A 230,686-nucleotide genomic window follows, 5' to 3' on the forward strand; every position below is an offset into this window, starting at 1 on the left:
AACGGTGTGCATCAGAATATGCAAATAGACGTCCTTGTAGCATTTTATCTGGAGAAGCTTCAATTCCTGGTACAAATTGTCCAGGTGAGAAAGCTGCTTGTTCGACCTCAGCAAAATAGTTTTCAGGATTGCGATTTAAGATCATTCTTCCAACCTCAATACGTGGATAATCTTTTTTCGACCATACTTTAGTTACGTCGAAAGGATCCCATTTATACGTTTTCGCATCTTCATAAGGCATGATTTGTACATATAACTTCCATACTGGAAAATCTTCGTTTGCAATAGCGTTGTGTAAATCTTCTATATGATAATCTGGATTTTCTCCGGCAATCTTCTCTGCTAAAGAAGCCTCAAGCCCTTTTACACCTTGTTCACTAATGAAATGATATTTTATCCAAAAAGCTTCTCCGTCTTTATTAACCCATTTAAATGTATGACTACCGTAGCCATTCATATGTCTGAATGTTGCAGGGATTCCACGATCGCCATGCAAGTAAGTGATTTGGTGAAGTGACTCAGGAGAAAGTGACCAGAAATCCCAAACCATATCTTTATCTTTTAAATGTGTTTGTGGATTTCGTTTTTGTGTATGAATAAAGTCAGGGAACTTAATTGCATCTCTAATGAAAAATATAGGTGTATTATTGCCAACTAAATCATAATTTCCTTCATTTGTATAAAATTTAACAGAAAAACCACGTGGGTCACGAACCGTGTCGGCAGACCCTAATTCACCTGCTACTGTAGAAAAGCGAATAAATAAATCTGTACGTTTACCTGCTTCGCTTAAAAAATCAGCTTTGGTGTATTTGGAAATTTCATCGTTCGTTACTTCAAAGTAGCCATAAGCACCTGCACCTTTAGCATGAACAATACGTTCAGGAATTCTTTCTCTATTAAAGTGAGCTAGCTTTTCTAGCAAATGAAAGTCTTGTATAAGAGTAGGACCACGTTGTCCTGCTGTAATAGAATTTTGGTTATCAGCTACTGGCGCGCCTGCTGCTGTTGTCATTCGGTTTCTTGTATCCACATTAAATCCTCCCTCTAAGTAATAAATCAGAACTACAATTATATTATAATACAAATCAAAAAAAAATCAATATTTATTTATAATTATTTTAAATAAATAAATGTAATCATGAGATTCGGTTAATATAGGTGAAAAATTGTGGTAAGTTATTGTATAATAATGTTGAAAAATGATAAGGAGTTTATTCAAATGATAATAGTAAATGATAAAGAACTATATCACTTCGTAAATGATGTATCCCTTAACTGGTTCAATAAACCATTCTTTCATAAGGTTAAATTCAATCACCGCTTAAGAACGACAGGTGGGAGATATATTCCTGCTAAAAAAATGATTGAATTAAATCCAAAATACTTGGAAGAGGCAGGAGAACAAGCGTTTATAGGGATTATTAAACATGAACTTTGCCATTATCACTTACATATAGAAGGAAAAGGTTATAAGCATAGTGATCGTGATTTTAAAGAATTAATGTCTGCGACAAATTCTCCAAGGTTTTGTCAGCCATTACCTTCGCAGAGAGAATATAAATATATATATGCTTGTAAAACTTGTCATCAAACGTTTAAACGTCAGCGGAAAATGAGTACAAATAAGTATAGATGTGGCAAATGTAAGGGGAGAATAGCTTTAGTAATGGAGAAAGGTATATGAAAGCTTTTGGTGAAGTAAGTATAAACTTAAAGAAAATAGGAAAATACTATTGACGATTTTTGTCATTCGTGATACATTAAATAGGCTGTCAATTACATATTAATTGCAACCAAAAATGAGTTTATAAAATTTAGTTAATCTATTGACATTTAGTTTGATTTGATGTATTATATTTCTCGTTGTGATTTATTCAACTTATATTATTCCACAGTAGCTCAGTGGTAGAGCAATCGGCTGTTAACCGATCGGTCGTAGGTTCGAATCCTACCTGTGGAGCCAATTATGGAGAAGTACTCAAGTGGCTGAAGAGGCGCCCCTGCTAAGGGTGTAGGTCGCGTAAGCGGCGCGAGGGTTCAAATCCCTCCTTCTCCGCCATTTTATGGCCCGTTGGTCAAGCGGTTAAGACACCGCCCTTTCACGGCGGTAACACGGGTTCGAATCCCGTACGGGTCATTCTAAAAAATGAATAGGTCGGGTCCGGTAGTTCAGTTGGTTAGAATGCCTGCCTGTCACGCAGGAGGTCGCGGGTTCGAGTCCCGTCCGGACCGCCATTGTTGGGCTATAGCCAAGCGGTAAGGCATCGGGTTTTGATCCCGTGTATCCTAGGTTCGAATCCTAGTAGCCCAGCCATTTTTGCTTTTTAATGGATCTTTACAAGTTTACTATATCTTTGTTCTCGTAATAAGACAACAGAGAATTTCTAATCAGAAATAGGAGCCATTAGCTCAGTCGGTAGAGCATCTGACTTTTAATCAGAGGGTCGGAGGTTCGAATCCTCCATGGCTCACCATTACACATTTAAATATTGCGGGTGTGGCGGAATTGGCAGACGCGCTAGACTTAGGATCTAGTGTCTTCGGACGTGGGGGTTCAACTCCCTTCACCCGCATTAAGATATAACTGTTTTCTTCATACTATACTATAGAAGAAACTCGCAACTACCTCATCACAAAAAACGAGTTGCTGTAAATTTTGGTTTCAGCTCCAAATTAATTGTGAAAAGGGAAGGTTAGGTAATAGTTTGCTTTTGCTTAAGCAGTTGCTACTATAGGGTATAGACTAATTGAAAGTTTATCTTAGTCTTAGTAAAATAAGTTCATTTAGAAGCTGTGATATACAGCCTTTTATTTTCCGCTTCATATATTGCGGTCGTGGCGGAATGGCAGACGCGCTAGGTTGAGGGCCTAGTGGGTGTATAACCCGTGGAGGTTCAAGTCCTCTCGACCGCATCAAAATTAATGAAATATTTTTTGCGCCCGTAGCTCAATTGGATAGAGCGTTTGACTACGGATCAAGAGGTTAGGGGTTCGACTCCTCTCGGGCGCGCCATATTACGGGAAGTAGCTCAGCTTGGTAGAGCACATGGTTTGGGACCATGGGGTCGCAGGTTCAAATCCTGTCTTCCCGACCATCGCACATTTGATGTGCGGGTGTAGTTTAATGGTAAAACCTCAGCCTTCCAAGCTGATGACGAGGGTTCGATTCCCTTCACCCGCTCCAATTAATTTTATGGGCCTGTAGCTCAGCTGGTTAGAGCGCACGCCTGATAAGCGTGAGGTCGGTGGTTCAAGTCCACTCAGGCCCATTTGCTTGCTATGCTAGGGAGTATGAACTTTATAGTTTATAGTTTGTAGTTTGTAGTTCAAAGGAAATGAAAACTTTAGCATGAAGCTAATTTTCTCTAAAACTGGCAAGGCAAGATGATCTTATCATAAAAGAAATGTTGTCCACTAAAACAAATTATATTTTTAATAGAAAAGTGTTGACATTTCATTCTCTAGGTGATATGATATAAAAGTTGCTTCGTTGAAAGCAACGAAAAAAATTTGCTCTTTGAAAACTGAACAAAACAACCAGTATGTCAAGGAAAAACAAACCCTGTTTTTCTTAAGAAATAAACTGAGAGAAATCTCAGAAGAAGCTAAGAATGATGAAGAACGGTGTTCATCATCACAAACTTTTATGGAGAGTTTGATCTTGGCTCAGGACGAACGCTGGCGGCGTGCCTAATACATGCAAGTCGAGCGCGGGAAGCAAGCAGATCTCTTTCGGGAGTGACGCTTGTGGAACGAGCGGCGGACGGGTGAGTAACACGTGGGCAACCTACCTGTAAGACTGGGATAACTCCGGGAAACCGGGGCTAATACCAGATGAAACAAAGCGTCGCATGACGCAATGTTAAAAGGCGGCATATGCTGTCACTTACAGATGGGCCCGCGGCGCATTAGCTAGTTGGTGAGGTAAAGGCTCACCAAGGCAACGATGCGTAGCCGACCTGAGAGGGTGATCGGCCACACTGGGACTGAGACACGGCCCAGACTCCTACGGGAGGCAGCAGTAGGGAATCTTCCGCAATGGACGAAAGTCTGACGGAGCAACGCCGCGTGAGTGATGAAGGTTTTCGGATCGTAAAACTCTGTTGTTAGGGAAGAACAAGTGCCATTCGAATAGGTTGGCACCTTGACGGTACCTAACCAGAAAGCCCCGGCTAACTACGTGCCAGCAGCCGCGGTAATACGTAGGGGGCAAGCGTTGTCCGGAATTATTGGGCGTAAAGCGCGCGCAGGCGGTCCTTTAAGTCTGATGTGAAAGCCCACGGCTTAACCGTGGAGGGCCATTGGAAACTGGAGGACTTGAGTACAGAAGAGGAGAGTGGAATTCCACGTGTAGCGGTGAAATGCGTAGAGATGTGGAGGAACACCAGTGGCGAAGGCGACTCTCTGGTCTGTAACTGACGCTGAGGTGCGAAAGCGTGGGTAGCGAACAGGATTAGATACCCTGGTAGTCCACGCCGTAAACGATGAGTGCTAGGTGTTAGGGGGTTTCCGCCCCTTAGTGCTGAAGTTAACGCATTAAGCACTCCGCCTGGGGAGTACGGCCGCAAGGCTGAAACTCAAAAGAATTGACGGGGACCCGCACAAGCGGTGGAGCATGTGGTTTAATTCGAAGCAACGCGAAGAACCTTACCAGGTCTTGACATCCTCTGACACCCCTAGAGATAGGGCATTCCCTTCGGGGACAGAGTGACAGGTGGTGCATGGTTGTCGTCAGCTCGTGTCGTGAGATGTTGGGTTAAGTCCCGCAACGAGCGCAACCCTTGATCTTAGTTGCCAGCATTTAGTTGGGCACTCTAAGGTGACTGCCGGTGACAAACCGGAGGAAGGTGGGGATGACGTCAAATCATCATGCCCCTTATGACCTGGGCTACACACGTGCTACAATGGATGGAACAAAGGGCAGCGAAGCCGCGAGGCCAAGCAAATCCCATAAAACCATTCTCAGTTCGGATTGCAGGCTGCAACTCGCCTGCATGAAGCCGGAATCGCTAGTAATCGCGGATCAGCATGCCGCGGTGAATACGTTCCCGGGTCTTGTACACACCGCCCGTCACACCACGAGAGTTGGTAACACCCGAAGTCGGTGAGGTAACCTTTTGGAGCCAGCCGCCGAAGGTGGGACCAATGATTGGGGTGAAGTCGTAACAAGGTAGCCGTATCGGAAGGTGCGGCTGGATCACCTCCTTTCTAAGGATTATGAAGGAAACATACTTGGTTGTTTGGTTCAGTTTTGAGAGAGTAAATGCTTGTCTCTCAAGGATGAGATAGAAGGATCTTCTGTTAAAACCCGTCACGTCCTGTGACGAACACAGAAGTCACCACATCCTGTGGAAGCTTGTACCTTGAAAACTAAATAAGAGTAACAACGACATCAAACCAAAAACTGAAAAGCAATATGCTTATTCATAGATAAAAATGTAAGATTAGTTAAGTGAATAAGGGCGCACGGTGGATGCCTTGGCACTAGGAGCCGAAGAAGGACGGGACTAACACCGATATGTCCTGGGGAGTCGTAAGTAGACATCGATCCAGGAATTTCCGAATGGGGGAACCCGCTGCTCGTAATGGAGCAGTACTTCTATCTGAATTCATAGGGTAGAAGAGGCATACCCGGGGAACTGAAACATCTCAGTACCCGGAGGAAGAGAAAGCAAACGCGATTTCCCGAGTAGCGGCGAGCGAAACGGAATTAGCCCAAACCAGAAGGCTTGCCTTCTGGGGTTGTAGGACACTCCATTGGAGTTATCAAGAGATTCTTTAGATGAAGCGATCTGGAAAGGTCGGCCAAAGAAGGTAACAGCCCTGTAATCGAAAAAGAATCTCCTCCGGAGTGGATCCTGAGTACGGCGGAACACGAGGAATTCCGTCGGAATCCGGGAGGACCATCTCCCAAGGCTAAATACTCCCTAGTGACCGNGAAAAATGACTTTTTTCAACAAATATCTTGATTTTTTCACAAAAACGATTATAATAAGATTTGTGCCTCTTTGAAGCACAACATAACAGATAGCAACTTTGCCTGGTAGTAATGGCGGAGAGGTCACACCTGTTCCCATGCCGAACACAGTAGTTAAGCTCTCCAGCGCCGATGGTAGTTGGGACTTTGTCCCTGCAAGAGTAGGACGCCGCCAGGCAAAATTTATCTATATTTTGTAAAAAAAACTTATTTCATATCGCGGGGTGGAGCAGTCTGGTAGCTCGTTGGGCTCATAACCCAAAGGTCGTAGGTTCAAATCCTGCCCCCGCAACCAAATTATTATCTAAAAATAAATCAAAATGACATTTCCACTGTCAGAATATTAACATAATAAATTTGGTCCGGTAGTTCAGTTGGTTAGAATGCCTGCCTGTCACGCAGGAGGTCGCGGGTTCGAGTCCCGTCCGGACCGCCAGATAAATAGAATTCAACACACATGGTTTTAATAAAATCGTGTGTTTTTTATTTTCTTTTAAAATGTTGGCTTATCACCAGATTTCTATGGTGAGTAACGCTGTCGTTTTGTTTCTACGATAAAACTAAAAATTTATATTCCAGATATAAGGTGCTGTAAGACTTCCACTTCTAGAATACCATCTAATCACCGCTTTGTTTAGAATCCTTTAGCTTATACCTTATGGTACTAACAATTACTGGGGGGTGTAAAAAACTCCCACAGATTGTAGATCACTTTATACTTTCCTGTAGTGTAAAACAAAATCACAATACAAATCTTTTCTCCACAATACCAGTATTTCCTTTTTCTTTTTCCCGCATTTTTTGCTATCATAAATATAGTTATATATGAAATTTGGTGAGCGACAAGTGGATGAGTTTCAATTTATAAACACAATTAAACAAAATTACTACAGACAGTCATCTGTGGTAAAAGGTATAGGCGATGATGCAGCCGTTTTTCGGCAAAATACAAAAGATATCGTTACTGCTGTTGATACGTTTGTGGAAGGTGTTCATTTTCGAAAAGATACGATGTCTGCTTATGATATTGGTTTTCGTGCTTTAGTGGCAAATATTAGTGATTTAGCTGCTATGGGTGCTCAACCTGCTTTTTATTTGGTTTCCATTGTTTTTCCCAGCCATTGGTCCCCACAAGAAGTGCAGCATATTTTCCAAGGAATGAAGGCAATAGGAAGAAGTTATAATATGGATTTAATTGGGGGGGACACAGTGTCTGGAAACGAACTCGTTTTAACAATTACTGTTATAGGCTATGTTGAAAAAGCACAAGCTCGATATAGACATCATGCCAGAGCTGGTGATATTGTCTTTGTTACGGGAACTTTAGGTGATTCACAAGCTGGTTATCATATTATAACAAATCAAAAGAAGTATAAAGATGCTGCTTATTACACGGAACGCCACCGAAGACCAGTTCCTCGAGTTGATTTTGCTCTTGGGATACCTAGAACAGTTCGCGTTGCGTTAAACGATGTGAGTGATGGTATAGCTAATGAGGCTGCAGAGATAGCAACAGCATCAGATGTAAGCATGCAACTTTTTGATGAAGCCATTCCGGTCCATGAGAGTTTTCATCAGTTTTCTAAGTCTAAGCAGTATCAATGGAAGTATTTTGGCGGAGAGGACTTTGAATTAATAGGTACAGTTGCTGCAACGAATTGGGATATATTAGTTGATACTGCAAAAAGAGTCAATTTACAACTGACGCAAATAGGAAAGGTATTTTATGAACCCGAATATAATCATGTTTACATAAACAAAGGAAATCAGCAATTAGAAAGATTGCTACAAAAAGGGTATAATCACTTAAAGTAGGTGTACAGATTAAATGTATGAAATAATAACAAATACAGAAGAAACAACCATAGATTTAGGCGAAAAGTTGGCTTTGTTATTGAGTCCTGGAGATGTTGTTACGTTAGAAGGCGATCTTGGTACGGGAAAAACTACATTCACAAAAGGCTTAGCTACAGGGCTTGGAGTAAAACGACATGTATCTAGCCCGACATTCACAATTATTAAGGAATATGAAGGTGAATTGCCTCTTTATCATATGGATGTGTATCGGTTGGAAAATAGCGAAGAGGATATAGGTTTTGATGAGTATTTTCATGGAGAAGGAATAACGGTTGTGGAATGGCCGCAATTTATAGCTTCTTTCTTACCAGGAGAGTATTTGGAGGTAAAGCTTGCTAGTATTGACGAAAAATCACGAAAGTTTACCTTTATCCCACATGGTTATCACCATGAATGGGTAGTAGAACAGTTAAAAAGTTAATTCGACATACGAGGAGTTATTGACATGAATATACTTGCAATGGATACATCGAATCAAGTATTAGGTGTTGCCATTCAACAAGATGATACAATACTAGGTGAAATGGTTACAAATTTACCTAAAAATCATTCCGTTCGATTAATGCCTGCTATAGATAGACTAATGCAGGAAGTAAATATGAAACCAGAACAGTTGGACAAAATAGTAGTAGCTAAAGGGCCAGGTTCTTATACAGGTGTTCGTATAGGATTATCTACAGCAAAATCGATGGCGTGGGCGTTAAATATACCTGTTATTGGCGTATCAAGCTTAGAAGTGCTTGCTTATCAAGGACGTTTTTTTAATGGTATTATTTCCCCTTTCTTTGATGCTAGAAGAGGGTTAGCCTATGCAGGGTGCTATCGTTTTGTAAATAATCAGTTACAACTTTTCAGAAAAGAAGAAAATGTTGCTATGCAGGATTTACTTGAGGAACTTAAAAGCTTGGAAAAATCAATTTTATTTTTAAGTCCAGACATATCCATTCATCAAGAACAAATTATATCAATAGTAGGGAATAGAGCAGTGATCCCAGAAGAGCAGGTTCATGTAATTCGTCCTACGCATTTAATTGCAGCGGCTAAAGAAAAACAAGTAGGGTCTACACATACACTACGTCCTAATTACCTTCGTTTAGCAGAAGCTGAGGCTAAATGGTTAGAAAGTAATAAAGGTTGTTAACTTCGTGATGAAGCAGGAAGTTAACATAAGAAAAATGCGAGTAGCAGATATTGATGCTGTTATGTATGTGGAGAAAGAATCATTTGCTACAGCTTGGTCAGAGGAAATTTTTAAACAGGAGCTTGTTGAAAATCCATATGGCCATTATTTTATTATTGAATGTAATGGAGAGATTGTCGGTTATGTAGGCATATGGATTGTCTTTGATGATGCACAAATAACCAATATTGCTATTTTGCCATCTCAGCGTGGAAGAAAATTAGGTGAACAGCTTTTCCGACATGTATTTAAATATGCACTTATCTATGGAGTGCGTCGTTTATCATTAGAGGTGCGAAAGTCTAATATTGTTGCTCAAAAGCTCTATCGCAAATTTGGGCTTGTAGCTGGTGGCATTAGAAAGCAATATTATACAGATAATCAGGAGGACGCAATTGTGATGTGGGTGAATATAAATGAGTAAAGAAGTAGTAATATTAGGTATTGAAACAAGTTGTGATGAGACGGCAGTTGCAATTGTCAAGAATGGCAAAAAAATCTTGTCCAATGTCGTTTCATCACAGATTGAAAGCCATAAGCGGTTTGGTGGTGTTGTCCCAGAAATTGCTTCCCGACATCATGTAGAGCAAATTACATATGTTTTAGAAGAAGCTATGGAACAAGCAGCTATTAGTTGGAGTGAAATTGACGGGATCGCTGTAACAGAAGGACCAGGTCTAGTGGGAGCACTGTTAGTTGGTGTGAATGCAGCTAAAGCTCTGGCCTTTAGTAAACATAAGCCATTAATTGGTGTACATCATATAGCAGGTCATATCTATGCAAATCGCTTGCAGGATGAATTTAAATTTCCTTTATTAGGACTGATCGTCTCCGGCGGGCATACAGAGTTAGTAATTATGAAAGCGCATGGTGAGTATGAAGTCATTGGCGAAACAAGAGATGATGCAGCGGGAGAAGCATATGATAAAGTAGCAAGGCTATTAAATCTACCTTATCCAGGTGGTCCCGAAATTGATAAGTTAGCAAAACGAGGAGAAGAAACGATTGATTTTCCAAGAGCTTGGTTGGAGCCAGATAGTTATGACTTCAGTTTTAGTGGATTAAAATCATCGGTTACAAATACAATTCATAGAGCAAAACAACGTGGTGTATCGTTAAAAGCAGAAGATATTGCTGCAAGCTTTCAAGCTAGTGTAGTAGATGTATTAACCATGAAAACAGTACGTGCAGCTAAAGAGTACCATGTAAAACAAGTCATCGTAGCTGGAGGTGTGGCGGCTAATAAAGGGCTTCGATCTTCTTTACAGCAGGAATTTGCCAACTTACAAATCCCTTTACAAATTCCGCCACTTTCTTTATGTACAGACAATGCTGCGATGATTGCAGCTGCTGGTACAATTGCTTTTGAGCAAGGGAGAAGGTCTGGACTAGATTTAAATGCTCGAGCGTCCATGCTGTTAAAGTAATCCACAACCATCCACAAGTATGTGAATAACTGTTAAGAATAGTGTTCTAGTAATAGCTTTATTGTGCATATGTTTGTGGATATATATAAACAATGCTGTGGATAGTGTGAATAACATATGAGAAACGTTGGGAGTAACTGCATGAAGATAGGGTTTTCCGTGTGTATAATGTTAGAGTAAAAGCAGAAATTTGGTGATAAGCAATGTCAAAAAAGCAATCCTATTATATACAAACAGATTTAATCTCTATATTTATATTACTTGTATGTGTCAGTTTGCTTTCGATCTATAATGCACAACAGTTAGAACAGTACAGCACAAACTTTATGCTGCAGCAAGCAGTTTGGTTTACGGTCGGAATTGGTATCGTTGCAGCTATACAATACTTAGATATGGAGCAAATATATAAAGCAAGTGGATACATTTATGCATTTGGTGTATTCGTACTCTTGGTGTTACTAATTAGCCCAGAAAGTATTGCACCATATACAAATGGAGCAAAAAGTTGGTTTAATTTAAGGGTTGCTACAATACAACCTTCCGAATTTACAAAAATAACGACCATCATTTATATGGCTACAGTTATTCAAAAGCATAAAGAAAAATTTATTAAACCAAGCATTAAATCCGATATTAAACTGCTTATTAAAATTTTGGCCGTGGTAGCTGTACCTGTGGCACTAATTATGAAGCAACCTGATTTTGGAACGTCAATGGTTTATTTATTTATAGCTGGGGTTATCATTATCCTTTCAGGTATTCATTGGAAAATACTAACGACATTAATTGTGAGTATCACTTCTGTTGCTGGAGCTACGCTAGCTTTTATTGTAAAATTTCCTGATTTAGCAAAGCAGCTAGTCGGCGAGGGACAAAAATATCAAATAGATCGCATACTAACTTGGTTTGATCCATCTCAACAAGCAAGTGATGCAAATTGGCATTTTAATCAAGCTTTTATGGCACTCGGGTCTGGTCAATTGTTTGGTAAAGGAATGGGGAGTCAGGAAGTGTCGTTTCCCGAAGCGCAAACGGATTTTATTTTCTCCATCATCGGGGAGAGTTTCGGCTTCGTTGGCGGCGCACTTGTGATCTTTTTATACTTTATCTTTTTATATAAATTAGTAATGATTGGCTTATCTATTTATAGCCACTCCCCGTTTTCCGCTTATATTTGTTTTGGGTTTATGAGTTTATTGCTTGTTCACGTCTTTCAAAATATTGGTATGGCGCTAGGTATTATGCCGGTAACAGGAATACCGCTACTTTTTATAAGTTATGGAGGTAGTTCTGTAATGGCTTCTATGCTTGGTTTTGGAGTTATTTATCGGATAGCTGTGGAAAACTCTATTCAAAATGATTATTTATTTAAATAGAACATGTGGATAAATTAAATGGTTTGGGTTATCCACATGTGTATAAAGGAAACCTCTGATAGTAGGAGTTTTCCCACTTTATTTAATCGTTTAAAGTTGTGAAATCCATGATATATCCTAAGATGGTACTTTTTTCTGATAAGTGGTGCTTCGAACTCAACAGGATTTTCTATAGTATTAGAAAAACTTGGCTTATCGCTAATTCTTTATGGCTTTCTTATAATATAATATAAAATAAAACTTACCCACATGACTTAGTCATGTGGGTAAGTTAATCTTCTAGTAAGTCTGCCCATTCTTCCATGAAGAGGTTCACTTTTTGTTTACGGCGATTGACTTCTTCTGACAATTCTAATGCTTTTTCATGGTCTTGAAAGATTTCTGGTAACTCCATCTGACTTTCTAGCTGCTCTATATCGTTTTCTAACTGTTCAATTTCAGTTTCAAGTTCTTCAATTCGTCTTTTTTTCTTTCTTTGCTCGCGCTGTAATTGCTTATCGCGTTCAAAATGGCGTTTTCTTTCTGAAGCGGGAGCTTGTTCACTTTGATTGGATGATTCGTTTAATCGTTTTAATTCAGCTTCCTCCGCTTTTTTTTCTAAATAATAATCGTAATCGCCAAGGTAAATGGTTGTTTTCACCTTTTGCATTTCAACTACTTGATCAGCAATCTTATTAATAAAGTAACGGTCATGAGAAACGAATAAAATCGTACCAGGAAAATCTATTAAGGCAGCTTCGAGTACTTCTTTACTATCAATATCTAAATGGTTGGTTGGTTCATCAAGAATTAGAAAATTAGCTTGTTGCATCATTAATTTTGCTAAAGCCAGGCGTGCTTTCTCACCGCCACTTAATGCATTTACAGGCTTTAATACATCTTCACCAGAAAACAAGAAATTACCGAGAACAGTCCGAATATCTTTTTCATTTGTGGTTGGATAGTCATCCCATAATTCCATTAACACGGTTTTAGAAGAGTTTAAGTTTGCTTGTTCTTGGTCATAGTAGCCGATTTGTACGTTTGTTCCGAGCTGTACAGTCCCTTGGATCGCTTTTAATTTTCCCAACACAATTTTTAGTAGCGTCGTTTTCCCAACTCCGTTTGGACCAACTAGAGCCACGCTTTCTCCGCGATTGATTTGCAAATGTACATTTTGGAATAAATTTTCTTCTTCATTCGGATATCGAAATAATAAATTATCTATTTTCAACACATCGTTGCCACTCCGGCGGCTTACTTGAAACGAGAAAGAAGCAGAGGCTTCATCCCCTAATGGTTTGTCTATTTTATCCATTTTATCTAGTTGTTTCCTTCTGCTTTGTGCTCGTTTTGTAGTTGAAGCTCGTACAATATTACGTTGAATAAAGTCTTCCATTTTCTTGATTTCAGTCTGTTGCTTTTCGTATTCTTTCCACTCTCTTTCGAAATCAAGCGCTTTTTGCTCTAAATACTTGCTATATGTTCCGACATAACGCTTTGTTTGATGGCGAGCTATTTCATACACAATAGATACCGTTTTATCTAGAAAGTAACGATCGTGGGAAACGACTACTATCGCACCAGGATAACTATTTATGTAGCTTTCTAGCCAATTTAACGTTGCAATATCTAAATGGTTGGTCGGTTCATCTAAAATGAGTAATTGTGGTTTTTTTAATAGCAGCTTTCCTAATGAAAGTCGTGTTTTTTGACCGCCGCTTAGCGTTTGAATAGGTGTATCATAGTCAAACAAATGAAAATTCAACCCTGTTAATACCGCTTTTATATCCGCTTCATATGTATATCCGCCATTTTGTTCATAAGCGTGACGTAAACGGTCATAATCATGCAATAGTTTTTCATAGGCTTCAGAAGTATAACTTGTTGCCTGTTCCATCTTTTCTTCAATTATTCGCAGTTGTTTTTCTTGTTTCGTTAATTCAGGGAAAACAGTAAGCATCTCCTGCCAAATTGTTTTTTCAGACTCTAGTGCAGTATGTTGAGCTAGGTAACCCAAAGTAAGGTCTTTAGGCATAAATAATTCACCTTGGTCATAACTTAGTTCCCCTGCCATTATTTTTAATAATGTTGATTTTCCGGAGCCATTTCTTCCCACGATAGCTATTCGATCATGGTCTTTTACTTCTAGCTTTATATTTGATAAAATTTCATCAGCACCAAATGATTTTGAAAGACCGTTCATTTGCATTCGTATCATAATATACCCCCATCTCTCTTCTAGTGTATCTTACTTTCCTAAAATCAATCAATACAATTGTGAACTAAGTCACGACTTATTTCCAGTTTTCTGCTAAAATAAAAGAGAGTTAGTAATTAAAACCAAATCCCCCGAATGATTCTAGGTTAGGAAAGTTGGATCAAAAGTATTGATGCAGTTTTAACTCGAAATCTATATCAAGAGGAAAGGATACTTTTTTAGTCGCTTTATTATGTAAGCGATACACAATAGGTTACGAAAAATTTTTAACTGTAAAGTCAAGAAATTGGTAACAGCATGCTGTAGAAAATTAAAATATAATAGTTGAAGTGGAGGATGATAAAATGATGGAGCAAAATAAAATACCTCAAGCGACTGCTAAAAGATTACCTTTATATTATCGATTCATAAATAATTTAAATCATCAAGGGAAAAAGCGTGTTTCTTCTAAAGAATTAAGTGATGCGGTAAAAGTAGATTCAGCTACCATTCGCCGAGATTTTTCCTATTTTGGCGCTCTAGGTAAAAAAGGGTACGGTTATAATGTGGAGTATTTGCTTGAATTTTTTCGGAAAACATTAGATCAAGATGAAACAACAGAGGTTGCACTAATAGGCGTTGGGAATTTAGGTACTGCATTTTTACATTATAATTTTATGAAGAATAATAATATTGCGATTAAAATGGCATTTGATAGTAACCCTGAAAAAGTCGGCACGATGGTTAGTGATGTACCTGTTTATCATATAGAGGAATTAGAGGATAGATTGGGTGATATTAAAGTGGCCATATTGACTATTCCTGGAAGTGAGGCACAACCTATGGCTGATCATTTGGTTAATAGGGGAGTGGAAGGGATACTCAATTTCACGCCAGCAAGAATAACTGTACCAAAGCATATCCGCGTACATCATATCGATCTAGCTGTGGAGTTACAAGCATTAGTTTATTTCTTAAAACATTATCCTCTAATTACAGAGGATGAAGAAGAGGAAGTACCCATGGATTGAGGTAGTTCAAGTGTAAAAGAGGAAAACACGCAAAAAATGATGGCTTCCTGAAGGGGAGACATCATTTTTTGTACTTATAGGAAAGTATAAAAGCTTCAAGGTTTATAGTGTGTAAGAAAAATGACAGCGTTTTTTCACCATAAGACTAGGTGGCAAGCCAAGTTTTTCTAACATTATAGAAAAGGATAAAGTATCAGATAAACAAGCTCTTTACAAGATACGGGAGTGCTGATATACATAATGAGCCTTCGTGCATGTCGGGGCTTCACCTTCCCCTGTACAAAAAAGCTGTCATCAGCTAAAGTTCCAATATCTATCTACTTTAATTCCTTCCTCACTAGCTCATAATGGATAAACAAATAAAATTAAAAATCATATTGCTTCATTCTTAAGCGTTTGAAATGTTAATAGAGCGTATCGAATTGTGAATCTTATGTTTTATTGTTGCGTTTTTGTCGAATATGAATGGCGATTAAGCGGATGCCTACACCTGTCTCCAGTGTGGCGAATAATGCTAACACCATTGTTGTTATATTCCACATTGTTTCGTCTACACTTAAAATAGCAACATAAGTGAAAAATGCTCCCATAATAAGGTAGATAATTCCCATTGTTTTGGGAGAAATCTTCATATTTTAAGCCTCCAACCAAAGCCTATTTTTCATACTACATGTAAGTAGAACGTTTACCATAAAGATTTGGTAACGTTTTTTATTAAATCCTATAAGTTAATGGTAGCATAGACGTGCGCGTATGCAAGGTAACTTATGATAAAAGGACGGTTTGTAGCTCGTTTAGTTGCTTTTCTATCTCTGCAGGATCAAGATTGTATTGCGCAATAACAACTAGTCCATTCATAGCCATGTGAGCAAATATGGGTACGATAATTCGTTTCGTTTCCACATACAAGTAAGCAAATACAAGCCCCATTGTTCCGTAAACTAAAATATGTTGTGGTTCGCCATGAATAATCGCGAAAAGAGCCGCAGATATGAGCGCTGCAATAAAGAAATTCGTTCGTTTATATAGATTTCCAAATATAATTTTGCGAAAAATAATTTCTTCTAAAATAGGAGCAGTCAAAACTGGAATAATTACAAACAAAGGAACAGCACGAGCCATTGCCATTATTCCTTGTGTATTTTCTGAACCGGGTTCGATTCCTAGAAGCATTATCTGAATGAAATTTGCGATGCCTTGGCTAAATATAGCCATAAATGTACCTAAAATAGACCAAGTAATGATACCCCAAATTGATGCACCGTCGCGCTGTTGTAATCCTTGTTTCAAGTCGGGTCGCATTAATAGTAGTACAACAATAAGACCTAATAGAAAACTAATTACCCCTCCATAAATGGATGCCTCTAATTTGGAAACAGGAAATGCGGTATAGACGATACTCCCAGTTAATATAACCGAAAATTGTGTAATAATGTAGCTAATAATAACCCACCAATATCTTTTTGGCAACGTACAACGACTCCTTTTCTTGTACTAAAAGTTTAAAGGTTTAAGTAGAAGGAAAACCACGGCTTCCGCTAAAAAGAACTGGCGGTAAGCCCAGTTTTTCTAATACTAGGATCGTAGAGGATTTTTTGGTTTATAGTGTAAAAGCAACGACGGTGCTTTTTCGCCATAAAGATTTTTTTTCCTCAATGATCCTATACATTTCTATTTTTATCTTTACGTATATTATTTTAAGTTTTTCGTATGAGAAAAATGATATTCTCCGTAAAAAATGGCTTCATGTTCAATAATAAATGATCTGCCCGTATCATATATTCCCTTTATGTCACGTGTGGGGGAATAGATATACTTCATGTAAATTCATTCATAAAGTGTCCCCATATCTTTATTAGGTCAGGAAAAACTGTATTTCAATGAATCAAATTTTCTTGGAAATACAAGAGGGATGGAGAAAACCTTATTGTTAGAACCGTATTTTAACGCATGAGAAATAATACGTATTTTGAAGTATTTATATTTGAATTATCACAATGAGTAACGATAACATAGAATGTACATGTTATTTTATCATATATTCGTAATTTCTATATAACAGAAAGATTGATGATGTATGAATTCTCTTGCTCTCTTATGTGTATGTTATTTTACACTGTAAGAAAACAATAGCTTTTGCCATACAGATTAGGCGAAAAGCCAAGTTTTTCTAAAAAATTATGCTTTCCTACTTGCAATTTTCTCCGGAATTATTTATTATAATAATTGGAATTAGCACTCACTTGATTCGAGTGCTAATAAAAATATAAGAATAGAATTAAGGAGGCTTTCTACACATGATTAAACCACTAGGAGATCGCGTTGTTATCGAGCTTGTTGAACAAGAAGAAAAAACTGCAAGCGGTATCGTACTTCCTGACTCTGCACAGGAGAAACCACAGGAAGGTACAGTAGTTGCAGTTGGTTCTGGGCGTGTAACAGAAAAAAATGAAAAGGTTGCCTTAGAAGTGGCTGAAGGAGACCGTATCATCTTTTCAAAATTTGCCGGTACGGAAGTGAAATACGAAGGCAAAGAATACTTAATTCTTCGTGAAAATGACATCCTGGCTGTAGTAAGCTAATCTCGATATAAGAATAGATAAATAATAGGTAACTTGAACAATAAAAGGAGGATTTATCGATGGCTAAAGAAATTAAGTTTAGTGAAGAAGCACGTCGCGCAATGCTACGTGGTGTAGATACATTAGCGGATGCGGTAAAAGTTACATTAGGACCTAAAGGACGTAACGTTGTATTAGATAAAAAATTCGGTTCACCGCTTATTACGAATGATGGTGTTACGATTGCAAAAGAAATTGAGCTTGAAGATCAGTTTGAAAATATGGGTGCACAACTCGTATCTGAAGTTGCTTCTAAAACAAATGATGTTGCTGGTGACGGTACAACCACAGCAACTGTACTCGCTCAATCCATGATTCGTGAAGGGTTGAAAAACGTTGCTTCTGGAGCTAACCCTGTTGGTGTTCGTCGTGGAATCGAAAAGGCTGTTGAAGTAGCAGTAAATGAACTAAAAACGATTTCCAAGCCAATCGAAAGCAAAGAATCTATCGCTCAAGTAGCAGCAGTTTCTTCTGATGATGCAGAAGTAGGTAACCTTATTTCTGAAGCAATGGAACGTGTTGGTAACGATGGTGTTATTACCATTGAAGAATCAAAAGGTTTTAACACAGAGTTAGAAGTAGTAGAAGGTATGCAATTTGACCGTGGATATGCTTCTCCATACATGGTAACAGACCAAGACAAAATGGAAGCTGTTTTAGAAGATCCATACATTCTAATTACAGATAAGAAAATCGGTAACATTCAAGAAGTATTGCCTGTACTAGAGCAAGTTGTTCAGCAAGGTAAACCTTTATTGATGATCGCTGAAGATGTAGAAGGCGAAGCGTTAGCTACACTTGTTGTTAACAAATTACGTGGTACATTTAACGCAGTAGCTGTTAAAGCTCCTGGGTTCGGTGACCGTCGTAAAGCAATGCTTGAAGATATTGCTACACTAACGGGCGCTGAAGTTATTACAGAAGACCTTGGTCTAGATCTTAAGAGCGCTACAATGGATCAACTAGGTCGTGCTGCTAAAGTAGTAGTTACAAAAGAAAACACTACAATCGTAGAAGGTTCTGGAAATCCAGAAGCAATTTCTGCGCGTGTTGCACAAATCCGTGCGCAAGCTGAAGAAACAACTTCAGAATTTGATAAAGAAAAACTACAAGAGCGTCTAGCTAAGCTAGCTGGTGGAGTAGCAGTAGTGAAAGTTGGAGCTGCAACAGAAACCGAACTAAAAGAGCGTAAACTACGTATTGAAGATGCGCTAAACTCTACACGTGCTGCTGTACAAGAAGGTATTGTTGCTGGTGGTGGTACAGCATTCATGAATATTTACAACAAAGTAACTGAATTGAACCTTGAAGGAGACGAAGCAACTGGTGCTAACATTGTACGCCGTGCTATGGAAGAACCAGTACGTCAAATCGCACACAATGCTGGTCTTGAAGGATCTATCATTGTTGAGCGTCTAAAAGGTGAAAAAGTAGGTGTTGGTTACAACGCTGCTACTGGTGAGTGGGTAGATATGGTTGAAGCTGGTATCGTTGACCCAACAAAAGTTACTCGCTCTGCACTACAAAACGCTGCATCTGTAGCTGCAATGTTCTTAACGACAGAAGCGGTAGTCGCTGACAAGCCTGAAGAAGACGGCGGCGCTGGTGGCGGAATGCCTGATATGGGCGGCATGGGTGGAATGGGCGGCATGATGTAAATCATCGCCCGTAACCCCTGATGCATCAAGGGTTATAAGTGTTGGTTAGGTGATATTTGGAGAAAATCTCACAAAAACCTCACATTTTTTAAAAAAGTTGTTTTTCCAAGGATGTTTCCGTAAAGATTAGATATCTTTTCGGTTGCATCCTTTTTCATTTTATCCGTAACATGTGTGTAAATCTGCATAGTAGTATCAATATCTTCATGGCCAACGCGCTTCATGATTGTAGCAATATCAACACCAGCTTCGGCTAGCATACTAATATGAGTATGTCTAAAAATGTGAGGTGTAGCATACTTTTTTATACTTGTTTTTCGCATGAGACGATTCATTCTGGTTAAAATTGTCTTTGTAACAATAGGAAACCCGTTTGCTCTTGCGAATACAAAACCTTTGTCGTGATAGTCTTCAATTAAAGTTCTATATTGCATTTTATGTTTATCGTTTTCTTGAACGACTTTTCGTAGCATGTCCATAACGGATTGTTCCATGCTTATTAAGCGGATGGATCCATCTGTTTTGGGAGTTGTTAGTTCGTAACCACGCATTATTATTTTTTTCATTCGTCTAAGTAAAGGTAAAAAAGAAGCTCAAAGAGTTTTCACGAAAACAGTCGTAAGCCGATTAAAAGCTTTGGGAGCTCATAAATTAGCTTGGGCAGCAGGAGCGGCGTTAGCGATTGCTAAACAAATTGAAAAAAGGGATAAATATCCTAATAATGGATGGATAGATATTGCGTTTTAGGAGTTGCTATCATGAAATTATTGACTACAATTATTTATGTGTTTTTGGTATTATACTTAGTTAATATATTTGAAATTGAAAAAGATTGGCTTTATTTATTAACTGTGGGGCCTATTGTAGTTTTTGGCGTATTATTCATTGTGCACTTATTTGATAAAAATAAATCTAGTAAGCATTAGTTGAAAACATTATATTAATGGTATGTTTCAAACCACCTCCTGTAACCAGAAACGAGTTACGGGGAGGTGGTTATTTGTATTCCATAAAATAACACGTACATTTGTTCCTTTTTATGATATACTGAGAACAAACGTTCTAAGGTGGTGTAGTCATGTTAGGATTATTTAAAAACTCATTAGATAACAAGCAAAAGATCATCATCTTCTATATGGATAGCAATAATCAAGTAACTGAGCGCTACGTACGTGTATTGGAGATAAAGGAAAATAGTATTTTAGCCTATTGCTACTACCGAAAAAAAGTGCGAACATTTAACATGGAAAATATTTTATCCGCTGGAAAAGTAAGAAAGAAGGTTGGGGCTTAATGGTTAATGATCGAGGTACAATAAAATGGACATCTATCATGATGCCAGAACATATTGAAATGCTACAGGAAATGTGGAAAGAACAAGAACATAAGGAAAAACCTATTTTGGATGAACAGCAGCAAGAGGAAATAAACACAAAATTACTGATGGCTGGAGTAAATGACTTAACTGTCGAAATAAAGTATTTCAATAAGCACGATTTTTATAAGGTAAAAGGTAAAATAACCAGTATCAATAAACAAAATAAATACATAAGCATTGCTGGACAGCATTTGCCTTTTGAGTGCATTATGGATGTGTGGATAAAATGAACGAGCACATCTCTTCCGTTTTCTCATTAACTTTACCATCTTCTGTAACTATAAATGAAATTAGTTACAAGAGATGGTGTTTTTATTTACTCAAATATAGACCAAAAATGTTTAAGTAGTAAAAACAACCTATATAAAAACAAGGAAAAAAGACGCATGGTGTATGGATTATTTTGCCATTAGAATTTATATAGAGGAAGAAAACTGAAATGTCTTAATAACGAGGGAGAGGGAGAAGGGGGATAGTTTGTGAAGCGTGACTTACAAATTAATTATGGGGTGTTAGATGATATTATTGGAGAACTCCGGACATATAAAAGTGCTTTAGAAAAAATGGACGATTCACTTGATAAAGTGAGTACCTTTATGCAAACAAATGAGGGGAAAAGTGTTGAAGCATGGGATCAGAACATTAACAGCTCGAAAGAAAAAATTGCTAATTATGAAACACAGATCAATGACCTTTTATCCCTATTTGAAAATTACGTAACGGACACGACGAGATATATTTCACCGATTTCAAGAAATACGATGATGCGTGTGGATCGTAATGATATTTGGGCGAATTTAAAGCAAATAGAGGGCGGCATGACGAATAATTTGTTTAAGGCATTAAACAAAAGCTATCAGCAACCTGCTTCATTTTTCGGCATGTTTGATGACCCAACGGATGCGGAAAAAGAAGCAAGTGAGATCAACCGACGCCATATGGAGCGTATCCAAACGAGCATTGAAGCAACGAGAAAAAAGCTGGAACGTAATATGGACGAGTTATGGGATTTATATAATTCCAAAGTGAAAAGATTTGAAAATGCGGATGACGAATACAATAACTTAGCTGGAAACGTAAAAAGAAAATATACAAATTTCTTTGAAGGTGTCATGGACGTTGTCAGTAGTGTTAATAAAGCTGTCGATGATTTTGAAAAAGGAATTGTCAACAGCATTGCGGGCATGGTCACGGGACTGCTAACCGTAGTTAAGGATGCAGGTGTTGTTGCCGCATCTGGTGTTGTTCCCGATCCTGTGGAGCCATCTTGGTTAAAAGAAAGTGCAGATGAAACAGTTGATGCCTACACACGAGCTGCGATACAATTCTTACAAGACCCTATACGTGCGGTTGAATCAACTGCCCAAGCCTTCACAGATACTGTGGAAAGTGAAGGAGTTATGTACGTTACTGGTGCGACCATTCCTGCCTTAATACCAGGTAGTTTGGCTGTCAAAGGAGCTTTAGGCGTTGCAAAACTAGGTGCAGGCGCAGCAAGAAGAGCTCCGAAGTTATTGGATAGTAAGCCTTTTAGTGGTAATTATTATCGGAAAAAGATAGAGGCAGCTAAAGCTGGAATGGCTAAAGTGACAGAGAAGTTCACTTTTGGTAAAGACTATGCACTTTCAACTGGCGGTGCAAACTTTAAACTTAGAGATAAAGATTTTGCAGAGGGTACTACGCCGCAGATGCTCAAGATACAGAATGGTAGAGAAGAAAGAGTAGAGACTAAAGGAATAAATGTTGTTAAAGATATACCTAAAATAAACGTTGATGATATACCAACTGCAAAGAGTGGTAACTTCAATAAATTTTTCAATTCCCTTACAATTAGTGAACTAGATGAATTTTGGAAGGATAAAAAGATTAGAAAGAAAATTGAACGTCAACTTAGAGCACCTGGAGGTTTACACGAATGGCACTTAGTTTCTAGGGCTCCGCAATTTAAGTATTGGAATATTGGTGCTGAAGAGATTAAAGAATTAAGAACAGCTATATCCGATGTTAAATTTGTCAATCCGAACGGTGTTCATGGTGGATTAGGTTCAACTAAAGCACATAATGAATTGTTAGCTATAATAGATACTTCTAGTGACTACAATACATTTGTTAGACGACTTAATAATTGGGCTAATTATAGATTAGAAGGTGGAGTTTCATCTTTACCCGAAGGTCTACGATTAAAGTAGGAGGATAATGTAATGGAAAAACAAGGATGGGTTTCTATTTGGTTAGGGAATATTAGTGATGAAGATTCTATAGAAGAGTATGTAGATTTAACGTATGATGAGGATGGCGAATCTGTCCCTTCCCAATTCTTTATCGATTTTAATATTGATATGGACGAAATAGATGAGGATACTATAGAAAAAGCTGTCTATAAAAATGGTAGTCAGGATATTTCCACATTATTAGAGGGATGTTCGTATGAAGAAATTATTATTCCGAAAATCAAGAAAAGTATGAACTTAAAGGGAGTATATAATGCAGTAATTTTAATATATAATTTTGAATATAACAATGAAATTAGCTCAGCTGGTGTTTTTGATTTTATAGCAGCTACAAATTATGAGTAAGATAACTGTGTATGGGCCAACAGGCGGTCCTCTTGAAAATTCGGCTGAAACATTTGTAAAAAACCTCATATTTAATAATGACGAAGGTTATTGGAAACAAGGTAGTGGTGATTCGTGTTTTGAGGTTGATGGTTGCGAGGAAAAATTAATATTCTTTTTGATGAACCGTATGAGTTTTTTATTATGCAACATCCAGATTATGTAGTACCAATTAATAAAAATGTTGAGATAAAAACAGTTGAACATTTAGTAGGCGGATAGCCAATGAGAGTACCTACATGTAGTTATGTTGATCGCGAAACAGCTTACCGTATAATAAAAGATTTTATCACCTTTAAATCAGTTCCAAATCATAATAGAGTGGGTTGATTTATACAATATAAACTTTGATCACGGATTTTAATTAATTTTATAATCTAGGTAACAAAATAAATACAAAGTATAGCTGGGCAACGTTTGCCTTTTGAGTGTATTATGGATGTGTGGGTAAAATAAAGTTAGAAGCAAGCTTAGGTTTAAGTATATTATATGTGAGGTTTCCGTAAGATCTCACACAAATATCACAGTTAAAAATAAAAGTGCGAAATACCTTGAAACTATATAAGCTATTTTTACATATACTTTACTTTGAATAGCTTAATAGAATGGTGATGAAACTGTGAATAACCAACTGAATTATGGGGGGCATGATGTAAATCATGCCCCTCACCCCTTATATAACAAGGGTTGAACGGCAATACTGATTTTTTTGACCACACTTAGTCAAAATTAAGCACATTTTTCATGAGACTCCCGAATTTTTCGGAGTCTCTTTTTCGTATTTCTTCTGTTGTATGAAGGTATACATTTACGGTTGTTTTGTCATCAGAGTGACATAATTCGTTCAATCGATACCCCAGCTTCTGCTAATAAAGATGTGTGAGTATGTCTAAGTGTGTGGGGAGAAATTGTTTTATTTTTTAGATTGGCTAACTTAAGCAACCTCTTCATACGCTGCTCAATTACTTTAGGATATATTGGATAGCCTAAATAAGTTGTTGTATTTACAAACATATACCCTTTATCATAGTATTCATCTGCAAATTCTTCCTTGACCTTCGCATTAAACTCCATTAATTCTTGCAATACTTTTATAACCATTTCATCTAAATCAATTTTACGCACAGAGTTCTTTGTTTTGGGTGTCACTAGTTCATATTGTTTGATGTTATTTTTAGGATTATAGTAAGTCTTAGTGATATTAAGAAAGTGAGTGCTGTTCTTTATCTGTAAATCTGATTCTTTCAGTGTGCATAATTCACCAATACGTATTCCTGTATAAGCTAACGTTAAGAAAATGGGATAATCTAAGTGCAATCCCTGTTTGTATGCTGTTTTTAAAAATATAGCTAGTTCTTCTTTCTCCATGTATTTAGGTAAATCCGTTTCGTTCTCTAAATCCTCAACAGTCTTTTTCTTTTTGACCACATATTCATATTCTGTTGGATCTTTTTTAATTACTTCTAATGCACAGCTTTTTTAAATATCATTTCTCCGGTTCTATGGATGCCATCAATGGTTCGGTACGCAATATTTTTTTCTAGATTATGCAAAGTTTGTAGATACATATATCAAGTTATATCTACCATTCTGATATTTTGAAAGTACTTGTTTAGGTTGTTAATCTCATGTTTTCTTATCCTTATAGTACCAGGTTTTGCGCCTCGTTCTTTTTCATACAAATCCGTTAAACGTAATAGGATTTTCATTTACCCCTATCCCCATATCCAATCCATTAGCTAATTGTTTTGCTGCTTTTTCAGCTTTGCCTTTAAATCTTCGTCGTGTGATTTCTTTCCTTTTACTTGTTCGTGGAACGTGGACTGTACGCATTCTCAACATCTAGAATAAAGCAAGGCCGATATGTTAAAGAATTTGGTACCAAATTACAGAGGGACAGGAAGAGAAAACCTTACATTTTTAAAAAATATGAAAGCAAGAAACCATCAAATCCAGCAACCAATAAAAAATACCTTTATTTTCCATGTGTTGATGTATTGTTCACTATTGATTGCCATCTCTTTTTTATTATGTTTAGTTGTATTGTTTTTTAATCATATTTCTATTAAGAATTTGTATGTCGGGCATTTTAAAATGAATAATAATTATTGAAACATGACAAAATTGTAAGTTGATTGTAATGGGAATCAATATACCATCTTGCGTTTCTCTTTTATTATAAATCTATGTGTGAAATTTATAAGAAAGAGGTAAATAATAATGAAACCAATAATAAAGAAGGATCGAATTAATGTCATTGACTTAATTAGGGGGTTTGCCTTAATTGGACTTCCTTTTGTTAATGTGCTTGCATTTTGGAGTTCAAACATAAACTTATCAGGAACGCAGGAGGATATTTTGGTTCAGCGTTTCTTATATATATTTGTTGAAGGACGTTTTTACACTATATTTTCCTTTCTGTTTGGATTAGGGATTTGGATTTTTTTATCGAGGGCTAAAGAAAAGAACGATCGACCATATGCTCTTTTTATTCGACGTATGTTAATCCTTGGTATAGCAGGAGGAATACATCAAGTAATAAACCCTGGTGAAGCTTTATTGATTTATGCAATTTTAGGATTGCCTGTTGTTTTCTTTGATAAGTTTCCAAAACATATTAATTTAATTTTAGGTATAGCAGGTGTTATTACAGGGAGCTTTTTTGGAGCAAAATTGCTTATGACTTTACCTTTAATGATGCTAGGTCTAGCGTTTGGACAATATCGTGTAATTGAGTCTTATATTAAAAAACGAAAAACGTGGATGATAGTTGCTGTTCTTTCATTTGTTGCAACTATTATTTCAGTCGCTTTTCTTTGGCAAAAAGCTCCTGTTGATGGGTTAGTAAGTAATATGGATGGCGTTGAATTAACCGAAGCACAAGTATCATCAAATCGTGATTTTTATGACTTTGCGGACTTGTCTTTTACTTTCACACCATTTTTCTCTGTTTTTTATGTTAGCTTTCTTGTTTTGCTTGAGCCTTTAGCAAGGAAATTGTTATCACCATTGAACTCCTTTGGACGAATGGCGTTTACAAATTATATAGGTCAATCTGTTATATTGGTTATTATTGCAATGTTTATTCCAACTGGTACAGTAGTTTCATATATCACCGCAACAATTACGTGTGTACTTGTAGTGATAGCGCAGATCATTATTTCTGCATTTTGGCTTAGGTATTTTAAGTATGGTCCGTTAGAGTGGCTTTGGCGATGCGGAACTTATGAGAAATGGCTCTCAATACGAAAATAAAGAAACGTAGAAAGTTAAGGTAAGAGACCATCTAGGTATTTAATCAATATAAAGTTGCGCACCTTTTATTACTTATGAGGGCTAATAGTCTTCATTCAAAACAAAAAGCGCTCTGCGGAAACAGGGTGCTTTAATACATATCATATCATCTAAGAAATGTATTGCCGTGGATCCGTTTTTTCCCTCCTCACCTTTTTAATCGCTTCAATCCACATCGTTTATAATAACTCTTCTGATATGACAAAAGAGGTGGCACTTTGGTGTATTAATCAATAATGTAGGCCATCTTTTTTTATTGAATGATAGCTTTATTTCCCATCGAGATTTTATAATATTCAGCTTTAATTTATATTCCGATTGATACACCATTCATTATTCATGGTCTCTTTTTTAATAATTATTTTTAATGGCGGGGAGATGATAAGTGACGCAGTTTAAAATTTCGAGTATTCAAGAGTATGCTTGCAAATTGGACATTTAGTCTAATGATGAATTATATAAGGTAAACCAATTTGGATGCAGTTAATAACTTTACAACGAAGGATCTAGATTATTTACCACATGAAAACTATAGGTACTTGATTAAGTGGCAAGTGCTTTTGTTTTTGATTCTAAAAATATAAGGTGTTGTTCTCTCATATATTTTCCAATAATGGGCATATTATTTTTTGATGTATTATATTATTGGAGGTTGTACAATGGAGAATAATTACAATCATATAAGATTAACATCTGCTGAAATGGGAAAACTTTGGGTAACTTATACAGGGAATACGATGGCCAAGTGCGTTCTTCGTTATTATCTTCAACATATCGATGATAAAGATATCAAAAAAGTTGTAAAAAATGCCTTAAATTTAAGTGAGAAGCTTGTGAATAAAATTAAAGATATATTTATTCAAGAAAATTTTCCTATACCTATAGGATTTACGGATCAAGATGTGAATTTAGGTGCTCCTAGGTTGTTTTCGGATGAATTTTATCTTCATTACTTGAAATACACTAGTAAAGCTGGAATGAGTATTTATTCGATTGCAATCCCTATAATGACAAGAGAAGATATAAGGGATTTTTTTATTAAAACGTTTAACTCCGCAGTAAATTTATTAAATGAGGTTAATAAAATATTAATCGCAAAAGGGTATTATGAAAAGTCTCCACAAATTCCAACACCAGACAAAGTTGATTTTATAAAAAAACAAAAATATTTAAATGGCTTTTTTGGAGATATAAGATCACTTCATGCATTAGAGATTTCACATCTTCACGATAATATTGAAAATAATGTGACAAGTAAATGTTTATTAATTGGTTTTAGTCAAGTATCCCAAACGGAGAAAGTTAAAAAGTTCTTTTTAAGAGGAAAGGAACTTACCAATAAACATATAGAGGCCAGTACACAACATCTACACAAAGATAACTTGCCATCTCTTCCGTTATTGGACGATCTGGTAAGTACTTCTACTTATACTCCTTTTTCGGATAAATTAATGTTGTGGCATAAAATAGATATGTTTTCCATGAAAATAAGATCGTATGCAAATGCTATTTCGCTTAATGGGAGGCGTGATCTTGGGGCGATGTATGTTCGGTTTCTAAAGGATATTGGACTGTATGTAGAGGACGGTACAAATATTATGATTAAATATGGGTGGATGGAGCAACCACCAGAAGCAGTTGATCGTAAAGAACTTGCGATGAATAAGGAATAGGGTGTAGGAGCAGCAAGAAAAACGCCGAAACTATTAGACATAATCGGTTATTTTTACATATTGTTGCTTTTAATTAACTCTATTGAATGGTGATGAAACTAAGATTAATCAAGGGAGGCATAATGTATCACTGCCCTAACCCTTTGTGGACAAGGCATGAACTGTAATATTGATTTTTTTGAGCACAATTTGATCCTTTTAGTCAATAGCAAGTCCATTTTTAAGATAACCTGTTTTTCGTATTTCTTCTTTTGTATGAAGATACATATTTTATCGAATATAAGGTGCTATAAGTTTCATACTTCAAGAAATTCACAATCGGAGGTGAAGGTAAAACCTCCTGCTGAATGGAGGGTCACGCTATTATAAGTAAAATTTTTTACTTTTGGAATAGAGATCCATGGTCTACTTATACTAAGTATTTTACTGGCTTTTGCTTCCATTGCAGATAGAAAGCCGTTTCTTCCTAAACAATCTTCCATAAACTGCTTTATCGTTGCTGTATCAGGCTATAGAGGGTGATTAGCTAGTGAACTGCGCATATCGAGACGTCTTGTAGATGAAAGTAACATAATAAGCCCAAAAATTAAAGCAGCATATGAAGTTGAAAAATATATACAGGATGTACAAAGGACGCAAATAAATCGTTCTTATATTTTGAAGGAACCTAAACATAAAATTGTTAAATTATTCGTTGGTGTATCTACCTTTATGGAAGATTGATATAGTTTTCAACTATGTCTCTAAACCATTGATTTTAAACGCAAATACAGGAGAGTCTGAAAAGTATTTAAGCAGCCAGTGGGAAACGAATAAATGGTTAAAAATAAAGTAAAAGAAAAATTAAATGGAGCTTTTCTATAAGGGGTGTATTTTTTAACTAAATTTTAGTTAGCTTGCACTAAAAGAAAGGATAAAAATAGTTACGATCAACTACAACTATGTATGGATATTTTTGGTGATAATCGTGTCTTTCTAAGAAAAAGAGAGCTTTTTTTCGCTATAATAAGTGTGGAATTTTACGATTTATAGTAGAAGCTTGTCTAAAATAATAACATTTCACAAAAAGTCAATCTTGACATCATCCTGAATTTTCGGTTTACTTAGAATAATAGGTAAAAAGTACATGTCTTTGGATGCGTTTGCTTGTTTCATAGTACAAATAAAAAGAAGGAGGATGCTTATGGTGCAAATTGAAGAATTTTTAAGTCAGATGAGCAGTATTGTATGGGGAATACCATTACTTGTACTACTAGTAGGTACTGGAATTTATTTAACAATTAGACTTGGTGCTTTGCAGGTGCGTTCGTTACCTTATGCGCTAAAGCTTGCTTTTTCCAGAAATCAGGATAAAGATTCAGAGGGTGATATTTCCCACTTTCAGGCGTTAATGACTGCTTCGGCTGCAACAGTTGGTACTGGTAATATTGTTGGAGTAGCCACGGCGGTTGTGATGGGTGGTCCTGGTGCTATTTTTTGGATGTGGTTAGCTGGATTTTTTGGCATGGCGACGAAGTATGGTGAGGCAATTTTAGCTGTAAAGTATCGTGTGAAAGATGCGAATGGAAATATGGCTGGTGGTCCAATGTATTATTTGGAACACGGATTAAAACAGAAATGGCTCGGTGTTCTATTTGCAGTATTTGGTTCTCTTGCAGCTTTTGGGATTGGTAATGGAACACAGTCTAAAGCTATTGCAGATTTAATGCATGATACATTTTCTGTTCCGTTTTGGGTCACTGGTATTGTGCTAGTTATCTTTGCTGGTATGGTTATTTTAGGTGGTATTAAATGGATTGGACGAGTAACTGCATTTTTTGTGCCTATTATGGCATTGTTTTATATTCTTGCTGGAATTATAGTTATGATAATGAATATTAATCTTGTACCAGAAGCACTTGGAACGATTTTTACATTTGCGTTTACAGGCGAGGCTGCAACGGGGGGAGCTATTGGTGCAGCGATACGATTTGGAATTGCCCGCGGTTTGTTTTCCAATGAAGCAGGTTTAGGGTCTGCTCCTATAGCTGCTGCAGCAGCTAAAACGGACTTACCTGGCAGACAAGCGCTCGTTTCGATGACGCAAGTTCTTATTGATACATTTATCGTTTGTTCAATTACTGGAATTACTATTGTTATGTCTGGTAATTGGCGAGATGGTTCCATCGAAGCAGGTGTGTTGACGTCTACAGCTTTTGAGACTTTACTTGGTGGAGCAGGTCCATATATTATTACAATTGGGTTACTGTTTTTTGCCACTTCGACAATTTTGGGATGGGGATATTATGGAGAAAAATGCTTCCAATACTTATTCAAAAATCCTATGGCAGTAAGAGCTTATCGTACGGTTTTCGTTCTTTTCATTTTTGTTGGCGCCACCGCTACCCTTGATGTAGTATGGATGCTCGCCGATGTACTGAATGGCTTAATGGCTGCGCCCAACTTAATTGGTTTACTCGGATTATCAGGGGTAATTATTTATGAAACCAAACGTTTCCAGAAAAAAGCCAAAGAGGAAAAGCAGAAAGTAGCTTCGTAGGGGCTTATCTACCAAAAAGTTATTGCATACAAGTTACATTGCACTTTGTTGTTAGATAGAGGTCTAACAACAAAGTGCAATTTTTTTACACTATAGGAAAGTATAAAAGTTTTAAGGGTTATAGTATAAGAAAAACTATGCCATTCGCCATAAGACTTGGCGACAAGCCAAGTTTTTCTAATGTGCTTAATCCATTTTTTGGAGTTTAAAGCAAAAGGGAGAAAATTACCTTCTAAGCGGAATGAATTCATGCTCGTCAGAAAATTGCTTGTCCTAGTGCGGAACTCGCTCCAGTTCGTCAAAAACTCGCTCGCCCTCGCGCGAAATTCGCTCATGTTCGTCAATAAATCGCTCGCCGTCGCGCAAACTCGCTCATGCTCGTCAGTAATACGCTCGCCGTCGCGCAAAACTCGCTCATGCTCGTCAGTAATACGCTCGCCGTCGCGCAAAACTCGCTCATGCTCGTCAGTAAATCGCTCGCCCTCGCGCAAACTCGCTCATGCTCGTCAGTAATACGCTCGCCGTCGCGCAAAACTCGCTCATGCTTGTCAGTAAATCGCTCGCCGTCGCGCAAAACTCGCTCATGCTCATCAGCAACTCGCTCGCCCCCACTCCGACCACTATTATTCCACTATAGGAATGTATAATTTTGTAAAATCGCTGAAGTTCAGCATAGTTTCTCTTGAGTTTTATGGGAATTCGCTGAAGTTCACAAGATAGTTATTCGAGGTTCACCATGAAGTCGCTGAAGTTCACAATTATCCACGAGTGGCTACACCTTAAATCAATAAAAAAGCAGTAGCGCGTATTATAATTCTACTATTTATTGGTTTGGCTTGAAGTTTATGGCTAGGAATGGAGAGCTTAAAAGTATTCGCTTTGATTAAAGTAGCTAAAAAGGCAGCTCTCCTAAATAGAAGGCAAAGAAAGGATCGCGAAGTATAGAACGATGCAGGTAAGAAAAACTAATGTATAGTGCATGCATGATTTTCGTTAGGAGGTCTTAGCTTATGAAAAAAGTAACGATTGTCTTTTGGGTTACATTAGCCATTACTGCTGCGTTGTCTGTATTGGGAGCAGTCCTGCCAGATAAGTTTGAAAAAATTTCAAGCTTGGTTATGCGCTTTATATCGAATCATTTTGGCTGGTATTATTTATTAATTGTAACACTGTTTGTGGTGTTTTGCGTTTACCTTGTATTTAGCAAGTATGGAAAAATAACGCTTGGTAAAGTTGGTGAAAAACCGGAATTCGGTTATCTATCTTGGTTCGCCATGCTTTTTAGTGCGGGAATGGGGATTGGGCTTGTGTTTTATGGTGTTGCCTCACCTGTTTCTCATTATATGAAAACTCCTCCGATGGCAGAGCCTGGTACTAGAGAGGCTTTTGAAGATGCGCTACGTGTGACTTTTTTTCACTATGGTATTCATGCATGGGCGATTTATGCATTAATTGGATTAGTGCTCGCTTACTTTATGTTTCGTCATGAAAAGCCAGGTTTAGTAAGTTCGTCACTGGAATCGTTGTTTGGTGATAAAATGACAGGGCCTTTAGGGAAAGCGGTTGACGTAATTGCTGTTTTTGCGACTGTTGTGGGAGTAGCAACGACACTTGGGTTTGGTGCTACGCAAATTAACGGTGGTATTGCTTATTTGTTTGATATACCGATTGTGTTTTCGGTACAATTTATTATTATTTTGATTGTGACTGTTTTATTTATGATATCTACATATACAGGCTTAAGTAAAGGGATTCGTTACTTAAGTAATGCGAATATGGGATTGGGAGCAGCGTTGTTTTTGGCAACTTTAATTCTTGGACCGACTTTATATATCTTTAATTCTTTTACAGACACGATAGGCTTATATATGCAGCAATTGCCTTCTGAAAGCTTTCGTCTATCTCCGCATAATGAAGAAGAGCGAGCATGGGTTATGAACTGGACGGTATTTTTTTGGGCATGGTGGATTGCATGGGCACCATTTGTTGGAATCTTTATTGCTAGAGTATCTAGAGGGCGAACCATTAGAGAGTTTGTGTCAGGTGTGTTAATTGTACCGTCAGTAGTCGGCTTTCTTTGGTTTTCAGCATTTGGTGTCTCAGGGATGGATGCACAGAATAAGGGTGCTAATATAGCAGCACTTCCGGATGAACAAGCTTTATTTGGGTTGTTTGACCAAATGCCATTAAGTATTATTTTGTCATTACTTGGCATTTTGCTTATTAGTACCTTTTTTATTACGTCTGCTGATTCCGCAACCTTTGTTTTAGCGATGCAGACAACGAATGGATCGATGACACCACCGACAGCGGTAAAGTTTGCTTGGGGAATTGCACAATCCTCTATAGCTGCTGTATTGTTATATACGGGTGGTTTACAAGCATTGCAGAATGCACTTATTTCCGCCGCCTTGCCATTTTCGTTTATTATGCTATTGATGATTGTTTCTTTTTATAAAGCACTGAAAAAAGACAAAGGCAGAAATCAGTAGAAAAATTTTATTCTAAAAACCTTCACTATCACCATGGTAATCCCAACGTTTCATTTATTAAATATAGTAGAATAAGCCTGCTTGTAGTCATAAAACAAGCAGGCTATTCCTCACTTTATCGGAACAAATCTAAAAAGCGTTCCCAGATGCCTTTTTCTTCTTCTGTTTGTTCAGGTTCTTCTTGCTCAGGGATTTCAATGCTTTCTGTTTGCAGGACAAACTGTACGACTTCTACTTGTTCATTTTTGTCGGAAATGAAAGAGATTGGTTTGTAGTCGGAGTTATCATATTCTTCCATCATTTCTTCGGTTTCTTGTTCGATTTGACCTGGTAAATTACTCGTAGCTTCTCGTAGCTCTTTTGTACCTGTATATAAATCACTGATGCCATTACTTGTGCCTGCTGTTCCCTTTGCTAACTCTTGTATACCTGCATCCAAATCTTGATAGGAAGTAGCTAATTCTTCTACACCATCTGTATAGTCCACTAATCCATTATGAAATGTTTCGTATTCATCATTAAATGTTGCAAACCCTTCTTGAATTTGGTCCATCATGTCCAGTTGATTCATGGAATTCAATGTTTGCTCCATCTCCTTAGCCATTTGCCTTAAGTTTTTTGCCATCTCCGTTGTTGCGCTAGAGGATTGTTCCAATGCTACAGTTACGCCGTCGAATGCACCTGTTACTTGGTTATAGGTTTCTTTAGCGATGTTTGCTGCCCGATACGTATTTACTAATTGTTCAATAACTTCTTGGTCGGCGTTACTATTTTTTAATTCTTTTATTTGCGCTTCGGTAATTGCATCGGACGGAATGGCATGCATTGCTTTATCTAATTGACCTTTTGCTTGATAATAATTCTGTTTCAGACCATCCGTAGCTTTTGTTGATTCTTCCAATCCATTTGCAATTTCTCGTAAATGGGCTGGTAACGCTTGAATGGAGCTGAGATCTATATTACTCGTACTTTGTTGTACCGTTTGGTTCATGGTGTGTAATGCCTCTTTAATAGACGCAGATCCGCTTACTAATTCACCAGATGACTGGTTTAATTCATTTATGCCGTTTTTGTATTCTGTGGAACCATCACGAATTCCTTGTGCACCTTTATTTAGTTCCGATACGCCTGTTTTTAAATCACCAACACCTGCATGTATGTCACTTATTGCATTTGCTAGCTCCTGCATTTCTCCAGTTACGCCACTTGTATCAGGACTCTCGATGGACATGGAATAGGGAGCTGCATTTATTTCGATTGGATCCATTTCAAACTCTGACACGTCGGTTGAAATAATAAAATCTTCTTCTTGTTCTGGCATCACGGTAAAATTGACTTGTTTATTTTGACCTGCATTTGCTTTTGTTCCTTCTGGAGCTTGAATATTATCAAACTTTGTTGGATCTAGCGTTACGGCAATTTGTAACAAATAATTGTTAAAAAACTTTGGATCTACGTCCTCATTCCTGGAAGTGGAAATTTGTATTTCTAGCGCACCACTTTTACCTGCTAATTCCTCGGTTTGTATTTCCTTACCATCCAGAATATAGGTAATCGAAATATCCCAAGGAAGTGGTTTGTTTGGCATATTTCCTTGGTAATAAAATTCCTTCTCTTCCTCGGCTTGAAATTGGATTTTGTTTCCGTTTTTTTCTATATCTAGTAAGTTTGTTAAGTTTCGGACAGAACTGTACGCTCCATAATCAATTATTTTTCCGGGCTTCGTTACTTGAAATGTATTGACAACATACATTTCTTTCATTTGCCCATTGGCGCGCATATTACCGTAAATGACTTCATCTTTTGTTTTGTATTCGCCTTTGTCTGTAGAATTTTTTGATTCTTTTTCTGCTGGATCATCATTTGCTAAAACGGCAGAAGGAAGAAACGCCACTACGAGCATAAAAATGAACAGCAGTAGACTTATTTTCTTCACTATCGGAAAGGTAGAAGTCAAGCTACGGGTTTTACCATAAATATTTGCTAATAGGCGCATCGTATCACTCCCCTTTGTAAAAGTTTGCTTTCCATGTTGTTTTTTCAATAACGCGGTCTAGTAGGCTTAGCAGTGCAGGTAATACTAACACGACCATGATAAATGCGAGCAACGCACCTCTACCTAATAAAAGTCCGATAGAAGCAACAATTTGGTTGGACGAGGTCAGCCATAGAATAAATCCTACACTGGATAGAATTGAAGCGGATACGCCGATGGAAAATATTTTCTCATCTATTGTTTTCTTAATGGCTGGTAATGCATGCATTTCTTTGCGATTTTCTTTATACGCTTCTGTTAAAAGAATGGCATAGTCCACTGTCGCTGCCAGTTGTACGGTACTGATAATCAAATATCCTACATAAACGAGTGGCGTATTTGTGAAATATGGAATTGATAAATTGATCCAGACAGCTGATTGTATCGTGACTAATAAAACAACCGGAAAAGAGAGTGACCGGAAAGTAATGAGTAACACAGTAGCAATGGCTATTACAGTTAACAGGTTAACCACCGTATTATCCTTTTCAACTACATGCTTCATATCATATAAGGTGACGCTTTCCCCTAATATGTGGTAATTGTCTTCATAGTAATTCGAGGTAAGCAATTGAATTTCATCAATAAAAGCAAACGTTGCCTCACCTTCCGTATCTACCGTCGTATTAACGATGACTCGACTGTAATTCTCAGAAAAGAATGGCGCTGTTACGGATTCATCTAAGTAGTTAGGAGGTATTGCGGGACCAATAGCATCCACATAGGATACAGTACTTTTTACCTCTGGAAAATTTTTCAATTCTTGCACGAAATGCTTTTCTTTTGCGATATCGCCTTTTGGAAGTAGTAAAACCATCGGTGTATGTTTTCCAAACACTTCTTCAATGGCTACTTCGTCGTTATATGCTCTTGACGCTTCGGGTTGTTCGCCAATGCCATATAAAAAATTGGTTTGGCTTTGACCTAAGAAGGCTGGCACCATGAAGATTAATAAAACAATTAGTGCTGGTACACGAAGTTTATTTAATGTTTTTCCAACGTTTCGTATACTTGGTAGTAATTGTTTGTGCTCGGTTTTATCAATCCAATGGTAGAACATCAACGTTAAAGCAGGTAGAAATACCATGACACTAATAAAGCTAAGGGCAATTCCTTTCACCAAATTAAGTCCTAGATCTGCTCCAATTTCGAAGTCCATAAAGGTTAAGGCGATAAAGCCAAAAAATGTGGTGGAAGCACTCGCTGCAATTGCTGGAAACGAGCGTTTCATCGCCATCTGCATGGCTTCTGCTGGTGTGTCTGTTTGTTTGCGATAATCCCCAAAACTATGCAGTAAAAATATCGCATAATCAAGCGAAACCGCTAACTGCAATATAGGAGCAACGGATTGGGTGATAAATGATATTTCGCCGATAAATATATTGGTTCCTAAGTTAATAATGACAGAAATGCCGATGGCAGTTAGGAAAAAAACAGGTTCTGCCCATGATCTCGTCGATAGAATAAGAATAATGATAATAATTGGTATGAGTAATGCAGCTGCATACATTGTTTCTTTCCCCGTCATTTTTTGGGAGGTTGCTGTATCTAGTGCTTCACCAGCCATAGAGTTCTTTTTCCCAATTAATTCATAGATTTCATCGGTCGTTTCCACTTCTTTCCCTTCTGCAATATGGAAAGAAAATAACGCATTTCCATTTCTATAATAGGAATCAACCGTATCTTTATCCGCCATTTCAATCGGTGTTTTCGTATCAATTGCATCATCTAGCCATGTAACTTCAGAAACGCCATCTATTGCTTTTAGATCTTGCTTGAATTCTAAGGCTTCTTGAATTTCTATATCTTTTATCATGACGCGTGTATTAGCTACAGCACCATCAAATTCTTCCTCCATCGTTTCCATGGCAATGGTTGATGGGGAGTCCTTTGGAAGATAATCAACCATACTATAATTTATGGAAACCGCAAATTGTGCAAGTGCACTAATGATAGCTAGTGTGATAAACGTAATAACGACGGCTTTTTTATGTCTGATAATTTTTGTTATCCAATCAATCGGTGTCCACCATCCCTTGCGTATATAATTGAAAGCCTCTATTATTATATTATACACTTTGTTGGATAAACAACAAATAGTTTACTAAATTGTGCGGTAAATCCATCATTTTTTCACTATAGGAAAGCAGAAAACTTTTACGCTTTAGCGCATAAGCAAAATGGCAGCGTTGTATCATAATCAAAATTGACAAAAGGACAAGTATGTCTAATGGTATAGGTGAGTATGAAGTGGGGGTTGGTATACATGGTAATAATTGGGCATCCAGTCCGACTCCATCACTCACCAACGAGGCGACGTTATGCCATTGTCCTATGATCGGTTCGCGCCATTTCTTTATCTCCTTTGATTCGTTCCATTATCTACTGCTAAACGGATGCCCGCGCTTTGTTCTCAAGTGAGTCGTAAATTTTTGCACGATATATAAGGTTTTAGGGTTTATAGTATAATTAAACATGCAGCATCAAACTTAACGAAAAGCAAAGTATTTTTAAAAGAAAGTGTGGCGTTATATGATTGAAAAAGTGGACCGTCGAATAAAGTATACAAGAATGGTGTTGAAGGATAGCTTAATTACATTGTTAAAAACAAAGCATCTTTCAGCAATTACAGTAAAGGAACTTTGTAAGCATGCAGATGTTAATCGTTCTACTTTTTATGCGCATTACAAAGATCCATATGATTTATTGATGAATATAGAAGAAGAAATTATAAAAGGTTTGAATTCTTATTTAAGCCAACAAAATTTTGCTGAAAGAAAACAAGCATTGCAAACGACGGAGAAGTTATTAGAGTATGTCGCTACAAAATATTGCATTTGTCATACACTTCTGAATGAAAGTGAGAATACATCGTTTGAAAGCAAATTAATGAATGTGGCAAGAAACTTCCTAATAAAAAATTGGTTGGACGAAAATAAAATTGGAAAATCCAAATCAGAATATATTAGTACCTTCATCGTTAGTGGTAGTATTCATGTAATAAAAAATTGGTTAGTGAATAACATGGATAAACCGCCCCAGCAGATTGCTGAAATTATTAATAACATTGCTAATAATGGAATCAGAGGGGTAGAAGGAAGTGGATGAACAGAAGTGAAAAAATAATTATGAACGAAATGACGTATTGTAAAAGTTAATGATTGAAAGCAACCAAACCATCGCATTTTATACTAGCTATTGCGATGGTTTCGTATCTATTTAATCTATATTAAAGTTCGCGTTTCAAAGAAGTAAAGTACTTTTTTAGCTTCACTGAAATGGATAGTAATAACGAAGGGTGAAAGACAATGCATCACACAAATGAAGTTAGCAATTATATAAATAATGTAGAAGATAGATGGAAAGACGCTTTTGTAGAATTGAAAAAAACAATTGACCAAAAGATCCCTGATGGATTTGAGTTAGTAATGCAGTATGGTATGCCATCCTATGTAGTTACCTCTATCTATTTACCCTGACGGCTATCATTGCAAAAAAAACACACCCATACATTTATTAATATTGCAGCACAAAAAAATCATTTGGCTGTATACCATATGGGAATTTATGCAGATCAAAAATGGTTAACGTGGTTTAAAGGCGAGTACCCCAATTATATGAATACAAAATTAAATATAGGGAGGAAAAGCTGTATTCGATTTACCAAACCTAAAAAAACTCCCTATCAGTAATTGGTGAGCTTGTTTCGAAAATGTCCGTAGCGGACTAGATTCAATTGTATGAAGGAATTAGTCAAATGTAAAATTGGCAATAAGAACGAGAAAGGCTTGTAGTCTCATCCAAAATTAGAAAAACATAAGCGTGCCAATATGAAAACTAACTTTTATCAGCACGCTTCAAGATTTACATATCTACTTTCAATTGATTTGCTTTGTTCGTTTTTGCTTTTTTAAAGAATAGGAAAGTAAGAATAATAGTTAACACAGCACCGACGATAAAGGAAACATTCAAATCAAGTCGGAAACCGATTTGCGCATTTAAAATATACACAAACACCATATAACTCATGAAAATAGCTGGCACCATCGATACGAAGTAATTTTTTTCTTTCATAAATAAATACATCGTAGCTATCCATAAAGCGATTACGGCCGTTGCTTGGTTAGCCCATGAAAAATAACGCCATAAAATATTAAAATCGATTTTCGTTAAAATATATGAAATAACGAATAAAGGAATAGCAATGGACAACCGGTTAAACACTTTTTTCTGTCCGATATTTAAATAATCTGCAATAATGGAGCGTGCGGCACGAAATGCAGTGTCTCCGGAGGTAATTGGTAAAACAATTGCTCCAAGTACAGCAATTGTTCCTGCAACTGCACCTAGCAATGTGATCGCGATTTCATTTACTGCAGCAGATGCAGTACCTTCTGCAATGATGCCGCTTAAGGTTTGTCCATCAAAAAGGCTCATAGCAGCAGCTGCCCAGATCATTGCAATGATAGCCTCAGCAATCATCATGCCATAATAAATATAACGTCCTTGCGATTCCTTTTGTGTTGTTCTCGAGATAATCGGTGATTGTGTCGCGTGAAAACCAGATAATGCACCACAAGTAATCGTAAAGAATAACAATGGAATTACTGGTAAGTTATCCGGATGCATATTGGTAAGGTGTAACTCTGGTATTTTATAATCTGAGAATAATAACGAAATTCCAATCGCTATTGTTCCAAATAAGAGAATAGCGCCTAGTATTGGATATATTCGACCAATTATTTTATCAATTGGCAATATCGTGGATAGAAAGAAATAAAGGAAGATGGCTCCTAAAATAATAGAAAAGGCAATCTTTTCATCTAGCAATATATCAATAAGTGACGCTGGCGTAGTAACGAAAACGGTTCCAACTAAAATTAACAATAATAGAGAAAAGGCGTTTACAATATGTCTTGACGCTTTGCCTAAAAATCTCCCCGCTAATTCAGGAATATGTGCCCCTTTGTTTCGTATAGAAATCATCCCTGTTAAATAATCATGAACTGCCCCAGCAAAAATCGATCCAAGTACAATCCAGAGAAAAGCAACGGGTCCAAATAAAGCACCCATAATAGGTCCGAAGATGGGACCAGTACCAGCAATATTAAGCAATTGAATCATTGCATTTTTATGCTTATTCATTGGGACATAGTCTACGCCATCATGCTTAGCGTAGGCAGGTGTACTCTTTTCGTTATTCGGCCCAAATAACTTATCAATAAATTTGCCATACGTAAAATAAGCTACAATTAGTAAAATAATAGATAAAATAAATGTAATCATGTATATCCCCCTTTGATATCATCTTGTTGAAAGCGTTTACCCAATACTAGTATACCTATTTATAAGGAAAGATGAAAGTATTTTGCGACAATATTCGACTATAACATCACGTGATTTACTTAAATAAAATGTTAGTCAAGTAGATATTTAGAAAACGTGGCTTGTCGCCTAGCATTATGACGAGAATACGCTGTCGTTTTTCTTATACTATACATCTTTAAACTTTTATATTTTCCGATAGTACAAAAAAGGACACATTCACTTGATATGAATGAAATCTCAACGAAAGTGCAATTGAGTATATGTATCCTCCTTTGAGAACAAAATAATTTTCAGTAAACCTAACAATACACAAATCGTTTCACTGTGAATACTTTAGGTTGAAATGGTTAATAATTTGAAAAGTATCTATGAAGGCAACTAAGTTATAAAAAATAACTGTTGCTTTTTATAGTTTCATCTACAACAGGCTAAAAGGCAAAAGAAAAAGGAGTCTGGTCTAGTGACTTTGGAAAAATCAATTAATCAAGGAACAGTTTTAGTTTTAGGAACTATATTCATTGGTTTATGTTATCAGTTAATCCCTGTGTTTTTTACAATGAACCCAACACTTGAAGTCGTATCGACTATTTTCAATGCTTTTCTGGGTGGTATATTAGCATATGTTGTTTTGAGAGGAGAATTTATAGACTGGTTTAAACATTTTAGTTTGAAATGGGTGATTTTGGGTTCTGTTTTAATGATAATTACTGGAGTAGTTCTCGGTAACTTATATACATTTCTAGTAAACGATTCAATTGAACAAAATACTGTCACAAGTGTTTTATCTTGGAATTACTTCATCATCCATGTTCCGTTCTTATTAATGGGGGAAGAACTACTTTCTATTCCACTTTTATATGGTATATGGAAAAAATGGGGGTGGAAGTTTTGGCAAGCTTCGCTATTAAGTGCGCTTCTATTTTCCGTTTGGCACCTTGCTGCTTATAACTTCAATCTTTTACAAATTTTAATCCTCATTACTCCGAGCCGCTTAATTTTAAACTATCTATTTAAAAAGACAAATTCTATTCTTGTGGCTTGGATGGCTCATATTCTCTTTGATCTATTTGCTTTCTTACCTTATCTTCTGTGAACTAATAAAGTGAGGCTTCTTTAGTATGCGATTTTTCGAACTGAATGGTAAGTGCCATTAGAAAAACTTGGCATACCAAAGTCAAACTTGACCAAAACCGCTGTCGTTTTATGGCGTTGGCTCTATAAACTAGCTTAAAAAATAAAAGTAACAAGCAAGGACAATCTATCCGAAAACGATCATACAGTTGTTCGTTAGTATTTAACTGGGTTTATGAAGGTAAATGTGTGTTTTATCTTAGCAGAAAATATGCAAAAGGAGATTTTAAACATAATTATTGAAATGTTAATTTTTTTGTGATAATAATATAACAATACGATTGAGGAGGATACATCATGAAAAGAACATTATTTGCTTTTTTAACTGTAATTATTCTATTTTCATTAGTAGCATGTGCGGGAGGAGAAAGTGGTGAGGAAGAAGGAACATCCGAACAAAATGAAAGCAAGAAGCGTTTAACCGTCAACCTGTCTGCAGATCCTGTTTCACTTGATCCGCATGCAGCTAACGATGGTACATCGCTATATGTGATGAATGCTATGTATGATACACTTGTTGCTATGAATAAAGAGTTGGAAATAGAACCTGCCTTAGCTGAAAGTTTGGAACAGGTAGATGAACTAGTTTGGGAAGCTAAGCTTAGAAAAGATGTTACATTTCATGATGGTAGTGAATTGAATGCAGAAGTTGTAAAGGCGAATTTGGATAGGGTTCGTGATCCAGATGTAGGTTCACCATTAGCGTTTTTATTTGATATGATTGATTCTGTGAGCGTAGTGGATGATTTTACCGTGCATATTGAAACGAAATTCCCTTTTGCTGCGTTACCATCACACTTAGCTCATCCAGGCGGACATATTATCAGTTTAGATGCAATAGAAAAAGATTATCAACAAATGGAAGATGGAGGAGATCCATTTACGTATATTAATGAGAATCCAGTGGGTACAGGGTACTTTAAGTATGATGAGCGAGTAAATGGGGAGTATGTATCACTTGTGAAGAATGATGCTTACTGGGGGAAAAGAGCAAAAGTTGATCAAGTGACCTTTAAGACAGTTCCAGAAGATGCAGCCCGAATTGCTGAGCTACGAACTGGGGAAGCTGATATTATTTATCCTGTTAATCCGAATGATATGGAACAAATTAATAATAATGAAGAAACAGTTGTTCATGAGACAGAAAGTGCAAGTATGTCTTACCTAGGTATGAATAATAATAAAGAACCTTTTCAAGATAGTAATGTCAGACAAGCGATAGCAATGGCAATTGATAAACAAGAGCTGATAGACGGCGTGTTTTCAGGAGTACCATTAGTGGCAAATGGCCCTTTGGCACCAACAGTTGTTGGCTATAGTGATAGCTTGGAAGCAATCGATTATAATCTTGATAAGGCAAGCGAGTTATTGAAGGAAGCTGGTTATGAAGAGGGTTTTAGCGCAACCATTTTAGCATATGACCGTACGACTTCTGATGTAGCAGAATATATTCAAGTGCAGCTTGAGAAAATAGGTATTGATGTGAATATTGAAATGGCTGAGGTGGGAGCATATTTGGAAGTAACAGCAAATGGAAGTTTTGATATGTTTATCGGCAGCTGGGGTACAGTGACTCTTGATGCAGATTATGGTTTATATCCAATGTTTTATTCTCAGAATGCAGGTTCTGCTGGCAATAGGTCTTTTTTTAACAACGAACGAGTAGATGAGTTATTAGAAAATGCAAGACAAACATCTAATGAACAGGATCGCTTGCAACTTTATAAAGAAGCGCAGCAAATAATCATGGACGAAGCTACAATTGTTCCTTTATACCATTCGGTTCTCTTGGCTGGTCTACGTGAAGAAGTAGCGGGGTTTTATCAATACCCAAGCAGTTTTCCATTTTTACGAGATGTGGCAATGAATTATTGATTATCAATGAGGGTGCATAATATATTATCATTCTAATGCTAGACAGGAAGTAATTACCACCAAAATATGTTTTTAAATGAAATTCAGCTATTATGATAAAAGAAAACAGTGGACATAGCGGATAGTTCTTGTTCCGATTTTAGACTGTTTTCCATAAAAATCTCGATTGTGTAAGAAAAATGTACATTTTATGGATACTATTTTTAAGGATATTTACACATGAGATAAAATGATTATTAATAAGATGAGGGATATTTTAATTATTTTATCGTCAGTGACCATTTTTAAAAGTAACACAAATACTATCCCTGTTATTGGGTCATCTTCAACTAAAAGGACAGCAATAATGTCTAAAACAGGTATTTCTTCATTTAAAATATCGAATGTATTTTCCAAGTTGCTCACCCTTTTTCTGTTTTTAAAATAAAATGTCGTAAACTCTTCCTACAAAAACTCACCCATAAAGAGAAAATAAGAAGGGGGAAACGGACTATATATTATATGTATTACCTAGAATAATGCGATGGTAGAAATGCTGATGAGCAGAAAAAAGAAGGTATACATGTAAAAAAATATCTAAGCTCAAACGGAGCTTAGATATTTTGGTTTACTGTCTTTTAATCGATTTTTTAGTTAACATTAGCTTCTATTTTTATGTCGGTTGCATTTCACCAGTTACAATTTTTTCAATGTGATGACATGCAGCTCGGTGCCCTTCTTTCATATGATCCAAGTTGCGTAAATCAGGAACTTCTGTTTTACATAAATCGGTAGCAAATGGACATCTTGTATGGAAGCGACATCCAGTTGGCGGATCTATTGGAGACGGAACATCCCCTTTTAGAATAATACGTTCTTTTTTAGCTTCTGGATCAGGTGTTGGTATAGCTGATAATAATGACTTCGTATAAGGGTGCTGTGGATTATCAAATAACGACTTTTTGTCAGCAATTTCTACAATTTTCCCTAAATACATGACAATAATTCGATCCGAAATATGTCGAACTACACCGAGATCGTGGGCAATAAATAAAAAGGTTAATTTAAATTCACGTTGTAAATTCTTTAATAGATTCAATACTTGTGCTTGTACGGAAACATCTAAAGCAGAAACAGCTTCATCACAAATAATTAATTTCGGATTAACTGATAGAGCACGGGCAATCCCGACTCTTTGACGCTGCCCACCAGAAAACTCATGTGGGTATCGGTCAATTTGTCCCGCATTTAACCCAACTGTTTCCAATAGTTCAATCGCACGTTTTCTGCGCTCTTTTTTTGGTATTACATTTTGAATGGCCATTGCTTCTGTTAAAATTTGCGCGACGGTTTGGCGTGGGTTTAATGAAGCGTATGGATCCTGGAAAATTACTTGTAAGTCTTTTCGTTTTTTACGCATGTCGCTTTTGCTCAACGCTAATAAGTCTCCGCCATCAAATTCGATTTCTCCAGCTGTAGGTTCATCTAAGCGTAGAATGGCACGACCAGTCGTAGATTTACCACAACCTGATTCACCGACGACACTTAATGTTTCCCCTTCGAAAATTTCAAATGTAACATCGTCTACTGCTTTAACGTGGTTAACGGTTCTTCCTAGAAAACCACCTTTAATCGGGAAATATTGTTTTAAATTAGTTACTTTGAGCAACTCTTTTTGGGCCATGTGCCTTCACCTCCGCATCTCCATCCCAACGATCAGTATATATCCAACAACGAACTTCACTTTCTCCTTCTACATGATCAAGGGAAGGGAGTTCTTCCATACAAAGTTCAGTGGCAAACGGACATCTTGGTGCAAAACGGCAGCCTTTTGGCATATCCTTTGGACTTGGCACGCTACCTCTAATCGGCTCCAATTCATCCACATCTGTATCATGACGAGGAATGGACTTCAATAACCCTACTGTATAGGGATGTTTAGGATTTTTAAACAAGGACTTCACATCTTGGTATTCGACTACTTTACCACCGTACATAACGGCTACATAATCACACGTCTCTGCTACTACACCTAAGTCGTGGGTAATCATAATGACAGACATACCAAGGCGATCCTGTAAGTCATTAATAAGATCCAAAATTTGTGCTTGTATCGTTACATCTAATGCTGTAGTTGGTTCATCTGCAATAAGTAAATCTGGGTTACAAGCCAGCGCCATGGCGATCATAACTCGTTGTCGCATCCCGCCAGATAGCTCGTGTGGATATTGTTTCACTCGTTTATCTGGGGAAGGAATACCAACTAGTTTTAATAATTCAATCGCTTTCTTTGTTCCATTTTCTTTGCCCAGACCCTGATGGACCTTTAATGTTTCACGAATTTGTTGTCCAATGGTATAAACAGGATTTAAGGAAGTCATCGGCTCTTGGAATATCATGGAAATTTCGTTCCCCCGAATTTGACGAATTTCCTTGTCTGTTAATGTAGTTAAATCTCTACCTTTAAAGTTAATCTCTCCACCTTTTACTTTACCAGGATGATCAAGCAATCTTAATATTGATAGTGCTGTAATACTTTTACCAGAGCCTGATTCTCCAACAATACCTATTGTTTTCCCTTTAGGTAATTTAAAGGAAACACCATCCACTGCTTTTACTTCAAAATCATCTAGGTAAAAAGATGTCTGTAAATCTTTTATATCTAAAATAATATCTTCACTCATTCTGTTCACCTCTTTTCTACATCTACTATTCTAAGTCAATCCGTTTATTTAAGAACTTGTAAGAAATATCGACAATTAAATTTACAAATACGAATACGATAGCAATTACTAAAACGGCGGCTTGTACTACAGGGAAATCCCTTGCCAATATACGATCAATGATTAATTTCCCCATGCCATTAATAGCAAATACAGATTCAGTCAAAACAGCTCCCGCTAGTAAACTACCAAATTGTAATCCTACAACTGTTACTACTGGTATTAATGCATTTTTTAAAGCGTGGCGATAGATAACGATTCTTTCACCTAAGCCTTTGGCACGCGCTGTTCGAATATAATCTTGAGAAATTACATCCAACATGCTGGAACGCGTCATCCTAGCAATAACGGCAGCTCCCATCGTTCCTAGTGTAATGACTGGCATCACGATTTGCTCTGGCGTCCCCCACCCTGTTGGCGGCAACCAACCGAGTTTAATAGAGAACCATTGCATTAACATAAGGCCAAACCAGAAGTTAGGCATCGATAATCCGAATAATGCTATTAACATAATAGAAACATCCGCAAATGAATATTTTCTAACCGCTGAAATAATACCTGCAATTAGTCCTAAAAATATACTAAACAGCGTACTGTAAACAGCTAATTCAAAAGTAACCCAAAATTTTGGCCATAGTTCCTCACTAACTGGTAAACTTGTTCTCCAAGAATTTCCGAAATCTAACATAGCAGCATCTTTGACAAAATTAAAATATTGAATCAGTATCGGATCATTTAATCCTAATCGTTCTTCAATTTGTTCAACTGTATCTGGAGGCGCGCTTTCACCAGCAATAATATGTGCTGGGTTTCCTGGAGATAGGTGCATAAGGGAAAACACTAAAATAGTTACACCTATTAAAACAGGAATCAGCTGTAATAAACGCCGTACAATAAATTGAAACATCGTTGCACCTACTTCCTATTTTTTCATTTTTGGATCTAACGCATCTCGTAAACCATCACCAAAGATGTTAAAGGCTAATACGATTAACATGATTACCAAGCCTGGGAACAACGCAATATGTCCTGCATCCCACATAAAGTCACGGCCGTCACTTAAAAGTGCACCCAATTCTGGTGATGGTGGCTGTGCCCCCATCCCTAAAAATGACAGACCACTAGCAGATAGTACTGCTGTAGCAATGAATAGACTCGCTTGTACAATAATTGGCGACAAAATATTTGGTAAGATATGTTTGAATATAATTCTCGTATCAGATGCGCCTAGTGCCTTCATGGAATCAATGTATTCTAATTTTTTTGTAGCCAATGTTGACCCTCTTACAATTCGAGCAAACGTCGGAATTGCAAAAATGGCAACAGCAAAAATTACATTTCGCAAATTTGCTCCTAGAATACTAATTAACGCTAGAGCTAATAAAATTCCTGGGAAAGCTAGCAAAATGTCCATCATTCGCATGATAATAGCATCTAATTTTCCGCCGTAGTAACCTGAAATTAATCCAAGAAAAATACCAACAATTCCACCCAAAATAGTTGCTGAAATACCTATACCCATCGTAATTCCTAATCCATGAATAACTCTTGTGAAAATATCTCTGCCATGATGATCGGTTCCAAACCAGTGCTCAGCAGAAGGCCCTTGAAGCTTCACACCATAATCGACTGCGTCTGGAGCTTGGGAAGTTAAGTACGGTCCTATAAGAGCGATGAGGACTAAAATAATAATTAAATACCCTCCAACTAAGGCACTCTTATTTTTTCGTAATTTACTATAGAAGTCTTTCATTGATCGTATGAAAGGATGATCCGTTTTTTGTGTCATTACATTGTTTACTTGTTCTGCACTCATGTAGTTACCCCCTTATCGTCAAAATATAACATTATTAATAAAAATCTGATATTTAGTTGGACATTTACGCAGTATATAGGGAAAATTGTCATACTATTTATAGTACAATTAAACGAGGCATTTTTCAATACAGATCGAAAAAATATTTTTAATTCATAGTATTAAATTAGAATTTTCACGTTCAAATATTCTTGCTATTTCGTAAAAAATCGTTTATATTAAAAAATGTTAACAACTTTTTACTTAAAATTAGAGACAGGGGGTATCTTCATAATTATGAAGAACAAAAAATTATTATGGCTCGTATCCTTGTTAGCCATGCTTACATTTGTCCTAGCAGCATGTGCTGGTGATGGGGAGTCTGAAAGTAAATCAGAAGGCGAAGGGTCAGGAGAAGAAGATTCAGGAAGCGGTGGCGATTTAGTAATTGCTCTTCCATCTGATGTCGTTTCGTTATCTCCACATGGTACAAATGATATTCCATCTGGCCAAGTTGCAGATAATATTTATGAAACATTGACTGTCCTAGATGAAAATCAGGAACCGCAACCAAGCTTAGCAAAAGAATGGAAAGAAGTAGATGAAACCACTTGGGAATTTCAATTGCAAGAAGGTGTGAAATTCCATGATGGAGAAGCATTGACGGCAGAGGCTGTAAAGAAGAACTTTGATCGTCTTGTTGATGAAAAGATTGCTTCGCCGAGAGCTTTCTTATTTGAAGCAGTGGAAAGTGTGGAAGCAAAAGATGATCTTACATTAGTGATTAAGTTAAAATATCCATATGCACCGCTGTTAGCAAATTTAGCACATAGTGGTACAGCAATTATGAGTCCGAAAATAATTGATGAAGATTATGCACAAATGGAAGATGGAGGCGATGCCGATGCATATATCAACAAAAACCCTATCGGAACTGGTCCATTTAAATTAGATGAGTGGAAAGCAGGGGAAGAGGTTGTTATCTCACGTAACGATGATTATTGGGGCGACAAGGCAAAACTCGATACTGCTAAATTTAAAGTAGTTACTGAACAGAGTGCTAGAGTAGCTGAACTTGAGACATCTGTAGCTCATGTAGCCGATCAAATAGGACCAAATAATATATCTCGTGTTGAAGGCATGGATGGAGCGAGCGTGGTGCAGGAGCCAAGCACTTCGTTGTCATATGTAGGTTTTAACGCACAAAAAGAACCTTTTGATGATAAAAAAGTTCGTCAAGCTGTTTCCATGGCAATCAATAAAGAAGAAATTATAAGCGGTGTATACAACAATGTAGGTATTCCAGCCAAAGGCCCATTAGCTCCACCAGTATTTGGGTATGATGAAAATGTCGCTGGTTTAGAGTTTGATGTGGAAAAAGCAAAAGAGCTATTAGCGGAAGCTGGCTATGAAGATGGTTTTAAAACAACGATTTGGACGAATGATAACGAACAGCGTGTAGATACAGCTGTTACGATTCAAAATCAACTAAAAGAAATTGGTGTTGAGGTTGAAATTGAAGAATTAGAATGGGGAGCATTTTTAGATAGAACAGCTAATGGCGAACATGATATGTATGTTCTTGGTTGGTCAACAAGTACAGGAGATGCAGACTATGGTATGTATCCATTATTCCATTCATCTGCACTTGGGGAAACTGGTAATCGCTCTTTCTTAGAAAATGAAGAATTAGATAAGATTTTAGATGAAGCTCGTCGTGAAACAGATCCTGAAGTACGTAAAGAGCTATATTCTGAAGCACAAGAAATGCTTGTTGATTTAGCACCGATGATTTATACACATCACCAAGAGTACTTACTCGGTGTAAGTGATAAGGTGAAAGGCTTTGGCGTTGATGCCCAAGGTATTTACCAAATTAAACAAGCGTATATTGAAGAGTAATATATTAGAAACCAGATGCTTTTGGCATCTGGTTTCTTGTGTGCGCCCTGCACGGACGAAAACTGGTTCTATACTGAATGTGGTGGTGTCCTGTATCGCAATGGGATTCCTGCCGCCTTCTAGTTATTTCCATGTTAAAGCAAAATACAATATAAGCAGAATAATCCCGCCAAATCCAATAATATATGCTAAGAAAACAGGATTAAATAACGCAGGGTGTTTTTTGGTTGCTTTAAATTCCGTATCATACTCGTCCTTTTGTGTCTCTACATCTTTACCGACCTTAATGGTGTAAAATAGTGCGATTGCAACGAACAATCCTCCAAGAGCTAGTAAGTACCACATATAAATACTCCTTTGATTGATAAATTTTGGATGAACAGATGAGTGAAAACTTTCTTAAAAGATAAGAAAGTATAAAATTTGATGCTATGGCGTAACCAAATAAATGAATAATCCCCGTCCGGCTCCACGCCCAGCAAATAGGGACTTCACGAAATCCCCCTAAGCTAAGTCACCGTCGGTTCGTGCTAAATAGGAAGGTCGACTAAAGACGGGTTTGCCGGAGGGCGCCGGCATACTCCTGTTGCAGGAGCATGGTTCCTAAAACTTTCGTTGATTCGTTCCACTCGCTACGCTGCTAAACGGGCGCCCCGAGCCTTTGTTCTGGTCTAGGAAATTATAAAATTTTGCAGCTGTGGATAAGCTTACTAAGTTATTTAACCACGTCCGGCTCCAGCGCCCAGCAACTAGGCGACTTCACGAAATCGCCCTACGATAAGTCATCATCGGTTCGTTCCTCACCGTGATTCCTTTATCTCAGTTGATTCGCTCCACTCGCTACGTTGCTAAACGGGCGCCCCGAGCCTTTGTTCCACTATAGGAAAGTATAAAAGTTTAAAGGTTTATAGTATAAGAAAAACTATGCCATTCGCCATAAGACTTGGCGCCAAGCCAAGTTTTTCTAAAAAAATAGGTTTATTTTGGATAAAATTGTTGTAAGAGCCCCACTTTAAGGATTGTAAGATGTAAGTTGGGGGGATAAAAGAAAACCCACTTGGAAGGTTCACTTTGTGAAGTGCTTTTTTTAAGATGCACTAATTCACAGAGGTTTATTCATATCTATGTCCATGTCAACTATCGTATTCAAGACTGAGAAATTTGTCGAAATCTTCTTAGTAAATTATATTGACAAAATAATTTGTATAAATTACCCTAGTTGTAACGGGTTACATATTATTTTTTTCAAATTTTGTAACAGGTTACACATAACGATGTATTAGTTAGTAATGAGAGGGTGGAGGTTGTTATGGCGACCATTCGAGATGTTGCGAAACTTGCTAACGTATCAACAGCAACAGTATCTAGGGTGTTAAATGACAATGGATATGTTAATAGTGAAACAAGACAGCGTGTCAATGAAGCGATTGAACAGCTACGCTACCGACCGAATGACGTTGCTAGAAGTTTATTTAAAGGTAGCTCTAAGATGATTGCACTTTTTGTTCCAGACATTAAAAACCCTTTTTTTCCAGAGCTTGCGCGTGCCGTAGAAGATGTAACGAATCAGCACGGTTATACCTTTGTATTATGTAATACCGATGATAATCATGAAAAAGAAATCACGTACTTAAATGCGTTAACACAAAAATCCGTGGATGGTTTTATTATGGTGTCAAGTACAATATGTGAGAAACACCTTGAACATGTGACAAGCCCAATTATTTCTTTGGACAGGAGATTTAGTTCGAACATCTCGTCTGTTACAGTAAATAACCGAAAAGGTGCGAGAGAAGCGACAGCATATTTGCAATCCATTGGCTGTAAAAAAATTGCCCATATTTGCGGTCCACAAACAGCAAGCAATTCAAAAGATCGCTTAAAAGGCTATCTTGATGTAGTGAAGTATGAAGCATGGTTTCATTCGGATTTTATCGTGGCAGGCGATTATCGATTTAAAAGTTCCTATGAAGTAACCAAAGAGCTTTTAACGAAGCATAAAGATATTGATGGCCTCTTTGTAGCAAATGATTTGATGGCTGTGGGTGTAATAAAAGCAGCCGAATCATTAAATATGAACATTCCGGAACAGCTATCTGTAATCGGCTTTGATGGAATTTCTCTCGGACTAACCACTACTCCTTCATTAACAACCATACAGCAGCCTATATACGAAATTGGAAGTAGGGCAGCACAAATTTTATTAGAATTGATTGATCATCCAGAGCAGCAAGTTATTCATGAAGAATTAGAAGTTACATTATTAGAGCGTGATTCTACAAAACGAAGGGAGTAAGCATGATGATACATGCTCCGAAAATCTGTGTAGTTGGAAGCATTAATATGGACATGACGATTCAAACAAGACAAATGCCTCGGCAAGGAGAAACGGTGTTAGGTCAGTCCTTTGCACTATATCCAGGAGGAAAAGGAGCTAATCAAGCAGTTGCAGCGGCTAGACTAGGAGCAAAAGTTACAATGATTGGCGCTGTCGGTGAGGATGAATTTGGCGTAACATTACGAAAACATTTGCAAGTTGAAGGCATTAATACAGATGGCGTTATCAAAAATAGCGAACAGTCTACAGGCGTAGCAAACATTATTTTGTCTGAAGACGATAATCGAATTATTGTTGCTCCAGGGGCTAACGCACTCGTTACCAAAGAAGTGATTGATCGACATGAAAACATTATTCAACAAAGTGACATCATTTTATTGCAACTAGAAATACCACTTACTACGGTAGCCTACACGGTGAAAAAAGCGAAGCAATATCATATTCCAGTTGTAGTAAATCCTGCTCCATATCAGCATTTACCGAAAGAAATAGTACAAGACACTACTTATTTTACTCCGAATGAAATGGAAGCAGAAGCAATGGAAAAAGAAGCTTCTTCCAGCTCTATAAAAGATAAAATGGTAGTGACGCTAGGGAGTGAGGGGGTACATTTTTACGAAAATAACTCGGAAAAAAAGGTGCACAGCTACTCCGTTCCTGTAAAAGATACAACAGGTGCAGGTGATACATTTAATGGCGCTTTTGTTACACAATTAGCACAAGGTGAAACGCTGTCGCAAGCTATACATTTTGCCAATGCAGCAGCTGCATTATCAATAACGAAAGTGGGGGCACAAGCAGGCATGCCAACAGTAGAAATGGTTCATCAGTTTATGACAGAAAGGGATGGTTAACAGTGAAAAAGACAGGCATTTTGAATCGCGACATCGCCACTGTTCTTTCTCAACTAGGGCATACCGATACAATTGTTGTAGCAGATTGCGGTTTACCAATACCGCAGCATATAAAATGTATTGACCTCTCTATTAACCTTGGAACGCCTTCATTAGTAGATGTTGTCCGTTTAATAATCAAGCATATGGAAGTTGAAAAGATAACGATAGCTAGTGAAATCAAGTTGCAGAATACTAGTCTGCATCATGAAATCACATCAACCTATGGAAACATCCCATTAGATTATGTTTTCCATGAAGAATTTAAAAAAGCAATGAGCGATACGAAGGCAGTAATTCGAACTGGTGAAGCAACGCCATTTGCCAATGTCATGTTACGTTCGGGAGTTATATTTTAAGTTTTAAGGTTTATAGTATAGAAAAGCTAAAAGCTTTCGCGCGAGGGCTTGGCGGTTATGGATTTTTAGACGAAAGGAGAGCAAGTGATGACGAGTGACCCTTTTGTACAGATGAACAATATCAGTAAAGCATTTTCCGGAAATAAAGTATTACAACAGGTTGATTTTACTGTAAACCGTGGGGAAATTCATGCATTAATGGGAGAAAACGGAGCGGGAAAGTCTACTCTAGTGAAGATTTTAACAGGCATTTATACAAAAGATCAAGGCGAAATGTTTGTGCGAGGCAAACAGATGACATTTTCGGGTCCAAAGCATGCTGAAGCCTATGGAATTAGTGTTATTCATCAGGAATTAAACATTATTCCACATTTAACAGTAGCGGAGAATATGTTTTTAGGGAAAGAGCTGACATATGGAAAAACGGGTATTCTTAATAGGCGGAAAATAAGACGTAGAACGGCTGAGGCCTTAACTAAATTAGGTGTACATGATATAAAAGCCGAACAACTGGCTGGTGAACTATCGATTGGAAAGCAACAAATGGTTGAAATAGCGAAAGCTTTGACAACCAATGCAGAATTAATCATTATGGACGAGCCTACAGCGGCATTGACAGATCATGAAATTGAAAACTTCTTTCGCGTTATTAAAAATTTGCAAGCAGATGGAGTAAGCATTGTCTATATATCCCATCGCATGGAAGAAATATTTGAAATTTGTGATCGGATCACGGTTCTGCGTGATGGTCAATATATTGGCACCAAAGCTACACCTCATACATCATTTGAAGAGATTGTGAAAATGATGGTAGGTAGAGAGCTTGGCGAACGATATCCTGCGAGAAATCATGCTGTCGGAGAAGTCGTCTTTCAAGTTAAAAACCTACAATTGGCTAATTATTTTCGTGATATCAGCTTTTCTGTCAGAGAAGGAGAGATTCTCGGTGTGGCTGGTTTGATGGGAGCAGGTCGGTCTGAGGTGATGGAAGCTATATTTGGATACCGTAAATTAGATAGAGGAACAATTGAACTAAATGGAAGACAAGTTGTTATTAAACATCCGCGTGATGCAGTTAATGCAGGGATTGGCTTTATCACAGAGGACCGTAAGTCGAAAGGATTAATCATTCATGCTTCTATTAAAGAAAATATCGCCTTACCTAATTTGATAGCGTTATCACGATATGGGATCATCCATAAAAGGAAAGAAAAACAGCGCATTAGCGAGTTAATGCTCAAGCTACAGGTTAGAGCTACAAACGAAGCTCAGGAAGTAAAATCTTTAAGTGGTGGGAATCAGCAGAAAGTAGTCATCGCCAAATGGTTGGCAATTCAGCCGCGAGTGCTTATTTTAGATGAACCAACTCGAGGTGTAGATATTGGTGCAAAAAAAGAAATTTATACGATGATGAATGAACTTTCTAAAGAAGGTGTAGCCATTATTATGATTTCTTCGGAATTACCTGAAGTGCTTGGGATAAGTGATCGGGTAATGGTCATGCATGAAGGCGAAATAACGGCGTTTATAGACCGTGAACAAGCTGATCAAGAATCCATTATGACTGCAGCCACAGGAGGTGCTTAAAATGGTGAAGTGGAATAAGGTAAGCATAGCCCAATTAGGACCGCTGCTTGGTTTACTCCTGATTACAATTGTATTAGGGGTAATGAGTGAGAGCTTTTTCACTTTAAATAATATCTTAAATTTATTGCGGCAAGTATCCGTTAATGCCCTCATTGCTTTTGGAATGACATTTGTTATTTTAACGGCGGGAATTGATCTTTCAGTCGGTTCTACACTGGCTTTAGGAAGTGCGTTAACAGCGGGGTTATTAGCTAGTGGGATGGATCCAATTTTGGCTATTTGCATTGGTTTATTAATTGGTTTTGTACTTGGTGCAGTCAATGGTTTGATTATCGCTAAAGGAAAAGTTGCTCCATTTATAGCAACTTTGGCAACCATGACAATTTTTCGTGGTGCAACATTAGTTTATACAGATGGAAAACCAATTACTGGGCTATCCGATTCCTTTTCTTTTGAAATGATTGGAAAAGGCTATGTATTTGGAATTCCATTTCCTGCAATTATTATGGTCATTGTCTTTCTTATTTTATTTTTTATTTTGCATAATACGGTATTCGGACGCCAAGTGTATGCAATTGGTGGGAATGAAGAAGCTTCTAAATTATCTGGGATCAAAGCAGATCGAGTTAAAATTGGTGTTTATTCACTGACAGGTATGCTATCTGTACTTGCAGGCATTATCATTACAAGTCGTTTAGATTCTGCTCAGCCAACAGCAGGAACAATGTATGAACTTGATGCAATAGCAGCTGTTGTCATTGGGGGAACAAGTCTTTCTGGAGGAAAAGGAAGAATATTTGGCACGTTAATAGGAGCTTTAATCATTGGGGTTATTGATAACGGGTTAAACCTATTAAATGTATCTTCTTTTTATCAGCAAATAGTCAAAGGTCTCGTTATTTTACTAGCAGTGCTTTTAGATAGAAAAGCAAAATAACGAAGGGAGTTACGATGTTACAATGCATCGTTCCAAATAAAATTTTTTAGGAGGAATAGCATGGCTAAATGGTCAAAGGTACTTATGTTTGTAGTAGTTATAGTTTTTATTTTAGGGGCTTGCTCTACAGATGCTCCTGGTAGTGAAGAGGATAATGACAAAGAAGCCAACAATGATAAAGTGAAGGTCGGCTTATCTATTTCTACTTTAAACAATCCTTTTTTCGTTACCTTACGTGATGGGGCGGAAAGCGCTGCAGAAGAAGCAGGCTTTGAGATAGTTACATCTGATGCACAAAACGACCCGTCTACACAGTTAAGTGATATTGAAGACCTTATACAGCAAGATATTGATGTCTTACTAGTAAATCCAGTTGATTCTGAGGCCGTTGTTACTGCAGTGGAATCTGCCAATCAAGCAAATATCCCAGTTATTACCGTAGATCGAAGTTCTGAAGGCGGCGAAATAGTCACCCATATTGCTTCTGATAATGTAGCTGGCGGAGAAATAGCAGGTGAATTTATTGCTGAACAACTTGGGGAAGAGGGAAAAATTGTTGAATTAGAAGGAATTTCTGGATCGTCTGCAGCTAGAGAGAGAGGAGAAGGATTTCACAATATAATGGATGAACTAGACGGAATGGAAATCGTTGCTAAGCAAACGGCTGACTTTGACCGTACAAAAGGCTTATCGGTAATGGAAAATATTATCCAAGGTACAAAAGATATTGATGCATTATTTGCGCATAATGATGAAATGGCTTTGGGTGCTATTGAGGCATTAGAGTCACAAAATATGCTAGAAGATGTCGTTGTCGTTGGCTTTGATGCAACGGAGGATGCAGTAGCCGCTGTCAGCGAGGGAAGAATGCTTGCAACAGTCGCTCAGCAACCAAAGTTGATTGGAGAAAAAGCCATTGATGCAGCAGGGAAGATAGTTGAGGGGGAAGAGTTAGAGGAATTTATACCTGTAGAACTTGAGTTAGTGACAGAGTAAAGTAATGCAAGAGGATAAGACGAAATGTAGGCGGGTGTGAAATGTGCACACCTGCCTATTTACATATCCTCACTAGCAACCTCATTCAGCCGCTTTTTTTTCTGGCGTTCTTTAAATGCAATCCACGATGTTTTTAAAGATGCATATGTTCCGACAGCGGCTGCACTGTAAAAACCCCCCATAAAAATACCTGCCCATAAATCACCACGATGGCAAATAAAAATAGACATCATAAACCCGATGGTACTAGTGATACTAGGAAAGTACTGTCTAGGAATAGGGAAAAGTTTGAATATTTGCGTAATAATTACAATTAATGGAACAGCAATAATACCATCCCAAAAATTAGTATGAATAACTGGGAATTCCATTTTAATACCTCCAGCAATAAGAAACGATATTTTCCATTATCCCCTTTCTGTTTGTACCTATTCTGTATTAGGTATGTTAATAAAGAAGACAGAAAAAGCCAGGTCGAAACAACACTTCAGTTCCCTCTAAAATTATAGGAACTAAATGTTTAGAAATACAGGTATTCTTTATAGTGAAAGTTGCATTTTTTCTTATATGACACGTTTAAAAAATGTAAATGATTAGAAAAAATGATGCAACATACACCTTCCATTAATTTACATAATAAAAAAATTATTGACACTATTACTATTCTTTATGTAATATAAAGAAAATTAGTAAGAGTGGGAGAGGTAGACGAATGGAAGGTTTCATCAGAGATTATTTGCGTGAAAAAAAGGCGTTTTTTGAACAGATAAGCCAGTTTATTTTTTCTCATCCAGAAACAAGATTTGAGGAGTATGAATCAGCTTCTTTTTTGGCAGAAGCATGTGAGAAGCAAGGGTTTGAGGTTGAAAAAGGAGTGGGAAATATTGCTACTGCATTCGTAGCAACATATGGAAAAGGCGCCCCTATTATTGGTTTTTTAGGGGAGTATGATGCATTGTCTGGCCTAAGTCAAACCCCAAATCAAACGACTTACCAGCCGTTGGAAACAGATATCGGTCATGGATGTGGTCATAACCTGCTCGGTACAGGAGCATTTGCCGCAGCTTGTGCTGTAAAGGAATATCTCGACAAGCATGGCCTTTCAGGAACGGTGAAATTTTTTGGATGTCCTGGAGAAGAAGGAGGGTCTGGCAAAACGTTTATGGTAAGGGAAGGTGTATTTACAGGTGTTGATGCTGCACTAACTTGGCACCCATCTCCTGTGAATGCGATTATGAGTGCCTCGAGCCTGGCTAATTATCAGATATCTTTCGCTTTTAAAGGGACAACCTCCCATGCCGCTAATTCCCCTCATTTGGGAAGGAGTGCACTGGACGCTGTTGAACTGATGAATGTAGGCGTGAATTATTTACGAGAGCATGTTGTACCAGAAGCGAGATTGCATTATGCAACAACAAATACAGGTGGGATTTCTCCTAATGTTGTGCAAGCAAACGCGGAGGTATTATATTTAATCCGGGCACCAAAAGTAAAACAAGTAGAGGATATATATCAGCGTGTTTGCAAAATTGCACAAGGTGCTGCATTAATGACAGAAACAGAGCTTACAATCAGATTCGATAAAGCTTGTTCGAATTATATTCCGAACAGAAGCATGGAGAATATGCTGCATGACCAATTGTGCAAATCAGATGTAGAAAAGCCGACAGAAGAAGAAAAATTATTCGCGGAAGACATCTGGCATTCGCTTACCGATTCGGAACGAGAAGGGTACTTGGAAATTATTGAAGGGTTTGGTTATGTTGGTAATGGAGAGGAGTTTGCTAATAAATATCTTGCAGAGACGATATCTCCATATGAAGCATCTGACAAGATATTATCCGGCTCTACGGATGTCGCAGATGTTAGCTGGGTAGTACCGACAGCTCAATTAACTGCTGCAACTTCTACACTAGGAACGCCACTACATTCATGGCAAATGACAGCACAAGGAATATCAAGCTTTGCTCATAAAGGCATGCTACGAGCGGCTCAAGCAATGGCATTGACAGGAATTCAATTATTGACAGATTCTGTTGCTTTAAAAGAAGTGAAAGAGGAATTTCAACAATTCACAGAAAAAAATCCATACACATGTCCTATTCCTAAAGAAGTACAGCCTTCTGTATTAAAAACCTAGACGGATATTATAAAAAACACACCAAGAAAGAGGGAATACGATGAAAGAAAAAACAAATAAAAGTTTATTTCAGAAATTTTTAAATGGAATTGAAAAGTTTGGTAATAAACTTCCTGATCCATTTATCTTATTTATAGCGTTAGCTATTATCATCATTATTGCTTCTTCTATTTTTAGTATGTTTCATGCCTCAGTAACCCATCCTGGTTCTGGAGAAGAGCTTCCAATTAAAAACTTGGCTTCGGGTGAAGGAATTCAATTTATTTTAAGTTCCATGCTAGATAATTTTACTGGATTTGCTCCTCTAGGATTAGTGCTTGCAATGATGCTTGGTATTGGTTTGGCAGAAAAAGTAGGCTTACTAGATTATGCCATTCGAAAAACCATCTTAAAATCTCCTCCAGCACTAATTACGTATACGGTTGTATTTGTAGGTATTCTAGGCAATTTGGCTTCTGATGCAGCGATGGTACTTATACCACCACTGGCAGCAATGGTATTTTATAAAATTGGACGCCACCCGTTAGCTGGTTTAGTGGCAGGTTACGCGGCTACAGGTGCAGGTTTTACAGCTAATCTGTTTATTGCTGGAACAGATGTATTATTGGCGGGAATTTCGACTGAAGCAGCAGCTATTATTGACGACTCGATTGTAGTTACTCCTTTAGATAACTGGTATTTTAATGTTGTATCTGTGTTTGTTATTACGATTGTGGGCGGACTTATTACGGATAAATTTATTGAACCGCGTTTAGGTAAATACAAAGGAGGAGCCATTGATGCAGGATTGGAAGAAGATCATCCGAAAGCTGGAAAAGCATTTCGTAATTCGATTATAGCTGCTTTAGCTTATATCATTTTAATTGTCATTACTATTTTTATGCCGAACAGTCCGCTAAGAGGAGAAGGTGGCAGCATTGTTCCTTCGCCATTTTTAGATGGAATTGTACCAATTATCCTAATTTTCTTTGTTATTATTGGAGTCACTTACGGTATAACAGTAGAAAAAATAAAATCTAGCAGAGATGTTAGTGGCTATATGGCTGAGTCTATGAAAGACATGGCTGGATACATTGTTTTGATATTCGCAATCGCTCAATTTATAAACTATTTTAGCTGGTCTAATATCGGCACTTGGGTGGCAGTAAATGGGGCAGATTTACTCAAAGAAATTAACTTTACTGGGATTTGGCTAATTATCGGATATATTTTGTTCACAGCTTCATTAAACTTCTTGATTACTTCTGGGTCGGCTAAATGGGCTTTAGAAGCGCCAGTATTTATCCCAATGTTTATGCAACTAGGCTACAGTCCGGCATTTACACAGGTTGCCTACCGCGTTGCGGACTCGTCCACAAATATTGTAACGCCACTAATGCCTTATATGGTTATTATCTTAGCATTTATGCAAAAATATGATAAAAAAGCTGGTATCGGTACATTTATTTCATTGATGATTCCCTATTCAGTTGCATTTTTATTAACATGGATTATTCTTATTTTAATATTCTTTTATGCAGGTATTCCATTCGGTCCAGGTGTAACACCGTTTTTATAAAGTAACTTTTTTCACCATAGTTATAAGGCAAGTTTTTCTAATGGTAAGACTCTCTCCTCCTTATAGATTATGAGAGGGGGAGTAGTCCTTCCTATTGTGTAAAAATAAAGCTATGCATGTGCAGGCAACAAAAGCTTCGCATGCATTTTCTACATATTCTAATTTAATTTAGAATAAATCATAGAGGGTGAATAAATGAGCTAGATTCTATGACGTAAGGACGTATACAATGCCCACTTAACGAGCTGGAAAGAAAAAGTGGTTCTACTTTTGCTCCTGCAAAAAAGCGCATCTTCTAGAAAAATTCATATTTAAATGAAATCGAGAAAGAAGGTATACATATGGCAATAGAATTAAAGAAGAAATTAATGAACTGGCGAAGGGATCTGCATCAACACCCTGAAACGGGGTTTTTAGAAATGAGAACCGCGTCCATCGTTGCTGGTGTTTTATCGGAATTAGGATTTACCTTACAAATGGGCAAAGAAGTAATGTCAGAAGCACACTGTATGGGAAAACCTGACGCAAAAGAGACAGCTATGCACTATACTTGGGCTTGTGATCATGGAGCGAATGAATCATTTGTAGGACTTTTTAAAGAAGGATTCACAGGGATTGTTGCTACGATGAAAACAAATCGTCCTGGGCCGGTAATTGCTTACCGTTTTGATATGGATGCGCTTGATATTCATGAATCGGAAGCTTCTAATCACGTTCCCACTAAACTTGGTTTTCGCTCACAAGTTGATGGGAAAATGCATGCATGTGGACATGATGCGCATACCGCAATTGGTCTAGGCTTAGCAACATATCTTGCTGCTGAAAAGGAAAACCTCTCCGGTACGATTAAACTTATTTTTCAGCCAGCAGAAGAAGGAACGCGCGGTGCAAAATCAATGGTTGAAGCGAATGTCGTTCGTGACGTAGACTATTTTATTGCTTCGCATATTGGAACAGGAGTGCCGTACGGGCATTTTCTAGCAGCTAATAACGGTTTTTTAGCTACGTCAAAATTGGATGTAACGTTTAAAGGCACTGCTGCGCATGCTGGCGGAAATCCTGAACAAGGAAGAAACGCTTTGTTAGCTGCAGCGGCTGCTACCTTGAATATGCACGCCATTTCTCGTCATTCAGAAGGAACCTCAAGAATAAATGTAGGTGAACTCCATGCTGGAAGTGGCAGGAATATTATTGCGCACCACGCAAAAATGAAGGTGGAAACAAGGGGAGAGCATGCTGGAATAAATCAATATATCAAAGAGCAAGTGGAATCGATTGTCGCTGGTGCTGCTACGATGTATCAAGTCGATTATGACATAGAAACAGTAGGTGAGGCGATTCATTGTAAGTGTTCTGAGGAATTAGCGCATATCCTTTATAGATGTGCTAATGCATCATCGGAAATAGAGCATGTAGAGCTACAAAAGGATGCTGGAGCAGGGTCTGAGGATGCCACGTATTTTATGGAGGCTGTTCAGAAAAATGGTGGATTAGCGGCATATTGTATTTTTGGAACGGAATTAGCTGCAGGGCATCATAACGAGAAGTTTGATATTGATGAAGAAACATTGCTACCCGCTGTTAAAATTTTATACCAATCTGTATATGAAATTTTAACAAAAGAACACGATGCGTAAACTCTTTTTCTAAGCCATTGAAATCATGATAGAATAATAGATATTACATGACATGAATAAGGAAGGATCTTATGACGAAGCAAATTCTATTTAATGATTGGGAAGAATTACTAAAAGAAGAGTTTCATAAATCGTATTATTTGCAGCTGAGAGAGTTTTTAAAGCAAGAGTATACTTCATACACGATCTATCCAGATATGAAAGCTATATTTAATGCCTTACACTATACGCCATTTGCCGAAGTAAAAGTAGTTATTTTAGGTCAAGACCCTTACCATGGTCCAAACCAAGCACATGGGTTAAGCTTTTCAGTGAAAAAGGGAGTTGCCCTGCCCCCTTCATTAAAAAATATCTTCATCGAAATGAAGCACGATTTGGGGCATGCTATTCCTGCTCATGGCTGTTTAGAATCATGGGCCAAACAAGGCGTATTATTATTAAATAATGTGCTCACTGTCCGCAAAGGTCAAGCACATTCACATCGTGGAAAGGGGTGGGAGCAATTCACTGATCGTGTTATTCAGTTGCTTAATCATAAGGAAGACCCTGTTGTGTATATTTTATGGGGCGGCGCTGCACAAAAAAAGCAGTCTCTCATTGATACAGATAAACATTATATTATAAAATCTCCGCACCCAAGCCCCTTGTCTGCGTACCGAGGGTTTTTTGGCAGTAAACCTTTTTCGCAAACAAATCAACGATTAGAGCGGCTAGGTAAACAAACGATTGATTGGAAGATTGAATAAGAATGTTTGAAACAACTTAGCTACTGAGTCTGGCTATGAAATGCCATTGTTTTACTTATACGATAAACACTTAACTGATAAAATTATAACGCACACGGTTCCCACGTGTGGCTGATGAGCCTTGAGTGCTGTATGCATTTGGGGCTCTTCTAATAAACATCATTCTCCTATTATTCATCTAAAAATAACCATTGACATTAGTTAATAGGTAGATTAGTATATTAATAACATAAAACGTATATTTATACACCTTAGAAATGGGGCGAGTGCATGGAACACATGGGGATTGTTTCTTTAATTCCACCAATAATAGCAATTGTATTAGCCATTATCTTTCGTAATGTTATTGTATCTTTATTCACGGGGTTATTTGTAGGAATTGTTATTCTTGCTAACGGAAATCCAATTACTGCAACAACGAGCACAATAAGAGAGTATTTGTTTCCGCAATTAACAGATAGCTATAATGCAGCCGTCATCGTCTTATTATGTTTTATAGGAGGCTTTGTTGCCTTAGTAGAACGTTCAGGAGGAGGAGCCGCTTTAGCGAAAAGAACAGCTAAATGGATTAATACGAACACAAAGACGCAGTTATCTGCCTGGTTTGGAGGGATTATTATCTTTTTTTCCGATATGGGAACGCCTTTAATTGTCGGTCCTGTATTTGAAAAACTGTTTGATAAAGTGAAGGTGTCTAGAGAAAAATTAGCTTGGATTCTCGATTCGACATCATCACCTGTTGCCATTCTCATCCCTTTTATTGGCTGGGGAATATATGTGATGGGGATTATAAAAGAAGAATTTGCACGGTTAAATATAACAGCGTCTGAATTTACAACGTTTGTAGAAGCAATTCCCTTTCAGTTTTATGCCATTCTATCCGTGTTCATCGTGCCAATTGTAGCTATAACGAAAATGGATTTTGGAGCAATGGCTAAAGCGGAAAAACGTATAGAGCAGACGGGGAAAATTTACTGGCAACAATCTAATCCGCTACGTAAAACGGATGTAGATGCTGAAACAATGCCTGAAAGTCATCCGATGTTAATTTGGCTCCCACTTGCTGTTTTATTTATTACTTTATTCAGTTTATTGGTGTCATATGGTTTTCCAGCAAAAGCTGTACCGGGAAGTGATTTCCGAGTTGCATTAAGCACAGCTTACTTATTTGCTGCCATCCTATTAATGGTATTAATGGTACTATATAAAGTGAAGAAAATGAATGAGATATTTACTATATATCTACAAGGAATGCAACGAATGATGCAAGTCATTCTGATTTTGGTCTTAGCGTGGGCATTAGGATCTTTGTTAGGTGAAATGGGAACGGCAGCGTATATTGTTGAACAATTAGAAGGGAATGTACCTGCCTATATAGTGCCAGCAATTATTTTCTTAGCTGCAGCAAGTATGTCTTTTGCAACTGGTAGCTCATGGGGAACTTTTGCCATCATGCTTCCGCTCGCCATTCCAATGGCATCTGGTCTTGAAGCTCCGATGCTTGTCAGCATTGGTGCGGTATTATCAGGAGGGCTATTTGGTGATCATTGTTCTCCAATATCTGATTCAACAATCCTAGCTTCAACGGGGGCAGGTTGTGACCATATCGATCATGTAAAAACACAATTACCATATGCGCTAACCAATGGATTCATTGCACTCGGATCGTTTATCATAGCTGGGTTTACGGGAAGTAATTTGACAATTGTAGGAAGTATTGTATTCATGGTTGTGCTGTTTATCGTTTTATCGAAACGAAAAAATAAACAACAAGGAGTGGAAAATGTAGCATGAAGCTTTGGGGAGGACGGTTCACAAAAGAAGAAGATACGTTAATGGAAGTGTTCAATTCATCGTTAGAGGAAGACCTAGCTCTTGTAGAAGAGGATCTAGATGGGAGCATTGCGCATGCAGAGATGCTCGTGCATTGTCATATTATTGCGCAGGAGGAAGGGGAGAAAATAGTTCAAGGGCTTCACAAGATAAAACAAGATATAGCAACTGGTAATTTAGTCGTTGAAGGAGACCATGAAGATATTCATAGCTTTGTAGAAGCAACATTGACAGAAATGATTGGCGAAGCAGGAAAGAAGCTTCATACATCACGAAGCAGAAATGATCAAGTGGCGACGGATTTAAAATTATATACGAAGAAACGAGCGAAAGAAACAATAAATAAACTACAGTTATTGATTCATAGCTTGGAAAAAACAGCAGTAGCAAATCAACATGTTATTATGCCAGGCTATACGCATTTACAACGCGCTCAAGTCGTTACCTTTGGGTATCATTTGCGGGCTTATATCGAAATGTTTACGAGAGATACAAAGCGTTTGGAGCAGACCGTAGCTAATTTAAATGAGAGCCCGCTTGGCTCTGGTGCATTAGCAGGAACGACGCACGACATTGATCGCCAAATTACTGCGGAAAAACTAGGCTTTTCTAAACCAGCAGCTAATTTTATGGATGGTGTCAGTGATCGTGATTTTATTATTGAATTATTATCTGATCTCTCCATTATTATGATGCATGTAAGTCGATTAAGTGAAGAGCTAATTTTATGGAGCAGTCAAGAGTTTTCTTTTATTAAAATCGATGATGCCTATGCAACTGGGAGCAGCATTATGCCACAGAAAAAGAATCCTGATGCAGCTGAATTAATCAGAGGTAAAACTGGAAAAGTATACGGGGCATTAGTTAGTGTATTAACGACGATGAAAGGTTTACCACTTGCTTATAATAAAGATATGCAAGAAGTAAAATCACCCATGTTTCAGGCGGTAGATGAAGTATTGCTTTCTATAAAAATGATGGATAAGATGGTTGCCACCCTGCAAGTGAATGGGGAGCAAATGAAGCAAGCAATTAAAGCGGGCTTTTTAAACGCGACAGAGGTAGCGGATTATCTTGTCCAAAAAGGTGTGCCTTTCCGTGATGCGCATGGTGTAGTAGGTGCGATTGTTTTATATGGAGAAAAAGTAGGGAAGAGTATTGAACAATTAACGTTGGAAGAACTACAGCAATTTAGTGATTCGATAGAACAAGATATATTTGCTTATGTAGATTATACGAATCTATTAAAAAGAGGAAATAAAAAAGAAATGCTTGACTAAAGAGAAGATAAGGAATCTAAAAGGTTAGCTATCTCGTTTTGTGCTGCTAAAAAAGAGCACGGCACAAAACGAGTATTTTTATCTATACCAAGAAAACTAAAGCAATTGATGTTGCTTAAAGCTATGCATTATCCCATCATCTTCTGCTTTGGCTGTTACTTCTTGGGCAACTTTTTTCAAATCATCGGTAGCATTTTCCATAGCAACACCGTAGTGGACAGCTTCAAACATTTTGATATCATTATTGCCGTCTCCATAGGCCATGCTTTGTTCTCTGGGAATTTGTAAATCGTTTAAAACGTATTTCACTGCTTTGTATTTATCAACACCTTTAACAGCAATTTCGCCACTTTCTGGACCAAATTGTGCAACGGTTGTTCGATACATCGTAAATGCTTCTCCAAATTTGTTGCTAATTTCTTCAAATGGCTGATGTTGATTACTGATGAAAGATATCTTATTTACATTTCCATAGTCAATAGCTTTACCTCGATACATATCGAGTAATTGATAAAACCAGTGGAATTCAGCATCAGCTTGCTTATATGCTACACTATCTTTATCTAACTTATTCGTAACACGTTGACGTATTACTTCTTCACAGTTATCACTGCCAAATAAGCCCTCATTGGATTCTAAATAATAGCCAATTTCATGCTGATGGAAGTAATCAACAATCTTTCTGACGGACTGTTCTGGCATGGTTTGATGATGAACAAGCTCGTTATTTACTTCAATATAGCCACCGCCAGCTCCAATAATTCCGTCAAAACCGATTTCTAAAATGCTGGAAATAATTTCAGGCTTTGATCGTCCTGTACACAAATACATAAGATGCCCATTTTGTCGGGCAGTACGAATAGCTTGTTTAGCTGACGAAGGTACTTTACCATCAGGTGTGGTTAATGTTCCATCGATATCAATGAAAACAATTTTTTTACTCAATAAATCCATCCTCTCTACAACATAGAACACCCGAGAAGACGCCCTTCTCGGATGTTTGCTTTTTTATTCTCCTAGGTTCTCACCGTTAGATGCAATAACATCTTTATACCAATAGAAAGAGTCTTTTCTGTAACGTTCTAAGCTTCCATTTCCTTTGTCGTCTTGATCTACATAAATAAATCCGTAACGCTTGGACATTTGTGATGTACCACAGCTAATTAAATCAATACATCCCCAAGTCGTATATCCCATCAGTTCGACGCCATCTTGAATTGCTTCTTTCATTTCAATAATATGCTTTTTAATGTAATCGATACGATAAGGGTCATGAATCTTTCCGTCTTCTGTAAGCTCATCTCGTGCGCCTAGTCCATTTTCCACTAGGAATAACGGTTTTTGGTATCGATCATATAATTTGTTTAAAGAAATTCTTAATCCAATTGGATCAATCGGCCAATCCCATTGTGATAGCTCTAAATATTCATTTTTGATAGGACTGTCAAAAGAACCAGCAATTTTAGCTGCATCTGGACGTGCTTCTGTTACGTGACTCATATAATAACTAAAAGCAATAAAGTCGACAGTACCTTCTGCTAGGATTTTTGCATCTTCTGGTTTTGTTTCTAGGTTGATATCATTCTCTGCAAAATAACGTACCATGTAATTTGGATATTTACCTCGCACTTGTACATCAGGATAGAACATATTAATTTGATCTGCCTTTAATGCTTGTAATTGATCTTCTGGTTTCGTTGTACGTGCATACGATTCAATTTGGTTAATCATACAGCCGATGTGTGCCTCTGGCATAATTTCTCGTGCAGCTTTTACGGCAAGTGCACTAGCTAAAAATTGGTGATGAGATGCTTGGTAGGCTGCTTCTTCTACATTGTCTACTTTATCAGCTAGGACACCAGCGCCTGTATAGATACTATTTAAATTCATATTCATTTCGTTAAATGTAATCCAATATTTTACTTTATCTTTATAACGCTCAAAAAGTACCCGAGCAAACTTTTCAAATAAGCCAATTAACTCGCGACTTACCCAGCCATTATACTTTTGGGTTAACGTAAGTGGCATTTCATAATGTGACATTGTTACAAGGGGTTCAATGTCGTACTTAGCGAGCTCGTCAAAAACCTTGTCATAGAATGCTAATCCCGCTTCGTTAGGTTTATCTTCTAAGCCTGTTGGGAAGATACGTGCCCAAGAAATAGATAAGCGGAACACCTTATAGCCCATTTCAGCAAATAACGCAATGTCTTCTTTATAGCGGTGATAGAAGTCAATTCCCCAGCGTTTAGGGAACAAATATTTATCAGGATGGTTTAAATATTCCTCTAATTCAACGGAATTCACATTAAATGTGAAATTATCTACCTTCCCTCCAGCGTATGGATCTTTATAAGCAGCCATGTCAGATGTAGACAGCCCTTTTCCGTCTTTGTCATAAGCACCTTCTATTTGGTTGGCAGCAGTAGCACCGCCCCATAAGAAATCTTTTGGAAATGTTGTTTGTAATGATTGATTCATCGTTATAGTCCTCCTTATAATTTGTAACCTTATCTATATGAACCCCCGTTAGAAGGGGATGTTCACTTAATTAACATAATTAATTTATCATCACAGGCAGTTACCTGTTTTTCAGATGTGGCTATCACATCTAAGAAATGAGGGGAATTTGTGATAATAATAGGTGTAATAATAGAAACGTTTTGCTTTTTTAATGCATGTAAATCAAACGTTAATAGCTTGTCTCCGAGTTGTATGTCATCATCGACTTCCACGTTTAATGCAAATCCTTCGCCATTTAAATTTACCGTTTCTAAACCGACATGAATAAGTAATTCCACACCATCGTCTGACGTAATGCCAATAGCATGTTTGGAAGGTACGACTGTAGTAACCTTTCCTGAAAAAGGAGCGTATACAGTGTCTCCCTCGGGCTCAATGGCTAATCCTTTTCCGACAAGTCCGTCAGCAAATGTTTGATCTGGAACGGATTCTAAAGGCATAACTTTTCCTGTTATTGGTGATGGAATGTTAATTGTTACATCCTTTTCGATCATGGCTTTATCATTAGATGAAGTTTTTTCCTCTAAAGGACTATCTTCATCCTCGAAGCCAAGCAGTACAGTTACTAGTAGTGCAACAGAAAAACTTGCAATTACGCCAATGAGCGCATAAAGTAAATTATTTCCACTAAAAATATAAGTTGGTATGGACATAATGCCTGGAACGGTAAACGCAGTTGTTTTTACAGCGAATGTTCCGTAGATACCTCCGCCGACAGCACCACCAATCAAGCTTGCATAAAATGGTTTCTTTAACTTCATCGTAACACCGTAAATGGCTGGCTCTGTAATTCCAAACAATGCTGGAATGAAAGTGGAGAAAGATAACTGTTTCATTTTTTTATTCTTCGTTTTAAGCAACACACCTAACGTTGCTCCTGCTTGTGCTAAATTAGCGACAAAGTTCATAGGTAACAGCATAATGTCATAACCATACTTATCAAAACTTGCAAATGTTCCAGGGAAAAATGCATAATGCATGCCTGTAATAACGATCAGCGGCATGAGGCCACCCATTAATAGCCCGGCAATTGGCCCAGCAATATCAAACATTCCTGAGAAAAAGGTATCTAGATAAATCCCTGCATAGCTTCCTAATGGTGCAATAAACATTAACATGAATGGCGCCGTAATAACCAAGCTTAGTAACGGAACAAAGATAATACGTAGTGATCGAGGCACGATTTTATCTGCACCTTTATAAATATAGCTTAATAGCCAAACCCCTAATATAATTGGGATAACGGATGATGCATAGCTGTTCATCGGAATTGGTAAACCCAAAAAGCTTAAACTGTCTACTTCTGTTCCCGCTGCATACTCCATTATTTTTGGGTACATAAGAATACCAGCTAAAGCAACAGAAAGGGAAGCGTCGGTATTAAATTTTTTCGCAGCTGAAAATGCGATTAAGAAAGGTAAAAAGTGAAACGGTGCATCCGAAATAAAGTGCAAGATTTCATAGGTCGAGCTTTGTTCAGATAGTAGATTTACTGCAATGAACAAAGCGAGTAATCCTTTTAATAATCCACCTCCAACAATGGCCGGTAAAATAGGGGTGAAAATCCCAGAAATAACATCGAATATACGTTCAATAATATTTCCATTTTGTTTTTTAGCTGAAGGTAATTGATTATTCTCACCTGTACCTAAGATATTGCTAATTTCAGCATGAACTTCAGCTACTTGATTACCAATAATGACTTGAAATTGTCCACTTTGAAATTGTGCTCCTAGGACACCGTCAAGTGCTTTAATGTTATCGATGTTCACCTCGTTGTTACTTGTTACATTAAAGCGCAAACGGGTAATGCAGTGCCAATTTTGTATGATATTTTCTTTTCCACCCATTTCTTTAATGATTTTTGCCGCAAGCTTTTGCTTATCCATATTTTTTCACTTCTTTCCGTTTAGATTGAGAATGCTAAAGTCTTTGCGTAAAAAATAAAAAACCTAAGCGAAATTTACAAACAGCCAGTGGATCGCTGTCGCAAATTTTGCTTAGGTTGATGCCAGAGTACGTAACACACCTAACAAAATTAGGATCTATTCTCTTGAAAAATACGTTCGATATGAATAACTAAAAATGCAATTTCATCATAAGTGACTTCTCAGTTGAATTCTTTTTCAACCATTTCTTTAATCATTAATCCGCAAGCATAGCTTTTCATATATCTTTCTTCAATGGTTTTCTTTAATGCTTCATCCATTTGAATACTTTCTCGCTGTTTCATTTTTTGTCGAGCAATGAAATAGCGGAGATGAGTAATAAAGCGTGAATAATTAATCGTTGTTTTATCAATATTGACTTCAAATAATCTTTGAATGATTTTAACAATATTTTTAATAAGTTTGGTAATTTGGATCGTTTCTTCCATGGTTGAGCTATCGATTTGCGCATTGACAAAATGTAGCGCAATAAAAGCAGCTTCCATTTTGGGAAGGGTGTAGCCAAGATCATCCTGAATGATTTGTACGGCTATTTTACTAACTTCATATTCCTCATAATATAAGTAAGGAATCTCCCATTGTAATGGATTATCTTTATTTGTAGTATGGTATTTTTCATCTGTAGCAAACTGTAAGTGGTCTGCTAAAGAAAAAAGAATCGATTGATTTAACTTCTTTTGCAACTTGTCTTCGCCAAGCCGGACAATTTTTTCAGTTACGGCTAAAAGCTCAGGAGAGATTTGTTCTAAAAACGTCCTTGTTTGCATGTTTTTTTCTGCTTTAAAGACTTTTGTGGCTTTTGATTCATCTACTAAATCTCCGTGCTTCTTTTTAAAACCGATACCAGTGCCAAATATAATCAATTCTTCATTTTTTTCAGACTTGGCTAAAATGATATTGTTGTTTAATGATTTTATAATGGTTAGCAATATAGTCACACCCTTAAAAAAGCCATAAAAAAACACCAATATCAAAACATAACAGAAAATGAAGAGAAGTTCACTAACGTTACATTTGACTTGGTGGTGCCTGATCATGTCAGTAACACTCCTGTATCGTAATTAGAGCTTACCACATGTATAAAGCGTTGTCAATAGGATAAGTGGAGGTGTATGTGACAAGTTTTTCTCTACATAGGCATAACCCACATATTTCCTGAACTCTATTTATGTACACTTTTATTGTTCTGAATGGAACAATTGCTTACAAAATGCATAGCTAGTGACCGCTGTGGAATAGCACAACGTTTTCCATGGCTGGCGCTCAGCCTCCTCAAAAAAAGCAGTTTGCTTTTTCTTCGGGGTCATCCCACTGCGCTTTCCCATCGGAGTCTCCGAGTTTTTCCTACGCTAACATGTTAGTTTTATCATACAGATCCTTTTTCTTTTTTGACTAGAAATTAGCTCTAATATCCTCCTTGAGAAACATCTTACATATACGGTGGAGGTAGTTAAAGGAAGGTTGTTATGTAATTATTTGTTAACCGAATGGAATGCAAAGCGTTCATAATGTTTATATAACGAATGAAAGCTCCCATAATATGTTTTGTACCATGGTTTCTTTTTACCACAGAAATGAATAATCGATGTATTGTTGATAACAAAATCCATATCTATTTTATTTTTGCTCGTAATCTTATAGTAATAATAAAATCGTGCATCAAAATTATAACGAACTTCATCGATATCTTTAATTTGCTTTGCATATAAGCCGTTTAGAATATCTTGGTCTGGGAGAATTAATTTTTTTTTGTTTACTTCTACAAATTCATAAATAGCTTGTTCAGAAATATGCTTTCGCTGTTCTGTTAAGTTAAGTAGTAACACGCCAGAGTTATAGTAAGCTTCTACATCATATGGTCGTAACCTAAGTTTATTAATATTTGTAATGGGGGTGCGATCGTGATATGCAGCAGCGTACAAATAATTGGCCATGTCCATCTGATACAGATCATGTATGGAATTAATAATTAAAATATCTGGATCGAGATAAAGCACTCTATCCAGTGAATTAGGTAAAAATTTGTACGCCAATAAACGATAATACATTTCTTTTGAAAAATGTTTAATGACAGGAGCGTCAGCAAAATGATGGTTTTCTAAGGTAATAACCTGTAGTTCATGCCCGCGTCTTTCTATATAATCATTTAATCTGCGCGTTTCGTCATCTGTTAAAGAAGAATGCATGAGATAAATGCAAAAGAAATCCTCAGGATGATGTAAAAATAAGGAATGGAGCATTACTTTTACTGGGTGCATGTAATTGGCGTCAATGGTAACTAATATATTCATAAACATATCTCCCTTAAGCCTATCTTTCTCTGTTAAATATGTAATTTTAAAGTCTTCTTTCATTGTACTATAGGAAGGTATATAGTTCTCCTATGTGAATTCGTAATTATAGGATCTAGAATTGCAGCTAATCGTATATGTAAAAAGAAAATGGCAGGGGCTAACCTTTTCATCTTGTAGCTTGGTTCTAATTGTCGTCTGCGCAAAAATGTGAAAGGCTTCTACCGTTTATTGCCCATTAATTTTAATACGACGTTTTTTGCTTTCTTTCGTTTTTGGAATGTGAAGGTATAGCATGCCATTTTTATGATCGGCGCTGACTTTATCCGTATTCACATTATCTGGTAGTGTGAAAGAGCGTTGAAATGATCCATAACTATGCTCCACAACTCGCATTTCTGTATCATTGTCTTCTGTTTCTATTTGTTGCCTTTTCTCCCCTTTAATCGTAACCATGTTGTCTTCAATCTCAACCTCTATATCGGATGGATCTATACCAGGGATTTCAGCTTCTACAATATATTTATCTTTCTTTTCACGAATATTGCAAGCGAATGATCCACCTTGTTGTCTATTCCATAAACTGTTGTTGGAGAAAAATGGATCATCAAAAAAGCGTTCAAACATTCCATCAAGTTCACTTTTGAATTTGCGTAATGGTTGGTCATCTCTGTTCCATCGTTTTATTGGTTTCATTTCAATTCCTCCCTTTACTATTTTATAAAATATTGTTTTTTTAGAAAGGAAATAAATAATGTTTCCAAAGAAAACGAGTTAAAGTTATAAAATAACGCAGACATGAGTCGTAAAGGTTAGCCCTATAACTCCCCTCCACTACTTATATAACCGTTCATTTAAAAATAAAACCTGTTCTTATATATTCGGAAAATTTTAATATCTAATTCTTGTTATTGGAAATTGTCCTCTGGTTCTTCTGCTATTAAATTTTCTAAAAGGTTAATGACAAGTAACCGTTTATTTACTCCTAATTTTTTATAAATGATGCTGACGTAATCGCGAACTGTTTTCTCTTTCAAATGTAGTGATTGGGCAATTTCTTTATTTTTTTTACGTTGATAGATGAGGAAGGCGATGTCGAGTTCCCTCCATGTTAAATCAATTTCTTTTTCTAAAAGCTTGGCGTGTAGACGTTGTTTTTCATCTCCTTTTTGAAATTGTTGTAAAATGGTTACTGCAATGTCTTCCGTAATAACGTAATGATTATGGTAAATATTTTTTATCATAGATACGAAGTTGGTATGATCAGAGTGGCTTAAGAAATAGCCTTCTACCCCGGCTTTTATACTGTTTGTAATAAAGGTGGGCTCAATAAATGACAAAATGTAAATAATTTTAATTTGCTTCGATATACTTTTTATCTCTTTCGTTAATTCTATCACTGTATGATGCGATTGATTGATATGAAAGACAACAATGTCTGGTTGTTTTTCTTGGACAGCATGAATAACTTCTTCTTTTTGAAAATATGTTCCTACCCACTTCATCTCCCTTTCTCTTTCAATAATTAAACGTAATCCTTCACTAGATATCCCTTCACGATCTACGAGTAATACTTTTATCATCGCTCATCTCTCCGTTTTTTATTACCTTTTCCTTATTTGCGCAAGCTATTCTATCGTGCTGTATGAAATTGTTATATGTTCCCCTAGTCATTTTTACATTGGAGTGGGGAATCTGAATACAATGTATATGTCAACATAAAGTCTAAGCTTTACGTTTTTAAGCTATGAGCACTTTAAGTGCTTAATTAATTGTAATTTCCTATATAGATATAAGTAGCTATTGTTATAAGGATGCAGATAGGTTTTTATGTTTTAAGATAAAGGAAGGATCTAGACAATTTCTAAACAAATGAAAATAAAGGAAGGACTTCTAGATTACACAGTGATGAAAATAGGGGATTAGATGGTTGATTTGGTGAGAAAAAACTATTTGCAAGCAAACATGGAAGTGATTTTTACTTAGAAAATGAGAAACAGCAAAAAACCCCTTTGCATTATGCAAAGGGGTTAATGAAAAATATTTACAGTGTTTTTGCTACTAAATCGAAGCAACGTTTATAAATCCATTGGTAGTCTTTTTCTGTTAGGTCACGTGGGTTACCTATCGTTTGTGGATCTTTTATCGCTTCTTTTGATAATCGCTCTATCATATTTGGAGAAACACCCTGTTCTTCCAATGTCGGGATATCTAAGTCTTTTACAAGCTGATAAATTTCGTTTACAGCTGCTTTGGCAGCCTCTTCTGTCGTCATATGAAATGTGTCAATACCTAATGCTTGGGCTATTCTTGCAAATTTATGAGGATGACCTTTCCAATTGTATTCCATTACTGGACCGAGCATAGCGGCAACACATTGACCATGGGCAACTGGAAGAATACCACCTAATGTCTGGGACATGGCATGAGCGGCTCCAGCTGATTCACTACCGTAAGATAAACCAGCAAGCATAGCAGCTTGAGCCATACCATAGCGTGCTTCAAGATCACCTCCGTCAGCATAAGCGCGACGTATGTATTTTCCAACGTATTCCATTGCCAATAATGCAACCGCATCTGTAATAGGCTGGGCAAAATGCATGGTAAAACATTCTATCGCATGGGCTAAAGCATCAATACCAGTCATTGCCGTAACGTGTGAAGGCATGGATACATGCAGTTTAGGGTCAATTATTGTTAAGTGAGCAGCAATTAATGGGCCACCCGTATTAAATTTAAATGCACGTTTTTCATCTGTAATAACTGCCCATTGTGTTACTTCAGAACCAGTCCCCGCTGTAGTTGGAATGGTTGTTAAAGGTGGAATGCGATTTTCTAAGGGCTTTTTTCCTTCCGCAGCTTCATATTCTAAGACACTGCCTTGATGTGTAGCTTCCACACCAATGCCTTTTGCCGTGTCCATAGAACTTCCGCCACCAACAGCAACAAGTCCATTACAGCCTTTTTCTCTATATAACTTAGAGCCTTCTGCAATCAAACGAACGGGTGGGTTTGGCTCAACTTTATTAAAGATAACAACTTCTATCCCCGCTTTTTTTAAGTGCTTTTCCACAGGCTGTGTTACACCAGCTTCATAGATACCTGGGTCAGTTACTAAAAGGGCTTTTGATACACCGAGCTGTTTTACTTCATTTCCAATTGATTGAATGGAATCAATGCCATGCTTTATCGTAGTTGGTATTTCAAATGTATGTAATTTATACATATGCTCTAATTTCATATTTAAGCTCATAGATAGCTCCTCCTATTATCTTTCTTTGTATTTTTGATTGATTTAACTTGATAAAAGCTTGGGAGACAATATGATTGCGATATTATTCTAAAACCAGTTCAACGCATCAGGCTGTAAATTATGATAGACATGCTTCACTTCTTGATACTCTTCTAGTCCTGCTTTGCCAAGTTCTCTGCCAATTCCAGATTGTTTAAAACCACCCCACGGGGCATGTGGAAAATAAACATTGTAGTCATTGATCCAAACTGTACCCATTCGCATTTTAGAAACACAGCGTTCTGCTTTGGCTATATCTTTTGTCCACACACCGCCAGATAGCCCATAAATAGAATCATTTGCTAATTGAATGGCTTCTTGTTCTGTGGTAAATGTTTCTACTGTAATGACAGGACCGAAACCTTCATCTTGAACAACACGCATATTTGATGTGCAATTGGTAAGTACAGTAGGTAAGTAAAAGAATCCATGTTGTAAATTTGGATTGTCAGGTTGTTGTCCTCCTACTGCTACGGTAGCTCCTTCTTTTTTTCCGTCTTCAACGTATTGAATGACTTTATTTAAATGCGTTTTAGAAATAAGCGGTCCCATTTGCGTAGAGGCGTCAAATCCATTCCCCAACGTAATGTTTTTCACTCGTTCAACTAAAGCTTGAACAAATGCATCATGTATCTTTTCTTCAATAATCAGTCGTGTACCAGCTGAACAAATTTGCCCAGCATGAAAGAAGACGGCATGTAGAGCTTGGTCAACCGCTATATCGAAATCAGCATCGGCAAAAATAATATTCGGGTTTTTTCCGCCTAGTTCAAGCGCTAGTTTTTTTACGTTGGAACTGGCTGATTGCATGATTTTTTTCCCGGTGTTCATACCTCCTGTAAATGATATCAAGTCAATATCGTGATTAGCAGAAAGTTCTGCCCCAACCGTATCTCCTTTTCCTAATACGAGGTTGACCACACCTTTTGGTAGCTTAGCTTCTTCCATTAATTCAAAAAGTTTTACAGTTGTTAATGGTGTAATTTCGCTTGGTTTCATGATTAATGTATTTCCAGCAGCTAATGCTGGTGCTAACTTCCAAGATGCTTGTAATAATGGATAATTCCATGGAGTGATTTGGCCACATACACCTACAGGTTCATAGACTACTTTGCTAATGGTGTTTGGGACGGGGGAGTTGATCAATTCGCCACCATGTTTATCAGTTAATTCTGCATAAAAACGGAATACTCCCGCAATATCTTCCATATCGCTACGGCTTTCTTCGATGGTCTTACCTGTATCAAGCGTTTCCAGTTTAGCTAGCTCTTCTTTATCCTGTTCGATGAGCGCTGTAATGGTATGTAATTTTTTAGCGCGTTCTGTGGCAGATGTTCTGCACCATTCACCTTCATCAAATGCTTCTCTTGCAGCAGCAATCGCAGATATTGTATCTGTTTCATCACTTTCTGTCGCTTGAGCAACGACCTCTTGGTTAAATGGGTTTATAATATCTCGTGTGTTACCTGTATGAGAAGGTAACCATTCACCGTTAATAAAGTTTTGCTTAAAATTCAACATACTCCCTCCTACATGTTTAATTTTGTTAAATATTTATTTAACGTTTTTAACAATTTAAACTTAACATGATACAATTAAAGTTGTCAAAATAAATTACGGAACCATTATTGGCATTTGACATATTTGATTATTTCGTTAACATTAAGTTTGTAAAATATATTTTAAACATACTTAATATGTTACGGATAAAGGAGGGGAGACTTGATGGCGAATTCACATGATGAAATGGCGAAAGAAAAGCTTGAAGAAGCAAAAGGCTACGTTATTGAAACCATCGCAGAAACAATGGACGTATACGGTGTAACTCCGGCTGCGGGTAAGCTTTATGCAACGATGTATTTTAAAGAGCAAATGAATCTTGATGAAATGCGAGAAGAATTGGGAATGAGTAAACCCAGTATGAGTACGAGTGTTAGGAAACTACAAGAAAACGAGATGGTAAAGAAAAAGTTTCAAAAAGGCTCACGTAAACATACGTATGCAGCAGAAAAAGATTTTTTCCATTCTTTTATGTCCTATTATTGTCAACTATGGGATCGTGAAGCAAAGATGAATATGGAAGCGATTAAGCAGGCCGAATTTACTTTAGATCAAATTTTTGAAGATGAGAATGTGTCGAGGGAATTGATGGAGGAAGCACGAGAAATCTATGATCAGCTTGAGCAATCTAAAATATATTATCGTTGGCTTGAGCGTTTAGTTGCTAGTATACGATCAGAAGAGATCTACGAGTTCTTGCCAAAAAAGCCATAATTACCGAAGTTGGCAGATTGGTGGGTGGTAGTTTCGTGAGTTTGTCTCACCTGTTGTTTTTTTCGCAATAAGGAAAGTATACAAGTTTTAGGCTTTATCGTATAAGGTTGATAGCCGAGTTTTTTCTAATGATAAATTAATTGTAGCAAGCATTTAAATAGATGGGAGAGAGAAATTCATTTTATGAGCTTTATGAAGAGCAAATTAGTCATTTTGGGTTTCATTATGGTGTGCATTGTTTTATTGGCAGCATGTGGGGAAGAATCCAACTCGAAAAGTGAAGCGGGGCAGGCTACAGGAGAAAAGGGTACGATTGAAATGGCACAGATTAGTTGGGCAGAAAATATTGCTGTTTCAAATATGTGGAAAGTTATTTTAGAAGAACAAGGCTATAAAGTAAATTTAAATTTACTAGACATGGGAACGATTATGAAGGCACTTGCTGAAAACGAATTGGATGTTAACTTAGAAGTATGGCTCCCGGTGCAAGATCAAGCATATTTACAAGAATATAAAGATGATGTTTTCTTTTCTGAAGAGCCGTGGTATGATAACGCGAAAGTCGGACTGGTTGTGCCTAAATACTTAGAAGAAATTAATAGTGTGGAAGATTTACATGCGCATAAAGAGATGTTCGAGGGGGAAATAACTGGTTTTGATGCTGGCGCAGGAACAATGGAAGTGACGGAAAAACTAATAAAAGAATATGATTTGGATTATGAATTAATTCCTAGCTCAGAACCAGCTATGATTACCGAGATCGCACAAGCTATAAAAAATGAGGAGCCAATCGTTGCTCCACTTTGGAATCCACATCGCGTATTCTCCCAATATGATTTGAAGTATCTTAAAGATCCGAAAGAGGTATATGGGGAAGTAGAAAAAATATATCATGCAACAAGGAAAGACTTTAAAGAAGATTTTCCTAGTGTAGATGAATGGTTCAAAAATTGGAAAATGGACGATGCATCCATTGGAGAACTAATGACGTATGTGAATGAAGCGGAAGAGCCGATTGATGGAGCGAAAAAATGGGTTGCAGATAACCAGGAATTAGTTAATAAGTGGGTGGAATGGGAGTAAAGCTATTTCGAATATAAAGTTTGGAATTCCGCTACTTCAAGAAAATTGGAAGAGGAAAGTTTAGACCATCTTAAATACGTGCTATTAGCATCGTCGTTGTTTCTAAAGCTATAAAACAATGAAGTAGAAAATGAGAAAACACCTTACTAATTGAAGGTTAACTTTACCTTTGATCCAGTAGAAGTAAAAAAACTTCTACTGAATCAAAGGACATTTTATAAACTATCCAAGAATATGCTCCATTTCAGTTCTGTAGTTGGAACAACGGAGAATGGCATGATAAATAAGAGATACTGCTAATTTGGTTTATAGGAGACCTTCCTGTTCAAAGAGAAAATCATAAGGGATGTCAATGAAAATAAAACGGTCTGAAGTAATAGGGTAAGAGTATGTCCGAATACGTTCATCGCGTTCAATATCTGTATATAAATCAGATAATATCCCTTTCTTTTCCATACTCATGCGGGCAATATTTTCAAAGAAATAAGGTCGCCAACTCCAATTTTTTTGCCTTCCTTCTGGTTGTAGACACCATATACCATCTGCGCCTTTTTCCGCATTTGCAGATAGCTGAAATCCAGCCTCATTACAAATATAAACTCGGAAACTGTAATCATTACAATCGCTCGCAACAGCAAGAATCGTTTCATCATAAGGGGCATGAGGATCAATTGTCTTTAATGTTTTAGCTATTTGCGTATTTATTTTTTCCGTTAATTCTAGTTGTGCTTTCATTTTTTTTCGTTCGTAATTGATGAAATGAAGAAAGTCTTTTTTGACCTTTTCTTTGCAACTGTCAATTGGAATAAAGCTTGGCTGTGTTTTTTCTAAATACTCTCCTTGATAATAGCGACTACCGTTTCTCCACGCGTAGTTTAGCTGGTGAAAAGAAGTAATACCTTTAAATAATAGCGCAGCACCAATTTTGCGCGAAAGCATAGAAAGTAAGTGATGAACATCCTGATACAATTGAGGCAGATCGTCTTCTCGTAAAAATGAAACATCGACTTTGACAATGTTAGGCTTAATTAAAGCTAACTTATCTAAGTTTCCGTTTTTTTCTCCTACATCATCAATAGCGATTTGAATGCCGAATGTTTGAATGTATGCAAATAAATGCTTAAGGGAAGCAATATGTTCACTAACAAAGGCTTCCGTAAATTGTAGCACAAGTTTATTTAAAGCTAATCCTTGTTCTTCATAGGTTTGTAAAATAGATAGCATACTGTCCCCGTTATCTTTCAGTAACAGTTTTGCATCGTAATGAATAAATAGCAGTTGTGTCTTATCTGTCGCCATATATTTATCTAACACTTTTTGTAATACTGTATGCGTAAGCTCTAGCCTAAAGTCACTCGGAATGCTTTTGTCTTTGAAAAACCAAAGGAGATTATGTAATTCCTTTTCCTCGTCTTGAAAATAGGGAATCGTTTCATACCCAATAATGAATTGATTCTCTGCACTTATAATCGGATCGAAGTATGGAACGATCTGATCAAGCTTCATCATGATATCTAGTGGGTCCATACTAACCAACTCCATTTTTTACTTTAGTACAGTATAGCATGGTAGTGCATCATTTTCCCTTCAAAAAACCAATTAGAAATATTCTTAATCTTAAAAGAAAAAGATACTTGGAAGAAATGATAACCTATTTTTCTATGTATGAGATAAGTAGAAGATTAGAAAATGATGAGAAAAACGAAAGCATAGCGCCAATTTTCTATGGCGACAAGCCAAGTTTTTCTAAAAGGATAAGAAAGTATAAAAATTTGTTACTTTGGGATACCGTTTTAACGGAATAGCCACGTCCGACTTCACTTCATTGCCCTAAGCTAAGTCACCATCGGTTTGTGATAAATAGGAAGGCCGACTAAAAACGGGCTTGCCTTAGGGTGTCGGCATACCTCTGTTTTAGTGGCAGGCTTCCTAAAACTTTCGTTGATTCGTTCCACTAGCTATGTTGCTAAACGGGTGCTTGCCTCTTTGTTCATAAGATATATTTCTACTGATTGAGGGTTCCCTTTACTTTTTTCGTCTTTTTGTTCGGTTAAAAAATCTATAAATTTTTTAACTTGGCTAGAAGCAATGCAAATAGGTTATGTTTGATGTGCTCTTAAAAACGATTTAATAGCTGGTGGCTCGTAATGACGAAACTTTTCAATTAACTCTTTTGCATTCGTATCAGACAATACAACATCGAGGTGCTTTTGCTCCATAAATTGTTGTTCCTGCATATGCTGGAAAAAATGAAGTAGTTGGTTGTAATAGCTGTTTACATTTAAAAGTCCACATGGTTTTTGATGCAAACCTAATTGTGCCCACGTAAATACTTCGAAATATTCCTCGAGGGTGCCAGGGCCTCCTGGTAAAGCAATAAAACCATCCGCTAAATTTGCCATTGTCATTTTTCTTTCGTGCATCGAGTCGACGATGATTAGTTCCGTCAGATTTTTATGATAGACTTCCTTGTTTTTAAGAAATTCTGGTATAACCCCAATTGCTTTGCCTCCTTCATTTAGCACGGCATCAGCGACAGCCCCCATGAGACCAACACTTGCACCACCGTAGATGAGCGTAATATGTTGATTAGCTAGTTCTTTCCCGAGCTTTGTAGCTGCTTCTAAGTATGTCGGTGAGATGCCTGGTCTGGAACCACAAAACACAGCGAGTTTATCCATTTTCTTATCCCTCCTTAATAGTATAAGTATATAGAAACCTGAGCGCTTTGTTAACCGCTTTTTCAGTATGTAAATAAAAATTAAAATCGTTGGTTGCCTGTTGTGCGTGCATAATATGGATAACTTCTAGGAAAACGCATAAGAATAAAATGTCTGAATTTTAAGATATATAAGGAAAATGTCCATTTACACAAATAGTAGCCGATATAAATAAAGAAAAGAATATTTTAGTGGAAAGGGATGACCAAATGAAAAGATTCCTACGCTTTAACAATGTTAAAAATAAATTAATTATTGGTTACGTTGCTATTATAGTTGCACTTATAATAACAGCTGTTTATCATTTTTATACAGCGAAGCAAGTTAATGAGGAAGTAAAATCAGTTATAAGTACGGAAGTAGCGGCTGTTCAAAAAGTTGAACGTCTTCATGCAAATCTATTAGAGCAACAGGCATTAGCTATGGCGTTTCTATTAAATAAAGAAGATCCGCTCCGTAAAGACTATGAACAAATGCAAACGGAAGGAAAGAATTTAATAGAAGAAGTACAGACGATAGCATCAGCTAAACAATGGCACGAACTAAGCAATAAACAAAAAGAATGGCAGCAAGAAGTCAAAAAGCGATTTAATAAAATAGGTGATGGAGAACCGACAAGTAACTTAGCAAACGTTCAAACTTTAGGTTCTGAAGTTAGTTCCATCATAAAAGAAATGGTAGATAACCAAACGAAAAAGCTGGAAAATAAAAAAGCGCAAGCTGTTTCTAATGCAAAAGATTCACAAACTTGGTTTATCATACTTACTGCTAGTTTCATTTTATTCGTAGTTGCTATTAGCGTACTAACTGTCCGATCCATTACAATACCGATCAATCAATTGTGGGCGAGAATAAAAGGTATTGCGGAGGGGAAGGTGCAACCAGAGCCACTGCCTATAAATGCAGGCGGTGAGTTTGGGCAAATGATGGAAGCGACTCATACAATAAGTGAAAACATTAACAATTTTTTGGGAAAAGTTAATCATGTATCAAATACCGTAAGTAATTATGGACAATCTTTTACTCGCTCGGCTCAAGAAGTGATGGAGGGAGCAGAACAGATAGCTACAACCATGCAAGAATTAGCCGTTGGTTCAGAGACACAAGCAAATCGAGCAAGTGATTTAGCGATGAATATGGAAACATTTAGTACGAAAGTGAGTGATACAAACGACCAAGGAAAGTTAATCGATCAAGCTTCTCAAGAAATTTTGACGATGACCGAGGAAGGAGAGCAGATGATGAAATCTTCCTCAGAGCAAATGGAACAAATTGATAAAATAGTGAAAGAAGCAGTAGATAAAGTGAGGCAATTAGATGAACAATCGCAAGAAATTAACCATTTAGTCCAAACCATTCAAGATATTGCTGAACAAACGAATTTACTTGCATTAAATGCTGCGATTGAAGCTGCTAGAGCAGGAGAGCATGGAAAAGGCTTTGCGGTTGTAGCAGATGAGGTAAGAAAACTCGCTGAACAAGTAAGCGATTCTGTAACAAATATAACTGGAATTGTTACCCATATTAAGCATAACTCCAATTTAGTTACGAATACGCTAGAAAATAGTTATGAGGAAGTGGAAACGGGTACCAAACAAATTCACGCAACACAACAAACATTTGATGGCATAACCATGTTTGTCAATGAAATGGTTCAAATTATAAAAACAATATCTTCGCATTTAGAGGAAATGAAAGATAATAGCAGTAAAATGAATGCAGCTATTCATGAGATAGCTTCTGTTACAGAGGAGTCATCAGCTGGAATTGAACAAACTGCAGCTTCGGCCCAACAGTCAAGTGCAGCAATGGGAGAAGTTGTTGATCAGTCCAAAGATTTGGACAATCTCCGGCATGAATTACATGAAATGGTTCACATTTTCAATAAAGGTAAAATGCTTCAAGAATAGTGGTTTATTTGAATAGGAAAAGGACGCATTTTATGTACTTTCTATCTTGTACTATAGGAAAGCATAAAGTTTAAAAGGTTAATAGTATAAGAAAACAAAGGCTTTCGCCAAAGACTTGGCGACAAGCCAAGTATAATCATTTTACTGAGAAAAAGTGAAGCGTTCTTAGAGATCCGCGTGCTTTATTCATACCTTTTATTCTCATTCGACAATTAGCAAAGATAATGACCATGCATTGACTAATTGTTTGCTTCTTTTAGAGAGGACATTTCAAAAAAACTTACTGCTCATTGTTAGCAGTAAGTTTTTTGCATGGTTTATAGATAAGATAAGTTCTTCGAATATATCGTTATCGTTGCTTACTTTTCGGATCAAAGGCATCTCGCAATCCGTCACCGATAAAATTAATTGCTAGAACGGTTACTAAAATAGCTAATCCTGGAGGTATCCATGCTTCTGGGTTATTTCGCAATATGCGAATGTTTTGTGCTTCAGAAATCATATTCCCCCAAGTTGGTGTTGGCTGAGGGATGCCAAAACCGATAAAGCTAAGCCCTGATTCTACAATAATGTATGTTGCCATCATGAGCGTAGCATTTACAATAATCGGACCAATCGCATTGGGAATAAAATGTTTACGGATAATTCGCATATCACTTGCACCGATGGCTTTGGCGCCTAGTACAAACTCCTGCTCTCGGAGTGATAAATATGTAGCTCGGATAATACGAGTTAAATTAGGCCATGATGTTAAAGCGATAATGGTAACAAATATTCCGATTGTTATCTTATCAATAACTGCGATAATCGTTAGCACAAGTACAAGAAATGGTAGCATAAGCATAATATCTGCTCCACGCATAATGATACTATCTACCTTGCCGCCATAGTAACCAGCGACGGATCCAAGCACAACGCCAATGACTAACGTAAAAAACATGGCACTAAAACCGACAATTAAAGAGATTCTTCCGCCGTATAATAAGCGGGCGAAATTGTCTTGCCCTTGCCCGTTCGTTCCTAAAATATGTTCATCGGTAGGTCTTTTTTCAATATTTGTTACGTCTGTTTTAATTGGGTCTTGACTCGTAAGTAATGGGGCAGCAATACAGATAATAACAATAGCTAAAAGTACAAAAATGCTAATAACAGCTAACTTATTCTTTTTAAAACGGTTAAATGCTAACTGAAATGGTGTCTTATGTTGATGTTGTTGATCAATAGGCTCATTTTCCGGTCCTGTTGGTAATGTGCTTTCCGTATTTGTTTGCATTATTATTCACCTCAATCGTAACGTATTCTTGGATCAATAATGCTGTAAAGAATATCAGCTATTAAATTACCAATTAAAATGAGAATACCTAGTATGAGAGCAATCGCCATTACAACTGGAAAATCGCGGTTCATAACAGAGCTTAAAAATAAAGTGCCTAATCCAGGGTATTGAAAAACTTGTTCCGTGATTACAGCACCACTTAATAACACGCCAATTTCAAATCCCATTAAGGTGATAATAGGAATTAGTGCGTTTCGTAGCGTATGTTTATAGAGGACATTACTTTCCGACATACCTTTTGCCTTTGCTGTACGTATATAATCGCTTCCTAATACGTCTAGCACTTCGGAACGCATATATCGCATATAAGTTGCAGTGCCTGCTAATCCAAGTGTAATACCAGGGAGAACCATGTGATGAATACGATTCATAAATGCTTCAAATCCAGTAAGTCCAGGAGTGGATAATGTCCCTTGCGAAGGGAACCAACCTAAGTTAATCGATAGGACGTAAATTGCTATTAATCCAAAAAAGAAATTAGGAATAGCTAATCCTAAAAAACCAAAACCAGTAGCCCCATAGTCCAGTAATGAGTATGGCTTTCTTGCAGAATAAATGCCAATAGGAATAGCAACAATTACCGTAATAGCTAAAGAGAAAAGACCTAAATACAATGTGTTAGCAAATCGAGCTTCAATTAATTCAGCAACAGAACGACCATTAAAGAAGAGGGAATTTCCAAAGTCGCCTTGTGCTGCATCACTTATCCAGTTCCAGTACTGTACATAAATAGGATCATTTAAACCTAATGCTTGACGGCGTTCTTCAAAAACTTCAGGGTCTACATTTGGATCATTAAGCATTTTCCCTGACAAAGCATCTCCAGGAGCTAACTGTGAAATACCAAATACAATCACTGTAAGGGCAAACAGCATTGGGATGAATATTAATATTCTACGGATAATATATTTGTACATGGTGCTCACCTCTTTACATGTTAATAAAATGAAATTGTTATTTCATTATAGAAAAGTACAGAAGAAAAACGATAGCTTTTGCATATAGAAAGGTATTAAGCTACGTTTTCTGAAGTAGTAGTTTGTGCTTTATCTCTTCTAAAAGTCAAGTAAATATAAATGTTTTTTTGCATTGGGCATTTAAATTACGCAAATTTAATTTGTCAGTTATTTTTCATCGTCATCATTTATGATAAAGCACGGCTTGTTTTAAAAAAAGAGGCTGGAACAAACCTTAAACCTTGTACAGTAATGAAAGAGACGATCATTTATGTTACGGAAAAGTACACTGTTTTTTGTGGGCGTCAATGAGCCTCCGAAGTGACGCATTTCGAGGGCTCATCTACGCCTTACATCTTTTGTTACATATCGGAAAGTAGACAGTTTTAAGGTTTGTAATATAAGAAAACCGACAGCTTTCGTCATAAAGATTCGACGGTAAGCCAAGTATTTGTCTAACCTCTTTATGTTTTCTTAGGTAGTTACTAATTACTCGGCTAACCACCAGTTTTCTGGTTCATTATTAAAGGAATATGGCATTGGATCTACACCATTTAACCGTTCGTTAAAGGCATAAATTTTATTTTGTGCATAGAGTAAGATAGCTGGTAAGTCTTCCGAGAAGGCTGCTTGCCATTCACTATATTTTTTAGCACGGTAATCTTGTTCAAATGCTTCAGGAGCTTGCATAGCTTCTTCCAATAATGTTTCTGACTGTTCATTGTTCCAACGCTGATAATTATAAGCAGCGTCTGCTCCCCATAGCCCTGAAGGATCTGGATCAGCACTTCCTAAACTCCAACCTAGAAGGAAAAGATCCCAATCAGAATTATCATTGGTTAGTTCTTCTACATAAGCGGTCATTTCTTTTGGCTGACGTAGGTCGATGTTTATTCCTACATCTTCTAAGAACTGTTCAATAATTGGTGCAGAGTCTTCACGTAGCTTATTTCCAGTTGGATAGTTTAAGTTGACCACCCATTCTTCTCCATCTGGTGTTTCTCTGAAGCCGTCATCATTTGTATCCTCATAGCCAGCTTCATCTAATAGTGATTTTGCTTTTTCTGGATCAAATTCAAATTTTGTTGTTGCTTCTTCATCGTAAGCCCAAAATTGTTGTGCTATTGGAGCATTAATTACGGAACCATGGCCATACAGTAAGTTATCAACAAGCGCCTTGCGGTCAATAGCATGTGCCATTGCTTGGCGAACCTTTAGTTCACCCATATCTTCATTTGGTACCCAGTTGTCCGGCTCAATAGCACCGGCTTCTACATCGGCATCTGTACGGTGATTAACTTTAAAGCCCATTAATTGATACCCGAAGTCAGGTTGTTCAATAATTTCTATATGTTCTAGTGCGTCAACTGTTTCGAAGTCAGGTGCTGGTACGCCATTAGGGTCAGCAATAAAGTCAATTTCTTCACTTTCTAGCAGACCCAACATGACAGACTGGTCAACCACACGCCACACAATTTGGTCTAAATATGGCTCGGATTTCCAGTAATCTGCGTTCTTTTCTAGCACGTATTGCTCACGCTCTAGCATTTCTGTAAATTTAAATGGTCCAGTACCGATTACCTCGCCAGCGTTTAAAGTTGCAGCGTGTTCAGGTATTTCAGCTATTGGGACATCTGCAAAAATATGCTCAGGAATAATGGAAAAAGAGACGTCTTTTAAAATCGTTACATTAGGCTCTGCGAATTTAAAAGTTACGGTGTAATCATCTTCAGCTACTACCCCTTCAAACTCATCCGTTTCTTCATTGTTGAACGCTTCATATCCAAGTAATCTTACAACGTATTCTGTACGAATCCCACCAGCTTCTACATAGCCAGGACTAGCTATTGCTTTGTACGTAAAAACGACATCATCCGCAGTGAATTCTTCGCCATCATGCCATTTTACGCCTTCCTCTAGTTGTAAAGTGATTTCTGTTTGGTCTTCATTAATTTCCCACTCTTTAGCTAATTCGGCTTCAAATTCTAATTCTTTTGTTTGCCCGACTAACGATTCGTGTGTAAAGTCAAGAATATTTGCCTCATAGGCTTCCTCGTAAAAGATTGGATTAAAGACTCCTGCTGGAGCTGTATCCATTGCCCCAGTCAAGGTGCCGCCTTTTTGAGGCTCGCCACTTGCTTCATCATCTTCTTTTGCTTGGCTTTCATTTCCTTCCTCTTCGGAGGTGTCATCACCATTACAAGCTACTAATACAAAACTAAAGAATAACATAAGTACGAAAAGTAACATCCATTTTTTGTTAAACACGCTTCAATTCCCCCTTATTATTTGAACAGATTTACACGCATTTTTTACTTTTTTTGCACTACAGGAAGATAAGAAAAACTCCAACTTTTTCCATAAAGATGTGACGATAAGCCATGATTTTCTTTTTCTGTGATGTTATCACCCCCTTCAAGGTTTGTTTAGAAGCGGAATAAAGGACGGATTATTCCGAAAAATAAAAATGTATGTAACATTTTATTTTAGAGTGAGAGATAGCGAGTAGTTGTACCATAAGAATGTGTTCTTCATTTTTGAAAAGTCTGCGTGTTTTTATCTCTGTTGCCAATGCCTTTTTATTCATTGATAACTTTACAGTTACAAGTATAAAACATCTCCTTGGCTTAGGAATTCAGTTTTCATGATTGATGATGTGCCAACGAGCCTCTCTTTATTCGTACAAATGGCATGCAACAAAATGCCCCTTCTCCATCTCGCTTAATGCTGGTATTTCGCTTATGCAACGGTCGTGTGCCATAGGGCAGCGTGTACGGAAAACACAACCAGATGGTGGATTCGCTGGACTTGGTAAATCACCACTAAGTTTAATTTTCTCTCTCTTTTCTCTTACATTTGTCGATGGCACAGATGATAGTAAAGCTTTTGTATATGGGTGAAGTGGGTTTTGGTAGAGTTGTTCTTTCGGTGCAAGCTCTGCAATACGTCCTAAATACATGACAGCTACACGATCACTAATATGTTTAACAACGCTGAGGTCATGCGCTATAAATAAGTAGGTAAGATGATATTCTTCCTGTAAGTCCGCCATTAAATTTAGCACTTGAGCTTGAATGGAAACATCGAGTGCTGACACTGGTTCATCACAGATAATGAATTTTGGGTTAAGTGCAAGCGCCCGTGCAATGCTAATTCGTTGACGCTGTCCTCCAGAAAATTCATGCGGATATTTTGCACGATCATTCGCTCGTAGACCGACTTTCTCTAGCAATTCAACACTCATTTGCTTACGTTCTGATTTAGAAACGGAAGTTTGCACGAGTAAAGGCTCTTCAATTAGCTCTCCGACACTCATTTTAGAATTAAGTGAAGCAAATGGATCCTGAAAAACAATTTGCATATGTTTTCGATATGCACGTAATTTCCGATTGTTTAAATGGGAAATGTCTTTGCCCTCAAATATGACTTCACCTTCTGTAGGCTCTAAAAGACGAAGTAACACACGCCCAAGTGTTGATTTACCAGAACCAGATTCTCCAACAAGACCAAGTGTTTCTCCTTTTTTTATGGATAAAGAAACATCGTCTACAGCTTTTACATGACCAATTGTATGTTTGAAAATACCACCTTTGATGGGGAAGTATTTTTTTATATGACTTGCTTGCATAATGGTTTCATTATTTTGCTCTTGTTCAGATTTTTTGTTCTGCAGTTGTTTTTGCTCGATTGTCATGAGAATGGCCTCCTCCTAATTCATAAAGATAACAGCGTGCTTTATGTGTGGGTGCTATGGATAATAGTTCAGGATTTGATTCTCTGCATTGATCCATTACATGCGGACAGCGGTCGGCAAAACGACATCCTTTAGGAAATAGATAGGCTGGAGGGACAGAACCTTTGATGGCACCGAGCCGTTTTACTTCTTTTTCTAAACTTGGTAAACTTTCTAATAGCCCAATGGTATAAGGGTGTTTCGTTTCTTCAAAAATAGCTTCGACAGTTGTTTCCTCAACGATTTGGCCACCATACATTACTAGTACACGATCTGCGTATTCGGCTACTACGCCAAGGTCATGCGTGACTAAAAGGATGGACATATTTAAACGTTCTTTCATTTCCATGAGCAGATCTAAAATTTGCGCTTGAATGGTTACATCTAAGGCTGTAGAAGGTTCATCAGCTATGAGGAGCTTTGGATCACAAGATATGGCCATAGCGATCATTGCTCTTTGTCTCATTCCACCCGATAATTGATGTGGATACTCGTTCATAACTTCTTTTGCTCTTGGAAATCCAACTAGGTTCAGTAATTCAATAGCTCTTTCCCGTGCAGCATGCTTGGACAGGCTTTTATGTTTTCGAATCGTTTCAACAATTTGACTCCCAATGGTATAGACTGGATTTAGTGCTGTCATCGGTTCTTGGAAAATCATTGCAATATCATTGCCACGTATTTTAGTCATCTGTTTACTGGATTTTGTTAATAAATTATCTCCTTCAAGGAAAATTGTTCCATCTACAATTTTTCCAGGCTTATTAATCAATTGCATAATCGAGAGGGAAGTGATACTTTTTCCACTCCCTGATTCGCCAACAATTGCCAAGGTTTCACCTTGATTTATTGTGAAATCTACACCATCTACTGCGCGAGCCACAAAATTATTTTCTAAGTAAAAATACGTTTTTAAATTGCTTACTTCTAATAATGGATTTTCCGTCATTCGCTTCACCTCTATGTAAAATCAATCTGAACCAGTAACATCTTAATTTGATTATACACTGATTATTAGAAAATTTACAATACTATTTTAAAATTAATATTCTATATATGCGAAAAAATCAAAATTATTTCTTTTTAAGATTTCATATGCTGGCTAATAGTATAAAGTATCGTATAGTAGTAGTTTTAATATTTATTTTTTCAATTATATAAATTATTTAAAAAGTAGGTGTGTATCTTAGCATTTTTAAACCCTCATTTCTTCCTGAAAACTTGGTGACAAGCCAAGTTTTTCTAAAAAAATGAGGGTTCGTTATTTTTTAGTATAAACTTTAAGTAAAATCCATTGAATGAAAGCCCCTATACTAAGTCCGATAGGCAAGAATAGCATTGGTAGCCACATGGGGCCAATTAAATATCCAAACACATGAAGTTTGGATGAAAAAATTAGCCCAATCGTGACAAAGTATGCAGAAAAAACTAGTGGTAGGTAAGCAAAAGGTCTTTCCCCTCCGCCAGCATCTTTGTAGGCGTCCCAGATGGCAAAAAAGTATAAACATGGATAAAACATCAGCCATAAATAATTGGTCCCTTCGATAGCTTCTTCAATCTTAAATTGAAAACTATAAATAATGACTTTATTAAAATTTCCCATAACATTAATGATAAATTCTAAGCCAATTAGTAATAGCCCCTTTACATACTTTTGATTTAATAATTGGCCAAATCCCGGCAAGGCAATACTCCATAGTATAGCTGCTAGTTTTTTACTTTTTTTGCTTAGGTTTGTATCCATATAGACAACCTATTCCACTAAGTCATTTCGATTAGCGGCCATGGGAGGTTGTTCGAGCCATCCATGACGGATAAGGATCTTCATACCTTCGTTGGCGTACTTTCCTACTTCTGCCATTAAACGTGCATATTGCACACTTAAATCATGTCTGGGGCTTCTAGACATAGAGACGCTATATTGTCCAATACTGGAAGCGATGAGGTTCGCTACGAAGGTCACCATGAGTCGATCGGAAAACGGAGCAGTTGTAGAATCCGTTACCTCTGAAGTTCTTAAAAGTGCTCCATCGGATAAGAAATCTTCATGAAGAATAGATGTAAACACTTCTAAATGCTTACCGGATATATCTCTTCCTTTTTGGAAGAATTTCTTCACTTCATTGGATTGAGCTACTTGACTAAACCCTGTAATCATAGCATGGCCTAAAGCATTGCGTTTAGAGTGAAAGACTAAGTTAGTTACTTCTATACCTAATAAAGGTCTGCGTTCACCGAGCCACCCAGTCATGTAATTTTTATCTTCTACAAATGTGATGGTTTCTGAATGAGGTATTCTTGGAGAACGAATGTATATTGCTTTTTCTTTCTCTAGTTCTTTTGCTTGTTTATTTAAAGAAATAGCAGCTTTTAAATTTTTAGCGTAGTAATCGTTGACATCTTTATGATCTGCGACGGAAAGAGCTAAACTGTATGTGTCTAACATAAAAAATGTCATATTAAAAATATACTCTAAATAAAGGGTGTCCGAGAATAGACGAGGTGCATTTAAATTGATATCTTCGTCTGTAAATCCTTTAGGTATATGAAAATTTGCTTTTTTAAATAGCTCTTCCATATGATGAATATTTCTTTCAATTAACTGTAATGTTTCTTGTAATATGTTTTGAATATCAGGGTCCTCTACATGTTGAAGAAAATGTTTCATGCCGTATTTTATAATCGTATCACTTTCGTAAGTGTCCCATAACGTTGAAATATCTGAAGCTGTAAAATAGTTCGTGTATAAATTATTCAATAATATAACTCCCTTCCTGTTCGATTTGTACTATGTTGTATACCACGTGAAAAAATAATCTCTCATTTCATTCAATCAGCATAATCATAAAAAACCGTTATTGAATAGCTCACTTTATCTATGTGACGTTTAGTTTTGTCAGATCCTAGAATTTTATACGGATGAATAAAAGGAGGATGTGATGGGCATAAGAAAAAGGAAGTTCATAAAAGGGATGTGATGGCATGGGAAGACGAGTAATAAAAAGAAACAATCAAAACACGCAAACAGATGCTAATAATTTCAATACATATTTGACATCTTCTTTAAAGGAGAATCTCGACAGTATTCAGAAAATGCTTGGAAACCCTGTTGATTTAGTCGTAAGGAACTTCTATTTGGCAAAGCACGCCTGTGCGATTATCTATATTGATGGACTGAGTAATAAACAGCAAATTGAAGAAAATGTTCTAAGGGAATTGGAGAGATTGGAGCAAAGTAATCAAACAGAAGAATTAAATACATCGAATTTATTAGCTATTATTCATGAACAATTAATTAGTATTTCTGGCATAAAAAATGTAGATACCATGGATAAATTATCACTTGGATTATTGTCAGGAAGCTCTGTACTTTTGCTTGACGGCGTGGAGCGTGTTTTGTTATTAGAGACCAAAGAATGGGAAAGTCGTGCGATACAGGAACCTGTGTCAGAAGCACTTATTCGTGGTCCAAGAGAAGGGTTTGTAGAAAACTTAAACACCAATATGGTGTTAATCAGAAGACAAATACGTGACCCTAATCTACATTTCAAAGAATATGACATAGGAAGAAGGTCAAAGAAAAAGCTTGTATTAGCTTATATATCTGGGATTATTCACCCAGAGTTATTAAAGGAAGTTAAAAAAAGGTTATCCTCCATTGACACAGATGATGCGATGGAATCGGGATATATTGAGCAATGGATTGAAGATAGTTTCTTGTCTCCTTTTCCACAAATATTTAATAGTGAACGACCTGATAAAGCAGCTTCTGCCCTCACAAAAGGTAAATTTATTATCTTGCTTGATGGAACCCCTTTTGTACTCATCGCACCTACAGAAATAGGTGGAGCATTTAAATCACCAGAAGATTATTACGAGCGTTGGTTAATTAGTTCATTGATAAGAGTGTTACGTTATTTAGCAGCTTTTATAACCATGTTCCTACCGGCTTTGTATATTGCTTTAGTTTCCTATCACCAAGGGATGATTCCATCCCAGTTAGCTTTTTCGATTGCGGCAACAAGGCAAGGTGTGCCATTTCCTGCTTTTGTTGAAGCTGTATTAATGGGAATTACCATGGAACTGTTAAGAGAAGCCGGTGCGCGATTACCAAAAACAATTGGGCAAACCATTGGTATTGTTGGAGGATTGGTTATTGGAGAAGCAGCTGTTTCAGCAGGTATTGTAAGTCCAATTATGGTTATTGTAGTCGCTTTAACGGCAGTGGCATCATTTACAATCCCCATGTATAGTGTCGCTATTTCCTTTCGAATGGTTCGATTCGGATTTATGGTAGCAGCGGCTTTTTTAGGCTTGTATGGTGTTATTCTTGCGTATATTATGGTCAACATTCACATTGTCAATTTAAAGAGCTTTGGCGTTCCTTATTCCACTCCTTATGCGCCGACGTTTTTTAACGATTGGAAGGACTTGGTTTTACGTATGCCAGCACCAATGTTAGGAAAAAGGCCGGAGTATTTACAAACGAAAGATAAAATTTCTGCAAATAACACGGAGGGATAAAAGATGCGCCAGTTTGAATATGCAGATGAGAAAATCAGTGATAATGAATTAATGATTGCCATTCCATCCGTTACAATTGGCGTAGGCGTTCTCAGTTTACCAAGTTTAATCGCAGAGAACACAATAGGGTCTGACGGATGGATTCCGATTCTTGGGGCCGGGATTTTGTTTGTTGCCATAACTTGGTTAATTGTAAAAGTTGCTTCGATGTATCCGAACCAGCCTTTTATAAGTTTTGCGTCCCTTTTAGTATCAAAGCCAATAGCTACTATACTAACTATTTTACTTGCTTTGCAAGGCGTTTTTATTACAGGTTTTGTTTTACGGATTATTGCTGATATCGCTAAAGAATATTTGTTTGATCGTACACCGTTAGAAGTGATTTCTCTTAGCTTTCTTCTTGTAGTATGCTACGCGGTTTCTGGGTCAAGAGCAGGTTTGTTTCGATTAAATATGATGTTTTTTCCGATCATTATTTTCATCATTGTTTTTGTCGGTATATTTTCTACTAATTGGTATGATGCCACCAATTTTCTACCAGTATTCCAAACGGATATCCAAGGATACGCAGGTGCTATGAAGAATAGCATATTTTCCTTATCCGGATTATTTATTTTATTTTTTTACACGCCGCTAGTACGTAAACCAGATAAAGCACCTAAAAAGGTAGCTTATGGTATGACAATGGTTCCTATATTTTATATATTTATTTATTTTATGTGTATAGGTGTGTTCGGCTATGCCGGAACAGCCAATGTCAATTATCCAATTATTGAAATTGCGAAAGAAATTGAAATACCCGGAGGGTTCTTTGAGAGGTTCGATTCTATTTTCTTTGTGATTTGGATGATGGCTGTTTTTAATACGGTCACAATGGCTTTTGATTCATCTTTATATGCTTTGAAGTCTGTTTTTAATCTAAAGAAAATGCACTATATATTAGTTTTAACGCCGATGTTGTTTTTTGTGGCAATGACCCCTGAAGATGTGATGGATGTCCAAAAATTCGGTGATTTTGTAAATATATATGGGTTAGTAATTACTACACTAACAGCAGTCGTGTTGTTTATCATTGCATCTGTGAAAAAAAAGACCAGCTCCGAAGCTTCTAAAAGGAGGAACTCTAAATAATGAATTATTGGACAGAATATTTACCTGATTGGAGACAAATTTTCTATACAGGGATTGCGTTCATCATTCCGTTTTTGCTGTATAAAATAAATAAGAGATTACACCACTACGGTGATCCATCTTGGAAAAAAGATAGTGCAGATGAAACGCGGCTAGAAGAAGAGTAGCAATTTGGTAATAACTATTTATTAATGTTAGACTAATGGAAAATGGGTATTGAGGTGCAGTAGTGAAAACGAGCGAATTTAGAAACTATGATGCAGTGGATTTAGCTGATTTAGTAAAAAAAGGTGAGACGACTGAAGAAGAACTCTTGCAAGCTTCGTTAGAACAGCTTGCGCAAGTGAATCCAACTTTACATGCGGTTATTTCGGAACGTAAAGAAAAAGCGCTTCAAGAATGGAAAGATATTACGTATAATAGGCCGTTTCGTGGTGTGCCTGTTTTGCTAAAGAATACGGGACAACAATTAAAAGGGGAGCGGACGACTTCGGGTTCCAAGTTATTGAAACAGTATGCTCCCGTAGCAAAACAAGATTCTCATTTTGTGCGTGCTTTTCGTGATGCTGGTTTTCAATTTATTGGTCATACGAATACACCAGAGTTTGGCTTGAAAAATATTACGGAACCTGAAACAGATGGTCCAACTCGAAACCCTTGGAATGTGGCATATTCACCAGGCGGATCAAGTGGGGGTTCGGCAGCCGCGGTTGCAGCTGGCATTGTTCCGTTGGCAGGAGCTAGCGATGGCGGGGGGTCGATTCGCATACCTGCTTCTTTTACAGGGCTGTTCGGTTTAAAGCCGACGAGAGGGAGAACACCAGTAGGTCCGGGAGCAGGTCGCCAGTGGCATGGTGCTGCGATTGATTTTGTCTTATCAAGAAGTGTGCGAGATAGTGCGGCAATGCTGGATGTATTACAGACAAGTCAGCCTGAAGCTGCCTTTCAAGCACCGCTATATTTGGAAAGCTACTTGGAAACGATGAAGCAACCGCCAAAAGAAGAGCTTCGCATCGCTTATTCTGTTACATCGCCTGTCGGTACGCCTGTATCCAATGAAGCCAAAGAAGCGGTCATGAAAACTGTTCAATGGTTGGAGCGGCTAGGCTACCAAATCGAGGAAAATGACCCTCCTATTGATGGAAAGGAACTTATGCGAAACTATTATTTAATGAATAGTGGAGAAATCGCTACTGTCGGTATGCAGTTAGAGAAAATGATTGGAAGAAAGATTACTAGTGATGATGTGGAATTGGAAACATGGCTGTTGCATTGTGCTGGGCAGTCTGTATCAGCAGCTGCGTTTTCCTCCAGTATTGCTTCATGGGATGTGGCAGCAGCTGCAATGGCTGATTTTCATAAAAGCTATGATTTCTATATTACCCCTGCTACTGCTTTCACAGCACCTAAAGTCGGAGAATTATCGTGGGATAATATAGAGAAAAAACGGTGGATAACAAAAATGGAGAATGCCAAAGCAAATGAGAAACAAGAGATTATTTATGATATGTTTTTACCGAGTCTAACCTATACGCCATTTACTCAATTGGCTAATTTAACCGGACAGCCTGCTATGTCTCTACCACTTCATGTAACAAGTGAAAATATGCCTTTAGGCTTACAAGTTACGGCTAATAAGGGAGAAGAACATAGGTTATTACAATTAGCTTATCAATTGGAAGAAACTGACCCATGGCAAGGGATGAAAGGAAACCCATATTACAATCCTATGTAATAGGCGTGTGCATGATACAAATTTAACGTGAGTTTATTCCTCTTAAAAAGACCGGGTAATTTAGATTTTGTGTTACTTTTTAAGAGGGAGCTAGGCTCTTAGATGGTTAAACTTGTATGAGATCATGTACTTTTTCGAAGTTTGGAGAGATTAATGTCATAGATTTAGAAAAGGCATGCTTTTCTAATTTACTTTGATTTCAAATTAATTTTTTTAATCTTGTTAAAAATAACATTAGTAGTTTTTATTGTTTTCCTATTTTCAAGCGTAACAATCACATATATAATAAGTAGTATGCGTTTGCATTGTAATTACATTTTTCTAAATATTATATCACATGTAGACGTTTGTTTTGTTCACTAGCAATAAGTAGGAAATAAAGATTTTTTTGGTTCATAGGATAAGAAAAATAAAGGCTTTCGCCGTAAGACTTGGCGACAAGAAAATTTTTGCTGATATTTGGAAAGGGGAAAAGTATGGGGAAGAAAAGAGGACTATTCCAACGCTCGTTGGATGGGGTGGAAGTGGTAGGTAATAAATTACCTCATCCTGTCACATTATTCGCAATATTGGCTTTAATGGTTTTGCTTTTGTCAGCAGCCTTGTCTCCGCTGGGTATTAGTGTTGAGCACCCAGGTGAAGAAGGAGAAATGGTTGAGATAAAAAATTTATTAAATGGCGAAGGAATCAACTATATATTTTCAAGTATGACGGATAACTTTATTGGCTTTGCCCCACTTGGCGTAGTCCTATTGACGATGCTTGGAATTGGAATTGCCGAAAGAGCAGGATTAATTAGCGCTATCTTGCGTGGGTTCGTGTTAGCGGTTCCCAATCGATTTATTACATTAGGTTTAGTATTTGCAGGGATCATGTCAAGTGTCGCTTCTGATGCTGGTTACGTCGTATTGCCACCGCTTGGAGCATTATTGTTTGCTGCTGTTGGTCGCCATCCATTAGCTGGGTTAGCTGCTGCTTTTGCAGGTGTCTCTGGGGGCTTTAGTGCGAACTTAGTGTTATCAGGGACAGATGCATTGTTAGGTGAGCTTACCATTGCAGCAGCTGCCATCGTTGACCCTGCTTATGCTGAAGGCATGAGTATAGCCATGAACTGGTGGTTTATTGGTGCATCTGTATTTGTATTAACACTTATTGGCGCATGGGTAACAGAACGAATTGTTGAACCGAGGTTAGGTACATACAAAGGAGAATACGAAGAAACAGTTGAAAAGCTAACAAGCCTAGAAAAGAAAGGTCTTATATGGGCGACGGTTTCTATAGTGGTGTCTCTTATTTTAGCAGTGCTACTCGTTGTTCCAGAAGGAGCTCCAATGCGTGGAACAGGAGAGCGACCAATTATTGAGTCGCCATTTATGGATTCCCTTGTACCAATTATTGCGATTTTATTCTTTATTCCGGGTCTTGTTTACGGTATTGTAACGAAGGCAGTGAAAAATGACAAGGATGTCGCTTATCAACTTTCCGACACAATGGCTTCCATGGGGATGTTCATTGTGCTAGCATTTACTGCTGGTCAATTTGTTGCTTATTTTAACGAGTCTAATATGGGATTAGTGTTAGGAGTTTATGGTGCGGACTTCTTGCAAAGTATTGATTTAACAGGTATCCCTTTAGTAATCGTGTTTATTATATTAGCAGGGTTTATCAATATCTTTATTGGAAGTGCCTCCGCAAAATGGGCGATGATGGCGCCGATTTTTGTGCCAATCATGATGCAATTAGGTTATTCACCAGAATTAACGCAGATGGCTTATCGTATTGCAGATTCATCAACAAATATTATTTCACCACTTATGACCTATTTTGCGATCATTATCGCTTTTGCACAAAAATATGATAAGAAAATGGGGATAGGTACACTTGTTTCAACCATGATTCCTTATTCTATTTTCTTTCTTATTGGATGGACAATTATGCTTGTTATTTGGATGTTAATCGGAGTTGAACTAGGCCCTGGTGCGCCAATTTCTTATTAATAAAGATGATCACTGATGTGACAATATGCCATGAAAAGAACCTCGTATTCAATCTAATTGGGTAGCGAGGTTCTATTTATTTGGAATTTAGTGGGAAGTTGTTGAATTGATAAGAAATTCGCTGAAATTCACATTTTTTCACGAGATCTTACTTACATTTTGAACTTCTTTCCTACCATGTGTAGTACATAAAAAAACTTGGCTTTGCTATAGGATAAACTCCAACATTTTTATATTGTTTGAAAGGTGTATGATAGTATCCTGTTCGTTTGCAAGCTATCGTATAAACTATGAATATGTGGATATACTAGAAATGGGAAATCTATGTGATGGAAGTATAGAATTTTAAATCTATTAGTATCTCCTTCTTTAGCTTGCACTATTTTTCTAGTATAGTTAGATTAGGGAGAAAGATGATGAAATAAATTTGGCTTATTGCCAATGTTAGGGCAATAACTGCCGTCGTTTGACTTACACTATAAATTCATCCTCTCTTATAGTGTAAAAAAAGAGGCATGAACATCATTATCGTAGGAAGAAATGGTTGTTATAATGTATATAGAAAGGGGCTTATTTTATGGAGAGTACAATGTCATATAATGTAAAAATAGAAAATGTTTTACAAAATATAAGAAAAGTAATGATCGGCAAAGAAGAACCTGCTGTTTTAAGTCTCGTTGCTTTATTAGCACAAGGGCATGTGCTATTAGAGGATGTACCAGGTGTTGGGAAAACCATGCTTGTAAAAACGTTGGCGAAGTCTTTAGATTGTGACTTTAGGAGAATACAATTTACCCCTGATTTATTACCTTCCGATGTTACAGGTGTATCCATTTTTAATCCAAAAACACTAGAGTTCGAATTTCGTGGTGGACCAATTCTCGGTAATATCATATTAGCAGATGAAATCAATCGAACTTCTCCAAAAACACAGTCCGCCCTGTTAGAAGCAATGGAAGAAAAACATGTCACTGTGGATGGTAATACGATTCCTCTAGCTCGCCCTTTTTTTGTCATGGCTACTCAAAATCCAATTGAATATGAAGGTACGTATCCATTGCCAGAAGCACAATTAGATCGATTTATTTTAAAATTAAACATGGGATATCCGACGTTTGTGGAGGAAATGGAAATGCTCACACGTACTTCGCAGGTGCATCCTATTGATTGTGTAGAAGCTGTGTTAACAAAACAAGAATTAGAACATATCCAAGATGAAGTAAAGCATGTGTATATCGATAAAAATGTGCAACATTATATTATTGATTTAGCAACAAGTACGAGAACACATCCGCAAATTTATTTAGGCGTCAGCCCAAGAGGGTCGATTGCTTTGATGAAAGCTGCAAAGGCATATGCCTTTATTTTAGGACGTGACTATGTTTTACCAGATGATGTGAAATATTTGGCTCCTTACGTTTTAGCACATCGAATCATCCTGCGCTCGGAAGCAAAATATAGTGGAGAAACTGCTAGTGACGTTATTGCAATGATTATCGAACAAACTGAAATACCAATACGAAAGGAATTGCTTTAATGAAATACCGCTTTCGAATGATTGTAAGCAGTCTGTTTCTGATTACTATCCTTCTGCTGTTATTTTCGTATGCTATGTTTCAAGGCGGCTTTGTCAGTTGGTTTTTATTTTTTAGCTTTCTTCCTATATTGTTATACGAAGCAGTTGTTTTACTATATCCAATTCGCAAATGGCAGGTTAGTAGAAAGCTTTCCCATTATGTAACCGACGCTGGTGGAGCGGTTATCGTAAAGGTTAAAATAAAACGTCGTTTTCCATTTCCTTTATATTACTGCATCATAGAAGATATGTTAGCAGATTCATTGAAAAAGGTGGACAACGGTAAAGAAAAATATCAGTATATGCACCAAGCTGATCAACTGTTTATTGAACGGAGAATGAAACGGGTTCTGTTTCCAGGTTTTAAGCGAACATTTTCTTTTTCTTATCAGTTAGAACAAATTCCAAGAGGTATACATTCCTTTCAAAAGGTACGGATACGGACAGGAGATTTTTTTGGGCTTGTTAAAAAAGATCATATGTATGCTGTAAATGACTCGCTCGTTGTCTATCCAAATGCTCGCCGGCTCCTATTAGATGAACAAATGCGTAATCAGCAGGAAGGCAATGTACTCAGCTCATCGTTACGACTTAACAATGTCAATGTAGCGACAGGGATAAGGGAATATTTACCTGGAGATCGTGTGTCTTGGATTGACTGGAAGCAAACAGCAAGAAAAAATACGATGATGACAAAGGAGTTTGAGCAAGAAAGAGGAACGAGCAGAATCATTGTCCTAGAAGCTTGTAATATATCAAATCCGATTGTTTTTGAAGGAATGGTAGAAGTAACGTATGCTTTGCTTACTCATTTTAAGAAACAATCGGTGGAATCTGGATTACTTACCGTCGGAAAAGACACAAGTTTTTTTGCATCTATACATGCGCAAGGAGACTTTAATCGATTAATAGAACATATAACAAAACTACAGCCAAGTAAAAATGACATGTTTTCAATGGGCATTCAGAACCAATGGTCGAAGCTCGTTAGCGGGGGTACCCTTTTATTCGTTGTAGGAAATATGGATAAACCGTTCGTAGAGATGATGAAAAAGGTGAGACAAAGAGCGAAACATATATGCATTTTGTTTATTCAGCCTGCGCAACAACATACCCTTTCGGCTCCGTTTGTTCGTCAGTTACAAACTTTTGGAGTAGATGTATTTGAAATGACAGAGCGTGAATTAATGAAAAACCCGTTAGAGGTGAAAAAAATATGAGTACGCAAAAGTCGAGTCCTGTTACTTTTTATACGTTGATTCTTTATATTTGCGGATTCATTTTATTTCTAGAATGGTTCTACCCATTGCAAGAAGTGACGGATACGACAAATATTAGTATGTTTATGCTTTACGGCGTTCTATGCTTTCTTCTTTCTTTTATGCAGGTTAGATGGTGGCTGTCGTTTATCTTGAAGGGGGCAGCATTACTATTCGTGGTAAATAGTCTATTTTTTACGACGAGTTTTTTAAACCCGTTATGGATAGGAGAGTTATTGCAAGATAGTATCTTAAATACGCAAGCATTGTTTAACAGAACATGGTATGAGTTCACGCCATTGTTTCGTAGTACGATGTTTCTTATTTTAATCTGGTTAATGAGCTACTTACTACATTATTGGTTTGTCATTAGAAAACGTGTCTTTATGTTCGTATTTCTGACGATTGCTTATTTGGCAGTGTTAGACACATTTACAGTTTATGATGGTACTGCTGCAATCATTAGATCCTTCATTATATCTTTGCTTGCTTTAGGGTTAGCCCACTTTATGAGAGAGATGGATCGAGAAGCGCTTCGTTTTACATTAGCTAAGAAATCTGCGGTTTGGTTGCTGCCATTAGTTGCGATTGTTTTATTTTCTTCAGCTGTTGGGTTAGCTGCACCAAAATTTTCTCCTCAATGGCCTGATCCCGTACCGTTTATTCAAAGCAGTGCAGAAAATGCAGGCTTCTCTGGAGAAGGAAATGGCGGAATTCAAAAGGTTGGCTACGGAGAAGATGACAGTAGATTAGGAGGTTCTTTCGTACAAGATTATACACCAGTATTTGAAGCGGAGGCCGATGAAGAACATTACTGGCGTGTAGAGACAAAAGATGTGTATACAGGAAAAGGATGGGAAAAGAGTCATGATTCTGCTTATACAGAATTGGGTAAAATACCACCAATGTTTCAAGAAAATGTTAATCTAGAAACAAAGAAAGCTACGATCGAATTTCAAGGTGATGAAGCACTTGATAAGCTCGTTTATCCGTACGGTTTCGATCATGTAGAGGCACCAGAAGGGGAGCCGTATTTTGATATGTCTTCGGAAGCAATTCAGTTAATGGATGATGCCAATGATCCGATTACATTAGAAAATTATACGGTTGATTATGGCTATCCTACTTTTCAAATTGAAGCTTTGCAACAAGCTTCCAGTTCAGATAACTCTATGGAAGCATATACGCAAATTCCAGAGACGCTTCCAGATCGAGTAATTGAATTGGCAAAAGATATTACTGCTGAAAAAGAGACGCAGTACGATAAAGCAAAGGCGATTGAAAGCTACTTCTCCAGCACCGATTTTACGTATCAAACGACAGATGTTCCTGTGCCTGAAGCAAACGAAGATTATGTGGATCAATTTTTATTCGATTCTAGGGCAGGATATTGTGATAATTTTTCCACCTCGATGGTTGTCATGTTACGTTCGCTGGATGTTCCTGCAAGATGGGCGAAAGGATTTACCGGTGGTGAATTAGTGGATGCGGGAAGTGAAAAAAACACCTATGAAATAACTAATTCCAATGCGCATTCATGGGTAGAAGTCTATTTTCCTGGTTCAGGATGGGTTCCATTTGAACCAACAAAGGGATTCTCGAATTTATCCGACTTTCAGAATGAGCCCATAAGTGGGGAAACGCAGCAACAAGATTCCTTGCAACAGTCGGAACAGGAGACAGAGGATGAGGAGCAGTCGGAAGAAACAACGCCTGAGGAGGAAAAAGAAGAGGAGTCCGAAGTCGCATCAGCTGCTGCATCTAACTCGGGGCCAACTGCCATGGAATGGATGTTGCCAACTGTTATCGGTATCGCGCTTTTACTCATTGTCTTCATTCTTGTTTACAGAAGTAGGCTTCGCTTGCAATCTAAATGGGTACGTCGTAAATTTACAGCGGATAATAATGTAGAAAATCAACAGGAGGCGTATCACTTTTTGATGAAAGTGTTACAAAAACAAGGGGAAGCAAAACGTCCTGGGGAAACATTACGAGAGTATGCAATGAAGATTGATAAAAAGTATGAAACGACAGATATGCAGAAGCTTACGGAGCATTATGAACGGCTCATTTACAGAGATGACGATAAGCTTGCTTCTAAAACAGAGGTGGCGCAATTATGGAAAAATTTAATAAAACGAATATTGTCTTGACCAGCATTCGTTTTGTTATGTAGAATAAGAACATAACGTAACAAGAATAATTGTTTGCCGTTCGTATATCCTCGACAATATGGGTCGAAAGTATCTACCAGAGCACCGTAAATGCTTTGACTATGAAGGCAGAACTTCCAATACAGCTGGATTCTGCCTTTTTGCATGTTGTTGTCGCAAAAAGTAAGGATGTAGCTTTTTGTTTTTGCTCCTGCTTTGCTTTTCTTGCGCGGAAAAGTATAAAACGTTTAGGTTTATCGTATAAGGAATTCGAGGCATTTCATCGCCAGAAAATTTGACGATAGCCAAGTTTTTCTAATGAGGGGTTGCAACAGGAGTAGGTTTGTTTCAAATGATAAACAGGACAGGTAGAGGTGTGTCTGCTTACTAGTTTGTAGGGAGCAGGCTAGTGATTATGCAGTAATTGTTTTAGAGGAACTTATAGTAAGTGGGATTATTTTATAGATAGGAGTAACGTACATGAAGACAAATGAAATGATTTTAGTATTGGATTTTGGTAGCCAATACAATCAATTAATTACACGACGAATCAGAGAATTTGGCGTGTATAGTGAGTTGCACTCTCATAAGTTAACAGCTCAAGAAATTAAGGAAATAAACCCGACAGGTATTATTCTTTCTGGAGGGCCACATAGCGTATATGATGAAAATAGCTTCCGCTGTGATCCCGCAATTTTTGATTTAGGTATCCCAGTATTAGGAATTTGCTATGGCATGCAATTAATGGCCTTACATTTTGACGGCAAAGTAGAAAAGGCTAAAAACCGTGAATACGGAAAAGCGGAAATGGACGTTCAAGGAGAACCAACGCTCTTTGCAGGTACACCAAAGCAGCAAACTGTATGGATGAGTCATGGGGATAAAGTGGTAGAAGCTCCAGCATCTTTCCAAGTAGATGCAACAAGTCCTTCGACACCTATTGCAGCTATTAGTAATCAGGAACAAGGGCTGTATGGTGTACAGTACCATCCGGAGGTACGTCATTCCGAGTATGGAAATGATGTGTTAAAGCAGTTTGTCTTTGCGGTGTGTGGCAGTAAGGGTGACTGGACGATTGAGAATTTCATTGACATGGAAGTGAAGAAAATCCAAGAAAAAGTCGGCGACCGAAACGTATTATGTGCTTTAAGTGGTGGCGTTGATTCCTCTGTTGTTGCAGCACTTATTCATAAAGCAATTGGCGATCAGTTAACTTGTATTTTTGTCGATCACGGGTTGCTTCGTAAAAATGAAGCTGATGATGTGATGAAAGTATTTGCGGATGATTTTCATATGAATATTATTAAGATTGATGCTAAGGATCGTTTCTTAACGAAATTAAAAGGTGTCGACGATCCAGAGAAGAAGCGTAAGATTATCGGAAATGAATTTATTTACGTGTTCGATGATGAAGCAGCGAAGCTTAAAAATATGGACTTTCTAGCGCAAGGAACGCTCTACACAGATATTATTGAAAGTGGAACAGAAACAGCTCAGACGATAAAATCACATCATAATGTTGGTGGCCTTCCTGAAAATATGCAGTTTGAATTAATCGAGCCGTTAAACACATTGTTTAAAGATGAAGTTCGTGAATTAGGAACACAGCTAGGTATACCTGAGCGTATCGTTTGGCGTCAGCCTTTCCCTGGCCCGGGACTTGCTATTCGTGTACTAGGGGAAGTAACAGAAGAAAAATTAGAGATTGTTCGTGAATCCGATGCAATTCTACGTGAGGAAATTGCGAAAGCTGGACTAGACCGTGATATATGGCAATACTTTACAGTGCTACCGAACATTCGCAGTGTCGGTGTCATGGGAGATGCCCGCACGTATGATTATACGATTGGTATCCGTGCAGTAACGTCCATTGATGGTATGACTTCCGATTGGGCGCGTATCCCTTGGGACGTCTTGGAGAAAATCTCAACTCGTCTCGTGAACGATGTAGCTCATATTAACCGTGTAGTGTATGATGTAACGAGCAAGCCACCTGCTACGATTGAGTGGGAATAAGAGGCTAACTTGATTTGAAGAGAGAACGCTGATTTAACAGCATTTGTCCTAAGCTAAAACGGATAAATTGATAAAAAATAATATAGTTCCCTGCCAAAAACCCTGCCAATAAAAAATTTTGGCAGGGAATTTTGTTTTTACACTGAATTTTGGCAGGGAAATTTTTTGGTATTTGGATTGTCGTGTGGAATTAAAATTAATAACCATGTAATCCTAAAAAATGAATATTTCTCAGAAGGTGGTGAAACATAAAGGTAAATATAAGGCATGAGGAGTGATTAAATGACAACAGGACATATACCGATAACGTCATCCGAGCTTTCAACCCTTTGGATTATTTATCAAAAAAAGACTATGATGGTAAGAGTGATTGAATTTTTTTTGTCAAATAATCAAGATGCTGAGGCTATAGAAATATTGCAAACATTTCACGAAGGTGAAAGTAATTTTGTTAATGAACTAAGGAACATTTTTACACAAGAAGGGGCAGCAGTTCCAATTGGGTTTACAGAAAACGATGTAAACCTTAATGCACCAAAATTGTTTGACGACATTTTTGAGGTCATGTACTTACGTATGATGATGAAAGTTGCTTCAGGTTTACATGCATTGCATATATCGATGAGTTACCGGAAAGACATCATGGATTTATACAAAAGGTTCTCAGCGTTTGCGGAGGATACCTGTGAAAAAACGACACAGTTTTTGCTAAGCAAGGGTGTACTTCCAAAATCTCCAGTTGTCACCTTACCCAACCATGTTGAATTTGCTGAGAAAAAGAATTATCGGTCAGGATTTAAAATCACGGGTCACAGGAGGTCATTAAATACAGTTGAAGTGGCTTATCTATACCAAGCGATTGAATCGAATGTAGACGGAATGAAATTAATGACAGGCTTTGCTCAAGTAGCTAAGAAAAAAGATATACGGGACTACTTCTTCCGAGGTAAAGAGTTATCTAAAACAATCATTACAAAATCCAGCGAAATATTATTAGACAGTGATATTAATCCTCCGTCCACACCAGCAGGAAGGGTTACAGATTCAACAGTGTCGACTTTTTCAGATAAGCTTATGATGTATAATACGTCCTTACTGAATACTTTTGGTTTTGGCAGTAATGCTATAGGTACGACCTTCAGTCTAAGGAAAGACTTACCTTTAAAAATGATACCAATTGCTAAAGATGTTTTCGACTTCGCAAATGATGGAGGAGACCTCATGATTGAACACGGGTTATTGGAAGAACCACCTCAAATGGAGGATAGAACCCAATTATCAAAAGGACAGAGTAAATAAAGACAAAGATTGGGCAATTCTGAATTACGTTGTCCTTCTTTTGCCTTAAAAAAGTTATGACCAATATAATCATTTGGACGTGATTATATGAATCAAAATAATAAATATGAGAAACTGTTTTGGAGTATTGCATTGCCGGGTTTTGGTCAAATTCTAAACGGTAGGTTTCTAAAGGGATTACTCTTCATTGCTTTGGTGTTTCTAGTTAATGTTCAGTCCAACTTTCACCAAATTATATTATTAAGTTTTCATGGGAGTATCAAAGAAGCCATTGAGAAAACGAATTATGCATGGTTGATGTTTTCCCCTTGCCTGTATATTTTTGCAATATGGGATGCCTGGAAAGACGCCGGAGGTGGAAGGCATCCTCATTCTTTTCTTCCCTTTGTATTCACAGCCTATTGGGCAACGGTTGGTGTGATTTATTCTTCGGAATTCACTTTATTTGGGCTATTATGGGGGCCTGTTTGGCTCCCAATTCTTTTTATAATACCGGGATTGGCCACGGGATTTCTCATCAAGTTACTATTACTGAAATATAAAAAAATTTCTTAACGTAGGGTTTTTTTAAAATGCTGGCGATACCTCTGGAAGTGAGCATTATTATATTTTATTGTATAACCGAATAAAGGCTTGTTCCGTTGGGCGCTTTTGTTGAATAAAGAATTTCAGTAAAGAACTTTTTATCACAAATTTATGTTTACTGGTCGGGCGAATGTGAAAAGTAAACAACTATTTTTGAAATCAGCCGCATTTTTCAACGGTAATAATGCGGCTTCATCCCTTCAAAAGGAAACAACTTTATTGTCATTACGCATTAAGTTGTTGTTGCAATCTTGATATTTGTAGTTGATTTCTAAAATGAATAAGTCTTTTTTGTGCAAATTTCTGTGTTACGTTGAATGTCTTTGTTATAAAAGGTATACCTTCGGGTATGTTGGCGATTTCATATTTAATTAATATAAATGTTGGTACACAGAAATGAAGTGCAAAGTTATTTGCTTTCCATTCTTGGTATGCCAGAAAAAGATTATTCAAGTGCAATATTTGATTTCCGTACTGTAATAATAAATGACAAAGTTCATGTCCAAAATCCTCCCATTGTTCTTCGGGGGATAACCTAGAATCAATTATAATTTCTTTTTTATAAACACGACTTGATATATCCCAAAAATAGACTTTAATTCCCAGGTAGTCAGCTATTTCCGGAATATCTAGTTGATGTGGGTAATAAATACCTAAGTCAACATAAAAATGCTTTATTGCATCTTCTAGTAATGTTGTGTGATATTTCATGGCTTGTCCTCCTTCGGGGAATGTATGTTCTGTTTTTTATTATAAATAAAAGCCCTAATATTAGAGCTCTATTTCTTTTTGTCTCGTTCTTTAATAAATTCCCAAAAACGTATTAGTTCTTCGATTTTTTCTTCGGGTGCGTTTTGTAAGTCTTTAAAGAATATTTGTGTTTTAGGGTCTAAAAATTCTTTCCACATTTCATCAGGAGAATTAGAATGTTCATTTCCTGTGATTAGGTAGTCAATTGATACATTGAAAAAGTTAGAAATTTTTTTGAGTGTACCGTAATCAGGTTGTCTTTTATTTATTTCGTAATGAGCGTAGGTTCCTCTGGAAATGTTTAGTTTTTTTGCTAGTTCTTGTTGAGATAAATTCTTTGTTGCTCTTAGTTTTTTTAGTCTGTCTCCCAACATTGTGTAACCTCGTTTCTATACGATTTATAAATCGTTTATAGTTATTATACTGTAGCAAAAAGCTACATAAAATAATTGTATCAAAAAAGTACAAAAAAGTATTGACAGTAGCGAAACGCTACAATGAAGGTGGCGATTAAATGTATGAAAAAAAGAGAATGGTTGTATGAAAAAAGAATTGAACGAAATTTAACACAAGAAGATGTTGCGATACAATCAAACATAAAAAGACCTTATTATTCTCAAATTGAATTAGGTATAAGAAGACCTAGCGTAAAAGTTGCTAAACAAATCGCCGGAGTAATTGGTTTTGATTGGAAGCTTTTTTTTGAAACTGGATGTAGCGATTTGGAACAAGATATAAATGTTTTATAGAATTAGATTTGTTTCTTATAAATCTAATCACTAGCATTGCATTAATTAAACCTGATGATTCAAAATACTGAAAATGTTCAATAATTACGTGTTCATGATACAAAAAAATCCTTTACAATGGAAGTACAGGTGGTTCCTGTCCAAATCCAAAAGTAAAGGATAATCCGTATGGACAAGAATACACTAAAATCATCATTTGGTAAATGGGTTTCACCTATAAATACGAAAAAACTATTTGAACAAGTAGAAGAAAATAAACAAGATTACTACACAAAAAAGCTAACAACTGCAGGGTATATAAAGCTCATGTTACTTGCCCAACTGCAAGGATTCGAGAGCTTGGAAGAAATGAGCGATGCCCTAATAGATGATGGACTTCAGAAAGCACTGGGGTTTGAATCGATTAGTACATCTCAGCTATCAAGGAAGAATAATGAAATGAATCCAATGATCCTTTCCCATTTATTCTTGGACCTTGTTTACAAAATAAAAGGTATCCAATTTAAAAACGGGAAATACATGCCATTGAAAATCATTGATTCTAGCACGCTTCCATTAAACTTAACGAATCATAAGTGGGCAAAGTTCCGTAAAACAAAAGCAGGAGTTAAGCTACATTTACGACTTATATTTATGAATAAAGATACCGTCTATCCTGAAAAAGCAGTGATTACAACAGCCAAAGAACATGACAGAAATCAACTGGAAGTTCTCGTAGACGACAAAGAAGCCATGTATGTGTTTGACCGTGGATACGTTGATTATGAACGATTTGATCGAATGACAGATGAAGGCTATTTTTTCGTATCAAGACTGAAGAAAAACGCCATCACTCGTGAAGTAGAATCATTTTCTATACCTAAAGATTCTACGGTTTTATCCGACAAGATGGTTTACATCGGTTCGACGCAAAATCGTACAGAGAATGTATTCCGCCTACTTGAAGTAGTGGATACAAAGGGAAACATTCTACGATTAATTACTAACCGTTTCGATCTAGACCCCGAAGAGATTAGTGAAATTTACCGTCAACGATGGACCATTGAGCTATTTTTCAAATGGCTCAAACAGCATGTAGAGATCAAACACTTTTATGGCATGAGCGAAACTGCCATTCAAAATCAAATTTTCCTTGCACTTATTGCTTACTGTTTACATGTACTTATCCAGTTAGAGATGAGGAGTAAGAAGTCCTTACTCCGAATTAGCCGCTGGTTAAATAAAGCGCTGTGGAAACCTGCGTACATCTGGATTCGCAGATTTGACGATAGATCTATTCCGTAAATACATACAGTGTCGCTGTTGCTAATAGTTTAATTGTATAATTTTTCCAAATGGACAGACCACCTTTGTTTAGCCTTTGTCTTTTTGGCAAAAAATCCTGCAAAGATGTTTACTGAATTTTCAAACCATATTTATGCAATGCTAGTGAAATCTAATATCTAATAAATGAATTATATTATTTCTAGGGGGTGAAATTCAAATGAACTTTAATGAAATGCAAAATTTAATGAAAAAGGCAGTTCCTTTGGCAAAAGAAATGGAAGGTGACTGGCAGGCTAGGATGAAGTTAGCTGTCCGAATTGTAAAGGCAGATTATTATATGCAACAGCCGATTTCGAAGGAAATTATTCAAAAGCTTTTATTGCATAATGTTTCATATCGTAGAATTTGTAAGAATTATGATATGTCAAGAAAAGGAATTTCAGCATTTGAGAACATGTAACGAGTGTGAGTTTATACCACTTAATGAATTGTTCGAAAATGCATGAAAGGAAATGATGTTCCTTGAAAACTTCATATAGAAAGAGAGCGCATATGATAAATCGTAACTTATCATACACGCCAATAAAACCTAGACACTTTTATTGTAACGTGTTTTGACTGATTTGTCATTAAACGTAATCTAAGTGATGATAGCTAACACTTTTAAAAAAGCTATAGCAGTCCAAAATGAGGGTGCTAATGGTTATAAGCATAACCTACTATATGTTGCCATGACCTTAACTGTGAGCGACTGATAAGCGCGGTAATGGTTCTTATAGAGCCTAGCGAATTATCTTTAATTTTTTATTAAAAATGAATGAGGTGATTTTGTGCTGGATAAAAGAATTGCTTATTACACGAAAAAAGTTGCTGATTTTGGCTCTATTCATCCTAGTAAGCGTAGGAATCCTTATCGGCATGAAAGATTACTTCTATATAAAAAACTACTTCATGAAAAAATATATGAAAATAGACCTTCTGCATTTAGAGGGTTTAATTATTAATCAGATAGTAGGTGAATAAATGAAATTATGAAATTAAATGACCTTTTGAAAGAAAATAAAATAGTGGCATTTGGTTTTCCGGCAGTGAGAGATTTGGTGCGATATGATAATAAAGAATCAGATACCACTATTATTATTTCTACACTTGCACCTTCCCTTTTAGTAGGGCATGGAATAAATGAATATTATGGATTGGATTTGCCAAGAGATAAAGTATTTGAAACTGGACTAGATATTATTAAAGCAGATGTAAATGTATCTAAATATCGTTTAACAGCTTTAGAAATTTATCCATGGGAAATGAAAAATAACTTTATCATTGCAAGTCGCCATATGGGAACTGTTGAAATATTAAAAAATGAATTTCCATTTTTGCAGAATGCACCGGTATTCGAACGTGTTGAAGCAGATGATATTAAAGGAAAACATGTTTATGGTACATTACCACATCATTTAATAGCAGGATGTGATTCGTATGTAGCTGTGACTATAAAAGGTTTTGATAATGCAAAAGATGGTGATTTGATGGGAAAAGAATTAAAGGAACGTATTCAAATTGCCGAATATCCGATTATGTTAGAGATGATTGAATGAATTATACGAGGTGATAAGTATTGGAAATGCGTGTGTATATATCCAATCTCGGCAAATATAATGAGGGGGAGCTTGTTGGTGATTGGTTTACTCCTCCAATCAATATGGAAGAAGTAAAAGAGCGTATTGGCTTAAATGGTGATTATGAAGAAATTGCTATTCACGATTACGAATTGCCATTTGAGATAGATGAATATACATCTATCAATGAAATTAATCGTTTGTGTGCAATGATTGAAGAAATTGAAGGCACACCTATTTATTACGAGTTAAAAGCAATGATAGGTTACTGGTTTAGTGACCTTGAGGAATTGTTGGAAAATGTAGATGACATTGTATGTTATTCTGATTGTCATTCTATGGAAGATGTTGCAAGATATTTCGTTGAAGAAACAGGAGCACTTGGAGAAGTTCCTACCAATCTACAAAATTATATTGATTATGAAGCTTTTGGACGTGATATGGAATTGGAAGGAAACTTCCTTGTTACTTCTCATGGTGTATTTGAGTACAATAATTAAAAAAACGAGAAACTTAAATATTAAAAACAATTAAGGGAGAGATTTTGAATGGAATTTAAAACAGGAATTATACCGAATGAACTAACTTTTGGTGACTTATTTTTTATGGGGTTGAAAAGAGAGAAGATGTTTTTTGACCGAGATAAAAATGAAAGAACAGATAAACTGGAATCAAGGGTTTATAATCTTGCTTCATCCACTCAAAAAGAGCAAATTGAGGTGACTATACCGGAATATGTTGATTTAAAAGAGATTGATTTTAACAAACAGGTGACCCTAAAAAATCCTGTCATTAAAGCAAGAGCACAAGCAAATGGAAATTTTGCTAATGTTGTATGGACTGTTGAAGCAGAGGATATTGTAGAGGTTGGTAGTTCGGGTGGTGTGAAGAAAAATGAACCGAGTAAAGAGCCTGTGGGAGCAGGAACGGATAAAAAATAGTAGAGTAATAGCGTGCTAGTTATAAATTAATTGGCACGCTTTTTTTTGTTCAATTATTTTAGAGAGGACTGAGATTTCTCTGTAAAAGAAGGTGATAAGGATTGAATTTTTAAAGAAACGCCTTTGGAAATATCGTGGCATAAGAATAACGCCGAAAATGGAACATGGAGTGTTAATAGCAGGATTAAGCATATTTATTCCTGTTTTTTTATTGAGTATTTTTTTCTGTTATAAAACTGGAATGAGCAATGTTGCCGAATGGTTCACTTGGGACTATTTGAAAAACATTAAAGGTTGGAATTGGGCGTACATTGGAAAAGGATTTGTTATATCTTTTATAGTTGGCGCAATGACTGTTTTATTAGCTTATTTTGTTTTCTTTGAAAAGTATAGGCGTATTTGGCATAGGCAAAAAATAGCAAGAATGTTTATATCTAATCGTTTTATCGAAAAAGAAAGCTATTCAACGGAATCAAAATGGAGTTTTAGTGATAAGACTGTTACGAAATCAAAATTAACCTACTTCCCAAAAGCCTATTACAAAATAAATAAAGGATATATTGAATTTAGAGTGGCTATGGATATGAGCCGATTTCAAGAAAGGTTTTTAAAGTTAGGGGATGAACTAGAAAACGGTTTATATTGTACTTTAGTTGACAGGGAATTGGAAGAAAATTTCGTTTGTTATAAATTAATGTATGATGTACAACGAAACCGTATTTCTATTCATGATGTGACTGTTAAAAATGGCTCTATGAAGCTTATGGAACATATTGAATGGAAGTTTGATGAATTACCTCATATGTTGATTGCTGGTGGTACTGGTGGAGGGAAGACTTATTTCATTTTGACCATGATTGAAGCTTTATTGAAGTCGGATGCTGAATTGCGGATATTAGACCCAAAAAATGCAGACCTTGCAGACTTAGAATCGGTCATGCCTGAAAAAACTGTTTTTAGGTGCGCCCTGCATGGGCGAAAACTTGGTGGTGAAAGTCCACTACAGGCATGGCAGTAGGAACTGTTAGCGAAAGACAAGGTGGCTATCGCGAGGTAGTGGCTGAAGGAAGTCGGACGCAAACTCCTGAACTGACGAACAGAAACTAGATAGAAGGCTGAATTAGGTCGGATAAGGTTGCCTAACAAACTGAAGTCCAATACTGCCCGAAACCTATACAGTAAATCTAGCAGTTACATGGGAGGAAAGTTTTCGCTCTTACCGGGGGAGGTCTTGTGAGGGTGCAGTGGGAGTTGAATGATAACAAACCAGCACAACCAAGACGATGACGTCTTGGTGAATCACAAGAAGTCAGCAGAGGTCATAGTAATGTTACTTGACGAAACATGAAGGACCGAACAATAGTCGTTTTGAAAGCTCTAGGAGGTGTGTAAGGTGCGACAACTGCAGAAAACAGGAGAATCTGGCTATCGGCAGAGAGATAGTGTGGAACATGAAGGGTATGTCGAAGCGCATAGTGGCTTACATGGTGAAAAGAACAATCAAAATGGTGTATCCAATCTGTTTGAAAGAATCCTGTCAAGGAACAATCTCAATCAAGCTTACCTTCAAGTCGTCAGAAATAAGGGGGCAGCCGGTGTAGACGGTATGACGTGCGACCAACTACTTCCATACTTGAAGGAACATAAAGAGGAACTATTACTCCAGTTATATCAAGAAAAATACAAACCGCAACCCGTCCTGCGGGTTGAAATCCCGAAACCAGACGGTGGAAAGAGAAAACTGGGGATTCCGACAGTCATCGACCGGATGCTTCAACAAGCGATTAACCAAGTGCTCCAACCAATATTTGAACCAAAGTTCTCCGATAATAGTTTTGGGTTTCGTCCAAAACGTAGTGCACATCAAGCCATCATACGGGCAAAGTCATACTACGAACAAGGGTACAAATATGTGGTGGATTTGGATATGAAATCCTACTTCGATACGGTAAATCATGACAAACTGATGTATTTCGTGGAAAAACAGATAGATGATAAGCGCGTGCTTCGCTTGGTAAGACAGTATTTATTGAGTGGAATTATGATAAACGGTATCTTTGAGAAATCGGAAGAAGGAACGCCGCAAGGTGGAAACTTATCGCCGTTACTCAGTAATATTTATCTGAATGAATTAGACCAACGATTAGAAAAGCGTGGTCACAGATTCGTCCGCTATGCGGACGACTGTAATATCTATGTGAAAAGCAGGAGAGCAGGATATCGGGTAATGGATAATATAACGAACTTTCTTGAGAAGGATCTGAGTTTAACTGTTAACCGAGAAAAGAGTGCGGTTGGAAGTCCTTTGAAACGTAAGTTTCTTGGCTTCTGCTTATTAGCTACGAAGAAGGGTGTCAAAATTCGTCCGCATAATAAAGCGAAAGTGACCGTCAAAAGGAAACTCAAGCGGATCACCAAACGCAATCGTGGACGACATCTCGAAGTGATTCTTAAAGAAATCCAACAACTTATGACAGGTTGGATAAACTACTATGGCATAGGGGAAATGAAAGGATTTATAAAGAATCTCAATGGATGGTTGAAGCGAAGAATTAGACAATATCTCTGGAAGCAGTGGAAAAACCCACGCACAAAAAGGAAAAATCTAATTCGCTTAGGTATCGATAAACATAAAGCTTATGAATGGTCGAATACAAGAAAGGGCTACTGGGTTATATCCAGTAGTTATGTACTCCATCGTTCATTAACAGATAAAGAACTGGCATCGAGAGGATATAAAGACATCGCTCTACAATACCAGTTCGTACACTCAAACTATTGAACCGCCGTATACCGAACGGTACGTACGGTGGTGTGAGAGGGGCGTAAAGTTACTTAACTTTTCCCTCTACTCGATTAGGAAAAATGGAATTAAAATGACTTTGAAGAAAGCAAGAGAAGAAATGCATGAACGTTCCGAAAGAATGAAAAACATGCCGAATTATAAAACAGGTGGAAATTATGCAAGTGTGGGCATGAAGCCACTCTTTGTTATTTTTGATGAATATGTAGCATTTATGGAAATGTTAGACCATAGAGAGAAGCAAGAAGTATTGGAGGATATGAAGCAATTAACTATGCTGGGTCGTCAGGCGGGTGTATTTCTTATTTTGGCAAACCAACGTCCTGACGCAAAATATTTGGCAGATGGAATAAGAGACCAGTTTAATTTTCGTGTAGCATTAGGTAGAAACAGCGAAACAGGATATGGAATGATGTTTGGAGATGTTGATAATACATTTGTAAATAAGCGTATAAAAGGGCGTGGCTATGCCGATTATGGTGCTTCTATCATTACAGAATTCTATACACCATTAGTGCCTAGAGGATATGACTTTTTAAAGGAGATAGGAAAAGCAACGCCGAAAATGGAGGTTGCGCCAGCGACGACAGTCGCAAGCGACAGCGAAAAGCAACCGGAATTGTAGGCGTGGAGGAAGGAGCGTAGCGGATGACGACATCAAACCCCCCCTACTCTAACAGGGGGGTACAAAATACAAAAAATGAAGAAAACCCTTTAGTATCAATGATTGACTATTTAAGGGTATCGTTTAAAACGCATAATGTCGATTTGATATTAGAAAAAGTGCTTCATCTAAAAAAAGAATATATGGAGCATAAAGAAAGTGGTTTTTATGGATATGTAGGCACATATCAACTGGATAATATTAAAGTATTATATTCTCATGGTTCAGATGTGCGTGGAACACTTATTGAATTAAGTGGTCAAGGTTGCCGTCAATTTGAAACTTTTTTAAAAGCTAGGAAAGTAACGTGGTTCGATTTTTTTAGAGATTGTAAGAAAAATGGTGGGAAATTTCCTCGATTAGATATTTCGATTGACGATAAAAAAACATATTTTGAAATACCTATGCTTTTTGACAAGATAAGAAATGGCGAAGCGATTTCCCGATTTAAAAAAACTGATTATAATGGCTCGTTATCAATGGAAGATGGTGAACAGGGCGGTACGACACTTTATTTTGGTTCAAAAAAACATTCTGAAGTCTATTTCTGTTTTTATCAGAAAAACTATGAGCAATCGGAAAAGTATGGAATCCCTTTAGAAGAACTTGGAGACTGGAATAGATATGAATTAAGATTTAAAGATGATAGGGCGAATGCTGTTGTATCAGAACTTATAAAAAGTGAAAGCATGTTACCAGTTGCTAAGGGAATCATTAAGAATTATTTACGTTTTGTGGATAAGGATAATGATTTAAATAGAGGGCGTTGGAAAACTTCTCATTTTTGGGAAGTTTTTTTAGGTGATGTTGAAAGGTTAAAAATTTTTACGAAACCGCAAGAAGATTTTTATCAAAAGTCTCGAAATTGGTATATGAATCAAGCGGCTAGAACAAGAAAAATGATAAAACTGGTGGAAGATACAAAAGGAATTTCTGATTTAGAAGATTTTGAGGAAGAATTAGAACTAAACGAAAAGCAAGAGCATATGATGTTGGTTTATCTTGCACAGCCGGAAGAAATGATTGTTTAATGTTTTTCCCCTTTTGAGGTAGTGATATTGGGACGCCGTGTGGGGGCGGAACCCCACGAACTTAACGTCATTTGTTATGGAAAAGGGCTGATATTAACGAACGACAGGGCAAGCGGTTTTGTCGGTACAATAGTAAGAGACAAGTCAAGTTTATTTAAATCCCTTTTGAGTATAGTTGACTTGGTGACCATCAAGCACCGACAAAAAATCGGAAAGCAAGGGGGAAAGGGTGGAGATTTTTTAGGCGGTTTTCCTAAAAAATACTACCCGAACCTTGCTTGGAGATTAGTTACTATGTTAGGTGGTGAAAATGTGGACCACGCAATTCAGAATTTGAAATCCTATATGAGTGCAACGCTTGATTTGCATAGAGACCTTGGCCAGCCAGAAGATGTTTATAGAGATGAAATAAAGGCGTATGTATGTGCTATAAATGCTTTGGAACTTTATTATTATGAAGAAAAAAGAACAAAACTAGAATTTGTTTTGAGTTAATGGAAGGAAGGTGAAAAAAATAATTCCACTTATTTTGAATCAAGCTGTATTGATAGGAGCCTTGGAAAGGGAAAAATTGATTAATCATAAATCTGTCATTTTAGAAAAGTTGAGAGAAGAGATGCAGGGTATTGATAATTCCCTCTATATTGAAATGGACGTGTATTTTTATCATAAGAATGAACAAGAAGAAGATAAAACATATCATTGTATATTTGCGAATGTTTCTCATAGACAGAACAAAGTAACGGGAAAACCAAAAAATGCAATTATAGCAGTGGAGTTTCTTGTATTGGAGGTTCATGAATAATGAAAATGAAGTCGATACCCGAATCTTTTAAGGAATTAGGCTTTACTGTAGGTATTCCTAAAAATAGGGAAGGAGAAAAACATTCTTTTTATCAAGCTTATGTAAAAGATTTATCTAAAAATACATCTTTGATTGTTGAAGGATATAGAAGGCAAGGATATTCAACCTATCGTTTTTCTTTTTATAAAGCTACCTATATAGATAATGGTAAGAAAATAAATGAAAAAGTGTATTTGGAAAATGCTTCACCACTGGAGGTATTACAGAGGGTAACATCTTTTGTAGATTATATTGAGAGGAGTTCATAATGAGTATAAAAGATAAATTAAAAAAGAATAAAGTTGTTGATAAAATTGAACAAATTGAACGACCAAAAAAAGAGAAAAGTCCTGTGCGCAAAGATACATCAAAGCGAACAGCTTTTTTTATTTGGTCATTAATTTTAGGAATGTTATTTTTAGCGACAATTTCAGTGTTATTGTCTTTAAACACTCGTTCCACTTTGAATGAAACAAATAAATTGGTCCAGGCGAATGAGGATAAGGAAGTGATAGAAGAAATTCCTGTTGAATCTGCAAATGAATTTCTATCCAATTTTATCAAGGAATATATTAATGTTTCTAATGAAAGTGAAGCTTTGCAAGAAAGAGCAAATCGTTTAAAGGAATATATGGTTTTTAATGACACGTTTAATGATGAAAAAAATTCTTTGTACAACTTAGACAATGTGAATGGTACTAGACAGTTAGAATCTTTGAACCTTTTTCATATTGAAGATGAAGGGGAAAGAAGTCTTTTTCAATATAAGGTTACATTTAAAAATGAATTGCAAAGGGAAGTAGAAAAAGAGGTTGTTAAGGGTGAGGGTAAAAATAAAAAAAAGGAAATTGAAATCGAAATTGAAACAGAGGAAGAAAAAAACACCTTGTTGTTAAATATTCCTATTGTTTATGAAAAAGGTTTGTTTAGCGTTCAATCCGTTCCATATTTTACGGAAGTTCCCTCTTTAGCTGGGAACATAGAATATGAAAAGAAAGAGGTTGACTTAGAAGAATATACCGGGAATGAAAAAGAAAATATCAATGAATTTCTAAATACTTTTTTTGAAAAGTATGCTACAGAACCAGTTGACGAAATGGCGTATCTGATGGATGACCCACAAACGTTAAATGGTTCTTTTTTATTTGAAGAAATAAGAAATTTAAAAATCTATGTAGATGGCAAACATTACAAGGCAACGATGGAGGTGGTGTTTAGAGACGAATTGACAAATATACAACAAGTTAATCCAGTAGAAATGACGATTTCTAAAACTGGAAGAAATTATTATGTGAAAAATTTTATTTATAATTAGGAGGAATGAAAAATGGACTTTTTTAATCACTTGGTTTTGGCTGCTGATTTGCCTACTTTAGGAGGAATTGAGAATTGGGCGTTGGAAATTGTTCAGCAAGCGATAGTCATTATTATTATTTTCCTAGTCACAAAACATCTAGCCAAATTTAAATTTGGTGCGATTATTGTGTGCTGTATCGTTGGAGGAATTGTTTATTTTGTAGTTCGGAATTGGGACACAGTTGCCGGTTGGATTGAAGCCTTCATGAATAAGCTGTAAGAGAGTGATAATATGGCAGAGAAAAAAGAAAGTAGAGTGGTATATAACTATAGAAGGGCTTTAAGGGAACCAAAGAAAATTAGGCAGATAACAGATAATTATTATCTGCCTTTTACAATTGAATTGATTCCTGCATTAAATTTTGTGGTCTTTCTAATTATCACATTTTTAGCAGGTTGGATAATAAGGAAATTTTATCCGTATGCATTTTCGAATACGTGGTTTATATTTTTAATTTGTGTTCCGTTATTTTTTACGTGGCTTGTAACGAAAATTAAGCCGGAAGGCAAAAATATTTATATGTTCATTTATGATTATGTCAAATATTTATTCGGGATAAAAATTCCTAAAAAAAAGTTTTGTAATGGGAAAGAAGTAGAGTGGATGAATGAGAAAAAAATAACATTTAAAGAATGTGTATGGGTGGTGGATAAAGAGAATGACCAAACTGAAACCAGCGTTGAAAACAATAAAGAACAATATGCTATTAACGAGAACGGGAGACGTGTTCGCATATTATCGAATAAAAAGTGAATCGATTCCTATTCAAAATCAAAAAGTGGTAGCCAATTATAAAAGAAATTGGAAAATGTTTTTTGAGGATATCACAGCTTATGAAGATTTTCATTTGAGAATGTATCCTCAAGAGTTCCGTTTGAAAGAACGCTTTGAAGATTTAAGTTTGGGTTTGTCAAAAGATAGTGAAGATGTTGGACGATATTATTTAGGTGAAACAGAAAATGTTTTAAGTTCACGCTTGGGAAATATGACAAAAAATGATTTTATTATTGGCATTAAGTTAAAAAATGCATTTGTAAATGTGGATGGACGACTAAAAGATAATGTTTATTCCATTTTTTCGAATGTAACAGATATGTTTGTAAACTATTTAGGTTGGGAACAAAATGTTCCCACTTCTTTTTTTAATCAATTTGAGGAATTGGAAGATACAATTTATAAAATGGTTGCTGGTGTCAATGGGTCAAGATTAAAAGAAAATGAATTAATTTATGTTAATCGTTATGATTATATTGCTGGTTTGAAGCATGATGTAAGTGAAGAGGAGGAACATGGAAATATTAAGGCGATAACAAATTCGATTATTGACCCTACGGAATCATCTACTTTGAAAATAAGTAGTGAGCAAGATGAAGGTTATTTAACTTTTGTCGTGATTGATGAATTTCCGGATAATATGGCAGAGAGCGATATTTTTTATGAAGCCCAATCTTTACCTTTTGAGGTATGTGTAGATTTTAAAATTCATTCAGAAGGTAAAGGAAAATCAAAAATGAAGGTGAATTTAAAGGGGAGAGAGTTAAAAGAATCAGCGAATGAACAAGCAAAAACAGGTGACTTCGTAGATGATTCTGTTGTAGATAGTCATTATTTAATGAGAAATTTACAGCAAGAATTAAAAAATCATGATGTATCTGTAATGAATTGGCTTGCTACAATTGCTGTAACAGGCAAGACGAAAAAAGAAAGTTTATTACGTGCTAAACAGGTTGTACGTTATTTCAAACAATTAAATATTATTTGCCGTATTCCAACGGCTGACCAATTAAGCTTATTCTATAGAACGTTGCCTGGGGAAAAGTTAGAAGCAACGGATAGAAATTGGTTACAATCGACTACTCAAGATGGTTTAGGAGAAAGTTTGTTTGGCGTAAATTCTGAAATTGGAAATAAGATTGGTTTTTTTATAGGCTGGGTTGATAGATTTCATAAACATAAGGATTTGGAAAGTGCCAAATTATCAAGTCGTGACCCTGTGTTTTTTCATCCGATGCTGGCAAACCAAAATATTAGAGGTAGTAAATATAGAAGTCCGCATGTTCTGATTACAGGTGATACAGGCAGTGGGAAATCATATCTTGCAAAGTTGTTATTTATTTATGTAACACTCTTAAATATAAAATCCTTATATATTGACCCTAAAAAAGAAATAAGGAAATGGATAAATAAAGTTATAAATGATGGCATCATTAGACGTGATTATCCTTTATTTGTTGAGCACTTGGAAAAGTTTAAATTTGTAACTTTGGATTTTGAAGATAAGGATAATTGGGGAGCATTAGACCCGGTAGCTTTTTTACCATCTTCTCAAGCGAAAGAATTGATTCAAGATATTTTTTCGGAAGTTTATGATTTCAAAGGGAAAGATGAAATTCATACAGCCTTTTTGAGGGCAATATCGGAAGTCCTTGAAAGAAAAGAAAAAGGTGAACAAGTGGGCTCCATGCATATCATTGAGATTATGCAAGATAGCAATGAGCCATCTGTAAAAAAAGCAGGAGATTTTTTATATGAAGTGGTTGCTGATTCTATATTAAAGCTATGTGTTCATGATGGTTCTAATTCTGCGTTATCCTTAACCGATAGAATTAGCATTATTGAAATTGAAAACATTGATTTGCCAGAAGCTACTGCAAGTGTAGAAACCTATACAAATAGCCAGCGCAAATCAAATTCGATTATGCTGGCTTTAGGGAAATATTGTGAACTGTTTGGCCGGGATAAAGATGAGCAAACCGTAGAATTTATTGATGAAGCATGGGTTATCATTGCGTCACAACAGGGGAAAAAGGTCGAAAAACAGATGAAGCGTGTTGGGCGTAGCTATAATAATGCTTTATATTTTATCTCACAATCTACCAAAGACGCTTTACGAGAAAAGGAGAATGAAACAGGGAACTTTGGTGTAGCTTTTGCTTTTGATGAAGAAAACGAACGTCCCGATATTTTAAAATGGATGAACATGGAATCAAGTGAAGAAAATATAGAAATGCTAGATAACATGTTACAAGGGCAATGTTTGATGAAAGATATGTTCGGCAGAACCTCAAAAATTACGATTGAATGTCTCTTTGAAGAATGGGAAGGAGCATTGGAAACAATCAATAAATCGGCGGTTGCCTATGCAGAGGAAAAATATTTATAGATGGAATGGCTATCCATAATTGGTAGCCATTTTTAATATAAAAAAGGAGATGATTTAATGAATGAGAATGTTTTAGGTATGATGTATATTTCTGAATTAGAAAATTATGTGGAGTTGGAAGAAAAACTATTGGAATTAGATATGTCTGAAAAGTTAGAGGAAATAATTAGAGAGGCTATTGATTATTCGAACGATAATTTGAGGGAAGATGGAAATGTAAATTTTACAATTACAAAACGTCATTCGCAAAAAGATATAAGTTACAATTTTGTTTTTGAATTATTTTTGGTGGAAGAACAGCGTGACAGATACCTTTATTATGAAACTTGTATTGAGCTCTAAGTAGTAATTTTTTCAAGGGTGGCTATCGAAAGGTAGTCACTTTTTTATTTGAAAGGCTGGTGAGGAAATGCAAAATGAAATTTTTTTAAAGTCGTTTGTAAAAGGGTTACAAATTAATTTTGAGAGATTGAAAGGCTTGGAGGAAGGAAGGAAACAAGGAAAAACAGATGCGGAATTTTTAGCTTATTGTCGTGGTGGCGTAAGTGCCTGTGAAAGGATACTAGATTTTATAAAGGATTTGAATGCCAATGAAGAATAAAAAATGGTTGTTAATTCTACTTACTGCATTATTTTTATGTTTCGTGACATCATCAGTTGTTCTTGCGGAAGATGATGAAGACGTTGATACAAGTGGGAATCTCTCTGATTTGATTGATGATGATTTTCCAGTTGGAGATTTTATTCTCAAACTTTTCGGGAAAATATTTGACAAAGAATATAAACCTTTTAAGTATATGGATAAGGCAAAGGAAAAGGAAGAGGGTGGTGTTCAATTAGAAATAAAAAAATATCCACTCGAACGTTATATGGTGAATAATGAAGATACAAGTGGAATATTTGGTTTTAATTTGTATTCAATCAATAACTTTTTTATGGGTATTATTCAAAATGTGGTTAAAGTTACAGATAGTTCTTTACAATTATTTACGTTAAATAAATTGGATGATTTTGCGGATGATATTGAAAGTGTTTCGGGTAGTATATATGAAGTTTTAAAGGAGCATTTTGCAGAAATATTGTTTGCATTTTTATGTGGATATCTTGTTTTTATATTTTTTACCAAAGGAAATGCCAGAGAATCTTTTAGAAAATTTATGTTGTTTGTGGTTGTTTTAATTGTTGCCGGTTATTGGGTATCGAATGCCAGTTATTTATTAAAAAGTATGAATGCACTTTCGGGAGAGATACAATCTACTTTAGTAAGTGCAGGTGATGGTATTTTAGGGATTTTTGATGATAAGAGAGAGGGTGTTTATGCAGGGATTAATGATATTGATGAAAATGAGAAGATAGAAGGTACAATTGCGGTCGTTCGTAATATTTATTTTGATTTAGCATTAAAACGACCATACCTTTTAATTAACTATGGTAAAACAGATGAAAAAGAAATTAATGCTGATGATAAGATTAAAGATTTAGGTTTTGGATTTCAAGCTTTTCCACGTTCGGAAAGAATGCTGGCTTTTAAATTAAACTCGGAAGGTTCAGCGTATAGAATCGGTCATGCCCATCTTGAAGTAAATAAAAACGGAAATACGAATGTAGCTTCGGGTTCAGCTTTTAAACGATCGGGTATAGTATTTTTGACTTTTTTCATTGTGATTGGTTTGTCTATTCCCTTTTTATTATTAGGTTTAATCAATTTTGCATTACAATTGTTAGCGATATTCATAGCTTTAGCTTTACCTTTTGCGTTTGTTTTAAGTTTTATTCCTCATTTTGCAATGACAGGTTTTAAGGCATTAGGTAATATAGTGACCATTTTTTTAACGAAAGGTTTGTTAGGTTTACTTTTATTTGTTGTTTATCTGTTAACATATTCCATGTATCTATTTGTAAAACCAGTCGATACAGGAATGTATTTGTTACATGTGGTGCTTTTGATTGTGATATTTTTCTTAATCATAATTAAGAGAAATAAAATTATTAGTTTTGTTACGGCAGGACGTGTTCAAACAGTTGATGGAAACATTATGCCAAATATGAACCAGTATTATAGTAATCAATTTTCTAATGCGAAAAAGAGATTACAAGAAAGACGTTCTCAAAAGAGGGAATCTCCAATGAATTATGGAGATGAAAAAAGTGATTCTAAACAGAGTGCAAAAACGAATCGAACGAGTATGAGGGAGGAAAGAAAAGGTACTGAAAATGGCAAGGGTGTGGATACTAAACGTTCTCCACAGAGAAAGAAAAAGGATGATGGGGATAAAGCAGTACCTGTACCATTGGAAACAGATGACCCATCAAAAGAACGAACTTCACAGTCAGAAAATACAAATGAAAAAGATATTGGTGGTGTGAATGAAGAAAGTCGTGGTCATGCTGAATCTTATCATGACAAAGAACATTCTGTAGAACGAACTTCACAGCCGGAAAATACAAATGAAAAAGATATTGGTGGTGTGAATGAAGAAAATCGTGGTCATTCAGAATCTCATCATGACAAAGAACATTCTGTAGAACGAACTTTACAGCCGGAAAATACAAATGAAAAAGATATTAGTGGTGTGAATGAAGAAAATCGTGGTCATGCTGAATCTCATCATAATAAAGAGCGTGCTGTAGAACGAACTAAACAACCAGAAAGCATAAATGAAAGAGATGTAGACAGTGTGAAGAAAGAAAATCGTAGTCATACAGAGGTTCATCATGATACAGGTTTGAATGCGCAACGAAATAGAGAAGTATCATCTGTAGAAGAAAGGAAAAGAGAAAGAGATGAGAATTGAGGATTGCTATAATAGGCAATTCTCTTTTTGTTTTTTGTGGAGGTGTTTTTTTAATTGAATACAGATAAAATACCTGGGGTAAAAATGGCTAAGATGAAAATAAAAATCTTTTTAATTGTTTTGTTGTTTTTCTTCTTTTTTATCATTGGTATAGTGGTTCTTTTTGTTGTTAATTCAATAAATATGAGTGATGATGGAATGCCTCATTTAAGAGAAGAAGAAAATGAAGAATATACGGATATTTATACTGGTAATGGTATTGCGCCCGAAGTGTTGAGGTATAAAGCTTATTTTGAAAAATATGCCAAAAAATATTTCATATCACAACATGTAGATGTATTGATGGCTATGACTATGCAAGAAAGTGGAGGTAGGGTTTTAGATGTAATGCAATCATCCGAAAGTCTCGGTCTACCTCCCAATTCAATTACAGACCCAGAAATTTCTATTGATATTGGAACAAGATATTTTTCACAAGTCATGAAGGAAGCAGATGGAGAAGTGAAGCTTTCCCTGCAAGCGTATAATTTTGGTTCGGGATTTATACCCTATGCGAACGAAAGAGGGGGTTATTCTAAGAAGGTCGCCATTGATTTTAGTAATATGATGGCTAAAAAAAATGGGTGGTCTCGCTATGGTGATGTAAACTATGTAGACAATGTTATGCGTTATCTTGAAGAAGATAATTCCCCTATAAATGTTCGTGGTGATTGGGCATTACCGTTAAAAGAAATTATAATTACAAGTGGTTTTGGACCGAGAACGCATCCGATTACAGGTGAGTTAGAGAGTTTTCATGGTGGGGTGGATTTTGGCTGTACGCCTAGTGATAACATTATGGCGGTTAAGGATGGAAAGGTTGTAGAAGCCATTCATGGAAATACTGGCTATGGAAATTATGTTACTTTGCAACATGCAAATAATGAATTTAGTCGGTATGGTCATATGTCCTCATTAAAAGTTTCTCTTGGTGATAAGGTTAGTCAAGGTCAAGCTGTTGGTAAGTGTGGAACGACAGGGGATAGTACAGGAAATCATTTACATTTGGAACATTTAACTAAATTAGGTCAAGCACATCAAGATAAAATTGACCCTCGAAAAACATTAGGGTTAGATTAATTGAATGCTATTCGGATTTAGAGGTGATAGAATGAAAAAGTATTTACCATTAATTATTGTTGGTGTTTTAATCATTGTTTTCTTATTCGTGAAGAATGAAAATTATAGAAATGAGTTAAAGCAAGCAAAGAATGAAATAAGTCAATTAGAGAGTTTGGAAGAAGTCATTCATTTAGAAGCTGGTGAGATAGCAGAAAAATTTATTATGGGCTATTTTAATTATCAAGGCAAACCAGTAAGGGAAGATGTAGAAATGTACGTATCAGAGAAAAAATTAAAAGAATTAAACTTTGATGGGAATGAAGAATATGACGATAAATTAGCTGAAGTGAAATCTACTGTGAATAATCTAGATGTTTATTTAGGAAAATCAAAAGAGGGTAGGCAAAAAGTTTTAGGTGTCTTTATAAACGAAATTGAAATGGATGGTGCGGTAAGTTCGGTGGATTCATTCATTGAACTAGATATGGAAAATAAAGATGATGTTTGGCGTATTGTTGACTTTAATTTTTTTCAGTATTGATTATATGTTATCATAGGTTAAATGAAAATTATTCTAATTGGAGGTGATTTTCTTGCATAAACACGTTTTAAAAATAATGGTACTGATGATTTTTTCTATCAGTCTAGTAGCATGTGGAAATTCAGAAGCTAAAACAAATAATAATTTAACCTATGAAAATATAGTAAATTTAGCTATTGAGAAAGTGGAGTCAGAAATCGCTGAACGAAATAATATAGAATATGATAGTTCTAGTATAGATTACGGAAATGATTTGAGAAGTAGTTCAGATATTACAATGTGGGAAAATGGAAAATATATAAAAGTTGTTGTTTATGATAAAGAAGAAGATGATGAAAAAGAAATAACTCATTATAGATTAAAAGATGATGAATTAGTGAATATAAACGGTCATCCAGACATTGACTTTGATTCTATAGAGGAACAAGAGCCCGATTATATAGAAGAAAAAGGAAAAATAATTAAGCAGTAATTAATTAGATAAAATTAATAGGAGGTAATAATATGAGCAAAGAAGTGACTAATGAGCAGATTTTACAAGCTATTACTGAATTATCAAAAGAAGTAATAGATGTAAAACAAGAGGTAAAGAAAAATGCTGATAAAATTGACAAGTTAGATGCTAAGGTAACCGTATTATCAGAGGGATTACTAGACACTCAAGCAGAAGTAAAAATTCTTAAAAATGCAAAATGATTAATTGCAATGAAAAGCAATGTTATAAATTAAATATTTGATTTCACTAGCATTGCATTAATTAAACCTGATGATTCAAAATACTGAAAATGTTCAATAATTACGTGTTCATGATACAAAAAAATCCTTTACAATGGAAGTACAGGTGGTTCCTGTCCAAATCCAAAAGTAAAGGATAATCCGTATGGACAAGAATACACTAAAATCATCATTTGGTAAATGGGTTTCACCTATAAATACGAAAAAACTATTTGAACAAGTAGAAGAAAATAAACAAGATTACTACACAAAAAAACTAACAACTGCAGCGTATATAAAGCTCATGTTACTTGCCCAACTGCAAGGCTTCGAGAGCTTGGAAGAAATGAGCGATGCCCTAATAGATGATGGACTTCAAAAAGCACTGGGGTTTGAATCAATTAGTACATCTCAGCTATCAAGGAAGAATAATGAAATGAATCCAATGATCCTTTCCCATTTATTCTTGGACCTTGTTTACAAAATAAAAGGCATCCAATTTAAAAACGGGAAATACATGCCATTGAAAATCATTGATTCTAGCACGCTTCCATTAAACTTAACGAATCATAAGTGGGCAAAGTTCCGTAAAACAAAAGCAGGAGTTAAGCTACATTTACGACTTGTATTTATGAATAAAGACACCGTCTATCCTGAAAAAGCAGTGATTACAACAGCCAAAGAACATGACAGAAATCAACTGGAAGTTCTCGTAGACGACAAAGAAGCCATGTATGTGTTTGACCGTGGATACGTTGATTATGAACGATTTGATCGAATGACAGATGAAGGCTATTTTTTCGTATCAAGACTGAAGAAAAACGCCATCACTCGTGAAGTAGAATCATTTTCTATACCTAAAGATTCTACGGTTTTATCCGACAAGATGGTTTACATCGGTTCGACGCAAAATCGTACAGAGAATGTATTCCGCCTACTTGAAGTAGTGGATACAAAGGGAAACATTCTACGATTAATTACTAACCGTTTCGATCTAGACTCCGAAGAGATTAGTGAAATTTACCGTCAACGATGGACCATTGAGCTATTTTTCAAGTGGCTCAAACAGCATGTAGAGATCAAACACTTTTATGGCATGAGCGAAACTGCCATTCAAAATCAAATTTTCCTTGCACTTATTGCTTACTGTTTACATGTACTTATCCAGTTAGAGATGAGGAGTAAGAAGTCCTTACTCCGAATTAGCCGCTGGTTAAATAAAGCGCTGTGGAAACCTGCGTACATCTGGATTCGCAGATTTGACGATAGATCTATTCCGTAAATACATACAGTGTCGCTGTTGCTAATAGTTTAATTGTATAATTTTTCCAAATGGACAGACCACCTTTGTTTAGCCTTTGTCTTTTTGGCAAAAAATCCTGCAAAGATGCTTACTGAATTTTCAAACCATATTTATGCAATGCTAGTGATTTGATTTATTAAAAGAGCAGATAAATTATCTGTTCTTTTTTTTATTGAAAAAATAAGGAGGAATTGTTTTGCTAATGAATAAAACCATTTCAAAAAAAGAATTACAAGATATGGGTTTTTTGCCTTACCAAGCTGTTGATATTATTAGACAAGCAAAATATTACATGGTGAGACAAGGATATCCCTATTATAATAACAAAAGATTAGGACGGGTGCCTTGTCATGCTGTTGAAAATATCATAGGTGTGGACGTATCTCTGGAGGAAGGGGATACGAATGGCAAAGACTAAATATAAAGGAGTTTATACGGATAATAAAGGAAATTTCTTTTATAATATTGAACTTGGTGTAGATAAGATTACGGGAGAAAGGATTCAGAAGAAATCTAGGAAAAACGCTAATGGTGAAAAATTTAAATCTGCAAGAGAAGCTAATAAGGAAGCGACTAGAATAAGAAATGAATACCTTAGCCAAAATGGCTATGCCAATTATCGCCTTACTTTTGGTGAGTTTATGGATTTATTTTTTTTACCATACTATCAATCAAGCGTGGAAGAGGATACTTGGGCATCAAGAAAACATGCTTTTGAATTAATTAGAGACAGGTTTTCTGATAAAAGGCTTAGAGATATTGATGTCAGAGATTGTGAATCCTTTAGAACTTGGCTCTTGAATGAAACTGGATATTCTCAAAATTATTCTGCGTTGCTCTATGGAGGATTTAGACAAGCACTTGAGTATGCTGTGAATTTGGAATTTTTAGAGAAAAATATTTCAAAGAAAACAAAAGCAATTCCAAAAGCGAAAAGTGTTGTTGGGTTTTGGACAAAAGAGGAATTTGAAAAGGTTATCTCGATGATTTATACTCATAACTTTTATGAGCACATGTGCTTTGTTGCAATTTGGTTATATTATATGACAGGAGTAAGAGTCAGTGAAGGATTGGCACTCTATTGGAATGATGTTGATTTCGATAAAAAGAAGTTAAGGGTTCATCACACTTTGCAAATGAAATCAAAAAAAGATTTTAAACGAAAGCCATATACTAAAACGGAAGATGGTATTCGCACAATATCGTTAGATGACGATACGTTAGCAATCTTGCAAAACTGGAAACAAGTACAATCAGAGCATGGAATAGATAATTTCATATTAAGCTATACAGGACTACCTGTTCATAGGTCTACAATCCATAGAATTGTACAACGATATGCCAAAATAGCAAAAGTTACTGTAATACAAGCAAAAGGATTGAGGCATTCTCATGTTAGTTATTTAATTAATGAGTTTAATGCTGATGTATTAGTTGTATCACGAAGATTAGGACATAGTTCACCGGAAATAACTTTGAAACATTATGCGCACTTATGGAGTAGAAATGATGAACCACTTGCTGAAAAAATGGCAGGGAATATTAAGTTCAATTTTTCTAAGGAAACTTATATGGATTTCAATGGAAATCAAGACATTAAGATGGAATTGGTTCCCTACCAAAACCCTGCCATAAGGGAAAGTAAACTGTCTGAAAGCAGTGATAGCAAGGGTTCTAGGTAGCCCATCTACAGTTGAGTGGGAATAATTCACTAAGAGCATTTGAAGTGAAAACGTTGATTTGACTGCATTTCGATGGTACGTAAAATGGATGAAATGATTAAAAATGAATAGGTTCTCCGCCAAGATTCCGCCAGAGGAAACGGAGAAAAACGAGGGATATTGTGTAAAAGCAGTATCTCTTTTTTATTTTTTATTTGTTTTGAAGTCGCTGTATATTAGGGTTTTTTGGGTATTCGTTTTTTAGAGAGTGAGATTAATATTTATAATATTATTAGTACTTCAATACTATCTTTGAAGGTTATTCCCCGCCAAAAGTTATTTTTAGTTGTGAACAAACTTAAGGAGTTGAATAAAAACTACTATTTGAATTAGGACAATTAAGTGAATCATTTAAAGGCTATTGACACACTAGGAAAAATTGTTAAAATAGTAATGTCCAATTATTTTGACATAGGTGATACCATTGAAAAATAAAATTAAAGAAATACGAAAAAAACTGGGGATAACACAAGAGCAACTTGCCAAGGAGTGTGGAGTTGTTAGACAAACAATAAATTGTATAGAAAATGATAAATATGATCCTACACTGGAGTTGGATTTTAAATTATCAAAAACATTAAAAGTAAAGGTAGATGAATTGTTTATTTATGAGTAAATTTCATTTGAATTATATGCTGACCATGAAAGATATTGTGAGGGAGGGTAATGAAATTCTACATCAACCAACACAAGATGTGATGATACCTCCTTTAGAAGAAGATAAGGAAATATTAATTTGTATGATGAATTTCTTGAAAAATAGTCAAGACCACGATTTGTCTGAAAAATATAAATTGCGAGCAGGAGTTGGCTTATCAGCAAATCAGATTGGTTTGAATAAGCGGATGTTCGTTGCTTTTTTAACAGATGAGAAAGGTATCCAACATGAATATATGCTTATTAATCCTAAAATAATCAGTCATTCAATTTCTATGATTTACCTACCACCGAGTGAAGGTTGCCTTTCAGTTGATAGGGATATAAAAGGATTTGTCCCTAGATATGAGAGAATTAAAGTGAAAGGATTTAATATAAAGGGAGAAGAGATAGTGTTGAAACTTAAAGGTTATTCCTCTATTGTTATTCAGCATGAAATAGATCACTTAAACGGAATCATGTTTTATGAGCGTTTTAATAAAGAAAATTCTTTTAAACTACCGGAAAATTGCAAAAGTTTGTACTGAATTTCCAAATTGTTGCTACAAGTTCATGTGAAATATAGTAAATACGAAAATAAACGTTTTATTTAAATTTTGTTTGTACTTTGGAAAGGATGTTTTATAAACTATATTACTGAAAGATGGAGAATGACAAGAAGTTTATGAATCATAAAACAATATATTATTTTTGTATAATCAATTCTATGAATGTGTAGTGTGTATCGTTGCTACAAAGGGAAACTATATAGAAATCCTTAGTTTTAAACACTTTCACAAGCATTTCGTGTTTGTAGGAGAAGGTGAAAAAACGAGAAATAAAGTACTGAAAAACCACATTACCGTTTCAGTGGTAATTGATCTGGGGTGTGGGAACACAATAGAATAAAAAATGTAAGGCGTTCAAATAAAATGAACGTCTTTTTTTACGCCTAAAAACGGAGAATAGAAGGTGGAATATGACAAAACTTACTTTAGGAAGTTTATTTGATGGGATAGGTGTATTTCCATTAGCTGCTTCTCATTATGGGATTCAACCAATATGGGCAAGTGAAATAGAAAAATCCCCCATATCTATTACGAAACGACATTTTCCTAACATCTATCATTTAGGGGATATTACAAAAGTAAAAGGGGGAGAAATCTCACCTGTTCATATCATTACATTTGGTTCCCCTTGTCAGAACCTATCCAATATTGGTAAACGAGAAGGTCTTACAGGAAGTCAATCGAGTTTATTTTATCACGCAATCCGAATTATAGAAGAAATGAGGTGTGCAACGAATGGAACATATCCAGTTATCGCTGTTTGGGAAAACGTCATGGGAGCTTTTTCATCAAATAACAGGCTGGATTTTAAGGCCGTGCTTGAATCGTTCACAAATACCGAAATTCCAATGCCTACTTCTGGAGTCTGGGCAAATGCTGGAATGGTCCGAGGGAATGATGTTGATATCGCTTGGCGATTGTTGGATGCCCAATATTGGGGAAAGCCCACACTCGCTCAAAGAAGAAGACGTATCTTTCTCGTGGCAGATTTTGGGGGATCACGTGCCACAGAAATATTATTTAAAGCCCGTGATTTGCAATCGGTTTTTACGTCTTGCAGAGAGAGCTGGCTGTCCTCCCCCATTACCAGTAGAATATCTACTCAAAAAGCAAGGGGGAAAATACCCATCATCCGACCCTTTCAAGAAAGAAGAATGCGAAGTACAGCCAAAGAAAAAAATAAAAAAGGGTTCCAAGGAAGCTTTGGAAAAACAAACGATCCCTTCCCCACTTTGTTAGCGGGATCAGTCAATAACTTTTCTTTTTGGTACGAAGACGAAGAAAAAGAGGGCTATATCCGACAACTTACTCCATTAGAATGTGAACGTTTGATGGGATTACCAGAGGGATGGACAGCCCTTGGACATAAAGACGAAGCGATAAGTGATTATGCTAGATATAAAGCAATTGGCAATGCGATAGCTGTACCATGTTCGGAATATATTATGGCTGGTATTGCAGAAGTTTTATAGATTAAAAAACTAACGTGTGACAAATTTTATCTGTCATGATTTTTTATTGCCCAAAATAAGGTGGTGTGTGATTTATGGACGTATAGATTATCGCATTCAAGAAGCGTAAGGAGTGTGATGTTAAATGAATATCTCTCGTTCTCCGCCTTAATTGAAAAGTGAAATTGGACCATTCAAAATAAAAAACACTTTGATACAGTCTAAAATACAACACTATTAATATTGTTTGTTATGAAGATAAATATTTTTATTGTATAAATTTTATTTAAGTTAAAATAAAGGGACATTTTCACGTTAAATCTATTAATCGTAAGTTTTAATCGGAAAAAGATTGCAAAACGTCAACTGAGATGATATGATACTTCTAAACTACATAGTTAGGAGTGTCTCTAATGGCTATCGCTACCGATATGGAACAAATCGTTATAGAAGGTATTTTACACGCAATGTCGATTACTAATAAAGATGTTGTAGATGATTTTGAAGAAGCAATTTCAAAAAGTAATAAAAATGGATTATATGCTAGTGTATGGGCAAGAAGAAGTGACGACTTGGAAGCTCAGTTTAGCAAATTCGATGAAATAGAAGTTTTTCATATTAAAAGGACAAGTCTTTGGCAAATTGACCCTGTTTTTGATCGTAGTAATGGAGTATTATATCTATTATTTTCCGCAAATAATTTGTCTCAAGTCAGAAAAAAAATATATGAAAAAAGGAGAAAGCTCCCATTATTCTGTTAGTTTTTTGCTAAAAAACATAGGTTTACTGCCAATGCATAATGAACAATTGGAGTTTATTCCGATTGCTAATGAGGAGATAGAAGAACTAAATCTCAAAAGACAAAAAGATATTGAGAAAATGATTGGAAAAGATGCTTCGAATATAAAAAATGTGAAAATGGTAAGTGTTACTTACCATGAAGATGAAGCAATCGCAGCATTATTGCAAGAATATACTTCTGATTTCTTATTGTCGAGTGAGAGGGATATTTCTGATTTATTGGATACTCAATATTTTGGAGACAACATCATGAGTGATGATACAAGTGATTCTGTTGAGTCAAGACAGTCCTTGGTAACGTTAAAAGATATAAATAAAACAATAGATGATTAAGTAAATAGAAAGAGTGGTATATAATGACAATATCTTTCAATGGAGATAGATTGAAGGAAGCGCGTCGTTTTAGACAAATGTCCATCCCCCAACTAGCAGATAGGGTTGGAGTATCAAAACAAATGATTTCGAAATATGAGCATAACGATGCTCAGCCAAGTGCTAAAACATATCAAAAAATAATATTTGCACTTGGTTTTCCATTAAAATATTTTCAACAAGATGATGAATTTACTTACAATGAATTAGGTACATTTTATAGAAGTAGATTAACATCCACGCAATCTGAAAAAAAACCGAGTGAAATGTTAAAAAAATATCTAGCTGTATTAGCTAATTTCTTTGAAAACTATGTTAATTTTCCAGTTTTGAGAGAGTTGGAATTATCGGAAAACCCAGCTGAAGCAGCAAAGCAACTTCGCGAAAAATGGGAATTAGGGGATAAGCCAATCAAGAATATGCTTCACTTGCTTGAGTTACATGGATTTCAAGTTGCAGCAATAAATTCCCAATCTGAAAAAGTAGATGCATTTGGTAGTCAAACAAAGGTGAATGGGAAAAATTATTATTGCATTTTAATTGACCAAGATAATAACTCTTTCTTTCGTCAACAATTTAGTTTGGCACATGAATTAGCTCATTGGGTATTACATTCAGAAAAAGTAAATCCCCAAGAGTTAAATCCACAGGAATATCGTGAAATGGAGAAAGAGGCGAACATTTTTGCGTCTAACTTTTTATTACCTTCAGAAGCTTTTTGTGAAGATATAAAAGGATATGAAGATAACTTAGATGCGTACCTTAATCTAAAATCAAAGTGGAAAGTTTCTGCCGCAAGCATGGTATATCGATCAAAAAGTCTGGGATTAGTATCTTCAGAGCAGTATCTACGATTACAAAAAAGGATGAGTTCAAGGGGATGGAGGAGAAGCGAACCATTTGATACGGTTCATCCTATTTCTAAACCTACTGTTATGAAGCAAGCGTTTGAATTACTAGAACAAGCAGGGATCATTGGGGAAAACTCTCTATCAGATTTGTTGGAAAGGAAATACAAAATTAGTTTGCCGAATGATATTTTGGCAGAAATTTTAGGAATTCCATTGGAAAAGTTAGCAGACAATAACAGAGGGAATATTGTTCAAATGAGAAGAGATTAGATGTTAAAAGTTGAAATGACATTTAGTAATAGTGATATGTGAGGTGATAAATTTTGGTGAAACATAGTGGCGGAAAAGTAGGTAAGGCTGGTAAAACGCTCGCTTCAAAAAATAGTAGTAAATCTGCGAAATCTAAAGCGGGTAAAACTTTAAAAAGTCATCAAGATAAAAAGCATTAAATAATAATTCTCATAAAACGCAAGGATTTTATTATTCAATTATTAAAAAAGGTCTATATTTTGACTCATAGTTGGATTATAGAATCATTTAAGATAAACTCTAATCCCCTTTTAACAGGTTAAATCCTGAAAAAGGGGATTTTGGTATTTCTAAGTAGAAAGTAAAAAAGAAAAAGAGGTAATGAAAAATGGAATTAAAACATGTCATTCCAAACATGGAAAAAACATTTGGTAATTTAGAATATGCTGGAGAAGGTAAGGTGGAACAGCGTCGTATTAATGGGCGCATGACAACATTGTCACGTAGTTATAATTTGTATTCCGATGTTCAACGTGCAGATGATATTGAGGTGATTTTGCCACAAGAAGCTGGAGAGAAATTCTTTAAACATGAGGAAAAAGTGAAGTTAGTCAATGCCAAAATTACCGCAGAAGGCTATAAAATTGGTGATCGTGGTTTTACAAAATACATTTTACATGCTGACGATATGGTTAAAGCATAAGGAGGAAAAAGTGATGAGATTAGCAGAAGGAATTGTCATTGATAAAGAAAAGACATTCGGATTATTAAAGTTTTCGTCATTACGCCGGGAAGTGTTTTTACAAAATGAAGATGGTACGGTATCAACAGAAGTAAAGGAACGCACCTATGATTTAAAGTCACGTGAACAAGGTCGCATGATTCAAGTGAGTATCCCTGCTTCTGTTCCATTAAAAGACTTTGATTATAATGCAGAAGTAGAACTGATCAATCCTGTCGCAGATACAGTCGCAAATGCAACTTTTCGTGGTGCGGATGTGGATTGGTATATCAAGGCAGATGATTTAATTTTAAAAGGGAAAACGGCAACACCAAGCACTAATAATCAAAAATCTACACCTAACAAAGATAAATAATGAAATTTTACCGAAAAAGAGGGAAGCGAATCGGTGGTGACCCCACAAAGTTAGAGTTTTTATTATGCAGCTGTTTGGCTGGTTTGAGTTCGGTATTGTACTGGACTTAAACCAGCCAATTTTAACTTTATACGTTCATTATTGTAGTAATCAATGTAATCCTCAATTTTTCGCTTTAGCTCTTCATAAGACACTATTTTTTCCCCATAATACATTTCTTGCTTTAGAACGCCAAAAAAATTTTCCATTGCCGCATTATCCGCACATGTTGCTTTTCTAGACATACTTTGAAAGATTTTGTTTTTCTTTAATGTTTTCATCCACTTGTTATGTTGATAGTGCCAACCTTGATCAGAATGAATCGTTGTTCGATATTCAGCTTCATTTTTAATAATTTTTAGTGCTTGATTTAACGGTGCTATAACGAAATCTAATGTTGGACTGTTAGAAATACCATAGGATATAATTTCACCATTATATAAATCCATTATTGGACTTAAATACAGTTTTTGATCTTCGGTACATTTAAACTCAGTCACGTCTGTCACTAGTTTTTGAAGGCGAATGGATGTATTAAATCTACGGTTCAAGCGATTTTTAGCCACTTTTCCAACCTTACCTTTATACGATTTATAGCGAGATTTACGTGTGAATTTCACGCACCTTAAACCCATTTCATTCATAATTCGCTGGACTTTTTTATGATTTATTACATAACCTTGGCTTTTTAACTCTAAATAAATACGACGATATCCGTATTTACCCTCGTGCTTTTGAAAAAGCTCAAGGATGATTTCTTTCCACTCTTTATCTGGATCTTCTTTCTGTAATTGCTTCATATGGTAATGATAAGTCGCCTCTGGAATACCCACAATTTCTAACACATCTTTTAATTTGAATCCTTCTTCTTTGAGTTCGAACGCCAACGCTGCTTGTGCTTTTCGAGGAAGGCGTTCGGATTCTCCTGAAAAGCTTTTAACTTTTTTAAATAGGCATTCTCTAAGCGCAGAAGTTCATTTTCGCGTTCTAACAGTTCTTCACGAGATAACTCTTTTTCTTGTTTCGCTGGTTTAGCTTTATGATTTTTAGACATAGGAGGCCGTCCTTTCGATTTATCTTGCAGGCCCTCTATACCTTCATTCCAGAAAATTCTGTACCAGTTCGCAATTAATGTGGGATTGTTCATCTTAAAAACAATCGCGGTATCTTGATAAGAAGCGCCTGTCCTTTTCATAAAGTTTAATACATCTAACTTAAATTGAACAGGATAAACTTGTTTAGAATGCTTCCTGCGTAGCCCGTCCTCACCAAATTCTTTATAAGCACGAACCCACCTCTCAATTGGTGATTGGCTTGGAATACCATGTTTTTTCGCTAGCAATCCATAGCCCAAGGAATTTTCAAGATATTCTTTTACAATCATCAATTTAAATTCATAACTATATTTAGCCATATAAAAACACCCCAAAAGTCAGATTTTCACTCTAACTTTTGGGGTGCGGCACCATCCGACCAAGTGACGCCTCTCTCTTTTTTCAATTTATCTTCTTTGGATTGTTTGGTGTATGGCTCGTTTTCTTTATCCCTTTTCATGTGAGATTTTTGTTTGCAACAACGTGGGAACTTGATCCATTTCAAACTCATTTTGTAAGTACGTATGGATTCACTTCACTAATCATTAGTTTGGTCATGGTGGCAATTTGTGCTTTTGTTTATTATCGGTATCGTTACAACCATCTAAAACAGTTGATGCATCGACAAAAGCTCGCAAAGATGATTTTAGACAATCAGTGGTATGTAACAAAACAGGTGATGAATGAAAGATTTTTCAAAGATATCCCATCTAGTAAGGCGAAAGAACAAATTAGTCATTTTCCAAAGATGTATTATCGGTATGAAAAAGGCATGATTCATATTCAAGTAGAAATAACACTTGGCAAATATCAAGAGCCATTGTTAAATTTAGAAAAGAAGTTAGAAAGTGGTCTGTACTGTGAACTGGTATCAAAAGAATTACACGATTCCTATGTGGAGTATGTCCTGTTCTATGATATGATTGCGAACCGAATTTCGATTGATGAAGTCATTGCGCAAAACGGTAGCTTAAAGCTCATGAAATCAATGGATTGGGAATATGATAAGCTGCCACATATGTTGATTGCTGGCGGAACAGGTGGTGGAAAAACGTATTTTATTCTTACGTTGATTGAAGCGCTGCTAAAAACCGATGCCAAGTTATATATTTTAGATCCGAAAAATGCCGATTTAGCCGATCTCAGTACCGTCATGCCTGATGTATATTATAAAAAGGAAGACATGATGGCAAGTATTGATCAATTTTATGAAGATATGATGGCTCGAAGTGAAGAAATGAAACAGATGGAAGGATATAAAACAGGGGAAAACTATGCTTATCTTGGCTTAGCTCCTCATTTTTTAGTTTTTGACGAATACGTAGCTTTTATGGAAATGCTTGCGTCTAAAGAAAGTACAGCTGTATTAACGAAACTAAAACAGATTGTCATGTTAGGTCGTCAAGCTGGATTCTTTCTTATTCTTGCTTGTCAGCGGCCAGATGCAAAATATTTAGGGGATGGGATTCGAGATCAATTTAATTTTCGTGTTGCTTTAGGAAGGATGTCTGAACTAGGATATGGCATGATGTTTGGAAGCGACGTCCAAAAACAATTTTTCTTAAAACAGATTAAAGGACGTGGCTATGTCGATAAAGGAGATAATGTCATTACCGAATTTTACACACCACTTGTGCCAAAGGATCATGACTTTTTAAAAGAGATAGAGAAACTAGCTCAATAAGGCTGCCCAGTGCGGCGGCGTGCGAAGCGTAAGCCGCTGTGCTGGGCAAAGCCTGCGTGGCGACAGCCACGCTTTACCCCCCATTTCTAACAGGGGGGTAGAAAAACAATAAGAAACTGTTCCAAAAGCCAATAACACCTGATGGCGCAACGGTTTGGAGCATATGGAGAAGATGTCAGCTTTTAACTTTTAGTTGACATCTTTTTTTGTTTGGAGGAATGCACATGAATCAAGTACCTTGGTATCAACAATTAAAGGAAAAACGACTGGAATACGGTGTATCGCAAAATAAACTGGCTGTTCATATTGGAATTTCAAGACAATATATTAGTGAAATCGAAACTGGAAAAGTAACTCCTTCCGATTCACTGCAAGTTGCTTTGTTCGATATTTTAGAGCAATTTAATCCAGCTGCTCCTTTGGAAATCTTATTTGACTATGTACGGATTCGATTTTTAACGACAAATCCGAAGCCTGTCATTGAAGATATTTTAAAACTCAAAATGGAATACATGTTACACGAGGACTATGCGTTTTACTCCTATATGGAACAATACGTTTTTGGTGATATTGTCGTCATGGTTTCTCCTGATGAAGACAAAGGGTGTTTACTCGAACTTAAAGGGAAAGGATGTCGTCAATTTGAAAACTTTTTATTAGCCCAGCAACGAACATGGTTCGATTTTTTTATGGAAGTGTTTCGTGTTGGTGGCGTATTTAAACGAATTGATCTTGCGATAAACGATAAGACAAGCGTATTGGATATTCCGTTTTTAACGAACAAATGCCGTAATGAAGAATGTATCTCAGTTTTTCGTAGTTTTAAAAGTTACCGTTCTGGTGAACTTGTGCAGAGTGAAGACAAGCCTGACATGGGAAATACGTTATATATCGGCTCTTTAAAAAGTGACGTGTACTTTTGTGCGTATGAAAAGGATTATGAACAATACGTGAAGCATGGCACATCTCTCGAAGATACAGATGTGAAAAATCGCTTTGAAATTCGATTAAAGAATGATCGTGCATACCATGCAGTTGTGGATTTAATGATGTATGAAGATGCTGGTCGAACCGCCTTTTCTATTATTAATCGATATATTCGTTTTGTCGATAAAGACGAGGAAAAACGTCGCAGTAGTTGGAAAATGAATAAAGAATGGCAACGATTTTTGGATTTAGGCGTGAATAGAAAAATTTCTTTAACGACAAAACCTGAACCATATACGTTTAATAAGACACTCAGATGGCTAGCTCATCAAGTCGCCCCCACTTGGAAACTAGCGACAAAGATAGATGAACTCAATCAAACGAGTGTAATTAAGGATATGTTGGAACAGACAGAGTTATCCAAGCGCCATCAAAAAATACTCATGCAACAAACCATTCCTTTAGGGAAAGTGATTCAACCACAGTCAGATAACGAATGATTAACTTATGAAGGGAGAAAATCAAATGAACTTTGGCCAGAATTTATACAATTGGTTTTTAAGTAATGCACAATCTTTAGTATTAATGGCGATTGTCGTAATTGGAATTTATTTAGGCTTTAAACGGGAGTTTTCCAAACTAATTGGCTTTTTAATTATTGCTTTGGTTGCAGTAGGATTAGTCTTTAATGCGGCTGGTGTGAAAGACGTGTTGTTAAACCTATTTAATCGAATCATAGGGTCTTAAATTGTACCGTTTTTTTGTGGAAGATAAGTGGTCTTCTTATGTTCTACAAAAAAATGGTGGACCAAACGGTAGTGCGGTAGGGATTAACAAGCCTCATTTGTGTATCAGCAGATAATAAGCTGCTGCTTTTTTATGGCTATTTTTAATGAAAAGGATGTGAATTTTTATGGAAATGCAAGTTTTTATAACGAATCTTGGTAAATATAATGAAGGGGAAGTTAATGGTGCTTGGTTCTCACCACCTATTGATTTTGAGGAAGTGAAAGAACGTATCGGTTTGAATGGAGAGTATGAAGAATATGCAATCTTCGATTACGAACTTCCCTTTGAAATTGGCGAATATACACCTATTTCAGAAGTGAACCGATTATGTGCAATGGTCGCAGAAATTGAGGGTACGCCTCTTTATGATTCTCTTTCCGAAGTTCAAAGCTATTGGTTTAATAGTATAGAAGAATTGCTGGAGCACCAAGATGATATTATGTATTATCCTGATTGTGAGAATATGGCGGATGTCGCAAGGTATTTCGTAGAGGAAACAGGAGCACTTGGAGAAGTTCCTGCCAATCTACAAAACTATATTGATTATGAAGCTTTTGGACGTGACTTAGAAATCAGCGGTAATTTTCTTGTTACGTCTCATGGTGTGTTTGAATATATCCAATAGATGGAGAAGCAGCTTGTTATCGCACAGGCTGCTTTTTCTATTGATGAAAGGATGATTTCATGTGAAAAAACTAAAAAGTTATACCCGTATTTGGTCAGTCGAAAAAGTGATTTATGCCATTAATGATTTTCGATTACCTTTCCCAGTGACCTTTAACCAAATGTCATGGTTTGTGCTTTCTCTTTTAGCTGTCATGCTACTTGGAAACCGCCCTCCCCTCTCCTTGATTGATGGGGCGTTATTAAAATATGTTGGAATTCCAGTTGGTTTGACTTGGTTTATGAGTCAAAAAACATTCGATGGTAAAAAACCGTATAGCTTTTTCAAGTCTGCATTGACATATTGGTTTCGACCTAAAGTTACGTATGCAGGAAAACCTATCAAACTACAACGTGTGAAAGTAAATGAAAATATCACCGCTGTTAGGAGTGAAGTCCATGCGTTATCCGATTAAATACCTTGAAAATAATCTTGTTTTCAATCATGACGGCGAATGTTTCGCGTATTATGAGCTGTTGCCATATAATTATTCCTTTTTATCGGAGGATGAGAAAATACAGGTGCATGACCATTTCCGTCAATTGATTGCCCAAAATCAAGACGGTAAAATTCATGCTTTGCAGATCAGTACCGCAAGCAGTATCCGCTCGGTACAGGAACAAAGCAAGGAGCTAGTGACAGGGCGATTACAAGAGGTTGCTTATGAACGTATTGACGACCAAACGGAAGCCCTTGTCTCCATGATTGGCGAACATCAAGTCGACTACCGCTTCTTTATTGGTTTTAAGCTGTTGTTGAATGAAGAAGAAGTCAGTATGAAATCAATGGGGAAAAACATCAAAAATTCACTTTCTTCATTTGTCCTTGATGTAAACCATCACCTGATGGGAGATTTTGTCTCGATGCCTCATGAAGAAATTAGACGTTTCTCTAAAATGGAATCTTTATTGCAAAACAAAATTTCGAGACGTTTTAAGGTACGCCCTCTAGATAAAAATGACTTTGGCTATCTGATTGAACATCTTCACGGCCAAACTGGAATAGCTTATGACGAGTACGATTATGCCCTACCTCTTAAGAAGTTAAAAAAGAAAACTTTAGTGAAGCGTTATGATCTGATTAAACCGACTCGTTGTTTAATTGAGGAAAATCAACGTTATTTAAAAATTGAACAGGAAGAACAAACCACGTATGTGGCCTACTTTACGATAAATTCCATTGTCGGTGACCTTGAATTTCCGTCAGATGAAATCTTTTATTATCAACAACAACAATTTGATTTTCCAATTGATACTTCCATGAACGTAGAAATTGTAACGAATAAAAAAGCATTATCTACCGTTCGGAACAAGAAAAAGGAACTTAAAGACTTGGATAATCATGCCTGGGAATCCGATAATGAAACTGGCAGCAATGTCATCGACGCGCTGGAACAGGTAAATGAATTAGAAGATGTGCTCGACCAAAGTAAAGAATCGATGTATAAGTTAAGCTACGTGATTCGCGTGTCTGCTCCTAACTTGGACGAACTTAAACAGCGTTGTAATGAGGTAAAAGATTTTTATGATGATTTGAATGTAAAACTTGTTCGTCCATTTGGAGATATAATCGGTTTACACAGTGAATTTATCCCTGCTAGTAAGCGGTATATGAATGATTATATCCAGTACGTGACCTCTGACTTTTTGGCAGGCCTTGGGTTTGGTGCAACACAAATGCTAGGAGAAACAGAAGGAATATATTTTGGCTACAACTTGGATACGGGAAGAAATGTCTATCTCAACCCTAGCCTTGCTAGTCAAGGCGTCAAAGGTTCGGTCACGAATGCCTTAGCTTCTGCTTTCTTAGGCTCACTTGGTGGAGGTAAATCTTTTTCCAATAATCTACTTGTCTATTATGCGGTTCTCTTTGGTGGTCAAGCCCTCATTGTTGATCCAAAGGCGGAACGAGGGAAATGGAAAGAAACGTTACCTGAAATTGCTCACGAAATAAATATTGTTAATTTAACAAGTGACGATACCAACAAAGGATTACTTGATCCTTTTGTCATTATGAAAAAGAAAAAGGACTCGGAAAGTCTTGCGATTGATATTCTTACTTTCCTCACAGGTATATCCAGTCGGGATGGAGATAAATTCCCTGTATTACGACGAGCGATTCGAGCTGTTGGTCAACAGGAAGAACGTGGTTTGCTTCTTGTGATTCATGAACTTAGAAGTGATCCTAATCCATTAGCTGATCCAATTGCTGACCATATCGAAAGTTTTACCGACTATGACTTTGCCCACCTTCTCTTTTCGGATGGTACTGTGGAAAATTCGATTAGTTTAGAAAAACAGTTGAATATCATTCAAGTGGCAGATTTAGTGTTACCAGACGCAGAAACAAGTTTTGAGGAATATACGACGATGGAATTATTAAGTGTCGCCATGCTGATTGTCATTTCTACTTTTGCGTTAGACTTTATACATTCCGATCGTAGCATTTTTAAAATTGTTGATTTGGACGAAGCTTGGAGCTTTCTACAAGTTGCACAAGGAAAAACACTTTCAAATAAATTAGTTCGTGCAGGGCGTGCAATGAATGCTGGTGTCTACTTTGTTACCCAGAATGCCGACGATTTAACCGATGAAAAATTAAAAAATAACATCGGCGTCAAGTTTGCTTTCCGTTCCAGGGATATGACAGAAATAAAGAAAACCCTTCAATTCTTTGGTGTGGATGCGGAAGATGAATCGAATCAAAGGCGATTACGGGAACTGGAAAACGGCCAATGTTTAATTCAAGACTTATATGGGCGTGTGGGAATTATTCAAGTCCATCCTGTCTTTGAAGAATTATTCCATGCTTTTGACACGCGTCCACCGACACAGGAGAAGAAAGGTGGCGATTAATTTGAATAAACAAAAACTGAAAAAGATTGTCTTGACGGTGGTACTTATTGGTACTGCCGTTTTTCTATGTCTTCTTTTACTTGGAACATTAGCTCAAGCAGCTGGCTTAGTTGATGATACGGTGTCAGAAGATAATCTGTATTCTAAATATCCGCTTGATCATTACCAACTCGATTTTTATGTAGACACAGGTTGGGATTGGCTGCCATGGAATTGGAATGATGGTATCGGAAAACAAGTGATGTATGGCCTATACACAATCACGAATTTTATCTGGATTATAAGCTTGTATCTATCTAATGCGACAGGCTATTTAATCCAACAGGCTTATTCACTCGATTTCATTTCACAAACGGCAGACGCTATCGGAAAAAACATGCAAACATTAGCCGGGATTACGGCAAGTGGTTTCAGCAGTTCGGGATTTTATGTGGGTTTCTTGCTTCTTTTCATTTTAGTGATTGGAATTTATGTGGCTTATACAGGATTAATAAAACGGGAAACGACGAAAGCGATTCGAGCGATCCTAAACTTTTTAGTCGTTTTTATTTTGTCGGCCTCCTTTATTGCCTATGCCCCAACGTATATCGCTAAAATTAATGACTTTTCAGCAGATATTAGTCAAGCAAGTTTAGATTTAGGTACTAAAATCCTGATGCCGAATTCGAGTAGCCAAGGAAAAGATAGTGTCGATATGATACGGAATAACCTCTTTTCTATTCAAGTGGAACAGCCTTGGATATTATTACAATTTGATGATTCGGATAAAGAAACGATTGGCGAAGAACGTGTTGAAAACTTAGTTTCTATCAATCCTGATACGAATAACGGGAAAGATCGTGAAGATGCTGTCAAAGCAGAAATTGAAGATCACGACAATAAAAACTTAACCATTACGAAGACCACCACACGTTTAGGAATGGTCTTCTTTTTATTTCTGTTTAATATCGGTATCTCTATTTTCGTGTTTCTACTATCGGGAATTATGATTTTCTCGCAAATTTTGTTTATTATCTATGCGATGTTTTTACCAATTAGTTTTCTACTTTCCATGATACCCACCTTTGAAAACATGGGAAAACAGGCGATTATGAAATTGTTTAATGTAATTATGCTTCGAGCTGGTATCACGCTCATTATTACAGTTGCTTTTAGTATTTCATCCATGCTTTACAGTTTAACAACAAGTTTTCCATTTTTCTTGATTGCCTTTTTGCAGATCGTGACGTTTGCAGGGATTTACATGAAACTCGGTGACATTATGAGCATGTTTAAACTGCAAAGTAATGATTCGCAACAAGTCGGACGTCAAGTCATGCGTCGTCCTTATCGAATGTTCAATCGAGGTAGTCGTCGATTACAGCGAACAATCGGACGCACCCTTGCAGGGGCAACTGCTGGAGCAACGGTCGGGGCAATGGTTGGAAAGTCAAAGCAAACAAAAGGTTCGTTCTCTCCCCTACGCCCATTACAACGGTTAACATCGACTACCAAAAATAACAAAGAACAGCCAACTGACCGTACGAAATCATCATCTTTAAGTCAGAAAGTAGGTCAAGTCACAGGAAAAGTGCTTGGTGCGAAAAGTCGATTCCGTGCAAATATAGATCATCGTAAAGAACAACTACATGATTTACCTACTACTGCTCAATATGCGGTGATGCAAGGAAAAGAACAGCTTACAAAACCAGCCCGTGATTTTAAAGAAGGCATGAAGCAAGCAAAGGAAAAGAGACAAAAAACACATGCAGACCGTCAAGCAAAACATCGTCAAACGATTGCAGATAGGCGACAAGCATTGGATAAAAAACGTACCCCTTTTCGAAAGACTGCTAGTTATGAACGACCAGTCACGCATGATATCAATGAATCTGCACATCAAAATAGATTAAAGAACCCAACTGTTCAACAAAAAGAAAAGACAAGACCTGTCGCAAAAAGCGAGCATATGAAGAAATTCAAATTACAACGACAGTTATCGAGTCCAGACAGAAAAGAGCATTTTACTGATAATCCCAAACAACCTGTTAAAAAAGAAAACCGATCTCCCAATGAAGAACTTTCCCGACCAAAAAATAGTCGGACAATCATCAAGCGTCCCTCTAAACCGTTGAAACGTACAAACCAGAAACAAATCACTAAGCGTCCAATCCATGCAACTAGGAGGAAACGCTGATGAAAGTCATGAAATTAAAGGTCATGTTAATTGCTGGGGGATTAGGTTTTCTTGCTTTTTTAGGGCTATTAGCATTTGTAGCTATTTTTATATCAAATGAAGAACATTCATCTGATAGCGGGGATTTCATCCATGATATAGATGATGTATCGGTCTCCAAAGATGTGTTAAAACATCAGCCAATGGTAGAAAAATATGCACAAGAATATGGAATTAGTGAGTATGTCTCTACCTTACTAGCCATTATCCAAGTAGAGAGTGGTGGAAAATTAAAAGATGTGATGCAGAGTAGTGAATCGTTGGGACTTCCACCCAATACTTTAGATACCGAAGCTTCAATTCAACAAGGAACTAAATACTTTTCAGATTTATTACATTCTGCAGAAAGAAGTGATGTTGATGGCAATACAGCTATTCAAGCCTACAACTATGGCGGTGCTTTTATTGATTATGTCGCGAAAAGAGGTTCCCAGTACAACTTTGAACTTGCAGAAAACTTTGCGAAGGAACGTTCAGGTGGCAGCAAAGTCACTTACTCGAATCCGATAGCTGTAAAGAAAAACGGTGGTTGGCGTTACCGTTATGGCAATATGTTTTATGTCGATTTAGTTAGTCAATATTTTATCTCACCGCAATTTGATGATGAATTAGTTCAGATCGTAATGAATGAAGCTTTAAAGTATGAAGGGTTCCCTTATGTCTTTGGTGGTGATAATCCAAAGACTTCATTCGATTGTAGTGGATTGACACAATGGAGTTATCAAAAAGCAGGGATTAACTTGCCTCGAACAGCACAGCAACAGTATGACGCAACCGAGTCGATACCTTTATCGGAAGCAAAGCCTGGGGATTTAGTGTTTTTTCATTCCACATATAATGCAGGAACCTATGTCACCCATGTAGGAATCTACCTTGGAAATAATCAGATGTATAATGCTGGAGATCCGATTGGTTATGCAGATTTAACTTCTTCTTACTGGCAAAAGCACCTGATTGGATCTGGACGTATTAAACAATAGAAAGGATGGGATAGCATGTACCTCCCTTTTAGTAAAAAAGAAAAACAGGAAAAGCCAAAGAAATCGAAAAAGGTAAAAGTGAAAACGGTTGGAAAGCGTAAAAAGTCCGATCTTTTTTTATGGATTCTATTAATCAGTAGTCTAGCGTTTGGAATCTATAAAAACTTTACCTCCATTGATCAACATACCATTCATGAAAGAGAAATTGTGCAGAACCATATGGTAGATACAACTGCGATTGAAAGCTTTACAAGAAACTTTGTGAAAGACTATTACACGTGGGAAAATGAAGCCGAATCATTGGAAGAACGAACAGAAAAACTTACTGATTATCTGACAGAAGAACTGCAAGCTTTAAATGTAGATACCGTAAGGAACGATATTCCTACCAGTTCTAGTGTAGGTAATATAAACATTTGGTCAGTATCGCAGGAAAACGAGGATACCTATGCTGTTGTTTATTCGGTAGAACAAAAAATTTCAGAGGATAAAAGTAGCCAATGGGTACGCTCTACCTATCGTATTCTACTTCATCAAGATAAGTTAGGAAACTTGGTAATTACTCAAAACCCTACCTTGTGGAGCTTACCGAAAAAATCTGATTATGAACCAAAACAGCCCGAAAGTAATGGGACAGTTAATTCCGATACTGTACATGAAGTAACAGAGTTTTTGGAAACATTCTTTACGTTTTATCCGACCGCCACTGATAAAGAACTTGCTTATTATGTGAAAGATAATGCCTTACCACCGATTAGGAAAAACTATATATTTTCAGAACTAATCAATCCAGTATTCCAAAAATCAGGACACCAGATACAAGTCTGGGTATCTGTGAAGTATCTGGATGAAACGACGAAGGGAGAGCAAATTTCACAATATGTACTCACTTTAGAGAAAGATATGAACTGGATGATCGTTCAATAAATCAAAAGAAATAAGAAAATATGATATTTATGACTTGAGAAATCATTATAAAATTTATAGTATATAACTCAAGTTTCGGAGTAAAGAAACACGCATAACTCCTTTCCGCACTTGGCTTTGGGTTGAAAAAGTTATCAAGAAAAAATCCCGTTCAAAATCTGATGCAGCAAATTTTTGGTACAGTTTATAGGCTTCATCAATTGATTCAGCTTCATAGATGTCAAAGAAATGCTCTTTAAGTTCGTATGCTTGACCAAGTAATGGGAACTTATCAGTCCATACTTGCAACTTTATTTGATCATCGAAGTCGTTATGGTCTTTTCGTCTTGTAGGAAGCACATAACGATCTCTCATAAGTTGTCTGCGTTCTTTGGCTGAGACATTTTGACGGTTAGCTTTTCGGATTTTCTCTAAGGCTTCATTAGCTAATTTTACAACATGAAACTTGTTAATTACGATTTTGGCATGTGGTATCACTGTATAAACAGCACTTTTATAAGGGTTCCACATATCCATTGCAACAAGTTCGATTTTATCAATGTTTTGAAGTTTTAACAGGTAACTGATAACGATATCTTTATTACGTTTTCGTAAAATGCCAATTACCGACTTGTTTTCTACATCTGTGATGACACAACGATAGTTCTTTAGCAGATGGACTTCATCAATACCAAGCCAGTTAGGAGTTCTGAAATCTGTTTGTGCTTCAAGTTCTGCAACGTAGTCATTAAAGATGTTTCGTACAGTCTTTTCATCAATGCCTATATCGTCTGCAATACTGGTGAATTTCTTTTCAAGACTGGCTTCTTGAATCCAATCTATAAGTCTATTAGTAACAGAACGATTGACATCCATATCAGACAAAGTTTCAAAAAACGTTTCATTGCACTCTCGACATTTATAACGCTGTCGTTTTATATAAATTCCAACACGTTTAGCGTGCATTGGTAGGTCGAAAAATAACTGCTTCTTTTTACCGTGCTTATATAAGTTTGCAACAGTACCACATTTTGGGCAGTAGGAGGGAGGCGGTAAAATGGTCTCAACTAAGAATCTATAATCAAATTCACTCTCATCCATATCAATAATTTTAAAATTTGGTAGGTTAAGCATATTAGATGTCATTATTTCATTTTCCTTTTGCAACATATTTTAAGACAATAAACAAAAACAGCATTACTTCTTGATTAGAGTAATGCTGTTTTTGTGTTCAGTCCTCAACTTTTACACGTTTGATAAAGAATGCTAAAACTAATCCAATAATCGACACCACCATTGCAAAAATAAAAGCATTTTGTACTCCTGATGTGAGAGAAACCACTATATTTTCAGGTGTTGTCGGGTCGGTGATGCCAGATAAATAATTTTGTTGTCCCATTGTCATCATTGTTGCAGCTGTAGCCGTTCCAATGGCACCTGCCACTTGCTGCATTGTATTTATTATTGCAGAACCATGTGGATATAGCTCTGTATCCAATTGATTTAATCCATTAGTTTGCACTGGCATCATAACCATTGAGGTTCCAAGCATCAAACACATATACTGTGTGATTATTACTTCAACAGATGTGCTCGATTCAACATTGGAGAAAATCCAAAGTACAACAAAGGCTATGAAAAAACCAGAAATCACTAACCATCTTGGACCAAATCGATCAAATAATCGACCAGTGATAGGTGACATAATCCCATTCAAGATTCCACCAGGAAGTAAAATTAGCCCTGCCACCAAAGCGGTGTAGCCCATACCGTCTTGAAGATAAATAGGTAGAAGAAGATTAGCTGTTAAAATAATAATCATATTAATTACCACAGTCAGAGTACCTAATGCAAACATCGGCTGTTTGAAAGCCTTCAAATTGACAATAGGGGATTTAATAGAGAACTGTCTAATAGAGAATAGTAATAATGATAAAATACCAATGATTATAGTCACTATGGCAATTGATGTACCTTCTGTTTGCCCTACACCACTAAAACCATATACTATTCCCCCAAACCCAACTGTAGATAGAAGAATAGACAATAAATCGATTTTTGGCTTGGTTATTGTAGAAACATTTTGCATATAGAACACACTACACAACAGGGCAATTACATAGAAGGGAATTGCTAACCAAAATAACCAATGATAACTTAGGGTTTCAACCACCAGCCCAGAAATTGCAGGACCAAGTGCAAGGGATGTCATCATTACTAATCCTATTAACCCCATAGCCGTCCCCCTCTTTTTGGGAGGAATAATTACTAAAACAACATTATACATTAATGGAAGGAGTATTCCTGTACCAATAGCTTGAAGCATTCTCCCTATTAATAACAAACTAAAATTTGGAGCAATTGCAGCACTTATTGAACCTAAAATAGAAAATACTACTGAAGTTATAAATAGCTTTCTTGTTGAAAACCATTGGATTAGAAGTGCCGAAATAGGTACTAAAACGCCAATGGTTAAAAGGTAGCCCGTTGTTAACCACTGAACGGTAGATGCATTTATTTGAAACACCTGCATTAAATCACTAAAAGCCATATTTAAGGCTGTTTCGAAAAATAAACCTATAAATCCCGCCAGCAACAAAGATATCATAATAGGAATCACACTAAATTGCTTTTCATTTCTTTGTACTTCCATATAACCCCACCTTACAAAGGATAAAAATAATCATATTTATATATTTCTTACTTGCTTTTCAAGGTATTCATTTTGCAAAAGCCCCATATGAATGATGTCATGCCATTCACCATTTCTAAATAGACTTTGTCTACTATTTCCTTCCTCCTGAAAACCGATTTTAGTGTACAAACGAATAGCTCTATCATTAAATGAAAATACTTTAAGGGAAACTCGATGGAGGTTCATTTCGTAAAAAACATAATCCAACAGTAATTTCAAACCCTCTGAACCATAGCCTTTTCCCCAATATTCCTTTTCCCCGATATCAATAATACATTCAGCATTTCTATTTTTATAATCAATGTTGATTAATGATACAATGCCAATTGGTATTTCATCTCCTTTTTCAACCATAATATAGCATTTGGCTGAATGAGATTCCAAAATAACATGATCTACAAATTCTTTAGTTGCTTCCATTGGATAAACATCTAAAGATGAGTTGGTGGAATGCATAACTTCCATATCGTTTCTCCACTTGTGATAAAGTTCTGTATCTTCCTTTGTCATCTTTCTTAATCTCACTCTTGATGATTCAAACAACATAGTGATCACTCCTTATAGTGCAGATTTTGGATTAATTAATTTTTCTAAAGAAAAAAGTAAGACGGATAATTGATTCTTTACTTTTGTTTGTTCATGTCCCAATTGAAATGTGTCCAACATTAAACCGTTTATAAATGATAGGAGATACCGTGCTATAGAACGAGTAGATTGTTGAGGTCTAAATTCTCCTTTAAGCATACCTTCATTCAATACTTCTTCTATAGCTTCAGTAGTTCGCTTATAGCGTTCAGAAATGTAAGGGAAATTATCTTTATTATTTGCGTAATTAGATGATAAAAAGAATTCTGCCTTTGCATAGAGCAGTGTTTGCTCAATTGCCTCAATATAAAATTGCTGTTCTTCAACCCATTTTTTTAATTGTGGCCATATTGGACCTTCATCAGATGACACAAAATATTGAATGTCTTTTTGGTCATCATATTTTAAGACTTCGATAAAAACGTGATCAATATTATCGAAATAACTATAGAATGCACCTCTGGATATTCCAGCCTTGTCCATAATATCTTGCATAGATGTGTGAACAAATCCTTTCTCGATAAACACCTTCTTGGCTACTTCTATCAATTCTCTTTTTCTTTCTTTTTTATATTCTTCGCTAACTTTTGGTGCCATAAAGCCACCTCCATAATGATTGACAAAGGGTATACAATAAACTATACACTTATGTCGTTTTATATGATAGATTATACCGACACCAGTGTATAGTTTCAACCCTTTATATTAATATTTTTGTTTTTTAGTTATGTAAATTATCTTGTAAATATAGGACGACCAGTCATAAAAAATCTACATTCTAATGAGAAAGAATGTGGTTAAGTTAGCAATTCATTAGGGTTAATGTAATAATTTCACCAGAAAACCCCGCAAATAATTTCTACTCCCAAAATTATTATGTTTCAGTAAATATATTTTTCTACATGATAATCCGAATTAGTGCTTTATGATCATTAATTAAATAAAAATGAGTTTCCACACTAAAATCCGATTACCCGAATAATTTACACACTTTAGTTGGTAAGCCCAAAAAATATACTTTACAGGTTTTCTATCTCCATATTTTATGGTCAACCATTTATGGTCGGTCATACCAACTATTTTTGGATTCATGTGATTAAACACTACTAGTTCCTTTTATCAATCTTTTCATCCAAAAAAAAGACCACGATTTCCGTCTGTTCCCTGGAAGAAAAACCCCCGGAATAATGGCACACGTGGTAAATCCGATTGTTCACCAGAAAGTATAATTGAACACATTGACCCATGATGCGACATCGAGCATCGGTCCATGAATTAATTGACTCTGTAAGTTGGCGGCACGCACTGCAGTTCCAAATGCTCCACCTACTTGTTGAGCAATCGCGTGATACTGATGCCATGAGAAACCTGTTTTTCCGGCATATCTTTATAAGTGGCATCTACAACAGGGATAAGCACTGCTCCAAATTCTACTCCTAACCTATGGCTCGCATGAGAAAATAGACGTTTAAATCTGTTTCTTTCCATAAGGTGGATTCGGGACACCAGTACCTGATTTTTTCAATTGAAGTTGATGATCTTGAAAACGCACTAGCTCGCATAAAAGAAACAGGATTTCCAATTGATTATGGATCAGCTCAGGAACCATAGGGTGTTCGGCGATTATGTAAGGGATTCAATCTGAAAGCTCGTCAATATTCTTATCCATTTGTAAATTAATGAAGGGTAATTTGAAATCTTCTAATTCCTAAGTATAGATAGCCAATTATCTTGAAAGTAAATGGTTATTTTTTATTGACTAAGTGTTCATTCAAAGATAAAATGTTGATAAACTTGAATTTTATGGGGGGATTTTAATGGATTTGTACTATGAGATTAATGGTACTGGACATCCAGTTGTTATGATCCATGGCGGAGGTACTGATTTGCGGGAATGGAATTACTTGGCACCTCTACTGGCTAAGTATTATCAAGTAATTTCTGTTGATGGTCGAGGTGTTGGTCAATCACCAACTCCGAAAGACCAAGTTAACTATGTGGAAGATATGCGGTTTTTTATAGATGAGCTTGAGCTTGATAAGCCAACCATCATCGGTCATTCCATTGGTGGGCAAATTGCAACTGAATTCGCTTTAACTTATCCGGAAAAAGTCACAAACCTTGTTTTAATTGCTCCTGCTTTATCAGGATTTCAAGGTTACACAGAATATGAGCAAATAATGCAAAAGGTGATGGGGGCTGCCCCGGATGTGGAGAAGATGGTAGATTTGATGCTACATTCTCCAATGTATCAAGTCGTTATCCATAGTCCGCAAAGAAATCTTGCCACGCAAATGCTTCAAGATCAGTTTCAACGAGTGTTGGGTGGACCTGCTTTTGAAATGATATGGCCCAATCCTCCTGCCATCGACCGATTAGAAGAGTTAACAGCCAAAACATTATTTATTATTGGCGAAAAGGATTTACCTGAAAATTTTCTTGCTCTTGAACACTTTAGAAAAATTCCAAATATCAATTTTATTGAAATACCAAATGCTGATCATATCTTGACCCTGACACATTCTGAAGCGTTAAATCAGGCAATCACTGCTTTTATGGAGGAATGAAGTTAAAATGCCACGTACACCAGAAGAGAATAATCGTATTCGCCAAGCATCCAAAGAAAAAATTAGAGCTGCGGCTATGGAGTTATTTATGAAGCAGGGATATTACGCTACTTCTATAAGCGATATAGCTAAACAAGGGGGGATTTCGAAAGGTTTGCTCTATAACTATTACAAAGGAAAAGAAGAGCTGCTTGCTGAAATGGTAGAGACAAGAATCAGAGAAGTGGTTGAAGTCATGGAAGAAGCAACCACTTTAGAGACTGCTAGTGAACAGCTTGAATATATAGTCAATGGCGCCATTGATAACATTTATCAAAATCCGGAAGTTCATCGGTTCTATCTTCATTTGCAAACTCAGCCAGAAGCTGATGAAGAGTTGATAAAATACAGTTATCTCATTATTGAAGAAAATGCAAGGCAATTTGAGTTTCAATGTGAAATATTTGAAAGAATGGGAATAAATGAGCCGAGGAAACGGTCGCTATATTTTTCGTCCGTGCTTCAAGGCAGCATGCTGATGATATCTACCTATCCGCATAAGTTTCCCATTGAAGAGATAAAAGCACAAATTATTCATGAATTTTGCAGATCATCTAATGTATAAAATAGATAAGGAACCTTAACAGTTCGATTAATGGTCCAATTGATGTTCCTGAGTCAAATGAAATGTGTACACACCATTTCGGTGAATATCAGTCTGTTTCAATGTGAAAACTGTGGAGGAGAAATGAATCCAACGTACTATAAAGGAATTCATCGGCAGGAAACTTTCAGATGTAAATGGAGGAACAATCATGATAAAAGTCAATAAGGTTCATTACAGTTATGATTCAACCAAAATATTAAATGGCTTGAATTTGTTGGAGAGTGATCCAATCATCCTTGGACTTTGGGGCGAAAGGGCACGGGGAAAACAACCTTAATGAAGCTGTTAGCTGGCCATTTAAACCCTGATCAAGATGAAATAACTCTATTTGGATTTAATCCATATAATCGTAATCAAACATCTGGTCATTTATGTTATATGCAAGAGGAACATCCATTCAGTGTGATTTGGAAGGTAAAAGATGTGTTGCGCTTTGGTGATTATTACAATCTAAATTTCGATATGAATTTTGCAAAAGAACTGTTAACTGATTTTAATTTACATGAAAACAAACATGTAACCAAACTCTCCAAAGGTATGAAATCCGCATTGCAATTTATTATTCAGCTGCGAAAGAGTATCAAAAGAAGATATATGCCGAAGGCATTCCAGCAACGATGTTTGGGGTTAAAGATGTTCAAAAAGAGCACGAACGATTAGTGAAACTTGGAGTGAAGTTTACCATGGAACCGACAAAAATGGGGGAAGTCACAATAGCTGTCTTCGACGATACATGCGGCAATCTTATTCAGATCGCTCAGCAGAACTCATGACGAAAATGTGATGCATGAGAAGTTGTGAAAGCAACTTTTTATTATCAGAAAAAATATTAATAGAATAGAGGTGCAATGTATGGGGTTAGAAATTTATCAATTAAGTAAGTCATTTGGGGAAACGAAAGCTGTTAAAAATCTTAGCTTCTCTTTGAAAAAGGGGGAGGTACTCGGACTTCTTGGAAGAAACGGAGCGGGCAAGACAACTGCAATTAAAATGTTGCTATGCTTATTATCACCGGATCGAGGGGAAATGACGTGGGAAGGAAAAAGGCTTGATCAGGCAAATGTCTCAATCGGCTATCTTCCTGAAGAAAGGGGACTTTATCCGAAAACGAAGATTGTCACACAACTTCGTTATTTTGGTGAGCTTGAAGGTATGAGCCGCAAACAAGTTGATGAGGCAATTGATCATTGGCTTGAAAAACTTGAAATAACCGAATATAAAACAAAAAAAGCAAATGAATTATCAAAAGGAAACCAGCAAAAAATTCAATTAATCGCAACATTGTTACACGATCCGGAATTGATTATTTTAGACGAACCATTCAGTGGCTTAGACCCAGTAAATGCCAATCTGTTATCCTTGATCATTGAAGAGCAGATAAAATCAGGAAAAACCGTCATTCTGTCGAGTCATCGAATGGAGCAAATTGAAAGCTTTTGCGAGCATATTTGTTTAATGAAAAAAGGAGAAGCGATCGCTAAAGGGAGATTGGATCAAATTAAACAAGATTACGGCTTCCGTAATTTAACGATTTCGAACAGTGAAGCTGTTGAAGCTGCACTTCATGATTGGAAAATACCTTTTGAAAAAGGACAAACGGACATCGTCGTGAAAGTGACGGATGATAAAGAAGCGATTCAACTTCTCAACCGATTCGAGGAATGCTCGATCCCCATTCGCAATTTCAGGATGTTAGAGCCGACATTAAATGAAATCTTTATTGAAAAGGTGGGATAATATGGGGAAATTTATGACCGTTTTTAAGTTTCATTTGAAAGACGGATTGACTTCGAAGTCATTCATCTTCGGTAATCTAATTACAATTGTAATTGTACGTGGGATTTTCGGCTTTAGTCATTTTTCGTCGAACGGGTCAAAGGATGAAGTCGCATTCATTAATCCAACGCCCTACAAAACAAATATCGATCAGCTAAATAAAGGCCTGAATTCGGTAAAACTGTTTTTACAAGAAGAAGGCGATCTGGCGCAATTAAAGAAACAAGTTAGAGACGGGGAGCTCGATGGCATTATCGAAATGAAAGAAAAGAACGGTTTACCCGCATTGACGTACACGTATAAATCTTTTGCTGATCAAGAGCTAGTGGCCATCCTAACACAAAAAATCCAACAAGTAGGGATCCATAAAACAATTGCGGATTCGAACGTTAACCGGGAGGTTGCGGCTAAACTGGTAACACCCGTTCCCGTAGAAAACAAAGCATTAAAAGATACGACTGGAACAGTGGGGATCGTTTATATTTTCGTTATCCTAATGTATTTGTTAATCCTCGGTCAAGGTCAAATGATTGCAAATACCATTACTGCCGAAAAGGCATCGCGTGTTATGGAAATCATGATACCGAAAGTAAAGCCGATCTATATGATGTATGGAAAAATCCTTGTACAGTTAGTCACGGGACTAGTGCAAATTGTTATCATGCTTCTAGGCTTTCTTGCAAGTTACTCCTTAGGTTGGATTGATGGGAAACAATTTTCATTTTTCGGCTTTGATATTGATCTAAGCAATTTAACCGGAATCGTGGTTGCTTCCTTTATCATTTATTTTATTCTCGGCTATCTATTATATGCGATTGGATATGCAGCAGTCGGTGCTGTCGTAAGCCGAACGGAAGACTTAGGTTCAGTTTCTTTCCCGATTATTATGTGCATCATGGTGGCTTTTTTTATCGGAATAAGCTCCATCTTTAACCCTGCATCAACACTTGTTGTTGTTAGCTCCTATATCCCAATTACATCACCGATTGTGACATTTTCAAGAATCGTATCCGGCGAAGCGGGCTATGCGGAGATGGGCATTACCATCGTCATTCTTCTAGCTAGCATTGCAATCATTAATCACTTGGCAAGTAGAATTTACGTGAACGGCGTCATGAATTACAGCGGAAAAGTGAAATTTAAAGATGTTATTCAAATGGCACAAAAACGTTAAAATAAGCCATTTTACTAGTCTAAAATATATTAATCTGTTAAATGAAAAGAATATTCAAATCAGCATGGATGGAAAGGGTCGTGCACTGGATAATATCATTATCGAACGTTTTTGGCGAAACATAAAGTACGAGGAGGTGTACTTAAAAGAATACGAGACTCCAAGGGAAACAAGGAAAAATATAAGGGACTATATAGATTTTTACAATCACGAACGTCCCCATCAGTCATTAAACTATAAAACACCAGCATCTATTTATTTCGGGTAGGTGGATCGCCGGTTGTCCACCACCATTGACCTTGCTTTTGTCCGTGTTCATTGAGCTCACGCAGGATACCCAAAAAATAGCCTGAAGGGGCTGATCCTGCTTTAAATTGTAACACGAACAAATCGATTCTAAGCATTCGCTGGCTGGGCCCCGCCCCCTTACATCGCCTGCTAAGAATCGGGCGCGGTGGTTAATGGCAAGCAGCTGTCGCTGTGGCTGGCTCTAACATCGAAAAAGTGGTTCCCATTTTCAGTGAGGCAAGTACTCGCTTTAACCGTGAAAGGGCAAAGACACAATCTATTAACCTACCTTATTTTTAAAAAAGGTATTGTCTTGACATTGGGGTCCACTTTAGTATTTGAAATACATCTATGCCAGTTTAAGAAGTAATATGATTATTAAGTGGAGAAAAAGAAATGAGGAGAAGCTAATGACTATTCGAATTTTAAATGAGTCTGATGCTCAGTTATATCAAGAATTACGTTTAAGTGCATTTAAAATCAACCCTGAAGCATTTGGCTCAACTTATGAGAGAGAGGCTAAATTCACTCTTGAAACTGTAGCAGAACGATTAAAACCAAACGATAATAAATTTGTCTTGGGTGCTTTTGAGGATAGAAACTTATTAGTGGGAAATGTGACTTTTATGCGTGAAAGTAGTCTTAAAATTGCTCACAAAGGGAATGTTTTCGGAATGTTTGTGAAGCCAGAAATGCGAGGACAAGGGTTAGGGAAATTGCTCCTGCTTGAACTGATAAAAAAGGCAAAAGATTGCATCGGTTTGGAACAAATTAATTTAACAGTGATATCCAATAATGAGCCTGCAAAGAATCTATATAGATCCTTTGGATTCCAAATTTACGGGGTAGAAAAGAATGCTTTAAAAGATAACGGGAAGTATTTTGACGAAGATTTAATGGTTTTAAAAATCTAATTTTAATCTAACGTAGGGTGTTATTTTACAAGAATAATGGGAGGCCATATAATGAAGGTTTTCTTTGAATTTTACGCTTTATTAACATTAAAGTTTAATAAAATCTAAAAAAAAGAGGTGAATGATGATTTGATATCTAAACCGAGGAAAATAAAAACTCTTTTTCTTTTAATGGTTTGTGTATTTATCGCAACGGTTGCATTTGGGTTAATTATCCCGATATTGCCCGACTTTATGGATAAATTTAATACAAACGGACAAATGATGGGATTACTAGTAGCCGCATACGGTATTATTCAGCTTTTTTTATCTCCAATTGCTGGACGTTTTGCTGATCGCTATGGTCGAAAAAGAATTATAGAGATTGGTTTAATTTGTCTCACTTTATCTCAATTAGTCTTTGCTTTTTCAGTTCATTTTTGGTTGCTATTTTTAGGGAGGTTTTTAACAGGTATCGCAGTATCACTTTTAATTCCCAGTGCTATGGCATGTATTATTGATATAACGACAGAAGAAGAACGTGCTAAGGGGTTAAGTTTCCTTAATGCCTCTATATCATTTGGTTTTGTCATAGGACCTGGAATTGGAGGTTTTCTAACAACGTATGGTTTATATGTACCTTTTTATTTTGCGTCTGCTATATCCTTTGTTTCCTTTTTACTGTCATTTTTTTTACTACCTGAAACCTTAGGGAAAAAGACACAGTTGACGGCAGAAGACAGCGTTTCCCCCCAACCAATGGTACAGCAATTATTACGTTCCATTCGAGCACCTTATGTTGTTCCATTGCTTTTGGTATTTCTCTATAGTGTAGCCTTATATATTTTTGAAGCCATTTTTGGGCTGTTTGTTGACAAACAATTTGGCTATACGGCAAAGGATATTGCGCTGGTAATCACAATTTCTGCATTTGTAAGTGTTATAATTCAACTGTCATTAACGAATAAATTTGTTTCCCTTTTTGGTGAATCGAGGGTTATGAATGGAACAATGATAGCGGGTGGCATTAGTTTTTTATTTCTCTTGTTCATCACACGCTTTTGGAGTATCTTATTGCTGACTTGTTTCCTTTATACCGCTACTTCCATCCTGCGTCCAGTTATCAATACAGTGTTATCCAAATTGGCAGTAAATGAGCAAGGATTTATTGCGGGTATGAATAATGCATATGTAAGCCTAGGGAGTGTGGTTGGTCCTATATTAGGGGGGATTTTATTTGATATTAACACTTATTTCCCTTATATAGTAGGAGTATTAGCCTTTTTGTCTGGTACAGTGCTTTTAACATGGAAGCATAATCCCTTATATCAACATGATCTAAAGCGTGAGAACAAACTATTTAATAATAACTAATGGGAGGATTTCAGTAATGTTCATGATAAAGAAGATAAAAAAGAAACAACCTTTTATAGATTAAAAGATGACGGACTTGTGAAAGCATATAGTCATCCGAATATTGATTTTGATCCTTTAGAGGAACAAGAACCTGATTATATAGAAGAAAAGGTGAAATTATTAGGAGTGATAGTATTGTCGAATTTTGAAGAAAATATAAAGGACATATTAAGACAAATAACTTCAAATCCATTAATTATTATGATGTGTGGTGTAGCGGGTTCAGGGAAGACGACATTCGCACAACGCTTGGAAACAGAAGGGTTTGTACGTCTTTCGATTGATGAAGAGATTTGGAAGGTTAATGGACGTTATGGAATAGACTATCCTGCTGAGAAATATGGCGATTATCAAGTTGAAGCTGAAAGAAGGCTTCAAAATCAATTGATACGTCTGATTCAGGATAAACGAAAGGTTGTGATTGATTTCAGTTTTTGGCAAAAAGCCAAACGAGATGGATACAAACAGCTAATTGAAAAAGCTGGTGGTGAGTGGAGACTTATTTATTTGAAAGTTAGTCCTGAAATTATTCGCAAACGGTTGGATATACGGAGTAAAAGATTTGATGCAAATGCAGCTTTTCCTATCACGGAAGATGCTTTAACTTCTTACTTAAACGGATTTGAAGTGCCTTCTTGCGAAGGGGAAGTAGTTATAGAGTCAATATGAAAAGTAATCTTAATAGGACAAATGAGTGTATCTTAAACACAGAAAATACAATAACCTTCAACAATCAAAAGATTGTTGAAGAAGAATAGTGGGCGTAGTGGTCAAACCTTTAGAGCTATAGTTGACAATCTTGTTTTTTTACATTATCGTTTTATAAAATGATAATGATATGGAGGTAATCCAATGAAAGGAAATGCTGATTTACTTCTTCATCCCGTGCGGATGCGAATTGTACAGCAATTGTTGCTAAACAAACCACTGACGATCGCTCAACTTGTGGAGATACTTGGAGATGTTCCTCAAGCTACGCTATATCGGCATATCAATCTTTTACTTGAGGCAAATTTAATTGAAGTGATTGAAACAAAAAAGGTGAAAGGAACAGAGGAGCGTAAATTCTCAGTCAAAATGGATAACTTGCAAATTCCTGAAGGCGAAATTGAAACGATCTCACAGGAAGATCATATCCGTCATTTTTCCGTATTTCACGGTAATTTACTTCAATTAGCAACGTCTTATTTGGCGAATACGTCCCCTGAACAGTATGAACAAGAAGGGTTTAGCTATGCGTATGTACCTTTGCATTTGTCAGATGAGGAATTCCAGGAGCTTACTCAGTCCATTCAACAGGAGATTGAGAAGGTGTTCAACAACAAATTAACACCTGAACGAACCACGCGAATTTTTGGGAGTATGTTTATTCCACAAAAACCACCAAAAGAGTAAGGGGGGCAACAGATGCATTATGGGTATCACATTGAAATTGATGAAATTGGAGCTTGGTTACCATTACTTTTGCCTATCTTAATCCTACATCTGATCTTATTTTCTGTGGCATTAGTGGATTTATTAAAAAGAGATCAAAGTACGGATTATAAATGGCTTTGGGGTGCTGTGATTATACTGGTTAACATCATTGGTCCCATTTTATATTTTGTCTTGGGAAGGAGGCAACGCTCAGATGCACCTACTTCAAGTAAGTCAACTCCAAAAAAAGTACGGAAATCATGAAGTTGTTCAAAATGTTGATTTTCATATTAATCAAGGAGAATGTGTGGCTCTTCTCGGTCCGAACGGAGCAGGTAAAACAACGATCATTAAAATGATACTAGATATAAACAAACTTACAGGCGGAAAAATCTTGCTTAACGGAAAACGCCATGACCAAATGCGTAAATTTATTGGGTATTTACCACAACACCCTACTTTTTATCCATGGATGACGGGAAGAGAATTGCTTATATTTATGGGCGGACTTTCAAATATAGAAAGGGATATTTTGGAAGAAAGGATCAACGAATTGCTGAAGTTGGTAGGACTGAGTGAGGTAGAAAATCAGCTTATTGGTACCTATTCGGGAGGGATGAAGCAAAGGTTAGGTATTGCACAGGCACTTATCCATCAACCAAAATTACTGATTATGGACGAACCAGTTTCTGCATTGGATCCATTAGGACGCAGGGATATATTGGAATTGCTTAAAGTGATCAAACAGAAATCGACGATTCTTTTTTCAACACATATTTTGCATGATGCCGAAGAACTTTGTGATAAGATGCTGATCATCAACAAAGGACAATTACTTGTTAACGGATCCATTCATCAAATTATTGAACAGACTCAAAAACCAATCTTTATCATTCAGGCACCTCGATTAAGCGAGTGGACACACCAACTTATGAATGAAGACCTTATTGAATCTATTGAGTTAACAGGAAATGCTGCCAAAGTACGAGTTAAAAATATCGAACAGGGAAGAGATTGGCTGTTAAGCCATATTTTAAAAGCACAGCTCCCAATTCAAAAGTTTGAATTAGTGCAAGAAAGCCTAGAAGAGATCTTCTTAAGGATGGTGAAGTCATCATGAATCGTTTCACAGTTCTGTTGCAGAAAGAGTGGCTTGATGCAAAAAGAAGCTATAAATTATTATGGTTGCCTGTCGTTTTTATGTTTTTGGGCATTCTCCAACCTTTATCGTCTTTTTATTTACCAGAAATTTTAAAAATGGCTGGTGGACTGCCTGATGGAATGACGATCACATTACCTGAGTTAACGGCTAGTGAAGTATTAGCTAGTGCCTTAACCGATCAATTTGACCAATTGGGCTTAATCGTGATTGTCATGGCAACGATGGGCATCATTGCATCAGATAAAAATAATGGCATGTTAGCGTTTATTCTGACGCGCAACACGACACTTGTTGAATATTTGCTAAGTAAGTTAGTAGGGCATGCTGTCATGATTGCAGGTTCCATATTCCTCGGATTTCTGACAGCAGTATTTTATACTTTTTATCTATATCAAGCTGTTTCCGTGGCCAGGATAGCAGCTGGGCTGGGGGTTTATTACATTTGGTGTCTGTTTATGTTGACCTTCGTAATCGCAATCGGCGCTTTATTGTCTAGAACACCGGCCATTGCATTGTTGTCTATTTTTGTTCTAATCTTTTTGAAAACTATTACATTGTTGGAGGGAGGATTTCAAATCCTAAATCCAGCACATTTATCAAATCAAGCTGTTAGCATCATAACGTCAGGGAATGTGTTACCGCACTTTTTCATCACCATGACGGTATCTGTATTACTCATTGTTTTCTGCTTAATATTTGCAACATCGTATTTATCCCGAAAGGAATTGCCTTCTATGTGATTTCCTTCATCGGGTCACTGGTTAAATAAACCATAGATGATTGGCTGTATAAATTGGAGGGGATACAAGATGGGTTTTCAAGTTGTGGCAGGTGATCGTGAGTTACGACTGAATATTTCGGGATGGACAGCGGCTTTAACTTTGAGGAAGGAGATCAAAATACCTTACACCTCCATTGAAGAAATTCGGGTGGGGAAATTTCATTTTCCATGGACTGCGGCTATTAAGAGAACTGGTATCACAACATCTGGCTATAAAGCTGGAATATTCATGATTGAAGATGAGAAATACTTTTTAGCCTATCATAACCAAAATGAAGTCGTCATGCTTCAATTGAAGGGTTGTGAGTTTGATCATGTTGTATTTGAAAGTGAAAACCCTAGACAATTGGTTCACGAAATGATGAGGAATTACCCTTCAATCAATCTAAGAGAAAACGCACAAAGGGAAGATGAAATATGATCGAAAACCTCTTTCCTATTCTAATTTTTACTGCATTATTGGGATCTGGGCTGATTGCAGGATTATTCTTTGCATTTTCGGCATTTGTCATGAAGGCTCTCTACCGGCTCCCTCCAGAGCAGGGAATTTCGGCTATGCAGTCCATAAATAATGTTGTGCTAAATCGACTATTCTTTACAGTGTTTATGGGGACATCTCTTGTTTGTATCCTGCTTGTGATTATTTCATTATTCAATTGGCAAGAACCGAATGCCATTTATATATTAGCTGGTAGTTTGTTTTATCTTCTGGGAAGCTTGCTGGTTACGGCGGTATGTAATGTCCCACTAAATGATGCATTAGCCAATATAAGAGCTACAGATGCAGAAAGTTTGGAGCTATGGAAAGATTACTATTTAAAATGGACAGCATGGAACCATGTTCGGACCATTTCAAGTTTAGCCTCATCAGCACTATTCGTCTTCGTTCTTTGGCGAATTTAGACCAAAATGGAATGGGGGATGAGGTTTCATATGAGTTATCGTCAATTCTGATGATTGTTTCCTGCTAACTCTATACAGGGAAAATAATAGCGATATAACTAAAGTGACGAGTATTCTAGTAAAAGGAGCGATATTTATATGATAGAGTTTTCAACATTAGGAACATTTTTTGTGGTGGTTTTAGGTTTATTTTTGGTACCCGGTCCTGCGGTACTTTTAACTTTGTCCAGCACCATACGAGGAGGTAGAAAAACAGGGATTCTAACAGGGCTAGGTATTGCAACAGGTGATTTTATACATACAATGTTTGCTGTTTTGGGGCTGTCTGCTATTTTGATGACTTCAGCTGCTGCATTTAACCTTGTCAAATATGCTGGGGCAGTTTATTTGATTTATATGGGGCTTAAAGCTATTGCAGAAAAGCCCAATAAACAAGACCTTCCTTCCGTCTCAAAGTCATCAAACCTTCAATCATACAGACAAGCCGTTTTGGCAGAGGTATTGAATCCAAAAACGGCTATTTTCTTTTTAGCTTTTCTGCCTCAATTTGTCCATCCTGAAAAGGGCACTGCGATAGTTCAATTCTTATTGCTAGGTTTGATATTTGTGATTATGAGTTGTCTTTACACTACCTTGATTGCTATCAGTGTTCGACTCATTGGCCGTTTGATGAAGAGAACTGCCAAACTTGGACAATGGAGTGGAAAATTTGCAGGTTTGATTTATATATGGCTTGGTGTAAAAGTAGCTTTTCAACAGCGATAAAAAATCCGTATGTGATCATGCAAATTGCCTCTGGTCGCCATTATTGGCGGAGGAAAAGCGGGAATCAATACGCCTGAGGCTTCTGAAGAAAGAGGGCAGGCCAGCACAAATAGCTTATCGATTGAATGGCCGGTTGTTCTGGCTAGTGCTTTCTTTGTCCATTCTCCATTACTTGTCCGATCGTTTAGGAGTTTCCCAACGGATCGGACCCTGTGAATTGATGATCTACTTTTGTTGTATTTACGTGCTAATACGTCGACTACTTTTTCGGGGAATTTTACCACCGTATCGACCACGAACATAACAAACTCCCATATTCCTCCCGATCTAACCAAAATCCTGAAAGAGATCAATGAGATATAAAGTGAAACTTCATTCAGTGGGGGTTTTTTTCATCCCCCACTGAATAGTAAGGATCAAAGGCTAAATTCGCAACATCCTGTCGGCAGGCTCAAAGCACGACATCCTGTCGTTTCGCCCGCACTAGTACGTCCTGTACGTCGCAACGCCTTTGTGACCTTCGTCCAGCAGGCCTGAACCAATCGGGTATTTACTGGCAGTTGTCCCCCACTTACAATTCTCGTTTTCACCTCGAATTCTTGAAGTGGGGGGCTTACTGTCAGTTAATTCGGGATCAATCCGTTCTCTATACACTTTTCTACAGCTTGGTCACGATTGTTTACACCAAGTTTGGCGTACATTTCGGAAGCATAATTCCTAACTGTACCTTCAGATAGAAAAAGTCTAGCGGCAATGGTCTTGTAACGCATACCTTTGGCTAAATAGTGAATAATTTCAATTTCTCGAGATGTCAGTCCATAATCATTTTTGTCATGTTTACCAGCTGAAATATTTTGCTCCTTCAATTTTTCAAACACCTGATTAGCAATTTCATGGTAGATAATGGTATCTCCACGGTGAATGAAACGAAGGGTATCAATGAGCTCTTTTGCTTGAATAGACTTAAGTAAATAGCCATTTGCTCCTTTTTGCAGAGCCTCTACCGCTTGATCGATATTCTCAAAAGATGAAAGAATCACAATCTTGATCATGGGATTCTTCTCCTTTATCGCTTCCATGGCTTCTATTCCATTCATATTTGGCATATTTACATCCATAAGCACGATATCGGGCTGGTTTAGGCTACTTAATGATAAGGCATCTTCTCCAGATTCAGCAATACCGACAATTTGCAGTTGATTGTGACTCTCCAAAGTTGTCTTCAACCCATCCAAAATGCCAGGTTGATCATCTACTAAGATTACCTTGAGCGTCTCGGTATTAGCTTCGCTGTTTCTTGGAATAGTACAGATAATCACCGTTTCTTCCATATTGTCTGTATGTATGGATAAATTTCCTTGCAAAGCCTGCAATCTTTCTTTCATCGCACGTAAGCCAAAGCCGAGTTCAATTTTTTTCGCTTGTTCCAATACACCATTGTCTTCAACTTGCAAGCGTAGCTCCAAGCTGTCGAAGTATAAAGATACTTTAATTTCACTTGCTTGCCCATGTCTAACAGCGTTCGTTAATGTTTCCTGAATGCAACGAATAATCGTTAATTTAACTTCCTTTGATAAGTTGTATTCATCTCCAAAATATCGAAATTTAACAGACGTATCCGTACTTTCCATAAATTTGTCAATTAACTGTTTTACATATTGAACAAGTGATAAATTCATTGCGGATGGTTCCAACTGATGTACAAGCTTTCGCATGTCTTGTAAACCGTCACGTGCCGTGTTCAGTAAAACGTTCAGTTTATGTCCAACCTTTTCATCCGCCAACGAAGAATGGATTGTCTCCATACCCATGATCATCGTGGTAAACGTATGACCGACCGTATCATGCAACTCCCGCGATAAACGATTACGCTCCTCCTGCAGAGTAAGTTGTTCCACCTCGTATACATATTGTTCAAGCACACTGTTTTGCTTATGGATGATCAAGCTTTGCTTATGGTTGGTCACAAGTAATTGAAAAGCATAACCAAGTCCAAATGCTACACCATAATTCGATATTAAACGAAGAAAAGTGTCGGTCAAAGATTGATCGGTTACCATTCCGATGATAAAAGGAATGACCACAATAGTTAAAGGTCCGGACCAAATATAGACTCTTAGGATACTGTAAAACCCTATCACAAAAGCAATCGGGATAAACTGCCATAATGCATCATGAAGAAGGAATGTCAAAAAAATGCAATAGCTTCCAGAAATGATGATCTCCGTAAGTATGAAGTATTTTCTAAAAAATTGCTGAATTAAAAATGGAATTGAAAAGACAATGAAGGGCAATCCAAACAGAATCCAAAACGGAAATGATAAAATATTATGAAATTCCCACAAGCCGATTAGGACAGAGAGTAACCAAATGGAGCGAACAGCAAATACCATCCAGTCATACCAGTACCACTTTTTGATGATGTCATACATAAGAGAACCCCGCTTATTTAATGATGTGACTATCACTATTTTACTACAAGTCATTATGAATATCAGTCATGAAAACAAATGACAAAATGTCACTATGCCTTATGACGTGAAGTATGGATAATGAAATAAGTATTGGACAGTGAGGAATCTAATGCTACTTCATTATTAAAAGAAAAGGTGGTTTTCTGTATGAAAATGCTTATCTTTAATTTTAAAAACTTTCTGTATTTGTTCCTTTGGTTTTTCATTGGCTTCTTATATTTCGCTTTTTATTTAATAAGCGTAACATTTTCCGTTGGAGTAAGTTTTACAGTTGTTGGTATTCCGATTTTAGCAGGAGTTTTTCGGACGATTCCTTTTTTTCTGGATTTGGATCGAAAAATAGCAGAAAAATATGCGCATATAAATATCCCTAGCTTAAAATGGGATCCACAAGATAAATTGACAAAGGAAATTTCAGACAAAAGAAATTGGTTTACTGTGGGGATCATGATTTTTCCAAGATTTATTCTAGGTTTCTTCACTTTTATTGCTGCTTTTGTCTGTTATTTACTGCCAATCGCTATGATTTTATCTCCTTATTTGTATAGATTATTTGATATGACCGTGATGATGATTGCGATTAATACATTACCACGTGCTATAGTAGCTTGCATAGCAGGAATCATTTTATTGTTATTGTTACCCCGTTTGGCGGAAAGAATTGTAAAGTGGGCAGGGAGTTATACAGAGAATATATTGGAAACGATTCGAAGCTGGCGATGATGATCGTATGTAATATAGGAGGACAAGGCTTTACTATATGTAGTGAATTTATCAAATGGAGATTAAAAAAATCTAAACCTCCGTTTCTCCCTTTAAAAAAGGATTTCATAAGGGGACATTAATTTTGCTTTTTTTAAGCTACGATATATCAAAAACATCTTGGATAATTATGAAACCATTATAGCATTAATGTCACAACAAACAGCATCTAGTACAAATATCAATTTTTATGCCCAACTGGTTGATTATCAGTTGGGCCTTATATTTTTTAAAAAAATAAGATCACTGATATTTTTGGCATTTTATAAAAAATCTTGTTGAAGGTTATGAAAGGGGAAATCATCACCCACCTTTGCGGTTGCGAAGGGAGAGGATATGCATGATAGAACCAGATCGTACCGAATGGCAAGTTCGCTGTGCATTTAATGCTTTTTGTAAACGTGTGTTGAAGAATGAAGCAATCAATATTTTTAATGAAAGAAAACAACGACAAGCAAAGGAGATGACATTTTCTGATCTCACCCCACAAGAAGAAAATCAACTCTATACCTTAGATAAGCAATATGAAGGAGAAGAAGGACAAAGTTTTCAAGTGGCTGGAAAGAAAATCACTCCGAAATTACTTGCTGAAGCCATGCGTACCTTGCCAAAGGAAAAGCGTATCACTGTCCTACTATACTATTTTTTTCAACTGTCTGATGTGGAAATTGGTCAACTACTCGACATTCCACGTAGTACAGTTCAGTATAGGCGGACAAGCTCTTTTGAACGGTTAAAGCGATTTTTGGAGGAACATGCAGATGAATGGGATGATTAATTCTAATATTGAAAACAACGAGCGTGGTTTATTGCCGTACCCAATTATTTTAGCTGCAAATAAGGGTGAGCCAGAAGCAATGAAAGTAGTTGTTTTGCATTATGGAAGCTACATGACAAGCTTATCTATGCGTAAGCTCCGTGATGAACAAGGAAATACTTATTGGGGCATCGATGAAGATACACGCGAACACTTACGAGCGAAGCTTATGCAATCTGTTTTAGCTTTCAAGATTTGATGAAATAATGGTTAGGTTTTCCCTTTCATTAATCATAATTTGATCTTTGACAAAGAAAGCATGGAAGATAACGCCATGCAGTATAAATAAAAAATCAGATACGTTTTACTGATGATGAGCCACTTGATTCATACGCCACGACTTTCGTTAGAAACGAGCGATAATCTATGAATCTAATGCAATCGTGGTGGATTGCTGGCGATAACTCATTAGTTAGGATAATGATACTCCCCTACCGTCATGGTTCGAGCGTTCAAAGCGTCGCAAACTATGAGTAGGGCTGGAAGAAATACTTGCAGGGGTGAAATTCCCGTGGAGCTGCACCAACAGCCGTCTGATTTTTTAATAGTATTAAATTATCGTTGTTTCTAGTATGTATTCTTCTGTTAGTGAAAGGGAGGTATATATAATGAAGGAACTGATTACAAAAGATGATTTAATTCAACTTGGGTATCCTAAATATACTTCGATACGAATTATTAGACAAGCCAAACAAATCATGGTACAAAAAGGGTATCCATTTTATAATAATAAACGCTTAGGGCGTGTACCAAAAATGACAGTCGAATCGATTCTAGGTTGTGAACTAGAATTGGAGGAAGACAGTCATGGCTAAAACCAAATATGTAGGGGTTTATATTGATAACAATGGTCAATATTTTTATGAAACGGAGTTAGGAACGGATCGCATTACTGGAAAACGACTCCGAAAAAAAGGACGTACGAACCAACAAGGAAGAAAGTTTACTTCTGCTTTGCAAGCTTATAAAGAATTGGTACGGGTGAAAAATGAATACCATCAAGCAAATGGTTATGGAAATTATCACATGACATATGGTCAATTCATGGACACTGTGTACATTCCAGCTTATGAAACCGAGGTGGAAGAAAGTACTTTTTACGTTCGCAAACGAACTTTAGAAAGTATGAGAGATCGTTTTACAAACATTGAGCTTCGTTCTTTAGCAGTAGAAGATGTCCAACGTTATCGAACCTGGTTACTTTCTGATAAAGGAGCTGGATATTCCCAAGCATATGCAAGTTTGGTATTTGGTATGTTTCGTAAAAGTCTGGATATGGCAGTTGATATGCAATATCTAGAAGTGAACGTGTCTAAAAAGGTGAAGGCTATCCCTAAAGGAAAAGCGGTTGTCCCATATTGGACAAAGAAAGAATTTGAAAAAGTTATCTCGGTTATTTGTCTGGATGACTTTTATGAACATTTATGTTTTGTGATGTTGTGGACGTATTTCATGACGGGGATACGGGTTAGTGAAGGAACGGCCTTGTGGTGGGATGATATAGATTTTAAAAACAAACGGCTTCGCGTTCATCACTCACTGTATTTAATAAATAAAAGCAATTGGAAACGAAAAGATTATACAAAAACAGAGGATGGTAAACGGATCATCTCTTTGGATGAGGATACGATACAAGTGTTGCAAGAATGGAAACAACGACAATCAAAAATAGGGATTGACGATTTTATTTTTAGTTATGATGGAGCGCCAATGATTAAATCGACGCTTGCTAGAATTATTCAACGTTATGCAAAACTTGCAGATGTTCATCGTATTCAAGCTAAAGGACTCCGACATTCGCATGCGTCTTATCTCATTAATGAATTTAATGTTTCTGTTTTGATTTTATCAAAGCGTATGGGACATTCGAGTCCAGAAATTACGTTAAAGCATTATTCACATATGTGGTCAGGTGTAGATGAACTAATTGCGGAAGAGATGACAGGTAACATTAATATACGAACAGCGGAAAAATCAAGTATATCATTTAATGGGAATCAAGCAGTAAAAAAATAAGTTCCGCCAGAATCCCCGCCAATACAATTTAAAGGTGTGATAAACGTTGATATAGCAATGTTTCGGCGTCACCTGCACACTTGGAGTGGGAATAGTAGGAGGAGAGCTAGAAACCTTTTCGTATCAAGGGTTTTTGGCTCTCTTTGATTTTTCATTGCACACCGTAAAATGAACAACATCAACAGTATATTTAGAAAAAAAACCGTCAACCAATGCATAATATGCAGTTGAAGACAGTTCAATGTGATTTATATCTATGCTTCTGTTGTTTGTCAGTCCGTAAGTAATACATTATTTTTGGAGCGCAATAAGCGAAGTCCATTTAAAATGACGACTAAAGTACTGCCTTCATGGATGATGACACTAATTGCGATATCCGTTAATCCAAGAAAACTCACCACAACTAAAAAGGCAACAACTGACATGGAAAATATAATGTTTTGCCAAATCACCCGGTTCATTTTTCTAGAAATGCGGTGAGCATTTACGAGTTTCGATAGATCGTTTTTCATTAAAGCTAAATCAGATACTTCTACTGCAACATCCGTCCCATCGCCCATCGCAATACCAACATCGGCGTTAACTAAAGCAGGTGCATCATTCACACCGTCACCAACCATACCGACAACTCCATAGTTTTCTTTCTGCGAGTTAATGATGTTCGCTTTATCATCTGGCATAACATTCGCAATGACTTCATCTATACCTAGCTTTTTCGCAACGGCTTTACCTGTCATTTCAGAATCACCCGTAATAAGAGTGGTGTGGATATGGAGGCTTTTGAAGTAATCAATTGTTTTTTTCGCTTCTTTATTAGGAATATCCATTAAAGCAATAATCCCAATTACTTTTTCATTTTCAGCTACATATACGACTGTCTTACCTTCAGAGGCCCATTCATCATTTAAATCTGCGATGTCATTTGGTACATTATGAAAAGAAGTTGGTTTCCCAATGCGATAATTATTTTGATTATAATCTCCGGTTAACCCTTTACCAATTTGATTTGTGATGTCAATGTCTAGTTTATTTTGAGCAGTAAATTTATCTAAAATTGCGTTAGCTAAAGGGTGGTTAGATCCTCTTTCTAGAGCAACTACAATATCAATGATGTATGTTCCATCTATGGAGTCTGAGAAGAAGTAATTGGTAACTTGCGGTTTTCCTCTTGTTAAAGTGCCTGTTTTATCAAAAGCGATGGCATTAATATTTGCGAGTTGTGAGAGATAAGACGCTCCTTTTGAAAGTACACCACGTTTGGCGAGGTTTGACGTAGCGGACAGTGTGACTGACACAGTTGCAGCAGCAAGTGCACACGGTGCCGATGCTACTAATAAGACAAGTCCTCGATAGGTACTTTCATACCATGACCAATCCAATAGGAATGGTGCCATTACTATAACTAACAGTATGGCAATTAAAACGAAATTAACATACTTTGGCTCGAATTTTTGAATAATACTAGCAGCTTTTGTTTGATTACTTTGGTTTTGATTTACGAGTTGCAGAATTTTTGAGAAAACCGTGTCTTTCTCTTCTTTTGTTACTTCCATAGTGAAAGTTCCTGTTCCGTTGATGGTACTGCCAAATACTTCGTCACCTTTTGACTTTTCTTTAGGTATACTTTCACCATTTATGGATGATTCATCAATAGAAGTGCTACCAGATAATATTTTTCCATCAATAGGTACTTGATCCCCATTTAATACTTGTAAACGGTCTCCAACTTTTAAGTCGCTAACTTCAACGAAGGTGGTATTCCCACTATCATCCATTAATCGCGCAGTGGTTGGGTTCATTTCAAGTAATTTGGTGATTTCTCTTTTACTCCGTCCTTCAGCATAATCTTCTAGAAAATGCGCACCAGAGAAAATAAGAATCAATAATGTCCCTTCCCAAAATTCGCCCAATAAGGATGCACCTAAAGCAGCTAACCCCATGAGGATGTGGGAATTCGGTGTAAATCTTCTTTTATGTTTCGTATTTTCAATTGTCTCACCGATACCTTCAATAATAACGACATGGTACCCTGCGATGATTGTCGCAATCGAAAAAAGAATATTTTGCAGCAATAGATAATCATCGTTTAGAAATAAAGCGATAATTGCCACGATCAAGCCAATAAAATAAAGAATAATTGGTGCTTTCCCATGATCATGATCGTGATTGTGGCTGTGTTCATCGTTATGATGATGTGCGTGATTTTTTTTCATTTAAAATCCCTCCTTCTGCCTCTCATTAAAAATAAATCAATCGTTTTTTGCATAAATAATTTTAGATCGTTGAAGGCACATTCATATGATTGTTCATTCATATGAATGTAATTACATATTAACATATGCACGAATCATGTCAATACATATTTATAAAAAAACCTTATACGATAATCAAATATCGTATAAGGGAGGGTCCTTCATGGTTAAATTTTATTTTTGAATAGTTTTTTGGTGATTTTTTATAGCGTAAGAAAGCATAGGCCTAATATAACAACGTGACAGAATAAGCCACGTCGGACTCGAGCGCCCAGTAACTAGGCGACTTCACTAATCGCCTTAAGATAGGTCATCATCGGTTCGTGCCACTAAAACAGGGGGTGTGCCGCCAACGTCAGCATTTCCCTGTTTTTAGTGGCTTGATTTGATTCCTAAATCTTCTCATGCTATGTTGCTAACCGGGCACTTGCGCTTTTACCAAGCTTACAATTATTCAGTATCCGTATCTTCTTTGATATGAGCGAATACTTGATCTAAAATTTCATAAATGTGATTATCGTCTGGAAAATAAACGACTGATTTTCCTTCTCTTCTTGATTGGATTAATCGATGGTCTTTTAATATTTTTAATTGATGGGAAGCATTTGATTGTTCAATACCAATATGGTTTACAATGGTTGAAACATTAGCTTCTGCTTTAGAAAGTAAATGAAGTATAGAGAGCCTTGTTTCGTCTCCTAAGATTTTAAACAAACGAGCAGAGTTGTGGATCATTTCTTTATCGTCCATGGTTATATCCCTTCTTATCATACATAATATGGATTATATTTTTTATACTATCATGTTTGAAAAAATAATAGAAATAATGAACTACACATTGTTTCCTCTTCTTCATATTAATCATCTTCCGGGATATGCTGGAAGAATAGAGTAGGGAGTAGTAACACAATGCATAAAAAAAGCTTCTCATTTAGAAGAATAACGTATCAAACCCCACTTATCATGGGGCAGGAAGAAGCATAATAATAATAAAGTCTATCATATACAAAATGGAAAAGCCAATGTTGCATTGTTGTATATAAGAGTTTAAGAGAGAAGCAATATATGATCCAGTAGCATTGGGATATTAACTTGTATAAAAAAAATAAATCGTAATAATTACTATTTACAAATCGAAATCATTACGATATAATCACTAATGAATTTAAAGGAGGAGAAAAAATGTTCAAAAAGTATAAAGGTGTATTCATTTTATTTTTGCTAATTTTCGTAATAACTGCATGTTCCCAAGGCGAGGAAGCCAAAAAAAGTAAAGCAAGTGACGACTCCAAGAGTTCAGATAAAGATATAACTTTGTTTACTACTGTGTACCCTCTTCAGTATTTTGCTGAACAAATTGCAGGGGATGAAGCTATCGTAGAATCCATTTTACCGCCGGGGTCAAATCCTCATAATTATGAACCAAGCTCAAAAGAAATAGTACAAATTGCTGAAGCAGATGCTTTTATCTATAACGGAGCAGGCTTAGAACCTTATGCCAAACAAATCTCAGATACGATACAATCGGAAGACATAAAAATAGTGGAAGCTTCAAAAGGGATAGATTTTATAGAGCATGCTCACGAACATGGGGAAGAAGATAGTCATGCTCATGACCATGAAGGTGATGCAGAAGAAAGCAATCATGACCATGAAAGTGATGAAGGTAGTAATCATGCGCATGAGGGGGAAGATGACCACACTGATGAAGACGAACATGCTGGACATGACCATGGGGATAAAGATCCGCATGTTTGGTTAGATCCAATCCGTTCTATCCAGTTAGCTGAGAAGATAAAGGATGTGCTTGTAGAACTTCAACCTGATTCTAAAGAGACATTTAATAGAAACTTTTCTGAGCTAAAAGGAAAACTTGAAAACCTAGATAAAGCGTTTCGAGACAAACTTCAGGATTTACCAGGAAATGAGATTATTGTATCGCATGCTGCTTACGGATATTGGGAGCATTCTTATCATCTTAAGCAAATTCCTATATCTGGCTTAAGTCCAACAAATGAGCCGTCGCAAAAAGAGTTGAAAAATATTGTAGAAACTGCGGAGAACCATGGATTGAAATATGTGTTCTTTGAGCAGAATGTAACGCCTAAAGTAGCAGATGTTGTTCGCGAGGAAGTGAATGCAGAAGCTTTACGTATCCATAATTTATCTGTTTTAACAGAAGAAGATTTAGAGAAGGATGAAGACTACTTTACGCTTATGCAATCTAATTTAGAGGCTTTAACAAAAGCATTATCGGACCCTACGGCAGTTTCTGATGAACCTGGCAAAGTGGAAGAGAACGAACATGAGCATCACGATCATAGTCATGCTCATGATGAATAAACGGTAAGAGCAATGATTACTTATTATGAAGACAGATAGTTGCAAGAATCTACATTCTCTCTTTGCAATAGAAAACTATAGTATTCTATGGCATACAGTAGAAGAAAAATTAAAATAAAGTTTCCGCCATAGACTTGACGATATGCCTAGTTTTTTATAATTAAATCACTAGCGTTGCATAAAATTGGTTTGAAAATTCAGTAATCATTTGCACAAGATTTTTTGCCAATAAGACATTACCTAAGCAAAGGTGGGCTGTCCATTTGGAAAAATTATACAATTAAACTATTAGCAACAACGACAGTGTATGTATTTACGGAATAGATCTATCGTCAAATCTGCGGATCCAGATGTACGCAGGTTTCCACAGCACTTTATTTAACCAGCGGCTAATTCGGAGTAAGGACTTCTTACTCCTCATCGCTAACTGGATAAGTACATGTAAACAGTAAGCAATGAGCGCAAGGAAGATTTGATTTTGAATGGCAGTTTCGCTCATACCATAAAAGTGTTTGATCTCTACATGCTGTTTGAGCCATTTGAAAAATAGCTCTATGGCCCACCGTTGACGGTAAATTTCACTAATCTCTTCGGAATTTAGATCGAAACGGTTAGTAATTAATCGCAAAATGTTCCCCTTTGTATCCACTACTTCAAGTAGACGGAATACATTCTCTGTGCGATTTTGCGTCGAACCGATGTAAACCATCTTGTCGGATAAAGCTGTAGCATCTTTAGGTACAGAAAATGATTCTACTTCACGAATGACGGCGTTTTTCTTTAGTCTGGACACGAAAAAGTAGCCTTCATCCGTCATTCGGTCAAATCGTTCATAGTCAACATATCCACGGTCAAACACATACATGGCTTCTTTGTCATCTACGAGAACTTCCAGTTGATTTCTGTCATGTTCTTTGGCTGTTGTAATCACAGTTTTTTCAGGATAGACGGTGCCCTTATCCATAAATACAAGTCGTAAATGTAGCTTAACTCCTGCTTTTGTTTTACGGAATTTCGCCCACTTATGATTCGTTAAGTTTAATGGAAGCGTGCTAGAATCAATGATTTTTAATGGCATGTATTTCCCATTTTTAAATTGGAGACCTTTGATTTTGTATGCAAGATCAAAGAATAAATGGGAAAGGATGGCTGGATTCATTTCATTGTTCTTCCTTGAAAGTTGCGATGGGCTAATCGATTCAAACCCCAATACTTTCTGAAGTTCACCATCTATTAGTGCATCGCTCATCTCTTCCAAGCTCTCAAATCCTTGTAATTGAGCAAGCAACAGCAACTTTATATACGCTTCCGTTGTCAGTTTTTTTGTGTAGTAATCTTGTTTATTTTCTTCTACTTGTTCATATAGTTTTTTCGTATTTATAGGTGAAACCCATTTACCAAATGATGATTTTAGTGTATTCTTGTCCATGCAGTTATCCTTTACTTTTGGATTTGGACAGGAACCACCTGTACTTCCATTGTAAAGGATTTTTTTGTTGTATGAACACTAATTTTTGAACATTTTTAGTATTTTTAATCATCAGATTTAATTAATGCAACGCTAGTGTAATTAAATAATATATTAAGAAAGGAAATTTTACATTAAACAATACGTTTTTCGAACAAAAAACAAAAAAAACAAGATAATGTTCGTGTTTGGTTGACATGTGTCGGAAAAAATCGTATGATAATCCTGTGTTAATTAAATAGAGGCGTATAATTTGAGGATATGGCTCAAAGTTTCTACCAGACTGCCGTAAATAGTCTGACTACGCAAGAGATATATGTGATCACAGGATAAGCAAATGGATGGTTCTATTTGAATATCTCTGTGAATGAAACAAGCTCTTGGGTGCAGACCTGAGGGCTTTTTTCGTTTTCATGTCTATTTTATGCCTATTTATTGGATTAAAGTCAATGGAGCCTTATCAAATGGAATTTAACTTCACACTAGTTTATCACGGATAGAAGGTGCTGTAAGGCTATTATTTCAAGAATGGAAAGCTACAAACTGAACAAATCTAAATGGAAGAAAGTAGCGCTTAAGTCCCCTTTTTTCGTAAGACGTCTATAGGTCATATCTAAGAGGTACTAGCACTCAGTGGAGGATAAAATAAACCTCACTAATTCAAGACTCACTTTATGGAAACTTTATCTAGTAGCAACAAGGTAATCAACTTAACGTATTGCGCAGTTGGCATTACTACAACAATTGCTTGCAGTACGAGCATACAAAATGAGAGGGGAAACATCATGAAAAAGTATTTTAGGTTTGAAGAACTTGGGACGAATTACCGTACTGAGTTTATGGCGGGGTTAACAACCTTTCTAGCAATGGCTTATATTTTATTCGTTAATCCGTCCACATTAGCATTAGTCGGCATTGAAAATCTGCCTAATGGAGTGACTCGTATGGATCAGGACGCTGTATTTGCTGCAACAGCAATTGCTGCAGCGATTAGTTCCTTATTTATGGGTCTGATTGCAAAATATCCGATTGCACTAGCACCGGGGATGGGATTAAATGCATTTTTTGCTTATACAGTAGTATTAGGATATGGCATACCTTGGGAAACAGCCCTAAGTGGCGTATTGGCTTCCGGACTTATTTTTATTGTGTTAACACTAACTGGGCTACGTGAAAAAATTATTAATGCTATTCCAGCTAATTTAAAAATGGCTGTAGGTGCAGGGATTGGCTTTTTCATCGCTTTTATTGGCTTCCAAAACTCTGGTATCATTGTAGCCAATGAAGCGACATTACTTGGGTTAGGTGATTTAACTTCACCAACCGTACTTTTAGCTGTTTTTGGCTTAGTGATATCGATTATTTTAATGACGGTTGGCATTCGTGGTGGTATTTTTTACGGAATGATTATTACTGCTATCGTCGGAATGGTTGTTGGTTTAATTACCCCGCCATCAGGCGTGGATGGGATTGTAAGCAATGTTCCTAGCTTGGCACCGACCTTTGGACAAGCGTTTGTGAATTTTGGTGATATTTTTACATTGCAAATGCTGGTCGTTATTTTAACGTTCTTATTTGTTGATTTCTTTGATACGGCAGGCACATTAGTTGCCGTTGCGAACCAAGCAGGGCTTATGAAGGATAATAAGCTACCACGGGCTGGGAAAGCCTTGTTTGCTGACTCGGCAGCTACAGTAGCGGGTGCAACACTAGGTACCTCGACAACGACAGCTTATGTGGAATCAACGGCTGGAGTTGGAGCTGGTGGACGAACTGGGTTTACAGCAGTTGTTACGGCTATGTTTTTTTTACTTGCACTATTCTTTTCTCCGTTATTAAGTGTCATAACAGCAGAAGTAACGGCCCCTGCATTAATCATCGTTGGTGTATTAATGTCTTCTGCTTTAAAGAATATTGAATGGGATCAATTTGAAATTGCTGTTCCGGCATTTTTGATTGTCATTGCGATGCCACTGACATATAGTATCGCGACAGGAATTGCCATTGGATTTATCTTCTATCCGATTACGATGCTGTTAAAAGGGCGAGCTAAAGAAGTTCACCCGGTTATGTATTTCTTGTTTGTGATATTTGTATTATATTTTATTTTCTTAAGTTAGAAGAAAGCATAGAAAGCCTTTCCTAAGTGGAGAGGCTTTTTTTAATCCTATAGGAAACGAACATAGTCGCACTGAATGTTCCATTATCTATGATGTCCAAGTTAAGTGTGTTTTGCAGGCAACAAAGTCACCAATTTTTTCGAGCGAGAAAGCTTACACCTAAAAGAATGGAAGCGTCAAATTGCTTGTTCTAGCTGTGTTAAAAGACGTAAGACTTCATCGGAAGCAGTAGCAAGTTGCTTGAAATAGCTTTTTGCTTCTGTGCGTTCTCCTTGTTCATAGCTTTGAACGGCTAACTTTGCATAATGATGTACTAGGCGATGTGGCTCTTCCAACTGCTGAAAGATAGAATTTTCTTTAAGATAAGACGGTAAATTTCCATAATACCACTCACCGAGCCGGCATGCTTTATGCGAAGCGACTTGGTTAGAATCAATTTCTTCTATATCAAGTAGCATGTTATATACACGCCATTTCCAAAGCAAATGATCGGTTTTTGCTGCTTTTAATATATCTTTTGCGTGAAAACGAATACTATCAAAAAATGTCAGGCGATATGCATCCATCTGTTTGCTTAACTCTAAAATGATTTTGGCTGTTTCTTTTGCGACATCTTGAGTTGCATTCCCCATGTCAAACATAGCCGCGTTTCGATCAGCAATTTCGGTTACTGCTGATGTTTGTTCTTCTGTCATCGCCGCAATTTGTGAGGTGGAACCGTTAATGGCCTGTATAGCTGCTATGATATGCTCCAGTTCTTGCTCGCCAGCTTGTGATTCTGACACTGTAAGTTGCATACGTGTTTCGGTGTTATCCATTTCAGTTGTAACATCGCTAGCTACTTGTTGTAGTGACTCCATATTTTGCTTAATTTGTATTGTTTGTTCTTTTGTATGTTCTGCCAGTTTGCGAACTTCTTGAGCGACGACGGAAAAACCCTTCCCATGTTCACCTGCGCGTGCAGCTTCGATACTTGCATTTAAAGCGAGTAAGCTTGTTTGCTCCGTAATATCTTCAATGACATTTACAAAAGAATGGGTTTGCTTTATTTCTTCATTTAAACTTCTTATTTGTGAGGCGACCTCTTTATAAACCTCGCCCATTTGGTTCATATCTTCAAGTGCTCCATGGATTACTTGTTTACTTTTATTTACAGAAACAACAGCTTCATCTGTCTCTTCAGCCACCTTTGTAGCATGTCCAGCTACTTCGTTAACAGAAGCACTGACTTCTTCAGTAGCAGATGTTACATTGTGGCTCTCTTCGACAATGCTTTCCATTTGGTTAATTAATTGCTCTGTTGAATCTAACGTCGTCACACCATGAAGTAACTCTGAAATTTGACCTAGAAAGGATTTAAATGTTTCTTCGATATGTGCTTGTACGATAAGTTGCTGATCGAAGGCAGTCAATTTTTGTATAGCGAGCGACAATAGTATCGTTTGTTTTTGTTTGCGGCGTGGTTGTTCTAGTAATAAGGAAATGATGTGATGAGTAAGTAAATGGTGGACAACAATGTATTGTTCCACAGTTATATGTAACTGACTGAGTTGTTTACCTATTTCTATACGAGAGCGTACGTAATTATCATCCACTGTTGCTTTTAATAGCTCTTCTACATACTCTGCAACAATGGTTTCTAATTGTTGCTGTGATATGGATTGTTTATTTTGGTCTGTAATAGATTCAAGATAATTGTAAACGACAGAAATACATTCTTGCTTATGTGATGATAGGATGGGTGCGGCTTGTCTTACTAAATCTAGTGTCTCTTCTGTTATTCCCATTAGCTTTTTATGTATAGCGCTGTTTTCCAGCTGTTTCGCTTTATTCGGTATCGTTTTTGTATGCAAAGCTGTTTCCTCCTATTGGTAATGAAAATTTTGCTCACGTTTACGTTTAGTTAGCCTCAATAAATTATTTTTTGCATTATAGGAAAGTATAAATTTTTTAGACTTTATAGTATAAGAAAAACGAAGGACATCGCTAAGTTTTTCAAATGGATATAATAAAACACGCTTGCGAATAAATTGTTTTCCCTTGTGAACTAACGGATTATATAGCTTCTATCTATTAATTTTAGAATCCATTTCTTTTACGCGGAAACGTTACTGAAAGAGAACTGGTAAGCGGTAACAAATTGTGAAAAAGGTTTCTATAAATTGGAATATCAACCCGTGGGTATTTTTCCCCCTCGTTCCTGATACCTATTGAGTATGTTCTAAAGGCTTTTCAAAGTAGGTGTTATCTTCCATTTAGAGTAATATTCTGGCAACATGTAGGTCTTAACAAAAATAATAGTTCTTATTACCTGAAATGTCAATAAAAAATAGACATTTAGAACTAGTAAAAATAAATAGGGTGGCGCCTAATAATGAAAAAAGATTGCCATACTTGTTGGGGGAAGTGTGACAATCTTTTTTGCAATATAGCAAGGATAAAGTTTAAAGGTTTATCGTATAAGAAAAACGATAGCTTTCCTCATAGGTACTTGGGGATAAGCCAAGTTTTTCTAAGCTTTGTCATGTATATACGTTTCTTTTCCGTATGGAAGCAAGTGGTAAATTGTAATTAAAATGGTACCAATAAAAGCAATGACTCCCATGAAATTGTATAAGGCATTCCCGCCAAAGGAATCAATCATGGCACCTCCAATTAAGGAACCAATAATCCCCGATACACCAAAGAATGTTGCAAAGAAAACAAGATGTCCAGTTGATTGTAATATTTTAGGAACAAGTCGTGATATATAATTAAACGAAGCTAAATAGAACGTACCAAAAGTTAAACCGTGCAAGAACTGTAAACTAATAATATACCAAGGGTTATCTGCTGCTCCATAAATAAACCAGCGAATACTATATAAAATCCCAGCAATAATAACGAACACGAGCGGGTGATACTTTCTGAACCAGTATCCAGCGGTAGCGAATACAAGAGCCTCCGTAAGCACACCGACAAACCAAGCCACTCCAACTAAACCTTCACTTCCACCTAGTTGCTCAATATACAAACCAATAAAACTATCATTTGCTCGGTGCGTCACACTTAAAAACATGATGAAGAAAAGAAAAATAAGAAAAGGTTTACTCTTAATGAGCAAACTGACATCCCTTAATTTTACAGGCTCTGACGTTACGTTAACGTCCACTAGCTTAAAACTAACAATAAATGCCAATACCCCGAAAAATAAGTAAGGAATAATCATATACTGAATGCCGGCTCTTGTAAGGATTTCTCCAATAACAAGCGAAGAAGTAGCAAAACCAATCGATCCCCATAAACGTATCGTTCCGAATGAAACGCCAAGATCATGGGCTCTTCGTTGTGCAAGACTATCTCCTAATGCGCCAATAGGAGTTACGAAAAAATAAAATACAGCTCCAACAATTAGTATTGGTAGTAGTGTATTCATTTGAAAAAAGATCACACTCATGACTAGTAAGCCGATGAGACAGACTTGAATAACACGTTTTACCGTTTTGTATTTATCACTCATATATCCCCAAAACGGTTGCGCTACAATAGAGGCTAAAGGACCAACTGCTAGTACATAACCAATTTCTGTACCATCCAAGCCTTTGTATTTCAAGTACAAGGGTAAATAACTAAGAATAATCGTATTCGTAGCATGGAAAGCAAATAATAACATTTTTAAAGGTGTTAACGATGATTGATTAGACAAATATCTCTCTCCTAACTTTAGAAAGACTTGGCTTGTCGCCAAGTCTTATGGCGACATAAACCAAAAAAATCATATACTTTTCTAACAGTGTAAATAAAGTAAAGCATTATCCAGTAGCAGTTTACGCTCTATTACCTATTACTAGAGGGAAAACAGAAAAAACGTAATGCTACGTGTGATGACCTATCACGTAGTCAAGTGAAGGAGAGGCTTATCTCCTCACTGTTTGATTTGCGCTATAACTAATTATCGATCATCGGTATTTATTAATTGATATTCAAGTTGTTTTATAGCAAAACTTTCTTGCTCTCGTCTAGGAAATTATAAAATTTAGCAGCTGTGGATAAACTAACTAAGTTATTTAGCCACGTCCGGCTCCAGCGCCCAGCAACTAGGCGACTTCACGAAATCGCCCTACGATAAGTCATCATCGGTTCGTGTTTAAGAGGAAGGGCGACTAAAAACGGGCTTGCCGGAGGGCGCCGGCATACTCCTGTTGCAGGAGCATGATTCCTAAAACTTTCGTTGATTCGTTCCACTCGCTACGTTGCTAACGGGCGCCCCGAGCCTTTGCTCTTACCCTATCAGGAAAAATGCGCTAAACATTCTATAGTGTAAAAAACCGACAGCAATTTTTTGTCTAGTAGGGTTCCAGAGGTACATGACAAGCGAATGAATGAAATGCCATACAAATAGAACTTCCAAAAATGATATAGAAAACAGGGAAGTTAACGTTGATTACTGGCTTAGCAGTATGTTAGATCGAGTGGGTGATCACGCATGTGTAAAAATGATGAAGTACTACTAAAATGTGCTGCTGTTATCGTGTGAATAGTAGGACATGTCGCATCTGTTTGTCGGTCGTCCTTATCTCCACACTTGTTTAATAAACGCATCCCTACCAGATTTGGCACGATCTTCTTCGTAGGTATCTGTATTTTTTTGATAAAAGTTTTGGTGGTATGCTTCAGCTGGATAAAAAGTCGTAGATGGCAAAATTTGCGTAACAATCGGTTTAGAAAATCTTCCGCTTTCTTCAAGTTGTAATTTTGAGGACTCTGCCTCTTTTTTTTGGTCTTCATTATGGTAAAATACAGCAGTTCGATAGGAGTCGCCTCGATCATGGAATTGCCCGCCGTCATCCGTAGGGTCAATTTGTTGCCAATATATGTTCAAGATGGTTTCATAGGATAAAACATCCGGATCGTAAGTAATTTCAACTGCTTCATAGTGCCCGGTTTTGCCTTGTTTTACTTCTTCATATGTTGGGTTTTCCATATGCCCACCTGTATATCCAGAAATAACACTGTCTACTCCATCCCATTGGTCAAATGGCTTTACCATACACCAAAAGCATCCGCCAGCAAAGGTTGCTCGTTGTTTTTTCTTCATGAAAGAATCCCTCGCTTTTCATAAGGAAGTTTGCAAGTTAGTTTATTTTTATTAGAATAAAGATACTATAACATATTTTGCTAGTAGGTGACAGAATGGCAGAACCATATATTCATAAATTATTTCATAGAAAAAAACTAGATCAGCAAAATCAAGAAGGAAAGGAGTCTATGGCTTATGTAAATGAAGAGGTGAAAGGTTCTATTTATGTAACAGAACAAGGATTAACGTTGGAGAAAGATGCAGACAAAGCATTGTTTGTTTACCCGTGGAAACATTATTATGATTGGGCTGACGTCTATGAATTAGACACGATGCAAATAGGAGATATTGGAGAAAATCTATCTGTCTTAGAAATGGATGAGTACGCTGTGTCCCTTGGGGATACCTTTCAATTAGGGGAGGCGATCGTTCAAATTAGCCAACCTTATTTACCATCTTGGAAGTTAGCTAGGCGTTTGCAAATAGATGATTTTGCATTACAAATGCAACACAGTGGTCGTACAGGGTGGTATTTTCGCATTCTTCAAGCAGGGAATATACAAGCAGAACAAGATATGGAATTAATCGATCGCCCTTACCCGCAATGGTCGATTGCTGCATGCAATGAGGCAATGCACAAGTTTAAAGAAGATTTACGCTTAGCAGACGATTTATTACAGTGTGACGTGCTAGGAAAAACATGGGAAAATATGCTAAAAAAACGATTGCGGGGCATTCCGTTACGAACTAAAAGGCGTCTATTTGGCCCTGAATAAGTCTTGGCGGTGTTTCGTTTACAGCTTAGAAAGCTTAGCTCTTCGTGGCAGGAAAACGCATCGCTTTTCTTATCCGATCGTATAGTGTAAAGAAGCTGAATTTTAATGTTAATGCGTTCATTTAAGGGCTATGTTTCTATAAAATTGCGAATCAGTGGGGGATGCACTCCGCACTGATTCGCAGTTCCTTCCGTATTTCGTACATTTAGGAATCTTCCAATACATGAACATGAACGCGATTTTTTCTGCTTGTTTCGGAAATAAGGCGATGCAATTGGATATAGACAAGTCCATTTTTGTAAGTTGCTTTTATTTTATCGGAGCGAACAGGAAAGGGAAGCGCTATTTTTCTTTCAAATACGCCATGTAGTATTTCTTCTTTAACTACTGTTCCGTAAGAATGGTCAATATCAATGGAACCTTTTAATTCCAATGTAGTATAGTCTACATATACATCGAGCTTATCCAAATCACTTATTCCGGGAACACTTGCAATACAAAATAATTCATGGTCGGTTTGATAGATGTTTATTTGTGGTATTGTAGGTTTTATAAGACCTTCAAACTCGTTCCAAAAACTATCACCGAAAAAATGATCCATGTTCTTTTTCCAATCGGACATTTGCTGAAAAGGATCCATACACTTATCACCTCGTTTTATCCTGGCCATCTACGTATGTAATGGATAGCCAACTATTTTTAGCGGATATAAGGTGCTGTAAGACTTTTGCTTCAAGAAATGGAAGGTATAACAAATTGCAATGGGAAAAACAGCACCTACATCTTCCATTCATTAGAGGCGCCTTTAGGTCATCCCCGTAGGTGCCTAACAACCTGTGGGGATATGGGAGGAAACCACACCCTCACGGATGGAAGGTTCGCTTTATTTGTTACTAAATGAGTAGTAAGGGACAGTTTGCAGCCTCAAAAATCTTAGGTTCAAGTCACTACATGATAGCCTATGCTGTCGTTAGTTCGATGTGCATGTCATGTTTGTAAAATACGCATGAAAAGAAAAATATTTCATAAATATGAGAAATGAGGTAAGCTTAAAGAGTGAGTTGAAAAAGGGTTGATGAGTTGATATGTATACTGTTGTTAATGGATTAGTCTCATTGGCTTCAAGCGAACAGATGAAACCATACGTGTATTTAAATCATCGAACTTTGAAACATCCTCTTAAATCAAGGTATGGGAGGGCTTGATGTTGTTAAGTAATGCCATCGTAATGGTCGTTATTATTTTAGTTATTAATATCGTATACGTATCCTTATCTACTGTACGCATGATTTTAACGTTAAAAGGAAGGCGTTACATTGCTGCCTTCGTTAGTATGTTTGAAATTGTTATTTATGTACTTGGTCTCGGGCTTGTACTAGATAACTTAAATGAAATTCAAAATTTAATTGCTTATGCCATTGGTTTTGGAATTGGTGTTATCTGTGGTTCCATAATTGAAGAAAAGCTAGCGCTAGGATATATTACCGTCAATGTGATTTCATCAAATCCAGATATCGCGTTTACGAAACAACTACGGGATAAAGGGTATGGTGTGACAAGTTGGTTTGCTTACGGGATGGAAGGTGATCGTTTATCTATGCAAATCTTAACCCCTCGTAAGTATGAGTTGAAACTCTATGAAACCATTAAACAAATTGATCCGAAAGCGTTTATCATTGCTTATGAACCGAAGCAAATACATGGCGGATTTTGGGTGAAACAAGTGCGAAAAGGTCGGTTAATGAATCCGAAAAAACGTACGGAAGAAGAGAGAAAACACCAGCAGGTAAAAGCAGATGACCAAGGAGAAGTACACAAATAAAGCAAAGAATAATGTATAATCGTAAAATAATGGTAAAAACCGAACGTTATTTTTGTTTTAATAAGTAATGTTCGTTATTTTATTGACAGTAAGACAATATATTGTTATTCTTAAATCGACAATAAAACAACGGAACCTCATATAAAACTGAGAATATGGCTCAGAAGTCTCTACCCAGCACCGTAAATGACTGGACTATGAGGGAAGTAGGATCGTGCTATGCTTAACGAAGGCACGTCTGTTTCCATATATATTGAAACAGATTTATTCTCTTCTCTTATAACTATGAGAGTAGAAATAAATCTGTTTTTTGTTTTACATTATAGGGGAGTATACACTCTCTAACGTTTTGCAGGATAACAAAAATGGTTGCTGTCGATAAAGACTTGGTAACGGTTTTTAGGAAATTAGTTGACGCAAAGATCATTACATGTAATTGGTTTATGTTATTTATTCAAGGAATTATCGCATAAGAAATTAGAAACAAGGTGGTTGAAATCATGATAGGGGTAATTATGGGCAGTATTTCTGATTGGGAAACGATGAAGCATGCTTGTGATGTATTAGATCAACTGCAACTTCCATATGAAAAGGAAATTATGTCAGCTCATAGGACACCAGACGATATGTTTGCCTATGCCAAATCAGCTAGGGAGCGAGGGATCAAAGTAATTATTGCTGGTGCTGGGGGTGCAGCTCATTTACCAGGAATGGTAGCATCACAAACGAATTTGCCTGTCATCGGAGTTCCGGTTCAGAGCAAAGCGTTACAAGGGCTTGATTCGCTTTTATCGATTGTACAAATGCCAGGTGGTGTTCCGACAGCAACGGTTGCGATTGGAAAAGCTGGAGCGAAAAATGCAGGGATACTTGCAGCACAAATGATAGGTGCGTTTGATGACAAAGTAGCTAATAGATTGGAAGATTTTCGCAATGATATGAAGCAGGCTGTTGCAGAAATGAGGGATGAACTTGCAAAAAAATAACCTTATCTTACCTCCAAAAACGATTGGAATTATTGGTGGCGGACAACTTGGTCGCATGATGGCGTTAGCAGCTAAATATATGGGATATCGTATTGCAGTGCTTGACCCAACTGCTGATTGTCCGACAGCGCAGGTTGCTGATCATTCGATTGTTGCCCACTATGACGATATGGATGCAATCAAAGAATTAGCGAATGTATCGGATGTTGTTACGTACGAGTTTGAAAATGTGAATTTACAAGCGGCGGCATTTTTAGAACAACAAGATAAGCTCCCACAAGGCGCTTATGCCTTAGAAGTGACGCAAAATCGTGAAAAAGAAAAAACAGTGATGCGCGAGCTTGATTTACCAGTAGCCGATTTTGTTATTGTGAGAAATGGGGAGGAATGTTTACGAGCGTTACAAGATGTTTCCTTTCCTGCAGTGATTAAAACGTGTAGTGGGGGATATGATGGCAAAGGTCAGTTAAAAATAGAGGATGAATCAGACATTGATACAGCTTGTCAGTTTGCTGATAAGCACCGACATTGTATTATAGAGCAGTGGGTACGTTTTGATAAAGAGATATCCGTCATTTTTACACGTTCGCAGGCTGGGGAAATTACTTTTTTCCCTATTGCAGAAAATGAACATCGTCAGCATATTTTACACCAGACGTCTGTACCAGCTACGGTTTCGACAGAAGTAGAGAAGCTTGCGATCCAGGCGGTAGAAAAGCTGGCGCATCATATGCATATTGTTGGAACCTTTGCGGTGGAACTATTTGTCCAAGGTGACTCTATTTATATGAACGAATTGGCACCACGACCACATAATTCGGGACATTATACGATAGAAGCATGCAATGTTTCCCAATTTATGCAACATATTCATGCGATTTGTGGAATGTCGTTACTAGAAGTAAACCTTCTACAATCTGCTATCATGGTCAATGTTTTAGGGCAAGATCTAGGGCATGTTATGCAGTGCTTACCGAAAGCAACAGCAGGCTTTGTTCATTTGTATGGAAAAGAAGCAGCGAAACCCCAAAGGAAAATGGGGCATATTACTTTTACTAGCGATACGCTAGAGAACGTACACCAGCAGATGAAGACATTTTGGGAGGCAAAATAGATGATAGAACGTTATACAAGAGAAGAAATGGGAGCTATTTGGACGGAAGAAAATAAATTTAAAGCATGGTTAGAAGTCGAACTATTAGCGTGTGAAGCATGGAGTGAATTAGGTGTAATCCCAAAACAGGATGTGCAACAACTACGTGCGAAAGCGTCGTTTGATATGGACCGCATTTATGACATAGAACAAGAAACTCGCCACGACGTTGTTGCTTTTACAAGAGCAGTATCGGAAACATTAGGAACCGAGAAGAAATGGGTGCACTACGGCTTAACCTCTACCGACGTTGTTGATACGGCACTATCGTACTTAGTGAAGCAAGCAAATACGATTATTCGTCAAGATTTACATGCGTTTATTGAAATTTTGCAACAAAAAGCGATCGAACATAAACACACGGTTATGATGGGAAGAACGCACGGTGTTCATGCGGAGCCGACAACTTTTGGATTAAAACTGGCACTTTGGTATGAAGAAATGAAACGAAACTTGGACCGATTTGAAGCAGCGGCAACCTCCATCGAATTTGGTAAATTGTCTGGAGCTGTAGGTACATATGCGAATATTGATCCATATGTGGAACAGTATGTATGTAAGAAATTAGGTTTAACGCCTGCACCTGTGTCTACACAGACATTGCAGCGAGACCGTCATGCTGCTTATATCGCTACATTGGCTTTAATTGCTACATCCATTGAAAAGTTTGCAACAGAAATTCGTGGCTTACAAAAAACGGAAACACGAGAAGTAGAGGAGCGTTTTGCAAAAGGTCAAAAAGGTTCTTCAGCAATGCCGCATAAGCGAAACCCGATCGGTTCAGAAAATATGACTGGTATGGCAAGAGTGCTTCGTGGATATGTAACAACAGCTTATGAAAATGTTGCATTGTGGCATGAACGAGATATTTCCCACTCTTCTGCGGAAAGAGTTGTTTTACCAGATGCGACCATTGCACTTAACTATATGCTCAATCGCTTTAGTACTATCGTAAAGAATTTAACTGTGTTCCCTGAAAACATGAAGCGTAACATCGACAAAACGCATGGCGTTATATTTTCACAGCGTGTATTACTTACTTTAATTGACAAAGGAATGAGTCGAGAAGCTGCTTACGATACAGTACAGCCAAAAGCGATGCAAGCATGGGAGACAGGAACACATTTTAAGCAGCTCGTTCAGGAAGACAAAACAATTACGGCGCATTTATCACAAGCTGAGATAGAGAATTGCTTTGATTATACGTACCATTTAAAGAATGTGGATCAAATTTTTGAAAAAATTGGCTTAGCGTGAGGTGGATAACATGAAGGGTGCCTTACTTTATGAAGGGAAGGCAAAGCAAGTATATGAAGCAAAAGATGCAGCTGGAAGGCTCATCCTTTCCTATAAAAATGACGCAACGGCATTTAATGGTGAAAAAAAATCAGTATTTCCAGGTAAAGGTCGCTTGAACAACGAAATAGCAGCACATATTTTCTCTATGCTACAGGATAAAGGAGTAAAGACACATTTCATCGAGCGTTTAAATGAAATAGAACAGCTCGTTTGGCAAACGGAAATTATTCCGCTTGAGGTTGTCGTTCGTAATGTTGCCGCTGGCAGCATTACGAAGCGCCTTGGGATTGAAGAAAAAACAGTCTTTGAACCGCCAATTGTGGAATTGTTTTATAAAGACGATGCGCTCGGTGATCCGTTAATTAATGATGAGCATGCATTACTCGTTGCGTCTATTACACAAGCTGAATTGCAGGAAATTAAAACAAAGGCACGAGCGATTAACAACCATTTGCAGCATATTTTTCAAGCTATTCGTATTCAATTAGTGGATTTCAAGTTAGAATTTGGCAGGCTCGCAAGTGGCTCCATCGTGCTTGCAGATGAAGTTTCCCCAGATACGTGTAGACTTTGGGATGTCGCAACATTTGAAAAATTGGATAAAGATGTCTTTCGTCAAGGAACGGGTGACCTGCTCGCTGTATATGAAGAAATATTAAACCGACTGGAGGAGCAAAAATGAAAAAAGTAAAGGTGCATATTACGCTTAAAGAAGGGGTGCTTGACCCACAAGGAAAAGCTATTCAACAATCTTTACATGCGTTAGGTTACGAAGAAGTAGAGGAAGCACGAGTGGGGAAAATGATTGAGCTACAAGTAGAGGAAGGACCTCATATAGAAGCTCGTATTAAAGAAATGTGCGATAAATTATTAGCTAATCCGGTCATTGAAAATTATCAAGTTACGATGGAGGAGGCTGTTCAGTCGTGAAATTTGCTGTCATCGCCTTTCCTGGTTCAAACTGCGATCGAGATATGTACAGGGCAGTAGCAAACGTTTTAGGAGCAGATGCTGATCTATTATGGTATGAAACTGCTAATCTAGATAACTATGATGCCATTCTTCTTCCTGGCGGCTTTTCTTATGGAGACTACTTGCGTACAGGCGCAATTGCAGCAACGTCAAATGTGATGCAACAAGTAAAAAAACACGCCGCAAAAGGTAGGCCTGTACTAGGTGTTTGTAATGGTTTTCAAATTTTAACGGAGTCGGCTTTACTTCCTGGGGCGTTATTGCGCAATAAAAATCTTTCGTTTATGTGTCATCAAGAAGTGTTAACGGTAAAGAACAATCAAACCATGTTTACAACGGCGTATAGTGAAGGAGAAACAATCCAATTACCCATTGCGCACGGTGAAGGAAATTATTACTGTGATGAAGCGACATTGCAAGAATTAATAGAACATAAGCAAATTGTGTTTACCTATCAAAATAATCCCAATGGCTCTATAGAGAATATTGCTGGAATTGTAAATAGAGAAAGGAATGTTCTTGGAATGATGCCGCACCCAGAGCGTGCTGTGGAACAATTGTTAGGCAGCGCGGATGGCTTACGTTTATTTCAGTCATTGATTCATAATTGGAGGGAAACTTATGTTGCAAACGCATGAAATAAGCCCAGAGCAAATTGAAAATGAAGCGCTTTATAAAGAAATGGGTTTAAATGATGAAGAATACCAGATGGTGAAACATATTTTACGGCGCAGACCGAATTATACGGAAACAGGGATTTTTTCCGTCATGTGGTCCGAGCATTGTAGCTATAAATCATCTAAACCATTATTGAAAAAGTTCCCAACGAAAGCCCCGCATGTGTTGCAAGGTCCTGGCGAAGGGGCAGGGATTATTGATATTGGCGATGAGCAGGCTGTTGTTTTTAAAGTCGAAAGTCATAATCATCCGTCTGCAGTCGAACCGTATCAGGGTGCGGCAACAGGCGTTGGTGGCATTATTCGTGATGTCTTCTCTATGGGCGCACGTCCGATTGCTCTCTTGAATTCGCTGCGGTTTGGTCCATTAACAAATGAACGGACGAAATATTTATTTTCCGGTGTTGTTGACGGTATCGCAGGATATGGGAATTGTGTCGGTGTTCCAACAGTTGGTGGAGAAGTGCAGTTTGATGACTGTTATCAGGAGAACCCATTAGTAAATGCCATGTGTGTCGGTTTAATAAAGCATGACGATATTCAAAAAGGGATTGCCGCTGGTGTGGGGAATACGGTCCTTTATGCTGGAGCGCCAACAGGTCGGGATGGTATTCATGGTGCGACATTTGCCTCCGATGATTTGGCGGAGGATTCATTAAAAGATCGTCCTGCAGTACAAGTTGGCGATCCATTTATGGAAAAATTACTGATTGAAGCATGTTTAGAAGTAATCCAGTCAGATGCGCTCGTAGGCATGCAAGATATGGGTGCTGCTGGTTTAACCTCTTCTGCTAGTGAAATGGCTAGTAAGGCTGGGACAGGTTTGGAGATGAATTTAGATCATGTACCACAAAGAGAAGCAAATATGACAGCGTATGAACTAATGCTTTCTGAATCACAAGAACGGATGTTGCTCGTGGTTAAAAAAGGACGTGAACAGGAAATTATCGAAGTATTCCAAAAGTATGGCTTGCAGGCAGTAGCAGTTGGTGAAGTCATTGAGGAAAAGACCTTTCGTATTTTCCAACATGGCAAATTGATGGCTGATATTCCAGTTGACGCATTAGCGGAAGAAGCTCCAGTGTATCATTTACCTGCTAAAGAAGCTGCTTATTTCCAAGCTTTTCAACAAATGAAGCAAGAAGTGCCAGTTGTTAAAGATCATGCACAGATGTTCAAGCAACTGTTACAGCAACCGACAATTGCTTCTAAAGAATGGGTTTACGATCAGTATGATTCTATGGTGCAAACAAATACAGTCGTTACACCAGGTTCTGATGCAGCGGTAGTGCGTATTCAAGGTACGAATAAATCGTTAGCAATGACAACGGATTGTAATTCTCGATACATTTACTTAGATCCTGAAACAGGTGGAAAAATTGCCGTTGCAGAAGCGGCTCGTAACATTATTTGTTCAGGTGCTAAGCCACTCGGGTTAACAGATGGATTGAACTTTGGCAACCCAACGAATCCTGAAGTGTTTTGGCAAATGGAAAAAAGCGTGGAAGGCATGGTAGCTGCTTGTGAAACGTTAGCTACGCCTGTAATTAGTGGAAATGTATCCTTGTATAACCAGTCAGGCGGAAAGGCGATTTTTCCGACTCCTGTGGTAGGGATGGTTGGGCTACATGAATCACTGGATCATATTACGTCGAGCTTCTTTCAACAAGCAGGAGATCGTATTTATGTTATTGGAGAAACGGCGTGCGATTTTGGGGGTAGTGAGCTACAGCGACTTGTGCAAGGAAAGTATGCAGGAAAAGCACCACAAATAAACTTAGACGTCGAGAAAAAACGGCAAGATCAGCTATTAAAAGCAATCCAACAAGGGGTCGTATCATCAGCACATGACGTTGCTGAAGGTGGTTTGGCGGTTGCTTTAGCGGAAAGCCTGTTTGCTGAGCATACATTGGGGGCGACTGTACAGTTATCTGGTGACCCGACAGTGATGTTATTTAGTGAAACACAGTCTCGATTCCTTGTAACTGTTCCAGAAAATAAACAAGAAAATTTTGTGCATATCGTGGAAGATGCCGTTGAGATTGGGGAAGTTACAACGGATAAGCAACTTACGATTTCTATCAATGAGCAGGAATATGTGTCTGAATCTGTTGCTTTATTACAAGCACAATGGAAAGGAGCCATTCCATGCATGCTGAAGACAAAGGCATAAGGGAAGAATGTGGCGTGTTCGGTATCTGGGGGCATGAAAAAGCGGCAGAACTGACGTATTACGGGTTACATTCCATGCAACATCGTGGTCAAGAAGGTGCTGGTATCGTTGTCAGTGATGGACAGCAATTAAAAGTGCATAAAGATGTCGGATTAGTGAATGATGTTTTTAAGCATGCAGATTTTTCAATGTTACAAGGTGATGTAGCGATTGGACATGTCCGTTATTCAACACAAGGTGCTAAAACGGTAGAGAATGTGCAACCCTTATTGTTCCATTCCCAAAAAGGGAGTATGGCGCTTGCGCATAATGGCAATCTAATGAATGCCTATGCTTTGCGAGCAGAATTAGAAGAAGAAGGAAGCATATTGCAAACTTCATCCGATACAGAAGTATTGGCACATTTAATCAAACGTAATGGGAACCAAGTGTCGAAGGTTTCCATTACAGAAGCATTAAATCAAGTACAAGGTGCCTATGCCTATTTAATTTTGACGGAAAAGCAGCTGTTTGTTGCGCTAGACCCGCACGGCATTCGTCCATTATCGATTGGTAGATTAGGAGATGCCTATGTCGTTGCTTCGGAAACATGCGCATTCGGGCAGATTGGCGCCACATTTGAACGGGAAGTATTACCAGGTGAGCTCATTACGATTGACGATCATGGTCTTACGTCGACACGATTTGCTATGCGAGAACAACGAAAAATGTGTGCCATGGAATATGTGTATTTATCCCGACCAGATAGCGATGTAAATTTAGTAAATGTGCATGCGTCAAGGAAAAACATGGGTCGGGAACTTGCCAAAGAAGCTCCGGCAGATGCAGATATCGTTGTTGGCGTGCCTGACTCTAGTACATCAGCTGCGATTGGTTACGCTGAGGAAAGTGGGCTTCCATATGAGATGGGGATTATTAAAAACCGTTATGTTGGTAGAACTTTTATTCAACCTTCCCAAGAATTACGAGAGCAAGGGGTGAAGCTTAAGCTATCCCCAGTTCGAAGTATCATTGAAGGAAAGCGAGTCGTTATGATTGATGATTCCATCGTCCGTGGCACAACGAGTAAGCGGATTGTGCATATGTTAAAAGACGCTGGTGCAAAAGAAGTGCATGTGCGAATTGCTTCCCCGTCTATTCAACATCCTTGCTACTACGGGATTGACATGTCGACAAGAAAAGAGTTAATTGCAGCAAATTATGAACAAGATAAAATAAGAGAAATCATTGGCGGAGATAGTCTAGCGTATTTGTCAGAGGCAGGTATGGAAAAAGCAATATTAAAAGATAAGACGATCCATCAAGGCGTTTGTACAGCGTGTATGACTGGTAAATATCCGCTCTCCATGGAATCGGACAAACAAGTGTCTCCTTTTATTTTCCTATAGGAAAGTATAGGTTTAAAGGTTTATAGGATAAGAAAAACGATAGCCTCCGTCATGAAATAATTAAGGTTAGAGTGAAGGCTTATGCAGCATTAACTTTAGATGATAGAAAAGGAGAAGTGACCATAGTGGCAAATGTATATAAACAAGCTGGCGTAGACGTTGAGAAAGGCTACGAAGCTGTGGAACGAATGAAAAAGCATATCGAGCGAACGAAAAAAAAGGAAGTGCTAGGTGAAATTGGTGCATTTGCCGGTCTGTTTGATCTGTCAGGCTTTTCCTACGAACAGCCAGTACTTGTATCAGGAACAGATGGGGTAGGAACAAAATTGAAGCTCGCGTTTGCTATGGATCAGCATCGTACCATTGGAATTGATGTTGTGGCGATGTGCGTCAATGATATTGTTGCTCAAGGGGCAAAACCACTCTTTTTCCTTGATTATATTGCTTGTGGAAAAAATGATCCGAAGCAAATAGAACAAATTGTAGCTGGGATTGCAGAAGGTTGTGTTCAGGCAGATGCAGCTTTAATCGGTGGAGAGACAGCTGAAATGCCAGGGATGTATCAAGCTGGTGAATATGATTTAGCTGGCTTTAGCGTTGGCATTGCCGAGAAAAAAGAACTCATTACAGGAGAAAACATCCAATCCGGAGACGCTATTATCGGATTGGTATCAAGTGGTATACATTCTAATGGCTATTCGCTCGTGCGTAAGTTAACGGCCGATTTAGCTTTTGATCAATCTTATAGTTTAAGTGAACCTCTAGGAGAAGCATTACTTACGCCAACACGTATTTATGCGAAGTCGATACAAAGCGTTTTAAAAACAGGGTATATAAAAGGTGTAGCTCATATTACAGGTGGAGGTTTTTACGAAAACTTCCCACGCATGGTACCAGAAAATCTAGGAGTGGATATTGATACAAAGGCGTGGGACATACCAGAAATTTTTCCATTTTTACAACAACAAGGAAAGATTGCGACAGAGGAAATGTTCGGTGTGTTTAATATGGGAATTGGGATGGCACTCGTTGTTGCGAAACAGCATGTGTCAGAAGTTATGGATCACTTAGAAACAGCAGGGGAGAAGGCATCTATTATTGGTTCGGTGACGGAACAAAAAGGAGTGCACATACGTTTATGAGTCGGGTGAAGGCAGCCGTATTTGCTTCCGGGGCAGGCAGTAATTTTCAAGCCATGCTTGACGAAAGTGACTTGGCTTGTGAGATCGTTTTATTAATCTGTGACAGACCTGAGGCAGCCGTCATAGAAAAAGCAAGGCAACATCAAATTCCTGTCTATCAGTTCGACCCGAAGCAATATGCCACGAAAGAAGCATATGAAAGAGAATTGGTGACTGTATTAAAAAAAGCGCGTGTCCAGTGGATTTTTTTAGCAGGATATATGCGTATTGTAGGTTCCTATTTACTACATGCGTATCAAGGTAAAATCGTGAATATCCACCCTTCGTTGTTGCCCGATTTCCCTGGGAAAGATGCGATTACGCAAGCTTTTGCAGCGAAAGTGGACAAAACAGGGGTAACCATTCATTTTATCGATGAAGGTATTGATACAGGACCGATCATCGCTCAACAAACAGTCGATATGTATCCAGATGATACGATTCGTTCATTAACAAAACGCATCCAGCAAGTCGAGCATAAGCTATATCCAAAAATAATTAAACAATTAGTACAAAATGAGGGAGAACTATGAAAAAACGAGCATTAATAAGTGTATATGACAAAGAAGGAATTACATCGTTTGCAAATGAATTAGTCCAGGCAGGATATGAGATTATTTCAACAGGTGGAACGCTCCATACATTACAAGCAGCTCATATTCCAGCAACTGCTGTGGAAGATATAACTGCTTTTCCAGAAATATTAGATGGTCGGGTTAAAACATTGCACCCAAACATTCATGGTGGATTACTCGCAAAACGGGGGAACAAAGCACATCTGAAAGAGCTTGAAGTGAATGCTATTACGCCAATTGATCTTGTTGTTGTTAACCTTTACCCCTTTAGGGAGACGGTAACGAACAAAGCAGCTTCTCATGAGGAAATCATTGAAAATATTGATATTGGTGGTCCTTCGATGTTGCGAGCAGCGGCTAAAAACTATCAGGCGGTAACCGTGGTTGTTGATCCAACCGATTACGAAAGCGTACTCCAAGCATTGCAAACTGGTGAAGTTACGTTAGAACAACGTCAGCAGTTAGCTGCGAAGGTATTCCAACATACAGCAGCATATGATGCACTTATTGCCTCTTACTTTACAGAAAGCACTGGAGAAGCATTTCCAGATCATTATACGATTACATATGAAAAGGTACAGACGCTACGTTATGGAGAAAATCCACATCAAGCAGCCGCTTTTTATAAGCAACCGGTTACGAAACAGCAAGGATTGGCTACAAGTGAACAATTGCATGGGAAGGAGCTTTCCTATAACAACATCCAAGATGCGAATGCGGCTTTAGAGATTTTGGCAGATTACAACGCACCTACAGCTGTCGCGGTAAAACATATGAATCCATGTGGAATTGGGACAGCAGATACGCTTGCAAAAGCATTTGCACATGCGTATGCGGCAGATCCTGTTTCCATATTTGGGGGAATTGTTGCTTGCAATCAAATAGTGGATAAGGAGACGGCGCTGCAGTTAAGCGACATCTTTTTAGAAATTGTAATCGCACCAGGCTTTACAGAAGAAGCACTGCGAATATTAACTGAAAAGAAAAATATTCGTCTTATGAAATTGCCTCGACAAGTAAATAAAGTAATCGAAAACAAATATACATCGGTTGTTGGTGGTATGTTAATTCAAACGAAAGATGAGGAACAAATTACAGCCTCCGATGTTACTGTTGCTACGAAACGAGAGCCCACGGAAAAAGAGAAGGAGCAATTACTCTTTGCGTGGAAGGCAGTCAAACATGTGAAATCCAATGCGATTGTGTTGGCAAAAGAGAATCGAACGGTCGGTATTGGTGCAGGACAAATGAATCGAGTTGGCGCTGCAAACATTGCCATTGAGCAAGCGAAAGAGCATGCAGTAGGAGCAGTTATGGCTTCGGATGCATTTTTCCCTATGCCAGACACAGTGGAAGCCGCTGCGAAAGCAGGAATTACTGCTATTATTCAGCCAGGCGGTTCTAAGCGCGATCAAGATTCCATTGATGTTTGTAACCAATATGGGATTGCAATGATTTTTACGGGCATACGTCATTTCAAACATTAATTTGGAGAGGAGCTTTTCGTTTCATGAACATTCTAGTCATTGGTCGTGGTGGTAGAGAGCATAGTATTGTAATGAAATTAAGGGAAAGTGGACAGGTTACTCAATTATACGTAGCTCCAGGAAATGGCGGGATGGTAGAGCAAGCTACTTGTGTCTCTATTGATGAAATGGATACCCAAGGGTTAATCGATTTTGCTAAGGAAAAGGCAATTGATTTAACGATTGTCGGTCCCGAAAATCCATTAAATAAAGGCATTGCGAACGCTTTTCAAAGAGAAGGGTTACGTATCTTTGCTCCAACACAAGAAGCTGCTATCCTTGAAGGAAGCAAGCAATTTGCGAAACAATTTATGGACAAGTATCATATACCAACTGCTGTTCACGAAACATTTACAGATGTGGATAAAGCAAAAGCATATATTGAATTAAAAGGAGTGCCTATTGTCATTAAAGCGGACGGGCTTGCTGCTGGTAAGGGAGTTGTTGTAGCTGAAACGAAACAAGCTGCATTTGCCGCTGTAGAAGAAATGTTAGTCGAAAAAACATTTGCCGATGCAGGGACAACCATTGTTATTGAAGAATTTTTACAAGGAAAAGAATTCTCTTTAATGGCTTTTGTTTATAACGACCAAGTGTATCCGATGGTTCCTGCTCGTGATCATAAACGCGCATTTGATTTTGATCAAGGACCGAATACTGGCGGAATGGGTGCTTTTGCGCCAGTGCCAGACGTAACACAAGCAGACTTGGACTATACGTATAAACATGTTTTACAGCCTACAGTGAACGGACTTATAGAAGAAGGAAGGCCATTTATCGGTGTGCTTTATGCAGGACTCATGAAAACGGAAACTGGCCCAAAAGTGATTGAATTTAACACTCGATTCGGTGATCCAGAAACACAAGTTGTTTTGCCATTGTTAAAAAATGATTTAGCACAAGTATGTGTAGATGTAATAGACGGTATTGATCCGAAGCTTGAATGGGAGCAAAAAGCTTGTGTCGGTGTCGTCGTAGCTGCTAGTGGTTATCCAAATGAGTATGAAAAAGGAATAGACATTCCCGCATTGCCAGCTACGCCTGCGGAGATTGTCCATGCAGGCACAAAACAAATTGGTGAACGGATGGTGACAAATGGTGGTCGTATTTTAGTATCGGCAGCTGTAGCGGATACCCTTGATGAAGCGGCTTCGTTTGCTTATGAGCCTCTCCAAGTGTTCAAAGATAGAGATGAATTCTTTTATCGAACGGACATTGCAAAATAAATGCGTGCCTATAACTTGCTAATCATGTTGAAAAAGGCTCCACACATCGTAAATGATGGTGGAGCCTTTTCCTTTTTCTTTTCACTATAGGAAAGGTAAGATTCATTATTTTATAGTATAAGCAAAACGACGAGTGTTTTTCATCAGAAAGACTTTGGGTATTCTTTCTGCGCTTTATGCCTAATGCTATTTTATTACAACACTTAAATAATAATGAACGTTTACAAAATTGAAACAATATAGCATGTGAAAATATGGTAAAATGAAGTGCAGTTAACCATCTTTGTGTAAGGTGAGACGTTCGTCAGTTAAAGACGTACGTATCTGTCATAAATTTAGAAGTAGTTATTTAAGCTAACATCAACCGAAAGTAAGGCGTTATCAATGAATCATGGTATTTTTTTCCTTTTTACTTGTTCCTATACTAGATACATGTTAATGTACAAGAAAGCGTGTGTCATTTTTTTATACTATAGAAAAGCAAAGGCTTTCGCCAAGACGTAGCGATAAGCCAAGTTGTTCTAATCGTATAAGCAAAAAGAAGACTTTTACTTTGAAGATGGAACGACAAGCCAAGGTTTTTTGAAAAATCTTATCTTCATGCAGAAAGTTCAAACACTTAAATAACTTATTGATTTACAACAGATGAAATTATACTGCCTGGTGTTTAAAAAACCACGCATTGAAACTTCAGATAATAAAAGCAAATGTTACGTTTATGGGGGAGATGTTCATGTTACGAAATGGATTTTATTGGAGGAACCGTGAGATGAGGCAGCATGTCAGAGTCGTCGATGGAGAAGTAGCTCCAACGATCGTGCTGGAAAACGCGACTTACTTGAATGCGTATACGAAACAATGGGTAGAATCCAATATTTGGATGTATGAAGATCGGATTGTTTATGTGGGGGAGCAAATGCCAGATAATTTACACGATACAGAGGTTGTAGACTGTACAGGGAAGTATATCGTTTCAGGTTATATTGAGCCGCATGCCCACCCCTTTCAATTGTATAATCCGGAACAATTGGCATTGCACGCAGCTAAAACAGGCACAACAACATTAATCAATGACAATTTATTATGGTTATTTATGTTAAACAAAAAGAAAGCGTTTTCGATTTTGGAGGAGTTTAGCAAGCACCCTGTGTCTATGTATTGGTGGGCTCGATTTGATCCGCAGACGGAGTTGCAGGGGGAGCATGGTTTATTTCAGACAGAAGATGTTTTATCGTGGGTAAAACATCCTGCGGTAGTTCAGGGTGGTGAACTCACTTCCTGGCCAGATCTCCTAGCAGGTGACGATATTTTATTATATTGGATTCAAGAAACGAAAAATCAGCGTAAACCTGTGGAAGGACATTTCCCGGGCGCTTCTGAACGGACCTTAACAAAAATGAAACTACTTGGTGTTAATGCGGATCATGAATCGATTTCTGGAGAGGAGATTTTACGACGTCTACGACTAGGCTATCATGTAGGCTTGCGATATTCATCGATACGCCCCGATTTACCAAATTTGATAGAGGAGATGCTTGCAGCAGGGTTGACATCCTTTGAAAATTTAACCTTTACAACAGATGGAGCGACACCTGCTTTTTATGAAACAGGGCTTATTAATCAGTGTATCGACATTGCTATAAAAAAAGGAATACCTATTGAAGAAGCTTATTTAATGGGCAGTTTCTACGCTGCTAAGCATTTACGAATGGAAGAACAGCTAGGAAGCATTGCGCCTGGTCGATTTGCCCATATTAATATTTTAACAGAAAAAGATAATCCTCATCCAGAGAGTGTGCTGTCAAAAGGAAAATGGATTGTAAAACATGGCGAACAGCAAAAAATGCAAGCCCAAATCCCGTGGTCAAAATATCACATCAAGCCACTAGATTTAGATTGGGAAATAAGCTATAAAGAATTACAATTTTCCGTTCCAATTGGTTTGGAAATGGTCAACGATGTGATTATGACGCCATATCCAATTGAAGTGGATATAACCGTTGAAGAACTTCCTGCCGAAACAACGGATTCCTTTTTAATTTTACTTGATCGACATGGCAAATGGCGTGTGAATACGACTTTACGAGGATTTACGAATGAATTAGGTGCTATTGCGAGCTCTTATTCTGTGTCTGGCGATTTTGTATTTATTGGAAAAAGAAAAAGTGATTTGTTACTTGCTGGTAAACGTGTAAAAGAGTTAGGCGGGGGGATTGTTATTGTCCATCATGGAGAAATATTATTAGAAATTCCACTCCAACTTGGTGGGATGATGTATGCTGGAGAGATGGACGAACTGATTAAACAGGAAAAAGAATTAAAACAGATTTTACAATCATTTGGGTATCCATTTTCTGACCCTGTGTATTCGATATTTTTCTTATCCTCTACGCACTTACCTTATGTGCGTATTACACCACAGGGAATTATGGATGTGAAGCAAAAGGAGCTCCTATTCCCTGCAACGATGTGTTAGCGTATAATAAACGAGGCAGCTTGTTTGTTATGTATTAAAAGTTAGAAAAAGCCATAAACAAACGTACCGTGGTAAGCGCTGTAGTCCATATTACTATAGGAAAGCAAAAAAGTTTAAAGGTTTATAGTATAAGAAAAACTGCGGCTTCCGCCATAGGACTTGGCGATAAGCCAAGTTTTTCTAATAAGTGTAATACAGCGCTGACCAAACTTTTTATAGGATAAGAAGTCGCATTACTCGTATTGGGGGCATTTGATAACCCCCCTGTCGAGCATGCAATATGAAAAGGCAATCGAAGGAGGAAATAGTATGCGAAAAGTTTTATTCCTAGTAGTTATCATAGCAATTGTTTTTATTGCAGGTTGTAAAGATGAAGAGGATGTGGGGAAGGACAACGAAAAAGGTGATGATAAAAATGCTGCATATGCTTTGACAGGTCTTTCTGCAGATGGAGCAACAGATAACAGAATGGTTGCTGTCATGGTAAATAATCATCCAAAAGCAAGGCCGCAAACGGGTTTATCACAAGCAGATATTGTTTTCGAAATGCTAGCTGAAGGGAACATTACGCGATTTCTAGCGCTTTACCAAAGTGAGCTACCTGATGTTATTGGCCCTGTTCGCAGTGCGCGGGAGTATTATTTTGATTTAGCCCAAGGGTATAATGCTATTTACGTGCATCACGGCGCTGCTGATTTTATTAATCAAAAGATGAAAGATAAAGGAATTGACCATCTGAACGGCTCGCTTTATGATAATGATGGTAACTTATTTAAACGGGAGGTTTTTCGTAAAGCGCCTCATAACTCGTATTTACAAACCGATGCGATATATGAAATAGCGGAAGAAAAAGGGTATGATGTAACTGCTACATATGAATCATTGCCATTTCTTGAAACGGATGCTGAAATTGCCGGTTCTCCTGCACCAAAGGTTACCGTTAGTTATGCAAATAATCCAAATGAAATGATACAATATATATTTAAAGAGGACAGTGGAACGTATAAGCGCTATAATGGAGAGCAGCAAACTGTAGAAGTGGATACGGAAGAGCCAATTGAAATAAGTAATGTATTCATTATCGAAGCAAGTCATCAAGTAATTGACCAAGAGGGACGCCGCGCTATTGATTTAGAATCCGGCGGTGAGGCTTATTTATTACAAAACGGTGTGATGCAAGAAATACAATGGGAAAATCGAGCTGGCAGAATCATCCCTGTAAAGAATAATAAGGAAGTACCGTTTGTTCCGGGGAAAACATGGGTTAATGTTATTCCTCAACAACCTGGATTGCAAGACATTGTAACGATATCAATTGATTAATGGGGAGGAGGCCGAGATGTGCAAATTGATAAATTACGTGGACAACATTTAGATGAACTATTTGAAGCTATCCTATCATTAAAAGATAAAGAAGAATGCTACCACTTTTTTGATGACATAGCGACAATGTCTGAGATTCAATCGCTGTCACAGCGCCTGCAAGTAGCTAAAATGTTAACACAAGGTGCTACGTATAATGCGATTGAAGAAAAGACAAATGCTTCAACGGCTACTATTTCACGAGTACGGAGATGTATCAATTACGGAAGTGATGGTTATAAAATCGTGCTTGATCGGATAATGGAAGATAAATAGGTATCATCGTATAGAAAAATTCGTCACCATTTTTTTGGTGGCGTCTTTTATTGCACTTTAGGAAAAAACACCCCTTTTTCCTAATAGGATAAGTAAGTATAAAAAATTTCATGCTATGGGATAACCAAATAACGGAATAAGCCCCGTCCGGCTCCAACACCCAGCAACTAGGCGACTTCACGAATCGCCCTACGATAAGTCACCATCGGTTCGTTCTAAATAGGAAGGCCGACTAAAGACGGGCTTGCCGGAGGGCGCCGGCATACTCCTGTTGCAGGAGCATGATTCCTAAAACTTTCGTTGATTCGTTCCACTCCGTTGCTAAACGGGCGCTTGCGCCTTTGTTCATTCCATAAAGGATTTTTGGTATAATGAACTAACGGATAAACAATATGGAGGATTTGAATCGTGAATACGTTATTAAAACAATGGGAACACATATTTAAGCTTGATCCAGCAAAAGAAATAACGGATGAGGATTTAGAGAAAATCTGCGAGTCTGGTACGGATGCAATTATCGTTGGTGGTACGGATAATATTACCTTAGACAGCGTATTAGATTTACTATCCCGCATTCGTCGATATACAGTGCCTTGTATTTTAGAAATATCATCCATGGATGCCATTACGCCAGGATTTGATTATTATTATATTCCTATGGTGCTTAATTCAAAAGAGAAAAAATGGATGATGGATATGCAACATCAGGCCATTAAAGATTATGTAGATATGATGGAGTTTAGCGAAATTTTCTTTGAAGGGTATTGCATTTTGAACGAGGATGCAAAAGCATTTACCTATACGAATAGTTATTTACCAGATGAGGAAGATGTCATTGCTTATGCGTATATGGTAGATAAAGTATTTCACTTGCCTATATTTTACTTGGAGTATAGCGGAAGATATGGCGATCCAGCTCTGGTTGCCAAGGTAAAAGCGCAGTTACAGCATGCCACCCTTTTTTACGGTGGAGGTATAGAAACTGCTGCACAAGCGAAGGAAATGAAACAGAACGCCGATGTCATCGTTGTTGGCAACAGTATATATACGAATATGAAGCAAGCTTTACAAACCGTTTCTGCGGTAAAAGAGTAATCAGTTAGGCGGTGATAGAATGAGTCAAACAAAGGAAACATTATTAAAAGGATTGAATCAACAACAGCGAGAAGCTGTGATGCATACGGACGGCCCACTCCTTATTATGGCTGGTGCTGGAAGTGGAAAGACACGTGTATTGACGCATCGAATTGCTTATTTATTAGCAGAGAAGAACGTTTCTGCTCGTAATGTGCTAGCTATTACATTTACAAATAAAGCGGCTAGAGAAATGAAAGAACGTGTGAAAAGGTTAGTTGGACCTGAAAGTGAGTATATGTGGGTATCGACTTTTCACTCGATGTGTGTACGCATTTTACGTAGGGACATTGACCGCATTGGCTATAATAGTAATTTTACTATTTTAGATAGCAGTGATCAGCTATCGGTCGTCAAGCAAGTGCTTAAAAATTTGAATATAGATCCGAAAAAAATGGAACCAAGGGCGATGCTTGGTCAAATTAGTGCTGCCAAAAACGAACTCATTACACCAGAAGAATATAATAAACGCGTAGGTAACTTTTTTGAACGGCAAGTAGGACAAGTATATGAAGCGTATCAAAAGATGATTGTAAAAAACCAATCGCTTGATTTTGATGATTTGATTATGCAAACCATTCATTTATTTAAACGTGTACCAGAAGTGTTGGAATACTACCAACGCCGTTTTCAATATATTCATGTTGATGAGTATCAAGATACGAACCACGCGCAATATGCACTTGTAAAAATGCTAGCGAGTCGTTATCAAAACTTATGTGTTGTCGGTGATTCCGATCAGTCCATTTACCGCTGGCGAGGTGCTGATATTGCGAATATCCTAACCTTTGAAAAGGATTATCCGACCTCAAGAACCATTATGTTGGAACAAAATTACCGCTCGACAAAGTCTATTTTAGCTGCTGCGAACCATGTGATTGATAATAACACAAGCAGGAAGCCAAAAAAGCTATGGACGGAAAATGAGGATGGCAAACAAATTCATTACTTTCAAGGTGCAACGGAGCAAGAGGAAGCTTTATTTGTCACGGAAAAAATTCAGCAATTAACTCGAGAAGGGGAATACTCCCCAAGTGATGTGGCGATACTATATCGAACGAATGCACAATCTCGTGCTATTGAGGATACCTTGGTGAAATCGAATATGGCGTATCAAATGGTAGGCGGTACGAAATTCTATGAGCGCAAAGAAATTAAGGACATTATTGCTTACTTGCGCTTAATTGCCAATCCTAATGATGATTTAAGCTTTGAGCGTGTTGTCAATGTGCCGAAACGAGGAATTGGGAAAACGTCGGTGGAACGTTTGCGCGAATATGCTGCTCTTCACGATATCTCTATTAATGATGCAGTGAAGGAAGTCGATTTTACGGGCGTATCTAAAAAAGCAGCTAACGCACTTGCTGCATTTTCAAGTCTCATTCAATCGTTGTCGCAACAACAGGAGTTTTTAACAGCTACAGATATGGTAGAGGCTGTATTAACGCGAACCGGCTATGAAACGATGTTGAAAAATGAGCGATCTATCGAAGCACAAAGCCGTTTGGAAAACTTAGAAGAATTCATGACGGTTACGCAAGATTTTGAAGCAGCTAGTGAAGATAAAACACTTGTTGCCTTTTTGACAGATTTAGCGTTAATTGCTGATATTGATCAAGTAGATGAAGAGGAAATAGAAGCAGAAGATAAAATTACATTAATGACATTACATGCAGCAAAAGGATTAGAATTTCCAGTTGTATTTTTGATCGGTATGGAAGAAAATGTTTTCCCGCATAGCCGATCCATGTTTGATGACGAAGAAATGGAAGAAGAACGTCGATTAGCTTATGTCGGTATTACGCGTGCTGAAAAAGAACTTTATCTCACCCATGCGCGTATGCGAACCTTGTTTGGACGAACGAATATGAATCCTATTAGCCGGTTTATTAATGAAATACCGGAAGAATTAATAGCAGGTATCGAAGTAGCTAACGATGCCATGTTTGGCAGAAGAAGTACAGAACCGAAGCCGAATAGAGCGCAACCGATGAAGCGTAAAGCACAGCAAATGCAGAAAACATCCGGTGCTGAAAATGAAATGTGGTCATCTGGCGATAAAGCGAACCATAAAAAATGGGGCGTTGGTACGGTTGTAAAAGTAAGTGGAGAAGGTGAAGCAATGGAGCTTGATATTGCTTTCCCTGCACCAGTCGGCATTAAACGTGTACTAGCAAAATTTGCACCAATTACGAAACAATAAGGGAGGTGCTTGGATGGACAAACAACAAGCACAAGAGAAAATAAAACAGCTTACGACGCTTTTAAATCAATATAATTATGAGTATCATGTGCTCGATAAGCCATCTGTGGAAGATGCGGTTTATGACCAAAAAATGCGCGAGCTTCGTGAGCTAGAAGAAGCGTATCCAGAGTTTCAAGAGCCAGATTCTCCTACACAGCGTGTTGGTGGAGAGCCGCTGGAAGAATTTCATAAAGTGGAGCACCGTATTCCTATGCTTAGCTTGGCAAATGCTTTTAATGAACAAGATATTCGCGATTTTGTTAAAAGGGCGAGTCAAGGAATGGAAGAGACAATAAGCTTCGTTTGTGAGTTAAAAATTGATGGATTAGCAGTTTCTTTAACATACGAAGATGGCAAGTTTGTTCGTGGAGCAACACGTGGTGACGGAACGATAGGTGAAGATATTACAAGTAATTTACGAACAATCCGTAGCATTCCATTAACAATTAGAGAAAATGAAACATTGGAAATACGTGGAGAAGCGTTTATGCCACATAAATCCTTTTTAGCTTTAAACAAAGAACGAGAAGCAAAAGGGGAAGAACCATTTGCCAATCCGCGGAACGCAGCGGCTGGTTCTTTACGCCAGCTTGATCCGAAAATTGCCGCGAAACGAAACCTCGACATTTTTTTGTATGGGGTTGGCGAATGGGATAATAGCAATGTAACGAAACATAGTGAACGGTTAGAACGGTTAAAAGAATTAGGTTTAAAGGTTAACCCAGAATGGAGAAAATGTGACTCCGTAGAAGAAGTGATGGCGTATGTGCAATATTGGACGACAGAACGACCACACCTAGATTATGAAATTGATGGGATCGTTATTAAAGTAGATGACATTAACCAGCAAGAAAAATTAGGTTATACTGCAAAAAGTCCACGTTGGGCAATTGCTTATAAGTTTCCGGCTGAGGAAGCCGTAACGAAACTGACAGATATTGAATTAAGCGTTGGTAGGACAGGTGTAGTTACACCGACAGCGATTTTAAATCCAGTAAAAGTTGCTGGCACAACTGTTCAACGTGCTTCTCTTCATAATGAAGATTTAATACGGGAACAGGATATTCGCATTGGCGACACGGTCGTGGTTAAAAAAGCGGGAGATATTATTCCTAAAGTAGTTCGAGCTGTGGTAGAAGAACGAACAGGGGAAGAGCAAGAATTTCATATGCCGGAGGAGTGTCCTGCATGTGGCAGTGAATTAGTCCGTTTAGAGGAAGAGGTTGCTTTACGTTGTATTAACCCAAATTGCCCTGCGCAACTAAAAGAAGGGCTTATCCATTTTGTATCTAGGAATGCTATGAATATTGATGGCCTTGGAGAAAAGGTAATCGTTCAGCTATTCCAAGCTGATTTGGTGAAAACAATTGCTGATATTTACCGTCTGGAAAGAACAGAACTTTTAAAACTGGAACGGATGGGAGAAAAATCAGTTACCAATTTATTAGAAGCGATTGAAGCTTCAAAAGCAAATTCACTGGAAAAATTATTATTTGGTCTTGGCATTCGTTTTGTTGGAGCAAAGGCTGCCAAAACATTAGCGATGGAATTTGAAACGATGGAAAAGCTGCAACAAGCAACGTATGATGATTTAGTAGCAATTAATGAAATTGGCGAAAAAATGGCTGACTCTATCGTACAATATTTTCAAGAACAACAAGTGATGGATCTTTTAGAAGAATTGCGTAGCCTTGGTGTTAATATGTCTTATTTAGGCGTAAAACCTACAGAAACAGCTCAAACAAGTGCATTTAGCGGGAAAACGGTTGTGTTAACAGGAAAAATGGAAATATATACACGCACCGAAGCAAAACAATTCATTGAAGACTTAGGTGGGAATGTAACTGGGAGCGTCAGTAAAAAGACAGATTTAGTCATTGCTGGTGTAGATGCAGGTTCCAAGTTAGCAAAAGCAGAAAAACTTGGGGTTGAAGTTTGGGATGAATCTCAATTTGAGCAGGTCATGAAAAACGAGGGAGTGGGATCGTGAAAAAGACAATGATTTGGTTCATAGGTGCACTATTGCTGCTCACGAGCTGCGCCCCCAATATGAACGAAGAGGAAGTTTTACAGGAAAAAGAATCAAATTCAAATGAAGAGCAGGCGATTGTTCCTAGCTATCAGCTTTCAGATGATAATTATAAAATGATTATTCCGTTTAAGCCAGGTAAAGCCAGAGGTGTGATTGTAAGTCAAGTTGCTAATCGTCTTGATATAGACGAAGTGGAGGAGGGCTTACGGCGACATTCTAAATCGGTGTTTGATCCCAAAAAGTATTTATTCCAAGAAGGGCAATACATTGATGAAGAAACAGTTATAGAGTGGATTGATGCATTGAATCCAAAGAAGAAAGAAGGAGGGTCGGAGAAGTATCATAGGGAGAATCCTCGTTACCTTTCTCATATTCTAGAGCAAAATTATTTAGTCAAAAAGGACGATAATACAGTATCACTAGCAGGTGTTTCGATCGGGATTGCGATGAAATCTACCTACCAATTTCAAACGGAAACGGGTGGTCCAACGTACGAAGAGGATATTAGCAAATCAGAAATGATGAAACAAGCAAATAAAATTGCTAATAAGCTTCTTGAAGATATACGTAAAATCGAAGGATTAGAAAATGTTCCGATTATGATGGCAATTTATCGCGAAGAGGATCAATCTTCCCCTGTTCCAGGTAATTTTGTCGCTAAAACGAATATACCAGCAGACAGCTCTTCTGTTGGGGAGTGGGACTCCATTAAAGAGAAGTATGTATTATTCCCGTCAGAAGAAGGAAAAAAAGATTATTTTGAAGATCATGAACTAGTGACGAATTTCGGTAAGGAAATCGCTAGTTATTTTCCGAATTATGTCGGTGTTGTCGGTGAAGGATTCTACGTAAATGATGAACTGCAAAAGATGACGCTTGAGATCCCAATTGAGTTTTATGGGAAAGGCGAAGTAGTTGGCTTTACCCAATATGCTTACGGATTAGTCCAAGAAATGTTTTCAGACCATTACGGTTTAGAAGTCAAAATAACATCCAGTGATAAACTAGAAAGTATCATTTATCGAAATCCTGGTTCAAAAAAGCCAACAGTAAATATTTTATAATTGTTCGGAAAAAGCACTCCTGTATAATAGATGGCGCTTAGTCATGCCATTTTGTATGATAGACCTTCTCGTGCGGTAGCTTTTGAAGGATATTCACAAACAGGAAGAGGCTGCTTTGTATGAAAAATCTCGTGTTCCTTAATAGGAGAATGGCGTCTCCTGTGTGAGACAGGATGATTTTGTTGCTTCTTCTTTACCTTAAAGTGGCTTTCATTATAAATGATAGCACTTTAATGGGAATTACAGAAAGTTCGTCGTGTACGATTAGTCCCCCATTCGAGCGATTACGGTTCTTATGAATTACCCAAGGTAAACCTGCATGGAAGAGGTTTCTCCCATGCAGGTATTTAACAGTTTGCCAGATAAGAAGATGAAGCCTCTGAGTTGAAGGTATTGGTAACTAACGATTGATGAAAGACAACGTGTATCCCGGCGCCACCGTAATTTGAAGGAAATTGGAAAAAGAAGAAAGTGGATTACTTCTCAATTTACACTAGGGGAAACGCTTGCTGCATAAAGTTTTTGTTTGATGACGTGCATTTTTTTAAGGTCTTATTTCCTAAAAAAATTTAATTTGAAGGTAAACAATGGACGGACAATATAATTTTTTCTACGCATAAAGTATTACTTCCTATTACGTTGTTTTTTACAACTTTATACAACAAGGACACAGACTTTCCTAAATGAAGAAAAAGAAGAAAGATTTCAGTCTATTTTACAGTAGTAACCCCCGCAAAAACGAACCATTTTCCCAATATGAATTATCTGAATTTATGTTATAATGAAACTATACAAAGTTTAAAAATTTATTGGAGATGGTGGGTGGGAATTTGGTAGACGTTGGTCCTTTCATCAAATTACAACGAACGAAGCGACAAATGACGCAAGAAGAATTGTCGGAAGGAATCGTTTCATTGTCTTATTTATCCAAGATTGAAAATAAAAAGACGAAGGCAAGCCCAGAAATCATTCAATTACTTTGTAATCGATTAGGAATTGAATTTGCAGAAGAAACGAATTCCCACATCGAAGAGAAATGTCAACAATGGTATGAAATGCTCTTTGACCACTGTGATAAACAAGAAATGACCGACCGTTATGAAGAATTGCAAGTGATTATGAATCAAAGTATTAATGAAAACTTTATTATGTTTGAAATACATCAGATTCGTTATTATAGTGTTTTACGTGATTTTAATAAAGCGCTAGCAAAAATTAATGAGCTACATGAATTAGCAGATTCTTTTAATCCAAAACATGAATATTATTGGTGCAAGTTTAAGGGTGGTTATTATTCGCTTCAAGACAAGCATGCTAAAGCGATGAAATTGTTTAAGCAGGCCCAAGAAAAAATCCCGCTTGCCAATTTAAATGAGGTGGAAATAGCTGACCTGAAATATGGATTAGCTGTTACTCATAGTCAACTATGGCAACAGTTGGAGTGTTTGGATTATACACAAGAAGCAATGGAAGTATTTCAACGCGAATATAATTTTGATCGCTGTGGTCAATGCCATATTTTATTTGGCATCTCTTACCAAAGGTTTAAGAAATATGAAAAAGCAATTAAAAACTTTCAATTAGCAAAACATTTAGGCGAACTGTGTGATAACCAAGATGTGATTAGTTTAGCACATCAAAATTTAGGTTACCTGTACTCGTCTACTGGAAATTCGGAAGAAGCAATCAAAAATTATTTGTTAGCTATTGAGGACAAAGATGTAGATACTGATCATCTTTTATCAACTTATACTTGTTTAATTGAAGAATATTATCATGTTAAACAATATGAGAAAGTAGAGCAAATTTTACGAGAAGCTAAAGAATTATTATCAAAAGTCAAGTATTCAGATTTATATAAATTATATGACTATAATATTAAAGTGTATACACACTTAATAAATGAAGAATTTAGTAAGTTTAAAGTGTTATTAACAGATGAATTTATACCGTACCTTAAACAAGCAGGTGAGCATAGTGATTTAGTATTTTTTGCTAAATTACTCGCTAACCATTTAGAGGAATGGGGAAAGTATAAAGAATCTGTTCAATATTATAAGTTAGCAAGCTTAAGCTATGAGGAATTTGTCAACATGTAACTTAAATAAGGGGGGATATATTGAAAAAAGGAATAATGTCCATACTATGTGGGGCATTACTAATTGGCGGATTTTTATTTACAGAACAGCAATTTTCAGATGATGCTGGAAGGAGTAACCATCCTAAAAAATTCATGTCTGCCCAAATTGAATAGTTTTAATTGATTTATATTCTTTTCAATCTATTTTAACTTTTTTACCCTATTATGATAGAATCTTTCCCAGAGTGGCGTGGAACCCGTTCTGGGATTTTTTTGTTTAGCTGTTGTGCGAGTCGCTCTTGCTTTCGGTCGGAAGTCGTTCTCATGCGTAAAAATCGCCCACCGACGCGCAAAATCGCTCATGCTCGCCCCGAATTCGCTTCCGTTCATCGCAAACTCGCTCACCCTCGCAAGGAGTCGCTCCTGTGCATCGCAAATTCGCTCACCCCCGTCGAAAATTCTCGAAATAAGGTGTCCGTTTGTTTACAGTTTTGTCAAAAATGGTACTATATTATTACAATATTCTTTTATAAAAGAATATTGGATGTATTGGGAAGTTGTTTTGCATATTGTAAAGGTAAAAGTAACAAAGGGGGGAGACAGAAATGGAATACACGATACAGGGGGCGACTTGGTTTTGGTTATTTGTCCCTATGCCTGTAATACTTATTTTATCTTTTATTACTTTATTTACAGAAGGGAGAAAATAACCGTTGACTACAGCGACGCTTATCACATTTATTGTTTATTTAGCAGGAATGTTACTTATTGGTATTATGATGTACTATCGCACGAATAATTTATCGGATTATGTATTAGGAGGTAGAGGGTTAGGCCCAGGGGTTGCTGCTCTAAGTGCAGGTGCTTCCGATATGAGTGGTTGGCTGCTACTCGGTCTGCCTGGGGCTATTTATGCTTCTGGTATGTCAGAGGCGTGGATGGGGATTGGCCTTGCTACTGGTGCATATTTAAATTGGCAATTTGTCGCAAAAAGGTTACGTGTTTATACGGAAGTTAGTAATAATTCCATTACAATTCCAGATTTTCTAGCCAATCGTTTTAAAGATCAATCACATATTTTACGTGTGATTGCTGCGTTAGTCATTCTATTATTTTTTACGTTTTACACTTCATCTGGGATGGTTGGTGGTGCAAAACTCTTTGAAGCGTCGTTTGGACTTTCGTATGAAACAGCACTATGGATTGGTGGCATTATTGTTATTTCTTATACATTATTAGGAGGTTTCTTAGCTGTAGCTTGGACTGATTTTGTGCAAGGGTTACTCATGTTTCTTGCATTGCTAGTAGTTCCCATTGTCGCTCTAACACAAATGGGAGGATGGAATGCGGCTGTGCAAGCGGTCGGTGAGATTCATCCTTCTCACTTAAATATGGTGGAAGGTGTTGGGATAATGGCGATTATTTCTTCCGTTGCATGGGGTCTCGGTTATTTTGGTCAGCCGCATATATTAGTTCGGTTTATGGCTTTACGCTCGCATAAAGATGTCCCAAAAGCGAGATTTATTGGAACTGCATGGATGGTACTCGGGTTATATGGCGCTATTTTTACAGGGTTTGTTGGACTTGCATTTATAAGCACCCAAGAAGTGCCGATATTATCTGAATTTGGTATTCAAGTTGTAAATGAAAATGGAATACAAATGCTAGCCGATTCGGAGAAAATTTTCATTGCGTTTTCGCAAATTCTATTTCATCCAGTTGTTGCTGGGATTTTATTAGCAGCTATTTTATCAGCTATTATGAGTACGATAGATTCCCAGTTACTTGTGTCTTCTTCGGCAGTCGCGGAGGATTTTTATAAAGCTATTTTCCGCAAGCAAGCGACAGACAAGGAACTCGTATGGGTTGGTAGACTTGCTACGGTAGTTATTGCATTCATTGCACTTATGATTGCCCTGAATCCTGAAAGCTCTGTGTTGGAATTAGTTAGCTATGCGTGGGCTGGGTTTGGTGCAGCTTTTGGTCCTATTATTCTATTATCATTATTTTGGAGTCGAATTACACGTAATGGTGCGCTTGCTGGTATAGTAGTTGGTGCTGCAACGGTCATTATTTGGGGAGAATTTTTATCTGGAGGGATTTTTGATCTGTATGAAATTGTTCCCGGGTTTCTATTCAATTTAGTTACGACGATTGTAGTTAGTTTATTACAAAAGCCAAATGAGGATCTTATTGCTGATTATGATGAAACGGTGAAGCAATTGAAAGCGTAATCACGTTCATGCAAAAAAATAAATAAGGTAAGTCATATGGATGAAACAATGCATGGCATATGGCTTACCTTGTTATTTGAGTTGGAGATGAAAAATCGGAAAACGAGCTTGTATTCTCCAAAAAGTTTGCTATGAACCTTTTTCTTACAGGTCTATATGTATCCATTGCACTCATTCTAACTGTACTACTCTACTTTAGTTGCTTAGTCATAGGGTATTCTGCTATTATCAATAGTGTTAAGAACGTTTCATTTGCGTACGAAGATTGTGAATTTTAGCTAAGCAAAAAGCAACATTTATATTTAATAAAAACGTAGCCGTTGTATTATCCTATATATGGTTGCCCTTTCGCTTTACATGTTTCTACAGGGAGGATTTTCTTTCATTCGTAAATTAGGAGCTTTTAGAAAAACTTGGCTTGTCGCCAAGTACTTTGGAGAAAAAACGAAACTTTCTAATAGGACAAAACCGGATTTAGTTGCTGTTAGCTCTTGTTTTGACTGATCCAGCAACATCTCCCATGCTCGAAGTCACTTTATAGTTGTAAAGCGGTTGTTGGTAAAAGCCGTCTTGGAAAGAAAGTACGATGGTAAATTTAAATCATGCATACCTTTGAAGTGTGCAAGCTATATATGTAGTTTGGAGGGAAATAAATGGAAAAAATATCAAAAGATCAAGTGAAGCATGTTGCCCATTTAGCGCGTTTGCATGTAACAGAAGAAGAAGCTGCCATGTTTACGGAGCATTTAAGCTCTATCATTACTTACGCAGAACAGCTCAATGAACTGGACACAACGAATGTAGAACCGACGACACATGTACTTGATATAAAAAATGTGATGCGTAAAGATAAGCCAAAGCAATGGATTACACAAGACGAAGCACTAAAAAATGCTCCAGATCACAAAGATGGTCATTTCCGTGTACCATCCATATTGGAGTAAGGAGGGAACAACATGGCGCTATTTGATTACACGATCAAGCAGTTAGAAGAAAAGGTACATAATGGTGAAATTACGGTAGAAGAGTTAGTAAATGCTTCGTATGAACGCATTCATGAGGTGGATGATGAGGTTCATGCATTTTTAACGTTAAATGAAGAAAATGCGAAAGCCCAAGCAAAAGAACTGGACAAACAAGCGGATAAAACAGCTGCATTATTTGGAATGCCGAGTGGTATTAAGGATAATATCGTAACAAAATCGCTGCGTACGACATGCGCTAGTAAGTTTTTGGATAACTTCCATGATCCTTTATATAATGCAACAGTCGTTCAAAAATTGAGCGAACAAAAAGCAGTTACGATTGGTAAATTAAACATGGATGAATTTGCGATGGGTTCATCAAATGAAAATTCAAGCTATGAACCAACACGTAATCCTTGGAATACGGATTATGTTCCTGGGGGCTCTAGTGGTGGTTCCGCAGCGGCTGTGGCTGCCGGTGAAGTGTTATTCGCATTAGGCTCAGATACAGGTGGATCGATTCGTCAACCAGCTGCATTTTGTGGTGTAGTAGGATTAAAGCCAACATACGGTAGAGTATCCCGATTTGGTTTAGTCGCTTTTGCGTCCTCTTTAGACCAAATTGGACCATTAACACGAACAGTAGAAGATAATGCTCGCGTGTTAGAAGTAATTGCAGGTCACGATGCAATGGATTCAACGAGTGCAAATATAGAAGTTCCTGCGTATACGGAAGCATTAACAAATGATGTAAAGGGACTAAAAATTGCGGTACCGAAAGAATATTTAAGTGAAGGTGTAGCTCCAGAGGTAAAAGCGTCGGTCATGGAAGCATTAAAGGTATATGAATCTTTAGGCGCTACGTGGGAAGAAGTTTCCCTACCACATTCCAAATATGCTGTTGCGACTTATTACTTGTTATCTTCATCGGAGGCGTCGGCTAACCTTGCTCGCTTTGATGGGGTTCGTTACGGCGTTCGCTCGGAGAATGCAGATAATATGATTGATATGTTCAAAAAATCACGCAGCGAAGGTTTTGGTGAGGAAGTAAAACGCAGAATCATGCTTGGTACGTTTGCTCTTAGCTCTGGGTATTATGATGCGTATTATAAAAAAGCGCAAAAAGTACGTACCTTAATCAAACAAGATTTTGAGCAAATTTTCCAAGATTACGATGTTGTTATTGGTCCAACAACACCTACACCAGCGTTTAAAGTTGGAGAAAAGGTAGACGATCCATTAACGATGTATGCAAATGATATTTTAACGATTCCCGTTAATTTAGCTGGTGTCCCTGGTATTTCTATTCCGTGTGGTTTCGCAAAAGAAGGTTTACCAATTGGCTTGCAAATTATCGGAAAACACTTTGACGAAGCAACGGTTTATCGTACAGCACATGCGTATGAAAAAGCGACCGATCATCATAAACAACGCCCTCAGCTAGGAGGTGCCAAATAATGAACTTTGAAACAATTATTGGCTTAGAGGTACATGTTGAGTTAAAGACACAGTCAAAAATTTTCAGTCCTAGTGTGAATGCTTTTGGTACAGCACCGAATACAAATGTTAACCCAATTGACCTAGGTTATCCAGGTGTATTACCTGTACTAAATGAAGAAGCAGTTAACTTTGCGATGAAAGCAGCGATGGCTTTAAATTGTGACATTGCGACAAATACGAAATTTGACCGAAAAAATTATTTCTACCCAGATAATCCAAAAGCGTATCAAATTTCCCAATTTGATCAACCCATTGGTGAGAATGGTTGGATTGAAATTGAAGTACATGGAAAGAAAAAGCGGATTGGTATTACTCGTCTTCACTTAGAAGAAGATGCTGGGAAGCTAACCCATGGAGAAGATGGTTACTCTCTAGTCGATTTTAATCGTCAAGGAACGCCTTTAATTGAAATTGTTTCTGAACCAGATATGCGCTCCCCAGAAGAAGCTTATGCTTATTTAGAAAAACTAAAAAATATTATTCAATATACTGGTGTATCTGATGTGAAAATGCAGGAAGGTTCTTTACGTTGCGATGCGAATATCTCTTTGCGACCAATCGGACAAGAAGAATTTGGTACAAAAACGGAACTAAAGAATTTAAACTCTTTCAGTTTCGTACAAAAAGGGTTAGAATTTGAAGAAAAACGTCAGGAAAAAGAGTTACTTTCAGGAGGGGAAATTCTGCAAGAAACACGCCGTTATGATGAAAAAACGAAGGAAACGATTCTTATGCGTGTGAAAGAAGGCTCGGATGATTATCGTTATTTCCCAGAACCGGATCTTGTTCCGCTTTATATTGATGATGCTTGGAAGGAACGCATTCGCAAGGAAATTCCTGAACTCCCAGATGCGCGTAAAAATCGTTATATGGAAGAACTGGACTTGCCAGAGTACGATGCTACGGTAATGACCAATTCCAAACAGATGGCTGATTTTTTTGAAGAAGCAATCGCTCACGGTTCAGATATGAAGCAAGTTTCTAACTGGTTGATGGGTGAGATTTCTGCTTATATGAATAAACACCTAAAAGAGCTAGATGAATTAGCGATTACACCAGAAGCACTTGCCAAAATGATTCAGCTCATTGCTGATGGTACAATTTCTTCAAAGATCGCGAAGAAGGTATTCGCAGAGCTAGTTGAACATGGCGGCGATCCAGAGAAGATTGTCAAAGAGAAAGGTCTCGTGCAAATTTCTGATGAAGGTCAGTTGAAAGAGATTATTTCTAAAGTGCTTGATGAAAATGAACAGTCCATTATTGATTACAAAAATGGAAAAAATAAAGCGGTTGGCTTCTTAGTTGGTCAAGTGATGAAAGCTACGAAAGGACAAGCCAACCCGCCAATGGTTAATAAAATTTTATTAGAAGAAATCAACAAACGATAAGCTAGCACCTGGGCTATTCAGACATTAATGAATAGCCCAGACTTATATATGGAAAATCGTGCTGTAAGACGCCCACGGAGGCGCTTGCTTATACATGGAAGGGCAGATAACAGAGAAAGAAAATCCTTCTTCTAACGTACATAAAGTGCTGTAAGGCTTCCGTTCTAAGAATATATCCTGTAAGTTGAAGAGGATAACAGGCTTTGTTGAGAGAAGGGTCACAAGCCGCGGCGAAAGAACCTACTCACGGGATGGAAGATTCCTCTTTATAAAGAATAATTAATTTGAGAAAAGAGCTATTTAACTAGTTTTGGTGAAGATAGGTTTGTCATATAATTGTTCATAAAAAGTTTCCTAAACAGCTCTTCTCAAAATGTTGGAAAACGGCTATGATAAAGATTGGACTTATTAATGAGCTGCGTTTGATCATATATTAGAATAAATCATATTACCAATCCTAAAGTTGGAGAGAGATAAGTGGGGATAACGGTTCTAGGTTTTTAAACGATGCCTTTGCCTGATACGAAAGTAGGAAAACTTCACCATAAGCAAGTGGTAATTAGCCATCTTTGTACAAGCCATATAGTGGAGCTCCTATTTTTAAATTTTTCTAATCACATGCTTTTGTCATGATTGAAATTTGAATGCACGATAGGGAAGTATGAAAGTTTTAGAGTTTATCGTATTACAAAACGAAGTAAAGATTTACCGATAAGCGAAGCTATTGTAAGCGTCTTTTAAAATGAAATGGCATTAATAAATGTTACGAAGGTCCTGTATACTGGTGCCAAGCGGAGGGAAAGCAATGAATAAAGCACGTATTATCTATAATCCTACGTCCGGTAGAGAAGCCTTTAAAAAGGAGCTACCTGCAGTATTAGAAAAGCTAGAAGTAGCCGGTTATGAAGCATCTGCTCACGCAACGACTTGTGAAGGAGATGCCATTCAGGCTGCACAATTAGCTGTTGAACGAGGGCATGACCTTGTGATTGCTGCTGGTGGAGATGGAACAATCAATGAAGTCATCAATGGTTTAGCAGAGCGAGAGAATCGTCCCAAACTTGGAATTATACCTGTAGGGACGACGAATGATTTTGCTAGAGCGTTACATATTCCACGGGGTATCCAAAAAGCTGTTGATGTAATTGTGGCTGGACAATCGATGTATTTAGATATCGGCAAAGTAAACGATCATTATTTTATGAACATTGCTGGTGGAGGTAAACTGACTGAACTGACTTATGAAGTGCCAAGCAAGCTAAAGACGATGCTTGGGCAGTTAGCTTATTATATGAAAGGTATTGAGATGTTGCCTTCCTTGAAGCCTTCCAGAGCAAAAATTGAATATGATGGCAATGTCATTGATGAAGACATTATGCTTTTTCTTATTTCCAATACAAATTCCGTTGGTGGTTTTGAAAAACTAGCACCAGATGCTGATATGCAGGACGGTTATTTTGACTTAATCATATTAAGAAAAACGAACTTGGCCGAGTTTATTCGCATTGCCACTTTAGCATTGCGCGGAGCACATTTAGAGGATAGTCATGTTATTTATGTGAAGGCGAAACATATTAAGGTGATGACGGATGAGAAAATGCAATTAAATATTGACGGAGAATATGGCGGATTGCTCCCGGGAGAATTTGCAAACCTGCAACAGCATATTGAATTTTTCGTTCCAGCGGACTTCATAGAAAAAAATTAACGACTGCTTTTTTGAGTTACACTACAGAACTTAGATGAAACGTCTAACTATTATAGTGTGCCTCATAGAAGCAGTTTTTTTATGTATAAGAAAGCATAGGATTTTTTGCGTGTATAGTGTAAGAAGAAACAAAGGCTTTTGAAGCGACCCAGCCTGTTTTTATGTTGCGTGAATGAGTGCTGAGATTACTGGAAAATAGAGTGCTCCATATGTTTTAGTCGGATATAAAGGTAATGGGAATGGAAAGTGAAAAGTTGTATCAGTTAATATTTACACCAAACGCTTTCAGCCATATACGTGTGAATTTCTGCGGGGAAATTGTGAACATCAGCGAAAAAGTTGTGAACTTCGGCGAAAAAAATGTAAACTTCAGCGACTTTCGTGAAAACTTAGGCGAATTTCTAGTGAACTTCAGTGATTTCACTATTTTATCCATTTAAAATGAATAGAAGGAATGCTAATATAGTGAATATTATAATAATAATGTAGTAGGGGGGGAGTTTATGTGGAGAGAGAATTTTATGTTGGTTGGGGAACATTGGCATTGATTAATGCTGGATTAGCCCAAGGAAAGAATCGTACAGGGTTCAATTGGTTTGTGCTGTCTTTACTCATAGGGCCTATTGCCACATTGATCTTGCTGTTTGCCGAGAAGTACCCAGAAGACGAATAAATGGTGTGCTGGGTTCACTTCTATGATAAGATAGGAACACAAACTAGTGTATAAAGGAAGAGAAACATGGCAAAAAAAGCAGTACCCGTAAAAAAGAATGAAACGTTGACGCTCACATTTGAAGATTTGACCCACGAAGGAAACGGCGTGGCGAAAGTGAATGGCTATCCTTTATTTGTACCGTATGGATTGCCAGGTGAAAAAGCGCTTGTGAAAGTCGTTAAAGCGAATAAAAATTTTGGCTTTGGAAAAATTTTAGAGGTAAAGCAAGCGAGCGCGGAGCGAGTTAAAGCGCCTTGTAACGTCTATTATAAATGTGGTGGCTGTCAATTACAGCATATGAGCTATCACTTGCAATTAGAGATGAAGCGAAACCAAGTGAAAAATGTAATGGGGAAAATAGCGCATATGGATCATGTTCCTGTTCATCCTACATTAGGTATGACCGATCCATGGCGTTATCGCAATAAAGTACAAATTCCAGTGGGGGAAAAAGAAGGCGCGATAATTACCGGCTTTTATCAAAAACGCAGTCATCGTATTATAGATGATATGGATACTTGTCTCATACAGGATGAAGTGAATGATTGCATGGTAGAAGCAGTGCGCAGAATTGCCTCGCAGTTAGGAATTACTGCTTATGATGAATCGACACATCGCGGAGTATTACGTCATATTATGGTTCGTACAGGAAGAGAGACGAAGGATACAATGATTGTCCTGGTAACGAGGACGGAAAAACTACCGCATCAAGAGGCACTTATTCAAGCATTGACAGAAACGTATCCTCACGTCAAATCCATTATTCATAATGTGAACAAGGAAAAAACGAATGTGATCCTTGGTAAGAAGTCAAATATTATTTGGGGTGACGCTTATATTTATGATACGATCGGTGACATTCGATTCGCTATTTCCGCCAAATCATTTTACCAAGTTAATCCGCCACAAACAAAAGTCCTCTACGAAAAAGCGTTGGAATATGCCAATCTGAGTTCATCCGATGTGGTGATTGATGCGTATTGTGGTATTGGTACGATTTCTTTATTTTTAGCACAGCAAGCAAAAAAAGTGTATGGAATAGAAGTTGTTCCAGAAGCAATTAGTGATGCTAAGAGAAATGCCAAATTGAACGGAATTACCAATGTCGAATTCGTTGTAGGTGAAGCGGAAAAAGTAATGCCATGGTGGAAAGCACAAGGATTGCGCCCCGATGTTATTATCGTTGATCCGCCACGCAAAGGCTGTGACGAAGCGTTTCTTGAAGCAATGATCGAGATGGAACCAAAACGGATTGTGTACGTTTCCTGTAATCCATCTACATTAGCTCGGGATTTAAACATATTAGATGCAGGCGGCTATGAAACGAAAGAAGTGCAACCAGTTGACATGTTTCCACAGACGAATCATGTGGAGTGTGTGGCGGTTTTGTCAAAAGTGGATGAATAAGAATAGTTAATGAATTGATATAATAAGGTTTTCCAGTTATCAAGGAAATATTTTCCATTCTGGGGAACTTTATTTTTATTGCCCCTTTTTTTATTAATCATGAAAATGATTGGTTTTCTTTCCATGCCAATTGACTTCTTGTTAATGAAGATTTAAAAGTCTAAAATCATGGCTTTTCTGAAGTGATTGCCAAAGGAACCTCTGGCTATAAAAGGGGTGAAGAAGCATTACAAACAACTTCTGAACAAGTACCTGTTATAATTTGCCATGCACTGTCGTTAGTGGGAAATGAAACCTTACGTATTAATGGATAGTTCTTATGCAATACCTTTTGTCGCTCTTGTTCACTAAGCATATCAACTTTTTTAGGAATAGGCATATAAGTCCACCTACATTATTAAACATTATTTTCTCAGCACCATAAATGTTCAAGTTTATGGATCTACCTTGTTCTTTGAAAAAAATTTCCGAGTATCTTCACGTATTTGTTTGGGTAAGACTTGATCAAGTTCTTCATTTAACCAAGAAAGGGTTTTGCTACGTAGATAATCACGCATTTTCTCTTCTGCTTCGAGCATAACTAAATTAATGGTACAGAAGGAGGGAGCTGCACAGCAGCCTTCTCGATACAAATAACCATTATCTTTAATATTTTTACATTGAAAAATAGGTTTTGGACCCTCAACTGCTTCCACTACATCCCAAAAGGAAATATCTTCAGGAGATTTAGCAATTTTATACCCACCTTTAACTCCGGGAACTGAACTTACAATACCAGACTTAGATAATTTACTGAAAACTTTTGAAAGAAATGTCTCAGAAAGACCTTGGAATTCTGCCAAATCTTTGATTCCAACACTTTCTTCTGAAGGTGCATCGATTAAATAAACCAAACAATGTAAAGCATATTCAACTCCGACACTATACGCCATATAAATCTACCTACTTCCATATTCAAGTTGACAAGAATAATTATAACATATATTATAGATATAATTAATCGGCGATTAAATGGATCTTTAATTAGTGCTTGAGATTATTTTAAAGGAAAAATACAAACTAATCAACATTTATCATTAACGCACATCCAAATATAGAGGGTTGCAGGTTTTTAACCATTTTTTGAAAAAATTATAAATATTAACTCCGATAGCGAATTTTCACCTGTACCGTGTTCTCGTAGATTAAACAGTTCTAAGGGCATGGGAAAAACAACGAAAAGAAAAAGAGCTAACTTGCTAAGAACAAAAATTAATGGAAAATATGTCTGAGATTTTACAATAATTTAAAACTGCAAATACGTAAGTCGTTTACCATTACATCATGTTAATATTTCAGCGAAGTAAGAAGGTGATATGGACAATATCACATGCTTTGGTAGGTATATTTAAAGACGTATGAAGAATGCTTGCCATACAAGCAAATAATAAAATGTATACCAATAACGGCTGATATACAGAAGTTGCTTACGCTAATAAAATACCTGAAAACTATGTTCACTTTTCTTGCCATCGAAGATTATTAAAGCTTTTGCGTACAAGGAACTGCTTTTCTAGACCTAAGTGAAGTATTAAAGATTATGTAAAGAAGCTGCTTCAAGATTAGCAACTGAATGAATACGGTATAAAAATAGAAGGAGGTAATGAAATGGAACAGAGAATTAATTATTATAACGTTGCACCAGAAGCGCTTAATATCATGATGGAAATGGAGAAGTATACGAAAACTACAGGTATAGACCGTAAACTTCGTGAACTGATTAAAATTCGAGCTTCTCAAATCAATGGCTGTGCCTATTGTATGAACATGCATACAGCAGATGCACGGAAAATGGGGGAAACAGAACAGCGTTTATATTGTATTAGTGCTTGGAAAGAGTGCACATTTTACACAGATGCGGAAAAAGCAGCTCTTGAGTTGACAGAGTACGTAACTTTAATTTCATCAAAACGGGTGCCAGATGAGCTTTATCACCGAGTACGTGAATATTTTGATGAAAGACAATATGTTAACCTTGTTCTAATAATAAATCAAATCAACAGTTGGAATAGAATTGCTATTGCAATGGGAAATACAGCAACTGAAAAATAATAACTGTAAGTGAACATCTTATATTTTTCATTTTAAATACATGGAATACTATTTATATTCAACAATTGGATGTCGATTGTTGAAGTTTGGGCAAATAAAAAATAACGATATTTCCCGTCGAGCTAGAAATTAGCGGTAACTTTTTTATTAACATCATATGGCGTCTTTAACTATGTTGGATAACTAAATATGTTTAAAATGATGAAACAGTCTGTTTATATGCAGGCTGTTTAAATTATTTATCAATGTAATAAATGTATTGTATTTACCTATGATAGCTATAGGCAATTTGGTATTGTTTACTTTTTGGCAGTTCCTATAATAGAAGTTAAGTAGCCATAGCCATGCTACGAAAAATGAAGGGGATGAAGAAAATGTCAAAAACAATTTTTTATCATGCTGGTTGTCCAATTTGTGTAGATGCGGAGCAAATGGTTCTTGATTACCTTGACAAGTCAAAGACTACGACAGAAGTGGTACATCTTGGCACGGATCGAAATCGAATTGAAGAAGCAGAAAAGGTAGGAGTAAAATCAGTTCCAGCATTGGTAATCGGCGAAGATGTATATCATATCAATTATGGAGCAAGTTTGGAAGATGTTAAGGGGTAAATTCTAAAACAAGATGCTGTATACCAATTGGCACCTATGTCAAGGACAATTATAAAAAAGCTTATGCAGATAAAAGATGATTCCTATATTGAATAGGGGTCATCTTTTTAGGTTCCGCTGATTGTTATCGTCAGCATGTACCTTCCCCTTTTTTCAATAAGATTTTTAAAACATGCCTTTAATTGAAATTTTTACCATCTATAATAAATAGGAAACACAAAGTTTGTTTCTCAGCATGATCAATGGTCAGTTAATACAAAAATACTTCCCCCATGAAACTTCACTTAAAGAGTATCCTGAGCATACAGATTCTAAAGGATGAAAAAGGATAGAAATAATGAGAGTTTTATTAAGTGAATGTTGTAACCGTGGCATCTATATAATTTATGGCTATTATAATAACGTTATCTTAGGATGAAGCTATGAAAATATTCTATGACCTTTTAGTGGTACTACTATTTATATTTTAATTCTAAATCTGTCCTTAAAATAGCAGGCCTAAAATAATGATAGGTAAAACCAATCATTATGAGTAAAATATAGAGATTGAACATATGATTCAAGGTGGGTAATATGGAATATAACGTAGTAAACGTATCTTTGGGAGTATAGCCAAAGTGGAAAGGCGAAGGTCTGCAAAACCTTATATTCTGGTTCGAGTCCAGATACTCCCTCCTAACAAATTCCTTTTAAAGAAATGAGGAGTAAAATGAATGCTGGTTGGATTGAGGACAACTTGAAGTTTGTTAGAGAAAAAATAAATTCGACATGTCAAGCTGCCGGGAGAGACCCGAACAACGTAAAGTTACTGTTGGCAACGAAAACGGTTTCGGAATACAAGATAAAGCAGGCTCTTGAAGCTGGTGAAACGTTGATTGGAGAAAATAAAGTTCAAGAATTACAGGAGAAGTATTCTTTATTACAAAATGAAACGGTGGAATGGCACTTCATAGGTCATTTACAAACAAATAAAGTGAAGCAAGTTTTAAAATTTGTAACTTGCATTCATTCAGTAGACCGTTTGAAGTTGGGAAGAGTATTACATAGGGAACTTACAAAAGAAAATAGAAAATTAGATATCCTTGTACAGGTAAACACTTCATATGAAGAAAGCAAATTTGGAGTTGCACCTGAGGACACTTTAAATCTGATAAAACAACTTGCTGAATTAGATACCTTGAATATTAAAGGTCTAATGACTATTGGGAAATTGACTACGGATGATAAAGAGACTAGAGAATGTTTTCGTCTCTTAAAGTCAATTCAGCAACAGGTTATTGAGCAAAATGATCCTAGAGTTGAAATGGATATATTATCCATGGGTATGTCAGGTGATTTCTCTATAGCTATAGAAGAAGGGGCAACACTTGTTCGAGTAGGAACTGCAATATTTGGAGAAAGAGAGTATCCTGACAGTTATTATTGGAATGAACAATTCAGTATAAGAGATGAATGAATAAAGTAGTGAAGTAAGGCTATGAAATATGTAACAAATAAATTTCTGAAGATGTCACGCTCGTTGTTAAGAATAACAATGAGATTTTTTTCGGAGATGAGCAAGTATAAAACGAGATGCTCGTGTATAACGGAGTAGCAACGTCGCATGCGCTAAGCAACTAGGTGAATTGACCAAATTTCCCTACGTATAAGCCATCATCGGTTCGTAGTTAAGGGGGAGGGGGATTAAAAACGGAATTGCCACCCGACGTCGGCATCCCCTTGTTTTAGTGGCATGATTCCTTAATATCGGTTCATTCGTTCCACTCGCTACGCTGTTAATAGGGCATTTGTTCCTTTGTCTTACAAGCATAATTGATAGAATATTTCTGGAAAAGAAAAACTGTCTCAGAAAGTTATAATTAGGGAGGAAATGTGATGGAGAATTTGCTTCAAGAAGATCCTGTTATAGCAAAAGCAATTCAACAGGAGCTATCTCGACAGCGCGATAAAATTGAATTGATTGCTTCAGAAAACTTTGTTAGTGAAGCTGTTATGGAGGCAATGGGAACCGTCTTAACAAATAAATATGCGGAAGGTTATCCAGGTGATAGATATTATGGAGGCTGTGCGTATGTTGACATAGTAGAAGCATTGGCTAGAGAAAGAGTTAAAAATCTATTTGATGCAGAACATGCCAATGTACAGCCACACTCAGGTTCGCAGGCTAATGCAGCAGTTTATTTTGCAGCTGTAAATCCGGGAGATACGATTTTAGGTATGAATTTATCACATGGTGGTCATTTAACACATGGAAGTCCTGTTAATTTTTCTGGTCGACTGTATCATTTTGTTTCTTATGGTGTGGATGAACAAACCCATTTACTAGACTATGATGAAGTAAGGAAACTTGCCCATGAACATAAACCTCGAATGATTGTAGTGGGAGCCAGTGCTTATCCACGTACGATTGATTTCGAAGCTATTTCTAACATTGCAAAAGAAGTAGGTGCGTTATTTCTTGTAGATATGGCTCATATTGCTGGTATTGTTGCAGCTAATTTACATCCAAATCCTGTGCCGTATGCTGATTTTGTAACAACGACAACCCATAAAACACTGCGAGGCCCAAGAGGAGGAGTGATTTTATGTAAGAAATCTTGGGCACAAGCAATAGATAAAGCAGTATTTCCAGCTATTCAGGGTGGGCCGCATATGCATATGATTGCTGCCAAAGCGATAGCATTGAAAGAAAATTCCTCCTCTGAATTCAAACAATATATGAAACATGTACTACAGAATGCAGAAGTTTTAGCTAAAGCATTGATGGCAGAGGGGTTAGATGTTGTCTCTGGAGGCACTGATAATCATCTCATCCTTTTAGATTTGCGAAATATTGCTATCACTGGAATGGATGCACAGTTGCTCCTTGATGAGATTGGAATTACGGTAAACAAAAATGCCATCCCGTTTGATTCGACAAGTCCACAGATAACAAGTGGAATACGTCTTGGTACACCAGCCTTAACTACAAGAGGAATGGAACCAGAAGAGATGATAGAGATAGCACGTAT

General features: G+C 37.1%; 206 protein-coding genes, 15 tRNA genes, 2 rRNA genes, 4 pseudogenes, 3 riboswitches and 1 other annotated feature (2 of these 231 running past the window's edge). Of the genes and pseudogenes, 174 read left to right on the plus strand and 53 right to left on the minus strand.

Going from position 1 to position 230,686, the window contains the following annotated elements; all coding sequences use genetic code 11:
* Positions 1-1,015 carry the 5' portion of a catalase gene (locus B2C77_RS03870; RefSeq protein ID WP_077706819.1) on the minus strand. Its footprint begins 431 nt before the window's first position, so only the first 1,015 of its 1,446 coding nucleotides appear in the window; its start codon is at positions 1,013-1,015; its stop codon lies off the left edge, out of view.
* Between the two features lie 207 nt (positions 1,016-1,222).
* On the opposite strand from B2C77_RS03870, the gene B2C77_RS03875 reads away from it, so the two are divergent.
* The 23 genes from B2C77_RS03875 (at position 1,223) to B2C77_RS03985 (ending at position 11,820) form a co-directional block, all read left to right on the plus strand.
* Complete coding sequence (locus B2C77_RS03875) at positions 1,223-1,687, plus strand: SprT family protein (protein WP_077702496.1); 465 nt, start codon at positions 1,223-1,225, stop codon at positions 1,685-1,687.
* 204 nt (positions 1,688-1,891) lie between these two features.
* Positions 1,892-1,966: transfer RNA gene (locus B2C77_RS03880), tRNA-Asn, on the plus strand.
* Positions 1,967-1,971: 5 nt separating this feature from the next.
* A tRNA-Ser gene (locus B2C77_RS03885) sits at positions 1,972-2,062 on the plus strand.
* A gap of 6 nt (positions 2,063-2,068) precedes the next feature.
* A tRNA-Glu gene (locus B2C77_RS03890) sits at positions 2,069-2,140 on the plus strand.
* Between the two features lie 21 nt (positions 2,141-2,161).
* Positions 2,162-2,238: transfer RNA gene (locus tag B2C77_RS03895), tRNA-Asp, on the plus strand.
* Positions 2,239-2,242: 4 nt separating this feature from the next.
* Positions 2,243-2,317 (plus strand) — tRNA-Gln (locus B2C77_RS03900).
* A gap of 84 nt (positions 2,318-2,401) precedes the next feature.
* Positions 2,402-2,477 (plus strand) — tRNA-Lys (locus B2C77_RS03905).
* Between the two features lie 17 nt (positions 2,478-2,494).
* Positions 2,495-2,576, plus strand: a tRNA-Leu gene (locus B2C77_RS03910).
* 256 nt (positions 2,577-2,832) lie between these two features.
* Positions 2,833-2,916, plus strand: a tRNA-Leu gene (locus B2C77_RS03915).
* A gap of 23 nt (positions 2,917-2,939) precedes the next feature.
* Positions 2,940-3,016 (plus strand) — tRNA-Arg (locus B2C77_RS03920).
* Between the two features lie 5 nt (positions 3,017-3,021).
* Positions 3,022-3,098, plus strand: a tRNA-Pro gene (locus tag B2C77_RS03925).
* Between the two features lie 15 nt (positions 3,099-3,113).
* Positions 3,114-3,187 (plus strand) — tRNA-Gly (locus B2C77_RS03930).
* 11 nt (positions 3,188-3,198) lie between these two features.
* A tRNA-Ile gene (locus B2C77_RS03935) sits at positions 3,199-3,272 on the plus strand.
* 374 nt (positions 3,273-3,646) lie between these two features.
* Positions 3,647-5,211: ribosomal RNA gene (locus tag B2C77_RS03940) — 16S ribosomal RNA — on the plus strand.
* 272 nt (positions 5,212-5,483) lie between these two features.
* Positions 5,484-5,939, plus strand: a sequence feature (23S ribosomal RNA rRNA prediction is too short).
* 103 nt (positions 5,940-6,042) lie between these two features.
* Positions 6,043-6,158: ribosomal RNA gene (gene rrf, locus B2C77_RS03945) — 5S ribosomal RNA — on the plus strand.
* Between the two features lie 40 nt (positions 6,159-6,198).
* Positions 6,199-6,275, plus strand: a tRNA-Met gene (locus tag B2C77_RS03950).
* A gap of 64 nt (positions 6,276-6,339) precedes the next feature.
* Positions 6,340-6,416: transfer RNA gene (locus B2C77_RS03955), tRNA-Asp, on the plus strand.
* Between the two features lie 389 nt (positions 6,417-6,805).
* A complete protein-coding gene (gene thiL, locus B2C77_RS03960; RefSeq protein ID WP_254843930.1) occupies positions 6,806-7,795 on the plus strand; it encodes a thiamine-phosphate kinase in 990 nt (329 codons plus the stop codon).
* Positions 7,796-7,808: 13 nt separating this feature from the next.
* Entirely contained in the window at positions 7,809-8,258 is a 450-nt protein-coding gene (gene tsaE / locus B2C77_RS03965; RefSeq protein ID WP_077702498.1) for a tRNA (adenosine(37)-N6)-threonylcarbamoyltransferase complex ATPase subunit type 1 TsaE, read from the plus strand.
* A 24-nt stretch (positions 8,259-8,282) separates the two neighbouring features.
* Positions 8,283-8,978 (plus strand): tRNA (adenosine(37)-N6)-threonylcarbamoyltransferase complex dimerization subunit type 1 TsaB, encoded by a 696-nt coding sequence (tsaB, locus tag B2C77_RS03970; protein WP_077702499.1) that lies wholly within the window; start codon positions 8,283-8,285, stop codon positions 8,976-8,978.
* Between the two features lie 7 nt (positions 8,979-8,985).
* Positions 8,986-9,441 carry a ribosomal protein S18-alanine N-acetyltransferase gene (rimI, locus tag B2C77_RS03975; protein ID WP_077706820.1) on the plus strand — a complete coding sequence of 152 codons (456 nt, stop codon included), beginning with the start codon at positions 8,986-8,988 and terminating at the stop codon, positions 9,439-9,441.
* Positions 9,434-10,444 (plus strand): tRNA (adenosine(37)-N6)-threonylcarbamoyltransferase complex transferase subunit TsaD, encoded by a 1,011-nt coding sequence (tsaD, locus tag B2C77_RS03980; RefSeq protein WP_077702500.1) that lies wholly within the window; start codon positions 9,434-9,436, stop codon positions 10,442-10,444. The genes rimI and tsaD overlap by 8 nt, the downstream gene beginning before the upstream one ends.
* Positions 10,445-10,647: 203 nt before the next feature.
* Positions 10,648-11,820: an FtsW/RodA/SpoVE family cell cycle protein gene (locus B2C77_RS03985; protein ID WP_077702501.1), complete on the plus strand. Its 1,173-nt coding sequence runs from the start codon at positions 10,648-10,650 to the stop codon at positions 11,818-11,820.
* A gap of 271 nt (positions 11,821-12,091) precedes the next feature.
* Here the strand turns inward: B2C77_RS03985 and B2C77_RS03990 are convergent, their stop codons facing one another.
* A complete protein-coding gene (locus B2C77_RS03990) occupies positions 12,092-14,020 on the minus strand; it encodes an ABC-F family ATP-binding cassette domain-containing protein (protein ID WP_077702502.1) in 1,929 nt (642 codons plus the stop codon).
* Between the two features lie 347 nt (positions 14,021-14,367).
* Between B2C77_RS03990 and B2C77_RS03995 the strand changes: the two genes are divergently transcribed.
* Positions 14,368-15,030 (plus strand): redox-sensing transcriptional repressor Rex, encoded by a 663-nt coding sequence (locus B2C77_RS03995; protein ID WP_073013424.1) that lies wholly within the window; start codon positions 14,368-14,370, stop codon positions 15,028-15,030.
* A 431-nt stretch (positions 15,031-15,461) separates the two neighbouring features.
* On the opposite strand, the gene B2C77_RS04000 is transcribed toward B2C77_RS03995, so the two are convergent.
* Positions 15,462-15,662: a YdiK family protein gene (locus B2C77_RS04000; RefSeq protein WP_077702503.1), complete on the minus strand. Its 201-nt coding sequence runs from the start codon at positions 15,660-15,662 to the stop codon at positions 15,462-15,464.
* 133 nt (positions 15,663-15,795) lie between these two features.
* On the minus strand, positions 15,796-16,500 hold the full coding sequence (locus tag B2C77_RS04005) for a CPBP family intramembrane glutamic endopeptidase (RefSeq protein WP_077702504.1): 705 nt from the start codon (positions 16,498-16,500) through the stop codon (positions 15,796-15,798).
* An 827-nt stretch (positions 16,501-17,327) separates the two neighbouring features.
* Here B2C77_RS04005 and groES point away from each other — a divergent pair.
* Positions 17,328-17,612 carry a co-chaperone GroES gene (groES, locus tag B2C77_RS04010; RefSeq protein WP_077702505.1) on the plus strand — a complete coding sequence of 95 codons (285 nt, stop codon included), beginning with the start codon at positions 17,328-17,330 and terminating at the stop codon, positions 17,610-17,612.
* 59 nt (positions 17,613-17,671) lie between these two features.
* A complete protein-coding gene (gene groL / locus B2C77_RS04015; RefSeq protein WP_077702506.1) occupies positions 17,672-19,309 on the plus strand; it encodes a chaperonin GroEL in 1,638 nt (545 codons plus the stop codon).
* A 68-nt stretch (positions 19,310-19,377) separates the two neighbouring features.
* Here groL and B2C77_RS04020 read toward each other — a convergent pair whose 3' ends face one another.
* Positions 19,378-19,875, minus strand: a complete 498-nt coding sequence (locus B2C77_RS04020) for a tyrosine-type recombinase/integrase (protein WP_077702507.1) — start codon at positions 19,873-19,875, stop codon at positions 19,378-19,380.
* A 192-nt stretch (positions 19,876-20,067) separates the two neighbouring features.
* Between B2C77_RS04020 and B2C77_RS21325 the strand changes: the two genes are divergently transcribed.
* The 6 genes from B2C77_RS21325 (at position 20,068) to B2C77_RS21955 (ending at position 23,468) form a co-directional block, all read left to right on the plus strand.
* Positions 20,068-20,235: a hypothetical protein gene (locus tag B2C77_RS21325; RefSeq protein WP_176087269.1), complete on the plus strand. Its 168-nt coding sequence runs from the start codon at positions 20,068-20,070 to the stop codon at positions 20,233-20,235.
* Between the two features lie 152 nt (positions 20,236-20,387).
* Positions 20,388-20,603 carry a WYL domain-containing protein gene (locus tag B2C77_RS04025; RefSeq protein ID WP_077702508.1) on the plus strand — a complete coding sequence of 72 codons (216 nt, stop codon included), beginning with the start codon at positions 20,388-20,390 and terminating at the stop codon, positions 20,601-20,603.
* Entirely contained in the window at positions 20,603-20,917 is a 315-nt protein-coding gene (locus tag B2C77_RS04030; RefSeq protein WP_077702509.1) for a YolD-like family protein, read from the plus strand. The genes B2C77_RS04025 and B2C77_RS04030 overlap by 1 nt, the downstream gene beginning before the upstream one ends.
* Before the next feature lie 249 nt (positions 20,918-21,166).
* Positions 21,167-22,876: a hypothetical protein gene (locus tag B2C77_RS21950; RefSeq protein ID WP_254843931.1), complete on the plus strand. Its 1,710-nt coding sequence runs from the start codon at positions 21,167-21,169 to the stop codon at positions 22,874-22,876.
* A gap of 12 nt (positions 22,877-22,888) precedes the next feature.
* Complete coding sequence (locus B2C77_RS04040; protein WP_077702510.1) at positions 22,889-23,263, plus strand: immunity 22 family protein; 375 nt, start codon at positions 22,889-22,891, stop codon at positions 23,261-23,263.
* Positions 23,256-23,468: a hypothetical protein gene (locus tag B2C77_RS21955; RefSeq protein WP_254843932.1), complete on the plus strand. Its 213-nt coding sequence runs from the start codon at positions 23,256-23,258 to the stop codon at positions 23,466-23,468. Before B2C77_RS04040 ends, B2C77_RS21955 begins: the two co-directional genes overlap by 8 nt.
* Before the next feature lie 659 nt (positions 23,469-24,127).
* Here B2C77_RS21955 and B2C77_RS04050 read toward each other — a convergent pair.
* Both B2C77_RS04050 and B2C77_RS21550 read right to left on the minus strand, forming a co-directional pair.
* The gene (locus tag B2C77_RS04050) at positions 24,128-24,730 is read right to left on the minus strand and encodes a site-specific integrase (RefSeq protein WP_077702511.1); all 603 of its coding nucleotides are present in this window, start codon (positions 24,728-24,730) and stop codon (positions 24,128-24,130) included.
* 246 nt (positions 24,731-24,976) lie between these two features.
* Positions 24,977-25,135, minus strand: coding sequence for a hypothetical protein (locus B2C77_RS21550; protein WP_176087270.1), 159 nt, complete (start codon positions 25,133-25,135; stop codon positions 24,977-24,979).
* 387 nt (positions 25,136-25,522) lie between these two features.
* On the opposite strand from B2C77_RS21550, the gene B2C77_RS04060 reads away from it, so the two are divergent.
* From B2C77_RS04060 to B2C77_RS04080, 4 genes are all read left to right on the plus strand, one after another.
* Positions 25,523-26,557, plus strand: coding sequence for a DUF418 domain-containing protein (locus B2C77_RS04060; protein WP_077702513.1), 1,035 nt, complete (start codon positions 25,523-25,525; stop codon positions 26,555-26,557).
* A 698-nt stretch (positions 26,558-27,255) separates the two neighbouring features.
* Positions 27,256-28,269, plus strand: a complete 1,014-nt coding sequence (locus tag B2C77_RS04065; protein WP_254843933.1) for a DUF3231 family protein — start codon at positions 27,256-27,258, stop codon at positions 28,267-28,269.
* A gap of 1,183 nt (positions 28,270-29,452) precedes the next feature.
* Positions 29,453-30,808, plus strand: a complete 1,356-nt coding sequence (locus B2C77_RS04070) for an alanine/glycine:cation symporter family protein (protein WP_077702514.1) — start codon at positions 29,453-29,455, stop codon at positions 30,806-30,808.
* Between the two features lie 1,010 nt (positions 30,809-31,818).
* Positions 31,819-33,300: a glycine betaine uptake BCCT transporter gene (locus tag B2C77_RS04080; protein WP_077702516.1), complete on the plus strand. Its 1,482-nt coding sequence runs from the start codon at positions 31,819-31,821 to the stop codon at positions 33,298-33,300.
* Between the two features lie 115 nt (positions 33,301-33,415).
* Here the strand turns inward: B2C77_RS04080 and B2C77_RS04085 are convergent, their stop codons facing one another.
* On the minus strand, positions 33,416-35,296 hold the full coding sequence (locus B2C77_RS04085; RefSeq protein ID WP_077702517.1) for a hypothetical protein: 1,881 nt from the start codon (positions 35,294-35,296) through the stop codon (positions 33,416-33,418).
* Positions 35,297-35,300: 4 nt separating this feature from the next.
* On the minus strand, positions 35,301-37,244 hold the full coding sequence (locus tag B2C77_RS04090) for an efflux RND transporter permease subunit (protein ID WP_254844030.1): 1,944 nt from the start codon (positions 37,242-37,244) through the stop codon (positions 35,301-35,303).
* A 623-nt stretch (positions 37,245-37,867) separates the two neighbouring features.
* Here B2C77_RS04090 and B2C77_RS04095 point away from each other — a divergent pair.
* A complete protein-coding gene (locus B2C77_RS04095) occupies positions 37,868-38,443 on the plus strand; it encodes a TetR/AcrR family transcriptional regulator (protein WP_077702518.1) in 576 nt (191 codons plus the stop codon).
* Between the two features lie 200 nt (positions 38,444-38,643).
* The gene (locus tag B2C77_RS21960) at positions 38,644-38,814 is read left to right on the plus strand and encodes a DUF1801 domain-containing protein (RefSeq protein ID WP_254843934.1); all 171 of its coding nucleotides are present in this window, start codon (positions 38,644-38,646) and stop codon (positions 38,812-38,814) included.
* 385 nt (positions 38,815-39,199) lie between these two features.
* Here B2C77_RS21960 and B2C77_RS04105 read toward each other — a convergent pair whose 3' ends face one another.
* Entirely contained in the window at positions 39,200-40,621 is a 1,422-nt protein-coding gene (locus tag B2C77_RS04105) for a carbon starvation CstA family protein (protein ID WP_077702519.1), read from the minus strand.
* A 502-nt stretch (positions 40,622-41,123) separates the two neighbouring features.
* Between B2C77_RS04105 and B2C77_RS04110 the strand changes: the two genes are divergently transcribed.
* Both B2C77_RS04110 and B2C77_RS04115 read left to right on the plus strand, forming a co-directional pair.
* Positions 41,124-41,756: a CPBP family intramembrane glutamic endopeptidase gene (locus tag B2C77_RS04110; protein WP_254843935.1), complete on the plus strand. Its 633-nt coding sequence runs from the start codon at positions 41,124-41,126 to the stop codon at positions 41,754-41,756.
* A 335-nt stretch (positions 41,757-42,091) separates the two neighbouring features.
* Positions 42,092-43,669: a glutathione ABC transporter substrate-binding protein gene (locus B2C77_RS04115; RefSeq protein ID WP_077702520.1), complete on the plus strand. Its 1,578-nt coding sequence runs from the start codon at positions 42,092-42,094 to the stop codon at positions 43,667-43,669.
* A 213-nt stretch (positions 43,670-43,882) separates the two neighbouring features.
* Here B2C77_RS04115 and B2C77_RS04120 read toward each other — a convergent pair whose 3' ends face one another.
* The 5 genes from B2C77_RS04120 to B2C77_RS04140 all read right to left on the minus strand — a co-directional run bounded on the left by B2C77_RS04120 (position 43,883) and on the right by B2C77_RS04140 (position 48,187).
* On the minus strand, positions 43,883-44,074 hold the full coding sequence (locus B2C77_RS04120; protein ID WP_141130679.1) for a hypothetical protein: 192 nt from the start codon (positions 44,072-44,074) through the stop codon (positions 43,883-43,885).
* A 247-nt stretch (positions 44,075-44,321) separates the two neighbouring features.
* Positions 44,322-45,332: an ABC transporter ATP-binding protein gene (locus tag B2C77_RS04125; RefSeq protein ID WP_077702522.1), complete on the minus strand. Its 1,011-nt coding sequence runs from the start codon at positions 45,330-45,332 to the stop codon at positions 44,322-44,324.
* The gene (locus B2C77_RS04130; RefSeq protein WP_077702523.1) at positions 45,301-46,332 is read right to left on the minus strand and encodes an ABC transporter ATP-binding protein; all 1,032 of its coding nucleotides are present in this window, start codon (positions 46,330-46,332) and stop codon (positions 45,301-45,303) included. Before B2C77_RS04130 ends, B2C77_RS04125 begins: the two co-directional genes overlap by 32 nt.
* 25 nt (positions 46,333-46,357) lie before the next feature.
* A complete protein-coding gene (locus B2C77_RS04135; protein WP_077702524.1) occupies positions 46,358-47,278 on the minus strand; it encodes an ABC transporter permease in 921 nt (306 codons plus the stop codon).
* 15 nt (positions 47,279-47,293) lie between these two features.
* Positions 47,294-48,187 carry an ABC transporter permease gene (locus B2C77_RS04140; protein ID WP_077702525.1) on the minus strand — a complete coding sequence of 298 codons (894 nt, stop codon included), beginning with the start codon at positions 48,185-48,187 and terminating at the stop codon, positions 47,294-47,296.
* Between the two features lie 276 nt (positions 48,188-48,463).
* On the opposite strand from B2C77_RS04140, the gene B2C77_RS04145 reads away from it, so the two are divergent.
* Entirely contained in the window at positions 48,464-50,068 is a 1,605-nt protein-coding gene (locus B2C77_RS04145; RefSeq protein ID WP_077702526.1) for a glutathione ABC transporter substrate-binding protein, read from the plus strand.
* Positions 50,069-50,191: 123 nt separating this feature from the next.
* Here B2C77_RS04145 and B2C77_RS04150 read toward each other — a convergent pair whose 3' ends face one another.
* Positions 50,192-50,413, minus strand: coding sequence for a hypothetical protein (locus B2C77_RS04150; protein WP_073012194.1), 222 nt, complete (start codon positions 50,411-50,413; stop codon positions 50,192-50,194).
* Positions 50,414-51,377: 964 nt separating this feature from the next.
* Here B2C77_RS04150 and B2C77_RS04155 point away from each other — a divergent pair.
* From B2C77_RS04155 to rbsB, 6 genes are all read left to right on the plus strand, one after another.
* Complete coding sequence (locus tag B2C77_RS04155) at positions 51,378-52,364, plus strand: LacI family DNA-binding transcriptional regulator (protein WP_077702527.1); 987 nt, start codon at positions 51,378-51,380, stop codon at positions 52,362-52,364.
* A gap of 2 nt (positions 52,365-52,366) precedes the next feature.
* Entirely contained in the window at positions 52,367-53,260 is an 894-nt protein-coding gene (rbsK, locus tag B2C77_RS04160) for a ribokinase (protein WP_367112756.1), read from the plus strand.
* Between the two features lie 2 nt (positions 53,261-53,262).
* On the plus strand, positions 53,263-53,658 hold the full coding sequence (gene rbsD, locus B2C77_RS04165; RefSeq protein WP_077702528.1) for a D-ribose pyranase: 396 nt from the start codon (positions 53,263-53,265) through the stop codon (positions 53,656-53,658).
* 87 nt (positions 53,659-53,745) lie between these two features.
* Positions 53,746-55,245, plus strand: a complete 1,500-nt coding sequence (locus B2C77_RS04170; RefSeq protein WP_077702529.1) for a sugar ABC transporter ATP-binding protein — start codon at positions 53,746-53,748, stop codon at positions 55,243-55,245.
* A gap of 1 nt (position 55,246) precedes the next feature.
* Complete coding sequence (rbsC, locus tag B2C77_RS04175; protein ID WP_077702530.1) at positions 55,247-56,182, plus strand: ribose ABC transporter permease; 936 nt, start codon at positions 55,247-55,249, stop codon at positions 56,180-56,182.
* Positions 56,183-56,242: 60 nt separating this feature from the next.
* A complete protein-coding gene (gene rbsB, locus B2C77_RS04180; RefSeq protein ID WP_077702531.1) occupies positions 56,243-57,178 on the plus strand; it encodes a ribose ABC transporter substrate-binding protein RbsB in 936 nt (311 codons plus the stop codon).
* Between the two features lie 59 nt (positions 57,179-57,237).
* On the opposite strand, the gene B2C77_RS04185 is transcribed toward rbsB, so the two are convergent.
* A complete protein-coding gene (locus B2C77_RS04185) occupies positions 57,238-57,549 on the minus strand; it encodes a hypothetical protein (RefSeq protein WP_077702532.1) in 312 nt (103 codons plus the stop codon).
* 341 nt (positions 57,550-57,890) lie between these two features.
* On the opposite strand from B2C77_RS04185, the gene B2C77_RS04190 reads away from it, so the two are divergent.
* The 6 genes from B2C77_RS04190 (at position 57,891) to argH (ending at position 66,372) form a co-directional block, all read left to right on the plus strand.
* Positions 57,891-59,318 (plus strand): M20 family metallopeptidase, encoded by a 1,428-nt coding sequence (locus tag B2C77_RS04190; RefSeq protein WP_077702533.1) that lies wholly within the window; start codon positions 57,891-57,893, stop codon positions 59,316-59,318.
* Positions 59,319-59,358: 40 nt separating this feature from the next.
* Positions 59,359-60,876 carry an AbgT family transporter gene (locus B2C77_RS04195; RefSeq protein WP_077702534.1) on the plus strand — a complete coding sequence of 506 codons (1,518 nt, stop codon included), beginning with the start codon at positions 59,359-59,361 and terminating at the stop codon, positions 60,874-60,876.
* Positions 60,877-61,217: 341 nt separating this feature from the next.
* Positions 61,218-62,513: an amidohydrolase gene (locus B2C77_RS04200; RefSeq protein ID WP_077702535.1), complete on the plus strand. Its 1,296-nt coding sequence runs from the start codon at positions 61,218-61,220 to the stop codon at positions 62,511-62,513.
* Positions 62,514-62,584: 71 nt separating this feature from the next.
* The gene (locus B2C77_RS04205; RefSeq protein ID WP_077702536.1) at positions 62,585-63,259 is read left to right on the plus strand and encodes a uracil-DNA glycosylase; all 675 of its coding nucleotides are present in this window, start codon (positions 62,585-62,587) and stop codon (positions 63,257-63,259) included.
* A 270-nt stretch (positions 63,260-63,529) separates the two neighbouring features.
* Positions 63,530-65,053, plus strand: coding sequence for a Na+/H+ antiporter NhaC family protein (locus B2C77_RS04210; protein WP_077702537.1), 1,524 nt, complete (start codon positions 63,530-63,532; stop codon positions 65,051-65,053).
* Positions 65,050-66,372: an argininosuccinate lyase gene (gene argH / locus B2C77_RS04215; RefSeq protein ID WP_077702538.1), complete on the plus strand. Its 1,323-nt coding sequence runs from the start codon at positions 65,050-65,052 to the stop codon at positions 66,370-66,372. The genes B2C77_RS04210 and argH overlap by 4 nt, the downstream gene beginning before the upstream one ends.
* 96 nt (positions 66,373-66,468) lie before the next feature.
* Here the strand turns inward: argH and B2C77_RS04220 are convergent, their stop codons facing one another.
* The 9 genes from B2C77_RS04220 to betB form a co-directional block, all read right to left on the minus strand.
* Positions 66,469-67,317 carry a Cof-type HAD-IIB family hydrolase gene (locus B2C77_RS04220; RefSeq protein WP_206193278.1) on the minus strand — a complete coding sequence of 283 codons (849 nt, stop codon included), beginning with the start codon at positions 67,315-67,317 and terminating at the stop codon, positions 66,469-66,471.
* Between the two features lie 63 nt (positions 67,318-67,380).
* Positions 67,381-68,853: a glycoside hydrolase family 1 protein gene (locus tag B2C77_RS04225; protein ID WP_077702540.1), complete on the minus strand. Its 1,473-nt coding sequence runs from the start codon at positions 68,851-68,853 to the stop codon at positions 67,381-67,383.
* Between the two features lie 62 nt (positions 68,854-68,915).
* On the minus strand, positions 68,916-70,784 hold the full coding sequence (locus B2C77_RS04230; RefSeq protein ID WP_077702541.1) for a beta-glucoside-specific PTS transporter subunit IIABC: 1,869 nt from the start codon (positions 70,782-70,784) through the stop codon (positions 68,916-68,918).
* Between the two features lie 221 nt (positions 70,785-71,005).
* Entirely contained in the window at positions 71,006-71,773 is a 768-nt protein-coding gene (locus tag B2C77_RS04235; protein WP_077702542.1) for a PRD domain-containing protein, read from the minus strand.
* Positions 71,774-72,316: 543 nt separating this feature from the next.
* Positions 72,317-73,135, minus strand: a complete 819-nt coding sequence (locus B2C77_RS04240) for a glycosyltransferase family 8 protein (protein ID WP_077706825.1) — start codon at positions 73,133-73,135, stop codon at positions 72,317-72,319.
* Between the two features lie 228 nt (positions 73,136-73,363).
* The gene (locus B2C77_RS04245) at positions 73,364-73,831 is read right to left on the minus strand and encodes an Hsp20/alpha crystallin family protein (protein WP_077702543.1); all 468 of its coding nucleotides are present in this window, start codon (positions 73,829-73,831) and stop codon (positions 73,364-73,366) included.
* Between the two features lie 212 nt (positions 73,832-74,043).
* Positions 74,044-74,718 (minus strand): LuxR C-terminal-related transcriptional regulator, encoded by a 675-nt coding sequence (locus B2C77_RS04250; RefSeq protein WP_077702544.1) that lies wholly within the window; start codon positions 74,716-74,718, stop codon positions 74,044-74,046.
* A 461-nt stretch (positions 74,719-75,179) separates the two neighbouring features.
* On the minus strand, positions 75,180-76,388 hold the full coding sequence (gene gbsB / locus B2C77_RS04255) for a choline dehydrogenase (RefSeq protein WP_077702545.1): 1,209 nt from the start codon (positions 76,386-76,388) through the stop codon (positions 75,180-75,182).
* An 87-nt stretch (positions 76,389-76,475) separates the two neighbouring features.
* A complete protein-coding gene (gene betB / locus B2C77_RS04260) occupies positions 76,476-77,945 on the minus strand; it encodes a betaine-aldehyde dehydrogenase (RefSeq protein ID WP_077702546.1) in 1,470 nt (489 codons plus the stop codon).
* Between the two features lie 207 nt (positions 77,946-78,152).
* On the opposite strand from betB, the gene cudC reads away from it, so the two are divergent.
* A complete protein-coding gene (gene cudC / locus B2C77_RS04265; RefSeq protein WP_077702547.1) occupies positions 78,153-78,701 on the plus strand; it encodes a choline uptake/conversion transcriptional regulator CudC in 549 nt (182 codons plus the stop codon).
* A 183-nt stretch (positions 78,702-78,884) separates the two neighbouring features.
* Complete coding sequence (locus B2C77_RS04270; protein ID WP_077702548.1) at positions 78,885-79,784, plus strand: glycine betaine ABC transporter substrate-binding protein; 900 nt, start codon at positions 78,885-78,887, stop codon at positions 79,782-79,784.
* A gap of 306 nt (positions 79,785-80,090) precedes the next feature.
* Here B2C77_RS04270 and B2C77_RS04275 read toward each other — a convergent pair whose 3' ends face one another.
* Positions 80,091-81,311, minus strand: a complete 1,221-nt coding sequence (locus B2C77_RS04275) for an EAL domain-containing protein (protein WP_077702549.1) — start codon at positions 81,309-81,311, stop codon at positions 80,091-80,093.
* 107 nt (positions 81,312-81,418) lie between these two features.
* Between B2C77_RS04275 and B2C77_RS21555 the strand changes: the two genes are divergently transcribed.
* The gene (locus B2C77_RS21555; protein WP_176087271.1) at positions 81,419-81,589 is read left to right on the plus strand and encodes a hypothetical protein; all 171 of its coding nucleotides are present in this window, start codon (positions 81,419-81,421) and stop codon (positions 81,587-81,589) included.
* A 294-nt stretch (positions 81,590-81,883) separates the two neighbouring features.
* Here the strand turns inward: B2C77_RS21555 and B2C77_RS04280 are convergent, their stop codons facing one another.
* Positions 81,884-82,465 carry an LOG family protein gene (locus tag B2C77_RS04280; RefSeq protein WP_077702550.1) on the minus strand — a complete coding sequence of 194 codons (582 nt, stop codon included), beginning with the start codon at positions 82,463-82,465 and terminating at the stop codon, positions 81,884-81,886.
* Positions 82,466-82,713: 248 nt separating this feature from the next.
* Between B2C77_RS04280 and B2C77_RS04285 the strand changes: the two genes are divergently transcribed.
* Positions 82,714-84,414 (plus strand): methyl-accepting chemotaxis protein, encoded by a 1,701-nt coding sequence (locus B2C77_RS04285; RefSeq protein WP_077702551.1) that lies wholly within the window; start codon positions 82,714-82,716, stop codon positions 84,412-84,414.
* Between the two features lie 349 nt (positions 84,415-84,763).
* On the opposite strand, the gene opp4C is transcribed toward B2C77_RS04285, so the two are convergent.
* The 7 genes from opp4C to B2C77_RS04325 form a co-directional block, all read right to left on the minus strand.
* Positions 84,764-85,687 (minus strand): oligopeptide ABC transporter permease, encoded by a 924-nt coding sequence (gene opp4C, locus B2C77_RS04290; RefSeq protein WP_073011743.1) that lies wholly within the window; start codon positions 85,685-85,687, stop codon positions 84,764-84,766.
* An 11-nt stretch (positions 85,688-85,698) separates the two neighbouring features.
* On the minus strand, positions 85,699-86,667 hold the full coding sequence (locus tag B2C77_RS04295) for an ABC transporter permease (protein WP_077702552.1): 969 nt from the start codon (positions 86,665-86,667) through the stop codon (positions 85,699-85,701).
* Positions 86,668-87,195: 528 nt separating this feature from the next.
* Positions 87,196-88,974 (minus strand): peptide-binding protein, encoded by a 1,779-nt coding sequence (locus B2C77_RS04305; protein WP_335726819.1) that lies wholly within the window; start codon positions 88,972-88,974, stop codon positions 87,196-87,198.
* Positions 88,975-89,380: 406 nt separating this feature from the next.
* Positions 89,381-90,400, minus strand: coding sequence for an ABC transporter ATP-binding protein (locus tag B2C77_RS04310; protein ID WP_077702554.1), 1,020 nt, complete (start codon positions 90,398-90,400; stop codon positions 89,381-89,383).
* On the minus strand, positions 90,360-91,388 hold the full coding sequence (locus tag B2C77_RS04315; RefSeq protein WP_077702555.1) for an ABC transporter ATP-binding protein: 1,029 nt from the start codon (positions 91,386-91,388) through the stop codon (positions 90,360-90,362). Before B2C77_RS04315 ends, B2C77_RS04310 begins: the two co-directional genes overlap by 41 nt.
* 312 nt (positions 91,389-91,700) lie before the next feature.
* A complete protein-coding gene (locus B2C77_RS04320) occupies positions 91,701-92,183 on the minus strand; it encodes a hypothetical protein (RefSeq protein ID WP_077702556.1) in 483 nt (160 codons plus the stop codon).
* Positions 92,184-92,192: 9 nt separating this feature from the next.
* Entirely contained in the window at positions 92,193-93,197 is a 1,005-nt protein-coding gene (locus B2C77_RS04325) for a DUF3231 family protein (protein ID WP_073011756.1), read from the minus strand.
* A 224-nt stretch (positions 93,198-93,421) separates the two neighbouring features.
* On the opposite strand from B2C77_RS04325, the gene B2C77_RS04330 reads away from it, so the two are divergent.
* The 11 genes from B2C77_RS04330 to B2C77_RS04375 all read left to right on the plus strand — a co-directional run bounded on the left by B2C77_RS04330 (position 93,422) and on the right by B2C77_RS04375 (position 108,684).
* Positions 93,422-94,963, plus strand: coding sequence for a spore germination protein (locus B2C77_RS04330; RefSeq protein ID WP_077702557.1), 1,542 nt, complete (start codon positions 93,422-93,424; stop codon positions 94,961-94,963).
* Positions 94,964-94,966: 3 nt separating this feature from the next.
* Positions 94,967-96,094, plus strand: coding sequence for a GerAB/ArcD/ProY family transporter (locus B2C77_RS04335; protein ID WP_077702558.1), 1,128 nt, complete (start codon positions 94,967-94,969; stop codon positions 96,092-96,094).
* The gene (locus B2C77_RS21560; RefSeq protein ID WP_164085455.1) at positions 96,094-96,261 is read left to right on the plus strand and encodes a hypothetical protein; all 168 of its coding nucleotides are present in this window, start codon (positions 96,094-96,096) and stop codon (positions 96,259-96,261) included. The genes B2C77_RS04335 and B2C77_RS21560 overlap by 1 nt, the downstream gene beginning before the upstream one ends.
* A 62-nt stretch (positions 96,262-96,323) precedes the next feature.
* Positions 96,324-97,829, plus strand: a complete 1,506-nt coding sequence (locus B2C77_RS04340; RefSeq protein ID WP_077702559.1) for an amidase family protein — start codon at positions 96,324-96,326, stop codon at positions 97,827-97,829.
* A gap of 476 nt (positions 97,830-98,305) precedes the next feature.
* The gene (locus B2C77_RS04345) at positions 98,306-99,826 is read left to right on the plus strand and encodes an AbgT family transporter (protein WP_077702560.1); all 1,521 of its coding nucleotides are present in this window, start codon (positions 98,306-98,308) and stop codon (positions 99,824-99,826) included.
* Between the two features lie 577 nt (positions 99,827-100,403).
* On the plus strand, positions 100,404-101,363 hold the full coding sequence (locus B2C77_RS04350) for an AAA family ATPase (RefSeq protein ID WP_077702561.1): 960 nt from the start codon (positions 100,404-100,406) through the stop codon (positions 101,361-101,363).
* Positions 101,363-102,622 carry a DUF58 domain-containing protein gene (locus tag B2C77_RS04355; protein WP_077702562.1) on the plus strand — a complete coding sequence of 420 codons (1,260 nt, stop codon included), beginning with the start codon at positions 101,363-101,365 and terminating at the stop codon, positions 102,620-102,622. The genes B2C77_RS04350 and B2C77_RS04355 overlap by 1 nt, the downstream gene beginning before the upstream one ends.
* On the plus strand, positions 102,619-104,814 hold the full coding sequence (locus B2C77_RS04360; protein WP_077702563.1) for a transglutaminase TgpA family protein: 2,196 nt from the start codon (positions 102,619-102,621) through the stop codon (positions 104,812-104,814). Before B2C77_RS04355 ends, B2C77_RS04360 begins: the two co-directional genes overlap by 4 nt.
* 41 nt (positions 104,815-104,855) lie before the next feature.
* A riboswitch (purine riboswitch) is annotated at positions 104,856-104,957 on the plus strand.
* A gap of 337 nt (positions 104,958-105,294) precedes the next feature.
* Entirely contained in the window at positions 105,295-106,830 is a 1,536-nt protein-coding gene (gene guaA / locus B2C77_RS04365) for a glutamine-hydrolyzing GMP synthase (protein WP_077702564.1), read from the plus strand.
* A gap of 282 nt (positions 106,831-107,112) precedes the next feature.
* A complete protein-coding gene (locus B2C77_RS04370; protein ID WP_050351800.1) occupies positions 107,113-108,129 on the plus strand; it encodes a DUF3231 family protein in 1,017 nt (338 codons plus the stop codon).
* Between the two features lie 87 nt (positions 108,130-108,216).
* The gene (locus B2C77_RS04375) at positions 108,217-108,684 is read left to right on the plus strand and encodes a hypothetical protein (RefSeq protein WP_050351799.1); all 468 of its coding nucleotides are present in this window, start codon (positions 108,217-108,219) and stop codon (positions 108,682-108,684) included.
* A gap of 255 nt (positions 108,685-108,939) precedes the next feature.
* Here B2C77_RS04375 and B2C77_RS04380 read toward each other — a convergent pair whose 3' ends face one another.
* On the minus strand, positions 108,940-109,425 hold the full coding sequence (locus B2C77_RS04380) for an ImmA/IrrE family metallo-endopeptidase (protein ID WP_077702565.1): 486 nt from the start codon (positions 109,423-109,425) through the stop codon (positions 108,940-108,942).
* Between the two features lie 68 nt (positions 109,426-109,493).
* Positions 109,494-109,838, minus strand: a complete 345-nt coding sequence (locus B2C77_RS04385; protein WP_050351797.1) for a helix-turn-helix domain-containing protein — start codon at positions 109,836-109,838, stop codon at positions 109,494-109,496.
* 144 nt (positions 109,839-109,982) lie between these two features.
* Here B2C77_RS04385 and B2C77_RS04390 point away from each other — a divergent pair, with 144 nt between their 5' ends.
* The 37 genes and pseudogenes from B2C77_RS04390 (at position 109,983) to B2C77_RS04565 (ending at position 138,102) form a co-directional block, all read left to right on the plus strand.
* Complete coding sequence (locus B2C77_RS04390; RefSeq protein WP_050351796.1) at positions 109,983-110,213, plus strand: helix-turn-helix domain-containing protein; 231 nt, start codon at positions 109,983-109,985, stop codon at positions 110,211-110,213.
* A gap of 168 nt (positions 110,214-110,381) precedes the next feature.
* Entirely contained in the window at positions 110,382-111,497 is a 1,116-nt protein-coding gene (locus B2C77_RS04395) for an IS4 family transposase (protein WP_077702566.1), read from the plus strand.
* A gap of 199 nt (positions 111,498-111,696) precedes the next feature.
* The gene (locus tag B2C77_RS04400) at positions 111,697-111,939 is read left to right on the plus strand and encodes a hypothetical protein (protein WP_050351795.1); all 243 of its coding nucleotides are present in this window, start codon (positions 111,697-111,699) and stop codon (positions 111,937-111,939) included.
* Positions 111,940-112,309: 370 nt separating this feature from the next.
* Positions 112,310-112,483, plus strand: coding sequence for a hypothetical protein (locus B2C77_RS21565; RefSeq protein WP_169770795.1), 174 nt, complete (start codon positions 112,310-112,312; stop codon positions 112,481-112,483).
* 27 nt (positions 112,484-112,510) lie between these two features.
* Positions 112,511-113,077, plus strand: coding sequence for a hypothetical protein (locus B2C77_RS04405; protein ID WP_050351793.1), 567 nt, complete (start codon positions 112,511-112,513; stop codon positions 113,075-113,077).
* 20 nt (positions 113,078-113,097) lie between these two features.
* On the plus strand, positions 113,098-113,598 hold the full coding sequence (locus B2C77_RS04410) for an antirestriction protein ArdA (RefSeq protein ID WP_050351792.1): 501 nt from the start codon (positions 113,098-113,100) through the stop codon (positions 113,596-113,598).
* Between the two features lie 48 nt (positions 113,599-113,646).
* Positions 113,647-114,039 carry a DUF961 family protein gene (locus tag B2C77_RS04415; RefSeq protein ID WP_050351791.1) on the plus strand — a complete coding sequence of 131 codons (393 nt, stop codon included), beginning with the start codon at positions 113,647-113,649 and terminating at the stop codon, positions 114,037-114,039.
* A gap of 91 nt (positions 114,040-114,130) precedes the next feature.
* On the plus strand, positions 114,131-115,057 hold the full coding sequence (locus B2C77_RS04420; RefSeq protein ID WP_077702567.1) for an FtsK/SpoIIIE domain-containing protein: 927 nt from the start codon (positions 114,131-114,133) through the stop codon (positions 115,055-115,057).
* A gap of 375 nt (positions 115,058-115,432) precedes the next feature.
* Complete coding sequence (gene ltrA / locus B2C77_RS04425) at positions 115,433-116,821, plus strand: group II intron reverse transcriptase/maturase (protein WP_077701832.1); 1,389 nt, start codon at positions 115,433-115,435, stop codon at positions 116,819-116,821.
* Between the two features lie 76 nt (positions 116,822-116,897).
* Positions 116,898-117,467 (plus strand): annotated as a pseudogene (locus B2C77_RS04430) (ATP-binding protein); the annotation flags it as partial.
* A 23-nt stretch (positions 117,468-117,490) separates the two neighbouring features.
* Positions 117,491-118,537, plus strand: a complete 1,047-nt coding sequence (locus B2C77_RS04435) for a replication initiation factor domain-containing protein (RefSeq protein WP_072741230.1) — start codon at positions 117,491-117,493, stop codon at positions 118,535-118,537.
* 21 nt (positions 118,538-118,558) lie between these two features.
* Positions 118,559-119,032, plus strand: a complete 474-nt coding sequence (locus tag B2C77_RS04440; protein WP_128743405.1) for a hypothetical protein — start codon at positions 118,559-118,561, stop codon at positions 119,030-119,032.
* Between the two features lie 10 nt (positions 119,033-119,042).
* The gene (locus B2C77_RS04445) at positions 119,043-119,342 is read left to right on the plus strand and encodes a hypothetical protein (protein WP_050351789.1); all 300 of its coding nucleotides are present in this window, start codon (positions 119,043-119,045) and stop codon (positions 119,340-119,342) included.
* Positions 119,342-119,650 (plus strand): hypothetical protein, encoded by a 309-nt coding sequence (locus B2C77_RS04450; protein WP_050351788.1) that lies wholly within the window; start codon positions 119,342-119,344, stop codon positions 119,648-119,650. The genes B2C77_RS04445 and B2C77_RS04450 overlap by 1 nt, the downstream gene beginning before the upstream one ends.
* Positions 119,650-120,696 (plus strand): conjugal transfer protein, encoded by a 1,047-nt coding sequence (locus tag B2C77_RS04455; protein WP_050351787.1) that lies wholly within the window; start codon positions 119,650-119,652, stop codon positions 120,694-120,696. The genes B2C77_RS04450 and B2C77_RS04455 overlap by 1 nt, the downstream gene beginning before the upstream one ends.
* 12 nt (positions 120,697-120,708) lie before the next feature.
* Positions 120,709-120,957, plus strand: coding sequence for a TcpD family membrane protein (locus B2C77_RS04460; protein ID WP_050351786.1), 249 nt, complete (start codon positions 120,709-120,711; stop codon positions 120,955-120,957).
* 12 nt (positions 120,958-120,969) lie between these two features.
* Complete coding sequence (locus tag B2C77_RS04465; RefSeq protein WP_050351785.1) at positions 120,970-121,491, plus strand: conjugal transfer protein; 522 nt, start codon at positions 120,970-120,972, stop codon at positions 121,489-121,491.
* The gene (locus B2C77_RS04470; protein ID WP_232231350.1) at positions 121,397-123,901 is read left to right on the plus strand and encodes an ATP-binding protein; all 2,505 of its coding nucleotides are present in this window, start codon (positions 121,397-121,399) and stop codon (positions 123,899-123,901) included. The genes B2C77_RS04465 and B2C77_RS04470 overlap by 95 nt, the downstream gene beginning before the upstream one ends.
* A 57-nt stretch (positions 123,902-123,958) precedes the next feature.
* A complete protein-coding gene (locus tag B2C77_RS04475; protein ID WP_050351784.1) occupies positions 123,959-124,243 on the plus strand; it encodes a hypothetical protein in 285 nt (94 codons plus the stop codon).
* 67 nt (positions 124,244-124,310) lie between these two features.
* Positions 124,311-124,502, plus strand: coding sequence for a hypothetical protein (locus tag B2C77_RS04480; RefSeq protein ID WP_050351783.1), 192 nt, complete (start codon positions 124,311-124,313; stop codon positions 124,500-124,502).
* Positions 124,492-126,696 carry a CD3337/EF1877 family mobilome membrane protein gene (locus tag B2C77_RS04485; RefSeq protein ID WP_077702569.1) on the plus strand — a complete coding sequence of 735 codons (2,205 nt, stop codon included), beginning with the start codon at positions 124,492-124,494 and terminating at the stop codon, positions 126,694-126,696. The genes B2C77_RS04480 and B2C77_RS04485 overlap by 11 nt, the downstream gene beginning before the upstream one ends.
* 54 nt (positions 126,697-126,750) lie before the next feature.
* Positions 126,751-127,815: a lysozyme family protein gene (locus B2C77_RS21570; protein WP_050351781.1), complete on the plus strand. Its 1,065-nt coding sequence runs from the start codon at positions 126,751-126,753 to the stop codon at positions 127,813-127,815.
* A gap of 31 nt (positions 127,816-127,846) precedes the next feature.
* The gene (locus B2C77_RS04495) at positions 127,847-128,338 is read left to right on the plus strand and encodes a YddI family membrane protein (RefSeq protein WP_050351780.1); all 492 of its coding nucleotides are present in this window, start codon (positions 127,847-127,849) and stop codon (positions 128,336-128,338) included.
* A gap of 52 nt (positions 128,339-128,390) precedes the next feature.
* Positions 128,391-128,810 carry a hypothetical protein gene (locus B2C77_RS04500; RefSeq protein ID WP_050351779.1) on the plus strand — a complete coding sequence of 140 codons (420 nt, stop codon included), beginning with the start codon at positions 128,391-128,393 and terminating at the stop codon, positions 128,808-128,810.
* A 32-nt stretch (positions 128,811-128,842) separates the two neighbouring features.
* Positions 128,843-129,034: a hypothetical protein gene (locus B2C77_RS04505; protein WP_050351778.1), complete on the plus strand. Its 192-nt coding sequence runs from the start codon at positions 128,843-128,845 to the stop codon at positions 129,032-129,034.
* 184 nt (positions 129,035-129,218) lie between these two features.
* Entirely contained in the window at positions 129,219-130,334 is a 1,116-nt protein-coding gene (locus B2C77_RS04510) for an IS4 family transposase (protein ID WP_077701890.1), read from the plus strand.
* 223 nt (positions 130,335-130,557) lie between these two features.
* The gene (locus B2C77_RS04515; RefSeq protein ID WP_050353461.1) at positions 130,558-130,773 is read left to right on the plus strand and encodes a DUF3173 domain-containing protein; all 216 of its coding nucleotides are present in this window, start codon (positions 130,558-130,560) and stop codon (positions 130,771-130,773) included.
* The gene (locus B2C77_RS04520) at positions 130,760-132,037 is read left to right on the plus strand and encodes a tyrosine-type recombinase/integrase (RefSeq protein ID WP_050351777.1); all 1,278 of its coding nucleotides are present in this window, start codon (positions 130,760-130,762) and stop codon (positions 132,035-132,037) included. The genes B2C77_RS04515 and B2C77_RS04520 overlap by 14 nt, the downstream gene beginning before the upstream one ends.
* Positions 132,038-132,500: 463 nt before the next feature.
* Positions 132,501-132,692: a helix-turn-helix transcriptional regulator gene (locus tag B2C77_RS04525; protein ID WP_077702570.1), complete on the plus strand. Its 192-nt coding sequence runs from the start codon at positions 132,501-132,503 to the stop codon at positions 132,690-132,692.
* Complete coding sequence (gene def, locus B2C77_RS04530) at positions 132,685-133,260, plus strand: peptide deformylase (RefSeq protein ID WP_077702571.1); 576 nt, start codon at positions 132,685-132,687, stop codon at positions 133,258-133,260. The genes B2C77_RS04525 and def overlap by 8 nt, the downstream gene beginning before the upstream one ends.
* Before the next feature lie 431 nt (positions 133,261-133,691).
* On the plus strand, positions 133,692-134,753 hold the full coding sequence (locus B2C77_RS04540) for a DNA cytosine methyltransferase (RefSeq protein WP_077702573.1): 1,062 nt from the start codon (positions 133,692-133,694) through the stop codon (positions 134,751-134,753).
* Positions 134,754-135,145: 392 nt separating this feature from the next.
* Positions 135,146-135,493, plus strand: a complete 348-nt coding sequence (locus B2C77_RS04545) for a DUF5986 family protein (protein ID WP_077702574.1) — start codon at positions 135,146-135,148, stop codon at positions 135,491-135,493.
* 4 nt (positions 135,494-135,497) lie between these two features.
* Positions 135,498-135,866 carry a hypothetical protein gene (locus B2C77_RS04550; RefSeq protein ID WP_077702575.1) on the plus strand — a complete coding sequence of 123 codons (369 nt, stop codon included), beginning with the start codon at positions 135,498-135,500 and terminating at the stop codon, positions 135,864-135,866.
* A 23-nt stretch (positions 135,867-135,889) separates the two neighbouring features.
* Positions 135,890-137,026: a helix-turn-helix domain-containing protein gene (locus tag B2C77_RS04555; RefSeq protein WP_077702576.1), complete on the plus strand. Its 1,137-nt coding sequence runs from the start codon at positions 135,890-135,892 to the stop codon at positions 137,024-137,026.
* A gap of 53 nt (positions 137,027-137,079) precedes the next feature.
* Positions 137,080-137,205 (plus strand): hypothetical protein, encoded by a 126-nt coding sequence (locus B2C77_RS22310; RefSeq protein ID WP_283248477.1) that lies wholly within the window; start codon positions 137,080-137,082, stop codon positions 137,203-137,205.
* 188 nt (positions 137,206-137,393) lie between these two features.
* Positions 137,394-137,708, plus strand: a complete 315-nt coding sequence (locus B2C77_RS04560) for a YdcP family protein (RefSeq protein ID WP_077702577.1) — start codon at positions 137,394-137,396, stop codon at positions 137,706-137,708.
* 13 nt (positions 137,709-137,721) lie between these two features.
* Positions 137,722-138,102 carry a YdcP family protein gene (locus B2C77_RS04565; RefSeq protein ID WP_077702578.1) on the plus strand — a complete coding sequence of 127 codons (381 nt, stop codon included), beginning with the start codon at positions 137,722-137,724 and terminating at the stop codon, positions 138,100-138,102.
* A 62-nt stretch (positions 138,103-138,164) separates the two neighbouring features.
* On the opposite strand, the pseudogene B2C77_RS04570 reads toward B2C77_RS04565, so the two are convergent.
* Together B2C77_RS04570 and B2C77_RS04575 are read right to left on the minus strand one after the other, a co-directional pair.
* Positions 138,165-139,031 (minus strand): annotated as a pseudogene (locus B2C77_RS04570) (IS3 family transposase); the annotation flags it as partial.
* Positions 138,992-139,555: a helix-turn-helix domain-containing protein gene (locus B2C77_RS04575; protein WP_077701823.1), complete on the minus strand. Its 564-nt coding sequence runs from the start codon at positions 139,553-139,555 to the stop codon at positions 138,992-138,994. The pseudogene B2C77_RS04570 and the gene B2C77_RS04575, both read right to left, overlap by 40 nt.
* A gap of 38 nt (positions 139,556-139,593) precedes the next feature.
* Between B2C77_RS04575 and B2C77_RS04580 the strand changes: the two genes are divergently transcribed.
* The 9 genes from B2C77_RS04580 (at position 139,594) to B2C77_RS04620 (ending at position 150,276) form a co-directional block, all read left to right on the plus strand.
* Positions 139,594-140,919 carry a type IV secretory system conjugative DNA transfer family protein gene (locus B2C77_RS04580; RefSeq protein ID WP_141130680.1) on the plus strand — a complete coding sequence of 442 codons (1,326 nt, stop codon included), beginning with the start codon at positions 139,594-139,596 and terminating at the stop codon, positions 140,917-140,919.
* Between the two features lie 224 nt (positions 140,920-141,143).
* Complete coding sequence (gene mobT, locus B2C77_RS04585; protein ID WP_077702579.1) at positions 141,144-142,346, plus strand: MobT family relaxase; 1,203 nt, start codon at positions 141,144-141,146, stop codon at positions 142,344-142,346.
* 25 nt (positions 142,347-142,371) lie between these two features.
* Positions 142,372-142,593 (plus strand): hypothetical protein, encoded by a 222-nt coding sequence (locus B2C77_RS04590; protein ID WP_077702580.1) that lies wholly within the window; start codon positions 142,372-142,374, stop codon positions 142,591-142,593.
* A 166-nt stretch (positions 142,594-142,759) separates the two neighbouring features.
* Positions 142,760-143,260, plus strand: coding sequence for an antirestriction protein ArdA (locus B2C77_RS04595; protein ID WP_077702581.1), 501 nt, complete (start codon positions 142,760-142,762; stop codon positions 143,258-143,260).
* A gap of 61 nt (positions 143,261-143,321) precedes the next feature.
* Positions 143,322-143,714, plus strand: a complete 393-nt coding sequence (locus B2C77_RS04600; protein ID WP_077702582.1) for a conjugal transfer protein — start codon at positions 143,322-143,324, stop codon at positions 143,712-143,714.
* Complete coding sequence (gene tcpF, locus B2C77_RS04605) at positions 143,698-146,154, plus strand: conjugal transfer ATPase TcpF (RefSeq protein ID WP_077702583.1); 2,457 nt, start codon at positions 143,698-143,700, stop codon at positions 146,152-146,154. The genes B2C77_RS04600 and tcpF overlap by 17 nt, the downstream gene beginning before the upstream one ends.
* The gene (locus B2C77_RS04610) at positions 146,105-148,330 is read left to right on the plus strand and encodes a CD3337/EF1877 family mobilome membrane protein (RefSeq protein ID WP_229720106.1); all 2,226 of its coding nucleotides are present in this window, start codon (positions 146,105-146,107) and stop codon (positions 148,328-148,330) included. The genes tcpF and B2C77_RS04610 overlap by 50 nt, the downstream gene beginning before the upstream one ends.
* Before the next feature lie 8 nt (positions 148,331-148,338).
* Positions 148,339-149,349: a bifunctional lytic transglycosylase/C40 family peptidase gene (locus B2C77_RS04615; RefSeq protein ID WP_077706829.1), complete on the plus strand. Its 1,011-nt coding sequence runs from the start codon at positions 148,339-148,341 to the stop codon at positions 149,347-149,349.
* Between the two features lie 15 nt (positions 149,350-149,364).
* Positions 149,365-150,276 (plus strand): conjugal transfer protein, encoded by a 912-nt coding sequence (locus B2C77_RS04620; protein ID WP_077702584.1) that lies wholly within the window; start codon positions 149,365-149,367, stop codon positions 150,274-150,276.
* A 54-nt stretch (positions 150,277-150,330) separates the two neighbouring features.
* Here the strand turns inward: B2C77_RS04620 and B2C77_RS04625 are convergent, their stop codons facing one another.
* The 5 genes from B2C77_RS04625 to B2C77_RS21575 all read right to left on the minus strand — a co-directional run bounded on the left by B2C77_RS04625 (position 150,331) and on the right by B2C77_RS21575 (position 155,023).
* Positions 150,331-151,389 carry an ISL3 family transposase gene (locus B2C77_RS04625; protein WP_254843936.1) on the minus strand — a complete coding sequence of 353 codons (1,059 nt, stop codon included), beginning with the start codon at positions 151,387-151,389 and terminating at the stop codon, positions 150,331-150,333.
* Positions 151,390-151,486: 97 nt separating this feature from the next.
* The gene (locus B2C77_RS04630; RefSeq protein ID WP_077702585.1) at positions 151,487-152,908 is read right to left on the minus strand and encodes an MDR family MFS transporter; all 1,422 of its coding nucleotides are present in this window, start codon (positions 152,906-152,908) and stop codon (positions 151,487-151,489) included.
* A gap of 36 nt (positions 152,909-152,944) precedes the next feature.
* Positions 152,945-153,496, minus strand: a complete 552-nt coding sequence (locus B2C77_RS04635; RefSeq protein ID WP_077702586.1) for a GNAT family N-acetyltransferase — start codon at positions 153,494-153,496, stop codon at positions 152,945-152,947.
* 12 nt (positions 153,497-153,508) lie between these two features.
* Entirely contained in the window at positions 153,509-154,132 is a 624-nt protein-coding gene (locus B2C77_RS04640) for a TetR/AcrR family transcriptional regulator (protein ID WP_077702587.1), read from the minus strand.
* A gap of 729 nt (positions 154,133-154,861) precedes the next feature.
* Positions 154,862-155,023: a hypothetical protein gene (locus B2C77_RS21575; protein WP_176087272.1), complete on the minus strand. Its 162-nt coding sequence runs from the start codon at positions 155,021-155,023 to the stop codon at positions 154,862-154,864.
* Between the two features lie 329 nt (positions 155,024-155,352).
* Here B2C77_RS21575 and B2C77_RS04645 point away from each other — a divergent pair, with 329 nt between their 5' ends.
* The 18 genes and pseudogenes from B2C77_RS04645 to B2C77_RS04720 all read left to right on the plus strand — a co-directional run bounded on the left by B2C77_RS04645 (position 155,353) and on the right by B2C77_RS04720 (position 167,322).
* The gene (locus tag B2C77_RS04645; protein ID WP_077702588.1) at positions 155,353-156,102 is read left to right on the plus strand and encodes an alpha/beta fold hydrolase; all 750 of its coding nucleotides are present in this window, start codon (positions 155,353-155,355) and stop codon (positions 156,100-156,102) included.
* Positions 156,103-156,109: 7 nt separating this feature from the next.
* Positions 156,110-156,706, plus strand: coding sequence for a TetR/AcrR family transcriptional regulator (locus B2C77_RS04650; RefSeq protein ID WP_077702589.1), 597 nt, complete (start codon positions 156,110-156,112; stop codon positions 156,704-156,706).
* Between the two features lie 190 nt (positions 156,707-156,896).
* On the plus strand, positions 156,897-157,025 hold the full coding sequence (locus B2C77_RS22315) for a hypothetical protein (protein ID WP_303046174.1): 129 nt from the start codon (positions 156,897-156,899) through the stop codon (positions 157,023-157,025).
* Positions 157,025-157,408, plus strand: a complete 384-nt coding sequence (locus B2C77_RS21965) for a P-loop NTPase family protein (protein ID WP_229720104.1) — start codon at positions 157,025-157,027, stop codon at positions 157,406-157,408. Before B2C77_RS22315 ends, B2C77_RS21965 begins: the two co-directional genes overlap by 1 nt.
* Positions 157,309-157,521 (plus strand): annotated as a pseudogene (locus B2C77_RS04655) (VOC family protein); the annotation flags it as partial. The gene B2C77_RS21965 and the pseudogene B2C77_RS04655, both read left to right, overlap by 100 nt.
* A 79-nt stretch (positions 157,522-157,600) precedes the next feature.
* Complete coding sequence (locus tag B2C77_RS04660; RefSeq protein ID WP_077702590.1) at positions 157,601-158,485, plus strand: ABC transporter ATP-binding protein; 885 nt, start codon at positions 157,601-157,603, stop codon at positions 158,483-158,485.
* A gap of 1 nt (position 158,486) precedes the next feature.
* Entirely contained in the window at positions 158,487-159,698 is a 1,212-nt protein-coding gene (locus B2C77_RS04665) for an ABC transporter permease (protein WP_176087273.1), read from the plus strand.
* Positions 159,699-159,702: 4 nt separating this feature from the next.
* Positions 159,703-159,966: pseudogene (locus tag B2C77_RS04670) on the plus strand (transposase); the annotation flags it as partial.
* A 430-nt stretch (positions 159,967-160,396) separates the two neighbouring features.
* Entirely contained in the window at positions 160,397-160,900 is a 504-nt protein-coding gene (locus B2C77_RS04675) for a GNAT family N-acetyltransferase (protein ID WP_077702593.1), read from the plus strand.
* 171 nt (positions 160,901-161,071) lie between these two features.
* Entirely contained in the window at positions 161,072-162,253 is a 1,182-nt protein-coding gene (locus B2C77_RS04680) for an MFS transporter (protein WP_077706830.1), read from the plus strand.
* A gap of 243 nt (positions 162,254-162,496) precedes the next feature.
* Complete coding sequence (locus B2C77_RS04685; protein WP_077706831.1) at positions 162,497-162,964, plus strand: P-loop nucleotide/nucleoside kinase family protein; 468 nt, start codon at positions 162,497-162,499, stop codon at positions 162,962-162,964.
* A 183-nt stretch (positions 162,965-163,147) separates the two neighbouring features.
* Positions 163,148-163,690 (plus strand): helix-turn-helix domain-containing protein, encoded by a 543-nt coding sequence (locus tag B2C77_RS04690; RefSeq protein ID WP_077604227.1) that lies wholly within the window; start codon positions 163,148-163,150, stop codon positions 163,688-163,690.
* 12 nt (positions 163,691-163,702) lie between these two features.
* A complete protein-coding gene (locus B2C77_RS04695) occupies positions 163,703-163,975 on the plus strand; it encodes a PLD nuclease N-terminal domain-containing protein (protein WP_139344885.1) in 273 nt (90 codons plus the stop codon).
* Complete coding sequence (locus tag B2C77_RS04700; RefSeq protein ID WP_077604226.1) at positions 163,926-164,831, plus strand: ABC transporter ATP-binding protein; 906 nt, start codon at positions 163,926-163,928, stop codon at positions 164,829-164,831. The genes B2C77_RS04695 and B2C77_RS04700 overlap by 50 nt, the downstream gene beginning before the upstream one ends.
* Positions 164,828-165,613, plus strand: coding sequence for an ABC transporter permease (locus B2C77_RS04705; protein WP_077702594.1), 786 nt, complete (start codon positions 164,828-164,830; stop codon positions 165,611-165,613). Before B2C77_RS04700 ends, B2C77_RS04705 begins: the two co-directional genes overlap by 4 nt.
* Positions 165,614-165,682: 69 nt before the next feature.
* Positions 165,683-166,075: a PH domain-containing protein gene (locus B2C77_RS04710; RefSeq protein WP_077702595.1), complete on the plus strand. Its 393-nt coding sequence runs from the start codon at positions 165,683-165,685 to the stop codon at positions 166,073-166,075.
* Positions 166,072-166,557 (plus strand): anthrone oxygenase family protein, encoded by a 486-nt coding sequence (locus B2C77_RS04715; RefSeq protein WP_077702596.1) that lies wholly within the window; start codon positions 166,072-166,074, stop codon positions 166,555-166,557. Before B2C77_RS04710 ends, B2C77_RS04715 begins: the two co-directional genes overlap by 4 nt.
* A gap of 138 nt (positions 166,558-166,695) precedes the next feature.
* Positions 166,696-167,322 (plus strand): LysE family translocator, encoded by a 627-nt coding sequence (locus B2C77_RS04720; RefSeq protein ID WP_077604222.1) that lies wholly within the window; start codon positions 166,696-166,698, stop codon positions 167,320-167,322.
* Positions 167,323-167,945: 623 nt separating this feature from the next.
* Here B2C77_RS04720 and B2C77_RS04730 read toward each other — a convergent pair.
* The gene (locus tag B2C77_RS04730) at positions 167,946-169,754 is read right to left on the minus strand and encodes a hybrid sensor histidine kinase/response regulator transcription factor (protein ID WP_176087275.1); all 1,809 of its coding nucleotides are present in this window, start codon (positions 169,752-169,754) and stop codon (positions 167,946-167,948) included.
* Between the two features lie 189 nt (positions 169,755-169,943).
* On the opposite strand from B2C77_RS04730, the gene B2C77_RS04735 reads away from it, so the two are divergent.
* The 5 genes from B2C77_RS04735 (at position 169,944) to B2C77_RS04755 (ending at position 173,391) form a co-directional block, all read left to right on the plus strand.
* Positions 169,944-170,519 (plus strand): sensor domain-containing protein, encoded by a 576-nt coding sequence (locus tag B2C77_RS04735; protein ID WP_077604219.1) that lies wholly within the window; start codon positions 169,944-169,946, stop codon positions 170,517-170,519.
* A 379-nt stretch (positions 170,520-170,898) separates the two neighbouring features.
* The gene (locus B2C77_RS04740) at positions 170,899-171,336 is read left to right on the plus strand and encodes an RNA polymerase sigma factor (RefSeq protein ID WP_077604218.1); all 438 of its coding nucleotides are present in this window, start codon (positions 170,899-170,901) and stop codon (positions 171,334-171,336) included.
* Positions 171,320-171,574 carry a helix-turn-helix domain-containing protein gene (locus tag B2C77_RS04745; RefSeq protein ID WP_077604217.1) on the plus strand — a complete coding sequence of 85 codons (255 nt, stop codon included), beginning with the start codon at positions 171,320-171,322 and terminating at the stop codon, positions 171,572-171,574. The genes B2C77_RS04740 and B2C77_RS04745 overlap by 17 nt, the downstream gene beginning before the upstream one ends.
* Positions 171,575-171,983: 409 nt before the next feature.
* The gene (locus B2C77_RS04750; protein ID WP_077604216.1) at positions 171,984-172,190 is read left to right on the plus strand and encodes a DUF3173 domain-containing protein; all 207 of its coding nucleotides are present in this window, start codon (positions 171,984-171,986) and stop codon (positions 172,188-172,190) included.
* On the plus strand, positions 172,183-173,391 hold the full coding sequence (locus B2C77_RS04755; RefSeq protein WP_077604215.1) for a tyrosine-type recombinase/integrase: 1,209 nt from the start codon (positions 172,183-172,185) through the stop codon (positions 173,389-173,391). The genes B2C77_RS04750 and B2C77_RS04755 overlap by 8 nt, the downstream gene beginning before the upstream one ends.
* Before the next feature lie 272 nt (positions 173,392-173,663).
* Here the strand turns inward: B2C77_RS04755 and B2C77_RS04760 are convergent, their stop codons facing one another.
* Both B2C77_RS04760 and B2C77_RS04765 read right to left on the minus strand, forming a co-directional pair.
* Positions 173,664-175,604 (minus strand): heavy metal translocating P-type ATPase, encoded by a 1,941-nt coding sequence (locus B2C77_RS04760; RefSeq protein WP_077702598.1) that lies wholly within the window; start codon positions 175,602-175,604, stop codon positions 173,664-173,666.
* Between the two features lie 489 nt (positions 175,605-176,093).
* Entirely contained in the window at positions 176,094-176,393 is a 300-nt protein-coding gene (locus B2C77_RS04765; protein WP_077702599.1) for an ArsR/SmtB family transcription factor, read from the minus strand.
* 432 nt (positions 176,394-176,825) lie between these two features.
* Here B2C77_RS04765 and B2C77_RS04770 point away from each other — a divergent pair, with 432 nt between their 5' ends.
* On the plus strand, positions 176,826-177,986 hold the full coding sequence (locus tag B2C77_RS04770) for a metal ABC transporter solute-binding protein, Zn/Mn family (RefSeq protein ID WP_077702600.1): 1,161 nt from the start codon (positions 176,826-176,828) through the stop codon (positions 177,984-177,986).
* A gap of 313 nt (positions 177,987-178,299) precedes the next feature.
* Here B2C77_RS04770 and B2C77_RS04775 read toward each other — a convergent pair whose 3' ends face one another.
* Positions 178,300-179,415: an IS4 family transposase gene (locus tag B2C77_RS04775; RefSeq protein ID WP_077701916.1), complete on the minus strand. Its 1,116-nt coding sequence runs from the start codon at positions 179,413-179,415 to the stop codon at positions 178,300-178,302.
* Between the two features lie 263 nt (positions 179,416-179,678).
* Positions 179,679-179,778: riboswitch (purine riboswitch) on the plus strand.
* 461 nt (positions 179,779-180,239) lie between these two features.
* On the opposite strand from B2C77_RS04775, the gene B2C77_RS04780 reads away from it, so the two are divergent.
* Positions 180,240-181,574, plus strand: a complete 1,335-nt coding sequence (locus B2C77_RS04780) for an NCS2 family permease (RefSeq protein WP_077702601.1) — start codon at positions 180,240-180,242, stop codon at positions 181,572-181,574.
* 176 nt (positions 181,575-181,750) lie between these two features.
* On the opposite strand, the gene B2C77_RS04785 is transcribed toward B2C77_RS04780, so the two are convergent.
* The 3 genes from B2C77_RS04785 to msrA form a co-directional block, all read right to left on the minus strand.
* Positions 181,751-183,427, minus strand: a complete 1,677-nt coding sequence (locus B2C77_RS04785) for a methyl-accepting chemotaxis protein (RefSeq protein WP_077702602.1) — start codon at positions 183,425-183,427, stop codon at positions 181,751-181,753.
* 659 nt (positions 183,428-184,086) lie between these two features.
* Positions 184,087-185,259 (minus strand): MFS transporter, encoded by a 1,173-nt coding sequence (locus tag B2C77_RS04790; RefSeq protein WP_077702603.1) that lies wholly within the window; start codon positions 185,257-185,259, stop codon positions 184,087-184,089.
* A gap of 867 nt (positions 185,260-186,126) precedes the next feature.
* The gene (gene msrA, locus B2C77_RS04795; RefSeq protein ID WP_077702604.1) at positions 186,127-186,651 is read right to left on the minus strand and encodes a peptide-methionine (S)-S-oxide reductase MsrA; all 525 of its coding nucleotides are present in this window, start codon (positions 186,649-186,651) and stop codon (positions 186,127-186,129) included.
* A gap of 95 nt (positions 186,652-186,746) precedes the next feature.
* On the opposite strand from msrA, the gene B2C77_RS04800 reads away from it, so the two are divergent.
* The gene (locus tag B2C77_RS04800; RefSeq protein ID WP_077702605.1) at positions 186,747-187,409 is read left to right on the plus strand and encodes an MOSC domain-containing protein; all 663 of its coding nucleotides are present in this window, start codon (positions 186,747-186,749) and stop codon (positions 187,407-187,409) included.
* A gap of 205 nt (positions 187,410-187,614) precedes the next feature.
* Here B2C77_RS04800 and B2C77_RS04805 read toward each other — a convergent pair whose 3' ends face one another.
* Entirely contained in the window at positions 187,615-188,049 is a 435-nt protein-coding gene (locus B2C77_RS04805) for an Hsp20/alpha crystallin family protein (RefSeq protein WP_077702606.1), read from the minus strand.
* Between the two features lie 567 nt (positions 188,050-188,616).
* On the opposite strand from B2C77_RS04805, the gene B2C77_RS04810 reads away from it, so the two are divergent.
* The 29 genes from B2C77_RS04810 (at position 188,617) to rlmD (ending at position 224,973) form a co-directional block, all read left to right on the plus strand.
* Positions 188,617-189,231, plus strand: a complete 615-nt coding sequence (locus B2C77_RS04810) for a DUF2179 domain-containing protein (RefSeq protein ID WP_077706832.1) — start codon at positions 188,617-188,619, stop codon at positions 189,229-189,231.
* A 117-nt stretch (positions 189,232-189,348) separates the two neighbouring features.
* Positions 189,349-189,449: riboswitch (purine riboswitch) on the plus strand.
* 282 nt (positions 189,450-189,731) lie between these two features.
* Complete coding sequence (gene purE, locus B2C77_RS04815) at positions 189,732-190,217, plus strand: 5-(carboxyamino)imidazole ribonucleotide mutase (protein ID WP_077702607.1); 486 nt, start codon at positions 189,732-189,734, stop codon at positions 190,215-190,217.
* A complete protein-coding gene (purK, locus tag B2C77_RS04820; protein WP_077702608.1) occupies positions 190,204-191,331 on the plus strand; it encodes a 5-(carboxyamino)imidazole ribonucleotide synthase in 1,128 nt (375 codons plus the stop codon). Before purE ends, purK begins: the two co-directional genes overlap by 14 nt.
* Positions 191,332-192,627, plus strand: a complete 1,296-nt coding sequence (purB, locus tag B2C77_RS04825; RefSeq protein ID WP_077702609.1) for an adenylosuccinate lyase — start codon at positions 191,332-191,334, stop codon at positions 192,625-192,627. It abuts the gene before it with no gap.
* A gap of 10 nt (positions 192,628-192,637) precedes the next feature.
* A complete protein-coding gene (purC, locus tag B2C77_RS04830; protein WP_077702610.1) occupies positions 192,638-193,351 on the plus strand; it encodes a phosphoribosylaminoimidazolesuccinocarboxamide synthase in 714 nt (237 codons plus the stop codon).
* On the plus strand, positions 193,348-193,599 hold the full coding sequence (gene purS / locus B2C77_RS04835; RefSeq protein WP_077702611.1) for a phosphoribosylformylglycinamidine synthase subunit PurS: 252 nt from the start codon (positions 193,348-193,350) through the stop codon (positions 193,597-193,599). Before purC ends, purS begins: the two co-directional genes overlap by 4 nt.
* Positions 193,596-194,279, plus strand: coding sequence for a phosphoribosylformylglycinamidine synthase subunit PurQ (purQ, locus tag B2C77_RS04840; protein WP_077702612.1), 684 nt, complete (start codon positions 193,596-193,598; stop codon positions 194,277-194,279). The genes purS and purQ overlap by 4 nt, the downstream gene beginning before the upstream one ends.
* Entirely contained in the window at positions 194,263-196,491 is a 2,229-nt protein-coding gene (gene purL / locus B2C77_RS04845) for a phosphoribosylformylglycinamidine synthase subunit PurL (RefSeq protein ID WP_077702613.1), read from the plus strand. The genes purQ and purL overlap by 17 nt, the downstream gene beginning before the upstream one ends.
* Positions 196,467-197,879: an amidophosphoribosyltransferase gene (purF, locus tag B2C77_RS04850; protein ID WP_077706833.1), complete on the plus strand. Its 1,413-nt coding sequence runs from the start codon at positions 196,467-196,469 to the stop codon at positions 197,877-197,879. Before purL ends, purF begins: the two co-directional genes overlap by 25 nt.
* Positions 197,880-198,004: 125 nt before the next feature.
* Positions 198,005-199,021, plus strand: a complete 1,017-nt coding sequence (gene purM / locus B2C77_RS04855; protein ID WP_077702614.1) for a phosphoribosylformylglycinamidine cyclo-ligase — start codon at positions 198,005-198,007, stop codon at positions 199,019-199,021.
* On the plus strand, positions 199,018-199,593 hold the full coding sequence (gene purN / locus B2C77_RS04860) for a phosphoribosylglycinamide formyltransferase (RefSeq protein WP_141130683.1): 576 nt from the start codon (positions 199,018-199,020) through the stop codon (positions 199,591-199,593). Before purM ends, purN begins: the two co-directional genes overlap by 4 nt.
* Positions 199,590-201,122: a bifunctional phosphoribosylaminoimidazolecarboxamide formyltransferase/IMP cyclohydrolase gene (gene purH, locus B2C77_RS04865; RefSeq protein WP_077702615.1), complete on the plus strand. Its 1,533-nt coding sequence runs from the start codon at positions 199,590-199,592 to the stop codon at positions 201,120-201,122. Before purN ends, purH begins: the two co-directional genes overlap by 4 nt.
* A gap of 23 nt (positions 201,123-201,145) precedes the next feature.
* On the plus strand, positions 201,146-202,387 hold the full coding sequence (gene purD, locus B2C77_RS04870; protein WP_077702616.1) for a phosphoribosylamine--glycine ligase: 1,242 nt from the start codon (positions 201,146-201,148) through the stop codon (positions 202,385-202,387).
* A gap of 733 nt (positions 202,388-203,120) precedes the next feature.
* A complete protein-coding gene (locus B2C77_RS04875) occupies positions 203,121-204,863 on the plus strand; it encodes an adenine deaminase C-terminal domain-containing protein (protein ID WP_077702617.1) in 1,743 nt (580 codons plus the stop codon).
* Between the two features lie 309 nt (positions 204,864-205,172).
* Positions 205,173-206,186, plus strand: coding sequence for a DUF3048 domain-containing protein (locus B2C77_RS04880; RefSeq protein WP_077702618.1), 1,014 nt, complete (start codon positions 205,173-205,175; stop codon positions 206,184-206,186).
* A gap of 18 nt (positions 206,187-206,204) precedes the next feature.
* Positions 206,205-206,501: a YerC/YecD family TrpR-related protein gene (locus B2C77_RS04885; protein ID WP_077702619.1), complete on the plus strand. Its 297-nt coding sequence runs from the start codon at positions 206,205-206,207 to the stop codon at positions 206,499-206,501.
* 408 nt (positions 206,502-206,909) lie between these two features.
* On the plus strand, positions 206,910-207,596 hold the full coding sequence (pcrB, locus tag B2C77_RS04890) for a heptaprenylglyceryl phosphate synthase (protein ID WP_141130684.1): 687 nt from the start codon (positions 206,910-206,912) through the stop codon (positions 207,594-207,596).
* Positions 207,597-207,615: 19 nt separating this feature from the next.
* Positions 207,616-209,838, plus strand: coding sequence for a DNA helicase PcrA (gene pcrA, locus B2C77_RS04895; protein WP_077702621.1), 2,223 nt, complete (start codon positions 207,616-207,618; stop codon positions 209,836-209,838).
* A gap of 13 nt (positions 209,839-209,851) precedes the next feature.
* A complete protein-coding gene (gene ligA / locus B2C77_RS04900; RefSeq protein WP_077702622.1) occupies positions 209,852-211,870 on the plus strand; it encodes an NAD-dependent DNA ligase LigA in 2,019 nt (672 codons plus the stop codon).
* Positions 211,867-212,976: a CamS family sex pheromone protein gene (locus B2C77_RS04905; protein WP_077702623.1), complete on the plus strand. Its 1,110-nt coding sequence runs from the start codon at positions 211,867-211,869 to the stop codon at positions 212,974-212,976. Before ligA ends, B2C77_RS04905 begins: the two co-directional genes overlap by 4 nt.
* 815 nt (positions 212,977-213,791) lie before the next feature.
* A complete protein-coding gene (locus tag B2C77_RS04910) occupies positions 213,792-215,075 on the plus strand; it encodes a helix-turn-helix domain-containing protein (protein ID WP_141130685.1) in 1,284 nt (427 codons plus the stop codon).
* A gap of 20 nt (positions 215,076-215,095) precedes the next feature.
* Positions 215,096-215,230, plus strand: a complete 135-nt coding sequence (locus tag B2C77_RS22320) for a hypothetical protein (RefSeq protein WP_257790341.1) — start codon at positions 215,096-215,098, stop codon at positions 215,228-215,230.
* A gap of 539 nt (positions 215,231-215,769) precedes the next feature.
* Positions 215,770-217,290, plus strand: a complete 1,521-nt coding sequence (gene putP / locus B2C77_RS04920; RefSeq protein ID WP_077702626.1) for a sodium/proline symporter PutP — start codon at positions 215,770-215,772, stop codon at positions 217,288-217,290.
* Positions 217,291-217,943: 653 nt separating this feature from the next.
* Positions 217,944-218,234, plus strand: coding sequence for an Asp-tRNA(Asn)/Glu-tRNA(Gln) amidotransferase subunit GatC (gene gatC, locus B2C77_RS04925; RefSeq protein WP_077702627.1), 291 nt, complete (start codon positions 217,944-217,946; stop codon positions 218,232-218,234).
* A gap of 12 nt (positions 218,235-218,246) precedes the next feature.
* Positions 218,247-219,713, plus strand: a complete 1,467-nt coding sequence (gene gatA, locus B2C77_RS04930; protein ID WP_077702628.1) for an Asp-tRNA(Asn)/Glu-tRNA(Gln) amidotransferase subunit GatA — start codon at positions 218,247-218,249, stop codon at positions 219,711-219,713.
* On the plus strand, positions 219,713-221,143 hold the full coding sequence (gatB, locus tag B2C77_RS04935) for an Asp-tRNA(Asn)/Glu-tRNA(Gln) amidotransferase subunit GatB (RefSeq protein ID WP_077702629.1): 1,431 nt from the start codon (positions 219,713-219,715) through the stop codon (positions 221,141-221,143). Before gatA ends, gatB begins: the two co-directional genes overlap by 1 nt.
* 805 nt (positions 221,144-221,948) lie before the next feature.
* Entirely contained in the window at positions 221,949-222,851 is a 903-nt protein-coding gene (locus B2C77_RS04940) for a diacylglycerol kinase (RefSeq protein WP_077702630.1), read from the plus strand.
* 505 nt (positions 222,852-223,356) lie between these two features.
* Positions 223,357-223,524 (plus strand): hypothetical protein, encoded by a 168-nt coding sequence (locus B2C77_RS21580; RefSeq protein WP_176087276.1) that lies wholly within the window; start codon positions 223,357-223,359, stop codon positions 223,522-223,524.
* A gap of 66 nt (positions 223,525-223,590) precedes the next feature.
* A complete protein-coding gene (gene rlmD / locus B2C77_RS04945) occupies positions 223,591-224,973 on the plus strand; it encodes a 23S rRNA (uracil(1939)-C(5))-methyltransferase RlmD (RefSeq protein WP_077702631.1) in 1,383 nt (460 codons plus the stop codon).
* A 434-nt stretch (positions 224,974-225,407) separates the two neighbouring features.
* Here rlmD and B2C77_RS04950 read toward each other — a convergent pair whose 3' ends face one another.
* Positions 225,408-225,905, minus strand: coding sequence for an RrF2 family transcriptional regulator (locus B2C77_RS04950; RefSeq protein WP_077702632.1), 498 nt, complete (start codon positions 225,903-225,905; stop codon positions 225,408-225,410).
* Between the two features lie 715 nt (positions 225,906-226,620).
* Here B2C77_RS04950 and B2C77_RS04955 point away from each other — a divergent pair.
* The 5 genes from B2C77_RS04955 to glyA all read left to right on the plus strand — a co-directional run.
* Positions 226,621-227,064, plus strand: a complete 444-nt coding sequence (locus tag B2C77_RS04955; protein ID WP_077702633.1) for a carboxymuconolactone decarboxylase family protein — start codon at positions 226,621-226,623, stop codon at positions 227,062-227,064.
* A gap of 374 nt (positions 227,065-227,438) precedes the next feature.
* Complete coding sequence (locus tag B2C77_RS04960) at positions 227,439-227,675, plus strand: thioredoxin family protein (protein WP_077702634.1); 237 nt, start codon at positions 227,439-227,441, stop codon at positions 227,673-227,675.
* A 602-nt stretch (positions 227,676-228,277) separates the two neighbouring features.
* Positions 228,278-228,349, plus strand: a tRNA-Cys gene (locus B2C77_RS04965).
* A gap of 35 nt (positions 228,350-228,384) precedes the next feature.
* Positions 228,385-229,131, plus strand: a complete 747-nt coding sequence (locus B2C77_RS04970) for a YggS family pyridoxal phosphate-dependent enzyme (protein ID WP_077702635.1) — start codon at positions 228,385-228,387, stop codon at positions 229,129-229,131.
* A gap of 419 nt (positions 229,132-229,550) precedes the next feature.
* A protein-coding gene (gene glyA / locus B2C77_RS04975; RefSeq protein WP_077702636.1) for a serine hydroxymethyltransferase crosses the window boundary here: on the plus strand, positions 229,551-230,686 show its 5' portion. It continues 112 nt past the right edge of the window; the window shows 1,136 of its 1,248 coding nt (coding positions 1-1,136); it begins with the start codon at positions 229,551-229,553; the stop codon falls past the right edge of the window.

Origin of the sequence: Virgibacillus dokdonensis, from assembly GCF_900166595.1 — a bacterium.
GTDB lineage: Bacteria > Bacillota > Bacilli > Bacillales > Amphibacillaceae > Virgibacillus > Virgibacillus dokdonensis.

Excerpts from the sequence above, each read along its gene's own strand:
- B2C77_RS04285 (WP_077702551.1), top strand. The coding sequence starts at position 82,714 with ATGAAAAGATTCCTACGCTTTAACAATGTTAAAAATAAATTAATTATT.
- B2C77_RS04435 (WP_072741230.1), top strand. The coding sequence starts at position 117,491 with ATGACGACATCAAACCCCCCCTACTCTAACAGGGGGGTACAAAATACA.
- B2C77_RS04560 (WP_077702577.1), top strand. The coding sequence starts at position 137,394 with ATGGAATTAAAACATGTCATTCCAAACATGGAAAAAACATTTGGTAAT.
- B2C77_RS21560 (WP_164085455.1), top strand. The coding sequence starts at position 96,094 with ATGAATTATTGGACAGAATATTTACCTGATTGGAGACAAATTTTCTAT.
- B2C77_RS04710 (WP_077702595.1), top strand. The coding sequence starts at position 165,683 with ATGGGTTTTCAAGTTGTGGCAGGTGATCGTGAGTTACGACTGAATATT.
- B2C77_RS04465 (WP_050351785.1), top strand. The coding sequence starts at position 120,970 with ATGGCAGAGAAAAAAGAAAGTAGAGTGGTATATAACTATAGAAGGGCT.
- B2C77_RS04400 (WP_050351795.1), top strand. The coding sequence starts at position 111,697 with ATGAACTTTAATGAAATGCAAAATTTAATGAAAAAGGCAGTTCCTTTG.
- thiL (WP_254843930.1), top strand. The coding sequence starts at position 6,806 with ATGAAATTTGGTGAGCGACAAGTGGATGAGTTTCAATTTATAAACACA.
- cudC (WP_077702547.1), top strand. The coding sequence starts at position 78,153 with ATGGCGAATTCACATGATGAAATGGCGAAAGAAAAGCTTGAAGAAGCA.
- B2C77_RS04130 (WP_077702523.1), bottom strand. The coding sequence starts at position 46,332 with ATGAGTGAAGATATTATTTTAGATATAAAAGATTTACAGACATCTTTT.
- B2C77_RS04700 (WP_077604226.1), top strand. The coding sequence starts at position 163,926 with ATGCACCTACTTCAAGTAAGTCAACTCCAAAAAAAGTACGGAAATCAT.
- B2C77_RS04510 (WP_077701890.1), top strand. The coding sequence starts at position 129,219 with ATGGACAAGAATACACTAAAATCATCATTTGGTAAATGGGTTTCACCT.
- B2C77_RS04460 (WP_050351786.1), top strand. The coding sequence starts at position 120,709 with ATGGACTTTTTTAATCACTTGGTTTTGGCTGCTGATTTGCCTACTTTA.
- B2C77_RS04505 (WP_050351778.1), top strand. The coding sequence starts at position 128,843 with ATGAGCAAAGAAGTGACTAATGAGCAGATTTTACAAGCTATTACTGAA.
- B2C77_RS04025 (WP_077702508.1), top strand. The coding sequence starts at position 20,388 with ATGTTAGGATTATTTAAAAACTCATTAGATAACAAGCAAAAGATCATC.
- B2C77_RS04545 (WP_077702574.1), top strand. The coding sequence starts at position 135,146 with ATGGCTATCGCTACCGATATGGAACAAATCGTTATAGAAGGTATTTTA.
- B2C77_RS04480 (WP_050351783.1), top strand. The coding sequence starts at position 124,311 with ATGCAAAATGAAATTTTTTTAAAGTCGTTTGTAAAAGGGTTACAAATT.
- B2C77_RS04625 (WP_254843936.1), bottom strand. The coding sequence starts at position 151,389 with ATGCTTAACCTACCAAATTTTAAAATTATTGATATGGATGAGAGTGAA.
- B2C77_RS04735 (WP_077604219.1), top strand. The coding sequence starts at position 169,944 with ATGAAAATGCTTATCTTTAATTTTAAAAACTTTCTGTATTTGTTCCTT.
- B2C77_RS04635 (WP_077702586.1), bottom strand. The coding sequence starts at position 153,496 with ATGTTGTTTGAATCATCAAGAGTGAGATTAAGAAAGATGACAAAGGAA.
- B2C77_RS04590 (WP_077702580.1), top strand. The coding sequence starts at position 142,372 with ATGAACTTTGGCCAGAATTTATACAATTGGTTTTTAAGTAATGCACAA.
- B2C77_RS04775 (WP_077701916.1), bottom strand. The coding sequence starts at position 179,415 with ATGGACAAGAATACACTAAAATCATCATTTGGTAAATGGGTTTCACCT.
- tsaB (WP_077702499.1), top strand. The coding sequence starts at position 8,283 with ATGAATATACTTGCAATGGATACATCGAATCAAGTATTAGGTGTTGCC.
- B2C77_RS04360 (WP_077702563.1), top strand. The coding sequence starts at position 102,619 with ATGAGTACGCAAAAGTCGAGTCCTGTTACTTTTTATACGTTGATTCTT.
- B2C77_RS04145 (WP_077702526.1), top strand. The coding sequence starts at position 48,464 with ATGAAGAACAAAAAATTATTATGGCTCGTATCCTTGTTAGCCATGCTT.
- B2C77_RS04705 (WP_077702594.1), top strand. The coding sequence starts at position 164,828 with ATGAATCGTTTCACAGTTCTGTTGCAGAAAGAGTGGCTTGATGCAAAA.
- B2C77_RS04450 (WP_050351788.1), top strand. The coding sequence starts at position 119,342 with ATGAAAATGAAGTCGATACCCGAATCTTTTAAGGAATTAGGCTTTACT.
- B2C77_RS04485 (WP_077702569.1), top strand. The coding sequence starts at position 124,492 with ATGAAGAATAAAAAATGGTTGTTAATTCTACTTACTGCATTATTTTTA.
- B2C77_RS04540 (WP_077702573.1), top strand. The coding sequence starts at position 133,692 with ATGACAAAACTTACTTTAGGAAGTTTATTTGATGGGATAGGTGTATTT.
- B2C77_RS04770 (WP_077702600.1), top strand. The coding sequence starts at position 176,826 with ATGTTCAAAAAGTATAAAGGTGTATTCATTTTATTTTTGCTAATTTTC.
- def (WP_077702571.1), top strand. The coding sequence starts at position 132,685 with ATGAGTAAATTTCATTTGAATTATATGCTGACCATGAAAGATATTGTG.
- B2C77_RS04330 (WP_077702557.1), top strand. The coding sequence starts at position 93,422 with ATGGGAAGACGAGTAATAAAAAGAAACAATCAAAACACGCAAACAGAT.
- purB (WP_077702609.1), top strand. The coding sequence starts at position 191,332 with ATGATAGAACGTTATACAAGAGAAGAAATGGGAGCTATTTGGACGGAA.
- B2C77_RS04685 (WP_077706831.1), top strand. The coding sequence starts at position 162,497 with ATGATGTGTGGTGTAGCGGGTTCAGGGAAGACGACATTCGCACAACGC.
- argH (WP_077702538.1), top strand. The coding sequence starts at position 65,050 with ATGAAGCTTTGGGGAGGACGGTTCACAAAAGAAGAAGATACGTTAATG.
- B2C77_RS04620 (WP_077702584.1), top strand. The coding sequence starts at position 149,365 with ATGTACCTCCCTTTTAGTAAAAAAGAAAAACAGGAAAAGCCAAAGAAA.
- groES (WP_077702505.1), top strand. The coding sequence starts at position 17,328 with ATGATTAAACCACTAGGAGATCGCGTTGTTATCGAGCTTGTTGAACAA.
- B2C77_RS04225 (WP_077702540.1), bottom strand. The coding sequence starts at position 68,853 with ATGAATCAATCATTACAAACAACATTTCCAAAAGATTTCTTATGGGGC.
- B2C77_RS04115 (WP_077702520.1), top strand. The coding sequence starts at position 42,092 with ATGAAAAGAACATTATTTGCTTTTTTAACTGTAATTATTCTATTTTCA.
- B2C77_RS04475 (WP_050351784.1), top strand. The coding sequence starts at position 123,959 with ATGAATGAGAATGTTTTAGGTATGATGTATATTTCTGAATTAGAAAAT.
- gatA (WP_077702628.1), top strand. The coding sequence starts at position 218,247 with ATGGCGCTATTTGATTACACGATCAAGCAGTTAGAAGAAAAGGTACAT.
- ligA (WP_077702622.1), top strand. The coding sequence starts at position 209,852 with ATGGACAAACAACAAGCACAAGAGAAAATAAAACAGCTTACGACGCTT.
- B2C77_RS04280 (WP_077702550.1), bottom strand. The coding sequence starts at position 82,465 with ATGGATAAACTCGCTGTGTTTTGTGGTTCCAGACCAGGCATCTCACCG.
- B2C77_RS04395 (WP_077702566.1), top strand. The coding sequence starts at position 110,382 with ATGGACAAGAATACACTAAAATCATCATTTGGTAAATGGGTTTCACCT.
- B2C77_RS04230 (WP_077702541.1), bottom strand. The coding sequence starts at position 70,784 with ATGGATAAGCAAAAGCTTGCGGCAAAAATCATTAAAGAAATGGGTGGA.
- B2C77_RS04715 (WP_077702596.1), top strand. The coding sequence starts at position 166,072 with ATGATCGAAAACCTCTTTCCTATTCTAATTTTTACTGCATTATTGGGA.
- purD (WP_077702616.1), top strand. The coding sequence starts at position 201,146 with ATGAACATTCTAGTCATTGGTCGTGGTGGTAGAGAGCATAGTATTGTA.
- B2C77_RS04880 (WP_077702618.1), top strand. The coding sequence starts at position 205,173 with ATGCGAAAAGTTTTATTCCTAGTAGTTATCATAGCAATTGTTTTTATT.
- B2C77_RS04275 (WP_077702549.1), bottom strand. The coding sequence starts at position 81,311 with ATGGACCCACTAGATATCATGATGAAGCTTGATCAGATCGTTCCATAC.
- purS (WP_077702611.1), top strand. The coding sequence starts at position 193,348 with ATGAAAAAAGTAAAGGTGCATATTACGCTTAAAGAAGGGGTGCTTGAC.
- purC (WP_077702610.1), top strand. The coding sequence starts at position 192,638 with ATGAAGGGTGCCTTACTTTATGAAGGGAAGGCAAAGCAAGTATATGAA.
- B2C77_RS04090 (WP_254844030.1), bottom strand. The coding sequence starts at position 37,244 with ATGGTTGATTATCTTCCAAAGGACTCCCCATCAACCATTGCCATGGAA.
- B2C77_RS03995 (WP_073013424.1), top strand. The coding sequence starts at position 14,368 with ATGGAGCAAAATAAAATACCTCAAGCGACTGCTAAAAGATTACCTTTA.
- tsaE (WP_077702498.1), top strand. The coding sequence starts at position 7,809 with ATGTATGAAATAATAACAAATACAGAAGAAACAACCATAGATTTAGGC.
- B2C77_RS04875 (WP_077702617.1), top strand. The coding sequence starts at position 203,121 with ATGTTACGAAATGGATTTTATTGGAGGAACCGTGAGATGAGGCAGCAT.
- B2C77_RS04755 (WP_077604215.1), top strand. The coding sequence starts at position 172,183 with ATGGCTAAAACCAAATATGTAGGGGTTTATATTGATAACAATGGTCAA.
- B2C77_RS04720 (WP_077604222.1), top strand. The coding sequence starts at position 166,696 with ATGATAGAGTTTTCAACATTAGGAACATTTTTTGTGGTGGTTTTAGGT.
- B2C77_RS04205 (WP_077702536.1), top strand. The coding sequence starts at position 62,585 with ATGACGAAGCAAATTCTATTTAATGATTGGGAAGAATTACTAAAAGAA.
- B2C77_RS04095 (WP_077702518.1), top strand. The coding sequence starts at position 37,868 with ATGATTGAAAAAGTGGACCGTCGAATAAAGTATACAAGAATGGTGTTG.
- B2C77_RS04155 (WP_077702527.1), top strand. The coding sequence starts at position 51,378 with ATGGCGACCATTCGAGATGTTGCGAAACTTGCTAACGTATCAACAGCA.
- msrA (WP_077702604.1), bottom strand. The coding sequence starts at position 186,651 with ATGAAGAAAAAACAACGAGCAACCTTTGCTGGCGGATGCTTTTGGTGT.
- B2C77_RS04030 (WP_077702509.1), top strand. The coding sequence starts at position 20,603 with ATGGTTAATGATCGAGGTACAATAAAATGGACATCTATCATGATGCCA.
- B2C77_RS04960 (WP_077702634.1), top strand. The coding sequence starts at position 227,439 with ATGTCAAAAACAATTTTTTATCATGCTGGTTGTCCAATTTGTGTAGAT.
- purE (WP_077702607.1), top strand. The coding sequence starts at position 189,732 with ATGATAGGGGTAATTATGGGCAGTATTTCTGATTGGGAAACGATGAAG.
- B2C77_RS04665 (WP_176087273.1), top strand. The coding sequence starts at position 158,487 with ATGGGGAAATTTATGACCGTTTTTAAGTTTCATTTGAAAGACGGATTG.
- B2C77_RS04200 (WP_077702535.1), top strand. The coding sequence starts at position 61,218 with ATGGCAATAGAATTAAAGAAGAAATTAATGAACTGGCGAAGGGATCTG.
- B2C77_RS04970 (WP_077702635.1), top strand. The coding sequence starts at position 228,385 with ATGAATGCTGGTTGGATTGAGGACAACTTGAAGTTTGTTAGAGAAAAA.
- B2C77_RS04740 (WP_077604218.1), top strand. The coding sequence starts at position 170,899 with ATGATAGAACCAGATCGTACCGAATGGCAAGTTCGCTGTGCATTTAAT.
- B2C77_RS04140 (WP_077702525.1), bottom strand. The coding sequence starts at position 48,187 with ATGAGTGCAGAACAAGTAAACAATGTAATGACACAAAAAACGGATCAT.
- B2C77_RS04615 (WP_077706829.1), top strand. The coding sequence starts at position 148,339 with ATGAAATTAAAGGTCATGTTAATTGCTGGGGGATTAGGTTTTCTTGCT.
- rbsC (WP_077702530.1), top strand. The coding sequence starts at position 55,247 with ATGGTGAAGTGGAATAAGGTAAGCATAGCCCAATTAGGACCGCTGCTT.
- B2C77_RS21575 (WP_176087272.1), bottom strand. The coding sequence starts at position 155,023 with ATGGAAAGAAACAGATTTAAACGTCTATTTTCTCATGCGAGCCATAGG.
- B2C77_RS04565 (WP_077702578.1), top strand. The coding sequence starts at position 137,722 with ATGAGATTAGCAGAAGGAATTGTCATTGATAAAGAAAAGACATTCGGA.
- B2C77_RS04515 (WP_050353461.1), top strand. The coding sequence starts at position 130,558 with ATGAATAAAACCATTTCAAAAAAAGAATTACAAGATATGGGTTTTTTG.
- B2C77_RS21960 (WP_254843934.1), top strand. The coding sequence starts at position 38,644 with ATGCATCACACAAATGAAGTTAGCAATTATATAAATAATGTAGAAGAT.
- B2C77_RS04125 (WP_077702522.1), bottom strand. The coding sequence starts at position 45,332 with ATGGCCCAAAAAGAGTTGCTCAAAGTAACTAATTTAAAACAATATTTC.
- B2C77_RS04350 (WP_077702561.1), top strand. The coding sequence starts at position 100,404 with ATGGAGAGTACAATGTCATATAATGTAAAAATAGAAAATGTTTTACAA.
- purF (WP_077706833.1), top strand. The coding sequence starts at position 196,467 with ATGCATGCTGAAGACAAAGGCATAAGGGAAGAATGTGGCGTGTTCGGT.
- tsaD (WP_077702500.1), top strand. The coding sequence starts at position 9,434 with ATGAGTAAAGAAGTAGTAATATTAGGTATTGAAACAAGTTGTGATGAG.
- B2C77_RS21955 (WP_254843932.1), top strand. The coding sequence starts at position 23,256 with ATGAGTAAGATAACTGTGTATGGGCCAACAGGCGGTCCTCTTGAAAAT.
- B2C77_RS04690 (WP_077604227.1), top strand. The coding sequence starts at position 163,148 with ATGAAAGGAAATGCTGATTTACTTCTTCATCCCGTGCGGATGCGAATT.
- B2C77_RS04650 (WP_077702589.1), top strand. The coding sequence starts at position 156,110 with ATGCCACGTACACCAGAAGAGAATAATCGTATTCGCCAAGCATCCAAA.
- B2C77_RS04195 (WP_077702534.1), top strand. The coding sequence starts at position 59,359 with ATGAAAGAAAAAACAAATAAAAGTTTATTTCAGAAATTTTTAAATGGA.
- B2C77_RS04910 (WP_141130685.1), top strand. The coding sequence starts at position 213,792 with ATGGTGGGTGGGAATTTGGTAGACGTTGGTCCTTTCATCAAATTACAA.
- B2C77_RS04060 (WP_077702513.1), top strand. The coding sequence starts at position 25,523 with ATGAAACCAATAATAAAGAAGGATCGAATTAATGTCATTGACTTAATT.
- B2C77_RS04150 (WP_073012194.1), bottom strand. The coding sequence starts at position 50,413 with ATGTGGTACTTACTAGCTCTTGGAGGATTGTTCGTTGCAATCGCACTA.
- B2C77_RS04185 (WP_077702532.1), bottom strand. The coding sequence starts at position 57,549 with ATGGAATTCCCAGTTATTCATACTAATTTTTGGGATGGTATTATTGCT.
- purH (WP_077702615.1), top strand. The coding sequence starts at position 199,590 with ATGAAAAAACGAGCATTAATAAGTGTATATGACAAAGAAGGAATTACA.
- B2C77_RS04645 (WP_077702588.1), top strand. The coding sequence starts at position 155,353 with ATGGATTTGTACTATGAGATTAATGGTACTGGACATCCAGTTGTTATG.
- B2C77_RS04270 (WP_077702548.1), top strand. The coding sequence starts at position 78,885 with ATGAGCTTTATGAAGAGCAAATTAGTCATTTTGGGTTTCATTATGGTG.
- B2C77_RS04085 (WP_077702517.1), bottom strand. The coding sequence starts at position 35,296 with ATGCGCCTATTAGCAAATATTTATGGTAAAACCCGTAGCTTGACTTCT.
- B2C77_RS04495 (WP_050351780.1), top strand. The coding sequence starts at position 127,847 with ATGAAAAAGTATTTACCATTAATTATTGTTGGTGTTTTAATCATTGTT.
- B2C77_RS04310 (WP_077702554.1), bottom strand. The coding sequence starts at position 90,400 with ATGACAATCGAGCAAAAACAACTGCAGAACAAAAAATCTGAACAAGAG.
- gbsB (WP_077702545.1), bottom strand. The coding sequence starts at position 76,388 with ATGAGCTTAAATATGAAATTAGAGCATATGTATAAATTACATACATTT.
- rbsK (WP_367112756.1), top strand. The coding sequence starts at position 52,367 with ATGATGATACATGCTCCGAAAATCTGTGTAGTTGGAAGCATTAATATG.
- B2C77_RS04240 (WP_077706825.1), bottom strand. The coding sequence starts at position 73,135 with ATGAATATATTAGTTACCATTGACGCCAATTACATGCACCCAGTAAAA.
- B2C77_RS04315 (WP_077702555.1), bottom strand. The coding sequence starts at position 91,388 with ATGACGGAAAATCCATTATTAGAAGTAAGCAATTTAAAAACGTATTTT.
- B2C77_RS04320 (WP_077702556.1), bottom strand. The coding sequence starts at position 92,183 with ATGGATACAAACCTAAGCAAAAAAAGTAAAAAACTAGCAGCTATACTA.
- B2C77_RS04455 (WP_050351787.1), top strand. The coding sequence starts at position 119,650 with ATGAGTATAAAAGATAAATTAAAAAAGAATAAAGTTGTTGATAAAATT.
- mobT (WP_077702579.1), top strand. The coding sequence starts at position 141,144 with ATGAATCAAGTACCTTGGTATCAACAATTAAAGGAAAAACGACTGGAA.
- B2C77_RS04250 (WP_077702544.1), bottom strand. The coding sequence starts at position 74,718 with ATGATAAAAGTATTACTCGTAGATCGTGAAGGGATATCTAGTGAAGGA.
- B2C77_RS04575 (WP_077701823.1), bottom strand. The coding sequence starts at position 139,555 with ATGGCTAAATATAGTTATGAATTTAAATTGATGATTGTAAAAGAATAT.
- B2C77_RS04065 (WP_254843933.1), top strand. The coding sequence starts at position 27,256 with ATGGAGAATAATTACAATCATATAAGATTAACATCTGCTGAAATGGGA.
- B2C77_RS04745 (WP_077604217.1), top strand. The coding sequence starts at position 171,320 with ATGAATGGGATGATTAATTCTAATATTGAAAACAACGAGCGTGGTTTA.
- B2C77_RS04105 (WP_077702519.1), bottom strand. The coding sequence starts at position 40,621 with ATGATTACATTTATTTTATCTATTATTTTACTAATTGTAGCTTATTTT.
- B2C77_RS04355 (WP_077702562.1), top strand. The coding sequence starts at position 101,363 with ATGAAATACCGCTTTCGAATGATTGTAAGCAGTCTGTTTCTGATTACT.
- B2C77_RS03875 (WP_077702496.1), top strand. The coding sequence starts at position 1,223 with ATGATAATAGTAAATGATAAAGAACTATATCACTTCGTAAATGATGTA.
- B2C77_RS04695 (WP_139344885.1), top strand. The coding sequence starts at position 163,703 with ATGCATTATGGGTATCACATTGAAATTGATGAAATTGGAGCTTGGTTA.
- gatC (WP_077702627.1), top strand. The coding sequence starts at position 217,944 with ATGGAAAAAATATCAAAAGATCAAGTGAAGCATGTTGCCCATTTAGCG.
- B2C77_RS04210 (WP_077702537.1), top strand. The coding sequence starts at position 63,530 with ATGGAACACATGGGGATTGTTTCTTTAATTCCACCAATAATAGCAATT.
- B2C77_RS04610 (WP_229720106.1), top strand. The coding sequence starts at position 146,105 with ATGCTTTTGACACGCGTCCACCGACACAGGAGAAGAAAGGTGGCGATT.
- B2C77_RS04080 (WP_077702516.1), top strand. The coding sequence starts at position 31,819 with ATGAAAAAAGTAACGATTGTCTTTTGGGTTACATTAGCCATTACTGCT.
- B2C77_RS04760 (WP_077702598.1), bottom strand. The coding sequence starts at position 175,604 with ATGAAAAAAAATCACGCACATCATCATAACGATGAACACAGCCACAAT.
- B2C77_RS04750 (WP_077604216.1), top strand. The coding sequence starts at position 171,984 with ATGAAGGAACTGATTACAAAAGATGATTTAATTCAACTTGGGTATCCT.
- B2C77_RS04390 (WP_050351796.1), top strand. The coding sequence starts at position 109,983 with ATGAAAAAAAGAGAATGGTTGTATGAAAAAAGAATTGAACGAAATTTA.
- B2C77_RS04680 (WP_077706830.1), top strand. The coding sequence starts at position 161,072 with ATGGTTTGTGTATTTATCGCAACGGTTGCATTTGGGTTAATTATCCCG.
- B2C77_RS21550 (WP_176087270.1), bottom strand. The coding sequence starts at position 25,135 with ATGCGTACAGTCCACGTTCCACGAACAAGTAAAAGGAAAGAAATCACA.
- B2C77_RS04595 (WP_077702581.1), top strand. The coding sequence starts at position 142,760 with ATGGAAATGCAAGTTTTTATAACGAATCTTGGTAAATATAATGAAGGG.
- rbsB (WP_077702531.1), top strand. The coding sequence starts at position 56,243 with ATGGCTAAATGGTCAAAGGTACTTATGTTTGTAGTAGTTATAGTTTTT.
- B2C77_RS04630 (WP_077702585.1), bottom strand. The coding sequence starts at position 152,908 with ATGGAAGTACAAAGAAATGAAAAGCAATTTAGTGTGATTCCTATTATG.
- B2C77_RS04380 (WP_077702565.1), bottom strand. The coding sequence starts at position 109,425 with ATGAAATATCACACAACATTACTAGAAGATGCAATAAAGCATTTTTAT.
- B2C77_RS04660 (WP_077702590.1), top strand. The coding sequence starts at position 157,601 with ATGGGGTTAGAAATTTATCAATTAAGTAAGTCATTTGGGGAAACGAAA.
- B2C77_RS04950 (WP_077702632.1), bottom strand. The coding sequence starts at position 225,905 with ATGGCGTATAGTGTCGGAGTTGAATATGCTTTACATTGTTTGGTTTAT.
- rimI (WP_077706820.1), top strand. The coding sequence starts at position 8,986 with ATGAAGCAGGAAGTTAACATAAGAAAAATGCGAGTAGCAGATATTGAT.
- gatB (WP_077702629.1), top strand. The coding sequence starts at position 219,713 with ATGAACTTTGAAACAATTATTGGCTTAGAGGTACATGTTGAGTTAAAG.
- B2C77_RS21965 (WP_229720104.1), top strand. The coding sequence starts at position 157,025 with ATGAAGCTGTTAGCTGGCCATTTAAACCCTGATCAAGATGAAATAACT.
- rlmD (WP_077702631.1), top strand. The coding sequence starts at position 223,591 with ATGGCAAAAAAAGCAGTACCCGTAAAAAAGAATGAAACGTTGACGCTC.
- B2C77_RS04000 (WP_077702503.1), bottom strand. The coding sequence starts at position 15,662 with ATGAAGATTTCTCCCAAAACAATGGGAATTATCTACCTTATTATGGGA.
- B2C77_RS04375 (WP_050351799.1), top strand. The coding sequence starts at position 108,217 with ATGAATCAAAATAATAAATATGAGAAACTGTTTTGGAGTATTGCATTG.
- B2C77_RS04190 (WP_077702533.1), top strand. The coding sequence starts at position 57,891 with ATGGAAGGTTTCATCAGAGATTATTTGCGTGAAAAAAAGGCGTTTTTT.
- B2C77_RS04555 (WP_077702576.1), top strand. The coding sequence starts at position 135,890 with ATGACAATATCTTTCAATGGAGATAGATTGAAGGAAGCGCGTCGTTTT.
- B2C77_RS04070 (WP_077702514.1), top strand. The coding sequence starts at position 29,453 with ATGGTGCAAATTGAAGAATTTTTAAGTCAGATGAGCAGTATTGTATGG.
- B2C77_RS22315 (WP_303046174.1), top strand. The coding sequence starts at position 156,897 with ATGATAAAAGTCAATAAGGTTCATTACAGTTATGATTCAACCAAAATA.
- B2C77_RS04295 (WP_077702552.1), bottom strand. The coding sequence starts at position 86,667 with ATGTACAAATATATTATCCGTAGAATATTAATATTCATCCCAATGCTG.
- B2C77_RS04800 (WP_077702605.1), top strand. The coding sequence starts at position 186,747 with ATGGCAGAACCATATATTCATAAATTATTTCATAGAAAAAAACTAGAT.
- B2C77_RS04415 (WP_050351791.1), top strand. The coding sequence starts at position 113,647 with ATGGAATTTAAAACAGGAATTATACCGAATGAACTAACTTTTGGTGAC.
- purL (WP_077702613.1), top strand. The coding sequence starts at position 194,263 with ATGTTGCAAACGCATGAAATAAGCCCAGAGCAAATTGAAAATGAAGCG.
- B2C77_RS04730 (WP_176087275.1), bottom strand. The coding sequence starts at position 169,754 with ATGTATGACATCATCAAAAAGTGGTACTGGTATGACTGGATGGTATTT.
- pcrA (WP_077702621.1), top strand. The coding sequence starts at position 207,616 with ATGAGTCAAACAAAGGAAACATTATTAAAAGGATTGAATCAACAACAG.
- B2C77_RS04335 (WP_077702558.1), top strand. The coding sequence starts at position 94,967 with ATGCGCCAGTTTGAATATGCAGATGAGAAAATCAGTGATAATGAATTA.
- guaA (WP_077702564.1), top strand. The coding sequence starts at position 105,295 with ATGAAGACAAATGAAATGATTTTAGTATTGGATTTTGGTAGCCAATAC.
- B2C77_RS03990 (WP_077702502.1), bottom strand. The coding sequence starts at position 14,020 with ATGATACGAATGCAAATGAACGGTCTTTCAAAATCATTTGGTGCTGAT.
- B2C77_RS04520 (WP_050351777.1), top strand. The coding sequence starts at position 130,760 with ATGGCAAAGACTAAATATAAAGGAGTTTATACGGATAATAAAGGAAAT.
- B2C77_RS04170 (WP_077702529.1), top strand. The coding sequence starts at position 53,746 with ATGACGAGTGACCCTTTTGTACAGATGAACAATATCAGTAAAGCATTT.
- tcpF (WP_077702583.1), top strand. The coding sequence starts at position 143,698 with ATGCGTTATCCGATTAAATACCTTGAAAATAATCTTGTTTTCAATCAT.
- purN (WP_141130683.1), top strand. The coding sequence starts at position 199,018 with ATGAGTCGGGTGAAGGCAGCCGTATTTGCTTCCGGGGCAGGCAGTAAT.
- B2C77_RS04345 (WP_077702560.1), top strand. The coding sequence starts at position 98,306 with ATGGGGAAGAAAAGAGGACTATTCCAACGCTCGTTGGATGGGGTGGAA.
- B2C77_RS04805 (WP_077702606.1), bottom strand. The coding sequence starts at position 188,049 with ATGGATCCTTTTCAGCAAATGTCCGATTGGAAAAAGAACATGGATCAT.
- B2C77_RS04405 (WP_050351793.1), top strand. The coding sequence starts at position 112,511 with ATGAAATTAAATGACCTTTTGAAAGAAAATAAAATAGTGGCATTTGGT.
- B2C77_RS04245 (WP_077702543.1), bottom strand. The coding sequence starts at position 73,831 with ATGAAACCAATAAAACGATGGAACAGAGATGACCAACCATTACGCAAA.
- B2C77_RS04040 (WP_077702510.1), top strand. The coding sequence starts at position 22,889 with ATGGAAAAACAAGGATGGGTTTCTATTTGGTTAGGGAATATTAGTGAT.
- B2C77_RS04640 (WP_077702587.1), bottom strand. The coding sequence starts at position 154,132 with ATGGCACCAAAAGTTAGCGAAGAATATAAAAAAGAAAGAAAAAGAGAA.
- B2C77_RS04020 (WP_077702507.1), bottom strand. The coding sequence starts at position 19,875 with ATGAAAAAAATAATAATGCGTGGTTACGAACTAACAACTCCCAAAACA.
- groL (WP_077702506.1), top strand. The coding sequence starts at position 17,672 with ATGGCTAAAGAAATTAAGTTTAGTGAAGAAGCACGTCGCGCAATGCTA.
- B2C77_RS04780 (WP_077702601.1), top strand. The coding sequence starts at position 180,240 with ATGAAAAAGTATTTTAGGTTTGAAGAACTTGGGACGAATTACCGTACT.
- B2C77_RS04765 (WP_077702599.1), bottom strand. The coding sequence starts at position 176,393 with ATGGACGATAAAGAAATGATCCACAACTCTGCTCGTTTGTTTAAAATC.
- B2C77_RS04470 (WP_232231350.1), top strand. The coding sequence starts at position 121,397 with ATGACCAAACTGAAACCAGCGTTGAAAACAATAAAGAACAATATGCTA.
- B2C77_RS04370 (WP_050351800.1), top strand. The coding sequence starts at position 107,113 with ATGACAACAGGACATATACCGATAACGTCATCCGAGCTTTCAACCCTT.
- B2C77_RS04675 (WP_077702593.1), top strand. The coding sequence starts at position 160,397 with ATGACTATTCGAATTTTAAATGAGTCTGATGCTCAGTTATATCAAGAA.
- B2C77_RS04940 (WP_077702630.1), top strand. The coding sequence starts at position 221,949 with ATGAATAAAGCACGTATTATCTATAATCCTACGTCCGGTAGAGAAGCC.
- B2C77_RS03985 (WP_077702501.1), top strand. The coding sequence starts at position 10,648 with ATGTCAAAAAAGCAATCCTATTATATACAAACAGATTTAATCTCTATA.
- B2C77_RS04955 (WP_077702633.1), top strand. The coding sequence starts at position 226,621 with ATGGAACAGAGAATTAATTATTATAACGTTGCACCAGAAGCGCTTAAT.
- B2C77_RS04135 (WP_077702524.1), bottom strand. The coding sequence starts at position 47,278 with ATGTTTCAATTTATTGTACGGCGTTTATTACAGCTGATTCCTGTTTTA.
- B2C77_RS21325 (WP_176087269.1), top strand. The coding sequence starts at position 20,068 with ATGAAATTATTGACTACAATTATTTATGTGTTTTTGGTATTATACTTA.
- B2C77_RS04385 (WP_050351797.1), bottom strand. The coding sequence starts at position 109,838 with ATGTTGGGAGACAGACTAAAAAAACTAAGAGCAACAAAGAATTTATCT.
- opp4C (WP_073011743.1), bottom strand. The coding sequence starts at position 85,687 with ATGCAAACAAATACGGAAAGCACATTACCAACAGGACCGGAAAATGAG.